179 protein-coding genes, 1 tRNA gene and 1 pseudogene are annotated in these 213,757 nt (G+C 55.6%); 108 read left to right on the top strand and 73 right to left on the bottom strand.

The genetic code is table 11. The features are described 5' to 3' along the window. From AABO57_08005 to AABO57_07960, 10 genes are all read right to left on the bottom strand, one after another. Window positions 1-1,144: catalase (locus AABO57_08005; protein ID MEK6285669.1), on the bottom strand; the 1,144-nt coding region annotated here is incomplete at its 3' end. Window positions 1,145-1,315: 171 nt separating this feature from the next. Further along, window positions 1,316-1,855 (bottom strand): hypothetical protein, encoded by a 540-nt coding sequence (locus tag AABO57_08000; GenBank protein MEK6285668.1) that lies wholly within the window; start codon window positions 1,853-1,855, stop codon window positions 1,316-1,318. A gap of 178 nt (window positions 1,856-2,033) precedes the next feature. After that, entirely contained in the window at window positions 2,034-2,156 is a 123-nt protein-coding gene (locus tag AABO57_07995) for a hypothetical protein (protein ID MEK6285667.1), read from the bottom strand. Window positions 2,157-2,272: 116 nt separating this feature from the next. Next, complete coding sequence (locus tag AABO57_07990) at window positions 2,273-2,722, bottom strand: hemerythrin domain-containing protein (GenBank protein ID MEK6285666.1); 450 nt, start codon at window positions 2,720-2,722, stop codon at window positions 2,273-2,275. Window positions 2,723-2,803: 81 nt separating this feature from the next. Beyond that, window positions 2,804-3,397 carry a BON domain-containing protein gene (locus AABO57_07985; GenBank protein ID MEK6285665.1) on the bottom strand — a complete coding sequence of 198 codons (594 nt, stop codon included), beginning with the start codon at window positions 3,395-3,397 and terminating at the stop codon, window positions 2,804-2,806. 363 nt (window positions 3,398-3,760) lie between these two features. Beyond that, window positions 3,761-4,255: a hypothetical protein gene (locus tag AABO57_07980; GenBank protein MEK6285664.1), complete on the bottom strand. Its 495-nt coding sequence runs from the start codon at window positions 4,253-4,255 to the stop codon at window positions 3,761-3,763. 41 nt (window positions 4,256-4,296) lie between these two features. Next, complete coding sequence (locus AABO57_07975; protein ID MEK6285663.1) at window positions 4,297-4,839, bottom strand: hypothetical protein; 543 nt, start codon at window positions 4,837-4,839, stop codon at window positions 4,297-4,299. Then, window positions 4,827-5,237, bottom strand: coding sequence for a phage holin family protein (locus tag AABO57_07970; GenBank protein ID MEK6285662.1), 411 nt, complete (start codon window positions 5,235-5,237; stop codon window positions 4,827-4,829). The genes AABO57_07975 and AABO57_07970 overlap by 13 nt, the downstream gene beginning before the upstream one ends. Before the next feature lie 7 nt (window positions 5,238-5,244). Beyond that, window positions 5,245-5,604 (bottom strand): DUF883 C-terminal domain-containing protein, encoded by a 360-nt coding sequence (locus AABO57_07965; GenBank protein ID MEK6285661.1) that lies wholly within the window; start codon window positions 5,602-5,604, stop codon window positions 5,245-5,247. Between the two features lie 430 nt (window positions 5,605-6,034). Continuing rightward, window positions 6,035-6,184 carry a lmo0937 family membrane protein gene (locus tag AABO57_07960; GenBank protein ID MEK6285660.1) on the bottom strand — a complete coding sequence of 50 codons (150 nt, stop codon included), beginning with the start codon at window positions 6,182-6,184 and terminating at the stop codon, window positions 6,035-6,037. Window positions 6,185-6,548: 364 nt separating this feature from the next. On the opposite strand from AABO57_07960, the gene AABO57_07955 reads away from it, so the two are divergent. From AABO57_07955 to AABO57_07945, 3 genes are all read left to right on the top strand, one after another. Beyond that, complete coding sequence (locus AABO57_07955) at window positions 6,549-7,199, top strand: Crp/Fnr family transcriptional regulator (GenBank protein ID MEK6285659.1); 651 nt, start codon at window positions 6,549-6,551, stop codon at window positions 7,197-7,199. A 268-nt stretch (window positions 7,200-7,467) separates the two neighbouring features. After that, complete coding sequence (locus tag AABO57_07950) at window positions 7,468-7,878, top strand: response regulator (protein MEK6285658.1); 411 nt, start codon at window positions 7,468-7,470, stop codon at window positions 7,876-7,878. A gap of 283 nt (window positions 7,879-8,161) precedes the next feature. Beyond that, window positions 8,162-8,842: a Crp/Fnr family transcriptional regulator gene (locus AABO57_07945; protein ID MEK6285657.1), complete on the top strand. Its 681-nt coding sequence runs from the start codon at window positions 8,162-8,164 to the stop codon at window positions 8,840-8,842. 123 nt (window positions 8,843-8,965) lie between these two features. Here AABO57_07945 and AABO57_07940 read toward each other — a convergent pair whose 3' ends face one another. Beyond that, a complete protein-coding gene (locus tag AABO57_07940; protein ID MEK6285656.1) occupies window positions 8,966-13,462 on the bottom strand; it encodes a strawberry notch family protein in 4,497 nt (1,498 codons plus the stop codon). Between the two features lie 75 nt (window positions 13,463-13,537). Beyond that, window positions 13,538-13,837, bottom strand: a complete 300-nt coding sequence (locus AABO57_07935; GenBank protein MEK6285655.1) for a hypothetical protein — start codon at window positions 13,835-13,837, stop codon at window positions 13,538-13,540. Between the two features lie 481 nt (window positions 13,838-14,318). On the opposite strand from AABO57_07935, the gene AABO57_07930 reads away from it, so the two are divergent. The 9 genes from AABO57_07930 to AABO57_07890 all read left to right on the top strand — a co-directional run bounded on the left by AABO57_07930 (window position 14,319) and on the right by AABO57_07890 (window position 34,916). Next, complete coding sequence (locus tag AABO57_07930) at window positions 14,319-17,900, top strand: helicase-related protein (protein ID MEK6285654.1); 3,582 nt, start codon at window positions 14,319-14,321, stop codon at window positions 17,898-17,900. Then, window positions 17,897-22,105: an ATPase gene (locus AABO57_07925; protein ID MEK6285653.1), complete on the top strand. Its 4,209-nt coding sequence runs from the start codon at window positions 17,897-17,899 to the stop codon at window positions 22,103-22,105. The genes AABO57_07930 and AABO57_07925 overlap by 4 nt, the downstream gene beginning before the upstream one ends. A 26-nt stretch (window positions 22,106-22,131) precedes the next feature. Beyond that, window positions 22,132-22,683 (top strand): hypothetical protein, encoded by a 552-nt coding sequence (locus AABO57_07920; protein ID MEK6285652.1) that lies wholly within the window; start codon window positions 22,132-22,134, stop codon window positions 22,681-22,683. Window positions 22,684-22,705: 22 nt separating this feature from the next. After that, entirely contained in the window at window positions 22,706-24,493 is a 1,788-nt protein-coding gene (locus AABO57_07915) for a hypothetical protein (protein MEK6285651.1), read from the top strand. Window positions 24,494-24,551: 58 nt separating this feature from the next. After that, window positions 24,552-25,748: a DUF262 domain-containing protein gene (locus AABO57_07910; protein MEK6285650.1), complete on the top strand. Its 1,197-nt coding sequence runs from the start codon at window positions 24,552-24,554 to the stop codon at window positions 25,746-25,748. A 4-nt stretch (window positions 25,749-25,752) separates the two neighbouring features. Next, window positions 25,753-26,313 (top strand): HEPN domain-containing protein, encoded by a 561-nt coding sequence (locus tag AABO57_07905; protein MEK6285649.1) that lies wholly within the window; start codon window positions 25,753-25,755, stop codon window positions 26,311-26,313. Then, the gene (locus AABO57_07900) at window positions 26,310-29,183 is read left to right on the top strand and encodes a DUF1156 domain-containing protein (GenBank protein MEK6285648.1); all 2,874 of its coding nucleotides are present in this window, start codon (window positions 26,310-26,312) and stop codon (window positions 29,181-29,183) included. The genes AABO57_07905 and AABO57_07900 overlap by 4 nt, the downstream gene beginning before the upstream one ends. Before the next feature lie 3 nt (window positions 29,184-29,186). Next, window positions 29,187-32,543 carry a Swt1 family HEPN domain-containing protein gene (locus AABO57_07895; protein ID MEK6285647.1) on the top strand — a complete coding sequence of 1,119 codons (3,357 nt, stop codon included), beginning with the start codon at window positions 29,187-29,189 and terminating at the stop codon, window positions 32,541-32,543. Window positions 32,544-32,621: 78 nt separating this feature from the next. After that, entirely contained in the window at window positions 32,622-34,916 is a 2,295-nt protein-coding gene (locus tag AABO57_07890; protein MEK6285646.1) for a DUF87 domain-containing protein, read from the top strand. 346 nt (window positions 34,917-35,262) lie between these two features. Here the strand turns inward: AABO57_07890 and AABO57_07885 are convergent, their stop codons facing one another. The 6 genes from AABO57_07885 to AABO57_07860 all read right to left on the bottom strand — a co-directional run bounded on the left by AABO57_07885 (window position 35,263) and on the right by AABO57_07860 (window position 41,704). Beyond that, entirely contained in the window at window positions 35,263-37,746 is a 2,484-nt protein-coding gene (locus AABO57_07885) for a S8 family peptidase (GenBank protein MEK6285645.1), read from the bottom strand. Between the two features lie 20 nt (window positions 37,747-37,766). Continuing rightward, the gene (locus tag AABO57_07880; protein ID MEK6285644.1) at window positions 37,767-38,369 is read right to left on the bottom strand and encodes an ATP-binding protein; all 603 of its coding nucleotides are present in this window, start codon (window positions 38,367-38,369) and stop codon (window positions 37,767-37,769) included. 488 nt (window positions 38,370-38,857) lie between these two features. Beyond that, window positions 38,858-39,064 carry a hypothetical protein gene (locus AABO57_07875; GenBank protein MEK6285643.1) on the bottom strand — a complete coding sequence of 69 codons (207 nt, stop codon included), beginning with the start codon at window positions 39,062-39,064 and terminating at the stop codon, window positions 38,858-38,860. A 61-nt stretch (window positions 39,065-39,125) separates the two neighbouring features. Beyond that, window positions 39,126-40,019 (bottom strand): DNA-primase RepB domain-containing protein, encoded by an 894-nt coding sequence (locus AABO57_07870; GenBank protein MEK6285642.1) that lies wholly within the window; start codon window positions 40,017-40,019, stop codon window positions 39,126-39,128. Window positions 40,020-40,206: 187 nt separating this feature from the next. Then, window positions 40,207-40,605 (bottom strand): single-stranded DNA-binding protein, encoded by a 399-nt coding sequence (gene ssb, locus AABO57_07865; protein ID MEK6285641.1) that lies wholly within the window; start codon window positions 40,603-40,605, stop codon window positions 40,207-40,209. A gap of 280 nt (window positions 40,606-40,885) precedes the next feature. After that, on the bottom strand, window positions 40,886-41,704 hold the full coding sequence (locus AABO57_07860) for an ArdC-like ssDNA-binding domain-containing protein (GenBank protein ID MEK6285640.1): 819 nt from the start codon (window positions 41,702-41,704) through the stop codon (window positions 40,886-40,888). Between the two features lie 855 nt (window positions 41,705-42,559). Between AABO57_07860 and AABO57_07855 the strand changes: the two genes are divergently transcribed. From AABO57_07855 to AABO57_07840, 4 genes are all read left to right on the top strand, one after another. Beyond that, a complete protein-coding gene (locus AABO57_07855) occupies window positions 42,560-42,994 on the top strand; it encodes a hypothetical protein (GenBank protein ID MEK6285639.1) in 435 nt (144 codons plus the stop codon). Window positions 42,995-43,046: 52 nt separating this feature from the next. After that, window positions 43,047-43,277 (top strand): hypothetical protein, encoded by a 231-nt coding sequence (locus AABO57_07850; protein MEK6285638.1) that lies wholly within the window; start codon window positions 43,047-43,049, stop codon window positions 43,275-43,277. Beyond that, the gene (locus tag AABO57_07845) at window positions 43,267-43,740 is read left to right on the top strand and encodes a hypothetical protein (protein ID MEK6285637.1); all 474 of its coding nucleotides are present in this window, start codon (window positions 43,267-43,269) and stop codon (window positions 43,738-43,740) included. The genes AABO57_07850 and AABO57_07845 overlap by 11 nt, the downstream gene beginning before the upstream one ends. A 123-nt stretch (window positions 43,741-43,863) precedes the next feature. Next, window positions 43,864-45,348 (top strand): SDR family oxidoreductase, encoded by a 1,485-nt coding sequence (locus AABO57_07840; protein MEK6285636.1) that lies wholly within the window; start codon window positions 43,864-43,866, stop codon window positions 45,346-45,348. Between the two features lie 14 nt (window positions 45,349-45,362). On the opposite strand, the gene AABO57_07835 is transcribed toward AABO57_07840, so the two are convergent. The 10 genes from AABO57_07835 to AABO57_07790 form a co-directional block, all read right to left on the bottom strand. Continuing rightward, on the bottom strand, window positions 45,363-45,572 hold the full coding sequence (locus AABO57_07835; protein ID MEK6285635.1) for a hypothetical protein: 210 nt from the start codon (window positions 45,570-45,572) through the stop codon (window positions 45,363-45,365). Between the two features lie 2 nt (window positions 45,573-45,574). Further along, a complete protein-coding gene (locus AABO57_07830) occupies window positions 45,575-46,135 on the bottom strand; it encodes a hypothetical protein (GenBank protein ID MEK6285634.1) in 561 nt (186 codons plus the stop codon). Window positions 46,136-46,151: 16 nt separating this feature from the next. Further along, the gene (locus AABO57_07825; protein MEK6285633.1) at window positions 46,152-48,065 is read right to left on the bottom strand and encodes a type IV secretory system conjugative DNA transfer family protein; all 1,914 of its coding nucleotides are present in this window, start codon (window positions 48,063-48,065) and stop codon (window positions 46,152-46,154) included. 29 nt (window positions 48,066-48,094) lie between these two features. After that, window positions 48,095-48,805 carry a hypothetical protein gene (locus AABO57_07820; GenBank protein ID MEK6285632.1) on the bottom strand — a complete coding sequence of 237 codons (711 nt, stop codon included), beginning with the start codon at window positions 48,803-48,805 and terminating at the stop codon, window positions 48,095-48,097. Beyond that, on the bottom strand, window positions 48,802-49,827 hold the full coding sequence (locus AABO57_07815) for a MoxR family ATPase (protein MEK6285631.1): 1,026 nt from the start codon (window positions 49,825-49,827) through the stop codon (window positions 48,802-48,804). Before AABO57_07815 ends, AABO57_07820 begins: the two co-directional genes overlap by 4 nt. Before the next feature lie 18 nt (window positions 49,828-49,845). Then, window positions 49,846-51,483, bottom strand: a complete 1,638-nt coding sequence (locus AABO57_07810) for a TrbI/VirB10 family protein (GenBank protein MEK6285630.1) — start codon at window positions 51,481-51,483, stop codon at window positions 49,846-49,848. Between the two features lie 26 nt (window positions 51,484-51,509). Next, on the bottom strand, window positions 51,510-52,769 hold the full coding sequence (locus tag AABO57_07805; GenBank protein ID MEK6285629.1) for a hypothetical protein: 1,260 nt from the start codon (window positions 52,767-52,769) through the stop codon (window positions 51,510-51,512). 17 nt (window positions 52,770-52,786) lie between these two features. Further along, window positions 52,787-53,509 carry a VirB8/TrbF family protein gene (locus tag AABO57_07800; protein MEK6285628.1) on the bottom strand — a complete coding sequence of 241 codons (723 nt, stop codon included), beginning with the start codon at window positions 53,507-53,509 and terminating at the stop codon, window positions 52,787-52,789. A 499-nt stretch (window positions 53,510-54,008) separates the two neighbouring features. Then, entirely contained in the window at window positions 54,009-55,802 is a 1,794-nt protein-coding gene (locus AABO57_07795) for a hypothetical protein (protein MEK6285627.1), read from the bottom strand. Beyond that, window positions 55,799-59,263 carry an AAA domain-containing protein gene (locus AABO57_07790; protein ID MEK6285626.1) on the bottom strand — a complete coding sequence of 1,155 codons (3,465 nt, stop codon included), beginning with the start codon at window positions 59,261-59,263 and terminating at the stop codon, window positions 55,799-55,801. Before AABO57_07790 ends, AABO57_07795 begins: the two co-directional genes overlap by 4 nt. Before the next feature lie 1,330 nt (window positions 59,264-60,593). On the opposite strand from AABO57_07790, the gene AABO57_07785 reads away from it, so the two are divergent. From AABO57_07785 to AABO57_07750, 8 genes are all read left to right on the top strand, one after another. Continuing rightward, window positions 60,594-61,058 (top strand): hypothetical protein, encoded by a 465-nt coding sequence (locus tag AABO57_07785; GenBank protein ID MEK6285625.1) that lies wholly within the window; start codon window positions 60,594-60,596, stop codon window positions 61,056-61,058. 36 nt (window positions 61,059-61,094) lie between these two features. Next, window positions 61,095-61,427: a hypothetical protein gene (locus AABO57_07780; protein ID MEK6285624.1), complete on the top strand. Its 333-nt coding sequence runs from the start codon at window positions 61,095-61,097 to the stop codon at window positions 61,425-61,427. A 58-nt stretch (window positions 61,428-61,485) separates the two neighbouring features. Then, window positions 61,486-64,341, top strand: a complete 2,856-nt coding sequence (locus AABO57_07775; protein MEK6285623.1) for a hypothetical protein — start codon at window positions 61,486-61,488, stop codon at window positions 64,339-64,341. Between the two features lie 38 nt (window positions 64,342-64,379). After that, window positions 64,380-65,270 carry a hypothetical protein gene (locus tag AABO57_07770; protein MEK6285622.1) on the top strand — a complete coding sequence of 297 codons (891 nt, stop codon included), beginning with the start codon at window positions 64,380-64,382 and terminating at the stop codon, window positions 65,268-65,270. A 69-nt stretch (window positions 65,271-65,339) separates the two neighbouring features. Continuing rightward, window positions 65,340-67,394, top strand: coding sequence for a hypothetical protein (locus tag AABO57_07765; protein ID MEK6285621.1), 2,055 nt, complete (start codon window positions 65,340-65,342; stop codon window positions 67,392-67,394). 36 nt (window positions 67,395-67,430) lie between these two features. Beyond that, window positions 67,431-67,961 (top strand): PH domain-containing protein, encoded by a 531-nt coding sequence (locus AABO57_07760; protein ID MEK6285620.1) that lies wholly within the window; start codon window positions 67,431-67,433, stop codon window positions 67,959-67,961. A 367-nt stretch (window positions 67,962-68,328) separates the two neighbouring features. Beyond that, complete coding sequence (locus AABO57_07755; protein ID MEK6285619.1) at window positions 68,329-69,795, top strand: aminotransferase class III-fold pyridoxal phosphate-dependent enzyme; 1,467 nt, start codon at window positions 68,329-68,331, stop codon at window positions 69,793-69,795. Window positions 69,796-71,336: 1,541 nt separating this feature from the next. Further along, window positions 71,337-72,422 (top strand): hypothetical protein, encoded by a 1,086-nt coding sequence (locus tag AABO57_07750; GenBank protein ID MEK6285618.1) that lies wholly within the window; start codon window positions 71,337-71,339, stop codon window positions 72,420-72,422. Between the two features lie 20 nt (window positions 72,423-72,442). Here the strand turns inward: AABO57_07750 and AABO57_07745 are convergent, their stop codons facing one another. After that, the gene (locus AABO57_07745) at window positions 72,443-75,646 is read right to left on the bottom strand and encodes a CHAT domain-containing tetratricopeptide repeat protein (protein ID MEK6285617.1); all 3,204 of its coding nucleotides are present in this window, start codon (window positions 75,644-75,646) and stop codon (window positions 72,443-72,445) included. Window positions 75,647-77,386: 1,740 nt separating this feature from the next. Here AABO57_07745 and AABO57_07740 point away from each other — a divergent pair. The 7 genes from AABO57_07740 to AABO57_07710 all read left to right on the top strand — a co-directional run bounded on the left by AABO57_07740 (window position 77,387) and on the right by AABO57_07710 (window position 86,240). Further along, window positions 77,387-77,965, top strand: a complete 579-nt coding sequence (locus AABO57_07740; GenBank protein MEK6285616.1) for a hypothetical protein — start codon at window positions 77,387-77,389, stop codon at window positions 77,963-77,965. Between the two features lie 691 nt (window positions 77,966-78,656). Then, window positions 78,657-79,478, top strand: a complete 822-nt coding sequence (locus tag AABO57_07735; protein ID MEK6285615.1) for a hypothetical protein — start codon at window positions 78,657-78,659, stop codon at window positions 79,476-79,478. Between the two features lie 863 nt (window positions 79,479-80,341). Next, the gene (locus tag AABO57_07730; GenBank protein MEK6285614.1) at window positions 80,342-81,235 is read left to right on the top strand and encodes a sulfotransferase; all 894 of its coding nucleotides are present in this window, start codon (window positions 80,342-80,344) and stop codon (window positions 81,233-81,235) included. Window positions 81,236-81,361: 126 nt separating this feature from the next. Beyond that, window positions 81,362-82,912 carry an asparagine synthase-related protein gene (locus AABO57_07725; protein ID MEK6285613.1) on the top strand — a complete coding sequence of 517 codons (1,551 nt, stop codon included), beginning with the start codon at window positions 81,362-81,364 and terminating at the stop codon, window positions 82,910-82,912. A 4-nt stretch (window positions 82,913-82,916) separates the two neighbouring features. Next, a complete protein-coding gene (locus AABO57_07720) occupies window positions 82,917-84,503 on the top strand; it encodes a class I SAM-dependent methyltransferase (GenBank protein MEK6285612.1) in 1,587 nt (528 codons plus the stop codon). Between the two features lie 49 nt (window positions 84,504-84,552). Beyond that, window positions 84,553-85,506 (top strand): polysaccharide deacetylase family protein, encoded by a 954-nt coding sequence (locus AABO57_07715; GenBank protein MEK6285611.1) that lies wholly within the window; start codon window positions 84,553-84,555, stop codon window positions 85,504-85,506. Further along, a complete protein-coding gene (locus tag AABO57_07710) occupies window positions 85,503-86,240 on the top strand; it encodes an SDR family oxidoreductase (protein ID MEK6285610.1) in 738 nt (245 codons plus the stop codon). Before AABO57_07715 ends, AABO57_07710 begins: the two co-directional genes overlap by 4 nt. 61 nt (window positions 86,241-86,301) lie before the next feature. Here the strand turns inward: AABO57_07710 and AABO57_07705 are convergent, their stop codons facing one another. The 3 genes from AABO57_07705 to AABO57_07695 are packed head-to-tail and all read right to left on the bottom strand — an operon-like array spanning window position 86,302 to window position 88,153. Then, window positions 86,302-87,177, bottom strand: a complete 876-nt coding sequence (locus AABO57_07705; protein ID MEK6285609.1) for an ImmA/IrrE family metallo-endopeptidase — start codon at window positions 87,175-87,177, stop codon at window positions 86,302-86,304. Between the two features lie 5 nt (window positions 87,178-87,182). Continuing rightward, window positions 87,183-87,626 carry a hypothetical protein gene (locus AABO57_07700; GenBank protein ID MEK6285608.1) on the bottom strand — a complete coding sequence of 148 codons (444 nt, stop codon included), beginning with the start codon at window positions 87,624-87,626 and terminating at the stop codon, window positions 87,183-87,185. Then, window positions 87,623-88,153 carry a hypothetical protein gene (locus AABO57_07695; protein ID MEK6285607.1) on the bottom strand — a complete coding sequence of 177 codons (531 nt, stop codon included), beginning with the start codon at window positions 88,151-88,153 and terminating at the stop codon, window positions 87,623-87,625. Before AABO57_07695 ends, AABO57_07700 begins: the two co-directional genes overlap by 4 nt. A gap of 790 nt (window positions 88,154-88,943) precedes the next feature. Here AABO57_07695 and AABO57_07690 point away from each other — a divergent pair. Both AABO57_07690 and AABO57_07685 read left to right on the top strand, forming a co-directional pair. Then, window positions 88,944-90,080, top strand: a complete 1,137-nt coding sequence (locus tag AABO57_07690) for a nucleotidyltransferase (GenBank protein MEK6285606.1) — start codon at window positions 88,944-88,946, stop codon at window positions 90,078-90,080. A 423-nt stretch (window positions 90,081-90,503) separates the two neighbouring features. Next, a complete protein-coding gene (locus AABO57_07685) occupies window positions 90,504-91,463 on the top strand; it encodes a CBASS cGAMP-activated phospholipase (GenBank protein MEK6285605.1) in 960 nt (319 codons plus the stop codon). A 508-nt stretch (window positions 91,464-91,971) separates the two neighbouring features. Here the strand turns inward: AABO57_07685 and AABO57_07680 are convergent. From AABO57_07680 to AABO57_07650, 7 genes are all read right to left on the bottom strand, one after another. After that, window positions 91,972-92,481, bottom strand: coding sequence for a hypothetical protein (locus tag AABO57_07680; protein ID MEK6285604.1), 510 nt, complete (start codon window positions 92,479-92,481; stop codon window positions 91,972-91,974). An 83-nt stretch (window positions 92,482-92,564) separates the two neighbouring features. Beyond that, on the bottom strand, window positions 92,565-92,822 hold the full coding sequence (locus tag AABO57_07675) for a hypothetical protein (protein MEK6285603.1): 258 nt from the start codon (window positions 92,820-92,822) through the stop codon (window positions 92,565-92,567). 241 nt (window positions 92,823-93,063) lie between these two features. Further along, window positions 93,064-95,427, bottom strand: coding sequence for a relaxase/mobilization nuclease domain-containing protein (locus AABO57_07670; GenBank protein MEK6285602.1), 2,364 nt, complete (start codon window positions 95,425-95,427; stop codon window positions 93,064-93,066). 8 nt (window positions 95,428-95,435) lie between these two features. Continuing rightward, window positions 95,436-95,798 carry a plasmid mobilization relaxosome protein MobC gene (gene mobC / locus AABO57_07665; GenBank protein MEK6285601.1) on the bottom strand — a complete coding sequence of 121 codons (363 nt, stop codon included), beginning with the start codon at window positions 95,796-95,798 and terminating at the stop codon, window positions 95,436-95,438. Between the two features lie 873 nt (window positions 95,799-96,671). Then, window positions 96,672-96,965, bottom strand: a complete 294-nt coding sequence (locus AABO57_07660) for a hypothetical protein (protein MEK6285600.1) — start codon at window positions 96,963-96,965, stop codon at window positions 96,672-96,674. Further along, a complete protein-coding gene (locus AABO57_07655; protein MEK6285599.1) occupies window positions 96,962-98,023 on the bottom strand; it encodes a sigma 54-interacting transcriptional regulator in 1,062 nt (353 codons plus the stop codon). The genes AABO57_07660 and AABO57_07655 overlap by 4 nt, the downstream gene beginning before the upstream one ends. A 370-nt stretch (window positions 98,024-98,393) precedes the next feature. After that, window positions 98,394-98,469 (bottom strand) — tRNA-Thr (locus AABO57_07650). A 333-nt stretch (window positions 98,470-98,802) separates the two neighbouring features. Between AABO57_07650 and AABO57_07645 the strand changes: the two genes are divergently transcribed. Beyond that, entirely contained in the window at window positions 98,803-99,594 is a 792-nt protein-coding gene (locus AABO57_07645) for a hypothetical protein (GenBank protein MEK6285598.1), read from the top strand. Between the two features lie 80 nt (window positions 99,595-99,674). On the opposite strand, the gene AABO57_07640 is transcribed toward AABO57_07645, so the two are convergent. Next, on the bottom strand, window positions 99,675-99,815 hold the full coding sequence (locus tag AABO57_07640; GenBank protein MEK6285597.1) for a hypothetical protein: 141 nt from the start codon (window positions 99,813-99,815) through the stop codon (window positions 99,675-99,677). 88 nt (window positions 99,816-99,903) lie between these two features. Between AABO57_07640 and AABO57_07635 the strand changes: the two genes are divergently transcribed. From AABO57_07635 to AABO57_07605, 7 genes are all read left to right on the top strand, one after another. Further along, window positions 99,904-100,077 (top strand): lysine biosynthesis protein LysW, encoded by a 174-nt coding sequence (locus tag AABO57_07635; protein MEK6285596.1) that lies wholly within the window; start codon window positions 99,904-99,906, stop codon window positions 100,075-100,077. Window positions 100,078-100,500: 423 nt separating this feature from the next. Next, the gene (locus AABO57_07630) at window positions 100,501-100,947 is read left to right on the top strand and encodes a YkgJ family cysteine cluster protein (protein ID MEK6285595.1); all 447 of its coding nucleotides are present in this window, start codon (window positions 100,501-100,503) and stop codon (window positions 100,945-100,947) included. 128 nt (window positions 100,948-101,075) lie between these two features. After that, complete coding sequence (rsmB, locus tag AABO57_07625; GenBank protein ID MEK6285594.1) at window positions 101,076-102,434, top strand: 16S rRNA (cytosine(967)-C(5))-methyltransferase RsmB; 1,359 nt, start codon at window positions 101,076-101,078, stop codon at window positions 102,432-102,434. Window positions 102,435-102,454: 20 nt separating this feature from the next. After that, window positions 102,455-103,405: an MBL fold metallo-hydrolase gene (locus AABO57_07620; GenBank protein MEK6285593.1), complete on the top strand. Its 951-nt coding sequence runs from the start codon at window positions 102,455-102,457 to the stop codon at window positions 103,403-103,405. After that, window positions 103,395-104,372 (top strand): threonine/serine dehydratase, encoded by a 978-nt coding sequence (locus AABO57_07615; GenBank protein MEK6285592.1) that lies wholly within the window; start codon window positions 103,395-103,397, stop codon window positions 104,370-104,372. The genes AABO57_07620 and AABO57_07615 overlap by 11 nt, the downstream gene beginning before the upstream one ends. Before the next feature lie 432 nt (window positions 104,373-104,804). Then, entirely contained in the window at window positions 104,805-108,020 is a 3,216-nt protein-coding gene (locus AABO57_07610; protein MEK6285591.1) for a TonB-dependent receptor, read from the top strand. 117 nt (window positions 108,021-108,137) lie between these two features. Further along, complete coding sequence (locus tag AABO57_07605; protein ID MEK6285590.1) at window positions 108,138-108,944, top strand: molybdopterin-binding protein; 807 nt, start codon at window positions 108,138-108,140, stop codon at window positions 108,942-108,944. Between the two features lie 123 nt (window positions 108,945-109,067). Here the strand turns inward: AABO57_07605 and AABO57_07600 are convergent, their stop codons facing one another. The 3 genes from AABO57_07600 to AABO57_07590 all read right to left on the bottom strand — a co-directional run bounded on the left by AABO57_07600 (window position 109,068) and on the right by AABO57_07590 (window position 113,773). Further along, on the bottom strand, window positions 109,068-111,053 hold the full coding sequence (locus tag AABO57_07600; protein MEK6285589.1) for a glycosyltransferase family 39 protein: 1,986 nt from the start codon (window positions 111,051-111,053) through the stop codon (window positions 109,068-109,070). Between the two features lie 112 nt (window positions 111,054-111,165). Beyond that, window positions 111,166-111,576 carry a hypothetical protein gene (locus AABO57_07595; protein ID MEK6285588.1) on the bottom strand — a complete coding sequence of 137 codons (411 nt, stop codon included), beginning with the start codon at window positions 111,574-111,576 and terminating at the stop codon, window positions 111,166-111,168. Window positions 111,577-111,871: 295 nt separating this feature from the next. Next, a complete protein-coding gene (locus AABO57_07590) occupies window positions 111,872-113,773 on the bottom strand; it encodes a thioredoxin-like domain-containing protein (GenBank protein ID MEK6285587.1) in 1,902 nt (633 codons plus the stop codon). A 563-nt stretch (window positions 113,774-114,336) separates the two neighbouring features. Here AABO57_07590 and AABO57_07585 point away from each other — a divergent pair. Beyond that, window positions 114,337-114,921: a Uma2 family endonuclease gene (locus AABO57_07585; protein MEK6285586.1), complete on the top strand. Its 585-nt coding sequence runs from the start codon at window positions 114,337-114,339 to the stop codon at window positions 114,919-114,921. 72 nt (window positions 114,922-114,993) lie between these two features. On the opposite strand, the gene AABO57_07580 is transcribed toward AABO57_07585, so the two are convergent. From AABO57_07580 to AABO57_07565, 4 genes are all read right to left on the bottom strand, one after another. Further along, window positions 114,994-115,209: a hypothetical protein gene (locus tag AABO57_07580; protein MEK6285585.1), complete on the bottom strand. Its 216-nt coding sequence runs from the start codon at window positions 115,207-115,209 to the stop codon at window positions 114,994-114,996. Between the two features lie 10 nt (window positions 115,210-115,219). Beyond that, window positions 115,220-115,624: a RidA family protein gene (locus AABO57_07575; protein MEK6285584.1), complete on the bottom strand. Its 405-nt coding sequence runs from the start codon at window positions 115,622-115,624 to the stop codon at window positions 115,220-115,222. Between the two features lie 41 nt (window positions 115,625-115,665). Continuing rightward, window positions 115,666-116,871, bottom strand: coding sequence for an MFS transporter (locus AABO57_07570; protein ID MEK6285583.1), 1,206 nt, complete (start codon window positions 116,869-116,871; stop codon window positions 115,666-115,668). Between the two features lie 118 nt (window positions 116,872-116,989). Then, a complete protein-coding gene (locus AABO57_07565; GenBank protein MEK6285582.1) occupies window positions 116,990-117,652 on the bottom strand; it encodes an MOSC domain-containing protein in 663 nt (220 codons plus the stop codon). Window positions 117,653-117,912: 260 nt separating this feature from the next. Here AABO57_07565 and AABO57_07560 point away from each other — a divergent pair, with 260 nt between their 5' ends. The 7 genes from AABO57_07560 (at window position 117,913) to AABO57_07530 (ending at window position 126,220) form a co-directional block, all read left to right on the top strand. Beyond that, entirely contained in the window at window positions 117,913-119,058 is a 1,146-nt protein-coding gene (locus tag AABO57_07560) for a Re/Si-specific NAD(P)(+) transhydrogenase subunit alpha (protein MEK6285581.1), read from the top strand. A 594-nt stretch (window positions 119,059-119,652) separates the two neighbouring features. Then, window positions 119,653-119,979, top strand: coding sequence for an NAD(P) transhydrogenase subunit alpha (locus tag AABO57_07555; protein ID MEK6285580.1), 327 nt, complete (start codon window positions 119,653-119,655; stop codon window positions 119,977-119,979). Continuing rightward, window positions 119,976-121,352 (top strand): NAD(P)(+) transhydrogenase (Re/Si-specific) subunit beta, encoded by a 1,377-nt coding sequence (locus AABO57_07550; protein MEK6285579.1) that lies wholly within the window; start codon window positions 119,976-119,978, stop codon window positions 121,350-121,352. The genes AABO57_07555 and AABO57_07550 overlap by 4 nt, the downstream gene beginning before the upstream one ends. Before the next feature lie 178 nt (window positions 121,353-121,530). Then, window positions 121,531-122,385, top strand: a complete 855-nt coding sequence (locus AABO57_07545) for a sulfide/dihydroorotate dehydrogenase-like FAD/NAD-binding protein (protein ID MEK6285578.1) — start codon at window positions 121,531-121,533, stop codon at window positions 122,383-122,385. 133 nt (window positions 122,386-122,518) lie between these two features. Next, the gene (gltA, locus tag AABO57_07540; protein MEK6285577.1) at window positions 122,519-123,898 is read left to right on the top strand and encodes an NADPH-dependent glutamate synthase; all 1,380 of its coding nucleotides are present in this window, start codon (window positions 122,519-122,521) and stop codon (window positions 123,896-123,898) included. Between the two features lie 1,270 nt (window positions 123,899-125,168). Then, complete coding sequence (locus AABO57_07535; protein ID MEK6285576.1) at window positions 125,169-125,564, top strand: hypothetical protein; 396 nt, start codon at window positions 125,169-125,171, stop codon at window positions 125,562-125,564. A 50-nt stretch (window positions 125,565-125,614) separates the two neighbouring features. After that, window positions 125,615-126,220, top strand: a complete 606-nt coding sequence (locus AABO57_07530) for a hypothetical protein (GenBank protein ID MEK6285575.1) — start codon at window positions 125,615-125,617, stop codon at window positions 126,218-126,220. A gap of 225 nt (window positions 126,221-126,445) precedes the next feature. On the opposite strand, the gene AABO57_07525 is transcribed toward AABO57_07530, so the two are convergent. Further along, window positions 126,446-126,922 carry a hypothetical protein gene (locus AABO57_07525; protein MEK6285574.1) on the bottom strand — a complete coding sequence of 159 codons (477 nt, stop codon included), beginning with the start codon at window positions 126,920-126,922 and terminating at the stop codon, window positions 126,446-126,448. Continuing rightward, on the bottom strand, window positions 126,919-127,431 hold the full coding sequence (locus AABO57_07520) for a hypothetical protein (protein ID MEK6285573.1): 513 nt from the start codon (window positions 127,429-127,431) through the stop codon (window positions 126,919-126,921). The genes AABO57_07525 and AABO57_07520 overlap by 4 nt, the downstream gene beginning before the upstream one ends. 226 nt (window positions 127,432-127,657) lie before the next feature. Here AABO57_07520 and AABO57_07515 point away from each other — a divergent pair, with 226 nt between their 5' ends. The 5 genes from AABO57_07515 (at window position 127,658) to AABO57_07495 (ending at window position 135,325) form a co-directional block, all read left to right on the top strand. Next, a complete protein-coding gene (locus tag AABO57_07515) occupies window positions 127,658-128,050 on the top strand; it encodes a DUF1573 domain-containing protein (protein MEK6285572.1) in 393 nt (130 codons plus the stop codon). 304 nt (window positions 128,051-128,354) lie between these two features. After that, window positions 128,355-128,783: a hypothetical protein gene (locus tag AABO57_07510; protein ID MEK6285571.1), complete on the top strand. Its 429-nt coding sequence runs from the start codon at window positions 128,355-128,357 to the stop codon at window positions 128,781-128,783. Between the two features lie 148 nt (window positions 128,784-128,931). Then, a complete protein-coding gene (locus AABO57_07505) occupies window positions 128,932-131,730 on the top strand; it encodes a TonB-dependent receptor (protein MEK6285570.1) in 2,799 nt (932 codons plus the stop codon). A 202-nt stretch (window positions 131,731-131,932) separates the two neighbouring features. Next, entirely contained in the window at window positions 131,933-132,790 is an 858-nt protein-coding gene (locus tag AABO57_07500) for a DUF2911 domain-containing protein (GenBank protein MEK6285569.1), read from the top strand. Window positions 132,791-132,943: 153 nt separating this feature from the next. After that, entirely contained in the window at window positions 132,944-135,325 is a 2,382-nt protein-coding gene (locus tag AABO57_07495) for a TonB-dependent receptor (GenBank protein ID MEK6285568.1), read from the top strand. Between the two features lie 101 nt (window positions 135,326-135,426). On the opposite strand, the gene AABO57_07490 is transcribed toward AABO57_07495, so the two are convergent. The 4 genes from AABO57_07490 to AABO57_07475 all read right to left on the bottom strand — a co-directional run bounded on the left by AABO57_07490 (window position 135,427) and on the right by AABO57_07475 (window position 137,482). After that, window positions 135,427-135,669, bottom strand: coding sequence for a hypothetical protein (locus AABO57_07490; GenBank protein MEK6285567.1), 243 nt, complete (start codon window positions 135,667-135,669; stop codon window positions 135,427-135,429). Window positions 135,670-135,679: 10 nt separating this feature from the next. Then, entirely contained in the window at window positions 135,680-136,252 is a 573-nt protein-coding gene (locus tag AABO57_07485) for a sulfotransferase domain-containing protein (protein ID MEK6285566.1), read from the bottom strand. A gap of 169 nt (window positions 136,253-136,421) precedes the next feature. Beyond that, window positions 136,422-136,592, bottom strand: a complete 171-nt coding sequence (locus AABO57_07480; GenBank protein MEK6285565.1) for a hypothetical protein — start codon at window positions 136,590-136,592, stop codon at window positions 136,422-136,424. Window positions 136,593-136,759: 167 nt separating this feature from the next. Beyond that, on the bottom strand, window positions 136,760-137,482 hold the full coding sequence (locus AABO57_07475; GenBank protein ID MEK6285564.1) for an FAD-dependent oxidoreductase: 723 nt from the start codon (window positions 137,480-137,482) through the stop codon (window positions 136,760-136,762). Between the two features lie 268 nt (window positions 137,483-137,750). Here AABO57_07475 and AABO57_07470 point away from each other — a divergent pair, with 268 nt between their 5' ends. From AABO57_07470 to thrC, 15 genes are all read left to right on the top strand, one after another. Beyond that, the gene (locus AABO57_07470; GenBank protein MEK6285563.1) at window positions 137,751-138,185 is read left to right on the top strand and encodes a hypothetical protein; all 435 of its coding nucleotides are present in this window, start codon (window positions 137,751-137,753) and stop codon (window positions 138,183-138,185) included. Window positions 138,186-138,289: 104 nt separating this feature from the next. After that, on the top strand, window positions 138,290-139,462 hold the full coding sequence (locus AABO57_07465; protein ID MEK6285562.1) for a 6-phosphofructokinase: 1,173 nt from the start codon (window positions 138,290-138,292) through the stop codon (window positions 139,460-139,462). A 313-nt stretch (window positions 139,463-139,775) separates the two neighbouring features. Continuing rightward, window positions 139,776-140,729, top strand: coding sequence for a polysaccharide deacetylase family protein (locus AABO57_07460; protein MEK6285561.1), 954 nt, complete (start codon window positions 139,776-139,778; stop codon window positions 140,727-140,729). A gap of 65 nt (window positions 140,730-140,794) precedes the next feature. After that, window positions 140,795-140,923, top strand: a complete 129-nt coding sequence (locus AABO57_07455) for a hypothetical protein (GenBank protein ID MEK6285560.1) — start codon at window positions 140,795-140,797, stop codon at window positions 140,921-140,923. Window positions 140,924-140,932: 9 nt separating this feature from the next. Continuing rightward, a complete protein-coding gene (locus tag AABO57_07450; protein ID MEK6285559.1) occupies window positions 140,933-141,529 on the top strand; it encodes a PepSY domain-containing protein in 597 nt (198 codons plus the stop codon). Window positions 141,530-141,531: 2 nt separating this feature from the next. Continuing rightward, complete coding sequence (locus AABO57_07445; protein ID MEK6285558.1) at window positions 141,532-143,466, top strand: S9 family peptidase; 1,935 nt, start codon at window positions 141,532-141,534, stop codon at window positions 143,464-143,466. A 57-nt stretch (window positions 143,467-143,523) separates the two neighbouring features. Continuing rightward, complete coding sequence (locus tag AABO57_07440; GenBank protein ID MEK6285557.1) at window positions 143,524-144,111, top strand: Uma2 family endonuclease; 588 nt, start codon at window positions 143,524-143,526, stop codon at window positions 144,109-144,111. Window positions 144,112-144,386: 275 nt separating this feature from the next. Further along, window positions 144,387-145,544: an aminotransferase class I/II-fold pyridoxal phosphate-dependent enzyme gene (locus AABO57_07435; protein ID MEK6285556.1), complete on the top strand. Its 1,158-nt coding sequence runs from the start codon at window positions 144,387-144,389 to the stop codon at window positions 145,542-145,544. Window positions 145,545-145,664: 120 nt separating this feature from the next. Next, complete coding sequence (locus tag AABO57_07430) at window positions 145,665-146,513, top strand: SDR family oxidoreductase (protein MEK6285555.1); 849 nt, start codon at window positions 145,665-145,667, stop codon at window positions 146,511-146,513. Between the two features lie 192 nt (window positions 146,514-146,705). Next, the gene (locus AABO57_07425) at window positions 146,706-146,918 is read left to right on the top strand and encodes a hypothetical protein (protein ID MEK6285554.1); all 213 of its coding nucleotides are present in this window, start codon (window positions 146,706-146,708) and stop codon (window positions 146,916-146,918) included. After that, window positions 146,919-147,344, top strand: a complete 426-nt coding sequence (locus AABO57_07420; GenBank protein ID MEK6285553.1) for a PIN domain-containing protein — start codon at window positions 146,919-146,921, stop codon at window positions 147,342-147,344. 57 nt (window positions 147,345-147,401) lie between these two features. Continuing rightward, window positions 147,402-149,534, top strand: coding sequence for a S9 family peptidase (locus AABO57_07415; protein MEK6285552.1), 2,133 nt, complete (start codon window positions 147,402-147,404; stop codon window positions 149,532-149,534). Further along, complete coding sequence (locus AABO57_07410) at window positions 149,531-149,908, top strand: PPOX class F420-dependent oxidoreductase (GenBank protein MEK6285551.1); 378 nt, start codon at window positions 149,531-149,533, stop codon at window positions 149,906-149,908. The genes AABO57_07415 and AABO57_07410 overlap by 4 nt, the downstream gene beginning before the upstream one ends. 173 nt (window positions 149,909-150,081) lie before the next feature. Further along, a complete protein-coding gene (locus tag AABO57_07405; protein MEK6285550.1) occupies window positions 150,082-150,561 on the top strand; it encodes a PilZ domain-containing protein in 480 nt (159 codons plus the stop codon). 173 nt (window positions 150,562-150,734) lie between these two features. Continuing rightward, a complete protein-coding gene (gene thrC, locus AABO57_07400; protein ID MEK6285549.1) occupies window positions 150,735-152,078 on the top strand; it encodes a threonine synthase in 1,344 nt (447 codons plus the stop codon). 18 nt (window positions 152,079-152,096) lie between these two features. Here thrC and AABO57_07395 read toward each other — a convergent pair whose 3' ends face one another. After that, window positions 152,097-152,540 carry a helix-turn-helix domain-containing protein gene (locus tag AABO57_07395; protein ID MEK6285548.1) on the bottom strand — a complete coding sequence of 148 codons (444 nt, stop codon included), beginning with the start codon at window positions 152,538-152,540 and terminating at the stop codon, window positions 152,097-152,099. 401 nt (window positions 152,541-152,941) lie between these two features. On the opposite strand from AABO57_07395, the gene AABO57_07390 reads away from it, so the two are divergent. From AABO57_07390 to AABO57_07375, 4 genes and pseudogenes are all read left to right on the top strand, one after another. After that, the gene (locus tag AABO57_07390; GenBank protein ID MEK6285547.1) at window positions 152,942-153,361 is read left to right on the top strand and encodes a response regulator; all 420 of its coding nucleotides are present in this window, start codon (window positions 152,942-152,944) and stop codon (window positions 153,359-153,361) included. Window positions 153,362-153,464: 103 nt separating this feature from the next. Further along, window positions 153,465-153,691 (top strand): annotated as a pseudogene (locus AABO57_07385) (IS1 family transposase). A gap of 60 nt (window positions 153,692-153,751) precedes the next feature. Then, window positions 153,752-154,807 carry a site-specific DNA-methyltransferase gene (locus AABO57_07380; protein ID MEK6285546.1) on the top strand — a complete coding sequence of 352 codons (1,056 nt, stop codon included), beginning with the start codon at window positions 153,752-153,754 and terminating at the stop codon, window positions 154,805-154,807. A 1-nt stretch (window position 154,808) separates the two neighbouring features. Continuing rightward, complete coding sequence (locus AABO57_07375) at window positions 154,809-155,522, top strand: SfiI family type II restriction endonuclease (protein ID MEK6285545.1); 714 nt, start codon at window positions 154,809-154,811, stop codon at window positions 155,520-155,522. 105 nt (window positions 155,523-155,627) lie between these two features. On the opposite strand, the gene AABO57_07370 is transcribed toward AABO57_07375, so the two are convergent. Further along, window positions 155,628-155,828 (bottom strand): copper-binding protein, encoded by a 201-nt coding sequence (locus AABO57_07370; protein MEK6285544.1) that lies wholly within the window; start codon window positions 155,826-155,828, stop codon window positions 155,628-155,630. Between the two features lie 25 nt (window positions 155,829-155,853). Beyond that, entirely contained in the window at window positions 155,854-156,765 is a 912-nt protein-coding gene (locus AABO57_07365; protein ID MEK6285543.1) for an SCO family protein, read from the bottom strand. 212 nt (window positions 156,766-156,977) lie between these two features. Here AABO57_07365 and AABO57_07360 point away from each other — a divergent pair, with 212 nt between their 5' ends. Together AABO57_07360 and AABO57_07355 are read left to right on the top strand one after the other, a co-directional pair. Then, the gene (locus AABO57_07360) at window positions 156,978-157,514 is read left to right on the top strand and encodes a DinB family protein (GenBank protein MEK6285542.1); all 537 of its coding nucleotides are present in this window, start codon (window positions 156,978-156,980) and stop codon (window positions 157,512-157,514) included. Window positions 157,515-157,666: 152 nt separating this feature from the next. Continuing rightward, window positions 157,667-158,992, top strand: a complete 1,326-nt coding sequence (locus tag AABO57_07355) for a thiol-disulfide isomerase (protein ID MEK6285541.1) — start codon at window positions 157,667-157,669, stop codon at window positions 158,990-158,992. A 198-nt stretch (window positions 158,993-159,190) separates the two neighbouring features. Here the strand turns inward: AABO57_07355 and AABO57_07350 are convergent, their stop codons facing one another. The 7 genes from AABO57_07350 to AABO57_07320 all read right to left on the bottom strand — a co-directional run bounded on the left by AABO57_07350 (window position 159,191) and on the right by AABO57_07320 (window position 165,228). Beyond that, on the bottom strand, window positions 159,191-160,861 hold the full coding sequence (locus tag AABO57_07350) for a thiol-disulfide isomerase (GenBank protein ID MEK6285540.1): 1,671 nt from the start codon (window positions 160,859-160,861) through the stop codon (window positions 159,191-159,193). 633 nt (window positions 160,862-161,494) lie between these two features. Further along, window positions 161,495-161,956: a DUF1801 domain-containing protein gene (locus AABO57_07345; protein MEK6285539.1), complete on the bottom strand. Its 462-nt coding sequence runs from the start codon at window positions 161,954-161,956 to the stop codon at window positions 161,495-161,497. A 23-nt stretch (window positions 161,957-161,979) separates the two neighbouring features. Next, on the bottom strand, window positions 161,980-162,201 hold the full coding sequence (locus AABO57_07340; protein ID MEK6285538.1) for a hypothetical protein: 222 nt from the start codon (window positions 162,199-162,201) through the stop codon (window positions 161,980-161,982). After that, on the bottom strand, window positions 162,188-162,718 hold the full coding sequence (locus AABO57_07335; protein ID MEK6285537.1) for an AAA family ATPase: 531 nt from the start codon (window positions 162,716-162,718) through the stop codon (window positions 162,188-162,190). The genes AABO57_07340 and AABO57_07335 overlap by 14 nt, the downstream gene beginning before the upstream one ends. Beyond that, on the bottom strand, window positions 162,715-162,879 hold the full coding sequence (locus tag AABO57_07330) for a hypothetical protein (GenBank protein MEK6285536.1): 165 nt from the start codon (window positions 162,877-162,879) through the stop codon (window positions 162,715-162,717). The genes AABO57_07335 and AABO57_07330 overlap by 4 nt, the downstream gene beginning before the upstream one ends. 82 nt (window positions 162,880-162,961) lie before the next feature. Then, complete coding sequence (locus AABO57_07325; GenBank protein ID MEK6285535.1) at window positions 162,962-163,921, bottom strand: HAD family hydrolase; 960 nt, start codon at window positions 163,919-163,921, stop codon at window positions 162,962-162,964. 11 nt (window positions 163,922-163,932) lie between these two features. Next, window positions 163,933-165,228, bottom strand: a complete 1,296-nt coding sequence (locus tag AABO57_07320) for a metallophosphoesterase (protein ID MEK6285534.1) — start codon at window positions 165,226-165,228, stop codon at window positions 163,933-163,935. A 651-nt stretch (window positions 165,229-165,879) separates the two neighbouring features. Between AABO57_07320 and AABO57_07315 the strand changes: the two genes are divergently transcribed. The 4 genes from AABO57_07315 to AABO57_07300 all read left to right on the top strand — a co-directional run bounded on the left by AABO57_07315 (window position 165,880) and on the right by AABO57_07300 (window position 170,292). Further along, window positions 165,880-166,479: a hypothetical protein gene (locus tag AABO57_07315; GenBank protein MEK6285533.1), complete on the top strand. Its 600-nt coding sequence runs from the start codon at window positions 165,880-165,882 to the stop codon at window positions 166,477-166,479. Between the two features lie 32 nt (window positions 166,480-166,511). Then, a complete protein-coding gene (locus AABO57_07310) occupies window positions 166,512-167,258 on the top strand; it encodes a hypothetical protein (GenBank protein MEK6285532.1) in 747 nt (248 codons plus the stop codon). 70 nt (window positions 167,259-167,328) lie between these two features. Then, entirely contained in the window at window positions 167,329-167,799 is a 471-nt protein-coding gene (locus tag AABO57_07305; GenBank protein ID MEK6285531.1) for a hypothetical protein, read from the top strand. 228 nt (window positions 167,800-168,027) lie between these two features. Next, entirely contained in the window at window positions 168,028-170,292 is a 2,265-nt protein-coding gene (locus AABO57_07300; GenBank protein ID MEK6285530.1) for a nitric-oxide reductase large subunit, read from the top strand. Between the two features lie 247 nt (window positions 170,293-170,539). Here AABO57_07300 and AABO57_07295 read toward each other — a convergent pair whose 3' ends face one another. Beyond that, window positions 170,540-171,466, bottom strand: a complete 927-nt coding sequence (locus AABO57_07295; protein MEK6285529.1) for a hypothetical protein — start codon at window positions 171,464-171,466, stop codon at window positions 170,540-170,542. A 395-nt stretch (window positions 171,467-171,861) separates the two neighbouring features. On the opposite strand from AABO57_07295, the gene AABO57_07290 reads away from it, so the two are divergent. The 7 genes from AABO57_07290 to AABO57_07260 all read left to right on the top strand — a co-directional run bounded on the left by AABO57_07290 (window position 171,862) and on the right by AABO57_07260 (window position 181,576). Then, the gene (locus tag AABO57_07290) at window positions 171,862-172,449 is read left to right on the top strand and encodes a hypothetical protein (protein MEK6285528.1); all 588 of its coding nucleotides are present in this window, start codon (window positions 171,862-171,864) and stop codon (window positions 172,447-172,449) included. A 40-nt stretch (window positions 172,450-172,489) separates the two neighbouring features. Then, window positions 172,490-176,128: a CHAT domain-containing protein gene (locus AABO57_07285; protein ID MEK6285527.1), complete on the top strand. Its 3,639-nt coding sequence runs from the start codon at window positions 172,490-172,492 to the stop codon at window positions 176,126-176,128. A gap of 69 nt (window positions 176,129-176,197) precedes the next feature. Beyond that, window positions 176,198-177,079 (top strand): hypothetical protein, encoded by an 882-nt coding sequence (locus AABO57_07280; protein MEK6285526.1) that lies wholly within the window; start codon window positions 176,198-176,200, stop codon window positions 177,077-177,079. Window positions 177,080-177,155: 76 nt separating this feature from the next. Beyond that, a complete protein-coding gene (locus tag AABO57_07275; GenBank protein ID MEK6285525.1) occupies window positions 177,156-177,749 on the top strand; it encodes a papain-like cysteine protease family protein in 594 nt (197 codons plus the stop codon). 13 nt (window positions 177,750-177,762) lie between these two features. After that, on the top strand, window positions 177,763-178,359 hold the full coding sequence (locus AABO57_07270) for a hypothetical protein (protein MEK6285524.1): 597 nt from the start codon (window positions 177,763-177,765) through the stop codon (window positions 178,357-178,359). 389 nt (window positions 178,360-178,748) lie between these two features. Then, the gene (locus AABO57_07265; protein MEK6285523.1) at window positions 178,749-179,495 is read left to right on the top strand and encodes a hypothetical protein; all 747 of its coding nucleotides are present in this window, start codon (window positions 178,749-178,751) and stop codon (window positions 179,493-179,495) included. Between the two features lie 410 nt (window positions 179,496-179,905). Then, complete coding sequence (locus AABO57_07260; GenBank protein MEK6285522.1) at window positions 179,906-181,576, top strand: hypothetical protein; 1,671 nt, start codon at window positions 179,906-179,908, stop codon at window positions 181,574-181,576. A gap of 197 nt (window positions 181,577-181,773) precedes the next feature. Here AABO57_07260 and moaA read toward each other — a convergent pair whose 3' ends face one another. Continuing rightward, complete coding sequence (gene moaA, locus AABO57_07255) at window positions 181,774-182,820, bottom strand: GTP 3',8-cyclase MoaA (protein ID MEK6285521.1); 1,047 nt, start codon at window positions 182,818-182,820, stop codon at window positions 181,774-181,776. Continuing rightward, complete coding sequence (locus tag AABO57_07250) at window positions 182,756-183,418, bottom strand: hypothetical protein (protein MEK6285520.1); 663 nt, start codon at window positions 183,416-183,418, stop codon at window positions 182,756-182,758. The genes moaA and AABO57_07250 overlap by 65 nt, the downstream gene beginning before the upstream one ends. A gap of 288 nt (window positions 183,419-183,706) precedes the next feature. On the opposite strand from AABO57_07250, the gene AABO57_07245 reads away from it, so the two are divergent. The 6 genes from AABO57_07245 to AABO57_07220 all read left to right on the top strand — a co-directional run bounded on the left by AABO57_07245 (window position 183,707) and on the right by AABO57_07220 (window position 189,982). Beyond that, entirely contained in the window at window positions 183,707-184,312 is a 606-nt protein-coding gene (locus AABO57_07245) for an HDIG domain-containing metalloprotein (protein MEK6285519.1), read from the top strand. Window positions 184,313-184,330: 18 nt separating this feature from the next. Then, the gene (locus AABO57_07240; protein ID MEK6285518.1) at window positions 184,331-186,103 is read left to right on the top strand and encodes a tetratricopeptide repeat protein; all 1,773 of its coding nucleotides are present in this window, start codon (window positions 184,331-184,333) and stop codon (window positions 186,101-186,103) included. A gap of 207 nt (window positions 186,104-186,310) precedes the next feature. Then, window positions 186,311-187,312 (top strand): hypothetical protein, encoded by a 1,002-nt coding sequence (locus AABO57_07235; protein MEK6285517.1) that lies wholly within the window; start codon window positions 186,311-186,313, stop codon window positions 187,310-187,312. A gap of 194 nt (window positions 187,313-187,506) precedes the next feature. Continuing rightward, on the top strand, window positions 187,507-188,526 hold the full coding sequence (rnc, locus tag AABO57_07230) for a ribonuclease III (GenBank protein MEK6285516.1): 1,020 nt from the start codon (window positions 187,507-187,509) through the stop codon (window positions 188,524-188,526). A 36-nt stretch (window positions 188,527-188,562) separates the two neighbouring features. Continuing rightward, window positions 188,563-189,534, top strand: a complete 972-nt coding sequence (lepB, locus tag AABO57_07225) for a signal peptidase I (GenBank protein ID MEK6285515.1) — start codon at window positions 188,563-188,565, stop codon at window positions 189,532-189,534. A 58-nt stretch (window positions 189,535-189,592) separates the two neighbouring features. Further along, window positions 189,593-189,982, top strand: coding sequence for a hypothetical protein (locus AABO57_07220; GenBank protein MEK6285514.1), 390 nt, complete (start codon window positions 189,593-189,595; stop codon window positions 189,980-189,982). A gap of 99 nt (window positions 189,983-190,081) precedes the next feature. Here the strand turns inward: AABO57_07220 and AABO57_07215 are convergent, their stop codons facing one another. Next, on the bottom strand, window positions 190,082-190,345 hold the full coding sequence (locus AABO57_07215) for a hypothetical protein (GenBank protein MEK6285513.1): 264 nt from the start codon (window positions 190,343-190,345) through the stop codon (window positions 190,082-190,084). 574 nt (window positions 190,346-190,919) lie between these two features. Between AABO57_07215 and AABO57_07210 the strand changes: the two genes are divergently transcribed. The 3 genes from AABO57_07210 to AABO57_07200 all read left to right on the top strand — a co-directional run bounded on the left by AABO57_07210 (window position 190,920) and on the right by AABO57_07200 (window position 193,187). Then, complete coding sequence (locus AABO57_07210; GenBank protein ID MEK6285512.1) at window positions 190,920-192,035, top strand: hypothetical protein; 1,116 nt, start codon at window positions 190,920-190,922, stop codon at window positions 192,033-192,035. A 198-nt stretch (window positions 192,036-192,233) separates the two neighbouring features. Then, complete coding sequence (locus AABO57_07205; protein ID MEK6285511.1) at window positions 192,234-192,530, top strand: zinc ribbon domain-containing protein; 297 nt, start codon at window positions 192,234-192,236, stop codon at window positions 192,528-192,530. Window positions 192,531-192,926: 396 nt separating this feature from the next. Beyond that, window positions 192,927-193,187: a hypothetical protein gene (locus tag AABO57_07200; protein ID MEK6285510.1), complete on the top strand. Its 261-nt coding sequence runs from the start codon at window positions 192,927-192,929 to the stop codon at window positions 193,185-193,187. An 83-nt stretch (window positions 193,188-193,270) separates the two neighbouring features. On the opposite strand, the gene AABO57_07195 is transcribed toward AABO57_07200, so the two are convergent. Together AABO57_07195 and AABO57_07190 are read right to left on the bottom strand one after the other, a co-directional pair. Next, window positions 193,271-194,443: a tetratricopeptide repeat protein gene (locus AABO57_07195; GenBank protein MEK6285509.1), complete on the bottom strand. Its 1,173-nt coding sequence runs from the start codon at window positions 194,441-194,443 to the stop codon at window positions 193,271-193,273. 183 nt (window positions 194,444-194,626) lie between these two features. Further along, entirely contained in the window at window positions 194,627-195,469 is an 843-nt protein-coding gene (locus AABO57_07190; GenBank protein ID MEK6285508.1) for a 3-hydroxybutyryl-CoA dehydrogenase, read from the bottom strand. A 279-nt stretch (window positions 195,470-195,748) separates the two neighbouring features. On the opposite strand from AABO57_07190, the gene AABO57_07185 reads away from it, so the two are divergent. Continuing rightward, window positions 195,749-196,774: a hypothetical protein gene (locus tag AABO57_07185; protein MEK6285507.1), complete on the top strand. Its 1,026-nt coding sequence runs from the start codon at window positions 195,749-195,751 to the stop codon at window positions 196,772-196,774. Between the two features lie 57 nt (window positions 196,775-196,831). On the opposite strand, the gene AABO57_07180 is transcribed toward AABO57_07185, so the two are convergent. After that, entirely contained in the window at window positions 196,832-197,242 is a 411-nt protein-coding gene (locus AABO57_07180) for a response regulator (GenBank protein ID MEK6285506.1), read from the bottom strand. 493 nt (window positions 197,243-197,735) lie between these two features. Here AABO57_07180 and metK point away from each other — a divergent pair, with 493 nt between their 5' ends. The 3 genes from metK (at window position 197,736) to AABO57_07165 (ending at window position 201,257) form a co-directional block, all read left to right on the top strand. Then, window positions 197,736-198,881: a methionine adenosyltransferase gene (gene metK / locus AABO57_07175; GenBank protein ID MEK6285505.1), complete on the top strand. Its 1,146-nt coding sequence runs from the start codon at window positions 197,736-197,738 to the stop codon at window positions 198,879-198,881. A gap of 106 nt (window positions 198,882-198,987) precedes the next feature. Next, entirely contained in the window at window positions 198,988-200,268 is a 1,281-nt protein-coding gene (gene ahcY / locus AABO57_07170; GenBank protein ID MEK6285504.1) for an adenosylhomocysteinase, read from the top strand. A 101-nt stretch (window positions 200,269-200,369) separates the two neighbouring features. After that, complete coding sequence (locus AABO57_07165) at window positions 200,370-201,257, top strand: alpha/beta hydrolase (protein ID MEK6285503.1); 888 nt, start codon at window positions 200,370-200,372, stop codon at window positions 201,255-201,257. 21 nt (window positions 201,258-201,278) lie between these two features. On the opposite strand, the gene AABO57_07160 is transcribed toward AABO57_07165, so the two are convergent. Together AABO57_07160 and AABO57_07155 are read right to left on the bottom strand one after the other, a co-directional pair. Beyond that, complete coding sequence (locus AABO57_07160) at window positions 201,279-201,452, bottom strand: hypothetical protein (GenBank protein ID MEK6285502.1); 174 nt, start codon at window positions 201,450-201,452, stop codon at window positions 201,279-201,281. A 110-nt stretch (window positions 201,453-201,562) separates the two neighbouring features. Further along, complete coding sequence (locus AABO57_07155; GenBank protein ID MEK6285501.1) at window positions 201,563-202,003, bottom strand: HU family DNA-binding protein; 441 nt, start codon at window positions 202,001-202,003, stop codon at window positions 201,563-201,565. A 373-nt stretch (window positions 202,004-202,376) separates the two neighbouring features. Between AABO57_07155 and AABO57_07150 the strand changes: the two genes are divergently transcribed. From AABO57_07150 to AABO57_07135, 4 genes are all read left to right on the top strand, one after another. After that, the gene (locus AABO57_07150) at window positions 202,377-203,744 is read left to right on the top strand and encodes a pitrilysin family protein (GenBank protein MEK6285500.1); all 1,368 of its coding nucleotides are present in this window, start codon (window positions 202,377-202,379) and stop codon (window positions 203,742-203,744) included. Next, window positions 203,734-205,068, top strand: a complete 1,335-nt coding sequence (locus AABO57_07145; GenBank protein MEK6285499.1) for a pitrilysin family protein — start codon at window positions 203,734-203,736, stop codon at window positions 205,066-205,068. Before AABO57_07150 ends, AABO57_07145 begins: the two co-directional genes overlap by 11 nt. A gap of 134 nt (window positions 205,069-205,202) precedes the next feature. Beyond that, complete coding sequence (locus AABO57_07140; protein MEK6285498.1) at window positions 205,203-206,798, top strand: M28 family peptidase; 1,596 nt, start codon at window positions 205,203-205,205, stop codon at window positions 206,796-206,798. A gap of 117 nt (window positions 206,799-206,915) precedes the next feature. Next, entirely contained in the window at window positions 206,916-208,685 is a 1,770-nt protein-coding gene (locus tag AABO57_07135) for a M1 family metallopeptidase (protein ID MEK6285497.1), read from the top strand. 136 nt (window positions 208,686-208,821) lie between these two features. On the opposite strand, the gene AABO57_07130 is transcribed toward AABO57_07135, so the two are convergent. Continuing rightward, window positions 208,822-209,139, bottom strand: coding sequence for a hypothetical protein (locus tag AABO57_07130; GenBank protein ID MEK6285496.1), 318 nt, complete (start codon window positions 209,137-209,139; stop codon window positions 208,822-208,824). 274 nt (window positions 209,140-209,413) lie between these two features. Between AABO57_07130 and AABO57_07125 the strand changes: the two genes are divergently transcribed. The 5 genes from AABO57_07125 to AABO57_07105 all read left to right on the top strand — a co-directional run. Next, window positions 209,414-209,728: a Rieske (2Fe-2S) protein gene (locus AABO57_07125; GenBank protein ID MEK6285495.1), complete on the top strand. Its 315-nt coding sequence runs from the start codon at window positions 209,414-209,416 to the stop codon at window positions 209,726-209,728. Window positions 209,729-209,761: 33 nt separating this feature from the next. After that, window positions 209,762-211,168: a dihydrolipoyl dehydrogenase gene (gene lpdA / locus AABO57_07120; GenBank protein ID MEK6285494.1), complete on the top strand. Its 1,407-nt coding sequence runs from the start codon at window positions 209,762-209,764 to the stop codon at window positions 211,166-211,168. 77 nt (window positions 211,169-211,245) lie between these two features. Beyond that, the gene (locus AABO57_07115) at window positions 211,246-212,247 is read left to right on the top strand and encodes a thiamine pyrophosphate-dependent dehydrogenase E1 component subunit alpha (GenBank protein MEK6285493.1); all 1,002 of its coding nucleotides are present in this window, start codon (window positions 211,246-211,248) and stop codon (window positions 212,245-212,247) included. A 45-nt stretch (window positions 212,248-212,292) separates the two neighbouring features. Then, a complete protein-coding gene (locus AABO57_07110) occupies window positions 212,293-213,273 on the top strand; it encodes an alpha-ketoacid dehydrogenase subunit beta (protein MEK6285492.1) in 981 nt (326 codons plus the stop codon). A 103-nt stretch (window positions 213,274-213,376) separates the two neighbouring features. Next, window positions 213,377-213,757 (top strand): biotin/lipoyl-containing protein (locus AABO57_07105; protein ID MEK6285491.1); only part of this gene is annotated, 381 nt, incomplete at its 3' end.

Here is a 213,757-nt window from a genome sequence, read left to right as displayed (position 1 = left end):
GTCCTTGAAGCAGCGGGTCGTTAGTAAAGTCAATTCCAGGCACAATGTTGCCCGCGTGAAAAGCAACTTGCTCCGTCTCTGCGAAGAAGTTTTCAGGATTGCGATTGAGCGTCATCTTGCCGATCAGTCGCACCGGGACAATCTCTTCAGGGATGAGTTTCGTCGGATCAAGAAGATCGAAAGCGAAACGGTCCTCATCTTTTTCCTCGACGATCTGAACGCCAAACTCCCATTCGGGATAGTCGCCGTTTTCAATGGCCTCCCAAAGATCGCGACGATGAAAGTCAGAATCTTTGCCGGATATCTTCTGCGCCTCATCCCATACAACGGAGTGCATGCCGAGCAGCGGTTTCCAATGAAACTTTACGAAACGCGCCTTGCCCTGGTCATTGATAAACCGAAACGTATGAACCCCGAACCCCTCCATCATTCGGAGGCTTCTGGGAATTGCGCGATCCGACATCACCCACATGACCATGTGCATCGATTCCGGCATCAGCGAAATAAAATCCCAGAACGTGTCATGGGCCGAGGCAGCTTGCGGAATTTCATTGTGCGGTTCCGGTTTGACTGCGTGGATCAGGTCGGGAAACTTAATTGCATCCTGAATGAAAAAGACCGGCATGTTATTCCCGACAAGATCGTGGTTTCCTTCCTGCGTATAGAACTTGACGGCGAACCCGCGCACGTCACGAGCGAGGTCGCTTGATCCTCGCGAACCAGCGACCGTCGAAAAACGCACGAACACCGGCGTTTTGACGGATGGGTCCTGAAGAAACCCAGCTTTTGTATAACGAGCCATCGACTTATAGACCTGAAAGTACCCATGGGCCGCTGAACCACGGGCGTGCACGACTCGTTCGGGAATTCGCTCGTGATCGAAGTGAGTGATCTTCTCGCGGAGAATAAAATCCTCAAGCAGGGTCGCCCCTCGATCACCTGCTTTTAGCGAATTCTGATTGTCGTTGATCCGAACGCCCTGATTGGTCGTGAGATATTCTCCGGCGGCGTCTTCGGTGTTTCTTGCTAGATCATCCAGCTTAACGTCGTCGTTCGCACGGGATCCAACATTCTTTGCTCGATTGGCTGTTTTGTTTGCCCTCTGCCCGTCAGCCTTAACCTGCTTGCTCTTCGCTTTTCTCATAGAGTTCTCCACTTCTTGCCTCAGCCTCCCACATTCCACCTTCGCCTCTTTGTCCCATTTCCTCGGTAAAGTGTCGACGCGCAGGCTGTTGCCGCTTTGCGAGGAAACAGGAGTACGAGAGGGCCTGCTGTGTCCAAGACACCTCCCGTACTCATACTTGCCAGGGAAAGATTAGCGATAAATCTGTTCACCGCGGTTTTTCTTCCACTCCTGTTCGAAGTACTCCGCGTCCGCATCGTTGCGCGGATTGACTCCCATCACGATGCCGCCTTCCTTAAGACCCGACTCGTATGCTTTGGCGCGTTCCTCAGGAATTCCCCATCCAACGAGCCCGCCGATTAGGCCTCCGGCTATTCCTCCTGCGCCTGCTCCCGTCAACGCCGCTACGATAGGTCCCGCCGCAATGATGTTGAGTCCCGGAATGGCCAGCGTCACAGCAGCCCCGATCAAAGCCAGGATCGCGCCCACTGTTCCGCCAATTGCTGAGCCGGTGCCCACGCCCTTGAGGGCTTTGTTGCCAAGGTCCGTGTCCGGTCCGTCTTCGGTTGTGAAATGCTTCTTGCGAGTGTCGTCGGACATCAGCAAGTTCACGTCTTCCGTCTTGTAACCGCGGTCAGTGACTGATTGATATGCGCGTTCCGCGCTCTCTCGATCTTTGAACATTCCAGTCACAACCCTTGAGCGCTCTCGTGTAGCTTTCGAATCTTCCATATGAATTTCCCCTTGTTCGAGCTCCTGCTCTTGTTAGTAAGTTAGTAACGTAAGAATAATCCCAAAGAGACTATTCAGATTGAAGGGTGTACTCAGGAAGCCTTGCATCGACTTCTGTGTCACCCGTCGTCGGTCCATTGTGGCTCCGTCACCTTCGGCGGTGTCGAACCAATTGCGACTAGCAATGCAAGTGACCGAGCAGCCAAAACACGATGATGAATACGATGATCGTGGAGAATATGCCGCCGCCGAGCTTCCAAGAGATCAACCCGGCGAGACATCCGCGTGCGGGACCTTCCATACCGATTGCTCCTAAATAAGCATCCCCGAGGCTCTCTGCTCAGGAAGCGACTGTTGAGGTTCTGGTGAGCGCTCCGATTTCAACCAGCAGTCGTGGCTCAGCAAAACGCTTCCAAATCAATGGGCCGACGCGGCTAGTTTAGTCTTCGCGGCTTGCATTCGAGCGCCGAGTTCGTCCGCTTCCTTGTCAGTCAGGACCTTGCGGGCCTTCTTGAACATCTCTTCCTCTTCCTCTTCGACGTGATGCTCGACGTTCTCTTTGAGGACCGTCAGTTTAGCCGTCCACTCCTCGGTGTCCTTCGGCGTGGTGCTGAGTTCTTTCAGCAGCTCTTTGACAACACGGTGTTCCTCAAACGCTTCGAAGGTGATTTCACGCGTTTCCGCAGCTTCCTTGAGGACGGGGTAAAGGATCTGCTCCTCGACGGCCGCGTGAACTTCTAGCTCACTGTTGAGCTTATTGAATAGTTCCTCTCGGGTCTTTAATGCTCGTTCGGTGGTTGGCTCCAGTTTCTCGAAAATAGCGGCAACCTTTTTGTGGTCTTCCTTCAACAGGTCGTATGCGTTCATCTCCCCTCCTTTTTTACGATCGTGTGTAAATTAGGCGATGGCACCAGTCCATGCCCAGTACTAGCCGGTCGTCAAGGTCTGTTACTCCTGCACGACAATATTATTGATGACACTGCGGATTCCCCTGACCGTCTTTGCAATCTTTTCTGCGCGTGTTTTTAGATCCTGGTTGGGTACTCGACCGCTAAGCAGAGCCGTACTCCCTGAGACCTTCACATCGATTGACGAAGACTTCAGCTCTTGATCGTCTAAGAACTTCGAGTTCACGTCGATTTCGAGTTCCGTGCTGGTAGGCGCGCTCGGCACTGCGGCGGGCACAGGTTGCGACGGAACAGGAACGGGTACTTGTTGTACCGTCGAAGGCTGCGACGGCATCACAATAATTGGCTGCTGTGAGGGCTGCGAGGGCTGCTGTGATGTAGCCTGCTGAGCAGCTGCGGTTCTCGCTCTCTCCAGGGCGAGTTGATCCTCAGTCTCACTCTGCCTACTGTTGAGGATCAGAATGGTTATTACTACTGCGGCCGCGATTGCTGCCAGTACCAGCGCTGCGATTGCCCCGCCTGAGATTCCCCGCTCTTCGGTGACCACCGTAGCGTACTGGGTCTCGGTGACGGGCCGAGCACGTTTGATTGGCACCTCTTCAACTACTGTTCTGGTTTCTCGATATTCGCTCATTGTACCCCCTGACTAAATTTCATTTCGCAGTTGTAAGCCTGCTATTAGTTCCAAATCCGATTGTGCACCGAAATGGATCACCATTTCGTGACCTGCGTATCCAAACCATCCGGCTAACACGTCTATGACAGTCTCGATACATCACGTGGCCACATAGGTGCCGCCGGAACTCGTGCGTCTCGCTCGTATCACGGTTAGGCGAAACAAAACCATCGTGCGGAGCGAAAGCCTTACGCACTCTCGTGATTTGGGAAATCGGCGAGTAAAGCATGAAGCCCCAACAGGGGGCACCATGAACAGATGCCCCTGGGGGTTTCTTGTCTAGCTGATTAGACGAACGGACCGTTCAGGAATGGCCCTTAACTATCTAAACAACTGCAGAGCGACTTGCGAAAGCGCGGTCACAATAGGCTCTGCAAAGCGGCTGTTGCGGCTGCGCCCACCGCCGAGACCGGAGGCGAGAAGTACGCCAATGCCTATACCCGCGCCGAAGGCTATCAGCGTTAGCTTGCCCGGGTTGTCGCGCCCGTAGGTCATCGTCTGATCGTAGGTGCTGCTAACGACTTCGCTTGTCTTGTCGTATGCCTCGCTTACAGCCTTCACCGTCTGATCGTAGGCAGTCTGTACTCCGCTGCCAACATCCGAAACGATTTCGCGCGCACGTTGAGGCGCTGTGCCCGCGAACCCTGGTGTCCCAGATGGTTGCGCTGTTGCGGTAGACGGCTTGTTAGCAGCATCCGGATCCTGCTGAACGTGCCTCTGTGGCTGTGAGGTGGATTGCGGGGTTGTGTTAGACGGGTTATTAGGACTACCACCGGTCGTTTTGCCTTGCTCTGTTACATTCTTGTTCGATTCCATTTACTTTCCTCCTTGTTAAATTGAGATGTCAGCCGCGTTTACTACCTACCTGCCGTAGAGAAGCGAGACGGTTGAACATTCGTATCGGAATTGTTCGGCGTTCTGCTCTGAGTCTGTGTCTGACTTGGCCGCGATATGTCGCCGGCTATCGCGCCACTTATCCGTTTCCTCAGAAAATCTACCGCTGCCTTCGCGAACATCGCGGTAGCAGCCGCCTTCACAGTGCGGCCCGACAACATCTTCTTCTGTATCACTCCTGCCATGACCCCGCCCACGCGGTCAGTCATGTCCTCAGTGAGTTCGGCCATTGCATCCAGAATTCGATCTTGCGGCGTGGGCTTTCGCTTGAAGATTCCTGCTATTAGAAACCCTGCTCCGGTGGCCAACCCCAACGCGGCCACAGGATACTCAGCGACGTACTCATGCCAGTCGAACGTCTCCTGTATGCGCTCGCCGAGCTTGTCTACCGTCGCGGAGATAGACTCTCGCTTGGCGGCTATATCTTGACGAATCGCGACAGCGCTTCTATCCGGCGTCTCGTCGTGCTGGCGCTGTTGAGTAGCTACGTTTGTTATTTCAGCCATTCTTTATCCTCCTCGAGCGTCTCGATAGTCTGTCTTGGCGTAAGGCTGATGCGCTTGATTTGGCCGAGCCCTACGGAAGCGATTATGCTTCCGATGATAGCAAGCGTCCCGCCGATGATGAGCGCCGAGTACCCAGGGCTAACATAATTCGCCAGCCCTATGATTGCGGCGGCCGTTAGGGCCAGGATTGCCGCCAGTCCGATAAGCGATCCGATGGCGACGACGAGTATCCCGGAGCGGAGTACACTGACTTTCTCGCTCATTTCCTGCTTGGCGAGCTGGATCTCATCGCGGACCAGAGCAGCGGAGTTGTTAGCCAATTGACCCAGCAACTCGCCAAACGATTCGCGCGGCAAGCTTGCTTCGGGTCGCTGATCAAAGTCCCTTCGCACCTGCATACGGGCTTTACCTCCTCCTAAATAGGAATCCGAGCAAAAGCCCGGCAGCTCCCGCTACGAGCAGGCTGCGGCCAGGATTGTTCCGTACCTGTTTTTGAAGGTCCGCCTTAACCTTTTGCTGGTCCACGTCGCGAACGTATTCCGCTGCGTCATCCAACCATCCGGCAGCCTGACCGGCGTAGCCGGCAACTGCGTTTTCTTGATTCTGTCCGGCCTTCTGCTGAATTGCTCCGGCAACGGCGTGCAACTTGTCGGCAACAGTGTCCTTGATTGTGTCGAGGGTGGAAACACCGCTCGTGGATGGTGATCCGTAACTAGAAATCTCTTTCCCTGCGGTCAAACTCTCACTGCGGTTCATTGGATCCATATTGCGCTCCTTGCTCAGTTTGTTTCTGTTTGCCCTTCTTCGATGAGGTATAGCGTCTCGCGTTTATTCCCACCGTGTAGATATCATCGGGCCTGCTAACCCTCACAGCGCTGAGAACCCCTGCTCGACCGGGTTCAGCGCATTACTCACCTAATTAAAGTGGATGGCGAGAGGCTCAAATGATGCGGCTAGGGGAGGATCTCGAAGGGCTCGGCCCAAGATCAAGAACGTGGCTTCGAGCATGAGTCCCCCGACCGCTACTCCCACTCCCGTCATCATCAGGCCTATCCCTATAGCAGTAATTTCCATCATCTCTCTAACCGGTTCAGCGAGCGCCTGCCTACGCAGGCGAGGTCTTCTGCGCCTGATTCAGAATCACGTCCCTTACTTCCTCATCTGCCTCAGTCACAGTAAAGCGGTTGCGTTTCGCTTAGACGGCCCTTCGGCGGCCGCTTAACAGGTTGAAGACCAATACTATTGCCGCCACAACAAGCAACAGGTGGATTAATCCACCGCCGACGCCGCCGATCATCCCCAGCAGCCACAGGACCAGTAGAATAACTAAGATTGTCCAAAGCATGGTTCACCTCCAGGTGTTAGCACGTTCTCCGTGTCGAGTGCACCAAGGCTCTATCCCGACTCCGGTTTACTCTCGAATGCTACGCGTGTTCGAGATCAGTTTCTGTGCAGTATGGGACATTCTCGAAAATAGTTGGCCGGGATTAGGTGGACTAGCCAGCAGGCACAGGCAAGGTGTAGCCAGATAAGCTGCGCCCATGATCACTCAATCACTAGTCGGGCTAAAGAGGCGGTTAGCTTCCAGTCTTGAAAGCTCTTACCGTGATTGTTTACATTATTGGCCCGAACGGTAATTAACAGTCACTACCTCCTAAGACCCCAGAACGGAGGCAAAGCACGATTCAAGATTATCCAGAGACCGATCTATTAAAAAAGCAGATGCGCGAGTCGTTGGAACGCGAGGTGAAGAACTCGCGTGCCATCAAGATTCCGAAACACGAAAACGTCACACTATTGGAGAGCAAGACGAGATGGTCTACTTCATTGAGAGCGGGGAGGTAAAGCTGCTGATGCTCTCTTCTGAAGGCAGAGAATGTCTACTTGCTATCCACGCTCCAGGAGATGTCTTTGGCGAGCTGTGCCTGTCGGGGATAGCGGGCCGGCTGGAAACTGCGACCGCAATGGAAGACACGCGATTGAAGAAGGTTCCGTGTGCAAAGTTCCTTGAACGTTTAGCCACCGACTCGCTGCTTGAAGGTTTCGTCAAGTATCTGGCTGTGCGCGTGGGAGACCAACAGGAAGTCATCGCTAATCTGGTGACGGTTGATAGCGAACAACGCTTAGGGAAGACCTTGTTGCACCTGGCCAGACAATTGGGCAAGAAAGGCCCTCGCATTACACAGATCGAGCTGAGGATTTCACACGAAGAACTGTCGAACATGATCGGCACAACGCGGCCACGGATCAGCGTATTCATGCAGCGATTCCGGAACCTCGACCTCATTGAATACAGCACAGAGCACCATCTAATTGTTAAGGAAATTAAGCTCACCGCTTACCTGGCATCGATTGCCTAGCCGGCTGCGCACGCCCTGTCCCATCGAATCTATATTTTTACACTTGTCTAGTATTGAACCGCATTGAATCCGCGATGCGAGTCTTGTGGCCGCAGTTTACTAATAGGTCTACCGCGTCGGCAACGATGACATTCATTCACGACGACCCCGTAGACCGATTGGTAAGGTGTTCAAGGCCTAACTGCTTCGGCAGGTACAAAGAAAGCTTAAACGTTCGATTAGAAGGGGGCCTGTATAAAGTAATAGGCTCGAAATTGCGAGGTGGTAAATGACAGCAATGGCAACCACGTCAGAAGCAAGAAAACGGATTCTCTGGGTCGATGACCATGAGGACACCAGGAATATGATGAGTGTCCTGCTTGACCAGTACGGCTACGAAGCGGAAATCGCCGCTTCTCTGTCCGCTGCGTTGGAAAGTGCCAGGTCCGGCGGGCTCGCCTTGTGCATACTCGATCATTGGATAACCGAGGGCAGCAACGGAATTGAGCTATGTCAGCAGATTCGCGCCTTTGACTCAGACACGCCGATAATGTTCTATTCAGGCGCGGGCTATCAAGCTGATATTAAGAAGGGACTGGATGCCGGCGCGCAGGCGTACCTTGTCAAACCGGACTTTGACCATCTGGAGCAAACGATTGACCGGCTTATTGACGAAGCTGACTCCACCACTCATCACTAGTCGTTTAGGAAGTAACTCTCAGAAACGAACCTGCAAAACCTGCCCTTCACCTTATTCCTTCGGCAACGGGGAATCTGAGCTAGAGATGAGGGAGAAACCGATATCCGTTCGCGTTGACGGGCTAGAAGGGACGAGTTCTTTTAGTTCAGGGTATTTTCAACTCCGTGGATGGCAAAGTGGACAATTGTTCAATATCGAACAGCGCCGCTTTTATCGGAAGCGCATACTTAGGTAGTCGATAAGCATTGAAAGATAAATCAGCGGAAAATGGAAGAGAAGAAGTATGATTCAAGAAGCTTCTCAGTCGGATCAATTCAAAGAACAGATGCAAGGGTCGTTGTTCAACGAAACCAAGAACTCGAGCCCTATCAAGATCGGCAAGCACGATCATGTCTACACGCCTGGAGATGAACGCGAGACTGTATACTTCATCGAAAAAGGACAGATCAAGCTGGTCATGGCCTCGTCTGAAGGTAAAGAGTGCATGCTGGCCATCCACGGCCCGGGAGATGTTTTCGGCGAGCTGTGCCTGTCTGGGCTTGGGGGCCGGTTGGAAACAGCGACCGCGATGGAAGATTCTTTCCTGAAAGAGATCCCTTGTACCAAGTTTCTCGATCGCCTAGCTCAAGACTCTCTCCTCGAAGGCTTCATCAAGTATCTGGCTGTGCGGGTTGCCGACCAACAGGCTGTCATAGCCAATCTGGTAACGGTTGATAGCGAGCAGCGCCTGGGGACGACCTTATTGCAAATCGCCAGAAAGTTCGGAAAGAAAGACCCGCGCAGCATACGCATCGAGGTCAAGATTTCTCATGAAGAATTGGGGACAATGGTAGGGACGACGCGGCCGCGGATCAGCGTATTCATGCAGCGATTTCGGAACCTCGACCTCATTGAATACAACACAGAGCACCATCTGATTATCAAGGAAAAAAAGCTCACTGCTTACCTAAAATCGATCCTCTAGGCCCAGTTCCCAACAGAGCTGTCTGTCAGCTGTTATACCAAGGAGAGGGTGGGCGGGATTAGCAGTGTGAGTTAACTTTGGGCTAACCGCGGTAGTGCCAGGCTGTTCAGAAAGCGAGTCCGGTTAGGACTCGCTTTCTGCAAAGTTGAAACCTATCTGAATCGCTGTTGTGCGATAGTCCGGTTGGAACGATTGGAGCATGGCGGGGGCGCTCGCTTGCGGTCTGATTGGCAATAATGGGTTCTGGTCTGGGCGCGTGCTGGTCGCCTCGGGCATTTCATTGGTCAGCGCTTTTTCGGTCTGCGTTATCGCTGTCTGATCTGCCGGCGTCGTATCATTAGTACAGGTGTTAGCCGGCGCAATAACCCAACTTTCGAGGTCAACTAATTGCGTAGAGTTTTCAGCAGGGATAGCACCTTCAGATGGTACGTCGGTGTCCGCTTCTTCGTCCTCGGTAGCGATAACCGGGAACTGCTCTAATAGAGCCGCTATGACTGCATTGCCTCGCTCTTCCTCAATCGGGACGAAAAATCTCTGTTTCCACGCGATCTGCTCGTTTATTAAACCAAGCTTCCTGAGAGTTGCAAACATAGTTGGGTGAGCGCCGGTTAGCTCGATGACAGGGTCCCGGTGAATGGCTCCACGTTTAAGCTTGAGCCCGGCTGTAAGCGCGATTTCTTCCCCGTCCTCTAATATCGCATTGAAAATCTCATTCGTCTCGCGCAACCTCCGAGCAACACCCAGAGCGCCTAATACTTCGCCTACGTGGTCGCTCGGTATCTGAACGCCTACAATGCGCTGGCCGTCATCGGTGGTTAGTCTTACAACGCGCAAGTGGGTTGCCTCGGTTGTCTTCAGGCTTTGCCAGAGTGGGGTTATCGCTCCGCCGATAACGTGTAGCTTCGAGGTCTGAACATCGGGGATCGCCGCATACTTTGCCGTCCACCAATCGCGCACGTTCTCTGGTACGACCGGCCGATATGTCTCGGTTAGCTGCGCGTCTCTAACGTAACTGATGCGTGCGCCCTCTGGCCGCCACACCGCGAAGTTGCAGTACGTGCCACCTGTGGCTGGGTCAGTATGCCGGCCAGACTCCACCGCAAGAATGAATGAGCGTTTACGTAGGTGCTCGAAGAAAGCGCCACCCTTCCCTGTGTGCGCTTCCTCTGCCTCGGTGAAGCTTACCTTCTTAGTAGGCTGGTCTATTTCAAGCGTGCAGTGTGTGGTCTCGGCTCCTGTTGATTGGTCGCAATGCACAACGCTAGAGTCGACCAAACGAACCGACAACGCTTTGATGTCGGTGACTCCTTCGTCAAAAGTACCATTCGCCTTCGCAAAGCTTACTATCTCGTCAAACAACTTCGCGTAGTGGTCAAACAAAGCATTCTGTCGGTCTACATCGAGGGCGAGCACACGATTCAAAAAGCGGGGAACGTTGTATTCATCGTCTTTTCGAACCGTCTCCACTCCGTCTTGTTCAACAAGCAAACCCATGTCTCTTAGCGTCTGACGCGGATTGTCGATTCCAGGTACGGCTTTTCCTGACAGGATAGACCGAAATAACAAACCAAGCGCGGCTCTGCCTTCCTCAGTCTCGAAGTTGTACTTCGCGAGGTCGCCATTGTCTGCCGCTCCGCGATCGCCTTTGGTCAATGCTCCAAGGCTGCCAAGCCTCCGGGCGATCGTAGACGAAAAACGTTTTTCTCCGCCTAGTTCTGTTGAAAGCAATACATACTCGGGCGGTATCGCTTGGTCGGATCGGTGTGTGCGGCCAAACGTCTGCATCTGCTTATCCGCGCTCCAACCTAGTTCAAGCGTTATGTGTACACGCCGCTGTTGATTCGCTTCGCGATTAGAAGCGTGCAGTGAAATTCCGGTTGATGCGGCATCCGAGATTATCGCAATTCGCTTCTTGCCTTGTTGAAACTGCGCCATCTCATACACGTTCACGTTCTGCATCGGAATTCCTTCTGGCGCGCGCTTACGGTATTCGACGCGACCGGTGCGGGAGTCGCGAATCAAGCGCCGGGTTCGCCCGGTGAGTTCCGCAACGTCACTTTCTCCGAAGTGGTTGACAAGCTGATCGAGCGGATTTTCGGGAAGCTCTAGCGCTGACAGTCCGTCTATGAGTGCTTGCTTCATCTCGATTGCTGCGCGGCTCTGTACTATGTTGCCGTCCGCGTCTCGTACCGGCTCCTGGAAGGTCTTACCGGTTATCGGGTCTGTCACGTCGCGATATAGCGTAGTCGGAAAACCACGGTCGACCATGTTGGCTATGACTTCACGCGGACTGAAGTCCAGGTCTTCAAGCGTTCCGCCTGCTGCTTTGGCTCTTGCTACCTGCTCTCGCGTTCTTGCCTCTCCGGTGCCAACAAGAGAAATGACAACCGATTTACCCTCTCTAACCGCCTTCTCTGTTTCTCCGATCACTGTTGGCACTTTGAACGCGGAGATAACTTGTCGAAAAAATCTCTGATGGTCTCCCCAAAACTTGTTGAGCGCGTTAGCGCGTGCGCGTCTGCCTCCGTTTGTGATGCCAAGCGCCTCGCCGATGTTCTGCATGACAACCTGCCAAGCGTCCGCCGCGTGGTTATACATCTCACGTTGCTGCGGGGTCAGATAGTGAATGCGCTCTCGATATTCGACGGACTTACCGGATCGCGTGCACTTGCCAAAGCTGATTGAGGCGGACGCGTAGACGCCCAGGGCCTTGAGGTCGCGGCTGATCATCTCCATCGCTCCGACTCCGCCCGCGTCTATCTCGGTCAAGAATTGACTAAAGCCGCCTGGGAAGGAAGTCATGTCGCCCCACAAGCCGAGTCGAACCATATAAGCCATGTTACGAACGTCGGTTGCTCCCGTTGCGCTGGAATAGACAATTCTATACTCGGCGTTCCGAGTGGCGTCTTGCAGATCGATTACAGCCTGTCCGGTTTGCGTAGGTTCCCCGCGACCGCCGGCGAGCGCATTCTTTGCTTTGTGGGCTTCATCAAAAATGACAACGCCGTCTGTCCCTAGCCAGCGTTGTATCTGATCGAATCGGCGCGCGCCGTTCTTGGCCGCCGCGATAAGCGAAGAGTAAGAACTAAAGATGACTCCTTCCGGCAAAGTAATGTCGTCGGCTGGTGAATAGTCATTAATGCGCGAGAGGGCTATATCAGCGCCCAAGTCGTTAAGGTCTCGCCTTGTGGATTCGAGCAAGTCATTGTTGACCGATAGCCAGAGGGCGCGCTTTCGATTTTGGTTGAAGTTGTCCAGGATGATACCGGCAAGAATGCGGCCTTTGCCGACTCCCGTACCATCGCCAACGTAGTAGCCCGCTCGTGAGCCATCGGGTAGTCGTTGCTCGTGGCGCTGTCCAGCGTAGATGACACGCTCAAGCTGAATGTCTGACAAGCGCCCTTCGGTTACGATCTCGCGCGAAAGGTGCGGCCTGTAGGTTATCTCCGGTGGCTGTACAGCAGCCATTGAAGCTGACTCTACGATCGGCGCAGGGTGAGGCTTACCGCCTTTCAACCTGGCTGGGGTGTAGGCAACGAAAAGAGTCTTGTTGAGTGACTCCGCGTTATCGCTCTCGTCTGCCTTGTTCGTCTCGCGCGTTGCTAGGTCTTTGAGTGACTCCCATAGACTCTCGAGGTTGTCTGCTTCACCCCAATTGATGTTGCTAAGCCGCTGCTCCCAATAGTTGCCGGGTGTGGGGTCGGTCTTGTCGATAACAAGAATCTGCAGACCGTAGCCCGTCCCGTACTTGCCATATTCATTGCCGGTCAGATGAAAGTTGGCGCGCACGTTGTAAGTCGAGGTTAATACCTTCCACCAATCGCTAAACGCAGGTCGGGTGAAGCTCATAGCTTCGCTCGCAATCGCGAGCAGTCGGCCGCCTTGCTGCAATCGTCTGAGCGCGCTTTCTACGTGTCGAGCCCCGTAGATCATTCGGTTAGCGTTTACGCGTCCGCCGGTGGCGCTGAATGGTGGATTCATCAGAACTGCGGTCGGTCTTATTTCTGAGTCGAGCATATCGTGAATGAATTCGGAATCTACCTGGTGTGTCTCAAATCCTATTATATGGTCGAGGAGCATGCGGCGGCGCGTGCTTATTTCATTACATACTACGCGAGCACCTATAGCGCGCGGCCATATCGCAAGGCTGCCTGTTCCTGCTGATGGTTCAAGCACAACGTCAGTTGGTGAAGCATTCAAGAGTCGAGCGGCGATGTAAGAGAGTGCGGGCGGTGTTGAGAATTGCTGAAACTGTACTTGCTCACGTGTTCGGTCTGATTGCCTGGGTAAGCGCTCGGTGAGGGGTCGTAATGTCTGACTGAGCGCATCGGGCACAGTCATTGTCATTAACTCGCGCGCTTGTGTTTCGAGCAGCTTGTTGACGGCTGTTTCTGTCGCGTCGTACGCATCTCTTGCGGTGTAAGTACCTCGCGCGCGGCTGCCGCCATACACTCGGTCGGCAATCTCTGTAAGCGTGCGATTGTTGACTGACTGACCGGCGAGCAAGCGTTGTTTGATCTCTTCGATCAGGCTCTCTGTCCCTCCGAGCAGGTCACAATCAAGGGTGGCGGGTGCGGTTGGCGCGTGCGAAACGTCAGTGAGAGATTCTTGTCTGAGCATCGATTTTCTCCCTAGTCGTTGAAGGTCGGTGTTTTGGGCTAGAGGCGTTGGCGCGCTTTCTAGCCCGTTTGAGTCTTAGTATTCGCTCGGCAAGAGCAGCGTTGTTACGCTCCGGTCGGCTTCAGTAATGACCCAAAGCTTTTCGCCACTGCGCGTGCGGTAGACGCTGAAGACTCGAAAACCGGCTTTGACTGAAAAGTCATTCTCGGTGGCGTCTTCAGGACAGCACTCGCCCCAGTCTCCGCGCGTGTGTCGAGATAGAAACTCCACGGGTGTCTGCTCTGAGCGTGTTAGAAGTTCCAAAGCGCCGGGCGTGGCAACAAGCCTGCCGAGTGCGAACAAGGGTTGTTTGATCTGCGATTGAGTCTCTGACATGTAAGTCTCCTTTCGAGTTGGCATGAAACGAACTCACGCGATCGGGCGGAGTTGTCCGTTAAAAAAAGCTTTCTTAAGTGCTTGTTCCCCTTAAAGGACAGAACCTGGCGGCGGGGCCTCGTGTGTCACCCGCAGGGCCGGAACGAAGTGGAGGACTCGCGTTGTAGTTTGCGCGAGTTGACACACGGGGTGGCGCAGGAAAGTCCGAGAAAGGGGAGCAAGCAAGAGAAAGGAGAGGAGGAATGGTGGGCTAGTAGATCAGTAGGTCCGCTTACGAATGTGACGGGCCGAGGCAAGAGGATAAAAGCGTTAACGGACTGTTACCTTTGGCGAGAGTGAAATCAGGTGTACAAGCTACATGCAAGATGAATCATCTTTGGCACGACATCTAACTCTGTTAAGATTTGAATGTTGTTTGATCCCGCGGTAGCTCTCGGCTTCGCTTGATATCAAGCTCTAGCATCCGAACAAGGGTTAGTTCATGTCTAAACTCGAAGAGCTGCGGCCCAACGCAGCCGTAAGCGGCATTCTCCCCGACTCGCTGGTCACAGTTGTGAACGCCCAGTGGTTCGGGTCCGAGGCCCTTGAGCTTACATACAAGACACCCTCTGGCAAGGTGGCGAATGAGTTACTGTATCGTCACGACGAACCTCGGATAGAGATAGTAGAGCAGGGGCGGCCTTGGAGCTTCGATGGCGAAGGGAGCCTCTTCCGCCTTGTATCCGAAGCACACCGGATCAGGCTAGCGCACCTGTTCGACCCTGTGCTGGCCGTGCACACGTCACTAGTCGATCCTCTCCCTCATCAGATCACGGCAGTCTATGAGGCAATGCTTCCGCGCCAACCTCTCCGATTCCTGCTCGCTGACGATCCCGGCGCCGGCAAGACAATCATGGCCGGACTCCTGATGAAGGAGTTGATCGCCCGCGGGGACTTGCAACGTTGCCTCGTGGTTTGTCCCGGCAGCTTGGCGGAGCAGTGGCAGGACGAGCTCTACCGTCGATTCCATCTCCCCTTTGAAATTCTGACCAACGACAAACTCGAAGCCGCTCGCACCGGCAACTGGTTCTTGGAAACCAATCTTGTCATTGCGCGCCTCGACAAGCTCTCGCGCAACGAGGACGTGCAGCAAAAGCTTCAGGCTCCGGATTGCCGCTGGGATCTCGTGGTCTGCGACGAAGCGCACAAGATGTCGGCCACGGTCTTCAGTGGCGAAATCAAGTACACCAAGCGCTATCGGCTTGGTCAGCTCCTCTCGACTCTCACGCGACACTTCTTGCTGATGACGGCTACGCCGCACAACGGGAAGGAGGCAGACTTCCAGCTCTTCATGGCGCTGCTTGACGGCGATCGCTTCGAAGGCCGGTTTCGGGACGGCGTGCACGCGGTCGACGTGTCAGACTTGATGCGCCGGATGGTGAAGGAGAGCCTGCTCAAGTTCGACGGGACGCCTCTCTTTCCGGAGCGCATCGCGTACACGGTGCCTTACAAGCTCTCGGAGCCCGAGGCGCAGCTCTACAAAGCAGTCACTGATTATGTTCGCGAGGAGTTCAACCGCGTCGAGGCCCTTGAGAACGACCGGCGCGCAGGCACTGTCGGCTTCGCGCTCACGATCCTCCAGCGTCGCCTAGCCTCCTCACCCGAAGCCATCTACCAATCGCTGCGTCGCCGGCGTGAACGACTCGAGAGCCGCCTGCGCGAACTCGAAGTGCTCCAGCGCGGAGGCCAGGTTGCGGAGGTTCTTACGCTCGCTCTTCCAGCTCTCGACGCCGAGGATGTCGAGGATCTGGAAGACGCGCCGGACAACGAGGTCGAAGCCGCCGAGGAGGAGATCCTCGACCAAGCGACTGCCGCGCGCTCCATCGCCGAGTTGAAGGCGGAGATAGAAACCCTGAAGCGCCTGGAGTCGCTTGCTCTCGGCGTTCGTCGCAGCGGCACGGATACCAAATGGCGCGAGCTGGCAAGCCTTCTCGGTGAAATCTTCACCACCGCGGCCATCGGCAATCGTGTGGGTGACCCGATAACCCCCTACGGCTCCGGTGAGATTCCTCCGCCCACGCCGTCGCCGCATCAGAAACTGGTCCTCTTCACCGAACACCGCGATACGCTGAACTACCTCGAGAGCCGCATTACCACGCTGCTCGGCCGCACGGAGGCTGTGGTGATGATCCACGGCGGCATGGGCCGCGAAGAACGCAGGAAGGCGCAGGAGTCTTTCAAGCACGACCCCGAGGTGCAGGTGCTCCTTGCCACAGACGCCGCCGGCGAAGGTATCAATCTCCAGCGCGCACACCTGATGGTCAACTACGATCTTCCGTGGAACCCAAACCGGCTTGAGCAACGCTTCGGCCGAATCCATCGTATTGGCCAGACCGAGGTATGCCATCTGTGGAACCTGGTGGCCGAAGAGACTCGCGAGGGCGATGTCTATCGCAAGCTGCTGGAAAAGCTGGAACAGGCTCGTCAGTCCCTTGGCGGCCAGGTGTTCGACGTGCTGGGCAAGCTCCAGTTCGAGGGGCGCGCCTTGCGCGACCTACTTATTGAAGCGATTCGTTACGGCGATCGGCCCGAGGTGCGCGCGCGCCTGACGACCGTGCTTGAACACGCACTCGACCGAGGCCAGCTCCAGGACCTGCTCGAAGAACGGGCGTTAGCCCACGATGCCATGGACGCAAGCCGGGTTCATCGCATCCGCGAAGATATGGAACGCGCCGAGGCACGCCGCCTTCAACCTCACTACATAGAGTCCTTCTTTCACGAAGCCTTCCAGCGACTTGGCGGATCGGCCAAGCAGCGCGAACCACGCCGCTACGAAATCACACATGTACCTGCCCCCGTGCGCAACCGCGACCGCCTGATCGGGATCGGCGAGCCTGTGTTGCCGCGCTACGAACGCATCGCATTCGAGAAGTTGCTGGTCGCGCCGCAGGGTCAACCACTTGCTGCGTTCATTTGCCCCGGACATCCGCTACTGGACTCGGTCATCGATCTCACTCTCGAGCGACACCGGGACCTCTTGAGGCGCGGCGCTGTGCTGGTGGATGAGCGCGACTCCGGCACCAGGCCGCGCATTCTCTTCTATCTTGAGCATGCGATTCAGGATGCGAGCCTCACGCGGTCAGGCGAACGCCGTGTCGTTTCCAAGCGGATGCTATATGTCGAGCTGGACGCGGATGGCGCAACGAAGAATATGCATTACGCCCCCTATCTCGACTACCGTCCGCTAGCCGAGGGCGAGCCGGGTGTGGACGCGATCCTTGATCGGCCGGAATGCGAGTGGATCACGCGCGAAGTGGAGCGAGAGGCGCAGGGCTATGCTGTGGCTCACGTTGTACCGGAGCACCTGGCGGAGGTTCGCGGAGCCAAGCTCGCACTGATCGCGAAGACCGAGGCGGCGGTGAAAGACCGGCTGATAAAGGAAATCACTTACTGGGACCATCGTGCCGAAGAGCTTAAGCTTCAGGAGCAGGCTGGGAAGCCCAATGCCCGACTCAACTCGGGAGAGGCCCGCAAGCGTGCCGATAATCTCCAGGGGCGGCTTCAGAAGCGCCTTGAAGATCTTAAGCTCGAAGCTCAAATTTCTCCGCTGCCACCCGTGGTTCTCGGAGGCCTGCTGGTTATGCCGATTGGTTTGCTCGCTGCCATGACTGGCCGGGCGATGCCCGCTCGGACTGCGCCTATCGATACGCAGGCCAGCGCCGCGCGAGCGCGCGCCGTCATCATGGACGTCGAGCGCCGCCTAGGCTTCGAACCGACCGACCGCGAGTTTGAGAAGCTCGGCTACGACATCGAGAGTCGCGTCCCCGGCACTGGCAAGCTTCGATTCATCGAGGTGAAGGGACGCGTTACCGGTGCTGACACCATCACCGTTACCAAAAACGAAATACTCTATTCCCTGAACAAACCTGAAGACTTCATTCTTGCCATTGTGGAGTTCCTTTCGGGCGACGATCACCGCGTCCACTACGTACGCAGTCCGTTCCAGCGCGAACCTGACTTCGGCGTGACGAGCGTTAACTACAGCTTAGCTGAGTTGGTTGCACGATCGGAGCATCCGGGATGATGCCGCCACATTACTTCGAACATATTCGTAACAGCGCTGCCCAACGTTGGGATCAATTGGAGGACGACCCGGAACTTGCCGGCCCCTGGCATTTGCTCTTTAAGCAAGTTCAAAGTCCACGCCACGTCTTGTCGGAGCTGCTTCAGAATGCCGATGACGCGCGTGCTACGAAAGCTTTCGTTGACATCAAGGATGATGAGTTTATTTTTACACACAATGGCGACGACTTCACAAAAGAACACTTCACGTCGCTATGTCGATTTGGTTACTCAAACAAGCGCGCATTGCACACAATTGGCTTTCGCGGAGTTGGATTCAAGAGCACGTTTAGTCTTGGCGAAGAGGTGAAGCTGGTAACACCGACACTATCGGTGCTTTTCCGGCGAAAGCGGTTCACCCAGCCAATTTGGGACGAGTGCACAAGCACCACCCCTACCCAAACCGAAATACGGGTCGCAATAAATGATGAACGGCGTCGCCATCAGATCGAAAAGAATCTACAGGAATGGTTGAAGAATCCTCTCTCGCTCCTCTTCTTTCGCCACATCCGTCTACTCCAGGTTGGGGATCACGAGGTTGAGTGGGTTAGTACGGGGTGCGGTCCGGTCTCCAACTCCGATTGGATGGAACTGTCGACCTCGCCAACTGTGAAGTATTTGCTCGTGCGCTCGCCAGAGCAAGGCTTCCCCGCAGAAGCGCTCGATGAGATTCGACAAGAGCGAATGCTCTCGTCTGAAGAAGAGACCGACTTCCCTCCGTGTCAGGTCGAGATAGTTTTGGGAATGAAGGGTCGGCTCTTCGTTATCCTTCCGACGGGCGTAGAAACTCCGCTTCCGTTTGCGTGTAATGCCCCGTTCATCCAAGACCCCGCCCGGGTCAAGATCAAAGAGCCCGAGACATCGCCGACCAACCGTTGGTTATTACAGCGTGCGGGCGAACTGGCCGCCGAAACAATGCTTGCATGGTTAAGGCGAACCGATCTGGACCTTGAGCAGCGATCCAAGGGGTATGGTCTCTTCCCGGACGTTGACCGCGAAGACAGCTCGTTGGAAGGCAGCTGCGCAACAGCGGTTGAAGAGGCGTTCGACGATCGTATTTCGGAAGAGGCTTACCTCTTGGCGGACGATGGAGAACTCAAAGAAAAGCAGGCTTGCGTAGCATTGCCCGTTGAGGTGTTGGACATTTGGTCGGCTGATCAGGCGACTGCGTTCTTGGACAAAGAGAGAAGACCAGCTCTTTGCCGGCACGTCAGCGGGCATGATCGTGAGAAGCTTTGTCACTGGAATGTCGTGACGGAGCTTAAGAAGCCCGACATCTTAGCCGTCTTGGAGTCAAGCCATCCGCCGAAGCCCAAGACCTGGCGACAGATGCTGTCGCTATGGGTGTACATAGCAACTGGCCATCATTATTACGGCCATGCAGGCGTCCGGATCGTTCCCGCTCAGGGCAAGGAGGTGTTGTACGCAGCGAAGGAGGTAGTACGGCTCGGCGAGAAGAAGCTGCTTCAGTCACAGGAAGACTGGGAGTTCCTTGCGAAGTACCTTCTCGTTTTGAACCAGAACTGGCTTCGTTTTCTTGCCGACCAGCGCCGCAATGCCGAGGAGCGCGGCGACCATTCGCTAGGAGAACAAGTAAAAGCTGCATACAGGGTTCTCGACGGTTTAAGCCTTGAGAGCCCCAGTGAGATTAACCAGTTGTTCGAGCAGGTAGCTACCGGTGTCTTCGGTAAAGAGTGTTCCCTCGTGGACTGTATTAAGCTCGCGCAAATCTCAGCCGCATTGGGGGCGGCTGCAGGTGAGCAGTTCAAGTTCGTGACGCGAGATCGATTCTTACGAAGTACAAATCATGGAGTCATTTTTGATAAAAGCACGAGGGTCGAAGGCCTTGTTGACGAGAAATGGGCTCAAGCCCACATGCTACACCCAGACTACTCAAAGGACTTTCGGTCTTGCACCGAGTCGGAATGGACACAGTGGATATCGTCCGGGCGCGCCGGGTTACTCAGTTTCGTGCAGTTGAGACAGGTACAAAAGCGCGTTTGGGGACGACCTGAAGTGTTGAAGATAATTCGAGAGCGCGGCTTCAAAGGGGAACCGTACTTTCGCTATGTCACCAACGAATTCTCAATCGACGACTGGGACTTCGAAGGGGACCATTGGGTGCACTGGCACGCAGCGGCAAAGGAGGATCCAAGTCTCTGGGGCCGCATCGTTTCATCCATTCTAAGTCAGGCTCAGTACTATGGCTCCAAGCGCGCTTCGGCGACGGTTTATCAGATCGCAACCACCGGCAGCAAAGGATTGATTACTCACGACGCCCTGCTCGCGACATGGATTCTCAAACTTAGTGCGGTTCCTTGCCTCCAAGACACGCACGGATTCTACCATCAACCCTCAGATTTGCTCTGTCGGACGCCCGAGACCGAATCGTTGCTCGACGTTGAGCCGTTTGTTAACGCAAGACTCGACACCGAGGCCAACCGACCGCTCCTGATCAAACTCGGTGTGCGAGACAAGCCGACCGGACCGCACCGAATACTTGACTGTCTACGTGCCTTAGCAAAGGCCGAGAAGCCGCCGGTGCACGAGGTGGAGAAGTGGTATCGGAGGCTCGACCAGATGCTTGATACTTGCTCGAGCGACGACTTCGCAACGGTCAAGCGAGCCTTCGCCACGGAGAAAATCATCTTGACGGCAGCAGGTGGCTGGGCTCGTACTGCAGGGGTCTTCCAAATGGCAGACGAGGAGGATGCGCCTGGTGCCGCCACGGTTCTTCCGTCTGTACGTGATCTCACGCTTTGGAGAAAGGTGAGTGTCGAGGAGAGGCCGACTGCAGACCTAGCGATTGCCTGGTTGAAGAGCCTGCCCTCTGAGAAATCTCTTTCATCAGACGAGAGTAGGCGAGTCGTCTCGTTGCTGTCGCGGCATCCCGAACGCATATGGAATGAGTGCCGACACTGGCTAAACCTAGCTGGCGAGTGGACCCCGGTCCAAGGTCTTGCCTATGGAATGAGTATGCAGTCATTGGTCTCGTGGGCTAACCTATTTCAGCCGATCAAACAACAGACTGCGGATCTGCGACGCATTTCCGCTGACACGACGGAGTTGGCTCCGTTCTCACACCTTCCATCTCTGGCAAGTTGCATCGAAGATAGGTTTCAGAAACCGCTCATTATTCCTGGGGCATCTCAGCGAAAGCCGTGGTTGGTGCAGCTAGGGACGGAGCTGTGCAGAATTCACCTCGACGACGAGAACGAGACTAGACGCATACGCCAACTTGCGGCTCGCCTCGCACACACTCAATGGCAAAACGCGTCGGTCCTGGAGACGGTTCCATACATAGATGGTAAGCCAGCAGGAACGTCCCGCCGCGTTGACGTGCTCTGGAAGGAGACGCTCCTTTATGTAGAGGATCGGCCCATAGCAAGGCTCGCTAGGCCTGTGGCACAAGAACTAGGTCGTGTCTTTGAGCGCCGCGAGATTCAGGATGCGTTGAAGATATGCTTCGAGCGTTCGCCCGATTTCGTGTCGGAGTATCTCGAGGACAGTTTCAAGCTTGTTCCCTCCGATGAACTCGATAATTCCCAAAATGGGCTGAAGAGCCACGGGAGTGATTCTTCCAGCGAAGTTGAGTCGAGTGATTCTGCATCGTCGGGCGCGCCCGTTACGGAAGTAGTGACACCATCAAAGGTCGATGGAAGTGGCAGTGAGACCTCTTATGATTTGGTCGAGGAATCTGACGAGGAGGTGGATAGCGAAGAAGAGGATGCCGGTGAGGCAGATTCTACACCAAGAGTACCAAGAACTTCATCAAAGCCTTCAAAGCCGTCGCTGATTGAGCGCTTCGCCCGAGCGCTTGGCTATTCGAAGGACGGTGCGGACCGCTTCTATCATTCAGACGGAAGTTGGATAGCGAAAACAAGTGACAGCGCCTTCCCCTGGGAAAGACGTTCGGCTTCTGGAGAATTGCTCTGTTACTTCTGGCCGAAAGAACACTGTCTGCGCAGGGAGCCGTTGCAGGTGGAGGCAGATGTGTGGGCACTTTGCGAGAACTTCCCCGAGCTCTACGCGCTCATATTATTGGACATCGACGGTCGGCCCGTTGAGATCTCGGGGCGCCAACTCGGCACGATGTGTTCAGCGGGAGAGCTGACGCTTCACCCAGCGACCTATCGGCTAGTGTATGCTGAAGACCACGCACCGTGAATATTGGGAAGGGGCAATACCCACAGATGACTTCAACCTTCGTCGCCAATCGCAACGAACTAGAGGAGGCCTTCAAGACCCTGCGAAAGTTCTTGAAACGCAGGACAGATATCGAAGTCGTGCTCACCTTCGACAATGGCCGGCTCTCAATCGACGCCAACGGCATTACTGTCAGGGCATCAGGAACGGGCTCGCTTCACGGGCAAGCCTACGTCAACTGGCGCTCGCTGGTGGGCCTCGCAACGATAATGCCGGAGGGCGATGCGGTCCTAATCAAGGTCGAAGCCAGCCAGTTGATAATCGGGACAACGATGATTCGTTGCATCTGGCAGGAGTCAATCATAAAACTCATCGAGTACCCGATGGATGCGCCAGTGCTGATGACGCTTCAATTGAAAGATAAGTACACTGACGAGGAGATAGTCCGGTCGGGATTGTTAGAGAAGGTCTGGGAAGCCGAGCGGCAAATGGACGAGATGATAGTTCAGTCGGCTACTATCCTGCGCCCGCTCGGAATCGAAATTGGGGATGTTCGTACGCTTGTGGAGGTCGCCATTCACGGAGACAAAAAGGAATGAACGAAAAAGCAGCGGTGATGAGATGAGCCTCTTCGAAGACATTAACTCAACAGCCTTAGAAGAAGTCACTCAGGCGAATATAAAGCGCACAAATGAACCGGCATTATCGAAGGCGGCTAACGTTCCCTTGACTTCAGAGCCTCCATTCATCTGGCCTGAACCGCGAATCCTTGAGGGGTTGTGTTCATATTCAACTGAAGTCCCGTTCGACGACGCGATTCGCACAGCGGACGCGTTATTCGGCACGCTTGTTTCGCCTAGTCGAAAAGGCATTCAGGTCTTGGAATCATGGCTGGATCGAAATGAGAAGTTTCAGGCTCGACTTGTCGTCGCTGTTTACCCGACGTGTCAAACTCGCGAGGAGGATTTATCGCGCCTTGCATCGATGGCAGAGAAGTTTTCGGATCGTCTCGAGTTCCGAATCAAGCCATACAGATTCGTAACTGATAGACCGTCGAACTTCCTCGTGATCGTTAAGCGTGTCGCGGGCGATGCATATTTAGTCTTTGGTTCGAGTGAGAATCTTGGTTTTGATCCGAGATCTGATGGAAGAATCAACCTTGTCTTTCGCGGTGACGCTGTACTCGTCGAATACGTCAGGAGGTACTTTGACTGGCTTTGGGTCAAGTCGAAAAGACTTACTGCTGAGGGTGTGACCAGGATACCTTCCCTCGTTTTACCTGAGGGCAGTTCGGAAGGGGAGCGGCGATGGCAAGAGTATCTCAACCTTTACCGGGACGAGTCCCTAGAACAGGTCGAGAAGGATGAAACAGTTCAGGTTGATTCTGACACAGGCGATGTCATAGTAGCTTCCAGCGACGGTCAAACAATCACTCCTCCTAGCGAACGCATAGGCCTTTCCAAACTCGACGTTATTGCAGAACGAACAGCTCGGTTATATGAACAAGGATGTCTGGTCAGTATTGACAAACTCAGTCGGATTCCACCACTTGATGCTCCGCTTGATCCGAGCCTCTTCGGTGATTCGGCCGAGCTTGAGAAAGGCAACGTGAAGCGCAAAGTGAGCATGCGCATCTCTATTATCGACAAAGGCATTCTTAAGGAGATTGAGAAGCGACGTCAGGCCCTACGAGGGCTTCTAAACAAGTTTACCTTTGGCCTCGCTGATAACATGCGGTGGATGCCGAATTCTGCGAGACCGTTTTTCGAGTCGGAATTGAAACGCATAAACGAAGAGGGTCAGTCGCTCGTAGCAGACTTGCTAAAGGGAGACGCCGGCAGTTATGTCAAGAACAAGCAAGAGGCGCTCACTTCCGACATCAATGGGATGTATCATGAACTAAATGCCCAAGGCAGTGTTTCAGAAGACATCATCAAGAAGGTAATGAAAGAACTGGAAGAGCGGCTCACGAAGGCGCAATCTGCCAACTTCATGCCCATGCTGACCTACTCGAATATTTCGTTCAATTCAAAATCGAGCACGTTTGCGTCGCCCTGGGGCCAAGCGTATTCGTTACTTTCCGATATCGTTGAGTTCCCACGCAAGGCGATGACCGATGCATTCTTCCTCCGAGGAATGAATGTGCCTGAAGACGAACTGACAGACGCCATGAACGTGGCCAACGACGCTATCGTCCGTGATCGCGAGACACGCAAGATCAAGGCGCGCTGCGAGACGGAGCTAGAGATAGTCCTTCAGATTCGTAATTCCCCTATTGATTCGCGAGCGAAATGCGAACTCCTGTGGCGAGTGATCGACTTCGATGATTTTGGTTCAATCGCCAGCTCACTTGCTGAGAAAGAGAAGAAGGAACCAATCGAAGACCGGCCTTTGGCGTCACCAGCCTGAAGTTCGGTCTAAGAAGACTCTTGACGAACATCGACCAACCAATCTTAGGGAGGTAACAATGCAGACTGACGAGGAAATCGAAGCCGGTGGCAGCGACAACTGGTTTGAGGATGAAACGGGCGACGCAGACGATTTTCAGATTAAGGAATACGACATAACGGCTTCGCCCAATGACTTCAACACCTCGACTATGTTCAGCTTCATTGAATCTGGCGCGGTCAAGATACCAGGATTCCAGCGTAACTATGTATGGGACATGAAGCGGGCCTCAAAGCTTATTGAGTCAATGATTATTGGTTTGCCGATCCCGCAGATTTTTCTTTATGAAGAGGGACGCAACAAATTTCTTGTGATCGATGGGCAGCAACGCTTGATGTCAATCTATTATTTCATCAAGCAGAGGTTTCCTCGAAAGGAAAAGCGCTTTGAGTTGCGTCGAATCTTCGATGAAAAAGCAACCATTCCTGAGGAGGTTTTGCACGATGATGTATTCTTCGTGAAGTTCAACCTTCAGCTCACAGAGCGACTTCCGAATCGTCCCAATCGACTCAATAGACTCAATTACGGAACGCTGGGTGACATGAAAACAACATTTGACCTTCGTACCGTCCGCAATATCATCATAAAGCAAAACGCCCCAGATGCGGAGGATGATGATTCATCTTCGATCTACGAGATATTCAACCGCCTAAACACAGGTGGGATCAATCTCAAACCTCAGGAGATACGAACCAGTCTATATCACTCCGCTTTCTATGAGATGCTCTACCGAATCAACTTAGACCAGCGCTGGCGCGATCTCTTAGGGGTTCCTGAGCCTGACCTTCATATGAAAGACATCGAAATTCTATTGCGTGCATTCGCGATGGTTATATGGGGCGACCAGTACAAACCATCAATGACTAGGTTCCTCAATCTTACCTCTAAGCGAACAAAGTCGCTCTCAGACGAAAAGGTTGAGTATCTCGAAAAGCTCTTCTATGCATTCCTGGATGCATGTGCTGCGTTACCCCCAAAAGCCTTCTTCGGCACCCAAGGCTCCAGAGTCAATGTTTCCTTCATAGACTCGGTATTCGCCGCACAATGTAGCGTAGCGTTTGCCAACAATTCACTCGACGTACCGGCGATTGACCCGGACAAATTGCAACTGCTCAAAGCCGATAACGGATTTGTTTTCGCAGCAAGATTTGAGACCGCGAGCGCAGTAAATGTGGCCAAACGACTTGAGAGATCGAAAGCCATCTTGCTCGGATGAAACAATGCCATCGGAAATAACGCTTATTGACACTCTCTTTAGAGAGCAAAAAGAGCTCGCCGGCTTTCTGCAGGGACAGGGCCAGGTGTCGTTTTCACAGAACGTAGAGGCGTTCCTGAGCAAGACTCTCCTGCTTTCGATCGCGAGTTATTTTGAGAGTCGGATCACGAATACGATTACGGATTATGCGGCACGCGTGTCAAACGCCGACGAAGCACTCACTTCTCTAGTTCGGATCAAGGCTATAGAGCGGCAATATTTCACCTATTTCCAATGGCGTGAAGGTAACCGCAGTGTGATGCCGTTCTTCGCGATGTTTGGGACTTTACTAAGAGATTCCGCCAAACTTGAACTCAAGGAGCCGGAGCTAGCGCGAGCCGTTGCCGCATTTTTGCAACTTGGCGATATAAGGAATCTTTTGGTTCATGAAAACTTCGCTAGCTACCCGCTGGAGATGACTTCGGACGAAGTATATGGGCTATATGTTGAGGCTTTGAAATTCGTCTCTTACATAGAAGCCAAACTAAATCCGACGCCGGTCGTTGCGGCGCTGTCAGAGGCATGAAGAAGAAACTCATCGAAGTGGCATTGCCGCTCGACGCGATCAATAAGGCTTCGGCGCGGGAGAAGTCGATTCGTCACGGGCATCCGAGCACGCTGCATCTGTGGTGGGCGCGGCGGCCGCTGGCGACGGCAAGGGCTGTGATCTTCGCGCAGATGGTGGACGACCCGTCGGCGCATCCGGATCTGTTTCCGACTGAGAAGAAGCAGGAGAAGGAGCGGCAGCGGTTGTTCCGAATCATCGAGGACCTCGTGTTGTGGGAGAACACCACCAACGAGAAGGTGCTCCAGCAGGCGCGAGACGAAATCTGGCAGAGCTGGCGTTACACGTGCGCCGAGAACGTTGACCATCCACGCGCCAAGGAACTATTCGACCGTCACAAGCTGCCTGCGTTCCACGATCCGTTCGCGGGCGGCGGATCGTTGCCGTTGGAAGCGCAGCGGCTCGGGCTGGAGGCGTATGCGAGCGACCTCAATCCGGTGGCTGTGCTCATCAACAAGGCGATGATCGAGATCCCGCCGAAGTTCGCAGGCAAGCCGCCGGTGAACCCCGATGCGCAGAAACAAAAAGAGCAGATGGACAAGAGCTGGCGTGGCGCGCAGGGTCTCGCCGAGGACGTGCGCTACTACGGCAAATGGATGCGCGACGAAGCCGAGAAGCGCATCGGCCACCTCTACCCCAAGGTAGAGATCACGGCGGCAATGGCGAAGGAGCGGCCGGACCTGAAAAAGTACGTAGGCAAGAAGCTCACCGTGATCGCCTGGCTCTGGGCGCGCACGGTGAAGAGCCCGAACCCGGCTTTCGCGAACGTCGATGTGCCGCTTGCGTCTACCTTCATGCTCTCCACCAAGGCAGGGAAGGAGGCGTATGTCGAGCCGGTGATCGAGGGCGGCGGTTACCGCTTCACGGTGAAGGTGGGCAAGCCGAAGGACGCGGAGACTGCGAAGAACGGCACTAGAATTTCGCAAGGAAGCTTCCGATGTCTGATTTCGAGCGTCCCGATCAGGTACGAGTACATCGATGACGAGGCCAATGCTGGACGAATCGGGGAACGGTTGATGGCAATCGTCGCGGAAGGCGAGCGTGGCCGAATTTACGTGTCGCCGACGACAGAGATGGAAGTCATCGCACGCGCTGCTCGGCCGACTTGGAAGCCCGACGCACCAAGCCGTGGGACCTGGGCAAGCAACGCGCAGGGTCGCCGCTATGGTTTTAGGACGTTCGGCGACTACTTCACTCCCCGCCAACTTGTCGCGCTAACGACTTTCTCCGACCTAGCACAGAACGCACGAGAACTGGTGAAGCAGCACGCGCTGGCTACGGGATTGCCTGACGACGGCATAGCCTTGGCTTCCGGAGGGACCGGCGCCGCTGCCTACGCCGATGCCATCGCAACGTATTTGGGAATCACACTAGACAAGGCGGCTGACTATAACTCGACAATCTGTAGATGGATTTCCGCAGGGGAAACTCTTCGAAACACCTTCGGACGACAGGCACTCCCTATGACCTGGGACTACTGTGAAACCAACACGCTTGGATCGGCGACAGGAAGTATTGATAGCGGAATCGGCCAAGTCGCAAAGGCGCTCGAGGTGATTGTCCCGGGCTCGGACGGTGAGGCATCCCAATGTGACGCCCAAAGCGTTTCAGTTAGCAATCGAGTTGTCTCAACGGATCCGCCGTACTACGACAACATTGGTTACGCAGACTTGTCAGACTTTTTTTACGTCTGGTTACGCCGAGCTCTAAAGCCGGTCTTCCCTGAGCTTTTCACAACATTAGCTGTGCCCAAGGCGGAGGAACTGGTCGCCACGCCGTACCGGCACGCGAGTAAGGAAGAGGCGGAGGCCTTCTTTCTCGATGGCATGACACGCGCGATGCACCGCTTGGCAGAGCAGGCGCACTCGGCCTTTCCGGTCACTATCTACTACGCTTTCAAACAGACCGAAAGCGACGAGATAGATGGCACCGCCAGCACGGGCTGGGATACCTTTCTCGAAGCAGTGATCGACGCCGGTTTCGCTATCACCGGCACTTGGCCAATGCGGACCGAGCGCGGAGCTCGGTCCACCGGTACGAACACTCTTGCCTCCAGCATCGTCCTCGTATGCCGCCGACGAGCGATGAACGCGCCCACTGCCACGCGGCGAGAATTCGTCTCCGCGCTCAAGGTCGAGCTGCCAGTGGCGCTTGCCCACGTGCAGCGGAGCAACATCGCGCCGGTGGATCTCGCTCAAGCCGCCATCGGACCAGGCATGGCGGTCTACACCCGATATGCCCAGGTGCTCGACGCCGAGGGCAAGCGGCTCAAGGTGCGCGATGCGCTTGCACTCATCAATCAGACCCTCGACGAGGCGCTGGCCGAGCAGGAGGGCGACTTCGACGCCGACAGCCGCTGGGCGCTCGCGTGGTTCGAGCAGTCGGGCTTCGTCGAGGGCGAGTACGGCGTGGCAGAGACGCTCTCCAAGGCCAAGAACACCAGCGTCGCCGGAATGGAGAATGCGGGCATCCTGGCCTCGAGTCGCGGCAAGGTGCGCCTGCTGAAACCAAGCGAGCTGCCTGCCGACTGGGACCCGACGACGGACGCGCGCCTCACGGCGTGGGAGATGGTCCACCACCTAATCCGCTCGCTCGAAGCAGGCGGCGAGGGTGCCGCGGGAACGCTCGTCGGCAAGCTGGGCAGGAAGGCCGAGATCGCCCGAGAGCTGGCCTACCGGCTCTACACCTTGTGCGAGCGCAAGAAGCGAGCGGCGGAAGCGCTGGCCTATAACGGTCTAGTGCAAAGCTGGCCCGAGATCACCCGCCTGGCTCGCGAAGGCAGCAAGCCGAGAGAGTCGCAGGCCGAGCTGTTTGACGGAAATGAGGAATAACCTATGGCGATCACCAACCACGACCGCGTCGGCAAGGCGCTTGAATTGCTAAACAGCGGACTGATGCCGTTCTTCGAGCGCGAGCTAACAGCGGCTCTCGGCGATGACTGGCAGCAGCAGCTCAGGTCTCGGCTTGACGACAGGCTGTTCGGAACCAGCCGCCAGGAAAAGATACTGGACTGGGATACGCAGCGAATCCTATCGGTGATGTGGAACGAGTGGAACAGCGTGTTCAACAAGACACTTGGGCAAGCTGAGCGCACGTTGGTCAGCGAGCTCCGAGAAGTCCGCAACAAGTGGGCGCACCAACAGACTTTTTCAAGTGATGACGCTTACCGCTCCCTCGATTCGGCGGGGAGGTTGCTGACGGCGGTTTCTGCATCTCAGGCCGATGAGATCGAGAAGATGAAGACGGAGCTGCTGCGCCTGCGGTTTGACGAGCAGGTGCGCGGCGAAAAGCGCAAGAGCGCCGGCACGGCCATCGAGAGCGCGGCGGTAGGCGGCCTCAAACCGTGGCGCGAGGTGGTGACACCGCACAAGGATGTGGCAAGCGGCCAATATCAGCAGGCCGAGTTCGCCGCCGATCTGTGGCAGGTGCATCTCGGCCAGGGGACGGACGAGTACAAGAACCCCGTCGAGTTCTTCCGACGCACCTATCTCACCGAGAGCCTCAAGGGGATGCTGGTCGGCGCAGTGCGGCGGCTCGCCGGGAAGGGCGGCGATCCGGTGGTGCAGCTCCAGACCAACTTCGGTGGCGGTAAGACGCACTCAATGCTGGCGCTCTATCACCTGTTCTCCGGCATCGCGCCCGCGGAGCTAGCAGGCATCGACGTAGTGATGCAGCAAGCGGAAGCTAAGTCACTGCCTACCGTTCGTCGTGTGGTGCTGGTCGGGAACAAGATCTCGGCTGGCAGCCCATCTAAGAAACCTGACGGCACGGTCGTGCGAACGCTTTGGGGAGAACTCGCCTACCAGCTCGGCGGCAAGAAGGCGTTTGCCCGGATCAAGGCTGACGACGAGAAGGCTACGAGCCCCGGCGACGTGCTACGCGAACTCTTCGTGGAATACGGCCCGTGCATGATTCTGATCGACGAGTGGGTTGCTTACGCGCGGCAGCTCCACGACCAGAGCGACTTGCCAGCGGGCGGCTTCGAGACGCAGTTCACCTTCGCGCAGGTACTGACCGAGTCGGCGAAGCTCGCAAAGAACTGTCTGTTGGTGATCAGTCTTCCGGCCTCGGATACTGGCGGCTCGCCGCACACACAAGCCGATGATGTGGAGGTGGGCGGCCAACGGGGTCGTGAGGCGCTTGATCGTCTGCGCAATGTGGTAGGCCGAGTCGAGTCCTCGTGGCGACCGGCCAGCGCCGAAGAGGGCTTCGAGATCGTGCGGCGGCGACTGTTTGAGCCGATGTCCGAGCCTGCCCAGTTCAAGGACCGGGACGTGGTGGCGCGCGGATTTGCCGATTTCTACCGGACGCAACAGGCAGAGTTCCCGCCCGAATGTCGGGATTCTGACTACGAGAAAAGAATAAAGGCTGCGTATCCAATCCACCCGGAAATTTTCGATAGGCTCTACAACGACTGGTCGACGCTGGTGAAGTTTCAGCGCACTCGCGGCGTGTTGCGATTGATGGCTGCAGTTATCCATAGCCTTTGGGAAAAGGGAGACAAGAACCCGCTCATCCTGCCGGCGAACATCTCGATTGACGACCCGCGAGTGCAGTTTGAGCTGACGCGCTACCTCTCAGACAACTGGGTGCCGGTGATCGAGAAGGACGTGGACGGTCCGAGCTCGCTCCCACTGAGGCTCGACAGCGAGGTGCCCAACCTTGGCAAGTTCTCGGCGTGCCGGCGCGTGGCGCGTGCAATCTACATGGGTTCTGCGCCCCTCACCCAAGCGGCCCATCGAGGACTTGAAGATCGACGGGTCAAGCTCGGTTGCGTGATGCCGGGCGAGTCACCGGCCGTCTTTGGGGATGCGCTGCGGCGGTTGGCCGCAGCAGCGACTTATCTCTACCAGGACGGTCCACGCTACTGGTACTCGACACAGCCAACTGTGACCAAGCTGGCGGAGGACCGTGCCGATCAACTCAAGCGTGATCCCGACAAGGTCGTGCACGAGCTGGACGAACGCCTGCGCGCCGACCTGCGCCGGACGGGTGACTTCAGCCGCATCCATCCAATGCCACAGTCTGGCCAAGACGTGCCAGACGATCTCGACGCGCGGCTGGTCGTGCTCGGCACCGACCATCCCTACACCAAGGAGCCAGCGAGCGCAGCGGAGGCCGCCGCGAAGGCGATCCTCGAAGCGCGTGGCAACACGCCTCGCCTCTACCGCAACACGCTCGTCTTTCTCGCCGTTGACAAGACTCGGCTGCAGGACCTCGACGAGGCCGCGCGACGTTACCTCGCGTGGGAGTCAGTGCTGGCCGAGAAGGAGCAACTCAATCTCGACCCGCAACAAGTGAAGCAAGCTGAGACGCAGAAGGCATCCGCCGATGGCGCGGTTACGGCGCGCATCCCAGAAGCGTACCAATGGCTGCTAGTGCCAGTGCAGACCTCGCCGCAGGCTGTGGTGGAGTGGCAGAGCTTCAGGCTCTCTGGTCAGGACGCCCTCGCGGTTCGTGCCAGCAAGAAGCTGAAGAGCGATGAGATGCTTATCACTGGTTTCGCGCCCTCGCGGCTGAGGATGGAGTTGAATGGCGTGCCGCTCTGGCGCGGTAAGCACGTCGGAATTAAACAGCTCATCGAGGACTTCGCGAGCTATCTATACCTGCCTCGACTCAAAGGGCCAATGGTGTTGCTCGAATCAATCCGTAGCGGCGTCTCGCTGCTGACCTGGCAGCAGGACGGGTTTGCGTACGCTGACAGCTACGACGAAGAGGCCGGGCGCTATCGCGGATTGCGCGGGGGACAGCACGTCAGCATTTCGGATGACCAAGTGTCGGGGCTGCTGGTGCGATTTGACGTTGCCCAGAAGCAACAGGAAGCCGAGATTCAACCCGCTCCGGGCGCTGCGGTTGTGACGGGTGGAGACGCTGGGCCTGGCAAGGCAAGCGGGCCAACTGGCGGCGATTCGGCAACCGAAAAGGGGGGCACCACGACGCCCGAACCCGCGCCCAGACCAAGGCGTTTTCACGGGACGGTTACCCTCGAACCCACCCGCGTGGGCCGCGACGCGAGCCGTATCGCCGACGAGGTTATTGCTCATCTGGCTGGCTTGGTCGGAGCCAACGTCGCGGTGACTCTTGAGATCGAAGCGGCGATCCCCGGCGGCGCGCCCGAGAACGTCGTAAGAACGGTCACTGAGAACAGCCGGACGCTCAAGTTCACGAGTCACGGCTTCGAGAGTGAGTGACTTCTACCTAACCGAATTGCGGACTTGTCGACCGGAGCTCAAGGCTGTTAGCGGCTGCAGAAGAGGAGGATTATAGCGTTGGCAACTACTACGCCGAGCCAACCCATTCGACTGCTGATTTTGATTCTCTATCTGGCCGCTTTGTTCTTTGCATCAAAGGTGGCTCTTGGTTCTTGGCTGCCACCGTCTACGGAGAAAGGCTTATGGTTCTACTCAGGGATCGCAGCACTGTTGCTTGGCAACCTCTTAGTGACGCCTTTCTACCATAAGCCAGCAGATGCCATATCGTACGCAGTAGCTGCGGGCATAGGTTTGTTAGCAGTCAACCTCCCGTCCCAGCACCAGTACACCAGCTTTGATCGATCTCTATGGTTAACCGCGACTTGCTACATTGGTGTGGTACTCGTCGCGAGCGTGCTCTCGATAGCACTCAAAGACTCTTCGCGCAGTTCACTAAAGAAGTCGTCAGAGTCGCTGAGGCTGGTGGCGGACGCAATAGGCGGCCCGAAGGCCGTCTTCTCGGCGGTCTTCCTTTTTGCCCTAGTCACATTTCACCGAGACGTGCCCCGCGAGTACCTCATCATCGGTTTAGCTTGGGCGGTAATCGTCACGATCCAGCCCTTGGAAGCGCTTAGCATTCTCCTCAAGCGACTGTGGAGATTGTGGAGAAACGGACCTGCTGCCCAAGAGGTTGGTGAGGTTGTCGGACATCAAATCCCGAGTGTCGTCCTAATTCGTCAGCAAATCGATAGCTCGGTCGTCTTCGGGGACCTTGTAGTCGTACGTGGCGATTCTGGCGAGCCGGGCTTGGCTATGATACTCGACCAAGTTGGGTTTGCTGAAGGCGCGTGGATTAGGGCCTTCCATCTCCCTATACCCGCGCCTGTACGAGACCTCATCCAACGATCTAGCTCAGTCAGCGATGAATCAAAAGGCCTGGCTACGCAAATTGACCTAGCCGACTCTTCAAGACGCCAAATTACTGATGGGGCCTGGACTGGCAAGGATCGGTTGGTTGGACTTGTCACGCAGGATACGGATATCTCGCGTCTCAGAGTGGAGCTTGTACGTACAGACCTCGATCTCGAAGAGGGCCGTCTTGTCGAAGTGAACATCGGCCCTAATAAGGTGCTCTATCAAATCATCAATGGTTTAACAAGGGAGGAAATCGTTCAGCAGAAGAACAAGAGGGGATACGTACGTGGCGAGGCTAAGAAGATAGGTCGCTGGCGTGATGAACTGCGGCGCTTTGAAGCTGTCAGATGGATCCCACAACCGAATGCGCCAGTGTTCCTTGTTGAGCCAGAGTCACCGGACGCCGACAGGTCAGCGATCGGCCATTTCCCCGGAACCTCCTATCCAGTTAGTGTTGATGTGCACTCGCTCGTCACGCACAATGCTGCCATCTTAGGCATTCTCGGCGCCGGTAAATCATTCCTCGCTCTGGAATTGGTAGAGCGAATGATTGACGCTGGAGTGAAGGTAATCTGTCTTGATCTGACGAACCAATACGCCAAAGAGCTGAGTCCTTATTATGATGCTGATGCAAGGCGACCGGCAATCGAGAAGCTTCAGGCGATTGGTGCCGCAGGAAAAACGTTGGTGAACCAAAATGTAGAGGAGGGTGGAAGCATCAATACTTTCTCACTCGCAGTAAGGACTGTTCTGAAGGGATTCCTCAAAGAGAATGAGGCATGTAGACTACTTATGTTCAACCCAACGGAGTTCGAGGTATGGCGCCAGGACAGCAGACCCTTCAAAGATAACGCTTCAATGGCATCGTTGACGCCGACCGAAATCACCCGGATCTTTGCCGAATCCGCTCTTGAGGTGTTACAAGCGCAAGGGATGACTGACGTGGCGAAATGCTGCCTTGTTCTTGAAGAAGCGCATTCTCTGATTCCAGAGTGGAACTCAGTTGCGAGCGAGGGAGATAAGGTTGCAACAAACGGAACGGCAAAAGCCATTTTGCAAGGCCGTAAGTATGGCCTTGGCTGCCTTGTCGTAACACAAAGAACCGCGAACGTAACCAAATCAATCCTGAACCAGTGCAACACGGTTTTTGCCCTTCGAGTGTTCGATGCTACAGGAATGGACTTCCTGAAGAACTACGTAGGTGAGGAATACGCAGGCGTTCTATCAACGCTAGAGGATAGACACGCAGTGGCTTTCGGACGTGCTTCCTCTTGCAGCAACCCTGTGCTAATACGCTTAAATGACCGCAAAGACTTCCTAAGCGTGTTCCGAGGAAAGGGAGCAGCTAATGCGGACGGAGTGCGCGCCGAAAGCGATCCCGGAAACGTTCCCAGTGTAAGTGTTGACATCACGGAAGGCGTCAAAGAAGGTTCGCAGACTGAAGAGGCGGAGACATAGGCCAGAGGGTAGCTTCAGGATCCATATTCTCCGTCCTTCGCGCGAGCGACTGGCTGTCCTCATGTCTGTGGAACATCTCGCGATTTGTATTTGTTACGAACTAGTTCCACCGTTGAATTTCGGATTCAGAAAAGGCGGTGCGCCTCCTAGCTAGGACATGCACCTCAGACGCCGGGAGACCTATATTTGGTTGTTGTACAAACGGTCAATGCCAAAGCTGCATGGGCTACACTCCCTGCTGTCTTTCCGGCCTGGTAGGTTCATGGCCGCTCGGCACCCTGCCGACCGTCAGCCGCAGCGACGTAATTCAGATGCGAGTCAAAATCGGCCATTCCACATGAATTGACTACTGAATTTCGGTTGGGATTTGAGCCGCAATCATGTTCACGACCGGGGTGTACACATCAACGTCAACCTCTGGCGTTTCAATGGTAACAACGAGCGCATAACGCGCGCGTTTATTCCACCTCCCAAGTTGATGACGCTCGCGCCACCAGCCACTTACGGGATAAATACCAATGATTCCACGCTGAGCCAGCTCGGCCGCTGTACCTGTCCAACGGTCGGAGTGCAAGGAACCGAGCGACCGAAGGTCGGGACCGAGGAGCCACCGGGCCGAGTCGCTGGATGATGCTCTATCGAATTCCTCGTCCCGTGCGGCCTTGTTGATTCGTTGTCTGAACTCGTCGAGGCTTTCGAGAGGCGTCTTCACATCAAAGCGAAGCCCGTGCGACGCATACCTGTGTTTCCTGATCCATCCACGCCGAGCGGGGTTTGGCTCAATGAAATACGAAAGCGTGACTCGCATCTCGACGGGCACTTCACCAAGTCCTTCGAGCACGTCAACTGGCCACGGGATACTATGCAGGCTCATCTCGTGGGTGCTTACCTTCGGGCCGGCCTTATCAAACGGCTGAATCGACTCCTGGGCGATGAGAGTTAGCGAGTTTCTCGCGCTCCACATTGCCCTCTCCAGGTTGGGCACTCCGAAACCACAATAGCGAAGCAACCTGATAGTTGCACTGCGTGTGTTCAATGGGACAAATCGCTCCTTCATCGCATTTGTCCATTCGGCGAAGTGCACAAGCAGAGCGCGTATCGTCTCCGGCCAGAACTGCGGATATGCGGCTTGCAACATCGCACCCATTCGAGCCGCCATCGCAGTGGCCGCGCTGGTGTCTCCAGTAACCACGAGCGGGGCTCTTGTAGCGAACTGCCAGTTAGTGGATAGCAACTGCAAACTATCAACGTAGTCTGCCAATCCAGTTCCAGGATTGATAGCCATGTTGCCACCTTCCAGAACGACATCTGGCTTGATAGGCCAGGGGCGGCCAAAAACCAGAGAAGTGGAACTAGAGGGACTCAGATCGCCCTCAGGAGCAACCGGCGTCCAGTCGGGATAAGTATCAGTGTCGATGTTCGTCTTATCAGTAGATGCGCCCACGGTGATCGCATTCCAGGATTGACCGGGATCGTGAATTCCGTCGGTTTGGTTCGAGTCTGGATACAAGTGGCGGCCATTCGGGTCAGTGTTGCCTGCGGAAACAAAGATCAGCCTGCGATGTTCGCCTTGTTCCTCGGCACCGGAACTCAAAGCGTCAAGCGCAGCCGACCACGCTGAGGGTTGTCCCCGGTCGCGAAAGTCGGTTGTCGTCACGGACATCGAAAAGACACGTTTACGATCTGGCGCTTCGATCTCAGCCCGAGCCATAGCTTCAGCGGTAATCTTGCCGTACAGCTTTGGGGGGTTCTCGCCTTCAGGAGGAAGAATCTTGACCGATTCAAGAATATGGCTTAGCTCCGACGCGTCAGGAGAGCCCAGGAGGTCTGTCAGATCAGCGTACAGGGCCAGACCCGCCATCTCTGTTCCGTGTCCGTGATGGTCGGCCACATTCCAATCGGGATCGTAGGTGTGCATGTCGGCATCAGCGAGAGAGCCGTTAAGCAACGGATGCGCATTGTTTACGCCAGTATCGAGTATGCAGACTGCCGGACTATTTGCAGGTGCTTGCCTGATGCGAGCTAACGCCTCCTCAATCCACTCAAACTGTTCAGCCGCTGTCATGGATGTGAAAAAGGCCGCGGTCTGCTTCGCCTTTCGGAGTTCAGCAACGCAGTTAAGCAGATCGACTGACTGACTCATTTGTGCTCTGGTTCCTCGGGCGATCACAACCGTCCTATCAGGAAAGTTGAGTTGCTCGTCGCCAATGTCAAGCCCCAAGTCTTGAGCGTGCTGTTTGAACCTTTCCACAAACGCTTCCCGCTCGGACCCCACCCTTAACCAGACCTCCCAAAATATTGCTTCATCCTCAGCTGGCGGGGCGCCGTCATCTGTCCATAAAGCGTCCAGCACGGCTCTGCGAATCTCGGAAATGCTCTCGACGAGCTTTTGGTTCTTGGGGCTGCCGGACTGGGTTTGCTGTTCGAGATATGCGGTGACTGCGTTGATGAAGCGAGACATCTTTCCTTCTGGAACAAAGACAGTCGCGATAACTCTATCATCGAGTCGCCTCACCGCGAGGAGTTCTATTCCCGACGGAAAGAATTCAAGGCTCTTGATCGCGAGTTCGTAGTCCGGTTCGCTTTCGAACTGAATGACGATGCCGTTGCCCGCGTCAACGCCAAAAGCACGCTGCTCATCAGCCAGGGCCTCAGCCGCCTGTTGCACTTGCTTGAGCTGAGCCAGAAGGCCTCTGCCGTGTTGTTTTCTGTTCCGATGCGGAAGAGCAAATTCTCCGCCGCCTCCTCCTGGTGGTTTAACATACGATTCCGCCTGGCCCGTGCCAGTCACGAGGAGGTGCGGGAGTTTCTCGAGATTGCCGTCTGCCATTTCGGATGATTGTGGATCGGCTAACTACGCTGGATGGACTTTCGCTGCGACAACGCGTCCAACAAGTCTTGCTCCGTCAGCTTTTGTCGGTCATCTATTATCATTCCCTTGATCGCTTCTTCACAAGCGTGCGCTATGTCAGCGTAGCTCATTCCGTTCGCTACGTTGGCCAGCGCCTCCCAGTCCATTCTCGATTTCTTAACCGACGCGACCTTTGATTTGATTGCCTTAAATATGAACTCTTTCTCCGGCAGTGTGTATTCGATGACATCATCAAAGCGGCGGAACAACGCATAGTCTAAGATGCCCGGGTGGTTTGTAGCTGCTAGTATCAAACTGTCAGATTCATCGTGCTCGATGAACTGAAGGAAGCTATTGAGCACTCTTCTTATCTCTCCAACTTCGTTACCCATTCCTCGCTGAGCCCCGATTGAATCAAATTCGTCAAACAAATACACCCCACGAACCTGTGCGATCGAATCGAAAACTAATCTAAGCTTCGCTGCGGTCTCACCCATGAACTTCGTGATCAGACTATCCAGTCGGACTACGAAAAGCGGCAGTCCAAGCTCGCCCGCGATAACACTCGCTGAAAGTGTTTTCCCCGTGCCGGGTGGGCCCACAAGTAAAAGCTTCCTTCGTGGCGTTAGTCCGTGGGAACGTAGTTTTGAGATGTGTCGGTGCTCTTTTATTAACCTACTGAGCCGGGCGTGAACTGGCGCATCAACGATGAGATCGGCCGATCTCGATTTAGGATAGAAGACTGAAAGTAGGCTCGAAAGTTCTCCGCGTGGCTGAGCGATCGGAACCGGTCGGCCCGCACTGTGACCTTTTCGTTTCAGCTTTGCCGCGTCAATCATCTCACGGAGCTCTTGTGCTATTTTGCCGTGCCCTAATTGCGCCTCGTGCGCCGCGACCTGCATAGCGACTGCAAAGAATTGTGTATCGTCGCCATCAATGTGCGACTTGAGTAGTGCTTTGATCTGTTCCCTGCTAGCCAAGTGCCGAGCCCCCGAGTACCATTGTAGGAGGATTAGTATATATCGTAACGCCGACTCGCTACGCAAAGTAAAACACACTTTCCCGTTCAGCGTTGGTCACGCTTAGCACCTCACGGCAGTTCGTCGTCACGCTGTTCAGCCCTCACGAAAAGTTTCACCGTCAAGATTCGACGGCCTTTCACGTGAGGCTCGCGCAGAATCGCATCGAGTGCGCGCTTGATGGCAACTGATAGACTTGAACCTTCACCGCGCGCCTCCTGTACTGCGTGAGCCGCCGGCAACTCCGGGAACGTGGCGGTTACTCTCCAGCTTTTCATGATAGTCCTTCTCCAATCTTCAAAGTCTCAATCTTCGACAATGTCGCGATGCGAGATGTATTCAACGACGGTTGCTACTAACCACGGAAGCAGCTCGCTTGGCAGTGAAGAGCGCGTAGTTGTATCCGGTTGACTTCGCCTTCTCGCTCTCAGCCATAAGTTGGTTTGCGGTAGCTTCAACAGACCAGCCTCGATCTATAGAGATGAGGCAGAAGTTGAAATCTGCCGCGCTGCGGTCTTTGCCCTCATGATTCTTTGCTCCAAGCGCATCAGCCAGACAGCGTGCGTAGCTGGGCCACACCAGCAACCGATGTCTGCGCCGATAGCTGGGAGCATGGCGCGGCGCGCGAGGCGTGTGCTCCTCGGGTGCGACTAAGCCAGCGCGATCAAGCTCGCCGACTGTGACAGCGTGCAGAGGTGCAATGGAGTGAAGCCGCACGCGCGGATAGTTGGGCGCGTATTTTGATTTGAAGTTGTATGATCCAGCGAGCCTAGTCGCCCCGCTCGCGTTGAGGTCGGCTCCTGCTGCTTTCTTAACTCTGCGGATCGTCTGGTGACTGGCGTCAGTGACGGCTACCCAAGCTTGGAAGTTCTCTGGACTCGTCTCCAGTACGAGAAAAGAGAACGCGCGCACTCGATCAAGCTGGGAAGCGCTCAGATCATCAAGCTGTATGAGCGATAGAGGGCGTGCAGCAATCGGCCGCACAATCACGTTCAGCCGCTTCTGGCAGGAGGTGAATAATAAACACGGCAATTCACTGCGCAGTGATTCAACGGACCTATTCCGCCTGAAAGCTACCTTGCGTCCAGTGTCGTCAGTGAACGTGAGAGAGAAACATTGGACACCAAGGCCTTGAAAGAGATCGAGCATTACTGAGGCCTCGGCTACTTCGGAAGATGGCAGCCCTCTTCGACCAGCGTAGCGATGCTCTAGTTCAGCAACTATGTCACTCATGATTCTTGCTCCCAGCCGCACTACTCGTCGGCTCAATCTCAGCAACGCACGGCTCAGCGCGTCGCTGAGTTAGTTCTCGTTGTCGGACCGGCGTGAGCCTCGCGGGTCCGCGTACGCTAGAAGCGGACCCGCGAAAAATTTGGGCCAGAGCCGAGCGCTGTGCCCGACACTGGCCCACGGATTGCCGCTAGAACGAAACGTCCTGCTCCTCGCTGGTCACTTCCGCTGCGGCGGCTGCGGCTGTGGCTTTCTCGGCTGAGGGAGACAGGAATTTGATGTCAGAGGCTCTGACTTCCAGGTTGACGCGGGCTGCGCCTTCCCGGTCGGTCCACTGATTCAGGGTCAGCGGACCTTCGAGCCAAACATGGCTGCCCTTTGACAGGTACTCATTCGCAACCTCGGCACGGCGTCCGAAGAGGGCGACTTGAAACCATGTGGTGGTTTCCTGAAGCTCACCGGACTTGTCCTTGCGCCTCTCGGTCGTGGCAACTGAGAAGTTGGAAACGGGTGTGCCATCCGGCGTGTAACGCAGTTCCGGGGCTCTGCCCAGATAGCCAACGACTGTGATTTTGTTAAAGCTTGACATGGTGTTGTTCTCCTTTGTTTGTTGAAGTGAAGCGCAGGCGTGAAAAGCCTGGCGGTTGAGCGTCGAGGAGTTCAGCGAGTGCGTTTATGCAGGCTGCAGCCTCAGCGCAGGAGAGTTCTTCGGGCGCGCACCCGAAGCGTGATCTAACAAACTCAAAAGCGGTTGAATGGGTGGAATGGTCGTGATACGTTGACATTGGTCGAAACTCTTTTCTCCCCGTGTCAATGGGGCGGAAAGTCGGGCTGGGTGCTCGCAACACCCAGCCTTTGTTGTGCAAGGGTCATGCCAACGGCTGATTGGCGTTTGATTGCGTTCGCTCAGCCTGATGATTGATGCCAGCCTTCAGAATGCGGTCGGCTGCTCCGAAGATTTTCTGCGCCGACTTCTCCGGGATCACGTCGCCCTCAAGCCAGCTTTGAATGTAGCCTCGGCAGTATTCAGAGCATGCCAAGCCAAGCGATTCACAAACCAAAAGTGCTACTGCTTCGGCCTCAACTTCTCGTAAGCTCCTTGGGGTCTGTTCGGAGTCGTTGATATCGGATTCTGCCGTGTGCAGCAAAACAACGTGGGCGACTTCGTGAAACAGGGTCTTGTGAGGTAGTTCGGCAAGCGGCGATATAGCAACCTGGGATTTCTTCGCGTATCCCTGAACATTGCCGTTTGTGTGTGTGAACGGAATCTGCTCGATGCCAAGCGCAGCAAGGGCGCGTTCTTTGTTCCATTCTGGAATCTCGGGCATTGGTACCGGCTCGCCTTCGGTCTGCGCCAACACAAACCATCGCGGCTTCCAAACGAAAGCGGTTATATAGAGCTCGTCTTCGCCTGTGTCGCCGTTGGTCTTCTTGCGAGTAAGAGGCATGCAAAGCCAGATTGCCTTTTCGCCTTTGCGTACGTGGCGGCCTTTGTCGAGCCATCCTCTATATGTATCAATCGGGCCTGGCTCGATACCCTGAAGCTGGCATTGCACGAGTGCGCCAAGTTGATTGCCTAGGCTGTAGCCGTGAAAAGCCGAGTAAGCTTTAAGGATCAAACCGGGTTGAGTGACGGCTTGCGTTAACAAGTCGCTCCATTTCTGCTGATTGGTTGCGTCAAGGTTCATGTCGTACCTCCAAAGGGTTTTGTGGAATTAAAAAAACTAGTAACAAACCCGATAGAGGCCATGTGTAGCGGAGACAAATTCAGGTCATAGGGGTCGGCCCGCAGGTAGGCAGTGAAATAGGGAAAGACGCGAAGCGACAAACAAGCGCTGCCGTTGGGCCGACTCGTCTTGCCCCTTTACCTGAATTTGTCGGAGAGGAGAATGAGCCGGGAGGGTTTAGTTCGGGATGGGTTGAGCAGATGCATGTTCGCCGTACGGCGGGTATTAATAATGATGGGTGGGCGGGTGGGCTACCGCCGTGTCTGAGCTGTGCTATGAACGGCGGGTATTAAATAATGATGGGGACGGGGCAGGTGGAATCACGTATTCCGATGAGCCAATTGAACCATTTATGAGCCATTGCCCGCGTCCCTGGGGTGAACCCTTTGAGCCCTTCGTGAGCCCTTTGCATTCTGACCTTTTCATGAGCCCTTTGAGCCCTTTGTGAGCCCTTTGCGGTTGAGCACGTAATAGGTTGCCTTGCCTGTTGTTCCTATCTTCTCCAATATGCCCTTCCTTAGCATATCTTCCAAATCCGTCGATGCAATTGGCTTTGAGACGCCGAACGCCTTCTGATAATCCAAGTTGCTCAAACGCTCGCTTGTCTTGGCGATCAGCACGGCCTAGTCGAGAGTCTCATATGTCCCATAAGTGTCCCATAGCAGCAACTTCGAGCATTGCGTGCCTTCGGATAGAATCGGTAGGGAGCCAACGGAGTTTCTCTGAAACTGGATGAACAAGAGCTCGGCGGCGGAAGAAGGTGTCCGCACTCAGAATCTGGTAATCCCACCAATGGCGAAAGGAGGTATCACTACGATGAGGAGCCGTAAGGGGCAGTGGAAAGCCGACTTTCCTATGAGGGAAGAGGTCGAGGACTATGCGGGTCGCATGCGAGTCTTCATAATCAATTGCAGTGAGGGCGCCCATGGATTCACAGTGCGCGCCGAGGAGGAAGGGCGTAGCGGTAACGGATACGAGTTCGCGGCGTACAGCGAGACAAGTCCTTACGGCGCTCTCGGCAGACTGAGGCAGAAGATGTACCGAGCTTTGGCGACCCGTCATGTCAGCGGTTCAGCGGGAACTTATCGAATGCTGCACGATCGACTCAGCGGTCGCATTACGTCAGACGGTGAAGGAGCCGTACTCTTGGTCGTTGATGGGATCGCACTGGGAATTGATGATCTTGCCTCGATCCTAGCCTCTCACGAAGGCTGGGCGTTCGAACTGCAGATCGTGGACGCAGTCGTGTGACGACTAAGAGCTACAAAAATAGTATACTGAGTTCTTGGAGAGGAAGATGATCATGAGCACGGACCTCTTGAGTCTGTTAGAAGAAGCGCGGAAGCTTCCAACCGAGGAAAGACGACGGTTAGCAACCACGATCCTCGAGGAGATAGCGCCCGAGCCCTCCGGCGATGCTAGAAAGCAGGCCGCGGCGGTCGCCATCGTTGAGGAAACCTTCGGTTCAATAAAAGCGCCGGACCGGGCGACGCTAATCCGCCTCGCCGAAGACGAGGAGTTCAGTGGATATTAAGCTGTTGTCGGCCGGCAGCAAGTGTCTTGTTGATGCCAATATCCTTTTGTATCACATCGCAGGGTCGTCCTCGGAATGCAAGGATTTCCTTCGGCGGGTTGCCAAGAATGAGATCGAGGGGCAGGTAACGACGGTCATAATCGCCGAGCTTCTTCATCGCCAAATGTTGATCGAGGCAGTTGGCAAAGGTTTGATAACGCCTAGCAAGGCTCTCAAGAAACTGAAGGACGATCCGACAATCATTCCCAAGTTAAGCGATTACGTGACGCAGGTCGAGAAGCTCCTCAAATTGCCTCTGGCGGTTATTGAAATCAGAGCCGCTGATATCGCGCGAAGTCATGCAATTCGCCGGGACTATGGCTTGTTCGTGAACGACTCAATCAACGTCGCCGCAGCCGAACGCGTTGGGATAACCGATGTCGTGACACACGACTTCAAGCGAGTGCCGAGCATGAGGGCGTGAGATCCGAGCGACATCTGAAATCCTGCCGAGGGGAACAAGACAAGAGCATCAATTGAGCGTGAGAACAGTATGTTGGTTCTTTATCGCTGTTCACCCATACGTCTTATTTAACTAATGAGCACTATGAGCGCTACAAATCCAGCGGCGAAACATCGAAGTTTGACTCGACGGATACTTCTCACGGGGGCCACCGGCTACATCGGCGGGCGGCTTTTGAAGGCGCTGGAGAGTGCGGGTTACCCATTGCGTTGTCTGGCGCGCCACCCGGAATTCCTTCGCCCGAAGGTGGCGTCGGAGACGGAGGTGGTCGCGGGCGATGTCCTGGATCGAGGCGCTCTCGCGTCGGCATTGCAGGGTATTCATACCGCCTACTACCTGGTGCATTCGATGGGATCAGCAGGCGATTTCGAGGAGGAGGATCGGCGCGCGGCGCAAAACTTCGGAGTGGCAGCACAAGGTGCCGGGGTGCATCGGATCATTTACCTGGGTGGGCTAGGGGATAGCAAAGGGTCGCTCTCATCGCACCTGCGCAGCCGCCAGGAAGTCGGTCAGATTCTCCGCGAGTGCGGCGTGGAGGTGATCGAGTTCCGCGCCTCGATTGTGATTGGCTCAGGTAGTCTTTCTTTCGAGATGATCAGGGCGTTGACCGAACGCCTGCCGTTGATGATCGCTCCGCGCTGGGTGGCGACACTGGCCCAGCCGATTGCGATTGAGGATTTGGTGGCCTACCTCGTGGCCGGGGCGGAGGCGCCTGGCGTGCAAAACGAGGTGTACGAGATCGGAGGCGCCGATCAGGTATCTTACGGCGATATTATGCGCGAGTACGCCCGGCAGCGCGGCTTGCGGCGCGCTTTTATTCCGGTTCCCGTGCTGACTCCGGGACTCTCCAGTTTGTGGTTGGGGTTGGTGACCCCCCTCTACGCTCGCGTCGGTCGGAAGCTGATTGATAGTCTGCGCAATCAGACCACGGTGCAGGACTCAATCGCGCTCCGAGTATTCCCGATTCGACCCATGGGAATCAGCGAAGCCATCGCCAGGGCGTTACGCAATGAGGATCGCGACTTTGCGCAGACGCGCTGGTCCGACGCGCTCTCTTCGGCAGGGCCCCAGCCGACTTGGGGGGGCGCACGATTCGGCGCGCGGATCGTGGATTCGCGCGTAGCGCGAGTCAGCCGCCCGCCAGCCAGCGCTTTCGCCCCGATCCGCCGAATCGGCGGCAAGACCGGATGGTACTTCGGCGATTGGCTGTGGCGCCTCCGGGGCTTTCTGGACCTGTTGGTTGGTGGCGTCGGGATGCGACGAGGCCGTCTTGATCCCGAATTGCCAAGTGTCGGTGGAACCCTTGATTTTTGGCGCGTCGAAGCGTTCGAGCCTGACCGGCTGCTGCGGCTCTCAGCGGAGATGAAGCTGCCCGGCAAAGCCTGGCTGGAATTCGAAGTGCAGGGCGATGCTTCGGGCTCCACCATTCGCCAGACTGCGATCTTCGATCCCATCGGACTATCGGGTCTACTTTACTGGTACGTTCTCTTCCCGGTACACCAGCTCATCTTTACGGGAATGCTGCGCCGCATCGTCGCGGTAGGAAAGGAAGGGCGAGCAACAAGCTGATGACGAGGGCGACATTATCGACTGAGAACGCCAGCCTTTTTCGCAAGCTCCGCTTCAATCGCCGCGCAGGTGACGTTGTGATATTTCGCTGCGAACTGAACCGCCTCCGCTAGATCAATGCCGTTAGAAAGCTGGCTGACGACGAGCCTTACCGCGTACGTGAGCGCCTCTTTGGTGCGCCCGCCAGTGTAGCGTCGGCTGCTATTGTCGATTCTTGTTCGCATTATCAATTCCCCAGTTGAAGCTTCTGCCCATTGGGCGAGCGCTGTAGCTGTATTGGTTGTTGCTCAGTGAGGCCGAGTAGTGCGAGCTGAGCGGGTTCGGGAAGCGCAGGAAGGCGCTTGATCTCTTCGAGGGCTAGAGGCGCTCCCTTCCAGCGGCGGACTGTTTCGGGCGAAAGTGTGAGGAAGAATGTCGAGCCCTCTTCTCTGCGCTTGTTGATGGGTATTGCCCACAGAGTGCAGGCACCCGAATCGACCGCATAGTACAGGTAGTAATAATTGGCCATCGACAGGCTACGTCCGTCGTCGCCGAAGTTGGGAGAATGATTGTGCCGCCAGACGCGCGCTTCGAGTTCAACGAAGCTTTGCGGGAATCGGCCTGCCTGGTGATGATAGGTCCTGAGCGCCTTGACTATCTGGTCAACCGCCGGTCGCGGTAGCATCGCTTTCTCCCGTTGAGAAACGGTCCAGAGAGAATAGAGATACGAGCCAATAAGAGCGACGGCAGAGAAGCCCAGTATGAGATAGCTGAATCGGAAGCCTGATTTTCCTTCTGGTGACGGCATAGGCATTTCTCTAGCGTCAGATTTTGATTTCGGGTTCTTGTGGGTTCTGTCGTGCCGGTCGTGGCGCCGCTTGCTGTGAATGAGCCGGGGATGATTTTTTGTGCTCGATGGCCTGCTGGCAATTATCCGAAGGGGCCGCGACCGTTGTGGGATTTGTCGACCCAGTACGCTTATCCCCGTCTGGTCTGTTTACCTTCTGAGCCCCCTTGAGATTGATGATATGGGGTGTGCCCTTGTAGGCGGGAATAGATAGCGTCGCAGGCGAGGCTTGAATGAACGGAGGATAAGAGAATTTGATAGGAGGAGCAGTATCGATGATGGCGACAGCCTGCTTGTGTCGAACGAGCTGGCGCAGCTCGGCCGCATCAACAAGGTCGCGTCTCGTTTCCGCAAGCCGCTCAGCGTCGTTCTGCGTGCCGACTGCGTCGATGGTCGTTTGCTGAAGAACGGTGGTCCTACCTACTCTCGTAGCCGCGAATTCAGTAGTGCGTTGGTCCAAGCCAGGCAAGAAGATCATTGTGTTGATGGAGCCCAAAACTGCGTCGCCGCCATCACGCCCGTAATGAGCGTAGACCTGACCGAGGTTCTGATAGGCGAGAACGAGACCGACTTTCCGTCCGCGCCCGACACCAAGCATCTCTTTAAGACCGTGAATCGGGATGTTACCGGCCTCGTCGAAGACGAACAGGGCGGGTACGGTGTCGGACGTAACAGGTAGAGTTCTGAGGACGGTCATAGCGAGGCCAAAGAAAGTCGTTAGAAACGAGGCGTAGCGATCGGCGTCGCCTTCTGGAATGACCACGTAAATAGCAGTGCTCGGGTTGCGCAGCATCTTGAGATCAATGGCCTCTCGAGGACTGGACCCAGGATCAGTAAGACTAGTAGTGACCACCTTCACATTAGGAGTAGTGAAGGCCTGGCACTTGGAAATGACGCCAGTCAGTATGGAGCCTTGAAGATCCCGCTTGGCTTTGGTGAAGGCTCCCCAGTAGACCTCGACCTGAGGATCAGGAGAGTTGATCATCTCTTTGGTCAGAGGCGACTCCGACTCGCCTTCAGCCGGATCGATAGAGCGCAGAGAGATGAATTCATTGATCATCGCCGGAGTGGGATCGTTGATGATCTGAGGCAAGTGTAGAAGGATTGCCGCAAGCGCGGCGATTTCAGAGTTGCGCCAGAAGTCTTCAGTATCGGTGCCTTTGTTGCTCGGGCTGAAGCCGATGATGATAGAAGCAATCTGATGGGCGAGTTCGGCATTGCCTTTACAGTGGGGCAGGAAGTTCCAGCAGTCAGACCGGCTGGGATCCATTAGGTCGAGCCGATAGACATGCTGATACAGAGAGGCGGTCTCCTCAAAGAGTTCGCCCTTAGGGTCAAGGACAATGGTGGAGCCGGAATTAGCCCAGTTGCGTAGGAAAGTCATCAGGAAGGTCTTGGACTTGCCGGAGCCCGGAGGACCAAACATGGCGAGGTGTCGCATGGTATGAGACGCGGGGAGGACGAGCTGATGACCGGTATGGAGTACGCCAATGCGCAGGTCGCCCGGTTTGGGAGTATCGGTGAAGTCCTGCGCAAATCCTTCAGCCTTGAGCCAGGGAGTGTCGGCCCACATAGCTGAGCCGTGAGTAACGCGCTGCTTGAAGCGGTAGTAGGGAAGCACAAGTTGCAAGGCGTCCATTGATCCCACAAAGACAGCCATGATCATGCCGATGACGAAGATCAACCGAACCTCGAAATCTACGCTAAGGTTATTAGCGGTGATCCAGAGAAGGTAAGCCGAAAGCAACCCGCAAAGAACGAGGCCCAGCATTCCGGCGCCGGTGGTAAGGCAACGAAGAGCCGCGTGATAAGCCGTCAGATGAGGTGCGTCCATCGGACGCGGTATGCCGTGCACGGCGTCATATTGTTCAATGTAGTGCAGTAGCGACACGTGAGGAGCATCCCTCCTTTAGGACTGGCTTACCGAGGCCGCCTCGTAGCCAGCCAAGCGCGCAGTTGCTGCTGTTGTTCTTGAGGCGTCTCAGCTTGATTGATCGGCTGATCAATCCAGCCGGCACGTACACAGTCGGTGATTGAAGCGAACGGGCTGGGTGGATTGATGTCACCAAGTCGATCGGCGATAAAGACAGATCCGCGATCGCCATCAGGACCGGAGCCGGGAATGCGAACCATCAAACCTGGTCCATCCTCGCGAGAATTCGGTACAGAGATCGTCTCAATCGCCAAAGGATTTGATCTGAAGCGAAGTAGTACCCTTGCGAAATGCGAGTGGAGCATGGCGCGGCCATCGACCGTGATGGCTGGAGGCAACAGGCCGGCTGATCGTAAACCGGCGATGAGAGAATCAGCGCTTTGAGGATAGCGGCGGTTGACTTGTTCTCCCGCGACATAGAGACCCGCAGCGAGTGCGACGGCCGAAGCTTCGCGAAGCCGCTCGGCGGTGCGATAGACCTCGCCATCGTCGGGAAGGTTTGGAGCTTGGGCGCCGCGTTGATTGGGAGTGTCGTCGTTCTGCGCGCGTTCGATAGAGACGGTCGGATCAACAGATGGTACGTTCCGAGGTGCCAGATATTTGGCGAGCATAACGATGAGAAGCAATGCGGCTGCGGCGGTGAGGAGCAGTGTCCGTTTGTGCGCAGGCGCAAGAGCCGCAATCTGAGTCTTCTTCATGCGGTTTCCTCGAGTATCGAAATGCTTTCGGCGCACGCCGATTCAACCCAACGATCGATGTCTGGGTGTGGCGAGCGAATAGCCTGCAGCAGACGCGCGACACCCTTCTCAAGATTCGAGCGGTCCCTCACTCTCTTCCCAAGAAAACAGAGGTGCTCTTCGAGGAGTTCAGCGGACCAGGTAATTGACGCGTCGTTTGAAAGTGCAGTCAGAAGGTCAATGCTTTCTCTCAGGCCCGGCTTGTCTGTGACTCCGCCGATGCCGCGAATGCAGTTAATGATCTTCACCACATTGCCCAACAACTGGGGCGAGGCGGCAGGAACACGAGCGCGAAGAATGCGAACCTCCTCGCGCGGAGTCGGTGGTTCGAGCCAACTGTAGAGGCAGCGCGAGCGTAGTGGTGGTGAGAGGTCGTGACGGATGTCGTTGGAGAGAAGTATGACGACGGGCCACTTGCCGCCATCGCGGATACCGATATCGCCGAAGCGCGGCACGTGCGCCCATCCGCGGCCGAGAAGTTGGAGCAGCATGTCTTCAATGTGCTCCTGGAGCTTATCGGCCTCATCGATGATCAGTATGGGAGTGATGTCGCAGCTTGCAGCCAGATCGAAGGCGCCTAGCGCTTCACCGAGTACGAGGTACTCTCGGGACCACTGCTCTGCGCGCGCGGCGGCGAGTGATTTACCGGAGGAGGTAGCTTGACGGACCCATTGGTTCTGTCCTTCCCGATCCCAATAGTAGAGCACGTCATCAAGAGTGAGTCCTTGCATTCCTTGCAAATAAAAACAGGGCAAGTTGCAGGCTTGTGCGAGAGCTTCGCCAAGGGCTGTCTTACCGCCGCCGCGTGGACCTTCAATGAGCCATGGCTTACCGCTGCGCAAGACGTGCTTGAGGTCGATGAGCATTCGCCGCTGAATGACGTAGCCGGTCTGAGCGAGAAGATCGGCGAGGGCGGCAGGTCCATCCGAGTCGACGAGCAAGCGAGGATCTATCGTCGGCAGGTTAGGATTATGAGGGATCATTGATCTACTTGCTCGAGGTTATTCGCGGTCCGACTCTTTCTTTGCGGACTCAGCAAGAACGGTCTCAGCGACGCGTCGCATCTGGGGCGACAAGCGTGGGAGCGCTTCACGGATGCGCATCGTGTCGCCGGAGGTGAGAAGCTGAGCGAGTTCTTCCTGGGTCAGAGCACCTGATTGGTTCGCGCTTGCAGTAGTCGTGTCTGAAAATTGAGCGAGATGATCGGGCTCGGCGTCGACGGCTTTAACATCGGCTGGAAGCGTCGTGACCATTACAAATCCTGACGTGCCCGCCGGGACCTCGACGAAGCCGCGCGCCTGGTTGAGGAGAGATGAATCAACCTCAGTGCTGAACGGACTGATGGTGCGTGAACCGACATCGGTGATGATAACGGGCTGCCCGCTGATGCGACTGCCGGCAATAGCGCCGGCAACATTGACGGCGGCGGAACCCACGCGGGCGAAAGCGCGAGACCAGCCGCTGGATAGTTTATGGAACTCACCGCGAATACCTGACCCGCCATCATCACCAAGGATTTCGCCGTTGAGGTTGACGAATCGATCTCGTGAGGGATCGATGAAACCGGTGATGGCGATGAAAGCGCGATCGCGCTCGCTGCCACGAACCTGACCGATGAGGACGGTGCCTTTCGAGAGAGACCATCCTTCACCGGAAACATATCGAGTGAGTTCAAGGCGGATCGATGAGCCAGAACGAAGTGTGTAGATCTTCCCGAGGGTGCGAACGGGAAGAATCGAGCCAAAGCTTGGCAGGACAACCGGCGCGACGGAGGGCTTTGGCGAGGGCTTGCGAGAACCGTTAGCGACGAAACTCGTTTTGGACGGGCGCCCGTCTTGGGAGCTTGTGACGGGTAACGCGTCTAAAAGCGCTTTGTCCCGTCGATCAGCGGCGTCATTTGGATGCGAGTCGAGACTAACCTTCCGGATCGGGGATTGGTCGCCATCAATTACGAACCGAATAGATCGCTCGCGATTTCGTCTACTCTCCTCACGTGGTGATGCTTCGTGCTGCTTGGTGTCGCTTGGCGTCTCACTTGGGTCGGACGGGAGAACGGTAGAACTCAAAGGCGCGGGGAGGTTCTCAGCTCCGCGTGGAAGAACAGAGGTGGCGGTGGAAGGTGATGCAGCGGCAGAGGGATTAGATATTGCTCTTCTCACTTCGGCGATAGCCTCAGCGGTAACATCCTCTGGAGCTTTATCGGATTTCGCAATTGCGTCCTGAGTTTGAGTAGGCTGTTTGGTTTTGACGTTGATCTTTACTGAGCGTGATGGACTGAAGATGTAATAAAGGGCGAGTACGCCACCGATAATGATAACTAGAAGCGCGGCTGCTGAGATAAGACGGCGGTTGCGCTTCGTCTTCTTCGAAGGCACGCGCGCTCCCAAGTGAGTTGATAGCTCAGCGTCATCCCGCTCGTCACCTCGCGACCATGGATCGGGGTCATGATGCGCCTGCTCGTCGAATTCCTGAAATGGCGAGACTCGATGTGCCTCCGTTTCTTGAAGAGTTATCCGCTCGGGTGTCGAATGTACGTCCGGTTCGCGCTCACCAGACGTTGGCGCGGCCCGTTCGGTGTTCTGGTCAAGCTCAACATCTCTCGATTGTGCGGTTAGATCATCATCTTGATTGCGTTTCATCTCATCTCCTTGGCAGTGCGCAAACTTCATCTAGTGGAACTTGTGAGATCGGCCACGGCTGGATCGTCGGCGGCATTGATCTGACCTACGGTGACGCGTAGGCGCTGGCGAACTCCGAGCACGGGGCGGCGATAGATAATCGCGTAATAAAGAGTCGCGCCGGCGGGGATTGAGTCGCCGAGCCCGGATGACTCAACATGGATCGGCTTGATCTGCTCTACCAGAAGAGTCTTCTTGCCCTGGTCGTCACGAGTCTCAATAGCGATGTCAGGCTGGCCGGGCACGATTCTTAGCGGCTCCGGGAGAATGTTGGAAACAGCGACGATAACAATGGCTGAGCCGTCTTTGTCGTTGAAGTCTTTGGGAGTGGAAGTAGCGATGGAAAGACCATGCGCGGGTGGTGACCATTTCTTTGGCTTTGACGATGTGATAGCAAGCTTCAGGGCCTTGCGCGCCTCAGCTCCAAAGTCACGGTCGGATTTCGTATTGGAGTTGGTGTTCGGGGACTGTTGAGCCGTGCTTGAGGAAGCCTTGATGATTGAATCGTTATCACGCCCGTCTGCTACTCGAAGTGGTTCTACGGTTCGGGGTCGAGCATCTGGATTGGCATCACTGCTGCGGTACTGCGTGGACGTGCTTGAACGCTCAGTCTCGGGGGCAATCCTTATTGACCGCTCCTGTCGTTCCTGCTCTTTCTCTTCAAGATTGACGGCGAGCCCAGCCGCGCGTCGGGCGGCTACCACCGCTACGCGGTCATAGAGAACGACTACGCGGTGCGCCATCTGTGAGAGTTCTCGCACAGGATAAATAAGAAAGGTGACGACCATGCCCGAGCGCATTTGCGCGATGATGGAGGCTGCGGGACCCGTAGAAGAACTCGCCGCAGGAGGTGAAACAAAGTTACTTCCTGCTCTGAAGACGAAGAAGTGATCATTCTGTTTTGTGGGCGACTCGTCAATCGTGACCATCTCAGAGTTGCCCGGATGGAGAGCGAAGAACCTGTCAGCGGCGGGAAACTCCACAAGAGTTACGCCGGACGTTGCAAGGCCGAGACGGATGATGGGATTCTCGTTTCCCTTGACGGTGACATTAGCCTCGCCCGAAAGATATTCGGGGGTTCCAGAGACGAGGGAGACTGCAGGCAGCGCAAAGTCATCGGCACTTTGTCTCCCAACCGACGAGTGTTTGGATCTCTGCGATCTGCTTTTGTTCTGCGTGAGCGCAAGCGTCGGACACGCAATGAGCGCAAGAAGAATCAAAGTCGTTGCGGCCTTAGCGGAATGCATAAGTCTCCTTTTCGGTTCTACTGGATTTCCTTGTAATCAAAACTGGAAATGAGAAAGCCTGAGCGGAGATTGCGGTCCGCCCTGCCTTTGGGGTCTGCAATGAGCTTGAGTGAAAGACTGAGTTGGCGAGGCTCATCAAGCGTGACGCCGTTGTCCAGTCGGTGGATGTCCTGTCGACCCAGGACGCGGACCGTATAATGGTCCTTTGAATCGATAGTAATGTCTTGAGCGGTCCACGCGCCCTGCCAGCTTTCTTGGAGTTGCTTGTCGAGGATGTTGTCTTGCTTCAAGTACCGCGCAAATTTCAAAGCAGAATCGGGGAGCATCATCCTGAGGGCGCGCTCGATGTCTTTAGACCTGGTGGCCGGGTCGATTTGGTAGAGGGAACGAACGAACTCAGAAGCGATGTACTTCTTGTCGGCGTCAGTCAAATGCTCGGGACCGAGTTGGACGGCCTCGGTCTCGCCGTAGTCGCGATCGTTGATTTCGACAACACGGCCACTGGATTTATCAACGACGATGCGGTCTGGTCTGCGATAGTACTGATAGAAATTGCCTACAATGCTTATGAGCAGCAGGAGAGTGAGAACGATGCCGCTGCGCGCGAGATGAATAACGGTGCGAACATCCTGTGGATCGCGGTAGATGGCAGAAAGTCGCAGCGCCTCACGTTTAGTGGTGGAACCAGGAACAGGCGCGACGCGCGGCTTGTCGTTCTCGACTTGAGCTTTGTTCAACACAACGAGTTCTCCTTGTGAATCAGTGGAGTACGCATTCGTCATCAGCGATGAAGACGGTGAAAGGTCCTGGATAAGGCAACCGTTCTGGAGTGAGTTCGGGAAAAAGCTTACGTAAGAAGTCGTCAGCAACAGCAAGGTACTGTTTCCTGGTGACCATGACTATCTCTTCCTGATCGTCGCGACTGTCGTGGAGATTAAGGCCTAAGCGAAAGCTGTTCATCCGCCGTGTCTGAATACAATCGGCGTTCCAATCACAATCGAGTCAATGATTGTTCTTGGCCGCCGAGAGTATTTGCGCGTGACTGAGGAGATGATCAGAGTGGAGTTGGGATAGGAGTCTAATTGTTCCTCTTCCGATTCCAAGATGCCTTGGAAAGTACCACGTTGCGTGGAGCCGAGCATCTGATACCGGCTTTCGAATGACGAGGGGTACAAAAAGAGACTTCCCTCGGTCGAAAATCGTACCGCCTGGGTCTAAAACTGACTCAGGGAATGCTGATTATTTGTTGTTATTCGGTTTCTTTCCCGGCTTTTCCGGCTTCTCCCGCTGGCGAAGACGGTCGCGTTCCAGTTTCTTCTGTACAGACTGCTCAAGCAACTTAAGCGGGTCCGGAAGCGGCGGCGCACCCGGTGGTATATAGGTTCTAAGTACGCCGTGCTTCCCCCCGCGGCCGCGCTTTGACTTGGCAGGCTTGGAGACTCGGGGCGAACCCATCGGCGTGTTTACACGAGGAGTCTGAATGATTTGTTCCACTGGTGCAGCTGGCCTTGAAGCGACAGGCTGTTCTGAGAAGCGGGCGACCTCGTCATCGAAGACCTGATCGACGATTGCTGGCACCGCAACAAGAAAGCCCTGCTCATCACGGAAGGTTCTATCAGGATCTCCCTTGAAGGAAAGCCAGTTGAAACTTCCTATGACAACTACGCCTCGATCATAGAGTAAGACTTTGGCGTGAGTGTCACCGAGATACTTGAACTGGAAGTTCGGGAACTGATTTGCAGTTTGTTTTAGCTTTTCTAGAGCCTGGAGGTCCTCTGGCCATCCGAGCTTCTCCCGATCCTCAGTACCTGCAATTCCCCAACCAATGAATACACGTACGCCGCGCTGTAGCAACTGAACCAACCGACGGAGGAAACCAAGGTCAACGACACTAGCTCGAATCCAAGGCGCAATTATGATGAGCCGCTCATTGGCCTCTTCAAGCGCCGTCCTCAGAATCGGCGGGTGATGGAACACTTTGAGATGCTTAATCCACTTGGTGTATTCGCCTAGTAAAGCCTGGGCTGCAGCAAGCCGCTGCGTGGCAGTTTGCAACTCTTCTTCTGCCTCTTTCTTTCCATCTTCCGTTATAGCGGTTCTTGCTCGGTCCGTAGCCACCTCGATCTCTGCGGCTGACCTTGCTTCTTCGTCTTCGATCAGGACAACTTGGTGCTCGTCTGGTAGGTTCTCCTTTTTGAGCAGTGGCATTAGTTGCTTGAGCCTTGCCTCTACTGCCTCAGACGACTGGCCCGACAGAGACCTGCCGATGTGGCGTTCTATTTTAGCCACTCCGCCGCACTGTGCGAACGTAGAATCGTGCCTCGGAGACGGACGCCCTTCAACGAAGAAGGAGACACTAGGCTCGTCGCTATCTGTCGATCGAAAAACGATGGCAACGGCTAGACGGAAGAGAGATTCCCATTTTTCGATGCTCTTCAGCGCGAGTAGATCGCTCTTATAATCGCCAAGCTGTTCGCCGGACCGCAACGCCTGCTGGACTATGCGTTGAACGTCCTGTAGCGCAAGGTCTGCAACCTGAGGGCGTCGATTGGTTACTGGAGGAATCTCAAGTCTGCCACTGTTTCTGAGTGCAAGCGGTCTAAGGGTCTCTCTTCTCTCATAGAGTGCGGCCTCTTGAAGCAGCCTGTCGTAGTAGATATCGAATTCGCGCTCGATGGGCTCAATTTGTATTGCTTCTCGGAGTGTACGTTTGCCCTTCTCCGAGAGAGCCCAATTGTCACCACGAATTCCGGCACTAATAACTTGGTCGAGGTCCCCACTGAGCTTTAGGTTAACGAGCGCCCCACGGATTACAGGCTCTCTGAGACCGAGGAAAGTACCAATCTCAGCCTTCTTTGTCAGTCCAGCAGTGATTGTCCGCAACACGAACTCCTGGATCGGCGGAATCTTCTTGTGCGCGAGGGTGAACGCCTGGACCTGCAGCCGATAGATCGGAAGCCCTACCTCGAGATAACCCACAAATCTGTGGCCAGGGCGATTCGAGTATCTTTCCACGATTTCTTCTGGTGTCATTCCCGAACCTCTTCAATCCTACAGTCTCCAAGATGGCTCTCCATATACTTCACAACATCCTTAAGTGGATTCTCTCCAGATGAAGACCTACAGAACTTGTGGTCGCCCACGATCGCTAGGTAATCGCGCCCTCTAGAGAGAGCGACATTGATGCGCTTCATCTCGCGAAGAAACCCGATGTCTCCTAGGTCATTTGAGCGTGTGACCGAATAAATAACGACATCCTTCTCGCGTCCCTGAAAAGCATCGACCGTATTGCATTCAATGTTGAGCATATCCCAGCTTTGTGATCGACACTGGCGTTCGAGCTCTCGCTTCTGACCCGCATACGCGGTCAACACCCCGACACTGTAATGTCGTTTTGCTATCTTGGCAAAGAACTGAATTCGTTTCAGAGTTTGGAGAATGATTGATATTTCGCATGGATTCACATAACTCGTTTTTCCCGGCTGGTACTCTTGCCTGTTTTGCAATCGAGAAGTTGAGAACCATGTTATCCGCGCTTTGAGCGCTCCCCCAAGAAGATTGTCTTCAACCTTCCTAGCACTGTTGAGCGCGCCGTCATAAAAGCATTCGCTGATAAGATTCCCAATTGGGGGGACCATCCGATGCTGAGTAGTTAAGGCCGAACGACACTCAGGCGGTAGGCTCTCCACAAGATGGTCGAACAGTGTTCGCTTGAGGTCATCACGAGTTAGCTGAAAGCTTTCTAGCACGTTCTGATCCTGAAGAGCGTCTTCCTGAAAAGGAGAGAGCTGTCGCTGATCTCCTACGAGGATCCACTTGCGAGACCGCGAAAGGGGCACTAACGCCTCGGTCGGTGTCGCCTTTGACGCTTCATCGACTATGCAGAGGTCGTAATCGATCTCGGCAATTCCCTTAACCCCTACCGCTCCTATGCAGGTTCCGGCTACAACATGCGACGATGCAAATAGCGCTGTCTGAAAATCTTTTCCTCGGCCGAACCTTTGTTCCCATTCCAACTGGATGCTCAATAGTTGAAGATACATCCTGGTGCCAGGACTGTCTGGCAAGTAATCGCTAATCCAGCTTCCGAGCTCTGCCGGCGAAGAGTTTAATAGATCATCGGCAACGTCTGGTTCTAGCTTTCGTAATTGCTCTGCAAGCTGTCTTGCTTCCTTTCTCACGGCCTTCAGGTCCGTATCAACCGCATAAATGTCGTCCCTAAGGGATAAAGTAAACTCAACTTCACCTTCACCCAGTAACTTGTCGAAGGGCGTATCAGGGAGCCCCTCATCGAGCCGGCTTAACTCTTTGCGCAGATCCGCAAGCTTTGCCTCCTTGTTTTCGATGTCAGAATTCGTAATGCTGAGTTTTTTAAGCACCTTAGCAACTTCCACATTATGACGTGAAAGCTTGCTGTCCGTGGCCCAGTCACTGAGAAATTCACGCCCCTGAGTAATCGCTTCCTCGCACCAGGAGTCCATCTGGTTATCAACCAATAAATGGTGGACGGCTGGAGCGATGCGGGGGTCTCCATTTCGGCCAATACGTACAAGCTTGATATCCGAAAACTGCTTCGACTCTCCGATGTGGTCACTGATCTTCTCGAGCGCATTATCGAGTGCAACATGAGTCTGCGATGCGAGTAGTATCCGCGCATCTGGATTGCGGGATAAGTATTGTAATATGACTTCTGTTATGAAGGTGGTCTTGCCTGTGCCAGGAGGTCCTTCGACAACGAGGAAGTCACGAGTTCCAAGCGCCTTCTGGACCGCCGTACGCTTTGCAGAGTCTAGCGAAGCATTGAAGAATTCAAGGTCGTCGCTAATCTCAGGTACTGTCACTTGAGCCGGTTGTACTATTAAATAACGAAGATCGGACCGCACTGCCTCATCGGACCTCACGCTCTCAAGTGCCCTCTTCTGACGATCAATTGCTTGGTTGGCTGCGCTAGTATCGAATTCAAGCTTCCCAGATTTTGGCACTAGATCATGATTTCGTTGTTCAGCAAATAGGTGAAGCTTGTCGACTCGGATCTCCTCCACCTCTCCACGCAGATAGTTCCCGTCGGTTAATTTGACCCTCCGTGCTTGGCCCAAGAGATCTCGGTCAGGTAGATCCACTAAGTGGAAAATAACGCGCCTTCCTTCAAACGAGACATTTGTATATTGAAGGGAGGGCTCTCGGTTCCTCTCTATGAATGCTTTAGCATCTAGAGTCTTTTTCCAAATCTGAAGCAGTCGCTCCTCTGCATCCTCCACTCGTTTAGATTGGAGTTCAGCTTGGTGCTTCCCAACTTCAAGCTGGAGTTCACGAATTGTTCGCTGACCTTCGTCTAGCGTACGCGGGTTACCAAACTTAAATTGGTAGGGAAGTGGCCAAGCCGTTTCTCGCTTCTTCTCCAGATAGGAGGGATCGAATGGCCATGCATTTACGATCACAAGCCTGTCTTCTTGCGGTCCGTTTAACATAGCGCGATAAAGGTATGACGTTCCAAATAATGTATAGTCGCCGTCGTGCAGTGGGATCGTTGGAACTCCTTCGTCTTTCGGCGATCTGTAAGGCTCTATACCGCACTCGGCTCCGAGATCATCGAGAATCGCCTTCTGCAAGTCTGCCTCTAACCGCAACCTAAACCGTGTTCGAAGTGTGTTAAGGGCTGTTGCGGCGAGGCGAAGATGACAGTATGACTTTGGGATTCTTTCTAGGAAGCACCTGGCCCGAATATTGTCTAGTTCTTGCAGAAGGATGCCAGCGTGGACGGGCCGATCGGCAGGATTGACGGAAACGCACCGTTCTATGAGTTGAAAGACATCTGGAGGTACATTAAGGTTCCCCAGCGCCGCATAGACATCAGGGTAGTCTCGCAATTCCACAGTTGTGAGACAGTCCAATACGACAACGCCAAAGCCATATAGGTCACGAGTGTAGCTGTATTCACCATCATCAATCTCCCTGGGCGTAAATGGAGGAGAAATGAAGTCCACAAGCGTCACCGCCGACTGAATGGCGCTCTTCAGTTGCGCGATCCCAAAGTCTATGAGCTTCACACGGCCGTTCTGGTCGATAAGGATATTCTTCGTCTTGAGGTCGCGGTGAATAACATTGCGGTTGTGAGCAAATGCTAGCGCTCGCAGAACATCCTGACCTATTGTCTCATAAAAGGAATCCCACCCCGTGAGAGAAGAAGTGGTCAGCCAGTCAGAAAGGTCACCTTCAATCCACTCAAGCACAATGAAGTGTCGGCCTGTCTCCCTGTCAGTTCCCACATCAAGCAACTCTACAATCGATTCGTGCTTGAGTTCCTTGAGCGCAAGAGTCTCGCGCTTAAACGACTCAGCAACCATGTCCTCATCGACATTTGCCGCCGTGAATAGCTTAAGGGCCACTGTGCGCCCGGAATGATAGAGATCGGCCGCTCGGTACACCTCTGCCATGCCACCTTTCTTCACTAAGGGTGTGAGCGCATATTGATTGTTGATTATTCTAGTTTCCATTCTAGGGTCTGTTTAAGAAGATTCCCAAGAGCCGCTGTTAGTTTGCGCTTTTCAGCAGCAGCAAACAAATCGTTTGGGTGAGCCAGAAACGTAAATGGCCGTTACACTCCAACATAGTCAGAAGATGGTTTTGATTAAATGACTGTTCGTTGCTGCTTCCGTTTCAAGTCGCTTGCGAAACGCTACTCGGTGTAGATTTGTCAAAAGCCATTATGCGCTATCGCGACAATAGCGTTTGAAGAGGGGTACAAAAATAGAACCCTCAGGTCGAAAAATGAACCCAGTGGGTCGAAAAAAGTACCCCCTAGCAGCTGCGAGCGCTGCCTGTAGAGGATTGAACACAATGCTGCTCATGCTCGCGGTGACTTGTCTGGGAAGGTGACCTGAGTAAGTCTGGCTTACTGGCGAAAGTAAATAGAGCGGGTGGACTGAGTTCCCGAGGGAGCAGGGTGATACCGGAGCGGAGGACGATTGGCGGAGGAGATAGCTCGTGTGACGTCGGTCGTTCTAACCTGCAGACCCGGCTCCAGAGACAAGATGTTTGTCTGAGCTATCCGTTTGAAGACCGATACTCCTCGCGTAACGTAACTTCGAGTTTCCCGGTAGGGCGGCACTTTATAGCCTGAGTTAATGACTGCATTCTCACCAGCGTTATAGCCGGCCAGCACTAGGTCAATCCTTCCATCAAACATCATATTGAGGTCTCTGACATACCTCGCGGCAGCGTCGATCGATCGAAGAGGATCGTGCAAATCACTGCGGGTGAGTAAGCCATACCTACGTCCGGTCGCAGGAATGAACTGCATCAATCCGCAGGCTCCCTTATGCGAGACAAGCTGCGGGCGAAAGCGCGTCTCAAGGTAAGCGATAGTCCAGAGCAAGTGAGGATCGAGAGCGTTGCGCGCCGCTGCGGCTCTGATGGCGGGATGAAAAGCAACGGCTCGTTGGATAGTAAGAGAAATATCAGAGCTTCTGCCAGCGTGTGTTTGTGCAGCTACTGGAACGGGAATAGTGAGAATAGCGATGAGCAAGAGAGTTCTCATGAATGTTGTACAAGGCAACCCCGATGCCCGCACAGCTTCGAGCCAATCCTAGTAGGTTGTGATGGACTTCAAGGATTCGCCCTGGTGCCTCTGACTAGTTGTCACTCGTCCTACTGCTTCTTTGGCACGCTCTTTGAACTGAGCTGTCGCGCCGAACAGCTTGGCCGCGCGGCTCAGCCGGCATTCGAACTCTCCAAAGGAAGGACTATCGTTGGGGACCGACGGGTCCCCAACATTTTCGTCAGTGACTCTGAATAATCAGTGACTCTGAATAAGTGGAGGTATGTATGTGGGACTGGAAGCGGATGAGAAGTAACTTGAGAACTCGGTCTGCGCGACCGGCGCTTGACGAAGAGATTCGCGAACAATCTCGGATCGCGCGAGCCGGTGAGAAGCTGATTCGCGCAGCAGTGTTCATAAGGATGGTCGAGCCATTGCTCGCGCTCATTTTTATGGTTCTTGTAATCACGTGCCCGGTGCTGGCGCAATCGCCCGGAGGCAATATCTTCGGCGGTTCAGACCAGACTGTGGGCAACGGCGTGCGCGAAGCCATTCGTTGGGCGAGGAATATTCTGTTCCTGCTTGGCATAGGAGCAGTCGCCTGGGGAACCGTAAATATCTTTCTCGAGAAGCCGTACGCACGCCAGTTCATTGGAGGGGGAGCGTCGATGGCGTTTGGCGGAATCGCGTCGCTGGCCTATAGCTTCGCAAAAGGCCAGGCCGTTGATGTAGACACTGATGTCGGTCAGTGATTCTTCTTGCACGAGGAGAAAGGAGTTTGACCATTTATGTTGCGGCCACGTGCGGTTCGTTCACAGATATACCTGCCGGTAACGGTATTCGGTGTTGTGTCGAGCGATTGGAAGATTGTGCTGGCGGCAGGACTCTTGAGCTACACAATTCCATACTTGCTCGATCTCAAGCTGTGGAAGATCCCGCTCGAGTTGATAACGACAGTGCTGGCGATGGTAGTGACTATCGCTGCGCTGAATTTGATTCGAGTGGGAAAGAAACCGCACTGGCTGCAACACCACCTGCGAGCGCTGGTGGAACACGCTGACCATCGTAGGCGACTACCGAGTGATCTAATTCGCGGCGGTCGGTTGTGGATCAAGAACTGATAGGGAGCATGGGGCGCGCAACTGTACCCCTTTTGTGCTGACGTTTCAGGAGGCGCGAATGGAGCCGGGACTGATTATTGCGGGGGCGGCTGGAGTTGCCGGGCTAGGAATCGGCCTCGGAACTGCCGTGCGACTAATTCCGGTCTATGTGAGTGCTCGTGGCGAGTTGAAAGAATTCAACGGTAGTTCTCGGGCCGCCGTGTATGACGAGATAGAGATGTTGGAGAGAGAGCGGCGTTATCTTGGTTCACCGCCCGGTCGTAAGCGGGATTCGTCGATTGTAGGGATATATGAAGCGGCGCTGCGACACGCGGACGGGTCATACACGATGGGCTATCGACTGGAGCTGGCGCCTACGGTGTTTGGAGATGATCACGTAATCGAAGCGCGCGCGGACACGATCGCCCGGCTGTTGGCAGTGAGGAAGCCGCCCGGCACGGTGCTTCAGTTTCGGCTCTCTGTTGGAGCTGATCCGGGTCGGGCGGTATTTCGGCACGTAGCGACGAGAGACGAAGGAAGGACGCACGCGGACGCGGCGCTGTTTCATAGCTTGGGTGTGCAGTACTACCAGGAAGCGGCGCTGAGAGGCGCATTCAAGCAATCGGTGCTGACGCTGTGGGTGCGAGTGCCGGTCAAACACAGCAGCGACGCGCACGGCAGAGGACTGAATAACTTCGTGCCGGCTGTGAGCCGTGAGATCAAGAGACACGGATGGATGAAGTTTGCCGCCGCCATTTCAGCGGGCTGGGAGAGCAGTTCGGATGAGGGGATCATTCGCCGAATCGAAAGCGATGAGAGAGAAGCGCGGATCGAGGCGGAGCGAGTCTTTCGTCTCATTGAGCGCGAGAGCCCTCTAGAGATGAAGCGACTAAGTCGGGATGAGCTATGGGAAGCGGTGTACTTGGGTCATCGCCAGAATGCCGAAGGAGCGCCGCTGCTGCCTGATGAGCCGGGAGTCGATCTGAGGGATTACCTGTGTGGCGAGACTATCTCGAACCAAGGTCCTTTCATGTTGCACGGTTCGCATCCCGCCGCAGTCGTAAGCATGTTCGTGCCGCCACAGCCGGTGATTCGGGCGAATGTGCTCCGGTCCCTGATGCTCGACGCCGATTTGAACTTTCGCCATACGGTTGTCGCCGAGTTTGTTTATCCCGACCAACGAAAGGCAGTGAAGCTCCTGGATAAACGAATTCGCCAAGTACGCAGAACGCGGCTCCGAGCAGATGGACGACTGCGCGAGACTCCCGAAGCGCGAGCCGCAATGGGTGACCTTGAGAGCGTGCGAAGTGAGCTGACGGGTGAACGAGAAGCGGTCGTTAAGACGCGGATGTACGCAGTTGTGTATGGCCCGCCCGCATGTACCGAAGCAGAGCTATCGGAGTCGGTGTCGTTGCTCGACGGCTACTGTGAAGAGTTGGTGACTGCGATGCGGAGAATGCCGGGAGCAGACGCTTCCAGGGAAGAACCGGCAGCATTGCGGGCGATCTATCACAGATCGCTTGTAGGCGAATGCGACGCCCGGCCAACCGGCAGGGAGATAACGGAGACGGCGCATTCGCTCGCGGCGCTTGTGCCCAGCGAATCAACCTGGCAAGGCGCATTACGTCCACACACATTGTTCTCGACGCCGAGTGGCCGACTGATCGGATTCGATCTTTACGATCGCGCTCAAATCCCCTCGCCACTGGTGCTGATCGTTGCGGCTCCCGGAGGCGGGAAGTCGGTGCTGATGGCCCGAACGATAACGGATGTGCTCGGTAGCAGGCGAGAGGCGCGGGTGCGAGCGGTGGATTTTGGCGAGTCGCTTGGGCCGTTGGTGGATGTGCTGAAAGGAAGGCATCTAAGGTTTACCCTGAGTGAGACCCGAACGATCAATGTATGGGATTACGACGGACTTGCGGCTGGCGAGCCGCCTGATGAAGTGCAAGTAGGTTTCGTGGTCGGAGACTTAATGCAACTGGCGCAAGCGCGTGAGACGGACTCGCTTGCCGAGGACATCCTCAACACGCTTGTGAGCGAGGTGTACAAGAACGAAGCGCCACGGAACGCGCCTGGCTTGCCCAAACACGAACCAACGCACGTACATCTTCTCGAGCTTCTGAAGAGCTATCCATTCAAGCACAAGGCAGCACAGGAGCGTGCGGAGTCGCTCAGTCTGGCTTTGGAACGTTTCCGTGATCATCCGTGGCTCGACGCCCCGACACACCCAGACTTCGCAGTAGATTCGCCGTTCGACGTGTATGAACTGGATAGCCTTGAGATGTTCCCACCGAGAGTGCAGGAGTCGCTGGCATATCGGGTCGCTGCGAAGGTGACGCGCTCGATCGGGCGACTGAATGAAGACGGCACGCGAGCGCCCACGTTGCTGGCCTTTGATGAGGTTCACAAGATCGTGGACCGTTACCCCGCGATCCTGAAGGTCATCAAAAGGGGCGCGCGAATGGGACGAAAAGAGAATGTTGTCACCATGCTTGCTAGCCAGGGCTATCAGGATTTTCAACATGTCCACGATCTCACAAAGACGGCAGGCGTGAAGCTCATTGGGAAGCAGATCGGCGACTACGACAAGCTTGTTCAAGATGCAGGGCTGTCGCCGGGTGCTGTAGGCGCCCTAAGCGCAATCCGAAACGTGCCTGGATCGCATGCTCAGTTCCTACTGGTGCTCGGTGCAGGCGACGACAAGATAGTAGAGATGGTCCAGGTGGATCTATCGCCAATGGAGTTGTGGACGTTCACCAGCAATCCAGACGAGCGAAACGCGCGAGCGCGAGTTGCCATGTTAAAGCCGGAATGGACACTGGCGGAGTGCATCGCGTGGCTGGCTACGCAGTATCCGCGTGGGCTGACCGCTGACAGGCTTGTGGCGATAGATGAATCGCTTCTCTTACAAGATGAAGCGGAGCACATCAATTGATCGACCGAGTTGGCGAGAGATATCAGGAGGTTTAGGCGATGAACACGATGAGAATGATCACTAGAAGAGTTCGGCTCATGGTTGTGATCGCGGCAATGATGATCCCGATGATACCGGTGCCTGCGCGAGCGCAGATTTTGGGCGGCATCGTGTACGACCCTACTAACTATGCGCTGCAGGTTGAGAAGAGGGTGGAGGAGGCAGCGCGCTGGGTTCAGACGATCGATCACTACGCGAGGATGTACGAGAACGCGGTGCGGCAGTTAACGACGCTGACAGGCGTTCTTAAGACTGCGGAGCAGCATCTTGGATTTCATAAAGAGACGCTGACCACGATAAGCAGCATCGGCAAGACGATACGAACGTCATTCCGAGTAAAGCGGCTGGTTGAAGGTTTAGTGGTTGGTCAGGTAAGGGCGCTGAAAGAGATCGATGATCGGTTGAGGAACGGGATATTCGATCCAGAGGCAGATCGGCGCGATCTCGAAGACTACTTGAGAAACGGAATTGGGCGTACGAGTCAGGATGCGCTGGCGAACATGGAACGCTTGGAGAAGATGGACAACACGATTGCCAGGGCGAACTACGACATCAAGCGCCTGAGTAACAACCGCGCCGAAGCGGAAGAGCACATAAAGGCGATGCAAGACGCAGTCGAGCAGTTGAAGAACTGTGAAGAATGCACCGAGAAAGATCGAGAGATTCAGGCGCTGGCGGTACAAATCTTTCAGGCAAGTCAACAACAGGAGCAGACGAACGCACAGATCGAGCAGCTCAGACAGCAGATAACCGAACGGACCGAACGCATCGCGGAGCGAGAAGAAGCTCGGCTGCGGTTTGGCTCACAAGTAACTACCTTGAAGGACGGCTGGAAGAAGCTTGTCGACGCGAAGCAGCGGGTGTGGGACAAGATTCATGATGGCGAGTGAGCAGGAGACTTGTAAACAACGCGAGCACGGCCGCGCGGGCGGCCGTTAGCAATTGAGCGGGCAAAGATAATGAGCGTAATCGAGAGTCAAAACGAGCGGGGTCACATTCTGGCGAAGGTGCTGCTGGCGGCGGCGATCATGGGGTTGGGCGCAACTACCGCGCGAGCACAGGCGCCGCCGCCAGCAGCCGGAGGCGACTTCGCAAGCGAGATGGCTCGATTGGTTGAGCGCGCCGCGGAACTGGTGCCGTTGATCCGCGATCAAGTCGAGAGCCCGTTGATGGGAGAGTTTGAAAACCTGTCAATGTGGATAGCTGCGATAGTGATGATGCTGAGCTTCGCGCGAGTGCTTCGCGAGAATGACGGCGGATCGAAGGAACTGTACTACTGGGTGGGTCGCTTGGTGTTTTGCATGATTCTGTTCGGTACCGGTCCGACGATACTGAACTCGATGGAGAAGATGGGACGGGCGGTTGTGTGGGACACGCCAATCAAGTCGGCCTACGACACTCAGGGACAGAGGTTCGAGGAGAACTATAAGAAGTTCCTGGAAGCCGGATTCACAGTCCAGGGCGAGAAGGGACCGATCGGCGTGCTGACTGACAATGAATCGCCAGTCAAGTCCATCGACAAGGCGTTGAATCCTTCCTCGTGGAACATGCCGCAAGTCTTCACCGTCGTGACGGTGGCGCGCGGGCTGATGGAATTCGCAGACCTGTTTCTGCTGTTGCTCGGTCAGTTCATAATGATAGCCCTGCGATTGACTTCGCCATTCATCATCGCGATAGCTATAGATCAAAAGATGGCGCACCAAGTGGCGTATCCTTATATAAAGGGCGCAACGGCGTTCACGCTGATAGCGCCGGCGGTGGGAGCGATCGTAGGAATCTTCGCGTACGCTGCTGCAAACGTTCCATTAAGCGCGATCGATTTCAATATTCCGATCTTTAAGCTGAATCCGGAGACTCTCATGATAGAGGGAGACCCATCCCGGGCGGTGTATCCAGCATTGATAGGTGCCGCGATAATGCTGGTCAGCGCGCTTGCGCTGTTTGCATCTCCCTACATTAGTTACCGCGTCGCGTCGGGGCAGGTCTTTGAAGGCATGTCGGGCGTGATGAGCGGATGGATGGCGGCGCTGACGGGGATGGCGGTCGAGGTCGCAGGAGTGAGGCAGGCAGCAGGTCTGGAGAGACAGGCGCAAACGATCCAAGCTCACGGAGCATACGGCGGCGAAGTGACACGAGCCGGCGCTTCGTTTGAAGCTGGAAACCTCGGAGTGCAAGCGAGGAAGCTCTCGGCGCTGGCGGCGGCACGAGGTGCATTGACCTCTACCCTCGGACAGATATACGGATCGAAGACGCAGGCGACTCAACAAGCGCAAGCCGGCCAGCTGTTTGGCGTGAGCTCCGCCGGAGCTACGGCGGCCTTATCGAAGAGCGACATTGGCGTACGAACGGACCAAAGCATTGGCGATCTCAATGCACGGCGACAAGGAGAGTTTGATCTGTTCGAAGCGAATCGTTCCGCAGATACGAAGCGGTGGGTCGGCGACAAGGTGATCATGGGATCGAACTGGGGCGCCGAGGCGATACGAGGTGCTACCAAGGGAAAGAGCGAGAAGACGGAAACGGTGGGAAAGCTAGGCGCCGCGGGGCTCGAAGTTGTCGGGGGCGGTGCTGGTTTATACTTGCAATACAAGTCCATCCAAGAGAGAGCTGCCGGTCAGAAGGGCGCAGTAAACACTTCCACTGACAAAATGGTAGAGAACCAGGAACGAGCGGCCGCAGGCTTCAGCGGAAACCAAGATGCATATGTGAGGCAGATGACCGAAGTCCACCAGAAATACGCTCAGGATCAGATAACAGCCGTTAGGGCCGGGGCAGACCAGGCGGCAGGCGGCGCGTCACGCGGGACCTCGATCGCGATGGGTGGAATTGGTCGCGGGGCGACAATAGAAATGCGAGCGAACAAGGCGATGCTCGAAGGCTCAATTGCTGCGGCCGGTCAGATTCGCGACGCTTCTTTACAAGCAGCAAAGCTGCACATGGCAGCTACGATCGTGCACCAACTGAGCCGCGATGCGGCGCGTCGGATTGAGCAGGGTCTCACTATGCGGTATTGAGTTGCGCGATCATGGGATGGGAGTTATATTCGCGATATGGCATCCACAAGCGTCAATATTGGAGAGTTCGGAAGCGATCCGGTTGGCAGTGAGAAGGCTCTTCTGACTGCTCGGCCGGACATTCGTTTTTTGAAATTGAGCTTTTTCGCTCCGGCGGTTGTGCTCGTTGCCGGCATCATCGCCTATCTATTACCGCTAGCCATTGATCGTGATTTCCAGTTGGCCGGTTCCGCCTTCATGATCGGTATCGGCTTGGTTGGAATGGCTTGCCTACTTGCGCTCTACGAGGGCCTGTCGAAAGCTGTGTACAGGTTGACGGACGAGCATATCGAAGAGGAATACGGGATCATTCATAAGAGAGTTCGTCAAATCCCACTGAGCTACATACGTGATGTGACCTACGATCAAAACTTTCTTCAGGCGTTGTTTGGAGTCTCAAGTATTACGGTGTCTCCAACGAACGGCGACAAGATAGTGCTTTCCAACATAGCGGGCGGGCAGCGGACGCGCGAGATTATCTGGAAGCTTGTGCTATCGAGAACGCCCGGCGATCGTTCGTCCGGTTAGTCGTATTTGGCCGGTCATCCGCGTCGGAGCAAGATCTCCACAAGTAAGAGGCTCGAACTTTATGGACCGGCTGCCTCTCTACTGCAGCACTCCAACATTCTCCACTGTTGGCATCCGCTAGTTACAGTATCGCCTACAAACGGAGATGAGCTGTGTTGCCTAACATCTGGTGCGAGATGAATCATCTGAAGCTAGTGTGATAGAGATCACCTGTTGCGTGTTGCCGGTTGCTTAAGCCCGTCCAGACTTGTCGCAACCCTCAAACAAAGTCTTGGTTTCGGCCTCTGGTTCCTTTGGGTAATTCTCGTTGATGCGTGGCGCTACTTAAGAATTCGGACATGTCTACCTGGGACCACGAGAATCGGCCGTGGGTCATTTCAACTTTGATTTAACCAGGAAGAGGCTGCAAGTGGTGAGAGAACTCCAGAAAGCCCGCCAGTCGTACGCAATGGCTGTGAAAGCGGAATTTGAGGCCCGATACCGAAGGAGCCAGAGCCTTTACATTGCAGGTCGCTCGATTTTCCCGAATGGGGTATCACAGCTCGGGCGAATGCTGAAGCCTTTCCCCCCATTCTTTCGAAGTGCAAGCGGCTGCACCATGCAAAGTGTGGACGACACGGATCTTATCGATTATTGGGCGGGACATTTCTGCATGATTTTCGGCCACAATCCGCCTCACGTCATCGACGCACTTCATCAGGCAGCGCGATCGCCGATGTTGTTGCAGATCGGAGTTTTCACTTCTCTAGAAGCTGAAGTCGCACGGAAGATTCTGGACTGTACTGGTGGCGATCAGGTCCTGTTCTCAACCAGCGGTGCGCTCTCTACCATGTACGCTATCATGCTCGCGTGTGCAGCGACCAAAAGACAAATGGTTGTTAAGATTGCGGGCGGGTGGCACGGCGTGCAGCCTTGGTCGGTCAGTGGAGTACGCAACATCGGGGACGAGGATGGAAGAGCTAGGTCAGAATGCGGTGGGATACCAACGGGTTTCACCCAAGATGTCATCATTATTCCCTTCAATGACGTAGAGGCGGCGGAGCGCGCATTTTCGACTTATGGCCCGAGAATCGCCGCCTGCATTGCCGAATTAGTTCTTGGCAACTCAGGTATGGTTGTTGCCGACCCCCGCTTTGTCCGTCGTTTGCGAGAACTGTGCACAGAACACGGATCAGCATTAATCCTCGATGAAATCGTCACGGGTTTTCGAGTTAATCCAGGGGGTATGCAGCAACTTTACCAGGTTCAGGCCGACATCTCGACCTATGGTAAAGCACTCGCAGGGGGGATGCCGTTTGCGTGTATAGTTGGAAGTCAACGATTCATGTCTGCCGCTAATGAGAGTCTTCCCTTACGTGTCTGGGCGGATGCCGGAACCTTCACTTCACATCCAGGCACTCTGCTTGCCGTGAACGCAACGCTCGATGAAATCAAAAGGAGGGGTGGAGAGGCTTATGAGCAAGTCATCCGAAATGCGTCGGATCTCCGAGATGGAGTCGAGCTAGCGTTCAACAGAAACAGCGTTTGCGTAGAGATCACTGGACGGAGCCCTTCACCCGAAATTCCTAGTTTCCCCATCTCTACTGTCCGCTTCATAACGGATCCCGGCCGCTACCGAGATAGCAACTCGCCACTGGTGCACTGGGACTCGAGATCAAATGACGTTGAGTTTCGAAACACAACTGCCCGCTTGGCACTCATCCTCAAGGGTATTTTTTCATGGCAGGGGTTAGGAGTAGTCACGGCTGCACATACGCCGGACAAACTGTCTTCTACACTCCGCGCTTACGAGGAATTCGCGTCCGAAATCAAAGACCTCTTTCCAACCCTGTAGTAGAAAGGCACCATTTCAGTAATGTACCCTCAGAGAGGGTAGTCCGGTGTCTCCCTGCCATCACAAAGCCTGCGGTCACTAGCTAACTATGACCAGCGTCGCCCACGTCGTAGTTTCGACGTGCGCCTAAGTCGATTTCACGAGCAGTGTTCCGGAGCCTGTGGGAAAGTCGATTCCAGTCTTGAACCCCATGATCCCTAGCCTGGCCGGTTCAGTCCTCAGGCATATGTGTCATCTGTGTCATCAGACCGTAGGGGAGGACATACTTAGACCTCGGCGGACATTTTCGACTGGGAGGGTTAATTCTGACCCCCTCTCTAGAGTGCCAGTGTCTCGAATTGCAGCGATAGCATCCGCGCTAGATCATCATCTGCCGGCGAAAAACGGCAGTGGCGAAGCCAACCCTGAATCTCTTCTCACCTGATTCCATAAAGAGCAGTCCATCAAAGCTAATCAGACGATACCGGGTAGTCGAAGCAAAGAAGACAGGGGTGTCAGCGATCCTGCGAACGGCTCGAACCAGTAAAAACAAGACCCTAAACAATGACGGCCTTTAGACCAGAGAGTCAATTCTCCTTGCCTCCCATCACATGTAACAAACCGAGACTACCCGCGGTCTAATCTGAACGGAGGAGGCAATGACATCACAATATGCTTCTATAATGCACCGGCTTCTCAACAACCAGGCGATGTCTCGAACGGCTTGCTCGAAGGGCAGTTCACCCTCGCACTTCTCCTACTTAAGTGAGGAATGCTCGTAGGAATCCTTTTTATAACAATCTATAGTTAGGTTGACATCGGATATGATAGTTACTCCTGGATGAATAACGGTCCCCATATGGATCATGACGACCACTTGAATCAGCTGAGCGACAGAGAATTGCATCAACTCACGACATTAGGGGATTCTCGTGCCTTCGAAGTACTCATGCAAAGACATAGTACGAATTTGCGCGGTTCCATTTCCGGTACGTTGCGCTCCCTCCGATGCATTCAGCCAGATGATCATACCCACGACGTCATGCAGGAGACATGGATAAAGGCATTTAAGCACCTCGGCACTTTTAGAGGTGAGGCGGCACTCTCGACGTGGATGTACCGAATTGCCGCAAATGCAGCTTATGATCATATGAGGAAGTGTTCAGCATCACAACTTAACCTTACGCTTGAAGGTTGGAGTGAGCAGCCTCACCACAATCGAATGCGGACTATTGTAGACCTTTATAACGATAGAATTAGTCTGGAGCGATCTATAGAGATGCTCGAACCAGAGGACCAGACGTTGGTTTCTTTTATGCTCCAAGGTTACACAGGTCAGGAAATTGCTCAGAGGCTCGGCAAAAGTCCCAATGCGGTCAGAGTTAGCATTTTTCGTGTGAAGAATAGGCTGCGGAAGTTGCTCGAAGGAGGTGAGTCGCGTGAAGTGTAAAGACCGAGATCGTTGGGAAAGACCAGATGAGGGGGCGTCTGAGGACGAAATCCTCCGCTATCTAGATCACCTAGAAACGTGTTCTTTTCATAGGCGGCTTTACGATGAAGAGATGCAATCACTAGACCGCACCCTTGAAAGCGCAAAGCGTTTCACCGACAGAGGGGCTCTTTCTGACTCGGCGCAAGAAAATACAGAGATTGAAAAACAGCTTGAAACATACCTCGCCTGCGGCGAAGCTCGGATTCCCATCAAGCAAATTGAGGTTCGCATAGACGATGAGCGAGAGGAAGTACTGATTCTCAAGAATCGACGGCAGGGCAAAGTGAAGTTGCAAAGTCCCCGCACAATAGAGTTTTGGAAACCGCTAGATCTCGATTTCCCTGAAGTGTTGTTAGCTACCCTCGCTTTACCGCCTCAACCTTCTAAAACCCTCACTGCTTCTATATCGCTTTGGGACGGACAGCTGCTTGCTGCCGGCGTTCAGAGGACCTGGACCGGAAAGTCTGTTCTCTATGTTTGCTGCGACCAGCCAGAAGTGGCGAAGACCCGATTCATGCGCCTTCACAGATGGCAACAAATCACGGCGATCGCAGCACCTGCCTTAGCTGTTCTCGCCGTCTGCATCGCGATCGGATTTATCCTCCTTGTCACGAGAACGCAGCACGTCCCAAATGATGATGTAGCCATCAAAGGAGGTGAGAAACCACAAATATCAAGTAGCAACGAAAACCGGACCGCAGCAGATTCGCAGGCCAATTCAAACATAGGAAAACGAACGGGAATGCAAACGCAGAACTCTTCGACGCAGGTGGCTGTCGCCCCGTCGGACAAGGTTCCAAAGTTGCGCGCCGGGACAGTTGCGAAAGGGGTTGAAACCTTACGTTCTGTGCGCAATATGTCAATCGATATCGGGACGGACGAATTCGAGGCCTGGCTCCGAGATAGATTGAAACTGAAGATTGAGGAATTGACCCATATACATATTATTGAGGATGCGGGAACGGCCGAAGCGCGTATGAGGATCAAAATCGGTCCCAATTATGTTTTCAAAGTGATCAGCCAAGGGCTCAAGCTCTTCGAGTGGCCTACGGCCATATCCAATCGGACAGAAAAAGAGGCTCACGCTATTGCGGATCATGTAGCAGCCGCGATGAAAACACGGATCGAGCAGGAAGAGAAGGTTATTCGCAGATAAGACGTCGGCTGGTCGCGCGGCTACGGTCTCGTCGCTTCTCGCCTGGACTTGACCTTGGCTCTGACTGCGGCGCTCTCGCGGTCAGGCTTTCGCCACTCTCCTTCGAGTATGAATGCCGCCCAAAAGTACGGAGCGTTGTATTCACCGTTTTCCCACATACCCTTTTGTGCTGCGCGAAGAGCCGCTGCCGCAGGTTGTCCGTGTTTGAGCATCGAAGTGTAAAACCGAACCATCAGATTCTTTGTCGCGTCGTCATCAACCTGCCACAAGCTGATGGCGAGCCGTGGAGTGCCTGCATACATGAATCCGCGCGCCAAGCCGACAATTCCTTCGCCTTGAACTTCTTTACCAATGCCAGATTCGCATGCGCTGAGCGTCACCAAATCAGCTCGCAATCTCAGTCTATATACGTCCGACAAGCGCAGGAATCTTTGTCTTGGCTGTCCGCGAACATTGAAAGCCGAAAGCACTAGGCTACCTTGTTCAGCATTACTTGGGATGAAACCATGGGTAGCAAAGTGAATTAGACGGAAGTTGCCGATCTTACGTAGTGTATCGATGCTGGCTTTTAGGCCGTAGGCTTTCATCGCTTGACCTGGACGTACTAATCTCGAAATGGCATCGCCCTCTTCTCTAAAACCCCCGAGTCTCTCGAATTCGGATTCGGTCGGCTCGCAACCAACCCCTCTAGATACCTGCGCGGACCTCATACTTGCGGCATATTGATTATTACTAGTTGCCTTATTCTTTGCCCAAGCTAGGTCCCGAACTCTCTGGTCATCAGCGTTAAGGACAGGGTCAGCCATCACTGCCAAAGACTTGGCCGCCGCCGTTCGCAAGCGTTTCGTTTCGCGCAGCTTCAGCAACACGGTCGCAGAAGGAAGAGAGACGATTTCGTGAGCGACAAAAAGTGGCAGAAAGCTTCTGGCTTTCCCAGATTCGGTTCTAACTCTGCCCTCGCTAGGTTCTGGACCGGATGGATCGGGTAGCGCTCCAAACGGCAGCAGATGCAGAGGGCCATCGGCCACAATTGCCAGCCGCTTGTTCTCGATTAAGGCAGCCACAGGACCAAGTAATTGCCGACTCAGCGCGTACGCAGCCTTTTCATATGCTAGGTCCGCGTCCCTTATCCTTTTGCTTCTCTCGTCTTCATCTTCATTATGTCCTATACAATTCCGCTCTGTGAGCAAACGGCGTAGCCCATCTACTTGTTCTTTCAGAGTGTCGCGACTTGGTAGCCGGCGGATAATTAGCGCCCCTCGTGTTACTGCGAAAACAAAACTCCTGTCAGGTCCAACGGAGAATTCAACAAGCGCAGTTTGATCATCGAGGATGTCTCGACGCATCTGAGCCACTGTGATTGGTACCGGATCAATTAGATTGTAGAATTCGGGGCTGGCTTTTCTTACCTCTGCCAGTATTCTGTCGTATGCTTCGACGCTCTTTCGGTACTCGGCCTCAACACTTTGATCAGCCAGAGAATTCGTTGAATTAACACTCCTCGCACGTTTGAGCATTGCATTATTCAGGTTTTCTTGTACGTCGCGTAGCCTCTCAGCGAGTTGGCGCGAGATCCTTCGATCAATCGTGATCTTTGCTTCAATGAGGAAATCCAAAAGAACTCTACTCCGGGCTCTCTCTGATGCTTCAAGGGCAGCTACGTCAAAGCCTTTACCCGCCTCACGCTCATTGAGCGCTACCAGCAGTTCTACGTAAAGCTGATATATCCGGCTATAAGCGGATGAGTAGGATTGTCGAAGAGTTGGAGAATCAATTCTTACCCGAAACCGCTCATATAGTTCGATAGCGCTTTCCGCGTTGCTCTTAGCCTCATTTAGCCGTCCGCCAGATCGCTGCGCTGATGCGAGATTGTATAATATCTTCATCAAAACTTCGGAATCTTTGATCTCTGTGGCAAATGAAAGGGCGGTCTTATAATTTGCAACGGCCGTATCGTATTCGCCCCGAGCATTGTAAACGCCTCCAATCGTATTGTACCGAATCGCTTGAGCTCTCTTATCGAAGAGACGTTGATCATAAATTGGTCGCAGTTTTTCAATGAGTGCTAGCGCCTCGTCGGTTCTTTTCAGTTTCCCGAGGGACACCGTCATGCTATTGAGGATGCCGGCTTTTGTCCCCAAGTCCCGATCAGGAACAATACTCAGCGCCCTGTTATAGTAATCTAACGCCTCCTCAAGATGCCCCTGCGCATCATTAACCATTCCCATTCGCAGTAGTGATCTAACCAGATTGTCTTTCTGAGGGTCGAGGTGCTTTTCAACATAACCGAATTGCTCACGTGCTTTTTCGTACTCACCGATTGCATAGAATAGATCCCCAAGATTTGTTCGGGCAATTGCTTCTTGCTCTGCATTCTTCAAGGCCTGCCAGTGGCTTATAGCCTGCATCAGATTCTCTTCCGCCCAAGTACCCTGGCCCATGGCTGTGTAAACGTAACCCAGGTTATTTAGAACCTGTGCATATTCGACTTGCCATTCGGAACCTCGCAGTCGTCGTTCGGCTCGAATAAGATACTGCAACGCAATGTCGAATTCGTAGATCCTTCCGTAAACATATCCCAAGCCCTTCAAAGCCAATGCTGCTCGAGGATCATCGACCCCTTCGAAACTAGCCAGCGCTTTAGAATAGTTCTTAATAGATTGCCGATAAGCTTCTAAATCATTGCCTTCGCCAAGAACGTTACCGGCAAAAAGTGCCCATTCTGCCTTCACGCGCTCGCGGTCCTTTACGCTCGCGGTCCTTGTGGCCGATACACGCAATTCGTAGCTCGCGGGCCGCTGATCGCCGGAAGCTTCAATGCGAAATCGATAACAACCTGTCTTCTCCGCTACGAGCGACACTGTGTCGATCCCATCGTTACCTGTAGTATCATCAATATCCACAATGTGTTCGAGGTCCGGATCGCAAATTGTTGTTATTACGTCGATCCCCTTCTGAAAAACTAGTATTTGCACATACTGCCCGACCTGCAGCTGCATCTTGTACCAATGGCTTTCGCCAGGTGCGATTGTTTGTGTGGCCGTGGAAGGTGCTGCAAGCGCAAGAGCCTCTTGACACGCGGGAGAGGATTTGCAGGTGTTCGGATTTCGTTCCTGCATTGCTGGGATACTTGCAATAACTGATAAGTACGGAAAGCACATCAGTGCCCAAGCGACTACGCAAATTTGGCTGATTGCTCGATAGATGTCAAAAACCTGGGGCATTGGAGTCTCCTTTCAAAGGATGCGTACGATCCACCACAGTCCCATCCTCAGTGTATTACCACATGCATATCATAAGCTTCCATCGCTAGTCCCATCTATCGTGAGTCGGACGCGATCATTAAGCAGGATTCACCGTGGCGGGGTGCATCCGTTCGCACTGGAAGCGCAAGAGACCCAATCCACTTCGAAGTCTGCTCTGACAGAACATCTAATGATCTGTTCCCTCAGATCATTGTCCCAAAGCCCCTCTCAAAAAGATTGCACTTCACGGTAACAATTCCTGTTTCGTGTAAGTCCAATTAAACAAGAATGAATTGCTCACTTAAATGCTGCGGGTGTGGTTGAGGTCTGCTACTCCCGCAACGTCCCTGCTAACACCTAGCCCACATTGCAAAAGCGGTGTGGCAGATGGAGGAGTTCTGAATATGTTGAAACGTCACTACAGATACAGTTTGGTCCTGACATGGATACTGTTGATTGCGTGCCTCCACGCGAGGAGTTATGTAGTATTCGCACAGCAGGTAACCACGTCGCGCACGTCGACGGGCTACTTTTATCCGTTAGGAACGAATGTCTTCAACACCGGTTGCCCATCGAATGGCGGCACGTGGCTCGGTAGAAGCTACCCAAACGGTTGCTATACTTCAGGCTACTACCATATCGGATATGACATGTTTAACAGCTCCACAGCACAGAATTCGCCCGTGTTTGCTATGGCCACTGGGACTGTCATTTATGTTGATTCCGGAACTAGCTGGAATGCGCCTTCAGGCCCCGTGACAACCAATACCGCCGTGTTCGTTTCTCACTCCACGAGCAGTGGACGGCCCTACGTGGCTGTCTATGGCCACCTGCTCAAATCAAGCGTTGCTCTTAAAGTCAACGACGTCGTTAACGGTGGTACGTTGATCGGATTGCTCGGTTATTGGTCACCACCACACGTCCATATCGGAGTTTGGCCCGATCGTAGCACCCGACCGCCCGCTCCGTGGGGACGCGAACCGAATTCCCAATGGGGAGTAGGGAACTACACTAACAGCACGACAAATCCTTTGGCTTGGATTACTGGCAGCAGTACTCAACCCAAATGCCAAAACGGAGGCAGCGTCGAGTATCGCCCCGGAGGGACTACGCCGATTCACCCTCAAGGCACTTTGTTTGTTGTTAAAGATGGGCCTCAGCCTGGAACAGTGTATGTGCTGTATCAAGGTCAAGCTAGACCGATCGCTAGCGCATCTGTCCTATACCAGTTATATGGCGTAGGAAGAGGTTTTGATTTCAGAGACGTGATCCAAATCTCAGTCACTGAATTCTACAGATACCCGGTAGGTGCGGTTGTAAGCTCTCCCTTACCGAGCAATGGTAGAAACCAACCAGATGGCCGACTGATTCAGCAATGGGGAGGTACCGAAATCTCTATCGTTACCGACAGAGGCTATAGGCGCCCGTTCTCAGCCAGCGCATTCTTGAATCTTGGCTACCAGTTTTGCAATGTGGCGGGTGTTTCTGACTACTATAGCTACACTGTCGGATCGCCAATCACGCGTTAGAGCATGAACTCTGATACCCAAGGCTGTTGTAAACTCCCCTTCGCAACAGCCTTGGAGCCTTTCAGGAGAGAAGGTTGCAACTGAACCACAAAACTCGTCTGCGTCAGAACTCTGACCTGAACCTAAGTATTTGCCTTGGACTCTGCTTTATACTTGAACCTAAACAAGATGATTGGAGGTGACTTGAAGTATGCCGATAAAGAAAACGCGATTAGCTTATTTTGTGCTGGTGACCATACTCTTGGTGTTTTCCGTATCAGCAGAAGCCCAAAAGGCAAGTTCAAACGATCCAGCCACTCCCAACGAGAGACAGCTTCTTCAAGAACTGATAAACGAAGTACGGGACTTACGTATTTCGCTTCAACGAGCAAATCTCAACGCGTATCGCGCTCAGATAACTATCGAGCGTCTCAATGTGCAGCAAAGACGCTTTGATGGTGTTTCGCGACAACTCGAAGAAAACCAAAATGAGTTGAACAGTAATAAGCAATCTCGCGTGCAATTGAGCGCACGCGTAAAAGACATTGAAACCGAGTTTAACGACGAACAGAATACTGATCAACGAATTCAACAAGAGAATGAGATCAAGGAGCTAAAGAAGGCTCTAGAGCAGCAAACAGAAAGAGAAGCCTTTCTGAACGATCAACAAGCCAAATTAGCGAATCAGTTACAAACGGAGCAGGCAAAGCTTGATGATATATGCAAAGAGCTAATGACAATAGAAGCTGAGTTTCAGAAAATGAGTAACGATACCAGTAAACGGAAATAAGAATGTTCTCTAGAAGTCAACAAGATGAGCTTGAGCGTGTGGGTTATCTTAGGCTTCCGAGCTATTTCGCCAAAGAACATTGTCAGCGCATGGTTGGTCGGCTTCAGTTCCTTCGCGCAGAACGTCCGAACACTAAGTTCTTACTCCCTGATCCTTTATTCTTCGAACTACTAATGTCGGACGCCGTGCTAAGTATTCCCGCATCCCTCTTCGAATCAACCTACCTGTTTCACCACGCGAACGGTAGGATCCTTGAAGCAGGAGGTCCTGGCAAGCCGTGGCATCATGACTATGATGACTTCTCACCCTGGAGACCTGGCAAGCCAAGAATGATCCATATAATGGTTTTCCCAGCGGGTCTCGACGATGCAGTCTCACCATTAGTTATCCGCCCCGGGAGCCACTTGAAGACGGTGCTACGCCACATACCCAACAAACAAGGGTTCAAAATAACTCAAGAAGACGTTCAGGTCAGAGGCGATCCAGGACTGGTAGTTGTATTAAACTCAGCCCTATGGCATATGCGCCCGCCGAATCCAGGTCCTAAAGAACGCTATGACCTGAACTTTAGCTTCTGTGAGCGGCGAGGGCATTGGCCAGAAAGATCGGAATACACCTCAACACTAAGCAGACTTAGAGCGAATGCTGGGGAGAAGTCCTCACTCTTCTCAACTTAGGAGTAGCTCCTCACGTGGCAACACTAAATGTCCTGATGTATACGAAGGGAATGGCTTCTGGGCACCTTTCGAGGGTCAACGCGATCTACAAGGGATTTCTACGTGAAGGTATAAAATGTTGTTTCAGTTTGATTGCTCCTCGATCCAAATATCTGGAGTACCTACACAGTGATATTGAACTTCGGGCTGTTGATGATCCTCCTCGTAACACCGACATTTTTATCTGCGACTGGAAGGCCGACGAGTTCGTGTATTCATTAAACTGTAGGTATAGTCGCGCGTGGATAGGTCTCCGTCGTTTAGGTAAGATCAAGTCTACCTTCCCAGACTATTTCCACGTGATTGCCATCGAGCCAGGCGTAAAGGGCGATACATGCATTTGGCCTATTATCTCCACATGGCGCGACGAAATGGCTTCGCGGGAAGAATTCCTCCAAATAGTTGGCGCTGAGCCTGGCGACCGGATTGCTCTTCTCTGCGAAAACGGTGCCTATTCGGTCCATCCAGAGAGAATTCTGCTTCGGAATAGTTTAGACAGCGGGATGCGGGCAATTCGATGCAGTAACAGTCCTTATGCGCAACCCTATCGTGACCTCGACTACTTCCCAATTGCTAGGCTGTTCTATGCAGCCGACCACGTTATGATTGGTGCGGGATATAACAGCGTCCATGAAGGACTCTGTTTCGTTCACACTGACCGCCTTACCGTACTGTACGTCGGCGGCGATGATCAGCGGCAGCGACTGAGAAATTTAGGAAGCTGGCGAGTAAAATGTCCAGGTGATTCGCAGGCCCATCTTTTGGTGAGATACATTGTCGAGAAGATATTGGAGTAATAGATTGTGCGACCTGACCTTGAAGACTCGATGCGGTATATAAGATCTCCGCTAGACCGTTATAGGAGCTTCAGATATGTTCCTTGGGGTGAGATTTTCCCCGACTTTAGTGGCGCAGTCTCTGAAGACGAGTCGCTCAGCCTCGCAAACATAATTATAAGAATAGGTGCCTCAGATATCCTCGACCTAGGCGTCGGCCGAGGTGAACAACTGCTCGCAGTTATGAGAGCCCTTGAGACACAGGGACACACCGACAAGCGATTTGTCGGGCTGGACATAGACGTCGAAGCACTAGAGTCAGCCGCCAAGATCCTTGCCGGGGCGGGTTCGCCAATTTCCATAGAGCGGATGTCCTGGCATGGTCTCCGTTCGGAGAACCATGCATTTCGTGGCAAGTTCGATTTCGCTTTTCTGACTGGAAACTGTCTTACCCATAGTTGGTTGGGAGATGAGTGGACGACCACTGCTTTTCTTCGAGAGTTCGTACGAGGCTTTAGATCGACACTTCGGCCTGGCGGACGGCTATTCATCGATAGCCGTAACTTCGACTTCATTTTATCGTTGAAAGGACATGAAGCTGCAGCTAGAGCTGAGATATTCCGGTCGCTGCCCAATATTTGCTACCATGGACTTAGCGCGGTTCGGTTTGCGTTTCCTGCTTACATTTCCAGTAGCTTGGTGGTTTTTCACTACTATGACACTGAGAAGGAGATCTGGAGCGCTAACGATTTTTTCCCGGTCACTCATCGCGTTATGCTGGAAGCACTAGTAGGTTTGTTAGAGGTCGAAAGGATCTCTTGGGATTATTGTGACAGCTATAATGGTCGTTCCCACTTCATCCAGTATCTGGCGCGGTCGTTACCATGAGGAAAGATGTCGGCGAAAAGCTGCAACTTGGCGGCACCGGACACACCGGACTTGGCTCGTGGGCATCAGCGAGGCACATATTCATTATTGCGCCAACAGGGAAGTCCGGGACGAACCTATTACTAAATATCCTGATTAACCTAAAACTTGCTCAACGTCCTATTGACGGGCCTCTCAGTCGGGAAGACTATCTCCTCTACCATTCGGACCTTCTCACTGAGTATGCTAACAGGACTACCTTGATCTGGACCAAGTGGAAGGAGAGTCAGCAAGGTTTGCCCGAGACGGCTTCGCGGTTGCTGGTTTCTATTGGCGATGGGCTTCTCAGCTTCTTCGGCCCGACAGGAGAGCTTCCAACAGTTGTAAAGACTCCTACAACACGGAATCTCATGCATTCCACACAGCTTTTCCCCTCAGCAAAATTCCTGCTGATTGTCCGAGACGGCAGGGATGCCACGGAGTCCGGTATGCTTTCTGGCTACTGGAGTGTGTATGGCGAGGCGTTTTCGGCATGGGCGGAGGGGGTCAGGGAGTTGCTCACCTTCATACGCGGACCAGGGGCAGAATCGTGCGGAAAGAACTGGGTGCTTATGCGGTATGAAGGACTCCTTCAGTCGCCAGAAGATGAGCTGCGCCCGACGATTGAACTCTTAGGCGGCTCGCCAGATATAGTTAATCGTGATGTCATTCAAGGCCTTCCTGTCTATGGCTCATCGGATTACGGTGTAGGAGCAGATGGCACATTCCGATGGTGCGTCGCGGAGCGAACAGAATCCTTTCAACCCATTGGCAGGTGGAATGATTGGCCGCGTTCTACTAAGGATCTTTTCAAGAAAGTTGCGGGTAATGAATTGATAGAGTTAGGCTACGAAGAGGATTTCAATTGGTGATACCAAGTTTCCGAAGTTTGTTCAGGCTACTGTTGACTGTGTCTAAGCGGATTTGGTGGCTGTCTGAGCAATCTAGTCATCATCACCCAATCTTTTCGTCTGCACCTACCAAAGTCTGAGTGCACAATGTGTTCTATTATCGGTACGTATTGGTTCTCTCCGGTAACTGATGATACTTTGACCTGCGCGGCACTCAGACGCGCACTAGGTCGCCTTCAAAGACGAGGACCAGATCAAAAGTATTTTGCGAGGGTAGATGATCGATGCATACTGGCAGGCAATCGACTGATAATCCGTGGCGATAGCAATGTGGGGCGTCTGCCGTTTCGAGATTTGGGTGTGGTCGCAACTTATAATGGAGAAATATACAATTCCCGAAGGAGGGTGGTGTCTGAAAGTGCCGATGGCAGTGCGATGATCCCCGCGTACCGTGAGTTTGGCGAGGCGTTCGCGTCGCAGCTTGACGGCGAATTTGCGATCGCTCTCTGGGATGAGAAACTTGGTCAACTCCTACTTGCGCGCGATGCTTTCGGTACGAAGCCACTCTACTTCGGATTCGATAAAACACGACTTGTCTGGGCCTCATCCGCTTATGCAGTTGCAGAAGTCCTTCAGCGGTCCTACTGTCGCCCGACACATGGGCCTGCGTATCAACATACGTACGCGATCCAGGAACCGTACACTTCATTTTCCGGAGTGTGGGCTCTCCCACCTTCACACTACTTGGTTGTTCGCGAACACACTATACAAGTCTCACCCTACGAGTCTTGGTTGCCTGACTCGCCTTCGGTCAAATCGGATGATGAGATCGCTTCGGCACTCTTTGATTCACTGTCGTCAAGGCTTGATCATAGTCAAACTATCGCCATACCCATGTCTGCCGGGATAGACAGCGGCATATTGACCTTCGCTGCCGAGCAGATGCAGATTCCCTACCATGTCTTTTCTCTTATTGAGGTCTTTGATAAGCCAACGGTTGAGGCACCCTACATCATGAGTCGTCTGAAGCGGCTCAAACATGCTTCGGGAATTACCTTGGTTCGATTTGGTGACTCTGAATATGGCAGAGCACTTAGTGAACTCTACGATCCTTGCTATTACGACTCCGAGTATTACGACAATGGTGCCCTCTTGACTCACGCAGTTTTATCGGCGATTCATAATGCCGGGATTCGAGTAATAATTGACGGTTCAGGCGGTGACGAGTTGTTTGATGGGTATGACTTCCGCGCGGATTTCTATCCGCCTGATCAATGGCCTAGAGCTTGGCAGAGGACCAGCTTCTACTCGCTATTCACAACGCTCCTGGCCTATACCTCAAAGGTTGACCGAGCTGGTGGGTTTTTCTCAATCGAGTCTAGGTTCCCCTTCCTGTCTAAACCGATTCTGAGTGCTGCGCTACGCTGTATGGATATTCAGAAAAAGCGGCCTCTTCGGGATTTTTTGCTTAACCGATTGTCGTACGGATCTCCTCAAATGCCAGATTTGGACGGTAAGTTCGGCTTTTCAATGCGGGGATGCGATCTGCCTAGGATTCGATCCGATATGCGGGCGGCGTGGCGGAAATCAAATGGGATAACGGCAGATCAGTTTGATGAGCCTCTTCCGTACCCATTTCTAATTGGCGCCTCTAGCAGAATGGTTGTTTCCGATAACATACCTACGGGCGGTAGCTAACTTTATGACGAAGATAGTAACGGTTTCCATGGTGAAGAACGAGCAAGACATTATTGAAGCTTTCGTGCGTTACCATGCGGCTATCGTTGACCACATGATTATTCTGGACAATGGCAGTACAGACGAAAGTACTAGGATTCTCGAACACCTCATTGACGAAGGGTTATCAATATCAGTTTTGTCGGATGACGATCCTGCCTTCGTTCAGGCCGAGAAGGTCACTCGTATGGTGTACGACGCGTTTAATCTTATTGGTGCAGACCTAGTGATTCCGCTCGACGCCGATGAGTTCTTGTGCTGCCCAGAAGGCAATGCTATTCGCCAAGTGCTTGAGTCTCTTCCCATAGATCGTCCGAGCTATCTGGAGTGGTTAACCTACATACCAACTGAAGCTGACGACGCTAACGAGAGAAATCCGGTGATTCGGATTCGTCATCGACGTGTAAATCAACACAACCACGATTCCAAATTGACCTTGCCGCGACCGTTCTTTGATTCATGCCCTGGTCTGTCGGTTACGCAAGGCAATCACTATGTTGTGACGGAATCTGGGGACCGCCTTTCGCCCTCGCCAGCTGTTGGATCACTGGCACTTGCTCATTTTCCAATCCGTAATCCAGAACAAGCGCGCTCAAAGTATCTTGTCGGTTGGCTCGCTAATCTAGCGCGTCCTGACCGGGTATTATTTGACTGGTACCCAGCATATAACTTGTCAAAACAGCAAGAGTTGTCTCCGAGCGAGACGATACGTCTTGCAGTCTACTATAATATCCTCGACAAGAACGTGTCGCCCGGGATGACTGAGGCGCCACTTGACTATACATTTCTCCTCCCGGACGGGTTCGATCTGCGTTATGCTCCGCGGAACCCTTCGGACGCGCTTCTAAACGTTTTGAATTACTCTGAGCATCTCGCATCTAGCCTTTCATCCTTACGCGGGCGTAATCTGGTCGGCGTTGATGGCCTATCAGACCAGCTTATCTTGCAGATCATTCGGCGCTATGAGCTGATTGATGGTTGGCTGAGCCCAAGAGAAGCGATACAGCTATATCGAATCGCTGCCAGTATCGAGTCTACTGCCCCTGTCATTTGCGAAATTGGTTCTTGGCTCGGGCGGTCTAGCTATATCTTAGCCAAGGCAATTGAAGCGCGACTTGATGGACTAGTTTATTGTGTGGACCCATTCGACGGTAGCGGAGATGCGGCATCTGAGAAAGTCTATCGCTCTCAGATGGAAAGGCATGAATTACCGCTGGAGGCAGAGTTCCAAACTAATATGGCACGGCACGGGGTTTCGACACGTATTCGACAGGTCAAAAAGACAAGCCAAGACGCGCTTGACTTTGTTCCGAAAGAGTTGGACCTTCTCTTTATTGATGGCGATCACTCGTTTGACATGGTTCTCAAGGATTATGAAGCCTGGGCGCCGCGGGTTAAACCTGGCGGATGGATTGCTTTTCATGATGTAGGAGCCGTGCATGCGTCAGGTCCCAAGTCCGTCGTCGAGAGGTATATCGTACCCAATAAACAATGGGGGAAACACTGTCTGATGGATGAACTCTTTGCAGCCCAGCGCCTTCGCCCCCATTGATCCGTGCGGACAGAGTCTAAGATTAGTCATCCTAGGATTGAGCAACACTGTGCAACTGCCCGAAGATTGGAACGTCCATCGTATCCCTCCGTCGGAAACCTTCGCAATTTTGACGTACCACCGGATCGCACCTTATCAACATCCACTCACACTCCCTGTGCATCTCGAGGCTAATATTGTGCTACCTCCCGAAACATTTACGATGCACCTTTCTGTTCTGAAGCGGAAAGCAAATGTGATCTCTCTTGACCTGGCTCTACAACTTTCGAAGGCGCATGGACTGCCGGAAAGAGCTGTTGTACTGACTTTTGATGACGGCTTTCGGGAACATTTCGACGATGTTGCTGATCGCCTAACGATGCTACAAATGGAAGCCACATTCTTCATAACTGGCTATGGCATTTACCCTGAATTTGGACTCCGCTGGATTGAGTGGATTGGAGCTGCTCACCGGATGCTACCAAGCACCCGAGAGATCTCAATCGCCGGCAACACGTTTCTAATTGGAGGGAAGTCCGATATTTCCCTTATAAGAAAGTATTTTCGGCACCTCGATTCCATTGGTCAGAGGGAGACACTCAGCCAGATCTCAAGGGACTTGGGACTTCCGAACGAGGAATTTGATCTATTACGTGATCAATTGTTTCCCTCTATGGATAAGCTTATGCAGCTAAGGGGCGTTGAGTACTTAGCCCTCGGTGGGCACTCGTTGTCTCACCCTTCACTCTCCAGTCTTTCGGGTGAATCAAAGCGTGATGAGATACTCGGGTCATTAGAAATGCTGCAGGCCCTTGCCCCAGATTCGGCTCATTCCTTCGCCTATCCATTCGGTGGAATTGAATCATATGATGCAGAGTGCCGGTCGATTATTAAGGAAGCCGGCTTCAGATGTGCGTGTACGAGCGTGCCAGGATTGAATTCGGCTGAGACGCCGGTTTTTGATCTAAAACGATTTGATATGAACAAATTCGATATTAATGAAGTGTTGGAGGCATTTCCGTGAAAGGTAGTGAACATCCAAGATGCGCTGTGGTGACTGGAGCCAGCGGAGGGTTAGGCGTCGAGATCTGTAGGGAACTACTGGATCGAGAGGTCCGGGTACTCGCTCTAACAGCGAGGAGCGAATCCTCACAAGAGTTACGTGAAAAGTTAAGAGAATACGCAAGTCAGCTTGAAACTTATGCAGTCGACTTTCGCGAGCTTGATGCTATAGAGCCGCTCGTCAATGTTGTAGAAGTATTTTCGGGCGGCGCTTTGAACCTACTTATCAATAATGCTGGTGTTGGCTATCATTGCCGAATCGGTGAAATCAAACCTGAGGAATTGAACGAAACCTTCCTGGTCAATGTGATGGCTCCGATACTGCTGACCTCGAGGCTGTTATCGTACTTGCAGACTGCGCCCAATGGTCACGTCATAAATGTTACCTCCATTCTGGTCGATACAGTTATGCCGTTTACGGCGACTTACACAGCAAGCAAACGGGCAATTGAAGGTTTCTTTCAGGTTTTGCGGCGTGAGTGTGGAGTTCGAGTTACAAGCATTGAGCCGGGTGCAATCGATACTCCGTTTCTGAAGAATACAACTGATCCGCCAGTCCGTGAGCATTTCTTGGGCAGAAACATCAAGCGACTCGATCCCAAGGAGGTAGCTCGCTGGATCGTTCGAGCCAGCGAAACTGAGGGCGGTGTGATGCCAGGTCGAATTCAATTACTACCATCCGACCAGGTACTTTGAGACTCGTCCCAGGGCAATGGACAGGTCTTTCCGCCATCAAAATATCTTCGACGAGAGTTCTTTACTCTCGATCACGATAGCGGTTCCATGACCAACGGCTGTCGGACTCCCGTTCCTCGGCATCGTACTCGTCTTCACCTGTAATGTACTGGTCAATATCTTTATCAATCCACAGGAGCGTCAACACTGACCCGTAGGACGGCATCGCAATCGACTCTTCTTGGATTGTCTTGCTCGAATCTATGCGTTCTCCTTCTAACCAGGCCGTTGCTTGCACTTCGTTCATCCCCTGAGGCAGCCGTTCGCCTTTGAAAAAGTCTGCTGCATACGTGGCTGGGCTCAAAGTCTCTCGCGGAGTGATGAAATAGCCGAAATCCTTAGTTTTTCTGTGATAGCGAATCTTACCATCCTTGCTGACGACAAGGCAGCAACGATGTGGGCAGGACTGAATGTAACGCGAGGAAGCGGCGGTCAGCGTTACCCGGAAGTCAGCTGCCAGTTCGCCTACATATTGCAGCGAAGGTCTTGTAGACCGGCAGAGCGGTTCGAAGAACTTGGCAGGCATCAGTAATGCAGCAGAAAAAGTGCTCGCTTCAAGTTCATCGGCACTGTTTGTATAGAACGGGACTAAATCCCTATCCGTGCAGAGAGCAAATTGAGAGCTTTGCTGGAGCAGCAGGTGCCCCAGTTCGTGCGCGATGGCGAAGCGACGGCGCCCCGGCTCCCGAATCGCGTTGTTAACCCGGATGAAATTGAGCTTGGGCGAGCGCGAAAGCCGCGCTTCAGCCCCGGTTAGTCCACCATCGATCACAAGCGCATTTTGCGTCATTGCGATGGCTTCAATATCGATCTCTTCGACGTCGCTGATTTCTAATTGGGTGATCAGCTCGTCAGCACGCCTCTCAGCGGCCATTTCTCGGATTACATCAAGACTCATTTCAACTACTCAACTCTGGTCCCGCTCTCTAAGTCCTCAACTAAGGCAACTTCTTCAAGCATTGAGCGAAGGTCCTCTTCAGTAGCGTGCTCGAACTTCCGAAAGGCCACTCCATACTGGGCTGCGATCGGAACAGGTAATCGGCTTATGGCCTCATTCAGTCTCTTCAAGAGCTGTGGCCGCGTTAACCCAGCCGACTCTGCGCTGACTCTTGCCCGTACTTTTTCCAGTAGCTCGTGACGCATCGTCTGCGCCCTGTTTTTCCAATGAAACGGCGACTCCTTTTTGAGCCGAGTGACGAGTTGCAGTACCCGGTCAGCGAGATCGTCTGGACGTACCCCTGCCTCCGAAAGCGCCTCGCTGACCTCATCTGGTGTCCATTCGGCTTCGCTACTCAGCTTCGAAATCCGACGGAACAGCTCATTAGTATCCGGTTTACTTCCATTCATAGGCCTTCCTCTCCGGAAACCGCCGCATTCTGTTCACTGGCAATGCGTCCGTGAACTTTTTCCAGCTTACGGTCCAGCCGTTTGGTGGCGTTGTATACATCCTTAATGGGTATGCCCTTCGCTTTGGAGATTTCGGCAGATGTATCAGCGCCGTCCATCATGGCCTCAAGCACTTCGATGAGAACATCGTCATCTGCACATTCATCGATAAGCAAATCAAGCGCCAGATCCTTCAGGGCCGACTCTTCCTGCATCAGGAGGGTGCGTTCGGGCGACGGGCGCGTGGGAACAAGCCAATCAGCAGCAGGATCTCGTTTTGGTGAACCGCCTTCCCATGCCGTCGAATCTACGCTACCCGGTTTTGGGACGGCTGTTAACAACGTGTTCTCTTTGCTCTCGGCAAGGTGATTGAGGAGACTATCGATGACCCCCTTCAGATAGTTTTTGATGTTCGGCTCTTTTTCGGGTTCCCAGTCGCGATCGCCGACGAATAGCTTTTCGATGGCTCTCGAGACGATCGAATCCACCGTCTCGCCCCCGGGAAGCTCGGTGGGATTTCGCGTACGCCACCGGAGGTTACGACTGACGCTGAACGCATACCGCTCTAACTCCAGCGCGATACCGCGCCACTCGTCATCTGAGATTCCGGAGACAGCTTCGTGAGCTTTCAGATTCATCGGTCATCCGTATTCCAGACTGTTATGCCCGGATCGACTGAGTTTTCGCCGGTACTTGCAAAACAACCGCATCGGCAATTCATCACTCGAGGAACGTGTAGTGGCTGAATAACATAGACAAGCTTTGTGGGCAAGGGCACAAAGGGCACAAAGGGTTAACACGCCGACATTACTATCCAAGGTGGATCGTGGATTTGTTTTCCATCATTTGACGGCAAAAACCTCCATCAATCCGGCACTACATAGTGGGAGCAAGTAGAAATTTGTTAGCTTCGAGAATCCAGGGCAGTTCATTGCAGCTCCCAATGGACCAGGCCTTAAGACGAGAGGAAGAGGAATATTGCGACCGAAACTGTCTCTTCGAGGAGCCCCGAGCCTTCGTGAAGATAAACAGACTAAGACAGGATCGAGCTCAAATACTGATTGGGCAACCCCTCCTGCAGATCGAGTGTGGCACTGGGATATCGAGCTCGATATATCGTTACGACGCACAAGATAGAGTACACAAGTAGTTTCGGGCCTACCATTGGTGTACATCGATTAGGAGTTGGTTGTACAATTTTCTGACAAGATTTCGCTTATTTGCCCTCAGGGTTAACGGTCCCGAAGTTCTCCACTAGGGCAGTTCGGAGGAAAACACATGGTAGCTAAAGTAGTCCCCGCGGTCTCATCGCTCGATGATCTCTTGCATCGACTGTGCCTTGGACTTCAACTCAGCCTTACAGACTATAAGCTGGCTGTAGAGCACTATCAGGCAATCGGCAAATACCTTCAGGCTGAAGGCAGTCCGATTGCCAGATATGATCCAGACATTTACCCGCAAGGTTCTCTGAGAATAGGAACGACAGTAAAGCCGCGCGGCCGGCAGGAATTCGATTTGGATTTGGTCTGCGAGCTGCTAGGCCTCAAGGCAGAGTTCTGCGGCAACCCAATTAAGTTATTAACTGATATCGAAGCATGGCTGAAAGCCAATGGCCTGTACAAGGATAAGGTTGAGTTGATGAACAGGTGCGTGCGCGTCAACTATGAGCATCAGTTCCACCTCGACATACTTCCGGCGTGTCCCGACGGAGCGGCGGGCTATTGCTGCGTTGTCGTACCCGACCGCAAAGCACACGGCTGGAAGCCTTCAAATCCCAAAGGCTATGCAGAGTGGTTCGAGAAGGTAGCCAAGTCATCTGAGTTTGAAGCGTATTTCAAGGCAATCGAGCCACTGCCACATCTGGAGCCGCTTGAATTAAAGCCACCACTAAAGCGGGCCGTGCAGTTAATCAAGCGGGACCGCGACATCAAGCTCGGTTACGATTCCAAGGCTGCGATTTCGATCGTGCTGACCACCTTGAGCGCTCTCAACTACTTCGGGCAGGAATCAGTCAATGAGACCCTAACGTGCGTTCTTGAAGGAATCGTAGCCAAGCTTCCTAGTGACGGTTCGATCATGAAAGTGGTCAACCCTATGAACAAAGACGAGACGCTTAGCGAACGATGGGACGCTGATCCGAAACTCTACGCTGAATTCCGGGAATGGATCACTGAGTTCAGAGACACATGGCGCGAAGTGAACCGGGCTGCAGGGCTACCGGCAAGGACCCCTCAGTTGAGCAAGCTGTTTGGCGAAGATCGTGTGAAGAGTGCAATCGAATACCAAGCGAAGTCCATGGGCAGTATGCGTCCATCGGGCAGTCTGGGAGTAGAAAAGGCGACCGGTGTCATTACGAGCGTGAAGAGCGCGGGAACGGTGCCGGTTAAGCAAAACAGTTTCTTCGGTGAAGAATAAGTATCCTAAACCTAAGAGTCTTACCCTGGCCCAGCAACGGATTGGGGTAAGCTCACACTTTCCCGGGTTCCGTTATGGCGGCAGCCACAAGATAGGTATCTGGGTAGGCTCACTGAATCCGGGCAACGAGTGTGAAACATATCAAGTAAAGATAGAATACAAGCCCGGCTCGCGGCCAAGGATAACTGTGCTTTCGCCAAAGCTGCGTAAGAGAGATGACCAAGCCCGGATCCCTCACGTCTATTTCGGAGACCATCCGTGTGTCTATTTTCCGAGGACTGGAGAATGGCATCCCGGCAAGCTAATTTCCGCGACAATTATTCCGTGGCTTTCATTGTGGCTCTACTTCTATGAAGTATGGCTTGTCACAGGAAAGTGGTTTGGAGGGGGCATTGAGCATGGCGAAGGAGAGAAGACTTAGAAGTGAGCAACGCAAACGGAACCATCCGAAGAATCTTGTCTATTGACGGTGGCGGAATAAAGGGTGTATTTCCGGCCTCGTTTCTTGCCACCATCGAAGGACAGTTAGCCAGGCCGATTGGCGAGTATTTCGACTTGATTGCCGGCACATCGACGGGCGGCATTATTGCGATTGGCTTAGGACTCGGATTTAGTGCAAACGATCTGCTTAATTTCTATTTGGAACTTGGACCAGATGTTTTTGCCGGCAATCGCTTTCTTAAGTTTTTCCGATGGATTGGATTCTCAAAATATGATCCAACAGCTCTTCAGCTCAAACTCGAAGATAAGTTTGGTGAGCGCAAGCTGGGGGAATCCCGGACTCGCCTCGTTATACCCTCTCTGAATCTAGAGACTTTGGAAGTTCATATCTACAAGACATCTCATCACGAACGCCTGAGAATGGACTACTTAGAACCAGCAGTTGTGGCAGCAAGGGCAACAACCGCTGCGCCTACATATTTTCCAACATATAAGTCTGCTCAGGGAATCCCATTCATTGATGGCGGACTCTGGGCTAATAATCCCATAGCTGTAGCTGCAGTGGAAGCCATCACAATTTTGGAGTGGCCCCGTCAAGATATCAGAATCCTAAGCATTGGCTGTACTCAAGAACCCCCAAGCATTGATTGGGCACGACGGTTCAGTCTCGGGTTACTGTATTGGGGGTTCAAAGCTAAAGATGCGTTCATGGGTGGACAAGACTCCGGCGCAAAAGGTATGGCGGAGCACCTTGTTGGCAAGGATAGCATATTTCGGATCAATCGCATGGTCTCCTCTGGTCGGTACGGAATGGACGCTCTAAAGGAATTGGATTCGCTTTGCGGGCTAGGGCGAAGCGAAGCACGAAACGAAATCTCAAGACTGATGCCCATTTTCTTTAAAGAGCCTGCAGAGCCCTTTGAACCTTTTCACAAATTGTGAGAGCTATCGAAAGTGAGGAGGGCTGCTTTCACTATCAACGGATAAGTACAGCTCAATCAGGGTTGTTGGATTGGGGAAGGAACTTGTTCGCTGGGAATCTTCATCTACCACGTGAGTAGGTGTCGCGATCAGACCGGTCAGTGCTTGACGCGGCGTGAGAAGGCGATTGTCCAATGGTGCGCGCGGAGAAGTCGGGAGCTCGTAATTGTTCGGTCCCCTTTCTAGCTGCTTCCGAAGCCTCGCTGCGCAGAAGGCTCTCCTCAGCAATCCTGGCGGCCTCTTTGAACTCCTTCCGATCTGTACTGAAGAAAGGCAACGTCTCAGCGTACTTGTTGAGCTCGGCGATCTGTTCGCGGCCTAGAGTTGGCGCTACCGCCTTCTCGCGTACTCCAGCAGCGCGATAGAAATCCTGCGCAACCCTGTCTCTGATGACACTGTAATCACGTGCATCTCGAGACTGCATATGAGCCATTCGTAGCTGGTCAGCTCTGGCGTCGGCGACAGCTTGTCACTCGTGCCTCTTCTCCGGAGAGTCTGTGAAGTGTCTGATGAGCATTTCGAGTGCGCCCTTCGGCTCAATCTCCCTGACGCTCGTTGTGTAAGTCAGACCTTGAGCGTCCGTGATTGGAAGCTGGCGATAGTCGCCGTACTCAACCGTCGCTTTGAGTCGATCGGCAGCCTTGAGCATGTCCATCCTTGCCATTAGAGCCTTACCCTTCACGTCAGCCAGAGTGGACGTAGTCGGATTAGCCAGCAAGCTGTCTTTGACTTCGTGATACACAAATTCGAGGAGCTTGGCGTCCTTGTTACGATTGGCAATCACGCTCATTTTGGCCAACTCGGATCGTTCAAAGACGGGCAGGGGCATCTCCCTCCCCTGTTGAGCACGGGCGTTCTCGGCGTACTCGACAAGCTTCGAAGCAGTCTCGTACTTGAGCTGCGATGCCGTAACGTTGTTCCGAGCAGGCCGCTCTGCCGAAGCGATCTGCTTCTGTATGTCCTTTTTGGTTTCCTGCAAAAACTCAATCCTGAGTTGAATTGCCTCTCTCTTGGTTGGGCGCAGAAAGTTGTAGAGCTTGAACTTATCATCAGTCTCGGTTTTTATCTTTTGTCGACCTCCCTGAGTGAGACCTTTCCAAAGCCTTCGACGTGAAACTTCCAGAAGTGCCTTCGGGTCTGAAACGCATCAATTTTGGCCTGAGCATCCTTCTGTTCAGCGCCGGCGAAGACCCGTGTTGACTGAAGCCGAGCAGCCGCGCGGTCGTCTTTGACCGCAACATGGCGCATCTCCGCATGCTCCTTCAACTGCTTCCATTCTTCAGTTGTGTAAACGACGTGTGGCAGTTTTTCCTTACCCATCTCCTTTCTAGCTGCAAGCGTCTTTTCCAACGCGACTGCGAATTCACACGCGGTCCTTGCAGCCCATTTGACTTGCGTTGCGTGCGCTTCACTTCGGATAAGGTGAGCAAGTTCCTCACGAGCGACTTCCGCCTTGGCTTCTTCAGCATTACCCTTGATAAAGAGTTACGTTGCCCAACAGCTATTAGCGACTCTTCAAATCGTGTGCGCCAGCATCGGTGAGCCAGGCCTCTAAGAACTTTCATCTCCCACGTGAGAAACTGTCGCGATCAGCGTTATGGTTGGTTCGCGTGTCCTGTGAAGGTGATTGTTCTCTCGGCCGAGTCGATAGGTCATGACTGCGGACCTGCTCGGTCTGTTGGGCCGCCGCGGCTGCTTCTCTCTCCTGAAGTCCCCGTTCCGCCTGCCTCGCGGCTTCAGCGAATTCCTTCCTGGCGCCACTGAGCAGAGGTTGCTTCTCGGCGAACTCGCACAATGCTGTGATCTGCTTCGCATCCAACTCCGGCGCAATTTGGCCGGGTTGAACTCCGGCTGCTCTGAAATGATCCGCAGCGATGCTGTCCAGGACAACGCTGTAATCCCTAGCTTTCACCGACTGTGCTTCAGCACGTCGGAGCTGTTCCCGACCTATGTCCCCGATCTCTTGTCTCTCCCTCTTCTGTTTCTCGCTGTCGGTGAAGTGCCTGATCACCGCTTCCAGCGTGTTCCTCGGTTGCACGTCCCGCAGGCTCTTTGTGTAGTCGAGTCCGTGGGCGTCTCTGAGCGGAACCTGTCTAAACTCACCGTACTGTATGGCGGCCCTTAGGCGTTCGGCTTCTCTCAACATCTCCATGCGCGCCATAACTGCATGGCCCTTCACCCGGGATAAGGCTTGATCAGTCGGTTCCCTTAACAGATTCTCTCTGACCTGGCTGTATACGAGAGCGAGCAGCCGAGCGTCTTTGTTGCGAGTTGCGATTTCTGCCATCTTCCCGAGTTCGTCTTTCTGGAAGACTGGCAGTGGCATCGCCTTCCCCTCGCAAGACCGCGCTTGCTGTGCCTGCTCCGCTTGTTTACTGGCAACATCGTACCTGAGTCCAGCGGCGCCAAGCGTTTTCTGCACGGCGGCGTCATTGGCCAAGAGCTGCCTCTGCAGGTCTCTCTTAACGTCCGCAAGGTAGTCTATCTGCCCTTGTATCGACTCTCTCTTGCTTGGCCGGAGGAAGTTGTAAGGCTTAAACTTCTCTTCGGTTTTGCTCTTTATTTCTTGCTCCACCTCTTTCAGCGATAGCTTTCGGTCCCATCCTTCGACTTCAAACTTCCAGAAATGCCTCGTGGCCCGGAATGCTTCGGCCTTACCCTCGGCGTCGCTCAATTCTGCTCCAGAAAGCACCCGGGCGGCCTGAATGCGAGCCGCTGCATGCTCCTTCTTCACCGGTATATTGTGAGAAGCTCTGTAGTCCTTAAGCTGTTTGCACTCCTCGGTGGTGTAGACGACTGCGGGCAGCCGTTCTTTTCCGGCCTGTTTTCGCGCGGCTATGGTCTTGTCAACGGTAGCCTTCAGGTCATAGGCAATGGTCGCGATCGATCTGATCTGACCTTGGGTCGCTCCGGTACGAATTAGGTGCGCGAGGTGCTCTTGTGCAATGGCCACCTTAGCCAATAGGCGTCCGGTTTCCTTCTCGGACCCGGCTCTGATTACCGGCTCGGCGGGCGGCCGAGACTCGAGTCGCTTGCCCTGGTCTCTGGCTTCTGATCTCTGCGCGGATAGTCTTTGCTCAGCTAATCGCTCCCTCCGGTCGTTGTCTCTTTCGGGTTTGGGCGGGATCGGTTTGCCTTTTCGAAAGGCTTCAGCCGCCGTGATCTTCCACTGTTTGGTCTCCTCTTTCTTCCTCAAGTATTCGACGTGGGCACTCTTGTCGCCGGCGAAATTGGTGTAAATCTTAGACCACTTCTCGTCGATGGTTTTGAACTCGTTGTTCTTGAGCTGAATTCGCCGGCCATCGGTCTGCCGCGAATTCAAGTAGAGATGTACGTGAGGATGGTCGGTATCCCGATGGATAGCGCCGAACCCAATCGCCTTTGGAAAGGCCTGCTCCAGGAAGTTATTCGTCAGATCTCTGATCTGTTGATTGGTCGCCGGGACATCAAACGAGAGGATTATCCGGTAATGCGTTCGTCCTCCTTTCCTCCTTTCGTAGTCTTCCAGTGATCCGAAATAGAGCCTGAGGTTCTCGGTCTTCTCCTTCAGGCAGAGCTTTTCAGAGGCGTTCGATTGGCCCAACCCGGGAGTTCTTCCGTTGGTGTCGCCGGTCAAAAAGTCGGGCGCGTTCCGGGTCCAAACGGGATCAGCATCGCGTTGGTCACCGCCCGCATGCTCCTTCTCTGCGTCCAAAGATCGATGATCCAAATTGTCTCTTAGTGTTTCGGTGACCCTGGGCTCGGTCTTCTCGGTCTGGTCATGAGTCAGCAATGACCTTTGTTCGAAGCGCTCTTCTGTGTTACTTCTTGCCCGATCTCGTCCCTCGGGATCGAGTGCGGACATTCGTGTTATGTAGGAAGCATGCGCGGCACCGCAGCCACTCTTACCTACACTCACCTTTGCTATTGAGCTTGCCGTTGTCATTTCGATTCTCAGAGTGGGCTCTGGCGCTGCTCACCGCCTACCCCCTGCCACAGTACTTCGATCCTTTCTAGCGCGGTTTGGACTTCTCCTAGGGTCTTAGCGATGTCCCTGGAGCTGAGTGCTCCCCGTTGAGCGTTCAATTGTCTGGCAATTTGATTGAGGTTATTGCCAACCCTGGCAAGCTGCAAAATGGCCCGCTCGCGCTGTATTCTGTCCTCGTTAGTTGGCGCTTGTCCGGTGAGTCCCGACTCGACCAGGAATCTCGAGAACGACAACCCTGCCTTCTTTGCGAGCGCTGTTAGCCGCATATGTTCGTCGTTTGTCAGTCTCACCAGGGCGCCTTTTGGGTATTGTTTTTGCCGCTTGCCCATACTCTTAACTTAGCCAATCGTTCCCTGTCTTAGCGCGATAGCGCGAAGACGTATCCCGCCTTAAGCTCTGAATTGGTCGGTTGCTTTCCGTAGTCTATTCACAATATTTCCGTGTCCTATTGAGTGAGGTTATTGGCGGTCTTCTGGAGCCGGATTGATGCCGAAGGAGCTAGCTAATGACTCGCCACAAGCGGTTCGCTGTCCTCGTGCGAGGAGAGATAGGCTTCGACGAGTAGCCTGAATGACCCTCTTCCCACTGTCATAGAGAGGCTCGATTAAGCGATCATGGGGGCGCGATTCAAGGCACCAAGGCCTGGCCAATGGACGATCTTCAGTGATGGCTTTCAGGCAATCGGGCAAATCTGAGAGGTGTTCGAATTGTGATTGAGCAGATTCCTTTCGCCGCTTCGTCTCTCTTTGAAACCGAATATCTTGGACGGCTGCGTCGAAGCGAGGTCGATCACGCTCCTGCTCAAGCCTGATCTGTTCAGCCGCGTACTGACTTACAAGTCCGCTCTTTGTTGTTCCGCGCAGTACAGCGACCGCTGCCAACCCTTCGTTTAGATCCAGTCTCATCCGCACGGTCATCACCATGCCTTTGCGTTGCGCTATTGGTAGTTTCGGCCTCGCCATCTGCATCTCCCTCCATTCCAATCGCTAACGAACGTCGATACTTGACGGCTACTGAAAGACTGCGAATCGGGTCCACGACGGTGAATTTGCCAAGCTTCCATTGTCCTGGCAGTGTCGCGGAGCGTAGCAGCGAAATAGGGAGTTACTGGGTAATAGAGTGCGCATCATTCTTCCTATGGGACCCTAATCAACCCTGAGGAGCATGGGCGCGCCGCAGAGAGCGTCCGTCGATTTCACTAGTCACGCTTTGCTCGGTGCTGTGAGTTCCCCTGCCTTCTGTGAGCTTGCATCAGGTTTCTGGGACCGGTCTTTCCACTTCTGAAAGCCGCGGTCGAGCTTGAACAGCTCGGTGAGTGCCGCGCCTACAACTTCCCCCTCAGTGGGTTTGTCTCCGCTAGCCGCCTCAACGTAGCTAATGTACTTGGCAAGTTCGTCGAGCTGCCGCGTGTTCACGTCGCATTTCAGTGACTGGAACCGCTGGACACTGACCAGCGGATAGTTGCTCTCCGGTAGACTATTTGTTCGTCTGCTCATACCTTCTCCTGATTATTCGTTGATATAGTTGTCGAGCGCGCTGTAGCGTTACGCAAATACCGCAACTGTCTCTTTAGTGCTTCTTTGGTCAAGCCGAGCCTCTGCGCCGCAGCGGTTCTATTCGGATATTGAGTAATCGCCGCTGTAAGTACGTCGAGCTTAACCCGCCTCATGTAGGCCGTGATCGTCTCATCTTCGCAGAGCTCCGCTGTGCTAGGGCGCAGCACTCGTCTCGCTTCGGCACGCGCATTCGAGTGGGTCTGAGCGATGATGCTTGCCGGATCTGGATGTATGCCGAGCACGTTTTCGACATCAGCGCGTGTTATGGTCGATGTACCAACGACGACGAGCAAGCGACTCATTACGTTCTCGAGCTCCCGTACGTTGCCATGCCAGTCATAACTTGCCAGTGCGTTGAACGCATCTTCCTCGATGGTCAGGGGTAGCGGATGGCAAGCTAGGCTCGAAAGCTTGTCGAGAAAATGATTGGCCAATGACGGTATGTCTGCCCGTCTCTCTCTGAGTGGAGCGACTTGAATCTCGAAGGTTGAAATGCGGTAATAGAGGTCCTGCCGGAATCGACCCTCCGCTATCATGCTCTTCAAATCCCGGTTGGTTGCTGCTATCACGCGGACATCGACCTTGATGTGCCGCGTCGAACCTACGCGCACAATCTCTTTCTCCTGTAGTGCTCTGAGGAGTTTGACTTGCGCAGGCAGAGGCATTTCGCCTATTTCGTCCAGGAAGATTGAGCCGCCGTTGGCTGCCTCGAAAAGCCCGCGCTTGTCGGAGGAGGCGCCGGTGAAGGAACCTTTCTCGTGACCGAAAAGAATGGATTCGGTGAGAGCGTCTGGCATTGCTCCGCAATTGAGTGGCACGAAAGGTCCTTTCGCGCGCTTGGAATTCTCTTGAATGGAGCGAGCTATGAGTTCCTTGCCGGTACCTGATTCTCCATGGACTAGAACGCTGCAATCATGGGGCGCGACTTTGAGAACAAGAGCCGTAAGATCTTGCATCACCGCTGAGTGTCCTATGATTCCGTTGAGCGCTCCCGCCATGTTTTTCCTATGCTAGTCGTTTCGTCGCCCGGTCACATTGGAGACCAGGTGCAGAGCTGGCCTCCTCGTTCACACATCCCGAGCGATGAACTAAGAACAGATAAGAACAGAGAACGTGGACATCGCAGTACGCGAGCCGACCAAGCATTTGCCAGTTGAATCGAAGGTGATGGGGCGCTGAAATATTTCCGCGATCCTGCTAATTCACCCACTGTACTAAAGACGGTGAGGATCGGAGGATTTGCCTCACTTCTTGGATTCTTGGTTGTTGGTGAGAAACCTTGGAATTAGATTTATGGAGCGACGGAAGCGCGGCGGGCCTCGAAAAGGTGAATGAAAAGGTGAATGGGACCTGAAAACTAGTCAAATATGGAGCCAGCGAAGGGACTCGAACCCTTGACCTCCGGTTTACGAAACCGATGCTCTACCAACTGAGCTACGCTGGCTTCTTTTGGTGAGCCGGGCAGGCTTTCAAAATACATTGCTTCATTCGAGCCAGTCAAGGTGTCCTGCTGTCGAGTGTCGCTCGCGGCGATGTATGCTACACGTGGGTCCCCCGAGCGTTTTATTGAAGCCTTTGGTTCATCTCCTACTCAATAACCCGAGTGACTAACTTTCCCCCAATCCCTTTGAGCCGATTTTTTGCGTTCGCATTCAACCCTCGCGACCGGTCGACAAATAGCGCGCTTCTGAATATATTTCAAGCTGGTAGAATTATGTTCTATGCCGGTTTCGTCATACCAAGTATCGAGAACCATGTTATGGAGGAGGAAAAGCCAATGAGACGGCTGACTCAAGTCACGAGAGCGGCGGCGGGGGCACTTCTGCTGCTGACGTCCGTTTCCAACCTAGCCGCGCAACAACTAACGACGCGAGCCCCGGAGACAGACAGCAAGAGCTCGACCTGGCAGGGAGGACGCGGGACTTATCTGAAGGCCTTCGTTGTAGATGACCGCTTGTCAGCACTTCGACGAGAACCTGACTTGCGGTCGGAGGTGGTGCGTCGCCTTCGTCTCGGACGCACAGTGTTCATCGTGGGCGCTAGCAACCCCAAAACCGGTCAGCCGAGGTTTTGCCGCGTAGCCGTAACGAGGCGCACGCGCGGATGGCTTCACCCAGCCGCCCTTGCTGTGCAGGGCCGAGGCGGCGAAGACCAACGCATGATGAGGCTGATAGAAAACGCCAGCGATGGGCTCGATCGGATATTGCTGTGCCGGATTCTCATCGAGCGCTTTAGTCAATCGCAACTGGTTCCGCGCGCGCTCCTGTTGTTAGGTGAGGAAGCGGAACGTGCTGCGGAGACGCTGAGCCAGCGTGCGCGGAAGCGGCTCGCGGAAGTCCGCGGCGGAACTGGGAGTGCCAGGTTGAGTGAATACTATCTGAACGATGCGGGCCTGGACCGATATAGCAAACTTCGCGTCGTGTTCGACTTCAACGAATTTATCGCCGAGTACGTGTACGACGGGGGAGCGTACCGCGACATCGTCAGGCGGTTTCCACAGGGCGAAGAAGCCAGACTCGCGCGCCAGCGGCTTGAGTTCGCCACCCAGAAGATGGCGCGTCGGCAATGAGATCGCGCGGGCAAGCCGTCATTGACGCCGCCCAACACTCATTTACTCTGCGCGGTAGCCTGCCTGACTTGCGGAGCGGCTCAGATCGGCAGCCGCTCGCTCGCGCCAGGTGGCGCCGATGTTGCACCCGCGTCTTCATCTTCGGGTGTGATCTCAGGCGGCGCCTGAAACAAACACGTTACCGACTTACTCTCTCGGGTTCGCGATGTTGCTTCTTGCAAATCCTCCTCATTTCGGTTTAGATATTTTTCGTTGAGTCGCGCAGTAGCAATAACGACGCAGCAGAAAAGATCACGGAGGATTGAGAAGATGCCAAGAGGGACCTGTCCCGAATGCGATGCGGAAGTTCAGGTTGACGAAGACACCGACAAAGGTGACACCGTCGAATGCTCCGACTGCGGCACTCAATTGGAGGTGGTTGGCCTCGACCCAATCGAACTGGACGTGGCAGTGGAAGAGGAAGAGGAAGATTGGACCGAGTAACCAAACGCTGTCGCCCACTCAATAGCTCGAAACCAAACCAGGCTGTACTGTGAAGCCACCCGCGAATGGCTTCTGTGCTGCCCGTCCACTCTCTTCTCAAGAATTGTTTCCGGCACACGCTGTGACTGCGTAGCTGACGGAGCAGGTACGTTCGGCTTAGTTTTAATCCCGCGACCCAATGCAGTGGGCTGCGTGTCAGATTCTCCTGCAATCAGGTGGGCCGGTTGCGCTAGCCGCATAGCCTCCTCAGATCGATAGCAACGGCCCTCAGCATGCCGTGACGGCTACCCGAGTCCCGGCTGCACTCTCGAAATCGGGTTGCCTGGCGATGACCATGCCTATCCACATGTAGCCGCTATGCGGCCAGTGCGAAAATGCTACGCGGAAATGCAGTGAGTTGCAGCCGGCGAGTCGCGTGATAGAATGCAATCTCGCTTTTGTCTCTCCTTTCAATCAAAGGAATTCTGGATGAGCGCCATAGGTAATGGGAACACAAAGAAGAACTCTCGTTCGCTGCGTGTGCTGTTCAATTGCTCGAAGTGTCCGGCGTATTGCTGCAGCTATGACCGAGTGGAAGTGAATAAGCGCGACCTTCTTCGAATCGCGCGTCATTTGGGCGTCTCTTACAAGCAAGCGGAAAAGCGTCACACAAAGGCGTCACCGCTCGGCCCTATACTTCGCCATAAAAAGGACCACATCTTTAAAAGAGTCTGTGAGTTTCTAAACACGGAAACACGGCAGTGCTCAATCTATGAAGTACGCCCGGCCGTTTGCCGAGGGTATCCCGATAGCTTGCGCTGCGGGTACTACGATTTCCTCGCGTCCGAACGCCGCCGGCAGTGCGACCCGGAGTTCATACCCCCTGCTTGACCTTGGGAGCGCAGGCATCCCCTGCCTGCCTCTTTCTCGCGCAACGCCACGCAGGCAGGGATGCCTCCCAGGTTCGGGGTCGCGTGCATCGTAGGGTTGCAGGGCGGTTTCAGCACCGCCACGCATTGATGAATCCGAAACAGAGCAGCCACTCAGTAAGCCCGGCCCGCCGCCGAGCATATGACATACTAAGCCGCGTCGAGACGGACCGCGCTTATGCGTCGGTGCTCGTTGCAGCGCCGGCCAAATCAGAAATGTCGCGCGAGGACCGGACGCTGGCACAGGAAATAGTTCTGGGAGTGCTCCGCTGGCGCCGGTCGCTCGACTTTTTTATCGAACGCTATTCCGGGCGCGCGATTGACCGTTTCGACTTGCCCGTGCTGATCGCATTGCGCATGGGTCTTTATCAACTTCGCTATCTCACTCGAATTCCACACTCGGCTGCCGTGAATGAATCGGTGAACCTGGTCAAGCGAGCGCGCGCCGCAAGCGCCGGCGGTCTGGTGAACGCAGTGCTGCGAAAGGCGGCAAACAATCTCGGCGAACAAGCCGGCCACGGAATAGCCGATCCTCTGGAACGAACGTCAGTCGAGCTATCGCATCCGCGGTGGATCCTCGAGCGTTGGCAAGCGGCGTTAGGTGACGACGAAACCCGACAGCTCGCGCTTGCCAACAACGCGCCGGCCGCGACAGCGTTTCGCGTGAACACCCTTCGCGCAACTGTCGACGACACGCTCACCAATCTCAAAGCTGAAGGGGTCATGACCCGAGCGTCCGAACTTGTGCCGGGGGCGTTCGTGGTCGAAGGCGGTCCCGCATCGGTCATTGCCCGCGCGGCGCAGCGAGGACAGATCTACGTTCAGGATCCGGCTTCGCAGTTGGTTTCGATCCTTCTCGAGCCGAAGGCTGGTAATCGTGTTCTCGATCTATGCGCCGCGCCCGGCTCGAAGTCTTCGCACATAGCCGCGCTGGCAGGAGACAAAGCATGGATCATCGCGTGCGATCGTCATCCCCACCGCTTGAACGCGCTTCGCGCTACTTGCCGGCGGTTCGGCATCGATTCGGTGGATGCGCTTGCGCTGGACGCGACGCAAGCTCTCCCCTTCGGCGACGGCGCTCAGCAATTCGATCGCGTATTAGTCGATGCGCCTTGCTCGGGAACTGGCACACTGAGGGGTAACCCCGAAATAAAATGGAGGCTTTCGCCTGATGACATCACGCGGCTGGCGAAGCTTCAGCTCAGCATGCTGGAGCGCGCAGAGTCTTCGGTTGCAAGCGCCGGCAAACTGGTGTATTCCACTTGCTCGCTTGAACGCGAAGAGAATGAAGAAGTGGTAATCCGCTTTTTGGATAGCAACCCGCGGTTCCGGGTCGTTGAGCCCAATACCCACGCCGATGTTACTACCCGCGACGGCTTCGTCAGGACGTATCCACACCGCCAGGGTACCGATGGTTTTTTTGCCGCCGTTCTGGAAAAGGCGCCATGAGGAGCGGCAGAGGATAAGCCGTGAGACAAACTATTCGACCCATGATGTTGAGTGTTTTGGCGATGGCGCTCTCGGCTTCGTTAGCTGGCAGCTCTTCGTTTTGCCGCTCGGCGGTTGAATCGCGAAGTCCTGCTCAGAGCGCTACACAGATCGTTCTACTCGGCACTGGAACTCCAAACGCAGACCCGGACCGTTCGGGACCGTCGGTCGCCGTTGTGATCAATGACACTCCTTATCTGGTCGACTTCGGCCCTGGGGTGGTCAGACGCGCGGCGGCGGCTTTTCAAAAAGGCATCACCGGGCTTGCGGTCAAGAATCTCAATCGGGCGTTCGTGACTCATCTGCACTCGGACCACACCGCCGGCTATTCGGATCTCATCCTTACGCCGTGGGTCTTGGGGAGAACGGAACCCCTTCAGGTGTTCGGGCCAAAGGGCATCAAGCCGATGACCGAGCACGTACTGAAGGCCTACCGCGAGGATATCGGCATCCGGCTCAACGGCGGTGAGCCTTCCAACAAGACCGGATACAAAGTCATCACGCACGATGTCAAGGCGGGCATCGTGTACAAAGATGCGAACGTGACGGTCAAAGCCTTTGCAGTTAATCACGGTTCCTGGCGCGAGGCTTACGGGTTTCGATTTGAAACACCCGGCCGCACGATAGTGATCTCGGGTGACTGCGGACCAAGTCCGTCGGTAATCGAGAACTGCAACGGCTGCGACGTGCTGATTCACGAAGTCTACTCTGAAGCCGGTTTTGCAACACGACCGCTTGAGTGGCAAAAGTATCATTCGCGCTATCACACGTCTTCGCGCGAAGTGGCGGAGATAGCAAGCAAAGCCAAACCCGGCTTGGTCGTTCTCTATCATCAACTGTTCTGGGGCACGAGCGAAGACGATCTGTTGAAAGAGGTTCGCCGGGGTTACTCTGGAAGGGTCGTGTCGGGACGAGATCTTGATGTCTACTAGGGATTATCAAGAAGCGACAATCGATGACGTCAGGCGCGCGAGTGAGCGAATCGCTTCGATGGCGCGGCGGACTCCGCTCGAGCGCTCGCGCCGGCTCTCCGTCGAGCATGGCCGGGACGTTTTTCTGAAGCTCGAATGCTTCCAGTTGACCGGGTCATTCAAGATTCGTGGAGCGATGGCGAAGCTTTCTGCTCTAACCGCGGACGAACGCGCGCGCGGGGTGCTGACGGTTTCCGCCGGCAATCACGGGCTTGCCGTTGCGCATTGCTGCGAAGTGCTGGGCTTTGCGGCAACGATAGTCGTTCCCGAATCGGCTTCGCGAGCCAAGGTCGAAGCGATACGCCGCTACCCGGTCACGCTCATAGAACGCGGCGCGGGTTACGATGACGCCGAACGCGCGGCGCGCGAGATGGAATGCGAAACCGGAGCGACATTTGTTTCGCCTTATAACGATCCGCAGGTGATCGCCGGGCAGGGAACGATCGGCCTCGAGATGCTCGAAGACGCACCCGGATTAGAAGCGATCATTGTTCCCGTGGGCGGTGGCGGACTGCTCGCGGGAGTGGCGGTGGCGGTGAAGGCGATCAACCCGCGCATCAAAGTCTACGGCGCCGAGCCGCTCAACTCGCCAACGATGACCGCGGCACTTCGAGCCGGCCGCATCGTAGAAATTGAAGAACAGGAAACCATCGCCGACGGATGCGCAGGTAACATCGAGCCTGACTCGATCACGTTTCCCATCATTCAGCGTTTAGTCGATGGAATTATTCTGGTGAGCGAAGAGTCGATACGAAACGCGATCGCGCAGCTCGCGCGCGAGGACCACGTAATGATCGAAGGCTCGGCTGCGGTGAGCGTCGCCGCGGTTGGCGACACCCGCCTCCAAAGACAGAGCGTTGGGGCGATAGTAAGCGGGCGAAACATTAGCCTCGATCTTTTCGCCGAGGTGATCAGCGCCAAGGGCTAAGAGCAAAGGGCGACGGGCGAAGGGCAAAGGGCAAAGAGCAAAGGGCAAAGAGCAAAGAGCGTGATGCTTGACGCTACCGATGAATGCTCTTCACCCTTTTCGCTCTTCGCGCTTTGCCCTTGCCCCTTTGCCCTTTGCCCTTTGCCCCTCTAGAATACCTCCGAACGAACAGGGATCGGTGAATCACAAACAAAAAAAACGATACCTTCTATCGCTGTGCGCAACGTCGCGCCGAAGTCTGCCTAATCGAACCGTGCTCAGGTAAGAGATCAAGGAGGGCAACTACCGATGTCTCGATCAGTTCCACGAACGCTTCGTCAAGTCTCCGGTCGCGCAGTTCAGTGCACGCGCTTAGCACAACGCATCTCAACGTTAGTGTTGATGTGCGCGCTGGTTTGCCTCTCTAGTCCACCGAAGGCTTTCGGTGCTACGTTGCGAACACAAACATTTCGGGGCACGATCCTCGGGACGGTGACAGATGTGAATGGCGCAGCCATACCTGAGGCCGCGGTCACTGCAAGAAATGTCGCTACCGGGCTCGAGCGAGCGACGGTCACTGACTCCGCCGGCAACTATGCGATACCGGAACTGCCCATCGGGATCTATGAGGTGACGGTAACCAAGACCAACTTCAGGATCGCCAGGGTGACTGAAGCAAAAGTTGAGGTTGCCGGTGAGCGCCGCGCTGACGTCACCCTGCAGGTTACCGGCGGCTCTGAGAGCGTCGATATTCAGGCGAACGCTGTCCAGGTTGAATCCACCAACAACACGCTTGGCGGAACCATTGCGGGGCGTGAGGTTGCGGACCTTCCTATCAACGGGCGCGACTATACGAAGTTCCTGGTGCTGGTTCCGGGTGCGACCGGAGATCCTTCGGGTGCGACCGACTCGCCCGGCTCGTTCGGCTTGTTCAGCGCCAACGGGAATCGCGGGCGTTCGAACAACTACTTGCTCGACGGCACCGACATGAACGACGGCTATCGGAACCTGCCGGCGATCAACGAAGCGGGAGTGTTCGGAACACCCGCAACCATTCTTCCAGTCGAGGCGATCGCCGAAGCGGCTATACTGTCTAATTTCGAAGCCGAGTACGGCCGCAACTCCGGCGCGATCGTCAACATCGTGACCAAGTCGGGAACCAACAACCTTCACGGCTCGCTGTTCGAGTTCTTCCGCAACAATTGGCTCGACGCGCGAAACTTCTTCAACCCCAAGCCCGACCCGCAGACCGCGTTTCGGAACAATCAATATGGACTCGCGCTTGGCGGACCGATTGTCAAGAACAAGACGTTCTGGTTTGCGAGCTGGGAGGGCCAGCGTGAGCGCGTAGGCTTGAACTCGGTGGCTCGCGTGCCCGATCCGCGCGAGATCGCCGCGCTTGGGGGTCCCCAGAATTCTGTCATCGCGAAGCTGCTTGCGCGAAATCCGTGGCCGGCGCCCAACCGCCCGGTCGCCTTGTTCGATCCGAGCCCTAACCTGTTTGTGACTACGCCTGCGAGCAACGATGTCGACAGCTTCATCTACAAGTTGGATCATTCGTTCAACGAGCGGAACCAGGTGACCGGCCGTTATTACTACGGCACCAGCGATCAGTCATTCCCGCTGGCGATCCTTGGGGGGAACGTGCTGCCGGGCTTCAACACTGTCACGCCGACATCGGTGCATCTTGTCTCCATCTCGTATGTGAAAGTGGTTTCGACGACGAAGGTCAACGAAGCGCGGTTCGGCTACAACCGCTTCGACGAAGGCTTCTTTCCACAGGACAGCGACTTCGACCCTCGCTCGATTGGATTGAACACCGGCGTTCAAGGAGCGCAAGACTTCGGGCTTCCGTTCATCCGAATCAGAAATGACCCGGACTTCGGTTCGTCAATCGCTTCGCTCGGAGCGACACTTTCGGTTCCTCGAGCTCGAGTGGATACCAACTGGCACTTCATCGACAGCTTCTCGTGGAAGCTCGACCGGCACGAGATCAAGTTCGGCTACGAGTTTCGCCGCACCTTCGTCAACGCTTTCTTCGACGCCGGCTATCGCGGGCGTTTGGACTTTGCATCGCTCGAAGATTTTCTGAGCGGGACGTTGAGCGGAGGACGCGCGGCGATAGGAGATTCGCGGCGCAACACATTTCAGAATTCGCACGCGGGGTACATTCAAGACAGGTTCCGTTGGAGCCGCAATCTGACGGTCAACCTCGGACTGCGCTACGACTACTTCGGCGTGATTGCCGAGAAGAACGGGCTGCTGAGCAACTTCGATCCGGCGCGCGGCTTGGTGCTGGTCGGCAGCGGCGGTCTCGATCGTTTGTACGAGAGGGACCTCAACAACTTCTCGCCGCGCATCGGGCTTGCCTGGGACGTGAATGGAAAGGGAAAGACCGTTGTGCGCGCCGGGTGGGGCATGTTCTACGACGCGTTCTCGCAGGACTTCTTCGTGGGCCAGCTTCCGTTCAACACCTTCAACCCAGGTCCGGCTTACAATCCCGTCGGGCCCGCGCCGATTCTGTTTTCCTTCTCGACGATCCCTCAGATCAAGCCGGGCGTGCCGATATTCACGGACTTCCTCGATTCGGACGTCTTCGCGGTTGATCGCCATCTGCGCACTCCGTACGTTCAGAACTTCAATCTGAACTTCCAGCAGGAGCTGTTCAAGAACGTGGTGTTTCAAGCCGGCTACGTCGGCTCGCACGGAACGAAGCTCTTCCGGTATCGGGATATCAATCAACCAGTCAATCCCGGCGTATCGACCGCGCGACCCTTCGACAACGGGCCGTTCGCTCCGTCGGGAGGAACGTTTTTCTACGTGAACAACCTCGAGACGACGGCGAACTCGCACTACAACGCGCTGCAGACAAGCCTTTCCGTGCGCGAGCGTCACGGGTTCACTTCGATGATCAACTACACCTGGTCGCACTCGATCGACAACGCGTCGGATGGCCAGGACTACGTCGCAAACGCTACACAGCCCGACAACAGTCATCGGCCCGATCAGGAGCGCGCCAGCTCGAACTTCGACGTGCGCCACCGGCTTGTGTTGGCCTTTTCATATGACATCCCGACTTTTTTCAAGAGCTTCCCGCGGTTGGGCGATGGATGGCAACTCAACGGAATTGTTACGCTCAGGAGTGGCAGCCCGTTCCACGTGAACCTGTTTGACGACTACAACGGCACGGGCGAGTTCTTTCCTCGTCCCGACATCGTAGGCGATCCGTTCGCCGGGACACACGGGCCGGACAACTTCCTGAACCTGTCTGCGTTCAAGGCGCCGTGCAGGCTCGACCCCTCCGGCGATGGCAGTGCGGCCTCGTGCATCCCGGGCACTCAGCACTTCGGCAGCCTTGGCCGCAATTCGCTTTTGGGCCCCGGCTACGCGAACCTCGATCTATCGCTGTTTAAGACGACGCCGCTGGGCGAGCAGGTAAAGCTCCAGTTCAGAGCCGAGGTGTTCAACGTTCTGAATCACCCGAACTTCTCATCGCCTCTACTGCCGGGATTTTCGGTTGACGCCAGCTTCAACGGAATCGATGCGGTGACTGGACGAGGCATCGGTTTCTTGCCCATTACGGTGACACCGGATGTAGGGATTGGCAATCCCTTTCTTGGAGGGGGCGGGTCGAGAAACATTCAGCTTGCGGTGAGATTGACCTTCTAAATCAGCGCGGCAGCCCGACAGCCTACAACAAACCGCATCCTGGCGCGAAAATTAGACGCGCACCCGACGCAGACTGAAAACTGCGCCACGTCATAATGATTCCTGTATAATCCGCCAGTGATAACCGTCGAGATAGTGACCATCGGCAATGAGATTTTGCTCGGGCTGGTCGAGGACACGAATTCAAACTACCTTTGCCGTGTTGTTCGAGGAATGGCCGGCCGAGTTCGGCATATCGCGATAGTCCGTGATGAGATTGACGCGATAAGCGACGCCATCAGAGCTTCGCTGGAGCGCGGCGCCGAATTGATCTTCACCTGCGGAGGGCTCGGGCCAACCGATGATGATCTGACCCTGGCGGGCATCGCAAAGGCAACCTGCCGCAAGCTCGAAATCAACGCCGTCGCGCAAGAGTTCGTCCAGCGTCGCTACCGGGAACTCGCATCTCGAGGCTACGTATCGAGCGGCGAAATGAGCGAAGCACGATTGAAGATGGCAAGACTCCCTGAAGACGGGCGCCCGATCGAGAACCCGATGGGGGCCGCGCCGGCCGTTGTGGTAGAGATCAACGAAACTCGAATCGTCTCGCTGCCCGGCGTGCCTGCTGAGTTGAAGGCGATAGTCGAAGGCCCGCTTCAAAGTCTGCTCGCCGAGGTCTTCGGCCAAGGCAGTTATCGAGAGCGCGAGATAACCGTCGAGTGCGGCGACGAGTCCGAGCTGGCTCCGGCGCTGCGCCAGGTCGCTTCTCTGCACCCCGAGGTCTACATAAAATCGCGCGCGAGCCGCTTTGGGCGCGGCGTGCACTTTCGCATACTGATCTCGTCAGCCGCCTCCTGCGCCCAAGAAGCCGCCAGCATGATAGAGAGTGCCGCCTCGGACCTCAAAAAAGCGCTTACGGATGCGGGGATTCGGGAGCAAGAGTGAAAGCTGCGACTGCCTCCGCGCTGTTCGCCATATACCTGGCAACTCTCACCCTGCCGCGGAGGACCGCCGGTTGATCAAGCGGGTAGTCTGCATTTTCGTTGGTGCAAGCGCATGGGCCGAATCTTAGGGAGCATTCCTAACGATGAAGCTCCTCGCTGTCAATCCTACTGCTCCGGCGATCGCCGCGCCAAAGCAACTGAGCGTCACCGCAGCCATCACCGAAAGAAAATAGTGGATCGCCAGGATGTATCGATACTCCGTGTGCAACGCGGACTGCACCGACAAGTAATAGGCCGGGACAACCAGTAAGACAAGGAGCACCCGCCACCGCCGAGCCGCCGCCAGCAAGATGATTCCGATCCCGATGAGCGGAAGCATGCGAGAAGTCCTATACACACTTCTCTCGATGAGGCGAACCGCCGGCCGAACAAAGCGTGACCACCGGTGCGGCGTCTGCCCGAGCTCAAGAAGCTCCGCTGCACCCAGCGCGCACGTGGGCCTCGCCGAGGACGGCCCATTGTTGCTTAAGACCAACAGTACTTCGCTGCGGCTTCCGGTCGCAAAAGGCATCAATAGGCGTTGATTGTCGGCGATGGCCGGCGAGGAGCGTTCTTCCATCGCCGACTCACTATCGTTATCGCCGTCCACATCCTTGGCCTCTACTTTTGTTTTGCTTCGAGGCTCCGCTTCTGGCGGTAGCAGGATGAGCGAAGCGAGAGCGATGCGCCGGTCCGCGCTGGTAACTTTTGCCGCCATGCGCCCCTGCATCAACTTTAGCGGAATCTTCAGCACGTAATCGGTGTTCTTCTGGACGGCAATCGGCGCGGAAGAGAACTGATCGTCAAAGCCGGAGTCGTTGCCCGCCACCGTGAGCGTCTCTCGATCTTCGGCAAGCGCGCACTCGGTCCGCGGCGACAAGACTCGGCCCTTGGCGAGCAACTCCGGAGCAGAGCTTGACCACACTGGTTCGCCGCCGATCACAAGCTGATGACCGAACGAAGGCTCGGCTGAGACAATGGGCGCGATCGCAGTATCTGCGGGCCAGCCGAGTGAGAGCGAATCGTTGTATCTCAACATCGCCGCCGCGCGGCGAATCATCACTCCCGCAAACCACACCGGGTCCTTGCGTATCACATCGAGCCCGCGCGCGAAGCGGTAGCGGTCTCGCTCGATTCCATCAGGCCGCCACAATCCCACCGCGTAGTCGGGCCGGTTGTGCCATTCGACGTCCTTCCGTTTCGCTTCGCCATCGGTTACAGGCATCCCAAACCGATTCTCTTTGTCGTAATCGGCGATGCCTTCAATCATCGTCACGCCCGATCCGAGTGAGAGCGGAATGAAGTGACCGAACACAACCCAGTTGCGAATAGTAATCGGCGAGATGACTACTATCGTCGCAAACACGAACGCCATCGCGTATTTCATTCGCCGGCTGCGTTCGAGCAGCAGCAGAATCGCAAGCGCGAGAAACGGCGCCAACAGCAGAGTGTTCGATCTCAACCAACACGACACGCCTATCATCGCGCCCGCTGTGAGGATCGGCACGAGTCGAGGTTGTTTTCCCGCTCGGATTAACAGGAGGACTGCTATTAGTATCGGCAGCACTGCGAGCGACTCGGGCAGAAGCATAAGCGAATGATGAGCGAGATGAGGCGAGAAAGCGACAAGCAAGCCGGCGATCACGGATGCCGCGAGCGCCATGACTTGCGCGGAAATCAAAAAGACCAGAACCGCCGCCAATGAATCGCAGATGATCTGCGCGCGCACGAGATTGTCGTCTGATTGGCCGAACAAGCCGAAGAGCATGGCGATGAAGATCGAATAACCCGGCGGGTGCACAAGCAACTGGATGCTGCTGTGCTGCTTATAACCGGTTGGATACAGGATACCGTCCCCGTCGAGCATCCGTTGCGCTTGCTGCTTATAGCGGCTAACGAGGCTCCCCTGGTCCGCGCCGATCCTGAGTTGATAGTCCTGCCAGTGAATGAGTCTGACACCAAACGCGGCTAAAAAGATGACCGCGCCGGCGATGATTATCCGCTTGCGGCGCGGCCGAGGATTCGGGCTCGCGACCCGCCGCGATAGCCACGCCAGTGAGCGATGGTACAAAGATGATCCTTGTTTCTCCTGCATCGAATTGAGCCTGTCATTGTTTGGCTCCGAGGAGCTGCTCGCGACAATGACGGGGACTAAGCCGGCGCGACGACTCATCTAAAAGTCGTCAGATGATAAGCGGCGCGGTTGCCTCTTCCGGCCAGGGATAGAACAGCGTGACATAGCGGATAAAAGCACGCGAAGCCTCGGGGTCCCCGGCGGCGCGCAGGGTGTGGACTTTCACCGCCTCGCGCGTAAAGGTCAGCGCCTTGAGTATCTCGCTCCGCCGCGGGCGCGCGTCTGCCGGCAGATCCCTGCCGATATCGTCGAGACCCTCGCGGATTCGACGGCTCAGTTGATCAATTCTCGGGGCCGCACGATGTTCGTAGATCAATCCGCTCTCTTCGGTCTCCAGGTTCTTGATGGTGTTTTCGACGGCGGAAAGAATTTCAGTGTCGTCGAGATCTCGTAAGGCGGACGTCCCGATACCGCGCTGGACGTTGACTATCGCCCGCTCAATCGCGTTGAGAGATATCATCCCGCGCTCATTAAGCCTGAGATCGGGGGCGCCCAGTGCGGTAGTTTCTTTCGGTGGCAACGCGCTTTGCCGGTTGCTCGCGGTCGTGCGGGCGTCGACCAGGTATGGACAAGACTCGGGGCAAGCAAGCTCAATCATCCGCTCGCGCGCGCAGCAGACGGCACAGATCTTTGTCCTGAGCGCGGGACAGAACCGCTTAGCCGGTCTCTTATTGCACCGTGGGCACGCTGGCATCGGGAACAGGTTACAGGCGAGCAACGAGTGGTGACAAGGATCGGTGGAGTGTGATGTGGTGCTAGCCCGTGATGCGCAGTTTATATGTTGCCGTCAGGTTGTGATTGCCCGACCCCTTAGTGACCTTCACGCGAAGACTCAGTCGCGCTTCTTTAAAGAAGCAAAGACTCTCTCTTACGGCTTCGCAGTAATACACTACGAAGTCAGCCTGGACAGTTGCTTCGCCTTCGCTGACCTTGATTGGAATGTTGATCGGGAACGCCGGATTGCTAAAGGTCTGCTCCGCGCCGCTCGCAAGGCTCACAACTTTGTTCTGCGCGGCCGCGATCGTCAGCGCCGTTGGCGCCTGGGCGTTTAGCTTGTAGCCGGCCGGAAGTTCCAGTTGAACCGCAAGCGTCGCGTCGCCGGGCTCGATCGTTTGCGCCGCAAGCTCGATGGTCTCGCCTGCGAACTGTTTCGACTTACGTGGCCGCAGCTTTTCCAGGCCTTTGATCTGAAGCGTCTCGACGCGTTTTGTCTTGAGATCAACAAATCGGATCAGGTGATTGTTCGTGTCTGCGACGTAGAGCTTGCCCAGCGCAACGCTGACACCGGCCGGCTCGTTGAGCGTTGCACGATCGCCGTCACGCATTCCGTCTTCACCAGTGCCGGCAAAAGTCTCCGAGGTGCGCTCGGCCGGAGAAATGCGCTTGATCTTGTTGTTGTAAGTGTCGGCGACGTACAACAAGCCCTCGTGGTAAACGACTCCGAGCGGGTGCTGCAATCGAACCGCCGGGCCTTTGCCGTCGCGATCGCCGAACTCGAACAGGTCTTCGCCGACGATGGTCTCGACCCGGCCGTTTGGATCGAGATCCGCGGAACGGATCGAACTGACCTCGCTATCCGCAAAGTACAGCTTCTTGCCATCGCTGGTGATGCCCGAAGGCTGGGCCAGCGCAGCTTCGGCGAGTGGCCCGTCGATTCGTGCTTCGCGGCCCGAGCCGGCGTAAGGTGCGATGCCTCCGGTCTTCGGATTCATTTGCCACAACTGATGCGGGCCGGCCATCGCGATGTACAGAATGCCGTTTTGAATCGTAAGGTCCCAGGGCGAGCTGAGAGCAGTGTTCTTACCCTGGCCGCCAAACGTGATGCGGCGTTGCAATTGCTCGCCGGTTCCCGCGATGGTTGTCACCGAACGCTTGCCAAGATCGACCGCGCGAATTGCGTGGTTCCCCGTGTCGGCTACGTAAAGAATGCTGCCGTCCAACGCCATGCCCTGCGGATGATTGAACGTCGCCGTTTCGAAGCTGCCGTCGGCCAGGCCGATCTCCCCGCGGCCGATCACTTCTTTGACCGCCGAGTCTTCGAGCGAAACGACGACTATGCGGTTGTGATTTGAATCTGCAATGAACAACTGCCTGGACTTTTCGTCGGCGAGCACCTTTCCGGGGAACGCCAGCACCGAGGTGGGCGTGCGCTGGCGTTCAAGCTTCAGGTTGAGCGGGCGCCGGTCGATCAGCTTTTTGGCGTCGAACGTTTCGATGACTTTCGCGATGATCCCGTCGAGTTGGGCGTAAACACCTTCGCCGCTCATGTAGGCGACAACTTTGCCCGCGGGATCGATCAGAAACAGCGTAGGCCAACTGTTGGCTGTATATTCCTGCCAGATCTGCATCTCGTGGTCGTTGACAACCGGGTGTTCGATCTCGTATCGAAGGATCGCTTGACGAATATTCTCGGTGCCCTTTTCGGCGGTGAACTTGGCTGAGTGCACACCGATGACCACAAGCTCGTTCGGATATTTGTGCTCGAGTTTCTTGAGGTCGGGAATGATGTGCATGCAGTTGATGCAGCAGTAGGTCCAGAAATCGAGGAGCACGACCTTGCCTTTCAACTGGCGTATCGACAGTGGCCGCTCGGTGTTGAGCCATTCCATGCCTTCGGGGAACTCGGGAGCGTTCACCTTACCTTCGTACTCGGGCATCTTGGATCTCCCCTCCTGAATAGCGGCGTGTGAAGCCGACAGGCTGGGCCAAAAGAGACTGGCTAGCAGTAGTGAGACGGACAACGTTAGAACCTTCTTCATTGTTTAGCCTCGGGTTTGGCGGTTAATCCATAGGGTCCGGCTCGTTCAAATGGCCTGCCGGATCAAGCCGTGATTATACCAGACTGAACACATCAGCTAATTGAGCAAACGGGCCTATGGACGCCATCATCTTTTCCATCTACTAGCCGAACACGGCCGTGGTATGATCTGCCTTGGCAATGAAGGAGTCGACTATGTCGCGGTCCACTGGGGCGAGAAGGCAATCGCCGATGCTGTTCAAATTGTCGAAGAAACAATGGCGGGAGTTCTGTGCCGCGCTCGCCAAGCCGCCAAAGTCGATTCCTGCTCTACACCAACTGCTGACAAACAAAACCGGGACTCTTCGATGCCCAACGCTGAGCGTTGAACGACAGTTCTGCTGACGAGATCTCCTTTCGCATATATCCTTGGTTTCAGTGCTATACTTTTTGGCGCATCTCAACTCGGAGTAAGCAGAGAGAATGGCCGCAGACCCCAAAGACTCGCCACGCCACTACTACACACTCGAGGAATACTTCGCTCTCGAACGAACGGGAGACGGCCGCTACGAGTACTGGGACGGCGAGATCGTCTCCATGAGCGGAGGCAGTAAAGAGCACGGCATGCTTACCGGCAATATCTACTTCGGCCTCAGACGGCAGATGGCCGGCCGCGGCTGTAAGGTCTTTAACAGCGAAATACCAGTGAGGACGCCGAGTCTGCCGCCTTACCGCTACCCGGATACCAGCGTGGTATGCGGGGAAGCTGAGTTTGAAAATGTCGATGGGATTGACACTTTGATCAATCCAACCCTTGTTGTCGAAGTGCTCTCTCTAGGTACAGAACGGCGTGACCGTAACGAAAAGCGGGCCGCCTATCAGGCGCTCCCTTCACTGACGGACTATCTGATGCTGGCTCAGGACGCGCCTCACGCCACGCATTTCGCTCGTCAAGGCGAGAGGTGGGTTCGCTCGGACTACGGCGACCTGAATGCTTCAATCGTATTGAAGTCAATCGAGTGCGTGCTGACCCTGAGCGAAATCTACGCGGCTGTCGAGTTCGAATGAACATTGCCGGATCAGCCTCGTAGTAAGCTCAACCCTACGCTTCAAGCTTCTTTCTGCGCACTTGGGGCCGCATCATCTCAGAGCAGCCACAAGCTTGCGCTCGATTCGTGGAGGCAGCTCGATTATCTCAAAGCCATTGGTGCTGTAGAGGTAGTCTTCGCCGGATTCATCGACGATGCGGATGTATCCCTTGGGATCGCTGGCTTCCGGAGGAACGACCTTATAGATCTTGCGAAGCTCCAACGATGCTTCATAGTCCTCATTGTCCAGGCAGATTGCGAAAGTCATCAGATGATTCTCACTCAATAACCGCTATCGCCTCGATCTCGATCAGGAAATCCTCGACCGCCAGAGACGAAACCCCGATCAACGTGCTCGCCGGGGGATCATCACCTGGGAAGAACTCTCTGAAGACTTCGCCAACCGGGCCGGCATCCTCGGGCTTGTAGTTGACGATGTAGATTCGCACCGACACGACATCCGCCAGCGTTCCCCCAGCCGTCTCGCCAGCGATTCGAATGTTACGCAACGCTTGCCGGGTTTGCTCGCGCAAGTTCATCCCGCCGACGATTCGCTTCTCGGCGTCCCAGGCAGTTTGACCGGAGATATAAACCGTCTTGCCGCCCTGAGCGGTCACGATCTGAGAGAAGCCGTGTTGAACGCTTGGGAAGAGGGTGCTTGGGTTGATATGTACTTTAGTCATTTCTCCTCATCGGTCGCGGACATATTAATCGCATCCCGCCTTTACGTCATCGAGGGCGCTTCTCGACCGGCCGCCGGACTCGCCGCCGTCAACGCCTCAAAAAGCACAAGCAGCAAACAAGCAGAGCCGAGCAAAGCCGGGGCAATTACCTCTAAGCCGAGCTTGCCGGCCAGCAGGCCAACAAGGCTCGGCAGCAGCGATTGGCCGAGAACGGCGGCCGCAATCTGAAAGCCCACACCGTTCGCCGTGTGCGCCTCTCCAAGTCGCATCGGAGTCGCAGAGATCATCGACGGAAACACGGGCGCCGAGGCCAGGCCCATCAAAGCAAGGCCGGCGAAGCTCAGCAAGCCTGCGCCGCCCAGCCAGATCAACGTTGCCCCCAGCGCGATGCTGACAAAGCAGACTCGCAGCAGATGATGCACTGGAACAAATCCTACGACAAGGCCTGATAGCAAACGGCCAGCGGTCAACGCGCCCCAATAGACGCTTATCCACATGCCTGCTGTCATCATTGGAACGGCACGCGACTCCGTGAATAGACTGTATGCCCAGGTGCCTGCGGCGGCTTCGATGCCGGTGTAGACAAAGAAGACCGCGATGCTCAGCCGCACAACCGGCAGCTTGAGCGTGCTGAGGTTTGAGGCTCGTGCAATCGCTTCTGAATGGGACTGCCCGGTAGCGGAAGCTTTCGGCCAGGATCTGAGCGTCAGTCCGAAAGCACCCGCCAGCACCAACTGCCAGCCGCCGACTATCAGGTAGCCGCTTTGCCACGGATGATGCGCCGCAAGCACAGCGGTCATAATTGCCGGACCGGTCGCTGCGCCGATTCCGTAACACGCGTGAAGCCAGTTCACCATTCTCGCGTTGAACTCGGTCGCTGCGAAAGTGTTCAGTCCTGCATCGATCGCGCCCGCGCCTAACCCGGCAAGGCTCCCCAATGCGACCATGACCCACCACGCCGGAGCTAACGCGTAACCGATCAGACTCACTGCCGTTGCCAGACAGCTCAGCGCCAACAACGTGCCAACACTCACGAGCGCGAGCAGTCTGCCGCTGCTGAAGCTCGACACCAGGTAGCCCGCGGTGAACATCACTAAGAGCGCACCCAGCGCATCGAGCGGAAGATTGAAGCCGGCCCGGATCGACGGCCACGCAACTCCATTCATCCCATCGGGCAAGCCCAGGCTCACGAAGCTCAGGTATGCCAGGCCAACCAACAGAACAGAGTGCTTAGGTTTCAGTCTCACGGTTCGGTGCTTCCATCAAAAGAGTTCGTAGTACCGCCTTCAGGCGGAAGCATACTTAGACTTTCGATTCATCTACCAACTTCCGCCTGAAGGCCGTACTACGAGCTCTTGCTCGTTTTCAGCGCGTCGTCTGCGTCGCACGAAGCTTTTCAAGCTGGCGCTCGAAGTGAGCTTTCCAACTTGGCGGCAGCGCCTCAACTCTTAATGCTTTCTCCAACGCCTCCAGATCGTCCTTGCCTTGTAAGTAGAGTCGAGTGACGCCGGCAACCGTCAGATCATTCGCGTCGCGGCCTATCATCTCGATCGAATCGCCCGCCCCGACTTCGCCCTCTTTGAGCACTGCGAAGTAGAAGCCGGTTCGGCCGCTTTCAAGGAAACGTTTGATGATGTCGTCGCGCCCAAACTTCACCGCCAGCTTGTAGCAAGGGAGCCGCGGCTGCGTGACCATCAGCTCAGCGGAGCCGATACGAAACTGGTCGCCGATGTTGATCTCGTTCTCGCGCAATCCTTCGACGGTGAAATTCTCGCCGAACATTCCCCACGGGAGCTCGACGCCGGGCAGCTCCCGGCGCCAATAATCATAGTGTTCGGCTGGATAGGCGTAGACGGCCTTGTCCGTGCCGCCGTGAACTTTCAGGTCCGCCTGCCTGTCGCCATCAAGGTTCAACGTTCTAAGCCGGACGCGGCCTTCGACCGGTTCTTTGAAGATCCCGGTTGTGACCGGCTTGCCCTTCGAGATGACATCGCGCGGCAGCCCAACGTTCACCGACAGCACTTTCAGGTTCCCTCCGTTGTTGCACATCAATCTACGAATCTTCCAAACGTCCTGAAAATTCCCAGTCTAGCGGAAGTTCAGGCGAGCACCAGCCGTTCAATCGCCGCCTTTCCGCCGGACGTCAGTTGCGGCCTGCAAAAGTCCCGTTCGAAATGATATATTCTTGCTTTCAATTCCAATAGTTCTCCGAGGGCCTGAAGGGTTCAGCCGAACCTGATCGAGCAGATGCGGGCCGGAGCTACTTAGAACACACTTACGGAGCATTGATGAAGATTGGCGTATTGCGAGAGGCGCGGCCGGGAGAAACTCGGGTGGCGCTCATGCCTGAATCGGTGCGCGCGCTCACGGCTTCGAACGTACAGGTCCACATCGAGAGCGGTGCTGGAAACCTCGCGGGTGCAAGCGATTCGGACTACGCCGGAGCCGGTGCGAGAGTCGAGAATGAGAAGCTCGATGTGCTCGCGAATGCGGACGTCCTGCCCTGCGTCAACTGTCCTGACGGTGACGATCTTTCGCGCCTTCATCCGGGCGCGGTGGTGATTGGATTTCTAAGGCCGCTGGATGAACCCGAAGTTCTGGTTCAACTCATTGAGCGCGGCTTGACCGCCATCGCAATGGAGCTGATACCGCGCTCGAGCAGAGCGCAAACGATGGACGCGCTCTCGTCGATGGCTACGATCGTCGGCTACAAATCGGTGCTGTTAGCGGCGGAGCGATTGCCGCGCATGTTTCCGTTGTTGATGACCGCTGCCGGCACGATAGCCCCCGCGCGGGTGCTGGTCCTGGGCGCAGGTGTCGCGGGTCTGCAAGCAATCGCGACCGCGCGCCGTCTGGGCGCGGTCGTCGAAGGCTACGATGTTCGCGCCGCTGCCGGCGAGCACGTTCAATCTCTAGGCGCCAGGTTCTTGCAGGTCGACCTTGGCGGTATCAAGACCGAAGACGCGGGCGGATACGCGGTCGAGCTTAGCGAAGAGGCTCTCAGTCGAGGCAGAGACTTGATAGCCAAACACGCGCGGACGACCGATGTGATCATCACTTCGGCGCAAGTGCCCGGACGGCCCGCGCCGCTGCTTGTGACCGAAGAAGCCGTCGCTGGTATGAAGTCCGGTTCGGTGATCGTGGATCTTGCCGCGTCGACCGGGGGCAACTGCGCAGCGAGCAAACCCGGTGAGACCGTTGTTCGAGACGGCGTGACTATTATGTCGCCGTTGAATCTCGCGGCTACTGTGCCGGTTCACGCGAGCCAGCTTTACTCTCGAAATGTCACCGCATTCTTGAAGCTTCTGATTGACGATCAAGGGCAGTTGAAGATCGATTTGAACGACGATGTAGTTGGCCCTGCGTGCGTGCTTCATCGGGGCGAGGTCGTGAATGCCCGGGTGGCAGCCGCGCTCGAGTCGACTGCGCGATAGACGGCGAAACACCAAAGCAGAGAGAGAGTCATATGCGGTCACACCTTCTATTGATAGCGCTCCTTGGTCTGCCTCTAACAGTTATGCCTCAGAGCACAGACTGGGAGGAGTTCGCGCCTAAAGAGGGTCACTTCAAGGTTATGCTACCGGCCAGGCACGCTGAGTTACCGCCGTTGTTGCATGCAGTCGGCAAGATTCCCAATCCTACCTTTTTGGCAAAACGTAATGATGAAGGATTCCGAGTAAGCTACTACTGCTTCTCTGAAGGAAGCACTGATCTAGAAGTCATTCAAACGAGATTGCAGGGTGCGCGAAACAGGACCATCGTCGCCCTGACCTTTGAAAGCCGAGCACTGAAGGTCAAGCACGAGAATCACGTCAATCAGCATGGAATCCCCGGGCTTGAAATCAATATGGATTCTAGAGCGACATCATACACAGCGAGAATCTTTGTATCTGAAAAATGCGTGTTCTTGCTTTTGGTAAGTACGAAGATCGAGCGGTCAATCTCTGAGGACGGCAAGAGATTCCTAGATTCGTTTGAACTACTTCCGTGAACGCAGTTCTCGTGGAGGCAATAGGAGGATCTGAATAGTGAGCACTGAAGTAATAATCGCCGGTCTGTACGTCTTCGCACTCGCGGCATTTCTCGGCTACCAGGTAATCTCGCGAGTGCCGCCGCTTCTTCACACGCCGCTGATGTCGGCGACCAACGCGATCTCGGGCATATCGCTTGTCGGCTCGCTGGTGAGCGCCGGCGCGGACTACAACACGGTTAGCACGTGGCTGGGTTTCATAGCCGTGATCGCTTCGACGATCAACGTCGTCGGCGGGTTCATGATCACCGATCGAATGCTGAGGATGTTTAAGAGACAACCCGCCCCCAGGAAAGACTCTGCAGAGGAGCAAGACCCAGCCTGATGAGTGTTCTAATCGAACTCAATTACCTGGCCGCGTCCATTCTATTCATCCTCGGTCTCAAGGGCCTCAGTCATCCTGAAACCGCGCGGCGAGGAATGATCCTCGCCGAAGTCGGGATGTTCCTGGCGATCGTCGGCACGCTGCTTCACAAAGACATCATAAGCTACGAGTGGATCATCGCCGGGCTGATCATCGGCTCGCTCATCGGCGGGGCAATTTCGATATGGGTGCCGATGACCGCGATGCCGCAGCGGACTGCGCTCTCGCACGCGTTCGGCGCGCTGGCTGCTTCGCTCGTCGGCGTGTCTGAATACTACCGGCACGGCGCCGGCGAGCTTGGAACTTTCAAGATGACTGCGCTCAACCTCGAGGTGCTGCTCGGCGGCATCACGGTGACCGGAAGCTTGATGGCGTTCATCAAGCTTCAGGACTGGGTTCGCGGGACGCCGATCACCTACCGCGGGCAAAACATCTTCAACATGTCGCTGATGGCGTTAACGGTTGGGATGTTCGCCTATCTGATTTACGATCCTTCGGCGCACTCGGTGTTCTACGCGATGGCCGGGCTGGCGTTCGTGTCAGGCGTGCTGATGGTGTTGCCGATCGGCGCGGCGGACATGCCGGTCGTGATGTCGCTGATGAACTCATACGCCGGGCTTGCCGCCGCAGCGACCGGCTTCGCCATTTCGAACAACGTTCTTATCATCGCCGGCACGCTTGATGGCTTCTCGGGCTTCATACTTTCGGTCTTGATGTGCCGCGCGATGAACCGCTCGATAACCAACGTGTTGTTCGGAGCGTTTGGAGCGGAAACAGCGGCTGGCGAGAGCGGGGCTCTCGGCGATATGCGCGAGGTGAAAGCCGAAGACATCGCGGTACAGCTTGCTTATGCCAGGCAGGTAATCTTCGTGCCCGGCTACGGCATGGCTACGGCGCAAGCGCAGCACGCGGTGCGCGAGCTCGGAAACATGCTCGAAGCGCGAGGCGTATCGGTCAAGTACGCGATCCACCCAGTGGCTGGCCGCATGCCTGGACATATGAATGTGCTGCTCGCCGAAGCCAACGTGCCTTACTCGTCGCTATACGACCTCGAGCAGATCAACACCGAGTTTCCGGCAACCGACGTCGCGGTTGTGATCGGCGCAAACGATGTGGTGAACCCGGACGCTCGCGACAATCCCAAGAGTCCCATCGCCGGAATGCCCATTCTTGAAGTGGACAAGGCGCGCTCGGTCGTCGTGTTGAAGCGCGGCAAGGGTAAGGGCTTTGCCGGTATCGAGAACCCGCTGTTCTTCAAGCAAAACTGCGGCATGCTGTACGGTGACGCGAAGACATCGCTGATCAAACTAGCCGGCGCCGTGCAGAATGCCTAGCCATGTGACAGCCGTCACGTCGCGTCGTGACCCCCGTCATAGCCTCGTCAGCCGAAACCCTCTAAATTGCTGGTAGGCGAGCACGTCCTGTCGCTCGCATTATCGAGCCAAAGGGCGGCCCTCGGTGGCCGCCCATCTCTTGGAGGCGGCTCGGGGTAGGGAGGCTTAAGAGGTACGGATGGCAAACAGAATATTGGACAAAACCGCGATAGCCGACGACATCTGCCGATTCATCATCGAAGCACCAAAGATCGCGAAAAAGAGAAAAGCCGGGAACTTCGTCATCGTCCGCGCCAACGAATACGCCGAGCGCATTCCTCTCACCATAGTCGATTCGGACATCGAGCGCGGGAGCATCACGCTCATCGTTCAAAGCGTTGGCAAAAGCACGCGCCTGTTGAACTCGTTTTGCGCGGGCGATGAGCTTGCCGACGTGATAGGCCCTCTTGGTCACCCGACGCTAATCGAAAGCTTTGGCACGGTCGTTTGCGTTGGCGGAGGAGTCGGGACCGCCGAGATCCTGCCAATCGCGAGAGCCTCGAGGGCCTCGGACAATCAAGTCATCTCGATCATCGGCGCTCGCACTAAGAATCGCTTGATCCTCGAAGACGAGATGCGCGAGACCAGCGATGAGCTTCACATCGTGACTGACGACGGCAGCTACGAGAGGCAGGGGCTTGTGGTCGACCCGCTCAGCGACTTGATTGTTCAAGGCATTGACATCGACGTAGTCTACGCGATCGGCCCGATGCCAATGATGCGAGCCGTAGCGGAACTGACCGAGCCTTACAACATCAAGACCCTTGTGAGCCTGAACCCGGTGATGATCGACGGCACCGGCATGTGCGGCGGATGCCGGGTAGTCATCGACGGCAAGACTCGCTTCGCCTGCGTAGATGGTCCCGAGTTCGACGCGCATCAAGTCGACTTCGACACGTTGATCCGCCGCAATCGGGCTTATGCGCAGGAAGAGAAGGTATCGCTGGAGCGTTTCGAGAACGAGCAGGTCGCAAGATTCGAAGGGCTAGTGTGAGTTACCTCCGCGTCCTCCGCGGTTAAAATTCTCTCACCGCAGAGGGCGCAGAGGAACGCAGAGGACAAAGGAACCACGATTGGCAACCGAGCAGATCAAAATCAAACGAACGCCAAAAGCTCCGCGTCAGGGGATGCCTTGCCAGTTACCCGAAGCGCGGCGCAGGAACTTTTGCGAAGTGGCCATCGGCTTCACCGAAGAGCAAGCGCTGCTTGAAGCTCAGCGATGCATAAGCTGCAAAACCCCAATCTGCATAACCGGCTGTCCGGTCGAGGTCAACATTCCTCACTTCATCCTGTCGATTCTCAAACGCGATTACGTCGGCGCCGCCAACATCATCCGCGACAAGAACAGCCTGCCTGCGATATGTGGCCGCGTCTGCCAGCAAGAAGACCAATGCGAAGCGCGCTGCGTCAACGCCATCAAAGGAACGTCGGTAGGAATCGGCCGCCTCGAACGCTTCGTCGCCGATTATCAAATCGACTGCGGCTCGTTTGCGACGCCGTTCATAGCTCCTCCAACCGGAAGACGAGTCGCGTTAGTCGGCTCGGGTCCGGCTTCGCTCACCGCTGCGGGCGATCTCGCGAGGATGGGCCACAAGGTCACCGTGTTTGAAGCGCTTCACAAGCTCGGCGGCGTGCTCGCGTATGGCATCCCAGAATTCCGCTTGCCCAAGAGCATCGTCGGAATCGAGATCCGCCAACTCGAAAACATCGGCGTCGAGTTCGTCACAAGCTGTGTGATCGGCAAGACCGAAACCGTCGACGAGTTGCTGGACGAAGAAGGCTACGACGCGGTGTTTTTGGCTACGGGTGCCGGCCTGCCTTACTTCTTGAATCTTCCGGGTGAGAACCTCGCGGGCATCTACTCGGCCAATGAGTTTCTGACGCGCGTAAATCTGATGAAGGGCTACAAGTTTCCCGAGTACGACACGCCGGTGAAAGTCGGCAAACGCGTCGCGGTGCTCGGCGCAGGCAACACAGCGATGGACGCCGCGAGAGTCGCACTGAGGCTTGGGCCTGAAAAAGTTTACATGGTGTATCGCCGTTCGCGCGCAGAAGTGCCGGCTCGCGCGGAAGAAGTCGAGCACGCCATGGAAGAAGGCATCGAGTTCAAATTCCTCACTGCCCCGACTCAATTCTTCGGCGACACACGCGGCTGGGTGACAGGCATGGAAGTGATCGACATGGAACTCGGCGAACCTGACGAGAGCGGCCGCCGCAGACCGGTTCCAATCACAGGCACCGAGCACAGCTTCGATGTAGACACAGTGATTGTCGCCGTCGGCCAGGGTCCCAATCCTCTAATTCAATCCACAACGCCGGGATTGAATACCACGAAGTGGGGCAACATCATCACTGATGAAACGGGCCTCACGAGCCGCCCGGGTTTGTACGCAGGCGGCGACGTAGTTCGCGGCGGATCTACGGTGATTCTCGCGATGGGGGACGGGAAGAGAGCGGCTCGATCGATCCACGAAAACTTGATGAGCACCAACTGTAGCCGCAATTAGATTCTGACCCGCCCTGTCGAATTAACTGCAATATGCCTTCCTAGCGGTGGGTCAACCAAGTGGCGTTCAAAAGATTCGCTGCCTATCATCCGTTCCTTTGTTCTTGCAAGTCAAACGTCTTTCTACAAGCATTTAGTTGATTCGGTTTTCGGAAGGTAAAGGCGTGGTATCAGGCAAACGCGCTGTTATCAATTGCATTCGGTATTTAAATCGCTTTCTCGCGTTACATAAGCCTTAGCTCAGCCTACGGGCAACCTTTTCGATTCTCGACTGCACATATCGGTTAGCTATTTAGACATTGGCTCTTTGAAAAGAAAAAGATAGTTCACCGTGAACTCTACGACGACTGGAAAAGGGGTAGGCCCTTTGGTCCAGTATCCGTCAAAAGGAGCCATGTCTAATGTCCGACCAAAACCGTGAGAGCGTTTTTTGCAGAATTGAGTGGTTCATTCTAAGAACCTTAATTGTTCTGCTCTTGATAATTGCGGCATATAAAGTGATAAGGGCTGAGTGGCCGTTCTAACATCAGTTAGGAAAGTCAAAGCCTATGGCTGATGTAGTGCTTTGCTCGGGCTGTTTCTCGTCTAGCCAAACGTCCTCTGGCTGGATGTCTCTCTCTTTGCGTAATGCTTCGACGGGAGAGACGGCTAGGACATACTCTCTTACGACGTAGCGTCTAGACTGTGCTTCGGGCTTTTTGGATTGCTTCATAGTAGTGCGCCGTCATTCGACAGGCGCTTATTTGATTGACTAATTAAAAACGGTTGAGTTAGATTTGGTGTGCACTACATCCCCTGTTTTGCTTAGCGAAAGGGTATCCCGTCTGCAAATTTTTTTCTTTCGGGCGGCTGAAGCTCCTGTTTCCCAGTTGCTTTAGCAAGCTTGGGAGATTGGAGTACGAAATGGGGAGATATGAGTGCAACAATCCTTTTCACAAAATTCAGGACTACATTTGGTGGGCAATAGGTGTGCTCTCAACACTTGGTGTGGCTTATATCGTACTCAAGCAAATATTTCCTGGCATCCATTGGCCGTTCTAATCCGCAGAAGTGATGTTCATAAGGGTGCGACACACCGACGCTTGCCGCGGTGGAATTCCACATCACCTGCGAGGAAGAGGCTCGTCATCGCCAAGAATGCGTACTTGTAGTGGCCGCGTCAGCCGACTCAACAACTTTTCGAGAGCGGCAGCGTCGATCCTCGCTCGATGCACATTGCTCAGCACAGCACACCTTGCCCTCACCAGAGCACGGCGGTTATCTTTACAGCCATGAGCGCATTCAAGGTCGACGTCATTGCTCGCAATCCGAAGCGCGAAGAACTGGCCACCCAGCCTTTATCTGCGGTGGTTGACACCGGCTCGGAACTCACCTGGCTTCCGGCGGAAGTTTTGCAGGGTATCGGTATCACACCGCGGCGGAAGCGAGTTTTTGCCACCGCCACCCAGCAGAGGATCGAGCGAGACATCGGCTACGCCATTCTCAGCGCCGAAGGCTACGAAACCACCGATGAAGTGGTGTTTGCCGAACCCGGCGACATGACATTGCTTGGCGTAAGGACATTGGAGGGCTTCGGTGTGATGGTAGACAACATTGCTCATCGGTTTGTGGCGACCACAACTTTGGTGGCGGCGTCAAAACCTACAGCTACCATCGGCGCGATTTAGAACTCGTCGAGGCTACCCAAGCGTTTATCTGCAAACCGAGGTTGTTTGCGATGATGTGTCTGTTAGTGTTTTGCCTTCTTCAGGCGCCTGCTCCCGCGCTCGAGAATGACTATGTTCGCGTGATGCGAGACGCGGCGCCGTGCGCTAAGGCCAGCGTTTCGGGCTGCGAGGATCGCGTGATAGTCGCCCTCGCCGAGATTGAACTTCGCTCCGGAAAATCGCGCCGCAAGATGAATCGAGGTGACGTTGCCGTCTTCAAGAAAGGCCAGTCATACGAGCCGCCTACTGGAGGCTCATACTTCGAAGTCGCCTTCAAGCCTAACCATCCGCCCGTCGAGTCGCCACATGAAATCATTCCGCCGCAAAAGAACGCAATCCGCTACGACGGTAATCGATTCTTCATCTTCGAGGAGAAGCTGGCCCCGGGCGACACGCGAGCAAGGCACAGTCACAGCCAGCGCGTTGTGATGCAGCTAAACCGAACTCGACTCCAGCAGTGGCCGGAAGGGCAGCCGGAGATCTTCGTTGATACGATTCCCGATCGACCCACCTTCAACCAACCGGTGATCCATACTGTGAAGAATGTCGGGGACTCGCCGCTACGCGGAATCGTGATCGAGTTCAAGCCCGAGCGACGGAAGCCGCCTTCTGAGTGATTTTGCTGGCGCCCGAGCTTTTGGAGCGTGCCGCCCTTCACCCCGGCACATCATCATCAAGAGCGGCGCTTTGGCTATTTGACTTGAAGTTGAAGCTCCATCGGCTGAAGCCCGATGGTATCTCGGACAGCTACTGAGGTCGTTAGGTTGAAACTGAAACTCCATCGGCTGAAGCCCGATGGTATCTCGGACAGCTACTGTCTGTTGCGAAAGTGAGCAGGAGACTCACGGCAGGCGGTCGCCGCGGAACGAGCCGTTCGACGTATCGTACAACGCGGGGTTCTTGTTGTTAGCCGTGTCCCACAATACGATCACTGAGCCCCTCTTGATCAGCACGCCGCCGCCCTTCACCCTCCCCTGTAGAATCAGCGAGGCGCAGGGACCGTCTCCCGGACACGGCAGCTCGTAGGCGATCGACACGTTCTTGCCGACCTGACGCCACGCGGCGCCGACCGTTCGTTGTCCCCCGTCGGTTATGTTCGCGCGCCCGTGAAGACTCTCACCGCGCGGGCTGACATCCAGAGTGACGATGAAGGTGCGAGTCGTGGCGCTGTCCGGAGACTCAGGAATCGTGATCCTGAGAGTCCATGAACCCGTGAGTTGGTTGCCGGCAAAGACGGAAGGCGCTGCGGTCAAAAGCGTAGCCGCCAACGTCAGTGCTACTGCCAGATGCCTGAAAAAAGATCCAGCCCGCGAAATCAATTCGAGCCTCCCGTTGCGCCGCCGGCAACACGATTTCCCACGAATGAGAAGGTCCAGGTATCGTAGCCCGTAGGTGTCGAGTCGTCCGGTTGATCAAAGAACGCGATCATTGTCCCGTTGATCTTGTCATCTCGAACGAACTGGCCGCGCATTACTATTGAACCGCAAGGCCCGTCGCTGTCAGGACACCACAACTGAAACGTCGTGCTGAACCGGTCGCCCGTTACTCGCCACACGCCGAGCGGCCTCACATCAGGACCCGCATCTTCACGCAGGACAACCCCCGTGCGAAGGTCGCCTTGTTGCTCGAAGAGCATGTCCCTGTCTGGAAATCCAAGAGTCAGACCTCTCGGAGAGGAGGTCTGACCGTTGATCGGACTCGAAGTGACTATCCATTCTCCCGCGAGTGAGCGTTCGCCCTGCATGCTTGCCGTGGACGTACCGACTGAGGCAGCCGCCACCGTAAAGACGATCACCACCAACGCAACGAGTTTCGAGGAAGTCAGCATGTAAGTGCTCCGGATGACCTAATGAAATACCATGGTACAGATCGCGGTCAAGGCTTTAAGTAAGAAGTGCGCCGCCGCAGTCCATACTAATGCGCGCCGCCGCAGTCCATAATGGACTTTTCTGTCCGGTTCTGTAACCGACACTCAATCCCGAGCGTTTATCAATGGTGTTGCCGGTTGCTTTTCTGACCGGGCTCTCAATTCAACATCTTTGGAGGTTAGCTTAATGAGATCAAGAACGGCCCTTGTTGCAGTCGCGCTTCTATTCATGTTCGTGTTTTCGGTATCGGCGCAGGACGGCGGAAAGCCCAGGCTGTCGATACCGTCCCTCGAACATTCCTTCGGCTCGGTTAAGGCGGGTACGCCTCTCACCTACTCCTTTGAAATTAAGAACGAAGGGAAAGTAGACCTTGAAATCAAGAGCGTCAGCCCTTCGTGCGGGTGCACTACGAGCAAGTATGACAAGGTTATCGCGCCCGGTAAGTCCGGTTCGGTTACGCTTGAGGTTGCGAAGACCGATGGTTACAAAGGCGAGATCACCAAGACTGCCAGCGTAACGACAAACGATCCGGACCATCAAACCTTCATGCTGACCCTGCGCGCCACCTTTACAGAGTAGAAACTCAGAAGGCAGAAGGCAGTAGGCAGAAAGCGGAAAGCAGAAGGCAGTAAGCAGAAAGGCACAAGCTGCCTTCCGCCTTCTGCTTACTGCCTTCTGTCTTTTTCACCAACGGCCGGTTAAGGAAGCCGGTGCTTCCCGCGGGCTGCAAACCCGTTGGGGACATTTCAGAGTGTCCCGGTCGGTTCGACTCCGAACCCGGTCTTCCCCTCCAGCCTCGACAAGAGAGGCTTACCTTTCGAGTTGCGCCACCCTCAAACATTTATTACCGCTTGAGCGAAACTTGTAGTAGGATAGCTGCCAAATGACACGAGCCGGACAGACTCGACTAGCAAGACTGCGCGCGCTCTTTGCGGCGCTCTTCTTGTTGATCGCCGCAGTCTCGGCGCCCATCGTCCTGGCGACTCAGACGGCGGATGAGTGCGGAATGGCCTGCTGTGTGAAGGATGGCTACTGCTGTTGCAATCCTCACCACGCGTCGGTCAAAGGTCAAGTCTCCGATGACAAGCCTCGCATAAGCGAAGCTGAGTTGTTTGCTTCGTGCCCCGAAGGATGTGCTCCGACGGGCCGCTTCTCGAATTTACTTCTTCGCGAGCATCTTCGCGCGGGCGCTCAGCAAGCATTCGCCGACGAGCCGCCGGTAACGTTCCTCGAGCGCGTCGTTGCCGTCCGCGATCTTATCGATGGCGGTTCATCCGCTCCTCGAGCACCTCCGAGCTTCTCAAATTTCTGAAAGCCTTTCCCGAGCGCTGTAGTTCCTGATCACGCGCAGTGGCGCATCGTCCGCTTGCGCCAACTTGGACCGCCGCGCGGTGTGGCGTCGTCCAGTTGAACGAAAGCGCTTACCAATCACGGTCTTTCTGAAATCGAGGAGAAGAATCATGCAATCGTGGAAAGCCAATCATTTGCTCGCCTTAGCTGTGCTGCTTGTCGTTAGCTTTGGCAGCACGCTCCCGGCATTCGCGCAGCAAGCGATTTCAGCAGCAACGCTCGCCGGCCGCGTCGAGGACACGAACGGCGCCGCGATCAGCGGGGCCCTAATCGCAATAACCAGCATCGACAAGAATCAGACAAGCTCGTCCAAGAGTGACGAGCACGGCCGCTACAGCTTCCTTTATCTGCCCGTTGGCAGCTATCACCTCAAAGTCGAGCACGCTGGATTCGCCTCGGTCACCAGAGAGTTGACTCTCTCTATCGGCCAGGCTCTCGATCTGCCGGTCAGGCTAGCGGTCGGGGGCCTGAGCGAGACCGCCGACATAACCGCCTCGGCGCCCGTAGTCGAAACGGTGCGCACTCAGGTCTCGGAGACGGTGTTGTCACGCGAGGTTGATAATCTGCCGCTGAACGGGCGCAACTACCTTGACCTTGCCGCGCTCACTCCGGCGGTGTCGCGCGCTAATCCGGTCGCCAACCAGCGGTTCGCCGAAACTTCCGCCGTGCCGGGCACGCAAATCTCCGTCGCCGGTCAGCGTAACATCAACAACGGGTTCATACTCGACGGACTGTCGGCCAATGACGACGCGGCCGACCTTCCGGGCACTTTCTTCAGCCAGGAAGTGATCCGAGAATTCCAGGTCATCACGTCCGGTGGCATTGCCGAATTTGGCCGCGCTTCTGGCGGGATCATCAACGTCGTCACGCAATCGGGCACGAATGCCTGGCGCGCGCGCGCCTATGGCTTCCTGCGAAATCAGCGGCTCGACGCGCGGAGCACGCTTGCGCCGAGCAAAGACCCGCTGACGCAAGCGCAGTACGGCGCTTCTTTGGGTGGGCCGGTCAAACGCGACCGGACATTTCTATTCGGGAACTTCGAGCAGACGCGATTGCACAATGCAGTCGTTGTGACGATCCTTCCCGCCAACGTGACGGCGATCAACAACGTGCTCGATCAGATAAAGTACGCGGGTCCGCGCATCAGCACGGGCCTGGTCCCGGCAGGCTACAACACAACCAATGTTTTGGTGCGCGGCGATCACCGTATCAACCCGGCGAATCTGTTCACCGTGCGTTACAGCCTATACGACATCGACAGCCTCAACGCGCGCGGCGTAGGAGGACTGAGCGCCGCAAGCCGAGGCACGGGGCTGGAGAATCGGGATCAAACCATTGCGTTGGGCAGCGTAGCAACGCTGTCGTCGCGGACCGCAAACGAGGCGCGTTTTCAGTTCACGCGGAGCCGGCTTGGCGCGTTGGCGAACGACCAGGTTGGCCCGGCGATCACTATTTCCGGCGTCGCCAATCTCGGCACGTCGACTTCCTCGCCGACTGGACGTGATCTTGATCTTTACGAAATAGCCGACAACATCACTACGCTGCGCGGCGCCCACTCGCTCAAGTTCGGAGCGGACTTCTTGTACAACCGCGTGAACATCACCTTCCCCGGCGCGTTGCAAGGCGCCTACACCTTCTCCTCGCTCGCCAATTTGCAGGCAAGCCGCTACGTTACCTTTCAGCAAACCTTCGGCGTGCCGAGTTTGTTTCAGTCGAATCCGAATATCGGGTTCTTCGCGCAGGATGAATGGCGCGCGCGGCCCGATCTGACCGTCAATGTTGGCATTCGATACGATCTGCAGTTCCTGCCTGATCCGATCAAAACCGACACTGGCAATGTCGCGCCGCGCATCGGTCTGGCTTATGCGCCGGGAGTTCGCAAGACGGTTATCCGCGCGAGCTATGGCCTCTACTACGAACGCATTCCGCTGCGTGCGACCTCTAACGCATTGCAGCGCGACGGCACGAAGTACAAAGTCGCCTCGTTCTCGTTCGGCCAACCGGGCGCGCCAGTCTTTCCGAGCGTGGCCGCGTCGTTCCCGCAAGGTTTCTTGCCGAGCATAACTACGATCGATCCGAATATCGAAGACGCTTACACGCAACAGGCGAGCCTTCAGATCGAGCGCGAGTTGTCCTCGAACACATCGCTCGCTGTCGGCTACCTGCACACGCGCGGGCTGCACCTGATTCTCTCTCGCAACGTGAATGTGCCGCGGTTTCCGGCATCGGCGGGCGTCCCGAATCTGGGCCGCCCGAATGCCAACTTCGCCAACATCTCGCGGTATGAGAGTTCGGGAGATTCTTACTACAACGGGTTGACGGTCTCGTTTAACCGCCGCTTCTCGCGATGGGCCGGTCTGCGCGCCTCGTACACGTACGCGAAGGCGCTCGACAATACCGGCAACGCCTTCTTCTTCACGCCGCAGGACAATGCCAATCTGAGGGATGATCGGGGGCGCGGCGACAACGACCAGCGTCATCGACTGACCTTGAGCGGCACGTTCGCGGTTCCGGAGACCAAGAGCGATTCAGGATGGCGCCGCGCAGTCGAAGGCTTCCAGTTCAGCTACATCTTCAGCTACGGTTCGCCGTTGCCGTTCAATATCCAGACAGGCGCCGATCGCAACTTCGACACGAACGTTAACGACCGGCCCCTCGGAGTAGCGCGCAACATGGGTGAGGGCTTCGACTTCGCGTCGTTCGATGTGAGGCTGAGCCGCCGGATCCGCTTCACCGAACGCTTCCGGATGGAAGTAATCGCCGAAGCCTTCAATGTCTTCAACCGGGCGAACCTGCAATTGCCCAACAATGTCTTCGGGACGGGGGCGACACCGTTGCCGGCTTTTGGAAGAGCTACAGGTGCAAGCGACCCGAGGCAGCTTCAGTTCGGGTTGAGATTGACGCTGTAGCCCCTCTGCGTCTTGGCGGCTTTGACTTTGCGTCTTTGCGCGAAACCCCTTCACGCGAAGGCGCAAAGTCGCAGAGGCGCAACGAGAGCCTTCGACGCCGAAAGTAATTGCGAGCGCGAGGCGCAGCCCTCGCGGGGTCCTCAAAACCACTCCCAATCAGTTAAGATGTGTCCTTCCAACTCCATTCTCAAGGAGAGACTTTATGAAGAGACTCAGCGCTATATTCGCGTTACTCATTTTCATTTCAGCTTCGGCTTGTTTCGGCGGCCCTACGTCCGGGCCCTCACAGGGCGACGATCGCGGACGCCCCGTCCTGCAATTGGGCACTAACAAGATCGAAGTCAACCACGGGCGGCCCGGTCTGGGAGGGCGAAACCCGGAAGCGATGATACAGCCGGGAATAGTATGGCGAATGGGCGCAGATGATCCCACGACTCTTTCAACACAAGCGAGTCTGAGGTTCGGCGAGAAAGTGATACCTGCGGGCAAGTACATCCTTCAAGCGAAACTCGTCGAGCCGCAGAAGTGGCACCTCTTGATCCAGTCGGAAGGCGGGTCGCCTGTCGCCGAAGTCCCTTTCAGTTTGCAGAAGCTCGATAAAGCCGTTGAGTACCTGACGATCTCGCTCGAGAAGAAAGACAAGGACGGCCGATTGACCTTACAATGGGGAACTCTCGCGCTCGCCGCGGACTTTCAACCAGCCGCGATGACGGCGTCAGCGGAAGACAGCGGCAAGTGGAACGAGTTGAGCGCCTTTCACGACGTGATGTCTGCGACCTTCCATCCGATGGAAGAGGGCGACTTCAAACCGATTCGCAGTCGCGCCAGCGAGATGGCCGCGAAAGCAAAACAGTGGGCCGACTCTACGCCACCCAAGGTGTATGACAAACCCGAAATCAAAACAAGTGTGGCGAAACTCGCTCAAGAGTCGAAAGCCCTTGCCGCACTGATTGCCAAGAACGCTACCGACACACAAATCAAAGAGTTATTGAGCGCTCTGCATGATCGCTTTCACGAAATCGCCGGTTTGTGCAGCGACGCGAAAAAGCAGAGTCAGTAGCTCTCTTCGCGGTTGAGCCGACGCGAGATCAAGCCAGGAGGATCGGAGAATAGAACCGAAGAGGACGCAGAGGAGCGCAGAGGCGAGGTCACCTTCGAATTCGTTGGTTCGATTTGCACTCGATCGCGAATCTGAGCGATAACCGTCTTTCATATGGGGACAACCACGTTTCGAACTCTATTGCCGATTGTTCTTGTCGCCGCTCTTTTCGGCCCGGCGCAGGGACAGATTCAGAACGGCTCCGTCACTGGTGTCGTCAGCGATCCCACCGGGGCCCTGATTGCGAATGCCGTCGTTAGTCTCGATCACCCGGTGGCCGGGCAACGCCATCAACTCGTCACCGGTAACGCTGGCGAATTCGTTTTTAACAACGTCCCCTTCGATCAATACACTCTGCGAGTGAGGGCGAGCGGGTTTGAAGTTGCCGCGCAGCCGGTCGTGGTGCGCTCGAATGTGCCTGTCAGAGTCGAGATCAAGCTGGCAGTGGCCGGCTCCAAAGCGTCGGTCGAAGTCAGCTTGCGGGAGAATCTGGTCGAGCGCGACTCATCAAGTTCCGCAACCACCATCGGTGAAAGGTCCGTCCGGCACGCGCCGCGCACCAGCCGCAACCGGCTGCTGCAAGAGTTAGTCGCTACGGCTCCCGGTTCCGCGACCGAGAACAACGGCCTCATTCACGTGCGCGGCGTCGACGACGGAGTTCTATATGTGATCGACGGCATTCCGATTGTTGATCGGCTCGACGCCGTTTCGGCCAGCCCGATCGACACCGACACCATCAATTCGATGCAGGTCATCACCGGCAATATCCCCGCTGAGTTCGGGGGCCGCTCTGGGGCTGTGGTAATAGTTCATCCGAAGTCCGGCATAGATTCACCGTTGGCCGGTGATGTCATGCTGGGCGCCGGAGATCTTAGAACCGATGAGATCGCCGTGGGCATCGGGGGGCGGCTTAAACGCGATTTCGGCTTCTACATCAACGGCGCAACGCATCGCTCGGATCGGTTTCTCGATCCGGTTGATTTGGGAAACTTCAACAACAAGGGCGGCGGGGTGAATCTAAGCTTGCGCGCGGAGTGGCATGCGACATCGAAAGACACTCTCATACTCAACATTACCGGCAACGGCTCCGATTTCAACGTCTCGAACGATTCCGAGCAAGAGGCGGCCGGCCAGCGGCAGAAGCAGAGGTTGCGCGACAACGCCCAGGCGTTCACGTGGCAGCATTTTTGGAATTCACGAACCGTCTCGGATTTCGCCTACTTTCGACGCGCTCACGAATCCATCCTCGAGAGCAACGAATTAGCATTTCCGCTGTTTGCCGAGCAGGACCGACAGCACACGCGGCGTGGCTTGCTGGCCAGCCTCACCCACGTGCGCGGAGGACACAACCTCAAGGCCGGGGTCGAATTCCAGCGCGTGTCACCAAGCGAGTTCCTCACTTTTTTCGTGACCGATGAAGAAGAAGCCGAAGAGCGCGAGATCAGCGACGAGGTCATCGCCTTCGACGAAGACGACCCGTTCATCTTTCGCGACCGGGCGGCGCGCAATCAGTACTCGGCTTACGTTCAGGATGCGTTTTCGCCCTTGAAGAATCTGAGCCTGCAACTGGGAGTGCGTTACGATCACTCGCGGCTGCTGGTGTCCGCTCAGCAGTTCAGCCCGCGCCTGGGCGCCGTTTACTTCATATCGAAATCAAACACTGCGATTCGCGCTTCGTTCAATCGTCTCTACCAACCGCCGCAGGTCGATAACCTGCTTCTTTCGGCGTCCGAACAGGCCAGGCAGCTCTCACCCTTCGCCACTCGGGAAGGCGGAGGCAACGCAGGCATCAAACCGGAGAGGAGTTCGGCGTGGGAAGTCGGGTTCGCGCAGGACGTGGCCGGGTGGTTCAAGCTGGACGCTGCTTACTGGTGGCGCAACTTCCGCAACGTCGGCGATCCGAACGTGTTCTTCAATACGACGGTCATTTTCCCGAACAGCGTCGCGGAAGGCTATTCGCGAGGCGTGGATGTGCGGCTCGATGTACCGGAACGCCGAGGCTTCTCCGGTTATGTTAGCTATACCAACCAGCGCGTCTTGCAAACGGGGCCGATCAACGGCGGATTATTTCTCACCGACGAGTTTATCGAAATCGGGCCCGGCACGAAATTCATTCCAGATCAGGATCAGCGCAACACCGGCAGCTTCGCGCTCATCTATCAGCACCGCCGTTCAAGCTTGTTGCTGAGTTTTTCCGGCCGTCACGAAAGCGGAGTGCCTCTGGAGGTCGAGGAGGACAGACTGGAAGAGTTGAAAGCCGCTCCGGGAGCTGAGCTGGTTAATTTCGCCCGCGGGCGAGTGAAGCCGCGCACGACCTTCGACATCGCTGCCGGTCTGACGGTCTTCAAGCGAGATCGAGTCGCCAGCTCGATCCAGTTCAACATTCAGAACGTGTTTGACCGGGCCTTCGCATACAACTTCGGCAATCCGTTCGAAGGCACGCACTTCGGCATCCCCAGAAGATGGAGCGGAACACTCGAATTCAATTTCCATTGATCGAGGCAGGGAGCAATTGAAATGGACACTGAAAGATTTGCTTAGTGCAAGCTAGGGCAAAGAACTCCCGTCCCATTTGTGGTCTGCGTCTGGATAGAACGTTATGACTCCAGCGCGCGGTGAGGTCTGGCTGTTCGACCTGCGGCAGAGCGCGCGATCAATCCTGTCAGGCTTGATCGATGTATCGAGCGCGGGAAAGGCCATCCGCTTGTGAGGTCCAAGGTTACGACCGAGTCTCGCTCGACTACGAAGCGATCGGGAATCAACCAGGTGTCGTGAGCAAGCGCGCATGAGGCAAGAGCAATGATCAGCAAGGTGGTCACCGAAACTTTCAGACGGTTCATCGGAAATACCTCATCGTTTCTGTCGATAGAGCGTTCGGTCGGCTGCCTCGGTCATCGCATCTACATTCAACGACCCGCCGAGAAAGGCATTGATGATTTCCGCCTGCGAGCGGGCCTCGTTCATCACTTCATTGTAGCTTACGAAGATCGTCTCGATGTTAGGCTGAGCCGCGAGCCACGACTCAACTTGAGCCACGTGCTTGTCGAACAACGCGGCCATCTTGTCGTCGGGCACCGCGTCAGCCGGCTCACCTCGACGAATCAGCATCTGCCGTTGAGAAGCCAGAATCTCGGGCATCGCGCGCCGCATGAAGATCACCCTGTAGTTGTAAGAAGGTGGGAGGTGCTTGAGCAGCGCCGATATAAGCTTCACGACTCGTCCTCGCGCGTCTTCAAGCCACGCGATGTCATTTTCGATCAGCTTCACGCGCTCAAACTCGAAATAACCTTTCGGATTATCTTCGTCCGCCGCGCGCAGATTGTCGGTGAGAGGATCGAGCCCGCCTGCCGCCAGCATTTTCATCATCATCGACGTGCCCGATCGCGGCAGCCCGGACACGATTGTAATAGTTTCGTTGTTCATAGAATCGCTGCGCGTCAAACGCGATCAGCAAATCTAGCACAGGATCGCGCTCGCTGGCATCGGCTCTGCCTGGCTGGTATTCGCCGGAGTTTTCATACTCTCTGTCAGGGTGATGCGCAAAAATCTGACGCGCGTGCAGAGTTTGTGCGTGGGTTTCAGAGGTGCGCGATCACGGTTGATGACCGCCGTCCACCCATTGCTTGAACAGATCAACTTTGTCTTTGGACCACGGGCCACCTCCCTGTGGAGGCGGCATCCTGCCGTTAGACACCGAGTCGTAGATGTCATCGGCGTTGTCCTTTACATCTTTGTAGGACCAAAGGTCGAACATGAACTCCATGTGATTGCGTCGGCTTCGGTCATCAGAGGCTTGATGTCCTTATCAAACTCACCTGCGGCATGGCTCCACCTTCAAGGTTGTCCGGCAAACTTCAGTTTGTCGCGGATGTTTGAATGCGGGCGTCGGCGACAGCGACAAACTGAGGTCTGTCGGACATCGGTAACTTCTCAGTAACCCGAAAACTCTTCAGCGCTAAGGTCGGCTTCACTCACGCCCGCCTCGCCGAGGGTCTTTTTCATCGCGGTAACCAACGCTTGCGGTCCGGCTACATAATAGACTGGAGCCTTCAGATCGTCTATGAACCGCGCCAGCATCTCGGCGTTGATGTAGCCGGTCTCGCCGGTCCACGACGAAGTTGATGCGGTGGCCGAAGTCATCGTCGCGATGAAACGATAATTCGGGTTGATCTTCTCCAGCTCGGCGAGTTGATCGAGGAATGCTGCGTCTTCCGGCCGGCGGTTGGAGTAAAACAGATGAAGCCGATGAGCCAGGCCGGCATGCGCGGCATCGAGCGCGATGCTGCGGAACGGCGTGATGCCGATGCCGCCTGTCAAAAAAACCGCCGGGCGAGCAGGGTCATCTTGCAGTGTCATTTTGCCATAAGGTCCCTTGATTTCGATCTCCGAACCGAGCGCCATCGACTTGATCACCCGTTTGAACGCCGTGTCGCGCATTCGTGTGGCGATCATCAAGTCCTCTTCGTGCGGCGCGCTTGCGATCGAAAAGGTCCTGCCGGCTCCCTCCGCATCGGTCTCCGGCGGATCGATCAACGTGAAGCGCAAGAACTGACCCGCCTTGAACTGAAAGCCCTCCGGTTTGTGGAAGTGAAACGCAACGGTGCCTTCGGCGACATCTTCGCGGCGCTTCAGTTTGATTTTGTACGTGGCCATGAACTCCCGCTACCTTCCGTGTGTCGCCGAAACTGTATCGACCATCTCAGCTTCTACTAGGCCGGATGGAGCCCGGTGGATTGCCTAAGACCTATCGTGATCGCGTGAATTTCTGAGAGGTTCGATCTGTTGCATCGATGCATTGATCCCAAGGGCGATAGACAATCGCTGGCGGACCAACTATCCTGACGGCGCCTTTGCTGAAGGCGAATCTGATTCATCTGATAAAAATAGTATCATACTCAGCGCGTCGAAAGGAGAGATGATCATGACGAAGCGCAGTTGGTTAATCCTGCCCTGTCTTGCGTTATTCATCGGCATTGCCCAAGCCCAAAGTGACCAGACGAAGCAACCGGTCCCCGACATCGCCGGAGACTGGACAGGCACGTGGGCGACTTACAGCCCTGCTCAGGGAGCAGTACCGCCCAAAGACATTTGCAAGAGCCTCGGTTGCAAAGTCACGTACAAGGACGGCGTCTGGGAAGCCACGTTCGAAGGTGATTGCGGACGTCCTTACAAATACACAATCAAGATGGAAGGCCGCCAGGTAGGCAAGGTCGTGATGTTCAAAGGCACGACCGATCTTGGCGCAAAGGACGGCGGTGTGTTCGACTGGATCGGTCGAGCCACCGAGAAAGAGTTCGTCGGGTTCTTTACTAGCGGATACTACACCGGTGTTTTTAATCTCTCGCGAGCGAAATGACAGCGCGCAGCATTCTCCAACGGAACCTTTTGGCTAGTTTCCCATCTCGTTGCCTTGTTGTACTCTAGTCTAAAACCAAGCACAACTTTCAAGGGGGTAGGGCAGTGGCAAAGACTATTGGCGTTCTAACGGGAGGGGGCGATGTCCCCGGTTTGAACCCTTGCATAAAGGCTCTCGTCTACCGCGCCATCGATGAAGGCTACAACGTGCTTGGCATTCGGCGGGGTTGGGGCGGCTTCCTGCAATTCAATCCGGAAGAACCCGAAAGCTTCTCGAAGCATTTCATGCCGCTCGACAAGCAGGCAGTTCGCACGATCGATCGCACCGGCGGCACGATCTTGCACACCAGCCGGACCAATCCTTCTCGCGTAAAGCTCAAAGACGTGCCTGAGTTTCTGCGCGACGCCGCTCATCAGAACGGCGAGGATGCAGACCGGCGAACGCAAGACTGCACGCCCCACGTGCTGAAGAATCTCGAGGATCTCGGCATCGAGATTCTCGTACCGATCGGCGGCGACGATACCTTGAGCTACGGCGAACGATTGCATCGCGAAGGCGTCGAAGTCATCGCCATACCGAAGACGATGGACAACGATGTATTTGGCACCGACTACTGCATCGGCTTCAGCACCGCGGTGTCTCGAAGCGTGCAGTTCATCCATCAGCTTCGCACCAGCAGCGGCTCGCACGAGCGCATCGCCTTCGTCGAGCTGTTCGGGCGCAACAGCGGCGAGACCAGCTTGATCAGTTCTTATCTGGCCGGCGCTGATCGCGCTCTGATCTCTGAAGTGCCGTTCGATCCCGAGCGATTGGCAAAGCTGGTCATGCAAGACAAGCGCGCCAATCCAAGCAACTACGCGATGGTGACCATAAGCGAAGGCGCGCAAATGCTTGGCGGCAAAATCGTCGAGTCCGGAGAGGCCGACGCCTACGGCCATCGCAAGCTTGGCGGCATAGGCTTGATCGTAGGCGAAACGCTGAAGAAGCTGACCGGCGAGGACATTGTCTATCAGCAACTCGGGTACTTGATGCGCTCGGGCGGGCCCGATGCAGTCGACCTGATGGTGTCGGTCAACTACGCTCATATGGCGATGGACCTGATTCTCGAAGGCGCAAGCGGCCGCATGTGCGCGCTGCGAGACGGCAACTACACGCACGTTCCTATTGGAATGATCACCAGCGGGTTGAAGCGCGTCGATGTGGACGAGCTGTATGACGCTGAACAGTATTTACCCAAGGTTCGCCGCGTGCTCGGCAAGCCGATGTTCTTGTATTGATCCCCACCTGGGAGCGTGGGCATCCGTGCCTGCGTGGCGTGCGACGTAAGTGCTTAGGGAAGAGAAGTGCCGTCAGCCGAAGCAGGCAAGCAAGATGCCTGCGCTCCCAGGTACTGCGCTCCCAGGTACCTCCGCCGGCTGACAACTGCCGCACAGGCGATGTATAGTGCGCCTTCAAATTGATCAGGTTGAGTTTCGACGAGGTTGTGCGGGCTCTAGTTCTGTTCCTCCATGGCAGCGGTATGGGTTGGTCTGAGGCCAGGAGTCTAAGCGCCGAACCAAAAAGTCATTCAACCAGAGGGAGGTACTGAAATTGAAGAGAAGCTCACTAGTCCTATTCGCTCTTACTGCCATGCTGGTTCAGGCCGGCGCCGGCGCGAGCCAGGCAACGAATCCACCGGCGCTGTCCGCGCGATTGGGATTCAAAGCTGCCGACAAGATTCTGATCATCAACGTCGATGATGTAGGCAACAGCCACGCAGCGAACGCCGCAGCGATCGATGCAATGGAAAACGGGCTTGCAACCTCCTCGACCATTATTGTTCCCGGCCCGTGGTTTCCGGAAATCGCGGCTTATGCGAAGGCTCATCCGAACGCCGACTTCGGAGTGCACCTCGCACACACAAGCGAATGGAAGACACTGAAGTGGGGACCGATCGCTAGCAAGAGCGAAGTGCCCGGGTTGGTCGACCCGCAAGGCTACCTGTGGCCCGACATCATGAGTGTTTACAAAAACTCGACGCCCGAACAGGCTTACATCGAAGCTCGCGCGCAGATCAAGAAGGCGCTCGACGCGGGCATTGACGTGACCCATCTGGATTCGCACATGGGCACGCTTCAATACAACGAAGCGTACTTTCAAGTCTATCGGCGGCTCGCAAAGGAGTTCGACTCGCCGTTGAGGATGGGTTCTCAAGAACTGCTCGCCGCGCAGGGAGGCGGCCATCAGCGCGGACAGTTGGACGCCGACGGAGTCATCTATCCGGATTATCTGATTCACGGCGACCGCAAGCCGCGCGAATCGATCCGCGACTACTGGAAGCGCTCGATCAGTTCGCTAAAGCCCGGCGTGACCGAGCTGTACATTCACGCGTCGGTCGCGGGTGACGAGATTAAGCACATAACTAATTCGTGGGAGGATCGCGCGGCTGAATACGAGCTGTTCACAAAGGACCCCGAGGTTCGACGGATACTGGAAACGCAAGGCGTCAAGCGAATCGGCTATCGCGCGCTTCGGGACGTGCAACGAAAGGCGCGCCGGACATAGCAGGTGCCGAAGAAGTCGATGAATGAGGATACGAAACGGCAGAATCAACATGAGATTCAGAGCAGTTGGTTCCGCTTGTGGATCGCAATCCGCAGAAGTTCGTCGACATATACAAAGCGAAGGAAGCAGACTTTCAGAAGGCATCACAGCGCGTGTATCGCTCGTCGCGGGTGATGTTGAATGTTCTGAAGTAGAATCTCTCAATGACGACCCGCCGGCTGCATCGCGTCATAGGACTGGTGATGCTGTTGCCTCTGATTGGCTGGGCAGTCACCGGCGCATTCTTCTTCTTGAAGCCCGGCTATGCTGGGGCCTATGAGTCCTTGCAGGTAAAAACGTACCCGCTCGAAGGACCCATCGCGTTCGACCCGGACATGTCGTGGCTCGAGGTTCGCGTGGAGAAGACGATTCTGGGAGAGCATCTGCTTGCGCGCACTTCGCAAGGCTGGCTGCATCTGGACCCGCGTAGCCTTCAAGGGAAGCCCGAGCCGTCAGCAGACGAGATCCGCGCGCTACTGACTGACGCCTTCTCAGCGAACCCTGCGCGTTATGGGCGAGTCGCTAACGTCGAAGCCAAGGTCATAACAACAGACACCGGCGTTCGCGTAGAGATGGACTGGAATCGGCTCGCGCTCACACAGCAAGGCAAAGATACCAACCGCATCGACGCGATTTACAGGATTCACTATTTGCAATGGACTGGAGTCGCAACCGTGGATAAGGTTCTAGGGGCGCTAGGAATTCTGCTTTTGCTCGCATTGAGCGCGCTCGGCGCTCGGTTGTTCTTCAGCAAGGGATAACAATGACAGAAAAATTGAAGGCACCGTACGGTTCGTGGAAGTCGCCGATCACTTCGGATCTGATAGTCGCCGGAACGATTGGGCTCGGCGATATTGGGTTGGATGGCGAGGACATTTACTGGATCGAGACGCGTCCTTCGGAAGGCGGGCGCAGTGTGATCGTGCGGCGACCGCCGGATGGAACGACGACCGACGTGACGCCGCCCGGCTTTAACGCACGCACAACGGTACACGAGTATGGCGGCGGAGCTTATTTCGTTCACGAAGGCACGGTTTACTTCTCCAACTTCTCCGATCAACGCCTCTATCGACAGGCGCCGGGAGAACAGCCTCAGCCAATTACTACGGCCGAGAAGATGCGCTACGCCGATGGCGTGATCGATCGCCGGCGCAATCTGATCTATTGCGTGCGCGAAGATCACACCTCAGGCGGCCGTGACGCGGACAATACTCTGGTGAAGGTGAACGCCGGGGGTGACGAAGGCGGAGAAGTCATCGCTTCGGGTAATGATTTCTATTCGTCGCCGCGGTTGAGTCCGGACGGCAACCGACTAGCTTGGCTCACGTGGAACCATCCCAACCTGCCCTGGGATGGAGTCGAACTATGGGTTGGCGAGCTGGACGAAGATGGTCGGATCGTCAGAAAGGAACTCGCGGCAGGCGGTAAGAACGAATCGATATTTCAGCCTGAGTGGTCGCCCGGCGGGGCTTTGCACTTCGCGTCGGACCGAACCGGTTGGTGGAACCTTTATCGCCGCAGCGGTGAGGGTTCAATCGAGCCGCTTTGCGAAATGGAAGCCGATTTCGGAGCGCCGCAGTGGGTATTCAGAATGTCGACCAACGCGTTCGAATCGGAGCATCGCATCATATGCACGTATTGCGAGCGAGGCAACTGGCGATTGGCGATCCTCGACACGTCAACGCGCAAACTTGAACCCATAGACGCTTCTTTCACCGAGGTCGCGGGACTCCGAGCTGCGCCCGGCCGCGCGGTGTTCGGCGGGGGCTCGCCGACAAAGCCAATGGCGATCATGAAGCTCGATCTTGCAACCGGTGAGGCTCAACTGCTTGGTCAATCGAGCAGCGTCGAAATTGATGGGGACTACCTTTCCATCCCTAGAGCCATCGAATTCCCGACCGAGCAGGGGTTGACCGCGCACGCGTTTTTTTATCCGCCGGCCAATCGCGACTACGAAGCTCCGCAAGGCGAGCGTCCGCCACTGATAGTCATAAGTCACGGCGGGCCGACATCGGCGAGCACGACTACCCTCAAGCTGAACATTCAGTATTGGACCAGCCGGGGATTCGGAGTGCTGGATGTGAACTACGGCGGGAGCACCGGCTACGGGCGCGCGTATCGCGAACGGCTCAACGGTCAGTGGGGAGTCGTCGACGTCGATGATTGCGCGAACGGCGCGCGGTATCTGGTCGAGCGCGGGGAAGCTGACGGCAAGCGATTGATCATTCGGGGCGGAAGCGCGGGCGGCTACACGACACTTGCAGCGCTCACTTTTCGCGCCGTGTTCAAAGCGGGCGCCAGCTACTACGGAATCAGCGACCTCGAGCTTCTGGAACAGGACTGTCACAAGTTCGAATCACGCTACAACTACAGCCTGATCGGTCCGTATCCGGAACGAAAGGACCTGTATTGGCAGCGCTCGCCGATTCATTTTACGGATCGATTGTCCTGCCCGATCATTTTGTTTCAAGGGCTCGAAGACAAAGTGGTGCCGCCCAATCAAGCTCAGATGATGTACGAAGCCGCACTCAAGAAAGGCTTGCCGGTCGCGTATGTAGCGTTTGAAGGCGAGCAGCACGGCTTCAGGAAAGCGGAGAACATCAAGAGGTCGCTTGATGGTGAGTTGTACTTTTATTCGAAGGTGTTCGGGTTTGATCTCGCGGAGGCGGTCGAGCCTGTGGACATTGCTAACCTCTAAGATACCGTTGGCGAAGCCAAGCTCAACGGGTTAAGATTCGCTCGAAGAGAGCTGAATATGTCTACGCAACCTAAGCACCGATATACCTTGGAAGAATACCTCGCGCTGGAACGCGAATCTGAGGTCAAGTACGAGTACTGGGACGGCGAGATCTTTGCGATGAGCGGCGGCACATTCCCACACGACCGGATAATGGGAAACAGTATTAATCTGCTCAGCGCTAAATTGCTCGGGAGAGACTGCTGCGTCTTCACCAACAACATGCAGATCGAAGTTCCCGCGGCGCCACCGTATCGCTACGGCGATTGCAGCGTCGCGTGCGGAGGCGTTGAGATCGAGAAATTCAACGGGGCCGATTTGCTTGTCAATCCGGTTCTGATCATCGAGGTGCTTTCGCCAAGCACCGAAGCCTATGACAGGGGCGACAAGTTCACCTATTACAAATCCATTCCGAGCTTTCGCGAGTATCTACTGATCGCACAGCACAGACCGCACATCACACATTACGTGAAATCCGATACCGGCAAGTGGGACTATGAAGAAACCAATGACCTCAGCAGCAGCATCTACCTCCCGACGATAGACTGCACGCTCGCGCTCAGTGACGTCTATCGAGAGGTCGAATTCAGCCAGAACACAGATTGATGTCCTCCGCACCGCGTTACCGGTTAGCACACATTCCAACAGGTCTACTGAACATCGCGGTACGGAGTTTCGCGCTGAGGAGCCTTATTTGGACTGCGGCGGCAAGTCTTCGCGACGCCGCTTTTGTTCACGGTTCAAGTAATCGCATCGGGAAAGCGGCGTCCCGAAGACTTGCCGCCGCGGTCCGAGTCACCTTGCGCGGCTGACCCTGCAGATCGAGATGGTATGTTCTGCTTTGCGCCTTCGCTTGGCGATGGTAGACAATTGTCTCATCTATGAAGACCTTCAAACGCATCGAAACCAAACTAATCCATGCCGGCGAGCCTGAGCCGAGAATTCTAGGGGCAGTCAGCATGCCGATTTTTCAGACGGCAATGTTCGAATACGCCGGCGAGGAAAGTTATCACGACATCCGCTACATCCGGCTGAACAACAGTCCAAATCATCTGGCGCTGCATCGAAAGCTGGCGGCGCTCGAGAACGCCGAAGCAGCCCTTGTGGCCGCCAGCGGGATGGCTGCGATCACGACAACGTTGCTGACCGTCCTTTCTGCCGGTGATCATCTGTTAGCGCAAGACTGTCTGTACGGGGGAACGCACGACTTTCTCACAAAAGACTTCGCGGGGTTCGGGCTCGAGCTCGATTTCATAAACGGCGACGACCCCGATTCATGGAAGAGCAAGCTTCGGCCAAACACCAAGGCTATCTACGTGGAAGCGATATCCAACCCGCTGCTCCAGGTCAGTGACCTCAAGGCCGCTTCGGCATTCGCCAAAGAAAACGGTTTGGTCTCGCTCATCGACAACACGTTTGCGAGCCCGATCAATTTCAGGCCCGCCGAGTGGGGCTTCGACGTGTCGCTTCACAGTTGCACCAAGTACTTGAACGGCCACTCTGACATCGTAGCGGGCGCGTGCATCGGACGAGCCGATCTGATCGAAGAGATCACGCACAAGCTCAATCACCTCGGTGGTTCGATGGACCCCCACGCGGCGTTCTTGCTTCATCGCGGGATGAAGACGCTGGCGCTGCGAGTCGGATGTCAAAACGATAGCGCGTTGAAGATCGCACGTTTCCTGGAGGGTCACCCGGCAATTGAGAAGGTGAACTATCCGGGTCTCGAAAGCCACCCAGCGCATAAGCGCGCGCGCGATTTGTTCGACGGCTTCAGCGGCATGGTGAGCTTCGAGATAAAGGGCGGCGTCAACGCGGCTCAAAGGTTCATGACGAAAGCGAAGCTGCCTATCATCGCGCCGAGTCTGGGCGGAGTGGAAACGCTGATCATTCGGCCGTCAACAACTTCACACTCCGGAATGTCGCGCGAAGATCGAAGGCGGCTGGGAATAACCGATGGCCTGATTCGAATGTCAGTTGGAATCGAAGCGACTGAAGAGATCATTGAGGACTTCGATCAGGCGCTTAGAGGTTCGTAGTTCGGCCTTCAGGCGGAAGTTGGTAGACTCGGTCCTCCGGTAGATCCACAGTCGAACCAATACAAACTTCCGCCTGAAGGCCGAACTACGAACGCGTTGTGGTGGGTCCCGAGGCAGAATATGAGCAGCAAAATCTGCGTGGTTACCGGCGCAAACGCCGGCATCGGAAAGGAGACCGCGCTCGGTCTCGCGAAGCTCGGAGCAACCGTCGTGATGGTTTGCCGCGACCGTGAGCGCGGCGAAGCGGCACAGCACGAGATCAAACAGAAAAGCGGCAATGATCGGGTCGAACTGATGATCTGCGATTTCTCCTCGCAGAATTCCATTCGACAATTCGCAAATGATTTCAAGCAGCGTTACGACCAGCTCGACGTGCTGGTCAACAACGCGGGAGTCGTCTTGCACGAGCGCTCAATGACTGAAGACGGGCTGGAGAGCACCTTTGCGATCAACCACCTTGGCTACTTCCTTCTCAGCAACCTGCTGCTGGACGTGCTGCGGAAGAGCGCGCCTTCGCGAATCGTGAACGTCGCCTCGACGGCTCACAAATATGGCAAGCTCGACATCAACGCGTGGCCGGCCGGAAGAGACTACAGCGCGTTTAGAGCCTACGCGAATTCCAAACTCGCCAACGTGTTGTTCACGTACGAACTCGCGCGACGGCTGCAAGGAACGGGTTTAAGCGCAAACTGTTTGCATCCTGGCGGAGTCGGAACTAACCTCTTTCGCGGGCTGCCGGGATTCGTGCAGGCTTTGATCAAACTGGTGACGATAGGCCCGGAGCGCGGCGCTCGCACTTCGATCTATCTTGCGAGTTCCTCTGAGGTAGAAGGCGTCACCGGAAAGTATTTCGCGAGACGGCGGCAACAGAAATCATCCGAGGCGTCTCACAATCAAGAAGCCGCGCGACGCTTGTGGGAACTGAGTAAAGAGCTTACCGGCCTTCAGGATATCAGTGCAGTAAGATGAGTTCTCAGAAGCTCGCTACGAGAACCCAGGGCGTTTGATTCGGTTCCCCATCGGGTAGCGTCCTAATACAGATTAGGACAGCAGCCCCAATCGAAGTTCCGCGTACTCTGATCACAATTATGTTGTTTTATGTTGTATATTATTAGTCGCCGCCGGTGTAAGGCAGCGAAAGCAAGCGAAGGAGGTTCTGAGATGAGCACCAACCAAATCACACACAAGAACAGATACGCTTCTGTGTCTATCAGCCAAGCGGAGCTTCTGAAGCGCAAACGCCCCGACAGACCCGTCTGGCAGATGGTCGAGGAGTTGTTGAAGCGCATTCCGCAAGACGTGCTGGACCAGTTGCCCACCGATGGCTCGGAGCAACACGATCACTACATTTACGGCACACCCAAGAGAACCTAAATGAGGGTGGTATTTGCTGACACCAGTTATTGGGTTGCTGTAATGGACCCCAGAGACCAGTGGCATGACCAAGCGGTGGCCATCGGAAAGTCCCTTGAGAACGACCTATTGCTAACGACTGATGAAGTATTGATCGAGTTGCTAGCCTTCTTCTCAGCCTTCGATCCTCGGATGCGGCAATACCTTGCCGAGTTTGTTCGGGATTTACTTGCCAATCAGACGCACGTAGACGTAGTTGAGCAGAGCCGCGAGTCGTTTCTCGCCGGACTCGCGCTGTACGAAAAACGGCCCGCCAAAAGCTACAGCCTCGTCGATTGTATCTCGATGCAGCTCATGAAGGCAGAGGGGTTAACCGACGCACTGACCAGCGACGGCCACTTCTTCCAGGAAGGCTTTACGATTCTGCTCAAGGAGCACATGTCATAACGTCAGAGAAAGACGTCAGGGAAAACGACCGCGTCGATCTACAATCGGAGGTTCGCAATGAGAAAGCACTTTCTAGTACTCATCACCTTTCTTCTGATTCCATTCACCGCGCAAGCACAGAAGCGCGCGTTCGCCATCGAAGATCTCTACCGGGTTAGATCAATCTCCGACGTTCACGTGTCTCCCGATGGGCGCTCGGTGATCTACGCCTTGACGACTTCTGACCTTCCGCGCGCTAAACGCGTCAGCCACATCTGGATGATGGATATCGACGGCAGGAACACCCGCCAGCTCTCGAGCGGTGAGAAAGGAGAGAGCTCGCCGGTGTTTTCACCCGACGGCAAATCGATCCTGTACATCAGCACAAAAGATGGGAGTGCTCAGCTTTACCTTATGCCGACCACCGGAGGCGAAGCGAAAAAGCTCACCAACATCTCGACCGGAGTCTCCGATCCGCTCTGGTCTCCCGATAGCAGGTGGATCGCATTCTCTTCGGACGTGTATCCGGAATGCGGGGGCGACGACGCTTGCAACAAGAAGATCGCCGACACCTGGTCGCAGGGACCGCTCAAGGCGCACACCGCGGAAGCGCTTCTGTATCGACACTGGACCGAGTGGAAAGACGGAACTCGAACGCACATCTTCCTTGCTAACGCGGCAACCGGCGAAGCGAAGGACGTCACGCCGGGCGATTTTGATTCGCCGCCGTTTCAACTGGGCGGACCGCTGCAATATGACTTCGCGCCTGATGGAAAAGAGCTGGTCTTTGTTTCGAACCACGACAAGCAGCCGGCTTCTTCGACCAACAACGACCTCTGGCTGCTGTCGCTGGTGGACGCGCAGACTCAGCCTCGCAATATCACGGCGGCGAATCCCGCCTACGACGGCAGCCCAAAGTATTCACCCGACGGCAAGTACATCGCTTATCGCATGCAGAAGCAGCCCGCCTACGAGTCTGATTTGTTCCGGCTGGCTATCTACGATCGCGCGACTCGCGCATCGACTGTGCTGACCGAATCATTCCGCAACTGGGTTGATGAATTCGAGTGGTCGGATGATTCGAAGTCGATTTACTTCGCCGCGCCGGTTGAAGGTCAGAGTCCGGTGCATCGTCTCGACCTGTCGTCGAAGGCGATCTCGCAGGTCCTGGTTGACAAGACGATTCTTGGCTGGGAACTCGCGGGAAAGCGGTTGCTATACGCGCGCAGCTCGGTCGGCGAGCCGGTTGAAATCTTCAGCGCCGACGTCAGCAGCGGAAAGGCGACGGCTCCGGCGCGGCTCACTCATATCAACGACGCCGTGGCGAGTGAAGTAGATATTCGCCCGGCGGAAACCATGTGGGTAGACGGCGCAGGCGGAGCGAAGATTCACGTATTCATCGTCAAGCCTCACGGCTTTGATCCGAGCAAGAAGTATCCGTTGGTTCTCAACGTACACGGCGGCCCGCAGTCGCAGTGGTCCGATGCGTTCCGCGGCGATTGGCAGGTTTACCCGGGAGCGGGCTACGTCGTCGCGTTCGCGAATCCGCACGGCTCGACGGGGTACGGACAGGAATTCACCGCGGCTATTTCAGGCGACTGGGCGGGCAAGGTCTACGAAGACCTGATGAAGGTGACGGACGCGATGGAGAAGTTGCCCTACGTCGATCGCAACCGAATGGGCGCAATGGGGTGGTCTTACGGCGGATACATGATGATGTGGTTCGAGGGTCACACCGACCGGTTCAAGGCTATCGCTTCGATGATGGGGCTGTACGATACGCGCTCGTTCTACAGTGGGACTGAAGAGCTGTGGTTTCCCGAATGGGACCTGAAAGGTCAACCGTGGAACTCCACGCTTTACGAGAAGTGGTCGCCTTCCAACTCGGCGAAGAACTTCAAGACGCCCGCGCTTGTCATCAGCGGCGAGCGCGACTATCGCATCCCGTACACGCAGTCGCTTCAGTTTTTCACCGCGCTTCAAAAGATGAATGTGCCGTCCAAGCTGATTATCTATTCGAACGCGGGTCACTGGCCGAGTTGGTACGAAATGGCGTTGTATTACACGGCTCATCTCGAATGGTTTCACAAGCACCTTGGCGGCGGCGGACCGCCCTGGACTACAGATCAATTTCTGCGAAACCAGGTGTTCGATCGCCCTAGCGGCAAGCGCCTGGTTTCCGAACCCGCTGAGGCGACCAGGAATAAATGACCAGCGACAAGCTAAGCCAATTCACAGGGCAGAAATATCTAAACCTCGAAAGCTATCGCAAGAACGGCAACGCTGTCGCGACGCCGGTGTGGTTCGCCGAAGACGGCGGCGAGTTGTACATCTACTCGCTTGCGGACGCCGGCAAGGTCAAGCGTATACGCAACAACCCTCGGGTGCGTGTCGTGCCTTGCGACGCACGAGGGAAACTCAAGGGCGAGTGGATCGAAGCCCGGGCGCGAATCCTTGACGGCGCCGAAGCCGAGAAAGGTCACCGGTTGCTTGACGAGAAGTACGGCTTGCTGAAGAAGATTGGGAATGTCTTCAGCAAGCTGATGAAGCGAGAACGCGTGGTAATCGCGATCAAACTCGACTAGCCGCCGTAGCCTTGATGCCGTTGGCCCAGCCCCCTTGGAAGACCGAAGAATTCTGTTGAGTCAAAAAGCAAATCTGCATATACTGCCGCCATACTGAACGGTCGGATTCAATGATTTGGAAAGGAACATCAGGCCTGCGTATTGTCTCTCTTTAGACTGAAGGAGTTTTTGGTATGTCGGGCATCTGCGACCGATGCAACGAACGCACAAGTCAGATTGTTAACATCGCTCATCTCCCGGAGCTTGAAGCTGTCGCTCACCTTGGTTATCGGCAAGTGTGCGGCCCGTGTTACGACGACCTGTTGGCTGAGGCAAACGATTCTGAGGAGCGCAGTGATGAGGATCGCCGCGCCGAACCGCGGGTGAAAGTATCGTTGAAGGCTCGCGTCGAGGGTAACACGACGCACCTGGACGCCTTCGCCGACGAGATGAGCATAGAGGAGATCAGCCCCTCGGGACTAAGACTGCACACCCCTCGCGAGCTTGAGCCCGGCGCTCTGCTCAAGGTGTCCATTCCATCCTATGACTTCGAGGCGACGGCGATAGTCGAGTCGGTGTGGCGCGATGGGGGTGAACGAAGCATCGGGTTGAAGCTGGTCGAGCAGAGCGAGGGATGGGACAAGCTCTGGCAACATCACGCTGCAAAACAGTAATCGGGCAAACGTCTCTCATACTGTACGGCGTCATTTGGGTGGCCGCCCCTCGTTCCTCAAACCTGCACGTCCGCACTGAAGGCGGCAAGAAAAGCACGGACAGGGCTTGTTCATAACCTGACTCGTAGTCGCCGTCATTGATTTGATACACCCAGTCAACTACCCTACCTCAAATGACCACGAACCGGCCAAGCGCGCATCTTCGGTGTATCGAAGCCAACTGCGACGAGCGCCATCCGATAGACGCGCGCACACACACCTGCGTACGTTGCCACGGATTGCTCGATGTCTGCTACGACTTCGAACTGCCTGGCACTCCGGACGAAATGAAGGCGATCTTCAAAGAGCGCCGAACGGTCGACACTGATCTCGAACGGAGCGGTGTCTGGCGATTTCGCGAGCTGCTGCCTTTCGTTAACGATCTATCGCGCGTTGTTACGCTCGCCGAGGGCAACACTCCCATTTATCAAGCGCCACGGTCAGCCGCGTACGCTGGCCTCGAGCGGCTTCGGTTCAAGCATCAGGGTCTGAATCCGACCGGCTCATTCAAAGACAACGGGATGACTACTGGCGTCACGCAGGCTGTGGCGCTTGGCGCGCAAGCGGTTGCATGCGCATCGACCGGCAACACCTCGGCATCGATGGCGGCTTATGCGGCGCGAGCCGGAATGCGCGCTTTTGTCTTCATACCCGCCGGCGAGGTTGCTTATGGAAAGCTCTCGCAGTCGCTCGAGTACGGAGCCAGGGTCGTCGAGATCGAAGGCAATTTCGACGATGCGATGCGCCTCGTGCGCGAGCTGGCTGACGAGACCGATCTTTATCTCCTAAACTCGATCAATCCCTTTCGACTCGAAGGACAGAAGGCCATCATCATCGAAATGATGGAGCAATGCGGATGGCAAACTCCCGACTGGATCGTCCTACCCGGAGGCAACCTCGGCAACACGTCGGCTTTCGGCAAAGCGCTTCACGAGATGAAGGGTCTCGGATTCATCGATCGAATGCCGCGGCTGGCGGTCATTCAAGCGGAAGGGGCCGCACCGTTCTATGAGCTGTTCGCTTCAAGCGACAAGTCTGCTCTGCGTTCGTTCGCGCACCCGACGACGCTCGCAACCGCGATTCGCATCGGCAATCCGATCTCCTGGAGGAAAGCTCTGCGGGCGCTGGAATGGACCAACGGCGTGGTCGAGCGAGTCACCGAGCAGGAGATCGCAGACTCTAAAGCCGTCATCGGCCGCGACGGAATAGGGTGTGAGCCGGCTTCCGCTACGACGCTGGCGGGGATCAAGCGACTGGCGGGCTCAGGCGTGATCGATTCTTCAGATGACGTGATCGCGGTGCTGACCGGCAATCTCCTGAAAGATCCGAGCTATACGATCGGATATCACACCGGCAAGCTTGAGCTCGACGAGGACGGCCTGCGCCGGGAGATCAATGGCAACTTTGCGAATCGCCCGGTGCGGGTGGCTGCTGACAAGCAAAAGATCAAGCTTGTGTGCGAGGAGCCAGGCCTCTGAGTCCCGAAATCAGGGCAGCTAGGTGCGTTTAGTCTTACGCTGCGACTTCGCCTTAATCGAGCCAAGCCTCTTTATATACCTGAGCAAATCGGCTCTTTCCTCGGTAGACAGGCGCACCACTTCGTGTAGAATCTCGGTCACGTCGGGACTCGCGACGGCTTTTTGCACGGTTTCCAGGATCATCATAGGGTCAGGGGCGCGCCCAACGTTACGCTTGCCGCCGGCTTTTTCGGGAGCGCCGCACGCCACATGAAAGAGATCATCCACGTACACGCCGAGCCCGTCAGCCAGAGCTTGAAGCTTCTCTACTGACAGATTGCTCGCCCTGCCGATCGTGATGCTGGCGACGTAGCCATCCGTTATTCTTCCGCCCGACATACGCTGGACGTCTTTTTGGGTCAGGCCCTTCAGCTTCATAACTCGCCTGACGTATTCACTCAAATCCTGTCTGGCCCCGGGCATATTCCACTCTCCAAGTATCGACGGTGAATATTCCCACGTAATAACTGAAAATATTCATTGACATCTCCAAGCAAGAGGCTTAATATGGCGCTTGCCAAAAATAGTCAGGGTGCATTGGAGAATAAACACCACCCTGATTAGCCTTGTCAGCGGCATTTGTACCACACGGCCTGCGGCTGCTCAATGGTTCGGGCGAAAACGTACAACCGCTAATTCTCGTTGTACCGCCCAACAACAGTGGTAACAGGCATGGCAGGGCGCGTAGGACATTGGCTGGTACAAGTGCGATTCGTTTCTCCTTTAGCGGCTAAGAGGGCACGCTTCGCGGTGAGGACTGACACCCAGGAAGTCCGATCCGCGTTGCGTCCCTCTTTTTTTTTCGCGGGTAGTCCATTCGCCTTATGAAATCAATGCTGGTGATAGATCGCTCCGAAACACTTGCAAACCTATTCGCCGAGATCTTTGAGAAACGCGGCTGGAATGTTGATACGTGTCTTGATCGAGACTCGGCGATAGCCCGATTGGCCGGAAACAAGCCTTACGCCGTCATTCTGCTTAGCTACCGCGTGCCTGGGACAAACGGAGTAGAGCTTGTCGGACTGATCAGGTCGCTGGAGCACCGAAGGATGACTGCCGTTGTTATGGTAACCGGAAGGGATGAGGTCGCGGAGGACGCCCTGGCCGCAGGCGCCGACGAGGTCCTGCTAAAGCCAGTTAATCCGAGCGCTCTGATTTCGCGGTGGGAAAGCACGCCTTGGCTCGTGGGGATTGACACTTTGGCTGACATGAACCTCTTCGTGATCCGCCCGTACCCAGCGTAAGTGTATATGAGAACTGAAGCCGGCTGATGGCGGAGACATAAGCCCTCAACGATTTCCCGGTTCTTCTTACGCCCAATTGTCGTAGTGAAGTAAACGAATTTGCACTTCTTACGTCGAGCGTCAAAACCTAACAATGCGAATGCAGATGCGGCGACTAACGCGACTCACCAACGGGTTTTCAATGAAGTGGGAGAACCTAAAAGCCGCTCTCGCGCTCTATTTCGCTTGGTACAACTTCTGCCGATCCATCAGACCATAAGAGTGACACCCGCTATGGAGTCCGGTTTGACTGATCATGTTTGGAGCCTCGCGGAACTGCTCACAGCATAACAAAACCGCAACACCGAGCGTTCCTTGCTATTGACTGCCACAACAAGATGAGGTTATAAGATGGCCGCCGACAACAAACAGACTATGGTTGTTAACTACGACAGAATGCCCAAGCCGCTTCAAGAAAGACTTGGGACATCTTCCCGTGCATTAGCTGCGAAAGGGCCGCATCTTCAACTCAACCAAGTTCACCACGGAGACGCCAGACAACTACTGCCGCTAATAGAGCCCGACAGCGTTGCCTTGAGCGTATGGTCCCCGCCGTATTTTGTTGGCAAGCAATACGAGGCATATCTGAAACACTTCAACGACTGGCAGGCTCTACTAGAGTCGGTGATTGCCGCCCACTATCCGGCAATCGTCCCTGGCGGATTCCTCGTTGTTAATATCGCAGACATTTTATGCTTCAAGGACCCAGCTATGCCCAAGGTGCAGGCCGAAGCGGTCAGTCGGAAGAAATCGAAGATCACAAGAGAAGACGTGCTAGAAGCGATGGCTGAGAATCCAAAACTGAACCGCGATCAGTTGGCAAAACTTCTTGGGTGTAGTGAACAGACCATAGACCGGCGGCTGAATGGCAACAACATTCGCGGCGGTAAAAGTGAAACTCAAACACGCGTCAAGATCGTTGGCGGACTAGTAGAAGAATGGGCGCTTAGAGCTGGCTTCTATCCCTATGACCGTCGAATCTGGGCAAAGGATGCTGCCTGGGAGAATAGCCGTTGGGCAAGCCTATCATATAGGTCCGTCGATGAGTTTGAGTATCTGTACTTCTTCTGGAAGCCGGGAGTCACGAAGTTTGATAGGTCCAGGCTGACTCCGCAAGAGTGGAAAGAATGGGGCTCGCGTGGGATATGGACTTTTCCATCTGTGAGAGCAAACAACGATCACGAAGCCAAGTTTCCATTGGAATTGCCGCGACGTGTTATCAAGCTCTTGACTGATCCTGGGGACATAGTGCTTGATTGCTTCATGGGAAGCGGAACTACTGCCGTAGCAGCATTGAAAGAAGACCGATTATTCATCGGAATAGACATTGAGCAGAAGTCTGTCACCCTTGCGAATCGCCAAATAAAGAACGCCCAGCCAGCACAACTGAGCTTGCTAAAGCCATGACATGTTTATTCCGCTAGACATTCTTGCTGCTGACCTCGACAAGATCGAAGAGATAGAGAAAGCTTCGATGCGACTGGTTACGCAGGCCGTCTACGACTTTCGCGAGCAGGCCGCTGAGATTTTCCTGAGAGAAGCTGACTTTTCAGACATCGGGGAAGATACAACGCGTGAAGCGTTAGATAGAATGGGAGTCTCAAAGATCGGCGAGCGACTCTTCGGGAAAATAGACTACAAGCGAGCCCGTTATGTATTTCATCCTGATTACGCTGTGAAGCAAGCGCTCCTTGTTGATTCAAAGGCTGAAAGAACCGCTGGCCGAGGAACAGCGACACTACAAACCGCACAAACCTCGCTGAGGATTCGCCATATAAGGGCCGGGGAAGCTGTAGACATACCTGGAACTGTCCCATCGATTAAGCAGACCGATACGGCCAGCTACCTTACTACAACAATCTTCGTAAAATACCATTATCAGCAGCTTGCCGTAGATCGCGGCAGATTGGTTGACATAGTTATTGCCGCACTTCCGAATGGCCTACTCCAAGACCGGTATAATCCGACCGCACAGGAAACGATCTGGCTAACAGGCCGCAATGCGCCTACCCTGGGTGAAGCGTTCAGGGTTAGGCTGACATTCGCACGCCTGAAAGCTAAGGCAAAGTGGCGAGTGCAGGCCATTCCTATGGCACCGGACCCGTTCGTCTGGGATGATTAGCAACACAGATTTACATCACTACCCCAATTGTCAGAGCTACGATGGCGACGGCGACCGGCGAAGCGAGTGCAGACGCGGCCCGGGGTTCAGCCTCCGACGCGCCGGCTACCGTTTTTGGAGTCTCACAACCACCAGACCCGAGGACGTTGACTCGAGCCAGAAATCGATCTTATCGCCGGGCGCTATGGAATCCAACAGCGACCGGTCTTTAACGGCGTAAGGCATGTTCATCGCGGGCATCAAGTCCTTTATGTCCTGGTGATCGATTTGTATTCTTGCGCCGTCCTGATCGAACGATTCAACCAAGCCCACTCCACGGTGAAGATTCGCATCAGCGCGCTGACCGATTCGCGAGGTTGCGTAGCTCGGTTCCGATTTCCGACGGTTTCCACTCGCTGCCTCGATAGAGCGTCAGCAGCTTTCCGTCAGCTCCGACTATCGCCGTACGCAATGAGTGAACGACCTGATCGCCTTCGCGCCAGTACTGCATGCCGAAGTAGGTAGCGATTTCTTTGACTTCATCCTTTGTTCCGCCCGCAAACTCCCAGTGACCCGTGTCCGCCTGGTGCGCGGCCGCGTACTCGCGTAGCACCTTCGGCGTGTCGTATTCCGGATCGACGCTGACGCTCAAAAGATGAGTCTTCGCGTATAGCTCGGAGTCGGACTTGAGCGCCTTCTCAATCTCAGAGAAGTTCTCGGTCATCAGCGGGCAGTAGTCGGGAAGCGGGCAGCGCGTGTAGATGAAAGTCAGCAACACGATGCGTCCGCGATACTGATGAAAGTTGACGCGCTTCCCGTTCTGGTTCACGAGCGTGAAGTCCGGGACTTCGTCACCCGGCTTCGGTTCAAGCGAACTCGACGAGGTCGCGGTTGCGTCCACCGATTCGTGAACGACCACGACATCTTCAAGCCAGGAGCGCGCGCCTCCGACCACCAGCGTCGCCTGCACGCGGTCTCCTGTGGTCATCACATCGAGCAGCGACGAGTCCTTCAGCTTGAACGGCATGGTCATCCCTTCCATGTAACCGGGTATCGATTCGTGAGCGATATTCACTACGGCGCCACGCTTATCGACGTTTACCACTTTGCCCTTGAGCTCAAATCGCTCCTCGTTCTCGGCCCGACGATGACTGCATGAAACCAATCCGGCGGCTATCAGAGCTGTCAGGAGAAGACCGCTCGCAGTTCTCATGACACGGGGGCTGTTGGCCGGTTGCCTGGCGTTTTCGCAGTTGAGTCGCATCGCAACGCATTCTCCGTCATCGAGACTGGAAGGACAACCCGAGCCCGTGCCCGCGTGCGATCAAGTTGACAGGTCAAGCGATCAGGGTTTACAAGAGCGAGGAATCGAACTTTGGTGCGGGGTTTCCAATTCGCCGAACAGATGAAGTCGGGCCGCGTGCTTAGCGAGCGAGATGTCGCGGATTGAAACCCGGAAATTCAGGGAGGAAGAAAATGAACCGTACGGAAATCGAGATAAAACTCAATCGAGACAGGGCGTGGTTGCTGGAAACCTTTACAGCCATGTCAGAGGAGGACCTCAGTCGCGCAATCACAACCAGCAGACACAACCCCGAAGCCTCGTGGAGCGCCAAAGACCATCTGGCACATTTGATTGGAATCGAAGTGGCCTTCAACAAGATCATCAAGCGGCACATCGAAGGTCATCCCAACCCCATAGGCGTAGCAACCGCGCAGGACGGAACGCGCCGCTCGCAAGAAGAAATCATGACTCTTGTTCACGCTATGAACGAGGTATGGGTGAATGAGCATAAGAGTATCACCTTGGGCGAAATTGTCGCCCTTGGTCAAACGGTTCGTTCCGAGACCCTAGCCATTCTTGCCAGTCTCACCGACGAACAGCTAGCAGAAAAGATACCGGGCGCGCCGTGGGGCGATACCACGGTTGGCGGTGTCATGGCGATCAACGGTGACCACGGGCGTCAACACTACGGTTGGGTCTCTGAAGCATTGGCCGGCAAAAAGAGTTGATCGCAGAGCCAAACAAGCACGGCGGCTCATTGGCGACGCGCCTTTCAGGTTCGCTGCCAATTGAGCCCGCGTCCACCAGGCTCGTGTGATATAGTCACCCGCAGCGCGCGGCGCGAAGCTGATCTCGAGACTGAAAGAAGGAAGCTCAACTCATGATTAAGACTCGACTGAGTTATGCAATCGTATTGGCCCTCACCGTTCTCGGTCTGACCACTATTCCCACGGCTCGAACAAGTCCGGCTGCCACGCCGACTTTCTCAAAGGATGTCGCTCCCATTCTGTTCAAGAACTGCGCGAGCTGTCACCGGCCCCGCGACATTGCGCCGATGTCGCTGCTCACCTACGAAAACGCCCGGCCCTGGGCGAAGTCGATTCGCGAAAAAGTGGCCGTCGGCAGCATGCCTCCGTGGCACGCAACGCAGGCGCACGGCATCTTCTCAAACGATCGGCGGTTGAGCGACAAGGATAAAGACACGCTGATCAGATGGGCGGACGGCGGCGCGCCGAAAGGTGATCCAAAAGATCTGCCGCCCGCTCCGAAGTTCGCCGACGGCTGGGAGATCGGCACACCCGACGCGGTCATCAGTATTCCGAAAGAGTTTGAAGTGCCGGAGTCGGGGACGATCGGCTATCAGTTCTTCGAGGCGCCGGCCAACTTCACCGAAGACAAATGGGTGCAGGCGATCGAGGTAAGGCCCGGCGCACGCAGCGTGGTGCATCACGTGTTGGTCTTCTGTCGCGAGCCCGGCGCGCGGCGCTCGCCTCCAGCCTTCGTGCAAATCGTGCCCAACCTCGGAGGCTTCGGGCAGGGGCACGGCAGCGCCTCGCCGCAGGAGCGCGGGCTGCCCGGCCCGCTGATCGCCACGACTGCGCCCGGCACTAACGCGATGACCTTTAAGCCCGGCACGGCTATGCGGATCAGGGCCGGAGCGGTGCTCGCGTTCCAGATCCACTACACTGCAAACGGCACGGCTACCAGGGACCGAACCAGCGTTGGGATGATCTTCGCCAGGCAGCCGCCGCAGCAGGAAATCCGGAACAGCGCGTTCGTCAACCCGCTGTTCGTCATTCCGCCCGGCGCTGACAATCAAGCGGTCGATTCGGCGATTCAGTTCAGCGAGGACTCACACATCTGGGCGTTGTTCCCGCACACTCATCTGCGCGGCAAAAGCTGGGAGTATCGGCTGGTGTACCCCGACGGTCGCTCCGAAGTCGTGCTGTCGGTTCCAAAGTACGATTTCAACTGGCAGACGTATTACGTGTTCACGAAACCGCTGGCGGTGCCGAAGGGATCACGGCTCGAGGCTTCGGCACATTACGATAACTCGACCGCAAACAAATGGAATCCCGACCCGAAGGTGGCCGTGCGATGGGGCCCGCAGACTTGGCAAGAGATGCAGTACTCGGGGATCACCTATTCGGTCGACGACCAGCACCGTGGGGCGACCAACGAGGGCAGTCGCAACGATCGGAAGTGAGGACTACCCGCAAAGTCTCAAGGCGGATAGCGGGTTCGGGGGCCACGACCCTCCCACGCGGCAGCGTGGTCGTGCTACTCACGACTTGCGATGTCCGACAATGAGGCTTTAGTGGGTGGATCGTTCAGGAAACGGCGGTGTAAAAGAGGAGGTGGATGATGCAACCCACCTCCTCTCACTGGTTGGTCAGTAGTTGGCTTATTGCCGGCTACCCGCCGTGGCTTCTCTGACTCGCTTGGAGCGCCTCACGCCTTCGTTTTGTTCGTAGACCAATTCGACCACTTCGCCTTTCTCATCCTTGACGAAAGTGATCTGGGCTTCGACCTCGGGGATGAAGAACCTCGTCGCCGACGAAGGGAAGAGTTCGCGCTTCGGATTGTTTGGGGCCTTGCCGAAGTAGCGATTGCCCTCTCTGGTCACTACGTACTGGCGGTCGGTGCCGAGGTCGTACTTACCTACGTACGTGTCGAAGACTTGCGGATCGACCTTCGCCAACGTCTGCGGCTTCTCGGCGGTGTAATCCATAAAGCCCATCATCATCTCGTCGTAGGTGGGCTCGCCCTGACGCACGGCTTTGGCCGGATCGGGATTGAACTTGTTCTTCGTCGAGTTGTCGAAGTACCCGGTGACCTGAATCCTGCTGCCGGCGGGAATACGTATCGGCGCTTGCGGACGATAGGCCATCTGCCAGTTGAAGCTATAAGCAGGGACGTTCAACAGCACTTCCGATTTCCCATCCGGATAGAACACCTTGTACTCCATCGCCGCTCCGCGATAGTGCATATGCGGCATCAGCGAGTAGAGAGTGACGTCGAGACTCGGCTTCCAGGACGCGGTCACCTTGTGATGGTCGGCATTCGCTGGGATCTCAAAGAATACGTTCGATACTGCGCGCGTCTTCATCAGTCTCTCTGGCGGTTGTTTCGCGAAGATCATACCGACCATTGATCGATCGGTCTGAACGCTGCCGGCAATCTTGGAATAGTGAATCTGGAAGCGAATGGTCGCGCCCGCGGGAATCTTCTTCGCGGTTCCAGGTTGCCATTCGCCGTAGTCGCTGCCCGGCGCATAGGCGGTGAGAAAATCGTCAACGTTGTTGAAGCCTTTGAGATTGGCCGGGACTTCGCTTCCATCGTTGTAGACCGGCTGATCCTTTTTCATGCGAATCAAGAGACCGTCGCGATAGAACGGGGTGTTCTTTAGTGACCCTTCGAGCGCCGCGGAGCGCTGCTCCTTTGGGACCATGTTGAGGCTCGGTTGGCCGGGCGGAACGACGAAAGCAATGACGTGATGCACGACCTTCCGATTGCCGGGCCGCGCCTCGGCCATCTGGACGTACTTGTCCTCTTTAAAATTGGTCGGCGCATCGAAGTATTGGTACTCGTCGGGGCCGCTGGCTTCGACGGTATACTCTTCGGGCATTTGGATAATCACATCCGGTTTCCCGATACCCCAACCTTCGATGAATTGCGGGGCGGCCGGCAGGTCTTTCGCATCGCCCTCTTTGGCGCCGCCATCTACCCAGGCAGTGATGGTGTCGATTTGAGCCTGCGTCAGGCGAGGATCATTGGCCCACTTGCCAAAATGCGGATCGGCGTGCCAGGGCGGCATCTGGCGATTGACGACCTTCTCTTTGATCGACTTCGCCCAGGGACGCACGTCCTTGTAACTGAGGACCGAGAACGGCGCAGCTTCGCCGGGTCGATGACATTCAGCGCAGCTCTTGTAGAAGATGGGCGCGACTTCCTTGTTGAATGTGACGTTCTTAGCTGATGGGCCGGGGCCGCTAGCCTGTATGGCAGGTAGCGTGTAGAGAGCTAACGCGATAAGCGAGATCAGCGCGATAGCAAAAACACGAATCTTGTTCATAATTTCTCCCCTGAATGAAAAACCCGGTTTTAACCGGAATGTGAGTGACGTAAACTTTATTATCGTAGCAGACTCTTCGTCTTCTCTGCTCGAATAAGGGGTTACGCCCTTGTATAGAGCAATGTTCCGAAAGTGGGCACACACGAGATACGCACCGGTGACTTGAATGGGTGCAAAAACGTGAAGGGGGTACGATGCGCGCCCCAGAACTCATACTCGCAGGGCTTCTACTTCTTCGAGAGCGCGGCCGCTGGATCGGCTTTTCAGGGTGAGAGCCCGCCTGCTACGTTCCGTCCGTTGAGCGTCGATATTAGGCAATAGAGCCGCATTCGCTACTTCTACGCTGGCGAGGGCCTTCAGTGGGTTCGAAAAGACGAAGTCTTGAAGTGGGCGAACTACTGGCAGGATGCACGAGAGATGGTCCCGTAGCAACGCGTCTGCAATCCGAAAGACGGTTGTGGCGCTCGCGCAGCCGTCCTTATCGCCGGCGACTGTAGCCGTAACCGCCGCCAAAGAGGAGAAGCAGCACGACGATAACGATAATTAGTGTTGTTGTGCTCATGACGTTTACCCTAACACAGTTCCCGTCAGATCCAAACTAGATCATTCAAAATACCCGGAGAGTCCGTGATCCTACTTCGGACGCCTCTTCGCCGAAGCTTGCGCAATCGGCTTCGTAGGCCGGGCTGCGAGCTCCTTCTCCTTGGCGATCGACTTCGCATGCTTAAGCGCTGCTCGAATGAACTTCCGCAGATGAGGGTTCTTCAAATCTTCGGGTTGCCGGACCTTGATGTGCCGGATGATCTTGCCCTCTCCAACGAGCACTCCTTTCGGGTCTTCAAGCTCGGCGCCGCGATTGAACATGAGATTCACGCCTTTGGTATACACCACGACCTGAACAAACGCGTCCGACATTTTGCCCGTGAGCGAATACCAAAACACGAGTGCGTACACGCGAACAAGTTTCTCGACCGCCGCGGGCGCTTCTTGAAGCACCATCTCACGCAGCCCGAGCGCGAGCTTGCCGACCTTCAGATCGAACTGCGAGAGAAACCGGATCAACTCTTCGCTTGGTGGTGGCGGAGGTCTAGTCATCTCTTTTGTCGCTGGCGCGTGATTCAACGTGAGCGGCGGGGCTCACTCGGCTCGCTTGACGTAGATTCAATGTGCGACTCTTGCTCGAGCGTGCGAAGGTCTACGATCTTTCCGTCGATGAACACGAGGAACGGCGTGTTTGTCTGATCTGCCAGAAGCCTTGCGTCGCGAGCCGCGCGTTCGAGGGCCGCTCCGGCTTGTGCTAAGTCTGGATCAGTCTCGGCCAGAATACTAGTCTTCATCATTCACGCCCTCCTCGATTAGAACCGGATGCGGTTGGGAATTATCATACAGCGACCATGCGTTGACGAGAAGCTTATATTTTGAATTGAAGTTGTTCCAGCCAGCATCAAAACGGCGTCGAATTACTGCCTCGGGAATGAAATGCCCCCCTTGCGCAACCCGGTACGCGACCCGTGCGACTGCCATTTCAGGGTTGGGCAAACTCAGGTATATCAACTTCACTCGATACCCTAGCTGTCGCCACTTCGAAATCAAGCGATCGTACATCAGCCCGCTCAACGTAGTTTCAAAGGCAAAGCTTTCGGCTCGACGTACATGGTTGTCGATCTCTTCCAACATCAACCGTCCGGCTCGAATTGCCGCAGTTTCTGGAGAGAGCGGCGCAAGAGCCGCTGCGATCAGGTCAGCGTTAACGAAGATCGGACAGTCAGCCTCCGCAGGCAAGAACTGTCGTGCAAACGTCGTTTTGCCGGCGCCATTCGGCCCGGCAATGATCACGATTTTCTGGCCGCCGGTCATCCGTCAATGTCTCGAATCATCAGACGTGTCTCAACACTCGCCCGGTGTTCCTTTGTCTTAAGCAGGGTCTTTCGCAACTCAAACGCCAGCTCGGCGACCTTCAGATCGAACTGTGAGAGCGACCGTATCAACTCTTCGCTTGGAGGTGGAGATTTGGTCATCGCTTAGCCTTCGTGAATCATGAAAAATGAGCCGTCGATGCTGGCGATCGCCCGGACAGGCCCGGCTGGAACGCGAGGCGTTCTACTGGAGATGTGAACTAGGAAGCGTTCCGCGCAAGAGGGGTTCGCGGGTGGTTATAAGGGACTCGTCCTTCGAACCAAAGTCAAACAACTGCTTCGCCCTTCGCTCATCGGGCGCCAGCAATTCAGCGAACGAGTCGATTTCTACATCAGGTCGAACATCGCGATACTCTTCTTTGAGTCGCATCTCACGGGCGACGTCTTCAGCGGTCCAATGGGTAACTCGGACTAGTTTGTTCCAATCGTTCGGATTGAGTGCAGATCCATATCGGGCCCAAGCAGCGTGTACGCCAGCGGCCTTGGCCATGGCAACATCTCTGGTCATGCTGTCGCCAACGTATAGGGCTTCCTCCACCGGTACACGGTGCTCCTCGCAGATTCGTTTCAGGACTTGAGGATCAGGCTTTCGATGACCATCAGGTAGTAGGCGCACCCTCTCACGATACTGCTCGAGAATTCGTTGACGGGCCGGGTCGGGGTGACCTTCGGCTGCGCGACTCTTCGGCACATAAAGTAGTTGAATCTCTTCCAGGATACCAAGCAGACTCAGTCTGTATAGACTGTTCTCAAGAACAGCCTCGGTGTAGCCCACTATGCTGCACCCGCTGTCACGTATCACCCGGAGAGTCTCCCGGACTCCCGGATACAAGCGGAGGTTCTGTCGACGGATGCTATTGAACGCATCAAATGCCGCGTCGAGATGACGTTTTCGCCCGAGACGAGAAGTATGAGGATAGCGGCGCTCGACAGTGGCAGTTTCGAGTAGTGCAAAAGGTTGCTCTGAGTTGTGATACCGCTGATGAACGGCCTTGAGATCATCTAGTAACTCCTCCCGGTCCACGCGCAGAATCCGGGCCGCAACGTCCACCATACTGTAAAAGGCAGGGACAAAGGATGACACCCAATCGTACAAAGTATTATCTAAGTCAGTGACCAAAAGGTGAATGCGACAGCGTTTCATGTACTGTTCCTCTAAGGCATGATCCAGTCCTGAAGTGTAAGGCTCGGGGGAGACCCCTTCAACTCAAAAGCTGCCGTCCACCGCGACATTTGCCCGAAAGCACCTCCTGCTTCGGCCCTATACATTTTTACTTCGACCCCGTTGTTGTTAACTTCGAGAAGATTGAAAAAGTTTTTCCCCGCCTCGGTATCGCTCGAACCGGCACTACCGCCCCCCACAATTGAAACATTCCCGAGTCGCCATTCGGTCTGCGTGTGTTCGGGCAGTTCGTAAACTCCCGATCGCCAGATGAAGGCGCGGTGTTTGTGGCCGTGGAGCGCAAGCTGGACCCCATACCTGGCGGCCGTTCGCAGTATCTGCGGCGCATCGACGGCAATTCCGAAGCCGTGGGAGTAGCCGGATGCCGGCTCGATGTTCTCAGTTAATACCAAATGGTGGTGAAGGGCTAACAATCGAAGCGACATGCTGGGTTGGCTCCAACCAAGTTCGTTTGCGACTTTTCTGAACGCGCTCTCCTCTATGCGCCCCATGCCGGCTAGGAAGTTCGCGCCCTGCTCAAGAGAGCTTGAGTTCAAAGCGCAAACTTCCAGTGCGACACCGCACGGCAACTGAAAGCGGCGGCCCACCGAGAGCGTCAGGTTCGACTTATGCCGGTAAAGGTCGAAATAGAACTTCTCGTAGTTCCTTCTGGCATCGTCTGGAGCCTCTCGTACGCGAGCATTCTCTTCATAAGATTCTTCCGTGGTCCAGCGGATGTCATGATTACCTGGGACAACAACCAGACGGTCGAGATCGAGGTCCAGCAGGCCCAGCAAGAGCCTGAGAGATTTCCTCGCTTCGTCGAATTCTCCGGCCTCACCCGTGAAGGTCAGATCACCGGTGACGATCACTAAGCCGACCTTCGATTGATTTAGTGCGTCTTTGATCGCCTCGGCCAGACTCGCCTTGCCGCTTGCAGGCTCGCTCTCAAGGCGCCATACATGTTGGGAACGGTGCTTACCTATCGCGAAGTGCGGATCCGTGATGTGAAGTATTGTGTTACTCTGAGCGTCTACAGAATCGAAGGAGACCGGTTTTGAGAGAGACCGTGTACTTAGCAGTATTTCTTCGTCATGATCGCCCTGCGCCCGCAGACGGACTTCCCAGATCGTCGTGTCCATACCACGAAGTTCGTCGGGGCTCATGATGACTTTGTCTCGGAGCCTGTTCAGGACAGATTCAGCGTAGTAAGGCAGAGGGGGAAGCCGGGCAAGGGAATACATGCCGAAGAATGAAATCGGCTTCGGATCGATTTTGGAGATCTTCATCCAGGCCCTGCTGAAAGGGCTCTTGCGATAGTACTCCGGTACAAGTATCTCCTCACCCTCGGGCAGTGGAGGGAGGCCTGCATCCTGTTGCGGTTTGATTACCTGAGTAACCCAAGCCTGATATACATTGCCATCGCCGGAGTCAAACAAGCCTACCGCGACAGCGCGACCGGCCAGCGTTTCACCTTCGAGTGGCTCCCAAACGTCGGGGCGTTGTCCCTCTGTGGGGCGCTTCCACCATCCCCACCAACATGCGTGGTATTTGTCTATGATCTCCTGATGTTCATGTAAGGTGTTTGCTATGAGGTCCCGGAACCGGAATAAGTAGCGGATATCCGCTGGTGCTGAATTGCTGCTGGGTTGTGACATCGTTCCAACGCCCCTCTCTAGGTTGTCTAGGTGATTCTACTCTCGGTTGTCTAGACCTACCAAAGGATAAGTGACGGAATCCTCAAGGTATCATTGACCGGCTGCTCGCACGTCCGGGGCAAATTGTCATTATGGACGTGGGGGACAGCTGACGCTTGAATCAGCTGTCTTCCAGCTTGCGGTCTCTGTCTGGGAGCTGGTACAAGCCGGCTGCTTGAAAACCGAGTCAAGAACATCGCCGTTAGGGATGTTCAGGCTGATGAGGTCTGGGGATTCGTCGCCATGAAGGAAAAAACGAAGAAGATCAAGGGTAGCGATAACCCCTACGTCGGCGACGCCTATTGCTTCATCGCGATCGAGCGCGAAACTAAGCTCGTGCTGGCGTGGCATCTTGGCCGTCGATCCGCCGAGGATACGATGGAGTTTACCGAGAAGCTGAACGAAGCAACACAAGGCCATTTCCAACTGACAACGGACGGCTTCAAGGCTTATATGTATGCCGTCTCGTACAGCTTGGGCACTCGCGTTGACTTTGCTCAACTCATCAAGGTCTACGCAGCACAGCGCGAACGCGAACAACGATACTCCCCGGCAGAGGTCGTGGAGACTATAAGACAAATTCAAATCGGAAACCCCGCACTGGATCGAATCTGCACAAGCCACATCGAGAGGCAAAACTTGAACGTGCGAATGGCAATGCGAAGGATGACGCGATTGACCAACGGATTCAGCCGCAAGTGGGAAAACCTCAAGGCCGCATACGCGCTCTACTTCGCTTATTATAACTTCTGCCGTGTTCATTCTACCTTGCGTGTGACTCCCGCTATGGAGTCTGGTATAACCGATCACGTTTGGAGTCTTACCGAACTGCTCGCTGCCTAGCTCCTTAGACCCTGATTCGCTAGAGTGATTTCATGCACCCTCTTGATGGCGCTTATGTCCGGCTCGACAGGGCACAAGAACACCTTGTGGAACTGGAGACCGTCAATAACATCTACCTCAATAGAGAAGCTAGAGGAATGGCCGACTCTGCTTCTTTCGAAGTGAGACAGGTCCAAGCAAACCAGGTCTGGCCGACAGCGCACCTTAAGCCAATTCGAGAGCCGATACCACTCATTTTGCCGGTCCTCATCGGCGAGACCGTTCAAAACCTGCGGACTAGCCTTGATTACCTTGTTTACGAACTCGCCATCCTGAATACCAAGACGGCACAAGACGGCACTCAGTTCCCGATTGAGGGCACCCCAGAGGGTTTCAAGCGACGGCGTAAGACCTACCTCAAATTCATCAACCCCACGCATATAGCAATGATCGAGAAGCTGCAACCTTGCAACGGAGTCACATGGACTCAGTGGCTTGCCGGGCTGTCTAATCCGGACAAGCACAGGCACCTCGTTGTCAGCCAATCCAAAATGAGATTCTCGGCTCGCCGCCTTATGACTACGGACAGTCCAGCAGAGCCCAAGGTTGGCGAGGTTACTGTTCAGCTTGAAGGATGGGAAACCGACAACGAAACGGGGGTCACTGAGCAATGCATGAATATGGAGGCAAGTTTGACCCTGTTCTTAGCCTTTGAAGATGGCCGACACGTCATAGACACGCTCAAGGAGATCACAGCGCAAGTTGCTAATACGCTTGCTAATTTCAAACCGGAGTTCTAACGGCGATAGCTGTTCAAGTTCGTTTGTCATCACGATAACCCTTCAGAAATCGAACACCAAAGGAGCAAGAATGTACGCTGAGATCACCGCTGCAATAGCTTCAATCAAAGCTCTCGCTGAGATCGCAAAGCTCACAAGCGACATCAAAACATCGGCACAGGTCCTTCAAGAGACCGTCAACCTGAACATCACCATTCTGGCCTTGCAAGAGAAGATGTCTGTGGTACTGACGGAGAAGGACTCGCTGCTGCAAGAGAAAAAAGAGCTTGAACAAAAGATTGCTGAGTTTGATCATTGGGAGACCGAGTCTGCGCGTTACGAACTGAAGGAAATTGCTTTGAGTGTTCTTGTTTATACCGTAAAGCCAGGCGCCGACATAGGCGAGCCAACGCATTGGCTTTGTGCCAAATGCTACAAAGACAAACGGCCATCTATCATTCAAAGGCAAGAGTCTGTGAAGTCTGGCAGGTTCTACCTTTGCCCCGTCTGCAAAATCGAGCTTCACTTTACTCCCGGATGGTTTGGACCCAAAAAGACGTAGGGTTTCTAGCAACAACATTCTAATAGGACACCACCAGGCATGTGTCCCGTTCTCTGTCAAGCAGCCCGGTCCAACTCCCCTTTCTTTTGTAAGTGAATCAGAACGAAGTTTGGTGTAGGATAGCCATCCTGAATTGGTTGAAGCCTTGCATAACGCAACGGCGCTGGAGCATCAGCAACGACTCCGACACCGTTCGGGACTTCACAAAAGGAGAAGGAAACCGCGCATATGAAACGCCTATGGACCGGACTGATTCTAGTGACGATCTTCGGGTTTGTTGTGCTGGGATGGGTAGGAACTCGCATCTATACCGAAAAGCCTCCAATCCCCGACCGCGTCGTGACTCCCGATGGCCAACAAATAATTGGCAGTGGAGAAATCTCAGAAGGTCAAAGCGTGTGGCAAGCCATGGGCGGCATGGAGGTCGGCTCCATCTGGGGACACGGCAGCTACGTCGCACCGGACTGGACCGCCGACTGGCTTCACCGCGAGTGCGAGTTCATGCTCAACGAATGGTCAACGTCGCAACTGGGCACACCCTACGACTCGGCGATGCCCGAACAACAAGCCGCGCTGCGCGAACGGTTGAAGCAGTTGATTCGGACGAACAAGTTTGACGCTTCGACGAATACCCTTACGATAGACCCGGCGCGGGCAAAGGCCTTCGAGGCTAATCAAACGTACTACGCGGACATCTTCAGCAATGGGAATACCGGCTACGCGATTCCACAAGGAGCGCAGACCGACTCGAAGAAGCTGCGCGAGCTCAGCTCGTTCTTTTTCTGGACCGCTTGGGCCGCGGCGGCCAATCGGCCCAACGACACCATCAGCTACACCAGCAATTGGCCTCACGAGCCGCTCGTCGGAAACGTCGCGACCGGCGATGCAGTAGTCTGGACCGGCGTGAGCATCATGATGCTGCTCGCGAGCATCGGCGCTTTCGTCTGGTATTACGCCGCGCAGCCACCGACTGAGCCGATGGAAGCGGCGCCCGCCACCGACCCGATTCTTGGATGGAAAGCCACTCCCTCGCAGAAGGCAACCCTCAAGTTCTTTGTGGTCGTGGCCGCACTGTTTCTAATCCAGATACTCACGGGAGCGGTGACGGCTCACTACGGCGTCGAAGGAGACGGGTTGTACGGAATCCCGCTCTCGCGATGGCTTCCGTACAGCATCACGCGAACGTGGCATCTTCAAATCGGTCTGTTCTGGATCGCCACGTCGTGGCTGGCGGCGGGGCTGTTCATCGGCCCGCTCGTCAGTGGGAAGGAACCGAAGGGGCAGCGCCTCGGGGTGAATCTGCTGTTCGTAGCGCTGCTCATTATCGTGGCAGGTTCGCTGGCCGGCGAATACCTGAGCGTACACAATCGTCTGAGTGAAGCGAACTCTTTTTACTGGGGTCATCAGGGCTGGGAGTACATCGATCTTGGTCGAGTATGGCAAGCGGGACTCTTCATCGGTCTCCTGTTGTGGTTGTTTCTGATGCTCCGCGTGATCGCGCCCGCGCTTAAAGAAAAAGGAGAGCACAGGCAACTCGTGCTGGTCTTCACCCTTTCGGCTGGCGCGATAGCGCTGTTCTATGGCGCGGGGCTGATGTACGGCAGGAACACCCACATAAGCGTGGTTGAATATTGGCGATGGTGGGTTGTGCATCTCTGGGTCGAAGGCTTCTTCGAGGTCTTTGCCACGACGGTGATCGCGTTTCTGTTTGCGAGATTGAAATTGATCCGCGCGAAGCTCGCCGCTGAGGCTTCGTTGATCGCCGCGACGATCTACCTTGCGGGCGGGATCATCGGCACGAATCATCACCTCTACTTTTCAGGCACGCCCACAGCGGCGATTGCGTGGGGCGCGACTTTCAGCGCGCTCGAGGTTGTCCCGCTGGTGTTGATCGGATATCAAGCGATGAAGGACCTGCGGCTTTCGCGCTCTGCGCCGTGGGTGGCGAAGTACAAGTGGCCGGTCTATTTCTTCATCGCGGTCGCGTTTTGGAATCTGGTCGGCGCGGGGTTGTTCGGGTTCATGATCAACCCGCCGATCGCGCTCTACTATATGCAGGGACTCAACACGACGCCGGTGCACGCGCACGGGGCGCTGTTCGGCGTGTACGGGATGCTGGGGCTGGGCTTGACGCTGATGTGCATGCGGGCTTTGATGGCCGACCGCGAATGGAAGGAAGGGCTGCTGAAGTTTTCTTTCTGGTCGATGAACATCGGGCTGGCGCTGATGATCCTGTTGAGCCTGCTGCCGGTCGGGTTGTTGCAAACGTGGGCCTCGGTAAACCAGAGCTATTGGTATGCGAGGAGCCCGGAGTTTATGGGAACGCCGCTGATGGCGACGCTTCGGTGGCTTCGAGTGCCGGGCGACACGTTGTTCGCGATCGGGGCAATCGTGTTTGTGCTGTTCATCTTCGGGCTGAAGCTGGGGTATTCGCTCAAGCCGAGAGAGGACTCTTCAGGCAAGTCGCCTGCGAAGGTTGCAGTCGCGGCGTAATGGATGAATGTTTTTGTTAAGGGCAATCCCAACGGGATTGCATCTCACAGCCCATGTCGTCTTAGCTTTAACGGGATGGGCCGCCACCCGCTTTGCGGGTTAGTCATGCCTTCGTGTGAATTCACGGGTTCGCGGACTCACCCGTGGCTTTAGGCCGCCACCCGCTTCGCGGGTTGGTCATGCGTTCGCGTGAATCCACGGGTTCGAGGACTCACCCGTGGCTCTAGGCCGCCACCCGCTTCGCGAGTTATTTCATTCTCGATGGTCCTGTGGAACGAGGTCGCTCGACGGTCGCCAACACCACCACGGTGCCGTCTGGCGACAATCTCCTGACCCGGGGTGTCCATTCCCGCCTGTCGTCCGACGCAGTGTGCAGATACTCGAGGACGTATACATAACTTGGCGTAACAGCCACTCCCGTAGGTGACCAGGGGCTCGTCGTTCGAAGAACAGGGGTAACCTTTCCGCGAGTCGTTATGCGGAGCAGCGCTCCGCAACCGCTGGCGGCGACGTAAATCGTGCCATCCCGCGCGACGTCGAGGCCGCGCAAGAACACACCAAGGTTTGGGGTCGCGCCCGGGATCTGTGCGCAGTCCGGCACGGCAATCTTGCTGGCTATCGTGGAGACTGCGCCCTGCGGGCTGATGCGCCTGACCGCGGTATTCTCGCTATAGTAAATCGAGCCGTCCGGGCCGGCAGCAATGCCGTTGAGCCACCGGAGCGCGCTGCCATCCGACACCGCTGGAAGTGTGGCGAGCACGCTGCGATCCCCGGCTGGCGTCAGCCGCATTACCTGCACTCGTTGATCGCTCCCAAGCTCGGGGTAGTACAGGGCGCCGTCCCGCCCCACGGTCACTGGGAAATCGCTTGAGAGAATCAAGGTTGGGTTGACACCAACACGTTCGATCTCAGCAGAAGGTTCGCTATGCCCCGGCCACCGCGTCTTTGCCAGCCGGCCGTTAAAGTCGATTGCCATCCAGTGGAAGGCCGAACCTCCTTGTAGCGTGAGCTGGCCACGCTTATCGACTTTCCAGACGCCGCGCCCGGTGTCTACGAAATAGACGTTACCCTGGCGATCGACGGCGATGCCGGAACCGGGATGCCCGAATGCGGGCGCTATGACTAGAGTGAATAACAGGATCAGGAGTACCGCAGTCAACAGGGCCTTGTTCATCGCCTTACCTCTTTTCTTCTTCGAATCTGTGACCTTCTTTGGCCTATTAGACGCGGGTGCTGACTGGTTTCTTCCACAGACTGGCGTCAGCGGCGTCTTCCCGAACAAGGTCGGCGAAGGCACTGATGATTGGTCAAGCAACCAAGCTCTTAAGATCAGCACGGACCGGCAACCTGCCGTAACAATCGAAGCCTTGCAATCACTGCCATCGCCGCAACAAAAACAAGTTTGTCGTGACTGTTGCGTCGTGATACATTGAGCGCCGATCAGGTTGTCAAATGAGTGACCTCTTCCACTCCTTGTGAAGGGCAATGAAGGCCGGGCGCTTGGGCAGGAAGCGAACTCCCTGTGGCATTCACGCTTTCACCACCCACGAAAAGCACGGCAGGATTCGAATGCGAAAGGAGATGAACATCAGTCCGGAAGCCTTCGAGAAGTTTCTCACCTGGCTTGATCCAAATCGCGAGGCGGCCGGAATGAAATACGAGGAGATTCGTCGCCGGCTCATAAGGATCCTCGTCTGCCGCGGATGCACAGCGGGTGAGGAGTTAGCCGATGAGACGATCAACCGGGTCATCGGGAAAATGCCGGGGCTCGCGGACTCATACATCGGAGATCCCGCGATCTACTTTTACGGTGTAGTCCGCAAGGTTCATCATGAATGGTTAAAGGTTAGCCGCGTACCGCATCCGCTTCCTCCTCCAGCTCCTGATTCGCCCGAACAGAAAGAGCAGGAGTACGGCTGTCTTGATTCTTGCATGAATCAGCTTACGGCGGAGAATCGCGAATTGATACTCGAGTATTACAAGGAAGAAAGACACGCGAAGATCGTTCACAGAAAAGAACTGGCTGAAAAGCTGGGAATTGCGGTCAACGCGTTGCGGATACGAGCGCACCGGATCAGAGCAGACCTGCAAGAGTGTGTTGAAAACTGCCTTGCGGGAGCCATCGCGAATGAAACATTTCGAGGAATCGTTCATTAGTAAGTGAGCGGTTCCTGCGGCAGCAGAGAGCGGCGAAGTAATGAATCAAGAAGGCAACGATGAGCGACATCTGAGGAAGTATCTGCTTGGCGAGTTGGAGGAAGCGGAGCAACAGGCGCTTGAAGAGAGGTTGATGGCCGGCGGTGAGCTATTCGACCTGCTTCAGGTAGCTGAGGACGAGTTGATAGAAGACTACGTCGACGGCACGCTTTCGAGAGACGAGCGCGGCAGGTTTGATAGTTTCTTCATGTCGACGCCGGACCGGCGGCGGAAACTGAGTTTCGCGATGGCCTTGAAAAGATATGTCACAACGGAAGCAGCAGCAGAAGCGCCGGGTGCGGAACTCGCGACAGCGAAACCGTCATCTCGAATTAGCGCTGGTCCGTCATCGGTCATCCCCCATGTCACAGGGTGGAATCGAGCGTTCTCGTCCCCATATTTGAGGATGGCTGCTGCTGCTGTGATCGTGCTCGGCCTCGGGCTTGGGATCTGGCGGGTGGTGTTCTATCAGTCGGAAGTGCAAAAAGGCATTGCAGCTCTCGCTCAGGCCTTCCGCGACGAGCGCCCGGTCGAAGCGCGTATCACGGGGTTAGGTCGCGCGCCGTTTAATCTCACTCGAAGCGCGGTCCCGGCACGGGTCGATTCTGTTTCGCTAAGCCGCGCAGAGATAATTCTGCTAAATGAAGTGGCAGAGCATCCGACGCCAACGGGGCACCACGCACTTGGGCGATTGTACCTAGCCAAAAGAAGCTTCGATCAGGCTATTGATGAGTTTAACGAGGCGTTGAAAGCTGACGCAACCAACGCGCAAGTTCATAGCGATTATGGGGCGGCGCTTCTCGAGAAGGGTCGCTCCTTTGGCCCCAACGATAAGGACGGCCGAAGCGCTGAGGCCTTCTCGCAGGCATTGGAGCACTTCGATCGCGCACTATCGCTCGATCTCAAACTCGACGAAGCGTTGTTCAATCGAGCTTTGCTGCGCGAGCAATTGAGACTGCCGGATCGAGCATTAGAGGACTGGCGCGCTTATATTGAAAGAGATTCAACAAGTCCCTGTGCTGAAGAGGCTCGCCGTCATATCGCTCGGCTGGAAGAAGACCGGAACAAGATCTCCCAGCGCGGGCAGGATCTGGTGCGACGTTTCTTGGAAGCCGATATGGAGGGACGTTCGGATGAGACTCGGGAACTCTTCTGCGCGAATCGAGAAAAACTGTGGTTCGGGTTATTAGGGGTTTTTCTAAACGATTCGAAGAGTCGGAAAGGTAACACGGGCAGCCGGCTTGAAGCGTTGGCAAAAGCCGGTGAGCTTGACGAAAGACTCACGGGCGACAAGTTTACGAGTGACTTGGTTCGGTTCTATCGCGATGCGCGTCCACATCAACTCGCAGAGGCGAGTCGGGCGCTTCAATTGAATAGTCGGGCTGAGGAAGCTTATAGGCGAGGTAGTGTGGAAAACGCAGTCCGGCTGCGGAAGCAAGCTAGCCAAATTTTTTCGGAGATTGGCGACCAGTGCAGTTCTCGACTCGAGAGGTGTTGGCTGGCATTGCACTTTTGGGAGTTGGGACGGACTCGCCAAAGCCAATCGCTTGTTGACGAACTGCTGCGCACGTGCGAAGCGGACGGGTACGAATGGTTGCGCGCTCGTGCTCTTCATGTGTCGGCTAGTGTCTCGTTCAAGATGGGTTACTACTCGGAGGCGCTCGAAAGGGAAAAGGAGGCTCAAGTCGTAGCGGAGCGGCTCGGCGATTACTCCCTTGTTTCCAACACTCTTGGCGCAGCGGTCGAGTACTATCGGATCCTTGGCAATAGAACCGCGTGTTTTCGGGAGATAGCCGCTATTCAGCCTCTTCTTTCTGACTCGCGGATTGCACCATTGTCGCGCTGGCGGCAGTACGAGATTCTGGCGGCGGCTCTTTTTTCTTTTGGCTATCCCGTGGCTGGAATCGATTACCAGACCGAAGCACTAGTGTATGCGCAAGCGGGGGGGTTCGTAACGGTTTCATACTCGCTGTCCCACCTCGGAACCATGTATTCCAGGCTGAAGCGTTACAACGAAGCGCTTGGCGCAATTCAGGAGTCACACAACGAGGCGGCGGCGCACCTTGGTGAGTACCTGGGACACCTGATGACGGCCTATGCCGACATCCAGATGGGGCACCTGCTAATGGAGCGCGGGCAATCGAGCGAGGCGCGCCAGAAGTACGAAAGCGCCATCGAATCGCACGAAGTCAACCGCCTTGATTTTCCGACCCATCTCTACCAGGCGTACAAAGGGCGGCTCGCGTGCTGCATTGCTATGGCGGACGTACCTGCCGCACAGAGCCAATGGGACAGAGTCGTTAAGTTTATGGACCAACACCGCTCAAGGATTAGCGAGGAGGACAATCGCGATAGCTTCTTCGACGTTGAGCAAAGTGCCTTTGATCTTGGCATTGATTTGGCATACTCGCTGATGAACGATGAGCAAAAAGCCTTCGAATACGCCGAGGACTCGCGAGCCCGATCGCTTCTGGACTCGATGACCGGCACGGCAACGGTCATTGAGCGCTCCGACCGCTTAGAAGTCTTGCTGGACGCGGCGGGGCAGCCACTTGAGTTGAGCTCAATTCAAAAGCACGTGCCGCGGAACGCACGGCTGCTCGAATATGCCGTGCTGGATAACAAGCTAATAATCTGGGTCGTCTCAGGAGAAGGGCTCCGCTCAAAGGCGGTTCCCGAATCGGCCATAACTCTCTCGGCCAAAGTGACCAGGTTCCTTTCGAATCTACAGAACCCAGTCATGGAAGACCCCACGGAAACCGAGCGCCTTGCGCGCGAACTCTTTGCCGGTCTCATAAAACCAATCGAGGAATTCCTCGGCGATTGTGATAGGTTAATCATAGTTCCTGACAAGATTCTCAATCGAGTGCCTTGGGATGCACTGGTCTCGCCAAGCGGCAGGTTTCTGATCAAAGACTATGAAGTTACTCCAGTCCCAAGCGCGTCGCTTTTCGTACTGTGCTCCGAGCTGGCCGCAGAGAATAAGGTCGAATCGCCGGACGAGCGAATACTTAGCGTGGGAGATCCGAGTTTTGACGAAACCGCGTTTCCGGAGCTCAAGCGGATGGATTCGGCGGTTCGAGAGGCCGAGAAAGTCGCCGCCTTCTACGGAGGCCGCCCGCTTGTCGGCGCGGCGGCAAAGAAGCCGGCAATCAGAGAGGCGCTAACGCACGTTGATGTGGCGCACTTTGCTCTGCACTGCGTGATCGATGAACGGTCTCCGATGAGATCCAGCCTGGTATTGGCTAAGCCGACAGGTGACGGAGTGGCCGGCCGAGACGGAGAACTGCGCGCGATTGACATCTGCGGGTTGACGCTGCGACGAATACGCTTGGTGGTGTTGTCAGCGTGCAGTACCGCGGGAGAACAGTACTATCGCGGCGAGGGAATGATCGGCTTGGCGCGGGCGTTCCTGGCGGCAAAGGTTCCACTTGTAGTTGGAAGTCTTTGGCCGGTGGATTCTGAAGCTTCAGCAGATTTAATGATCAGGTTCCACCAGAATCGCAAGGAACATCAACAGCCAACCGCAGGCGCGCTTCGCAGCGCGAAGCTAGGGATGCTTGAAGGATCCGACGTGACTTACCGCCATCCGTATTACTGGGCGGCCTTTCAACTGACCGGCGGTCAGGCGAGCTTTTGAGGTTGCGAAGTATAGACCCTCGCTTGGGTCGTGGAAAAGGTGGCTGAACTCTAACCAAAGGAGATAGCTATGTCGAAAGTACCTGGCAGAGGCAAAGTGCAAGTCCAAATTGATGGATTGATAGTGTGCTACTACGACGAGGACCGGAAAATTTACCAGATTGGAGCAGTACCAGAAAGCTCGCACACATTTAGCGTTGTGTACGAGATCATTGGGGAGAGTCACACCACGCGGACCGAAGTCACATCGCATGACGGAGGGCGATTCTGGCGCCTCGAAGTCGAAGGGACCGAACCAAATGCAACGCGATACTTCAGCCCATCACCGCCAAATCGTCTGAAGCCACCTGAGTCGTCGGGCAGCCCCGAGGCGCTCGACGCTCGGTGGGTGATAGATTTCGAGAGTGTGAGAGATTTGCCGGCTCACCTGAGACCTATGCCGCTCGACCCTGGAGTGTTGGATCCAATAATCGATATTATGAATGGGACTGTTTATTGCTCCTCGCTCACAGAACCGTGCAAGCGGGTCCTGAACGGTGGGACTTCCGTACCCTTTGGTGTGGCTAATGACGAAATGTCCGTTGAGCTTGACGCTCAGCCGGGTGAATCTATTCGTTTGATGAACCTTGATACTGGAGACGTCATTTTTCGCATCCCGATCGGTGAAGAGTCAGTCACTATTTCCCTTTTAAACCTTCCCGACGAATCGGATTCGAGCGAGCATTCGCACTTTGAGATGTACTATGACGCGGTTTTTTCCGATGTTCCACCGGAGAAGCGATATAGCTTCGTCCTTTCAAGGGCCGCAGCAGAAAGAACTGATGCGGAGCATCCGCACGACCCTCACCACCATAACGCTGCGCCTTTTAGAAGGTCCAGACCCGGAAGGGGCGCTCCGACGCCTCTCTGTGGCTCCGGGGATTTGGGATCTCACGGTGGCGGGTTGTCGTGAGTAGCGTTGAAGCGGCCCGCGACCTGGACATCTACGGCGATTGTGCTTAGAGAAGAATCAACTGAGGAGAGCAACAATGTCACTCCGCGCAACAGAGCGATTCCGAATCGAAACGGCTCCCCCAGCTCAAAAGTGCGGTACTCCGTCCGAGAGCGTGCGGTTCGAGGAGCAACGCGACACCAAATGGTGTTGGGCCGCCTGCGTTCGCATGGTTGTCAACGCGTATAACATCTCATCCGATAGTCAGTGCCGCATTGCGGAACGGGCGCTTTCGCCGCTCGGAATGGGAATAACTTGCTGCACGAGCACCAATCAACCTATCAACAGCGGATCGTGCAATCAGACTTTGAAGGACCGGGCAATCACTAAACTTTGGGAGAAGTATTCTGTCGCGGCGGACTACAAGTATCGAACAAGTGTCCCCAATGTGAACGACTTGGTGACGGAGCTAAAAAAGCTGCTGAAGAATGGTCCTGTCCAACTTGGCTACACCGGGATCGTAGGCCACGTGGTGCTTCTATACGGCTGCGAAACGCCGACTGGTGGGCCGCTTACTTTTCTGGTGCACGATCCCGCTAATGGCTCCAAGCATAGTGTAGTAGCCGACGCGATAGTAACTCTAAGCGGATTCGGCGAGAGGCTCGACGCGACTTGGGCGCTTATCCCTTAAGAGGAGTTCAAATATGGCGACGAACGATTCGGAACTCGATAGGCCCTTGACCGACATAGGGGCGCAGATAGGAAGGTTGCTGCCGGGGTTATACGACGTAGATAGCCAGCGCGACGTAAAGTTGAGCGAATCTTTCGACGTTTGGACTGTTGGCATTGAAGGCTTGAAAGCGACTGGCTACAGTGGCAACTTTCCGGCCCGCAAAACCGAATACCAACACCATCAGATCCTAATCGACGGTCGCGCAAGAGCTTTTGCGTCTTCGATATTGTCGCCTTCCGGAGAGTTGCGTGTTGTGAGAGTCGCCTTGTCGCCAGTTGCAGAAGCTATCGACAAGGCTATCACTCGGATTGATGCCGACTACCCGAAAAGTTCGACAAGGGTGCGGCTTCTAGTTATCCAGTCTTTTTCTCTGTATGCATTCTGGCTGGCGCGTTCGGGGCTCATCTATATTATTTCCGTTCCGGGCTTATTAACTGTTCTTCGCGCAGAAAGTTACTACGGAACAGCCGACTTCCTGGGGGCGCTCCTCAGAGATGCGACACACTCGATTCCGCGATCTGACGTGGCTTTAGAGTCAAGCGAAGATTCTGGCGGTCCTCGATGGTAGTTTCACGGTCCCGCGCCAGCGTTAGATTCGAGTTTTCTCGTGATCGGGTTCAAGGGATTGGTGCTTGACCGCGTTTTAACAGCGGAGTTTTGAGGGCGGTTTGCCAGAAATGCGCCGTTATTTCTAAAACAAACAAGTCAGCAGCGCCATCCTCCTAGCGTTAACAATCTTACGGTGATCTTGGTCAATCTCGTAAAAGTTGATAGAAGGTGCTCCTTCGGACATGTTCCCAGTTTAATCACACCGATCGTTGATCCGTTCTTTCAAGGCGAGTAATGCTTTGCCGATATCGTCATAGATAAATGAGGGCTCAATCATGCTAGGCCCTGTTGCCGCGATTGATCTTGGAAGCTCCGATATCTAGTTGTTCAAACGATGGAGGTTCAAAAATGCCAATCAATATTCAAAGCAGCGTCGGATCTGGTGGCGCTAACAAGCCTGATGATATTCGCGCCGTGAAGGAAAGATTAATTGAATTGGGTTTCGATTGGCTGGCCGATGAGGACGACATTGAGCGCGTCGACCAGTTGGCGATCGATACGATCAAGCTCTTCCAGACTATCAAGCAGGGACTCAACACCATCACCGGCGACGGAAGAGTCGATGTTAACGGAGACACGCTCAAATGGCTCCAGGCTTCCAACGCGCCTCGCTGGCAGACGATGCCAGCGGGCTCTCGGGCGGAGGGTTTCATCAACGACGAATTAGCCGATCACTCAGACAATCACGACTTCGGTACCAACTGGCTCGCCGACACGCTTCGAGACGCGGGCGCAAAATACAAAGCGGATTTCCTGAGCTTGCACCCAACTGCAGCCGTCCTGTCGATCAACGACACGAGCCTTCCAAGAGGAGGCTTCACCAGAGCGCACGCGACTCACCAAAGCGGACTCGCGTCAGACATCCGGCTTCCTCGCAAAGACGGAAGAGTCGGCGGAATCACCGTAGCAGCCGCGGCGTACGACAGAAGTGCAATGAGGGCGATGCTAAAAGCTTTTCTGGCGCAGCCGCTTGCCAAACGCGTGCTCCTGAACGATTCCGTGCTTATTGCGGAGCGCCTTTGCAGCCACGCCGCCGGCCACGACAATCACGCGCACTTTGAGGTCAAGCCGCCCGCGCGCGTGATGGGAACTTGAATATCAATCAGCACTGGGAGACGCATGCTCGCCACGGCGAAAGCCCGCCAATGCCTTAAGGTCGAATTAGATCTGCGAGTGCTTTGGGCGGCGAAGGAGACGCGTAGATGAACACCGAAGACTCCTGATGGATCTCGTTCTGTAACGAACCCTTCCCGAGCATCCCACTCTGAAACCGGCCAGCCAACGATACCGGCTTTCGGCCTGAAACGTTTTCGCGCGATTGGCCATTCTAGGCTGGATAGGAATTAACAGAGGGCCGTTTTTGTGAGATGAGCACGGCGCCGTTCAAAGCGAGGTCGCGGCTCCGAAAAACTCAAGCTGCCGTATGACCCGGCGGTGGAGCGTATTCACTACATCGCGCCCCAAGCAAGTCCGGCCCATCGACCGGACACAAAATGGAGGAGCTAATGATCAATATCAATGCGCTGGACAACATCATTGCGGTCGTTGTGGTGATTCTGCTGTTGAGCTTAATAGTGCAGTCCATCCAATCGGTGCTCAAGAAAGCATTAAAGATCAAGTCGCGCCAAATTGAAGACTCGCTTCTAGACTTGTTCGAGAACGTAGTCAACTTCAATCCTCCTGCCGTAGAGTCGCCAACCTCCATAAGCGGCAAACTGCGAGCATGGCTACAGCGAATCTTCGGCTCGTCTCCGATACTCCGGAAGGTCTATCAAATCCTAACCCGTCGCCCGCATCCGAACGACCCGTCTGCGCACCCGAGTCCCGACGTCAAAAAACTCTTCGACGAAGTGATCAAGGGATTCGAAGAGATCGGCCGCGTAGCGCAAACCGGCAAACGAATGCTGGACTCGATTTCCAAAGAGGACTTGAAGAAGGTCATGAGTAAGGTCCTACCCGATTCACTGCTGGGCGGCTTCACGGCAAAATTGACAGCGGCCTTCGGCGAAATCACCGATCTGGAAAGCGCGATCAACACGATCAACAAAAACCATCTCGGCAATCTGAGCGGCGATGCCAACGCCAAGTTTGCCGCGCTGCAACAAGGACTCGCTCCATTGCTCAATGACCTTCGCTCCGTCTTTGCCGGTTCTTCCACGCTTGTTATCGGGAGTGTACTGCACCTGCGCGACATCGACTTGTCGGATGTGCTGACAACCCTCGGAGAAGTCCAAAAGAAAGTAGCGGAGGATCTGGACACCGCAAAGAAAGCAACGGCGGCGGCTGGAATCATTGCAAATCTACAGGCGCTGTCGGATGCGCTAGGACAGATCTCGGCGTCACTGGCCAAACTGAACTCGAGATTGGACGAGGCAGTGGCGCCGCTGCGAACTAAGCTCGGCGAGGTTGAGACATGGTACGACACCGTGACGCAGAGCTTCGAGGAACGTTACACACGCGGCATGAAGACCTGGGCAATAGTGATCAGCTTTCTTGTCGTCGCTTACCTCAATGCGAGCGTTTTCGAAGTCTACAAAAATGTCGTGAACAATGATTCCTTACGGAACCAGCTCGTGCAGGTGGGCGAAGAGCGCACAAAGGCCAACGCAGGCGCTAAAGACAAGGTCACTAAAACTACGGAAGACGCGACGAAGGCCGCCGAAAAAGCGAAAAAGGCGAAAGAAGAAGCAGACGCGAAGGCAAACGCAGGTACCCAGGACGCGACAGCGGCAAAAGCAGCAAAGGAAAAAGCAGACGAAGAGAAGGCAGAGGCAGACAGCGCAGCCGCTGCTGCGACGGCCGCGGAAAAGGTGACAACTGAAAGTATCAAACAAGACATAGCGGAGATTCGCAAGGAGGTTGCAAAGCTGAGCGGCTTCGGGTTTCAACCGCTAACTTGGCAAGGCGTTAAAGAGAGATTCAACAAGGATCTCTGGTTTAATAAGGGTCGACCTGATCAAAAGGAAGAGCCGGACTGGGGAGGGTGGCTTAGCAGGCGCAGAGACGACTTCCTGACACTCGCCGGGTGGATAGTGATGACTTTCTTGCTGAGCGTCGGTGCGCCGTTCTGGGAAGACACTTTGGAGTCGCTGTTCGGCGTTAAGAACCTGCTGCGCAAGGGATCGAAAACAAGAAATGTAGAGACCGAAAGCGGAGCGGGACAGACAAAGCCGTAAACAGGTTTATTCTCACACCGCCGCCACGACTTGGAGAATGTAGCGGAGCCAACGACCGATGATTGATAAAGTCATCAGTTCCGTCTGGAGTAAGCGGATGACCGCTACTCTGACGAGCGCCTCGAAGCGATGAATTGCCCGAGGCTCATCAGAGAATCGAAATGATTACCCTGGGAGGATAAGCCCGAAGCAACGCCTCATCCTCCGAGCGTTATCATCTCGATCTTGTGATGAGCCTTTGGCTGATAGCCCTCGGGGGAATTCATCGCTGCGAGGCGGTCGTCGGAGTAGCGGTCGGTTCGCTTGCTCCATACCGAACTGATCACCTCTATCAATTGTTCGTCGGTTGCGCCGCTTCGCATCAGCGATTTCAAATCGTGGCCGGCATCTGAGAAAAGACAAGTCACTAACTTGCCGTCGGCGGTCAGGCGGGCGCGGGTGCAACTCGAGCAGAACGGTTCCGTCACTGACGCGATAACTCCAACGTCGCCGATGCCGTCGGTGAATTCGTAATCAACCGACGGGGCCGTGCCGTTGTCGCGGCCGACTTCTCGAAGCGGGTAGCGAGCGGTGATCTTCTCGAGAATCTCTTTCTTCGACACTATCTTTTCCGAGATCCAGTTGTTCGCGTTGCCGACGTCCATGTACTCGATGAACCGCATCGCGAAGCCGTGCTCTCGCGCGAACTCGACCAGCGGGATGATGTCGTCCTCGTTCATGCCTCGCTCGATTACCGCGTTGACCTTGATCGGATCAAGACCCAGCTTCTTTGCAGCGAAGATGCCGTCGAGCACCTTCCTCAAATCGCCGCGCTTGGTTATCTGCTTGAACTTTTCGGGATCGAGCGTGTCGATGCTTACGTTTATGCGCTTCAGCCCGGCCGCCGCGAGATCTTCGATTTGCTCCGACAGCAACGAAGCGTTTGTCGTCAGGCAAAGATCGCGAACGCCTGCGAGGCCCGAGAGCATTCCAACAAGTCTGTGAAGATCCTTGCGGACGAGCGGCTCGCCGCCGGTGATTCTGATCTTCTCGACTCCCAGCCCGGCGAACAGACGCGCGAGGCGGGCGATCTCTTCGAAGCTGAGGATCTCGCTCCGATCGATCCACACGTATTCCTCCAGCGGCATGCAGTACGTGCAGCGATAGTTGCACCTGTCGGTGACCGAAATCCTCAGGTCCTTAATAGGCCGGTTGTAAGCGTCTCGCAACGCCGGGCGCTCCAACTGCGAGCTTTGATCTGACAAACTCGATGACCTCCTCGCTGATGAATCGATCTTCTTCCTTGACCGTAAAGCACGGTTTGTTCTTCTGCATCTCTCGCGCCAGCAAAGCAGTGTTAGCCAAGACGGGTGAGTGGTCCGGTCTGCTGACCAATATGTAGGCGTCGCTCAGCTCGAACATCTGCTGAGCCGAGAGCTTGAAATCCGGATTCGAAGTATCCAGCACCTGAAGATAAAGCTGCGGAGTGATAAACCTGCGCAAGCTGTTGCTCTCGACGATTATGAACTCGTCGCCTTCGATCTTCTCGCGGAACGCAGGCAGCGCGGCGGCCAAGTCGCCTTGTTTTGTGCGCACCCACAGTGAACGTCGAGCGCCTGCTGCAAGAAAGCGCGCGGTGTCGGTGCCCGTGTCCTTGCGACGTTCCTCGGTGATCGAGAATAGATGCTCGCTCACCGCGCAGCCGCAAGCTTCACCGTTTACCGAACAGATGCCGTGACCGAACTGCGTGATCTTCACGGCCGTCCAGTTGAACTCGGGGAGCGCGCGGATGATGCCCGCGACGACCGAAGTCTTGCCTAGATTGCGCGTGTGACCGCCTACCATCACCAGTTTCATAGTCATCACCGACCGCCGTTATTCTAGCGTATTCCGCTTAGAAAGCGCATGGAGTTCAGGTCTTAGCCTGGTCTTGCGTAGGAGGAGAAGAGTACTGCCAGGCTAAAGCCTGAACCCCATGCGCTTTCTGCAACTTAGCCTCCTAGCCCGGTTGTGCGTCGGACGATGAATGTACTACCAGGCTAAAGCCTGAACTCCATGCTCTTTTTCCATGCGTTTTTGCCACCCAGGCTTTGGCCTGCGTGTGTTTGATGGTTTGAAACTTCCGGCTTCCCAGTCTATCTTGATTGCCTTATGCCGGCGCGAGACGATGCATGGAATCTGCTCTGCGAATATACAAAGGGTGAATCGCTGCGGAAGCACGCTCTGGCGGTAGAAGCCGTGATGAGAACATACGCTCGGCGTTTGGGCGAGGACGAAGACAAATGGGGATTGACCGGAATGCTGCACGATTTCGATTATGAGATGTACCCAAATCCTCCGGATCATCCCATGAAAGGTTCTGAGATCCTCCAAGAGCGCGGCTACAGCGATGAGCTCCGGAGGGCGATTCTCGGGCACGCGAACTACACCGGCGTTCCGCGCGACTCTCTGCTCGCGCGCGGGCTTTATGCGCGCGACGAACTAACCGGCTTCATCGTCGCGTGCGCGCTCGTGCGGCCGAACGGCATCTGGGACCTTGAATCAAAGTCGGTGAAGAAAAAACTCAAGGACAAAGCATTCGCACGCACGGTCAATCGCGATGAGGTGTATGAAGGCGCCGAGGAGCTGGCTGTGGACCTTGGCGAGCACATCGACTTCATTATCGCTTCGCTGCGGGAGGTAGCTTCCGATGTTGGTCTGAAGCAACCAGGTGACGACTCGGTGAAGCCGGCGCGCAACCTATTGGGGCAAACCTGAGCGACATGAGCATTAGGGATGATGATTAAGCGCAATCAGAAAACTCGATACACGTTTTTCGGCTCCGTTCTTGGCGTTGCGTTGCTGCTGTGTGCCGCACGGTTGCCGATCGCGAGTGCGTTGGGTATCGAGACGCTGGGCAACTATACGCCTTGGGAGACACCAGGCGAAACGCCGCCCAAATTGGCAACCGAGGCATTGAGACGAGCTGAAGAGCTGCGCCGAAAGTGGAACCTCGACTCCGCCGAAGCTGCGTTCCATGAAGCTAAGGCACTGGAGCCGGCGAGTCTGGATGCAGCAGTGGGGCTGGCTCGCATTGCACGGGCCAGGCTCGAGTACGCACGCGCGATCAGCCTGCTCGACAAAGCGGCCAGAGAGCATCCGAACTCAGCAGATGTGCTCAACGAATACGGCTCGGTCTATCTCGCCGCGGAAGAGCCGGCCCGAGCGCGGCGCTACTTTGAAAGCGCACTCAATCTCCCGGCATCGAAGATGGCGTCAATCATCGGACTGGCGGGGGTGGATTTGCTCGAAGGGAATTACGTTCACGCGACCGAGAGCCTCCGCGAGTGTCTGGCGCGAGAACCGCAAAACAGCCACGCGCACGCGATGCTTGCTCGCGTGCTGCTGGAGAGCAAAAAGGAGTCTGAAGCATCCGAGGAAGCCGGGCGCGCCGTCGCGCTGGACGCTTACAGCGTTGACGCGCTGTATCTGCTCGCGTGTGTGAAGTCGAGTGAGCGGAAGGCCGACGAAGCCCGCTCATTGGCGCGGCGCGTAGTCGCGCTGGATCCGTTCAACGTTGGCGGGCGCCGCGTGTTGTCGCAGTATCTCGACGGTCAAACGGGCTACCGGCAAAGCGTGTCCCAACAAGCGCGTGCGCATTACCTGAACGGCCGGCTGCTGAAGCAAGAAGGAGAACTCACAAAGGCAGTTGCGGAGTTCGAGGCCGCGCTGTGCATCGAGCCGCGATACTACGGCGCGTTGATCGGCCTTGCCGATGTATGGTTGAGGCAAGGTGAGTGCGAGCGAGCGGCCGTCGCGGCGAAGCTTGCCACGGCGGTGGATCCTGATGGCGCACTCGCTCATCTGGAACTCAGTTGCGCCTATCGGGGCATCAACGAGCGGGCGCGGATAGAGATAGGAGCGACTGATTTCGCGGCGGTGTTTTATGGGCGGCCCGCGCCTCCTGCTTACGCGCTCACGCGAGAAATCTTCCCGAACTATAGTTCGCTAACCAGGAGTCAGCAGGCAGTGATTGATCTAGCGGTTGCGCCGCTCTCAGGTTTTCTGCCGAAGCTCGCGCGCAAGAAGGCGCGTCACTACTTGCTCTCATTCGATCAACGGCCGGGGGACCTGCGCGGCTTCGCTGACGTGGCCGGCGAGAAAACCTTCGATGGCCGCTACTACGCGAGCATTCGAGGGGTGGGAGGCCGAGTCACTGTTTCGGGCATCGAGTACCTGGAGCAGGCGGCGCGTGGCGGCTTCAACACTATCGCGCACGAGTTCGCGCATCAGGTTCACATCGCCGTTATGGGAACGGGCGAAGTGAAAGAGATTCGCAGGCTATACGAGCGAGCCCGGCGTGAAGGTCGAACACTGGACTACTACGCAGCGGCAAACGAATACGAGTACTTCGCTCAGGGTTACGAAGCCTTCATTTCGGACCGCAAACGGCCCTCCGCGGGAGTGACCGGGCGGCACACCAATCGCGAGTTGTTGACGGGCGATCCTGAGTTGTACAAGTTTCTGCTTAGACTGACTGGCAGTTCGGCTGCGACGCCGGGGACTTGAAGGTCGCGAGCAGTTCTGATTGCTTGACAAGAAATATTGCTGCGTGCCACTATGCAGGCTGCGCTTTTCCCGTGAGTCGTGGTCAGCAACTCCGACTGCTTCACACGCATCCCAGAGTTGCACTAAATTCAGCATAACACGACGGTATTGCGGAGATTCCTTTAACGATTCGCTTGGAGTCAAACATTTCAGGAGGAGTATCGTCTGATGAAAAGATCAATAATAATGATGGCAGCTCTCACGTTTTCGCTGGCGCTGTTTGTGCCCCTCGCTTCGGCGAAGATGATGCTGCCGGTGCCGGTCTCGCAGGACCCCACACCCGAAGAGGCTGCGGCCTACAAGGCGTGGTTTGAAGCGAACAACACCAAGGACTACCCCAAGGCGATGGAACTGGCCAAGGCATACTTGGAGAAGTTCTCTAGCGGCAAGTATGCGGAGTATCTCAAGACTAAGTGGGTTCCACAGGTCCGCGGAATGATGTTCCAGGAGGCGGCCAAGGCGAAGAATATCGCTGAGATAGTTCGCATCGGCAAAGAGGTGCTCGCGGGAGACCCGGACAATCTCGACTATCTGTCGGCGATGGTTGTCCAGATACGGACGAACGAATTGTCCGCCACCCCGGCAAATTACGCGCACTCTGCCGAGGCAGCCGATTTTGCCGAGCGCGCCATTCGCCTTATCGAAGCGGGCAAGGTGCCGACCGGCGCCGGCCCGGCCTTCAACAAGAACGTAACGCTTGCTTACATGCATGGGACGCTGGCCATTGTCTACGAGCACGACAAGAACATCGACAAGACGCTGGCGGAGTATGAAAAGGCAGGGGTGCTTGAGCCTTCGAATCCGACGTTCTTCTTCCACTGCGGCAGGATTCACAACGATAAATACGCTGCCGCCGCTCAAAAGTATCAGGCGATACCAGAAGCGGATCGCGACGCTGCCGACCCCAAACCTGAGGTAAAGGCCGCGCTGGAAGTAGTGAACAAAGAGGCTGACGGGGTAATAACCTGCTGGGCCCGATTCCTGGGGCTGACCGCGGACAAGAAGGATTACAGTGCCGACACGCGCGCGAAGATCCTTAAAGCGCTTACGGATCTATATAAGTACAGGCACAACGACTCGACCGATGGTCTGGACAAGCTGATCGATCAGAACAAGTCTACGCCACCCGCGAGCTCTGGCAACACGGTTTCCGTTGCGACGAAGCCTTGATCGGCCGGTTTACAAGAGGTACATCGCCTGCAATGAAGCCAGCCCCGCATTGGGCTGGCTTCTTGCGTTTCGGATCGCCGAGGAGCAAACACACGTCGGCGCCGTGGCCATACAGACTAGTAGAGTCTGTGCTCCTTAGGGTAACGGCTTCTCGCTCTTTGTGATATATTGTGAATGCGTTTGCGCCGATTAAAATGATTCTACTCGAACGCGAAAAACTGCTTTCTGAACTCGAGCAAAAGATCGGTTATTCATTCCGGTCGCGCGCCCTGCTGGATCGCGCTCTCACTCATCGCTCGTTCGCAAATGAGCACGCGGAAGAAAACTGCCAGCACAATGAAGCTCTGGAATTTTTAGGCGATTCTGTACTCGGCTTCGTTGTGAGCGCGTGGCTGCTCGAGCGCTTCCCCGATTTGTCGGAAGGTAAGCTGTCGAAGATGAAGGCCCACCTTGTCAGCGAGTCCAGACTCGTTGAGATCGCCGAAGAGCTGGATCTGGGCAGTTACATCCTGCTGAATCGCGGCGAAGAGAAAACTGGCGGCCGCCGGAAGCGCGCGCTGCTTGCCGACGCCTACGAGGCGCTGATAGGCGTGCTCTACGTCGACGGCGGAATTACAGTCGCCGAACGGTTCCTGCGCCGTGAGCTACGCCAGAAGCTGATGAGCATAGACCCGGCTTCGATGATCGGAGCAGACTACAAGTCGGCTTTGCAGGAGAAGCTGCAGGCGGCTGGCGGTCCAGGCCCGGACTACGCCGTAGTCGAGGTGCTGGGTCCGGACCACCGCAGGACTTTTCGCGTCGAGCTTCGCGTCGGCGGCCGGCCGGTCGCGACGGGGGAAGGGCACACTATCAAGCTCGCGCAACAGGAAGCTGCTCGCGGTGCGCTGGAATCTCCCGATGACCTCAGCATAGCCGTTGCACAGCAGAGAGCCGCCGTCGAGTACCACGGCGATGCTCGAGCCGGGGCCGGCGCGGCTCCAGCCTCGGAATCGTTCGGGGAAGAGTCCGCGTCATCACTTGAGAATTACGGCAATGACGAGGGGAAGGATGGAGGTGAGGTGTCCCCGGGGTTTGTCACTCAGGACGCGACCCCACAGAGTAACGAGCCGGGAGACGGTTCGCACGTTTCCCAGCTCGGACGCAACGCAACCGCGGAGCTCCCGGCTGAAACCGAGAGCGAGTATGAAGCATTGAGCGTTACCAATGACGTTTGATTGTGAACCTTTTTGGGCTTTGGGATAATCAAGTCTATGAGCGACCAGTTGGACTTAACGACACAAGAGGAAACGACTCAGGCGACTGAAAGAGAGGGTAGCAGCCGGATGCCGCCCCCTGAAATAAGAACGGTTGAAATGAGGAATCCGGACTCGCGCGCAGTTACTTTTAAGAAAAGCTTGCCGCGTGAGTATTTCGAGTCCGCAGTAGTGACGCTGGTAATGGCATTGTTCGGAATGACCTTCATCGTTCAAGCGGTCAAGGTACCGACCGGATCGATGAAGAATACAATCTGGATCCAGGACCACCTTCTGGTCAACAAGTTTGTTTTTGGGCCCGACCGCTGGAATATCCCTGTACTCCCCGAGCGGCAGATCAGACGCGGGGACATCGTAGTCTTCAAGTTTCCAAGAACGCCTGAGACAAACTTTGTAAAACGTGTTATCGGGCTTCCCGGTGAGACGGTCGAGTACGACTCGCGTTCTAACACTATTTACATCAACGGACAGCAATTGCCCGAACGTCGAGTCTTCGTTGAGCCGCAGTACAACAACGACGACGCTTCGCCACTTGAGGCTGCGCGGAGCGACGCCGATGAGCAAGGAGCCCAGTGGACGGTCTACTATTACCAAAACGATGAAGAAAGCGTCGCGTCAACCTTCAACGACGAGAGCGCCAAGTACGGCACCAGGCAACCATTCAAAGTACCAGTGAAAGGTGAACCGGTGCCGGATGAGATCAGAAGCGATCCGCAGCTCCAGCGGATCTACGATTCGGACAACGATGGCCGATATGACAGCGACCAGTACTTCTGCATGGGAGACAACCGCGACAATAGCCTCGATAGCCGATTTTGGGGGACGGTTCCCCGCAGCAGCATAGTCGGACGCGCTATGTTCGTGTATTGGTCAATCGACCGCACCAACGATGGTGAAACCGGCTCGAATCCGGTGCTGGATTTCTTCACCAAGACTCGGTGGTCGCGCACCGGCAAGTTCATAAAGTAGCATCGACTTTCAGTCTGTTGTGGACGGGCGCAAAGTAAAGCCAATATTACTTCAGCCTATGCCTGATCCTGACAACGTCGAACCCTTCGACGCTCGACTCAAGAACCTGCGTCTAGGCATAAGCGACCTTGGGCAACAGGTCGACTCCTACAAGGCCAAGACCGCCGCGGCTCTCGGCGGAGGAGTATTCTTGCTGTTATTGGCGGCCGGCGCGGCCTATGATCTGGCCCTTCGTAGGGGCGGAGCACGGCTGACGCTCGGGGTGACTCGCGAAACTCTGATTTGGATCGTTAGCGTGGTTGGAGGCGCCGCCATCGCCTTGCTGTTGTTGGCGTTTGTGCGGGTAAGACGGCGTGATATTGAACTCGATGCCAGACTCGATCAGATGGAGCAGGAGTACGCGGAATTGCTTGAGCGCAGAGACGCCGTTGCGCGAAGCCGGTCTTGATCAACTCACGCCGATCCTCATAGCGAGCCACACGAATGACAATGGGCGTAGGCGCCTTGAGGGAGGTCACGCACCGCCTCAACGACTTCCGTAGCCCCGCTATGACTTCAGTTTTTCTTTGAGCATTTGGTCGGCGGCTTCCTTGCCTGCAGTCTTGTGGATGCTGACTATGCGTCGGCTCGTTTCGGCGACCCCGTCATGGATAACTGCGCAGATCTGGTAGGGGCTATAGCCTCGACCCATGAACTCGACGAACAACGGAATGAGTGCCTGGTCGGCGCGTTCCTTTAGTTCGAGCCCGTCCTGGGTGTAATGATATGGTGATTCTCTTTCTACGAGCACTCGTTCATCTGGACTGTTCATACCGGTCCTCCGACTAATCTTCAAGAGGTTAAGCGATTCGCGCACGGCGCTTTATGCGCAGACCTATATTGTGCCAGATAAAACCCGGCGATGCTGCGTCTTATGCAGGAGCCGGACCAACGGCGCCAGGAACTGGCATTGTGTGGCAGTCCTCGCCGGTCACCAGCCGCTACCGTGGATTCATTGAAGAGGGATCGGTTGCTTCCTTGCCGAAGCTCAGGGTCAACAACCCGAAGGTTGCCGCTGCTGAGCAGCCCCAGCGCATTTCAGCGAATGCGCATCTAACCTGAAAACATACACCGACCAGTTCGGAGCGTGCCTGCCCATAATCGAGCTGACAATCGTTGACGCACACTGCAAGCGGACCGCCGTCAGGTATCTCAGGTTCTGAGTGTTTAGTTTTGCTCATGTTTTCCCTAGGAGGTTAGACGGAAAACATTGCGAAACTTATTCACTTTTTTCTTAAGTCGCAGAGGTATGCGAAGTTGGCCAGCTCCAAAGTTGCGTGCTAATGGGACCGATTGCTGACTGGTCGGCCGACTATGGCTTGAGCAAGCCTGTGGCGTTCTCTAGAATGGCGTCCTGGCTTCTGTGGGCGAAGGGATTCTTTCTTCACATGCTCAAATATGTGATTCATAACTGGGAACGCAAGCTCTCGCGTAGAGACAACAACCGGGTGGTAAGACCGTTTGAGTGTGGCGCCGATTCGCTCGAGCCGCGACAATTTACCGAGCCTGCAGATGCCCGGGAGCCTGACAAACTCGATGAGATCTTGAGATTTAACGAACGGGCAATTTCCAGAAGCGACCAGTTCTTCTCGGGGGAGATTGTGCCCACCTTCTCATTGGAAGACGGCTGGCTCACGTTTCAGAGCGCGGTAAAGACGCCGTTCGCTGAGAACAACACAGCATATGCGCGCTACTTTCCTGTGTCGGCGCAAACAGGCTCGCCGAATGGATCGCGCACTCATGAAGTCGCTCAGGCACGCGGGAGGGCTGTTGTAGTGCTGCCTCATTGGAACGCAAAGTCACAGGAGCACGTGGCCTTGTGTGAGTTGCTGAACCGGACCGGGATCGCGGCGCTCCGGTTGAGCCTGCCCTATCACGATCGGCGAATGCTACCCGGCTTCGAACGCGCCGACTACATGGTGAGCGCAAACCTCGGCCGCACGCTACAAGCAAATCGGCAGGCGGTGCTCGACACAAGAGCGGCAGTCCACTGGTTGGAGGCGCAGGGCTATGATCGGATCGGCATCGTTGGAACAAGCCTCGGTTCGTGCATTGCATTCTTGACGTTCGTTCACGAACAACGCATCCGCGTTGGCGTTTACAATCACGTTTCGAGCTATTTTGGGGACGTTGTGTGGGAAGGCTTGACTACCGCGCATGTTAGGCGGGGGCTTGAGGCGGCAATCACCCGCGAGCAGGTCCGGCGAGCCTGGCTGGCGATTAGCCCCAATTCCTATGTCAGCAGATTGGTTGGCGACGGGCGGCGTGGGCTTATGATCTCGGCCCGCTACGACCTGTCCTTCACGCCTGAGCTTTCGCGCTTGTTGTTTCAAGAATGCGATCGCCACGGCGTGAAGCTCGAGCGGGCCATAGTGCGATGCGGTCATTACACCCTGGGACGCGCGCCGTACAAGTACTACGCCGGCTACCTGCTGGCTAACTATTTCCGGCGGTATCTTTGAAGCCGAGTGAGGCCGCTCGAGATGGTTCGTTCGCGACCGAGGGGCTTAAGGCAGTCAAAGTGGAAGATGCTTTACTCCAAGAAACCTCAAAAATGGGTGCGTAGTGAAGCAGGAGGCTTAGCGTCTATCTTGATGCATCGTTTTAGCTCGTGCTACTATCGGGGTGATAAATGATTCTCATCGAGGTAACCGGGGAGTATGCCTATCTACAAATACACCTGTGAGAAGTGCGGCTCCCACGTCGAGGTCATTCAGAGAATAAGCGACGCCCCGCCCAAGCGATGCGAGAAGTGCGGCGGCAAGGTCAAGAAAGCGGTCTCTCGCACGAGCTTTCAACTCAAAGGCTCAGGTTGGTACGCGAGCGATTACTCGCGCAAGGACTCGCCTGCGAGCAAGGATCAAATGGAAAAGGGCGCCGATAAGAAATCCGAAAGCGTGCCCGATAAGACATCCGAAAGCGTGTCTAAGACCACGGCTTCCGGGGACAAAGATTAGCCTAGTGAAAATTGTCATCATCCAATCTCGAACTGAGTGCCGGCTTTCGGGCCGGCTTTTTCATTTGTGCTCATAGTGTCCCTGAGCCATCCTGCCGGCTGGACGACGAACCGGCAAAGGGCCCGGATGACTGAATTGAAGGCAACAAAACGGAGTCGCATGTTTCTCTTGAGTATTTATCGCGAGCATCTAAACTGGTCGTGGCATAACCGGGGGTTGATTGAGATCGAGCGCAAGCGGCTAGGCGTCTGTCGTTCTTTCCTCTGGAGTGGCAAAGCTGGCCGTCACTCCTTGCGTCAAAAACCAACTTCGCAGAAGCAGAGAGCATCTTAGAATTGGACGCTTACAAACTATTTGGGCGGGTGGCCCGTATTAAGAACAGGAAAGGAGTTAAAGATGGCTAGCTTCCGGGATCCGGCGAGAACGTTTGAACCGATTGAGGTCATCGAGCGGCTCCTTGAGATAACGGATTACCTCGGACACGAGCCGGTGCTCTATATCTCGTCGAGCAATGACCTGGCAACATATTTGGATTCTTTTGGCTTTGATATCTACAGCCTGACCGCTGATACTAACGCCGCGTTTGCAGCGACGTCTCGCAGCGTTCTAATCCTCCCGAATGGGAGTCGGTCGCACGATAGTCTGACTGCCCACTAAGGAAGGCAGAGTAAAATGAAAAAGGCAAAAGTGAAACCCGCTCACTTTTGCCTTTTTCATTTTTACTCTGCCTATTCTGCCTTCTATCCTCGCTTTTGTCCTTTCCTGACCTCGGCCGCTGGATTCTGTAATTCAAGAAGATCGCTCCGCAGAAGCTCGGCCAGTCGTACATCTCCGCTGCTCACTACCTTGCGTTTCGACACAGCGGCTCGTCCGAAAACCGGCAGAGGCGCCAGTTGTCCTGCCTTCCGTGCTCGAAGCGCGGTTCGGTAGCGCGACTCGCGCGGGTTGATCTCGTATGCGGCACGGAAGTGCTCCTGGGCTAGCAGCAGATTCTCCTGTCGGAGATAAATCAGTCCGAGATGATAGAGAGCCGCGTCGAATTTCGGATCCATTTCGACACAACGCTGCAAGTGGCGCACGGCAACTTCGGTTCGACCTTCTTCGAGATAAGCGCGGCCAACCAGGTAGTACATCTCAGGGGTCGGCTTCAAGATTAGCGCACGCTTCAGGTGCGTGAGCGCTTCACGGACTCTACCCTCGCTGACAAGAATGCGCCCAAGCCCGTAGTGCGCGGCGAACGAATTCCTTCGGATCTTCAACGCACGGCCCAGATGTCGCTTGGCCGAATCGAGATCGCCGCCATCGCCGCAGATCACCCCGAGCATCAACCGAGCAGGGTAGTTATCGGCTTCCTTCTGGATGGCCCGCTCGAGATAAGCACGGGCAAGGACGGGCTTGTTGAAGCGGAAAAAGTGCTCACCAACAAAGAGGGTAAGAGGGACGTTTGCCGGGTCAAGCACCAGCGCCTTCTCGAAGTAACGAATGCCGCGTTTTGCGTTGCCTTCGAGGACAAGGTCGGCGCCCGTGTCCAGCAATCGCGCGAACAGATCGAAGTTTTCACCACCAAAGCCGCCAAGCATGCGCTCGATGCGCTTATCGAACTGCTCTTGCTCGCTCGCCTCTTCGTAGTGCTCTGCTATGCGGTCGCGCCACAACGTCTCGAGCTTTCCGCCTTCAACCGCGCCGCGTTCAGACAGATGCTCGACCAGCGCGTCGAGCATCGCGTGGTCGTAGAGACCGCTGGTGGCCTGGCGATGAACAAGGTCCAGCACCAGCTCCAGCCTGTCTTGCGCGCGCTCCAGTTGAGATTCCAGCGAGCTGATGCGTTCCAGCAGATGCTCTTCGAGGGTCGGCCTCAGGAGGCTATCGACGCCGCCATAAGCCGAGGCTGTCGGAGTGTTGGTTATTATCAACAAGTGAGCGTCGCAGACTAGACACGTCTCACGGTTGTACGGATTTTCATGAGTGCATTGCTGACAGAGTATCATTTCTTATTAATTCTTATTAAGACAACACCTGTTCAAAGTTTATCGCAGCCCTGAAACTGGCTCCCGCGGCCAGTTTCACGTGCGTTGCCCGTCACCTCCCGGAGCCGCTCAGTATTCATAGAACCCTTTGCCGGTCTTGCGGCCAAGCCATCCCGCATCGACGTACTTTTTTAGTAACGGGCATGGCCGATACTTGGAATCGTCGAAGCCATCATATAACACATTCATAATCGCGAGGCAAACATCCAACCCAATGAAGTCCCCAAGCTGAAGCGGACCCATCGGATGATTCATGCCGAGCTTGATTATCTGATCGATTGCTTCGGCTGTGCCGACGCCTTCCTGCAGCGCGAAGATCGCTTCATTTATCATCGGCATTAGCACTCGGTTGGAGATGAAACCGGGCGAATCGTTGACCGCGACCGGGGTCTTGCCCATTGTCTCGGCCAGTTGACGCGTCGCGTTGTAAGTCTCATCTGACGTGGCAATTCCGCGTATGATCTCAACCAGCTTCATCACCGGCACCGGATTCATGAAATGCATGCCGATGAAGCGATCGGGCCGCGACGTTGCGGCGGCAAGCTTCGTTATCGAAATCGAGCTGGTGTTGCTCGCCAATATCACGTCCGGGTTTACGAGCTGATCGAGCCTCCGGAAGATATCCAGCTTCACTGTTAGATTCTCGGTCACGGCCTCGACCACAAAATGCGCTTCGCCGAGTTCCGCGAGTTCCTTTGTCGGCTTGATTCGCGAGATTATCTGCTGCTCTTCTTCTGGGGTCAACCGTTGTTTTTCGACATCGCGTCGGAGGCTCTTCTCGATAGCGGAAAGGCCGCGGGCGAGGAACTCGTCCGCGACATCGTGCATTAACACCGATAGCCCGGCCCGCGCAGCAACCTGGGCGATCCCGTTCCCCATCGTTCCGGCGCCTACAACTCCGATCGTTTGGATCACGTCAACCTCCCGATACTTACTAGAAGTTCGCCAATAAAGTGCATTCGATTGAACATCCTGTGCGTATGAACAAGAGTGAGGAAGCTACGCGCGACGACACCATGTTAAGCGGCCGACCGTCTCGAAATCAAGATTAGCGGTGACTCGCTGATGATTCGCTAGCTGTGAAGTTCAGTCAGCGGCCTTGGCGAATACCAGTTCTTGTCAGGACCGTTTCAGCATATAATTGACAACGGTACACACGCGAACTCAGAAGCTGGAAGGAAAGGATCTCAAATGAGAAGAGCAGTTGTTTTGGCAATCCTCGTAGCAGTTACAATAAGCACGAGTGTGAAGTGGGGTTCAGCGCAGTCCGGGACTCGGGCTGGCGACCTGCTGGCAGTCCTGCCCGATGGCGGTGTTGTGGCTGTCATTGATTTTCAGAAGTTCGCGGGCAGCAGCCTCTGGGCGGCGGTCAACGCACAGGAGAAGCTGAAGAGCGCAATCGACAAGGCCCAGTCAGAAATGGCCGATCTTGGGGTGAAGTTGAGCGACGTGCATACCGTCGCGTTTGTATTTCCCACCGCTGGCATGAACAACCCCACCATCGCGATCACCGGCAGTTTCGACCAGAACGATCTGCTTGCGCGGCTGCGGGCAAGCACAAAGGTCAAGCTCACGTCTGAGAAGTACAAGGACTTCGATATTTACAAGGTCAGGTCGATTGCTGAAGCCGATCCGTCAAAGGACGCATCCCGGAACAACCCCGCCAGTACCAGCGTCGCCGGCAAGAAAGACGAGACAGCGTTTGTCTTTTACAACGTGAGTACGGTTGTGACCGGCAGTGTGGAAGCTGTTCGGGGTTCGATCGACGTGAAGACAGGCGCCAAGCCGAGCATCACCCAAAACGGAAAGCTGACGGACGCGCTCGCGCAGAATCCGGCAGCGGCCATCCGATTCGTTGTTGCGCTTACGCCTGCGATGACAAGCGGGCTGCAGTCGAGCGAATTGCCGATCCCTGATTTTTCTTCGATTAGTTTGATTTTCGGGACGATCGACGTCGCGTCAGGAATAGACCTCAATGCAACTTTGCGCAGCGACACTGCCGAACACGCGAAGTCGGTAGCCGAAAGGCTCAACGGTTTGCTGGGGATGGCCAGGGGCTTCCTGGGTGCTATGAGCGATCCGAAGATGACAACGATAGGTGAAGCGCTCAAGGCGGTGAACATTGTCAGCGCCGACGCCAATGTCAGGATCACCGGCAGCCTGCCGATGGATCTATTGAACAGTTTGTTCTCATCATCCGGCAAAAAAGGGCGATGACTACTTGAGGCGGGCGACAGCTTCCAAGCCTCGCCGCAGCTTCGCGGCGAGTCGGGTCTAGCCCGCGGGGTTTTTCGGGTCCCCTGTCTTGTCCCCCAGCTTGGATTCTCTCAGTAGTTCCTTGATCTCGAGAGCAAGGGCATCAAACTGGATGGGCTTGGTCGCAGCGCGATCGGCTCCCGCCTCAAGAGCCTCTTCGGCAACTCCATTTCCATAGGCCGTGATGGCCATAATTGGAATGCGCTTGCCGGCCGGCTGTTTGCGCAACCGCCTTATCATCTCGATGCCGCTCATGTGGGGCATGTTTATGTCCGTAATGATCAGGTCCGGGAGTTCCTCGGCAGCAGCCTTGAGCCCCATGCTGCCGTCTTCGGCGGTGACGACGGTAAAAGCCTCCAACTCTAGAAGCTTGGCCATCATCTCGCGGGTGTCATTGCTATCATCAACAACGAGTATTTTGTCTCCCACCGTTGCGTTTCCCCCTCAGAAGCTTCTACAGATGCAGGCCTGATGGCCATGCGATAAGCAGGTTGAAAGGATCTTGCGTATGTTTGGAGCAGCGGCCAGGCATAACCCTGAGCGCCTGAGCCGGCCCAGCAACTTGAAGAGGTTCACTGTAGACTGGAGTGCGCCGGAAAATTGGTGGCTCGGAAGTTCTCGCTCCAACACAAGGTTGGGCCCTTTTGAGGTCGTCCACTATGACTCTCCTTCAAGATCAAGCAGTCCAACCAAAGGGGTGCGCAGATTATATTTGAATTGAATTCCAGTGTCCACGACAAAACAATGAATGACGCGCATAGCGGCTTCCTATGACGCGCACCATGATCATGGGCGATCATGGTCGTTCCTTGACACCCATCATGTCGTCTGCTAGATTCTGGCGTTTAAAGCGGGCGCCGCGCTCGCTACCGTACAACCCGCCAAAAGGGAAACTACCGATAGGAGGCTATTATTAGTGGGTATCAGTAACACGCGTTTGTTTACGTCGGAGTCTGTAACCGAAGGCCATCCCGACAAGATCGCAGATCAGATCTCCGACGGCGTGCTGGACGCAGTGATGCGCGACGACCCTCACGGACGCGTAGCATGTGAGACGTTGTTGACCACTGGATTGGTCGTCGTCGCCGGCGAGATTACAACTTCCGTCTGGGTGGACATTCCGAAGATTGTCCGCGAAACCATACGCGAGATCGGCTACACGCGGGCGAAGTACGGATTCGATTGCGATACCTGTGGCGTTATCACGGCGATAGATACTCAGTCTGGCGACATAGCGATGGGCGTCGATCACGGTGGCGCAGGCGATCAGGGGATGATGTTCGGTTACGCTTGCAACGAAACCCCCGAGCTGATGCCAATGCCGATCATGCTTGCCCACAAGCTGACGCGCCGGCTCGCGGATGTTCGCAAAGAAGGCTTGCTCGATTACCTGAGGCCCGACGGCAAGTCTCAAGTCACCGTCGAGTACGTGAATCACAAGCCAGTTCGCGTCAACACCGTCGTTATTTCCACTCAACACTCCGAATCGGTAGCCAACGATCAGATTCACGAAGACGTGATCAATCACGTTATTCGCTCAGTCGTGCCCGGTGAAATGATGGACGCCGGCACTGATTTCCACATCAATCCGACAGGGCGCTTCGTAATCGGCGGCCCGCAAGGGGACACCGGCCTCACTGGCCGCAAGATAATCGTCGACACCTACGGCGGAGCTGGCGCCCACGGCGGCGGCGCTTTCTCCGGCAAGGACCCGACGAAGGTTGACCGCTCGGCCTCTTACATGGCGCGATACATTGCCAAGAACATCGTCGCCGCGGGGCTTGCCGACCGTTGCGAAGTGCAGTTGGCCTATGCTATCGGAATCGCCGACCCCATCTCGGTGCTGGTCGACACAAAAGGCACTGGGCACATTGATGAAGAGAAGCTGGCCGGGCTGGTGCGCGAACACTTCAAGCTCACGCCTGCGGGAATCATCGACAGCTTGAATCTGCGCCGGCCGATATTCAAGAAGACCGCGGCATACGGCCACTTCGGCCGGAACGAGCCCGAGTTCACCTGGGAGCGTACAGACAAAGCCGACGCGCTTCGCCGCGCCGCCGGCTTGTAGAAAACATGTAAGGGCGCACTCTTCGGCGCCCCTTCTTACATCAAGCACAAAACTGTAAGCAAGAGGGGCGGCCGGGGCCGCCCCTACACTATTATGGAGATTGTCGATGACCACTAGCACTCAAGTACCAAACTACGATGTTAAGGATCTGGGTCTCGCTAAGGCCGGCCGCAAGCGTATCGAGTGGGCGGAACGTGAGATGCCCGTGCTCCGCCTTATCCGGGAACGGTTCGAGCGCGAACGCCCTCTTGCAGGAAAGAAGATGATCGCCTGCTGCCACATCACGACCGAAACCGCGAATCTCGCTCGCGCCTTGAAAGCCGCCGGAGTCGACGCGGTGTTGATCGCCTCCAATCCGCTGTCAACTCAAGATGACGTCGCGGCAGCGCTTGTCGTCGAGTACGGCATTCCGGTCTTTGCGATCAAGGGGGAAACTCCCGAGACTTACAACCGGCACGTGAGAATGGCTCTCGACCACGAGCCTGATTTGATCATCGACGACGGCTCGGATGTCGTCGCAACCATGGTCAAGGAGCGTCCCGAGCTTATCGAGAAGATTATCGGAACAACCGAGGAAACAACTACCGGTCTTGTTCGTCTGCGCGCCCTCGAAAAGAGCGGGCGCATGACCTGGCCGACCATCGCCGTAAACGACGCACAGACGAAGCACTTCTTCGACAATCGCTACGGGACAGGCCAGTCGACTCTCGACGGCGTGATTCGCGCGACGAACATTTTGCTTGCCGGCCGCGCAATCGTCGTAGTCGGCTACGGCTGGTGCGGCAAAGGCGTGGCAATGCGTGGCCGGGGCATGGGAGCAAACGTCATCGTCTGCGAGATCAATCCGATTCGCGCCATCGAGGCCGTTATGGACGGAATGCGAGTGATGACCATGGAGGAAGCCGCGCCGCTTGGCGATATTTTCATCACCGTCACCGGCAACCGTCACGTGATCGACGGCCCTCATTTCGCCAAGATGCATGACGGAGCGCTCGTTGCAAACTCCGGACACTTCGACGTCGAGCTGAATCTGGTCGCGCTCCAGGAGATGAGCGAGGAAAAAGAGCAACTGCGCCCGTTCGTGGAACAATACAAGCTGAAAAGCACGGGCAACCGGGTGATGGTGCTCGGCGAAGGCCGGCTGATCAACCTCGCAGCCGCCGAAGGCCACCCGGCTTCGGTGATGGATATGAGCTTCGCCAATCAGGCTCTGTCGTGCGAGTACCTGGTGAAGAACGAGGGCAAGCTCCCGCCGGGTGTTCAGCTTCTGCCCGAAGAAGTCGACAACGAGATCGCCTCGCTCAAGCTTGCGGCGATGGGAATCAAGATCGACCGTCTCACGCCCGAAATGATCGAGTATATGAACACGTGGGAGGCAGGGACTTGATTCAGTCGCCTCGATTCTGACGAATCAGAGCCTTCGCCTCAGGCGGTGCTCTAAACCAACGCGGTCTTCTTTGCTCTTCGCGGCTCGAAGGAGGTTTCGATATGCTTCAGCAAGCGCGCCTTCTCACAATCGCATTCCTCTCCTGTTTGACAATCCTCTCCGCGGCCAACTCGGCCCTTGGGGCGATGCCGGCCGAAGGCGAGTCGCGTTACGCGAAGCTCGATGGCCACCGTGTTCACTACCGGAATCACGGCAAGGGCCGCGAAGCGCTGGTCTTTGTCCACGGCTGGACTTGTAATCTCAATTTTTGGAACGGTCAGTTGCCCGCGTTCGAGGGCAAGCAGCGCGTCATCCTCGTCGATCTTCCCGGTCACGGGCAAAGTGACAAGCCACAACTCAGCTACACGATGGACTTGTTCGCCCGCGCGGTTGAGGCGGTGCTCCGCGATGCCGGAGTGGATCGAGCGGTTCTGGTTGGACACAGCATGGGCACACCGGTCATTCGCGAGTTCTACCGGAAGTATCCCCGGAAGACGCTTGCGCTGGTTATCGTCGATGGCCCGCTTCGCGCTTTCGGCGACAAAAAGATGATGGAGCAGTTCATTGCGCCGCTCCGGGGCCCGGGCTACAAGGAAGCAGCGAGCCGGTTCATCGATAGTATGTTTGGCCAGAACGCAACGGCGGAGATGCGAGCCGAGATCAAGAACTCGATGTTAAGCACGCCTCAGGCCGTCGCAATCAGCGCGATGGAAGGGATGGCCGAGGAGTCGATCTGGAAGCAGGACAAGATCAATGTCCCGGTGCTCGCTGTTATGGCCAAGTCTCCTTTCTACCCCGCCGATACCGAACAGTTCTATCGCGGCATAGCGCCCAACATCGAGTATCAGATTTGGGACGGCGTTGGCCACTTCTTGATGATGGAGAAGCCCGGCGAGTTCAACGAGCTGCTGGCAGCGTTTGTGGTGAAGAACGGTCTCTTGAAAAAATAGCGACCGCAAGAGAAGACACTTCTATCCGGTTTTCGGATCCTTTGACCTGCGGCTTTTCTGACGGCGCTCACCCACTCGCGTGGTAAGCGTGCCTTTGCCGGATTTGCGCTCCGCGTCGCGCCGTTCGCTCGAGCGCCGGTCGGGCTTAGACCGCCGCTGCTTTCCGTTTGGAGAATCGATTCTTTTCTTTTCCATGAGTGGGAGTGTCGGGCAATCGCAGATAGCAATCACGCGTAACGTGAATATCAGCGTTCACCAGTAGATTCTGTTTATGGACTGACCACTGACAACTGATCACCGTCTTTTCAAACGGCTGAGCCACCCGATGAGCCTTCGCCCTCGGAGCTTTCGTTTGTCGAATGGGAAGGTGATCCGCCGGCGACGGCGCCCTCGCTGGAAGCGGAGCCACTGCCCTCTGTTGCGGCGGCGGGCTGGGCCTCTAGTGGCGCAGTTGCGGCGCTCGCGGCCGGGCTCTCAGTGAAGTACTCTTTCAGTTCCTTGCCGGGCTTGAAGTAAGGGACGCGCTTGGCTGGAACATCAACCGGCTCGCCGGTCTTAGGATTGCGGCCGCGGCGCGGGCCTCGCTCGCGAGTGCGAAAGCTTCCGAAGCCGCGCAACTCGACCTTTTCACCTTTGTGCAGCGCGCCGATTATCGAGCCGAAGACGGTTTCGACTATCACTTCAGCGTCGCGTTTGTTCAGCTCAGCCGCCCGAGCCACTTCCTCCACAAGTTCTGCCTTAGTCATCTTTCTCCTGTCAGCCGCAACTGTTCGGCGGCCTGTTTCTTTGAGTTCTACTATCATATCCGCGCGGTCGCGAAATAAGCTCGCAGCACGCGGGCCCCATCAATGGCAGAGTTCTATGTACTTCAATCCGGATGACGCTAAGACTATGGGGTTACTATGCCGTACAGCACGCTCAAGTATCTACAGCGAATAGGGAGAAATCAAGTCCGCGCGAGGACTTCTGGAGTCGGCGGTCACGAGAGTTGCCGTGCGCGTTCCGCCTGGCAAGGTCATTGGTTTGACACCGCTTCTTTCCGCACTCTAGAATTTTGTTTGCTATTCCACACAGCCATCTGTGAATAGAAGTCTCAGGAATCGGGTTCAAAGACCTCTTATGACGACGCTGATCGCTACCGCGGACGCAGAAGCCAGGACGGATATACAAACGAAGTCATTCATCACTCGAAGCGTTCACAAAGCAGTGCTCGCAAACGGACTCACCGTGCTGACCAGGGAGTCGCGCGAGAAGGCGGTTGTGGCGACGATGATCTGGTATCGCGCCGGCTCGCGGAACGAGGAGTTCGGGCAGACGGGCAAGTCGCATTTCCTCGAGCACATGCTGTTCAAAGGCACGGACCGCTACAAGAAGGGCGAGATCGACCTGATCACCCACCTGAACGGCGGAGCAAACAACGCGTTCACCTGGCTCGACTTCACCGCGTACTACTTCACGTTCGCCTCGGACCGATGGGGGGCGGCTCTGGAAATCGAAGCGAGCCGCATGCGGGGCACTATGTTCGACGAAGAAGAATTCGCTTCCGAGAAGCAGGTAGTCCAGGAAGAGTTGCGCATTGGGCTCGACGGTCCGTGGGAGGTGCTCGAAAACGAGGTTTGGGCTACGGCATTTCGCCAGCACCCGTATCACTGGCCCACCGTCGGTTGGCTCGAAGACCTGGAAGCGGCTTCGGCAGCCGATATGAAGGCCTACTATGACAGGTGGTATCACCCGCGCAACGCGACGGTTGTACTGGTCGGCGATTTCGATACGGGTGAGGCGCTTCAGAAAATCGAAAATCTGTTTGGTTCGATCGCGCCGGGTCCGGAGGCCGCGCCGATCAACATTGTCGAGCCTCCGCAGCGTGGCGAGAAGCGCCTGCTCGTAAGAAAAGAAACACCAGTCGAGCGGTTGCTGATCGCCTATCATGCACCGGAAGTCGCCCACCCGGACTCCTACCCGCTAAAGGTGGCCGAGACGCTTCTGTCGACCGGCAAGTCTTCACGGCTTTATCAGCGCCTGGTCGAGCGCGACCAGGCGGTCACCAACGCAGATGCCAGTTATCACGATCATATCGATCCGGCGCTTTTTTATTTTCAAGCTGAGCTGAAGCCTGGCTTCAACATAGGCGATGTAGAGCGCGCAACCTACGACGAGATCGATCGGCTGAAACGCGGCGACATTTCGGCTGCTGAGATTGAGAAAGCCAAGCGCCAGATCGAAGCTTCTCTCGTGCTGGGCAGTGAGGAGCCGTTGCAACAGGCGATCTTGCTCGGACAGTACGAAACGATTGCCTTCGGCGAGCGCGTGCCCGTCGAGTCGCGGGGCTATCTCTATCTGGATACGCTGCTGGAACGAATCGCGGCCGTCACGATTGATGATGTGGCAGCAGCCGCGCAAAAGTATTTCACCCAGGACAACCGAACAGTTGGCTACTTGATTAACGAGGGCAAACTCGACGAACGGGAGAATGGCCGTGCAACATAGTCAAAAGCGCGTCGCGCGCCCGAAGCTGGATGTTGAGCGTGTCGAGCTGCCGAACGGGCTTGTCCTGTTGCTCTCGGAGAATCACTCGATTCCCTCTGTTTCAATAAACGCGATCGTGCGCGCCGGGTCGCGCTTCGAGCCCGACGAGAACGCGGGGCTTGCTTCTCTTGTCGGCGCGCTTTTGGATGCCGGTACTACGACTCGAACGTCGCAGCAGATCGCCGAAACTATCGAAGCTTCCGGAGGGCGGCTCGGCACTTTTGGGGACTATCAATCCAGCGGCGTTGTGGTCACGCTGCTTTCGAAGGACATCGCGCTTGGCGTGGACGTCGCGTCGGATCTGTTGATGAACGCGACCTTTCCCAATGAAAAAGTCCATCAGCACAGCGAACGCCGGGTCGCCCAGATCAAAGCGCGGCTCGACGTGCCGCGCACTCAAGCTTCGGACGCCTTCAATGAGATAGTGTTCAAGGGTTCGCCCCAGCATCGCCCTCCGATAGGTTATGAAGAGACCGTGAAGGGACTCACGAGAGCGGACGTAGAGGCTTTCGATCATCGCTACTACGTGCCCGATAACACGATGCTCGCAATAGTCGGCGACATCGACAAGAGTGAAGTGAAGAGCAAGGTCGAAGCGACGTTTGGAAAATGGGAGCGCGCCAAAACGTTCGAAAAGTTCGAACCACCGCAGGTGCCGCGACCTCATCGCCAGACGGTTCCGATCGAGAGATTCATCGCCGCTTCCAAGGAACAGGTCAACATCATCATCGGGCACCTGGGAATCGAACGAAAAAATCCGGACTACTACGCCCTCCTGGTGATGGACACGATCCTCGGATCAAGTCCTGGGTTCACGTCGCGCATACCTCGAATCCTTCGCGACGAGCAGGGGCTCGCTTACACTACATTCAGCAATATTACTTCGAGTGCGGGGCTCGACCCGGGCCGGTTCATTGCGTACATTGGAACCGCTCCCGAAAATCTCGGCCGCGCTATCGCGGGTCTGCGAGCTGAGATCGCGCGCATAGTCGAAGAGCCGGTCAGCGAAGAAGAACTCGAGACGGCGACGTCATATCTGACTGGCAGCTTCGTTCTGCGCTTTCAGAAGAATTCGCAGGTCGCTGAGTTTCTACTGGAAGCTGAAGTCTACGGGCTCGGCTTTGACTACCTCGAGAAATACCCTGATCTGATCCGGGCAATCACAATCGAAGACGTTTCTCGCGTTGCGCGCGCACACATCGACCCGCGAAATCTGACCACGGTCGTCGTCGGCCCGATCGACGAACTGGGAACGATCGGCAGTAGCACAGACTTTAGTCTGTAGGGGTCCTTGCGTTCTTTCGCGCGAGTTTGAGAGAGCGCCCGCACAGACTGATTTAGTCTGTGTCCGGATTGTTCTTGGCAGCGTAGTTGCCGGGCACAGACTAAAGAAGTGTGTGCTACCAGGGAAGGAGTTGCATGAACCACCGTCATTCGCCCAGGCGCGCGCTAGCGATGCTAATGCTTGCGGCCCTCACGCTGGCGACAGCGGGCGCAGCCAATCGGCCGCTTCCAACGGCTGAAGCAACATCGAGCATCACCGCGCGCGATCTGAAGCGCCATCTCAGCTTTCTTGCTTCCGGTGAGCTGGGAGGGCGCTACACGTTCAGCCCGTCGAACCTCATAGCCGCGCGTTACCTGGCGTCTCAGCTCGAATCCTACGGCTATCACGGCGCAGCTCGCGACGGCTCGTTCTTTCAGCGAGTGCCGCTCAGCTACCGCAACGTCGATCTCGCGGCGAGCCGGCTGACGCTCATTGAGGGTGGCGCCAGGCGAGAGTTCATGTACCCGGACTCGTTTGTCGCGGAGTCGCCGACGAATATGAACGTCAGCGGCGAACTGGTTTTTGTGGGATACGGAGTCTCGTCGCCGAGGAATAGTCACGATGACTACGCCGGTCTGCGGGTAAAAGGTCGAATCGTGGTGATGTCCGGCGGCTTATCCGAGCCTCTAAAGAAATTGAGTTTGAACGAAGATGAGCAAGCGCAGCCGGCGGCGCTCGCGCACGGAGCGATTGGACTGATCAAGATTCCCGACGCGCAAAGGCTCCTTACCTGGGATCAACTCAAGGTCGAGTTCGGGGGCCAGCAACAGTTAGGCTTGCCGCCGCGAACCGCGACATCCGGAAAGGTCTTGCCCGAGATTACCGCGGGGCCGGAGCTCATAAAAGCGATCGCTAAGGCTATGGGCAAAGAGAGCTCTGAACTCATCTCGCCCGGCAGCAAGCTCAAACCCGCGGAGCTTGCCGCGAGCGCCGAGATCAAGCTTCGCGTTGCCGTGAAAGACGCGCCGCCTGCTCAAAACGTAGCCGGCGTCCTGGAGGGCGCTGATTCGAAACTCAAAGATGAGTACGTTGTGTTCAGCGCGCACTACGATCACTTGCCAACCAGCGACAAGGGTGAGGTCTATCATGGAGCTGACGATGATGGCTCGGGCACAGTGTCGGTGCTCGAAATCGCCGAGGCGTTTGCAGTCGGTCCTCGGCCGAGACGGTCAATCCTGATTGTCTTTCATACCGGCGAAGAGCTGGGCCTGTTCGGATCCGAATACAATACGGACTACGAACCAGTGGTGCCGCTCCGGAAACTTGTCGCTAATTTCAATATCGACATGGTTGGCCGAAGCCGCCCCGAAGGTGACGATGACCCGCGCGACGCTCGTCTGACCGACAAGGATTCGATTTACATAATCGGAGCCGACAAGCTTTCAACCGAGCTGAACAGGCTGAACGAAGAGACCAATTCGGACACGGCGCGCTTGCGGTTTGACTACACGTACAACGACGAAAAGCACCCCGAGCGCTTTTACTATCGCTCTGATCACTACAACTACGCCAAGCACGGCATTCCGATCATCTTCTACTTCACCGGCGTGCATCGCGACTATCACAGGCCGAGCGACGTTGTTGAGAAGATCGACTTCGAGAAGATGGAACGGATCGACAGAATGATCTTCGCGACGGGTTGGCGAGTCGCGAATCTCGATCATCGCCTGGTTGTGGACAAACGGCCTTAGTAGCATAGACTTTAGTCTGTGCCTGGTCATTGCCCTACTGGCGGAGTTACCCGACACGGACTAAAGTCTGCGCCACGTCAAGCGCCTACCAACCATCCGCGACGCACAGGAGAAGAAATGTTCAAAGCGCGAATCACTTGTTTGTTTTTGACGCTTGCGATTCTGTGCGCTCCCAGCGCTCCCTCGTCTGCTCAAAATCAGGAATCGATCTTCGAACGAATCAGACGCGAACACAACTGGATTGAGAAGGGCTTACATCAGGAAAGCGTTGAATCGTCCTCGCTGGTTGCGTCTTCCGTTGAGTCTCAGTCGATCGATGTGAAGCACTACCGGCTGCAGATTCAACTCGCGCCCAACGGGTTCGGTACCGCGGGCGTAGTTACGGGCGCCGTCACCATCACGGGCGAGACAACCGGGACCGTGAGCGCCATCAACGTCGATGCTCAACCAAACCTGAGTATCGATTCGGTGAAGCTCGACGGGAACCCGAACGACTTTCGGCGAAAAGACAGCCGGGTCATAATCAGCTTCCCTGCCCCCGTGTCTGCGGGAAGGCCGTTCACCGTAGTTATCCAATATCACGGACCTGGGACAGGTTCGAGCAGTATCGGCGGAGGGTTGCTGTTTACGCGGCACGGCCCTAATTTCGTGCCGGTCATTGCAACCCACAGCGAGCCCTTTGGCGCGCCGCTATGGTGGCCTTGCATCGATAATCCCGCGGACAAGGCTACGGCCGAGCTCGAAGTCACGGTGCCCCAGGGTAATCAGGCGGCCTCAAACGGCGTGCTGGATCGGACTCAGCCGAACGCGGATGGCACGGTCACATATTTCTGGCGTGAGGACTCGCCGCTTACGACCTATCTGGTGTCTGTTGCGGCCACCAACTATGAGCGATTCGAAGACAGCTACACGGCGCTCGACGGCGTAACCACGATGCCGCTGGTCTACTACGTCTACCCTGAGCATCTGGAGCTCGCGCGCGCGAAATTTGCGGTCACCCGTTCGGCGATGCAGATCTACGCCGACCTTTTTGGAGAGTATCCGTTTCTAGGCGAGAAGTACGGCATGGCTGAATTCCCGTTCGGCGGCGCGATGGAGCACCAGACGATCACCAGCATCAGCTCTTCACTCGTGGGCTCGGTCACCAGCAGCCACCAATCGACCATTGTTCACGAGCTGGCCCATCAATGGTGGGGCGACCTGGTGACGATGAAGACATGGGATGACATCTGGCTCAACGAAGGGTTTGCGACTTATTGCGAGGTCCTTTTCTTCGAGCGTTTCGCGGGTCTCTCTCCGGGCGAATTGTTGAGCAGGAGCTACGATGACGGGGTCGTGGATGGAGCGCTGGGTGGAACGGTGACCGCCGAGAATCTCGACAGGCCGTTTGATGATCAAGGCGCGATCTACCGGAAGGGCGGATGGGTGCTACACATGCTGCGTCACGTTCTCGGCGATCAGAAGTTCTTCGACGCATTGAAGCAGTACGGCGAGCGCTTCGCTTTTTCGAACGCGTCAACCCTGGACTTTCAGCGGGTGTGCGAGGAGTACTATGGCGCGTCGCTGGACTGGTTCTTCCAGCAATGGATTTACGCGCCGGGCCGTCCGGTCTACAAAGTGTCATTCGAAGGCAGCGATGCTGACCAGTCAGGGAACTACAAGGTAACGGTTGTGATCAAGCAGAAGCAATCTCACGTGATCCCCGGCCGCGCGGATGGGGTGTACATCATGCCTCTCGATGTGACGATTCATTATGTTGACGGCACTCGCGAGACACGCACAGTGTGGGATGATGCGCGCAAGCGGAAATTCGCATTCACTGTGGCTAAGCAGCCGGTTGATGTTGGAGTCGACGAGGATCACTGGGTTTTGAGGAAACTGAAATAGAAGTTAGGACGTCGCCTTTTGATATTAGGTGGTCGCGGATATAGATACGAACGAGATAGACAGAAACACGCAGGACAGAAAGCTTGGACCGCCTCAAATCTGAAGCGTCAGATCCCTCTGAATCTTTCCTGGAATCCTATATGCTTCCTGAGTTTGTTCTCGCCCGAATTGTCCCGCTGGGCGTGATGAGCTGGTCGATGTTGTGTCGCAGCTCGACCGGGATCGCTTTGTTGAAGCAGTAGCGGCCCGAGAACCTGGTCACCAGACCTTCCTGCGCGAGGCGCTCGAGTACGCTTTGAACCTCATCTCTTCTGACGTGCGGTATCGCATGCGCGATCTCTTCCAGACTTATTACCCGGTAGGCGTGGTCCATCCCATAGGATAGAAGCATCAACCTTAGATTCTCTGGCGCGATATGACTATGATTCCCAAACGTCGCTGCCATAACTTCCATTCCTCCTGCTGCGTATGCGAAGACAGTCAAAATCGTTTCTCCCGGCTCGATCGCTGCATGTTGAGCGTTGCAGCCGGGAAGATCTTCCTACCATTATTGACGCGATCAAACCCCGCTTTCATTCAAAGAACGATCATTTGACAACTACTGTTTCACGCATGTGGGTCAGGCAATACAACTTGAAAGCCTGCGCAGCGGGTTGCTAAGATGCTCAATTGGCGGCTAGAACAATTAATTGACCGCAAGTTGCTGACCAGTCACAACAGAAAGTTGAATGTCTGACTTCATCAAAATTGCAAACACATCGGATCTCCCGCCTGGGCAAGCGATGGTGGTGGAAATCGACGGCCGCACGATCGCCGTATTCAACGTTGACGGCCAGTTCTACGCGCTGGACAACACTTGCATGCATAGGGGCGGGCCGTTGGGTGAAGGCTTTGTCGATCGAAACAACCTGACCGTGCAATGCCCGTGGCACGGGTGGATCTACAGCCTCGCTACTGGCGCCTCGCCAATCGACTCGATGGCTAAAGTCGAAAAGTTTGAAGTAAAAGTTGAAGAAGGCGAAGTAAAGCTCTCGCTGGACTAGCGCAAAACACCCGCGCAGGAGGGGCTGACTTAATTGAGCTCAAGCACTGAGACGTTTGATGTAACCATAATCGGGGCGGGACCGGGCGGCTACGTTGCCGCGATTCGAGCAGGGCAGCTAGGCTTAAAGACCGCAATCATAGAAAAGGACAAGAACCTCGGCGGCACCTGCCTGTTGCGCGGGTGCATTCCAACCAAATCGCTCCTGCACACCGCCGACCTGCTCGACGAATTCAAACACGCCAAGGAACACGGCATCGTCGCGGGGTCGGTCTCGCTCGACTTCGATCAGGCCCAGAAGCGCAAAGGCAAAGTCGTCTTGAAACTCGCCAAGGGCGTCGAGTTTCTGATGCGTAAGAACAAGGTTCAGGTCTTCAAGGGAGCCGCCCACATCGATGGCCCGGGCCGGATCACGGTGACCGGCGTGGATGGCTCCACGCAGGCGGTATTGACTAGGAACATAGTTATCGCGACAGGGTCAGTCCCGCGCTCGTTGCCGGACCTTCCCATCGATGGCGAGCAGATAATCACCAGCGACGAGATACTCGAACTCAAAGAGATTCCCAAATCGCTGATCGTACTCGGCGCGGGCGCAGTAGGCGTAGAGTTCGCTTCGATGTTTTTGCGCTTCGGCACGGACGTGACGATACTCGAGCTGCTGCCGCGACTGCTTCCGATTGAAGACGAAGAGATCAGCGCCGAGCTTGCAAAATCGTTCAAGAAGCAAGGCATCAAGTCATTCACCAGCGCAAACTTCAGATCGGCAGTCAGAGAAAACGGCTTGGTGCGGGTTACCGCGCGCATCAACGACGAGGACCGCGAATTCACGGCTGAAAAGTTTCTGGTCGCGGTCGGACGCCGCGCTTACACCGACGATCTCGGACTCGAGAACACGCGCGTCGAATTGGAGAAGGGCTACATCAAGATCGACGATCACATGCGCACCGCTGAGCCTAACGTGTATGCGATTGGCGATGTGATTCCAACGCCGTGGCTCGCACACGTGGCGTCGGCCGAAGGCATTCTCGCGGTTGAAACGATCGCGAGAAAGAATCCGCGGCCGATCAACTACGACCACGTTCCCGGCTGCACTTATTGCCAGCCTGAGGTCGCGAGCGTGGGCCTGACCGAAGCGAAAGCGCGCGAACGAGGCTACGACGTGAAGGTCGGTCATTTTCCGATTCCGGTCGTCGCCAAGGCCCAGATTCTCGGTGCGACTGAAGGCATGGTGAAGGTCGTAAGCGACGCGCGTTATGACGAAGTGCTGGGGTTGCACTTGATCGGTCCGCACGCCACCGAGTTGATCGTCGAAGGCTGCGTCGCATTGCAAATGGAAGCCACGGTGGAAGAGCTGATCAACACCATGCACGCGCACCCGACAGTGTCCGAAAGCATACACGAAGCCTTCGAAGACGCGCACGGAATGGTGATTCATGTTTGAATCGGTTCAGGGTTCCGGGTTCGTGGTTCCGAGTTCCGAACCAGAAACCCTGAACCCTGAACCCGAAACCGCTTCTTATGGACCTCGATAAGCGCCAACAACTCGAACTGCTGTTCTTTATGCGGCTGACTCGCTCGCTCGAGGACCGGCTCGACAATCTGTACAAGCAGGGCAAGATAGTCGGCGGGCTTTTTCGAAGTCTCGGCCAGGAAGCAACTGCAGTCGGCTCGGCTTATGCGCTCGACAAACACCAGGGCGACATACTCTCGCCGCTGACGCGCGACCTCGGCGCTTTGCTGGTGATCGGAGCGCTGCCTCGCGAAGTCTTCGCAAACTATCTGTGGCGGGCGACCTCGCTTTCACGCGGGCGCGATCAGAACCTCCATATCACCGACCTGGATCGCGGCTTCATTGGAACAATCAGTCCGCTCGGCACCCTGATAGCCGTGATGAACGGGGTCTTGCTGGCGAAGCGAATGCAGAACAAGAAATCCGTCGGTATGGTGTACATCGGCGACGGCGGAACGAGCACCGGCGCGTTTCACGAAGCCGCGAACTTCGCCGCAGTCCAGAACCTGCCGCTGGTGATCGTGGGCGAGAATAATTCCTATGCGTACACGACCCCGACCACCAAGCAGATGCGTATTCTGAACCTGGCCGATCGCGCAAAGGCTTATGGCATGCCGAGCGAGATCGTCGACGGCAACGACGTGATGGCCGTTTATAGATCGGCTTGCCGCGCGGTTGATCGAGCGCGCGATGGAGGCGGCCCGACCTTCATCGAAGCGAAGACTTTCCGAATGCGAGGCCACGCGGCCCACGACAATCAATCGTATGTGCCGAAAGAGGTCCTGGATCAATGGACCAAGCGAGATCCGATCACGCACTTCGAAAAAGCGCTGAAGGAAAAGAAGGTTGCCGGCACTGCCGACATCGACGAGGTAAAGAAGCGCGTCGAGGCGACTCTGGACGCAGATTTGGAGTGGGCCGAAAGCCAACCTTCGCCCGCGCCCGGGGACGCTCTCGGCGGTGTTTATGCCGAAGACAAGGCGCCTTCAGTTCGCGGCGTTGGAAAATAGGAGGCGATGAGGCTTAGAAGCAGAATCGCATAACGAGCAAATCCGATGGCCGCAATAACTTTACTCGAAGCAATACGTCAGGGACTCTGGGAAGAGATGGAACGCGACGACCGTGTCTTTCTTCTCGGCGAAGATATTGGCATCTATGGCGGCGCGTTCAAGGTGACCGAAGGTTTCGCGGGTCGCTTCGGCGACGGGCGGGTTATCGACACTCCGATATCGGAATCGGCGATAGTCGGCGCGGCGTGCGGAGCGGCGATGATGGGGATGCGGCCGGTAGCCGAGATGCAGTTCATCGACTTCATCTCGTGCTGCTTCGACATTCTCACCAACTACGCCGCAACCAGCCGCTATCGCCAGGGGATTGGTCTGCCGATGGTCGTGCGCGGACCGTGCGGGGGAGGCGTACACGGCGGCCCTTTTCATTCGCAGAACGTCGAGTCGTTTTTTCTTAACACCCCGGGCTTGAAGATGGTCGAGCCTTCGACGCCCTACGACGCGAAAGGCTTGATCAAAGCCGCGATTCGCGACGAAGACCCGGTGCTGTTTTTCGAGCACAAGTTTTTGTACCGCAATCCGAAGATCAAGCAAGAAGTCCCGACGGACGATTACATCGTGCCGATCGGCAAGGCGGCGATCCGTCGCGAAGGGCGCGACCTCTCGATCATCACGTATGGCGCGATGGTCTACACGGCGCTTGAAGCCGCGGACAGCTTGCAGAAAGAGGGCGTAGACGCCGAGGTGATTGATCTGAGAACGCTTCTGCCGTTTGACCGCGAAGCCGTTTTGGAATCGGTTAAGAAAACGAGCAAGGTCATCATTCTGCACGAGGCAACACGCACAGGCGGTATGGCCGGCGAGCTGACCGCGGTCATAAACGAGGGAGCGTTCGAATACCTGGATGGCCCGGTGATGAGGGTGACCTCGATCGATACTCCGGTACCTTACGCGCCTCCGCTGGAAGAATTCTTTATGCCGCAAGTGGACGATGTGGTGAAGGCGGCTCGCGCGTTGGCAGCGTATTGAATAGTCCGTGGTCCGTGGTCCGTGGTCCGTAGTCGCGGCGAGATGATCCGGCCTCGCCACGGACTACTGACCACGGACTACGGACTAATCAGATTGGAGAATTATGAGCGAAGAAGTAAAGATGCCGCAGATGGGAGAGTCCATCGCCGAAGGAACGATTGTAAAGTGGCTCAAGCAAGTCGGCGACTCGGTCAAACGCGACGAACCGCTGTTTGAGATCTCGACCGATAAGGTCGACGCTGAGATCCCTGCGCCAACCTCGGGCGTGCTCTCCGAGATAAAGGTTCAGGAGGGTGAAACCGTTCCCGTTAACACGGTGGTCGCAGTGATCAACGGCGGTGAAACGAAGCCGGCGGCAACCGAGAGCGCGAAGGAAGCCTCTCCTCAGCCTACGGAAGAGCCCAAGAAAGCAGAGCCACCGCCGGCGAAGGAAGAGCCCAAGAAAGCAGAGCCACCGCCGGCGAAGGAAGAGCCCAAGAAAGCA

It is taken from the genome of Acidobacteriota bacterium (genome assembly GCA_038040445.1).
GTDB lineage: Bacteria > Acidobacteriota > Blastocatellia > UBA7656 > UBA7656 > Onstottus_A > Onstottus_A frigus.
This window is presented reverse-complemented; position numbering and strand designations above follow the sequence as displayed.

Excerpts from the sequence above, each read along its gene's own strand:
- AABO57_07325 (MEK6285535.1), bottom strand. The coding sequence starts at position 163,921 with ATGAAACGCTGTCGCATTCACCTTTTGGTCACTGACTTAGATAATACT.
- AABO57_07900 (MEK6285648.1), top strand. The coding sequence starts at position 26,310 with ATGAAGAAGAAACTCATCGAAGTGGCATTGCCGCTCGACGCGATCAAT.
- AABO57_07745 (MEK6285617.1), bottom strand. The coding sequence starts at position 75,646 with ATGCCCCAGGTTTTTGACATCTATCGAGCAATCAGCCAAATTTGCGTA.
- AABO57_07780 (MEK6285624.1), top strand. The coding sequence starts at position 61,095 with ATGTTGCGGCCACGTGCGGTTCGTTCACAGATATACCTGCCGGTAACG.
- AABO57_07390 (MEK6285547.1), top strand. The coding sequence starts at position 152,942 with ATGAAATCAATGCTGGTGATAGATCGCTCCGAAACACTTGCAAACCTA.
- AABO57_07730 (MEK6285614.1), top strand. The coding sequence starts at position 80,342 with ATGAGGAAAGATGTCGGCGAAAAGCTGCAACTTGGCGGCACCGGACAC.
- AABO57_07970 (MEK6285662.1), bottom strand. The coding sequence starts at position 5,237 with ATGCAGGTGCGAAGGGACTTTGATCAGCGACCCGAAGCAAGCTTGCCG.
- AABO57_07905 (MEK6285649.1), top strand. The coding sequence starts at position 25,753 with ATGCCATCGGAAATAACGCTTATTGACACTCTCTTTAGAGAGCAAAAA.
- AABO57_07810 (MEK6285630.1), bottom strand. The coding sequence starts at position 51,483 with ATGAAACGCAATCAAGATGATGATCTAACCGCACAATCGAGAGATGTT.
- AABO57_07220 (MEK6285514.1), top strand. The coding sequence starts at position 189,593 with ATGCCTGATCCTGACAACGTCGAACCCTTCGACGCTCGACTCAAGAAC.
- ssb (MEK6285641.1), bottom strand. The coding sequence starts at position 40,605 with ATGTCAAGCTTTAACAAAATCACAGTCGTTGGCTATCTGGGCAGAGCC.
- AABO57_07445 (MEK6285558.1), top strand. The coding sequence starts at position 141,532 with ATGACAGAAAAATTGAAGGCACCGTACGGTTCGTGGAAGTCGCCGATC.
- AABO57_07475 (MEK6285564.1), bottom strand. The coding sequence starts at position 137,482 with ATGGCCACGTACAAAATCAAACTGAAGCGCCGCGAAGATGTCGCCGAA.
- AABO57_07575 (MEK6285584.1), bottom strand. The coding sequence starts at position 115,624 with ATGACTAAAGTACATATCAACCCAAGCACCCTCTTCCCAAGCGTTCAA.
- AABO57_07835 (MEK6285635.1), bottom strand. The coding sequence starts at position 45,572 with ATGCGAACAAGAATCGACAATAGCAGCCGACGCTACACTGGCGGGCGC.
- AABO57_07395 (MEK6285548.1), bottom strand. The coding sequence starts at position 152,540 with ATGCCCGGGGCCAGACAGGATTTGAGTGAATACGTCAGGCGAGTTATG.
- AABO57_07135 (MEK6285497.1), top strand. The coding sequence starts at position 206,916 with ATGTTCAAAGCGCGAATCACTTGTTTGTTTTTGACGCTTGCGATTCTG.
- AABO57_07790 (MEK6285626.1), bottom strand. The coding sequence starts at position 59,263 with ATGGAAACTAGAATAATCAACAATCAATATGCGCTCACACCCTTAGTG.
- AABO57_07645 (MEK6285598.1), top strand. The coding sequence starts at position 98,803 with ATGAGACGGCTGACTCAAGTCACGAGAGCGGCGGCGGGGGCACTTCTG.
- AABO57_07515 (MEK6285572.1), top strand. The coding sequence starts at position 127,658 with ATGAGATCAAGAACGGCCCTTGTTGCAGTCGCGCTTCTATTCATGTTC.
- AABO57_07725 (MEK6285613.1), top strand. The coding sequence starts at position 81,362 with ATGTGTTCTATTATCGGTACGTATTGGTTCTCTCCGGTAACTGATGAT.
- AABO57_07430 (MEK6285555.1), top strand. The coding sequence starts at position 145,665 with ATGAGCAGCAAAATCTGCGTGGTTACCGGCGCAAACGCCGGCATCGGA.
- AABO57_07670 (MEK6285602.1), bottom strand. The coding sequence starts at position 95,427 with ATGACAACGGCAAGCTCAATAGCAAAGGTGAGTGTAGGTAAGAGTGGC.
- AABO57_07765 (MEK6285621.1), top strand. The coding sequence starts at position 65,340 with ATGAGCGTAATCGAGAGTCAAAACGAGCGGGGTCACATTCTGGCGAAG.
- AABO57_07805 (MEK6285629.1), bottom strand. The coding sequence starts at position 52,769 with ATGCATTCCGCTAAGGCCGCAACGACTTTGATTCTTCTTGCGCTCATT.
- AABO57_07165 (MEK6285503.1), top strand. The coding sequence starts at position 200,370 with ATGCTTCAGCAAGCGCGCCTTCTCACAATCGCATTCCTCTCCTGTTTG.
- AABO57_07690 (MEK6285606.1), top strand. The coding sequence starts at position 88,944 with ATGGTAGCTAAAGTAGTCCCCGCGGTCTCATCGCTCGATGATCTCTTG.
- ahcY (MEK6285504.1), top strand. The coding sequence starts at position 198,988 with ATGACCACTAGCACTCAAGTACCAAACTACGATGTTAAGGATCTGGGT.
- AABO57_07490 (MEK6285567.1), bottom strand. The coding sequence starts at position 135,669 with ATGAACCGTCTGAAAGTTTCGGTGACCACCTTGCTGATCATTGCTCTT.
- AABO57_07840 (MEK6285636.1), top strand. The coding sequence starts at position 43,864 with ATGAGCGCTACAAATCCAGCGGCGAAACATCGAAGTTTGACTCGACGG.
- AABO57_07750 (MEK6285618.1), top strand. The coding sequence starts at position 71,337 with ATGCAATCACTAGACCGCACCCTTGAAAGCGCAAAGCGTTTCACCGAC.
- AABO57_07480 (MEK6285565.1), bottom strand. The coding sequence starts at position 136,592 with ATGGAGTTCATGTTCGACCTTTGGTCCTACAAAGATGTAAAGGACAAC.
- AABO57_07785 (MEK6285625.1), top strand. The coding sequence starts at position 60,594 with ATGTGGGACTGGAAGCGGATGAGAAGTAACTTGAGAACTCGGTCTGCG.
- AABO57_07830 (MEK6285634.1), bottom strand. The coding sequence starts at position 46,135 with ATGCCGTCACCAGAAGGAAAATCAGGCTTCCGATTCAGCTATCTCATA.
- AABO57_07615 (MEK6285592.1), top strand. The coding sequence starts at position 103,395 with ATGTCTACTAGGGATTATCAAGAAGCGACAATCGATGACGTCAGGCGC.
- AABO57_07505 (MEK6285570.1), top strand. The coding sequence starts at position 128,932 with ATGCAATCGTGGAAAGCCAATCATTTGCTCGCCTTAGCTGTGCTGCTT.
- lepB (MEK6285515.1), top strand. The coding sequence starts at position 188,563 with ATGAGCGACCAGTTGGACTTAACGACACAAGAGGAAACGACTCAGGCG.
- AABO57_07215 (MEK6285513.1), bottom strand. The coding sequence starts at position 190,345 with ATGAACAGTCCAGATGAACGAGTGCTCGTAGAAAGAGAATCACCATAT.
- AABO57_07280 (MEK6285526.1), top strand. The coding sequence starts at position 176,198 with ATGTCGAAAGTACCTGGCAGAGGCAAAGTGCAAGTCCAAATTGATGGA.
- AABO57_07185 (MEK6285507.1), top strand. The coding sequence starts at position 195,749 with ATGAGAAGAGCAGTTGTTTTGGCAATCCTCGTAGCAGTTACAATAAGC.
- AABO57_07920 (MEK6285652.1), top strand. The coding sequence starts at position 22,132 with ATGACTTCAACCTTCGTCGCCAATCGCAACGAACTAGAGGAGGCCTTC.
- AABO57_07630 (MEK6285595.1), top strand. The coding sequence starts at position 100,501 with ATGCAATCTCGCTTTTGTCTCTCCTTTCAATCAAAGGAATTCTGGATG.
- AABO57_07795 (MEK6285627.1), bottom strand. The coding sequence starts at position 55,802 with ATGACACCAGAAGAAATCGTGGAAAGATACTCGAATCGCCCTGGCCAC.
- thrC (MEK6285549.1), top strand. The coding sequence starts at position 150,735 with ATGACCACGAACCGGCCAAGCGCGCATCTTCGGTGTATCGAAGCCAAC.
- AABO57_07130 (MEK6285496.1), bottom strand. The coding sequence starts at position 209,139 with ATGGAAGTTATGGCAGCGACGTTTGGGAATCATAGTCATATCGCGCCA.
- AABO57_07350 (MEK6285540.1), bottom strand. The coding sequence starts at position 160,861 with ATGAACAAGATTCGTGTTTTTGCTATCGCGCTGATCTCGCTTATCGCG.
- AABO57_07160 (MEK6285502.1), bottom strand. The coding sequence starts at position 201,452 with ATGGAAAAGAAAAGAATCGATTCTCCAAACGGAAAGCAGCGGCGGTCT.
- rsmB (MEK6285594.1), top strand. The coding sequence starts at position 101,076 with ATGAATCCGAAACAGAGCAGCCACTCAGTAAGCCCGGCCCGCCGCCGA.
- AABO57_07495 (MEK6285568.1), top strand. The coding sequence starts at position 132,944 with ATGGGGACAACCACGTTTCGAACTCTATTGCCGATTGTTCTTGTCGCC.
- AABO57_07320 (MEK6285534.1), bottom strand. The coding sequence starts at position 165,228 with ATGAAGATCTCCAAAATCGATCCGAAGCCGATTTCATTCTTCGGCATG.
- AABO57_07980 (MEK6285664.1), bottom strand. The coding sequence starts at position 4,255 with ATGGAATCGAACAAGAATGTAACAGAGCAAGGCAAAACGACCGGTGGT.
- AABO57_07315 (MEK6285533.1), top strand. The coding sequence starts at position 165,880 with ATGAAGGAAAAAACGAAGAAGATCAAGGGTAGCGATAACCCCTACGTC.
- AABO57_07520 (MEK6285573.1), bottom strand. The coding sequence starts at position 127,431 with ATGCTGACTTCCTCGAAACTCGTTGCGTTGGTGGTGATCGTCTTTACG.
- AABO57_07585 (MEK6285586.1), top strand. The coding sequence starts at position 114,337 with ATGGCCGCAGACCCCAAAGACTCGCCACGCCACTACTACACACTCGAG.
- AABO57_07295 (MEK6285529.1), bottom strand. The coding sequence starts at position 171,466 with ATGAACAAGGCCCTGTTGACTGCGGTACTCCTGATCCTGTTATTCACT.
- AABO57_07990 (MEK6285666.1), bottom strand. The coding sequence starts at position 2,722 with ATGAACGCATACGACCTGTTGAAGGAAGACCACAAAAAGGTTGCCGCT.
- AABO57_07720 (MEK6285612.1), top strand. The coding sequence starts at position 82,917 with ATGACGAAGATAGTAACGGTTTCCATGGTGAAGAACGAGCAAGACATT.
- AABO57_07580 (MEK6285585.1), bottom strand. The coding sequence starts at position 115,209 with ATGACTTTCGCAATCTGCCTGGACAATGAGGACTATGAAGCATCGTTG.
- AABO57_07850 (MEK6285638.1), top strand. The coding sequence starts at position 43,047 with ATGAGCACGGACCTCTTGAGTCTGTTAGAAGAAGCGCGGAAGCTTCCA.
- AABO57_07915 (MEK6285651.1), top strand. The coding sequence starts at position 22,706 with ATGAGCCTCTTCGAAGACATTAACTCAACAGCCTTAGAAGAAGTCACT.
- AABO57_07675 (MEK6285603.1), bottom strand. The coding sequence starts at position 92,822 with ATGGGTAAGGAAAAACTGCCACACGTCGTTTACACAACTGAAGAATGG.
- AABO57_07140 (MEK6285498.1), top strand. The coding sequence starts at position 205,203 with ATGAACCACCGTCATTCGCCCAGGCGCGCGCTAGCGATGCTAATGCTT.
- AABO57_07995 (MEK6285667.1), bottom strand. The coding sequence starts at position 2,156 with ATGGAAGGTCCCGCACGCGGATGTCTCGCCGGGTTGATCTCTTGGAAG.
- AABO57_07635 (MEK6285596.1), top strand. The coding sequence starts at position 99,904 with ATGCCAAGAGGGACCTGTCCCGAATGCGATGCGGAAGTTCAGGTTGAC.
- AABO57_07985 (MEK6285665.1), bottom strand. The coding sequence starts at position 3,397 with ATGAGCGAATATCGAGAAACCAGAACAGTAGTTGAAGAGGTGCCAATC.
- AABO57_07950 (MEK6285658.1), top strand. The coding sequence starts at position 7,468 with ATGACAGCAATGGCAACCACGTCAGAAGCAAGAAAACGGATTCTCTGG.
- AABO57_07250 (MEK6285520.1), bottom strand. The coding sequence starts at position 183,418 with ATGACTATGAAACTGGTGATGGTAGGCGGTCACACGCGCAATCTAGGC.
- AABO57_07435 (MEK6285556.1), top strand. The coding sequence starts at position 144,387 with ATGAAGACCTTCAAACGCATCGAAACCAAACTAATCCATGCCGGCGAG.
- AABO57_07425 (MEK6285554.1), top strand. The coding sequence starts at position 146,706 with ATGAGCACCAACCAAATCACACACAAGAACAGATACGCTTCTGTGTCT.
- AABO57_07815 (MEK6285631.1), bottom strand. The coding sequence starts at position 49,827 with ATGATCCCTCATAATCCTAACCTGCCGACGATAGATCCTCGCTTGCTC.
- AABO57_07820 (MEK6285632.1), bottom strand. The coding sequence starts at position 48,805 with ATGAAGAAGACTCAGATTGCGGCTCTTGCGCCTGCGCACAAACGGACA.
- AABO57_07330 (MEK6285536.1), bottom strand. The coding sequence starts at position 162,879 with ATGACCAAATCTCCACCTCCAAGCGAAGAGTTGATACGGTCGCTCTCA.
- AABO57_07775 (MEK6285623.1), top strand. The coding sequence starts at position 61,486 with ATGGAGCCGGGACTGATTATTGCGGGGGCGGCTGGAGTTGCCGGGCTA.
- AABO57_07260 (MEK6285522.1), top strand. The coding sequence starts at position 179,906 with ATGATCAATATCAATGCGCTGGACAACATCATTGCGGTCGTTGTGGTG.
- AABO57_07560 (MEK6285581.1), top strand. The coding sequence starts at position 117,913 with ATGAAGATTGGCGTATTGCGAGAGGCGCGGCCGGGAGAAACTCGGGTG.
- AABO57_07270 (MEK6285524.1), top strand. The coding sequence starts at position 177,763 with ATGGCGACGAACGATTCGGAACTCGATAGGCCCTTGACCGACATAGGG.
- AABO57_07290 (MEK6285528.1), top strand. The coding sequence starts at position 171,862 with ATGCGAAAGGAGATGAACATCAGTCCGGAAGCCTTCGAGAAGTTTCTC.
- AABO57_07205 (MEK6285511.1), top strand. The coding sequence starts at position 192,234 with ATGCCTATCTACAAATACACCTGTGAGAAGTGCGGCTCCCACGTCGAG.
- AABO57_07535 (MEK6285576.1), top strand. The coding sequence starts at position 125,169 with ATGAGCGCATTCAAGGTCGACGTCATTGCTCGCAATCCGAAGCGCGAA.
- AABO57_07415 (MEK6285552.1), top strand. The coding sequence starts at position 147,402 with ATGAGAAAGCACTTTCTAGTACTCATCACCTTTCTTCTGATTCCATTC.
- mobC (MEK6285601.1), bottom strand. The coding sequence starts at position 95,798 with ATGGGCAAGCGGCAAAAACAATACCCAAAAGGCGCCCTGGTGAGACTG.
- AABO57_07590 (MEK6285587.1), bottom strand. The coding sequence starts at position 113,773 with ATGCCCGAGTACGAAGGTAAGGTGAACGCTCCCGAGTTCCCCGAAGGC.
- AABO57_07115 (MEK6285493.1), top strand. The coding sequence starts at position 211,246 with ATGGACCTCGATAAGCGCCAACAACTCGAACTGCTGTTCTTTATGCGG.
- AABO57_07110 (MEK6285492.1), top strand. The coding sequence starts at position 212,293 with ATGGCCGCAATAACTTTACTCGAAGCAATACGTCAGGGACTCTGGGAA.
- AABO57_07405 (MEK6285550.1), top strand. The coding sequence starts at position 150,082 with ATGTCGGGCATCTGCGACCGATGCAACGAACGCACAAGTCAGATTGTT.
- AABO57_07545 (MEK6285578.1), top strand. The coding sequence starts at position 121,531 with ATGGCAAACAGAATATTGGACAAAACCGCGATAGCCGACGACATCTGC.
- AABO57_07660 (MEK6285600.1), bottom strand. The coding sequence starts at position 96,965 with ATGAGCAGACGAACAAATAGTCTACCGGAGAGCAACTATCCGCTGGTC.
- AABO57_07200 (MEK6285510.1), top strand. The coding sequence starts at position 192,927 with ATGGCTAGCTTCCGGGATCCGGCGAGAACGTTTGAACCGATTGAGGTC.
- AABO57_07125 (MEK6285495.1), top strand. The coding sequence starts at position 209,414 with ATGTCTGACTTCATCAAAATTGCAAACACATCGGATCTCCCGCCTGGG.
- AABO57_07420 (MEK6285553.1), top strand. The coding sequence starts at position 146,919 with ATGAGGGTGGTATTTGCTGACACCAGTTATTGGGTTGCTGTAATGGAC.
- AABO57_07595 (MEK6285588.1), bottom strand. The coding sequence starts at position 111,576 with ATGATATCTCTCAACGCGATTGAGCGGGCGATAGTCAACGTCCAGCGC.
- AABO57_07410 (MEK6285551.1), top strand. The coding sequence starts at position 149,531 with ATGACCAGCGACAAGCTAAGCCAATTCACAGGGCAGAAATATCTAAAC.
- AABO57_07875 (MEK6285643.1), bottom strand. The coding sequence starts at position 39,064 with ATGAAAAGCTGGAGAGTAACCGCCACGTTCCCGGAGTTGCCGGCGGCT.
- AABO57_07470 (MEK6285563.1), top strand. The coding sequence starts at position 137,751 with ATGACGAAGCGCAGTTGGTTAATCCTGCCCTGTCTTGCGTTATTCATC.
- AABO57_07365 (MEK6285543.1), bottom strand. The coding sequence starts at position 156,765 with ATGCGACTCAACTGCGAAAACGCCAGGCAACCGGCCAACAGCCCCCGT.
- AABO57_07380 (MEK6285546.1), top strand. The coding sequence starts at position 153,752 with ATGGCCGCCGACAACAAACAGACTATGGTTGTTAACTACGACAGAATG.
- AABO57_07705 (MEK6285609.1), bottom strand. The coding sequence starts at position 87,177 with ATGAGTCTTGATGTAATCCGAGAAATGGCCGCTGAGAGGCGTGCTGAC.
- AABO57_07855 (MEK6285639.1), top strand. The coding sequence starts at position 42,560 with ATGAGGAGCCGTAAGGGGCAGTGGAAAGCCGACTTTCCTATGAGGGAA.
- AABO57_07360 (MEK6285542.1), top strand. The coding sequence starts at position 156,978 with ATGAACCGTACGGAAATCGAGATAAAACTCAATCGAGACAGGGCGTGG.
- AABO57_07485 (MEK6285566.1), bottom strand. The coding sequence starts at position 136,252 with ATGAACAACGAAACTATTACAATCGTGTCCGGGCTGCCGCGATCGGGC.
- AABO57_07860 (MEK6285640.1), bottom strand. The coding sequence starts at position 41,704 with ATGAACCTTGACGCAACCAATCAGCAGAAATGGAGCGACTTGTTAACG.
- AABO57_07910 (MEK6285650.1), top strand. The coding sequence starts at position 24,552 with ATGCAGACTGACGAGGAAATCGAAGCCGGTGGCAGCGACAACTGGTTT.
- AABO57_07150 (MEK6285500.1), top strand. The coding sequence starts at position 202,377 with ATGACGACGCTGATCGCTACCGCGGACGCAGAAGCCAGGACGGATATA.
- AABO57_07655 (MEK6285599.1), bottom strand. The coding sequence starts at position 98,023 with ATGGCGGGAGCGCTCAACGGAATCATAGGACACTCAGCGGTGATGCAA.
- AABO57_07885 (MEK6285645.1), bottom strand. The coding sequence starts at position 37,746 with ATGGCAGACGGCAATCTCGAGAAACTCCCGCACCTCCTCGTGACTGGC.
- AABO57_07240 (MEK6285518.1), top strand. The coding sequence starts at position 184,331 with ATGATGATTAAGCGCAATCAGAAAACTCGATACACGTTTTTCGGCTCC.
- AABO57_07355 (MEK6285541.1), top strand. The coding sequence starts at position 157,667 with ATGATTAAGACTCGACTGAGTTATGCAATCGTATTGGCCCTCACCGTT.
- AABO57_07925 (MEK6285653.1), top strand. The coding sequence starts at position 17,897 with ATGATGCCGCCACATTACTTCGAACATATTCGTAACAGCGCTGCCCAA.
- AABO57_07500 (MEK6285569.1), top strand. The coding sequence starts at position 131,933 with ATGAAGAGACTCAGCGCTATATTCGCGTTACTCATTTTCATTTCAGCT.
- AABO57_07345 (MEK6285539.1), bottom strand. The coding sequence starts at position 161,956 with ATGACTAGACCTCCGCCACCACCAAGCGAAGAGTTGATCCGGTTTCTC.
- AABO57_07935 (MEK6285655.1), bottom strand. The coding sequence starts at position 13,837 with ATGTCAGAGACTCAATCGCAGATCAAACAACCCTTGTTCGCACTCGGC.
- AABO57_07760 (MEK6285620.1), top strand. The coding sequence starts at position 67,431 with ATGGCATCCACAAGCGTCAATATTGGAGAGTTCGGAAGCGATCCGGTT.
- AABO57_07340 (MEK6285538.1), bottom strand. The coding sequence starts at position 162,201 with ATGATGAAGACTAGTATTCTGGCCGAGACTGATCCAGACTTAGCACAA.
- AABO57_07245 (MEK6285519.1), top strand. The coding sequence starts at position 183,707 with ATGCCGGCGCGAGACGATGCATGGAATCTGCTCTGCGAATATACAAAG.
- AABO57_07940 (MEK6285656.1), bottom strand. The coding sequence starts at position 13,462 with ATGCTCAGACAAGAATCTCTCACTGACGTTTCGCACGCGCCAACCGCA.
- rnc (MEK6285516.1), top strand. The coding sequence starts at position 187,507 with ATGATTCTACTCGAACGCGAAAAACTGCTTTCTGAACTCGAGCAAAAG.
- AABO57_07960 (MEK6285660.1), bottom strand. The coding sequence starts at position 6,184 with ATGCTTTGGACAATCTTAGTTATTCTACTGGTCCTGTGGCTGCTGGGG.
- AABO57_07530 (MEK6285575.1), top strand. The coding sequence starts at position 125,615 with ATGATGTGTCTGTTAGTGTTTTGCCTTCTTCAGGCGCCTGCTCCCGCG.
- AABO57_07895 (MEK6285647.1), top strand. The coding sequence starts at position 29,187 with ATGGCGATCACCAACCACGACCGCGTCGGCAAGGCGCTTGAATTGCTA.
- AABO57_07510 (MEK6285571.1), top strand. The coding sequence starts at position 128,355 with ATGACACGAGCCGGACAGACTCGACTAGCAAGACTGCGCGCGCTCTTT.
- AABO57_07965 (MEK6285661.1), bottom strand. The coding sequence starts at position 5,604 with ATGGATCCAATGAACCGCAGTGAGAGTTTGACCGCAGGGAAAGAGATT.
- AABO57_07265 (MEK6285523.1), top strand. The coding sequence starts at position 178,749 with ATGCCAATCAATATTCAAAGCAGCGTCGGATCTGGTGGCGCTAACAAG.
- AABO57_07310 (MEK6285532.1), top strand. The coding sequence starts at position 166,512 with ATGCACCCTCTTGATGGCGCTTATGTCCGGCTCGACAGGGCACAAGAA.
- AABO57_07440 (MEK6285557.1), top strand. The coding sequence starts at position 143,524 with ATGTCTACGCAACCTAAGCACCGATATACCTTGGAAGAATACCTCGCG.
- AABO57_07275 (MEK6285525.1), top strand. The coding sequence starts at position 177,156 with ATGTCACTCCGCGCAACAGAGCGATTCCGAATCGAAACGGCTCCCCCA.
- AABO57_07210 (MEK6285512.1), top strand. The coding sequence starts at position 190,920 with ATGGCGTCCTGGCTTCTGTGGGCGAAGGGATTCTTTCTTCACATGCTC.
- AABO57_07700 (MEK6285608.1), bottom strand. The coding sequence starts at position 87,626 with ATGAATGGAAGTAAACCGGATACTAATGAGCTGTTCCGTCGGATTTCG.
- AABO57_08000 (MEK6285668.1), bottom strand. The coding sequence starts at position 1,855 with ATGGAAGATTCGAAAGCTACACGAGAGCGCTCAAGGGTTGTGACTGGA.
- AABO57_07335 (MEK6285537.1), bottom strand. The coding sequence starts at position 162,718 with ATGACCGGCGGCCAGAAAATCGTGATCATTGCCGGGCCGAATGGCGCC.
- AABO57_07285 (MEK6285527.1), top strand. The coding sequence starts at position 172,490 with ATGAATCAAGAAGGCAACGATGAGCGACATCTGAGGAAGTATCTGCTT.
- AABO57_07235 (MEK6285517.1), top strand. The coding sequence starts at position 186,311 with ATGAAAAGATCAATAATAATGATGGCAGCTCTCACGTTTTCGCTGGCG.
- AABO57_07945 (MEK6285657.1), top strand. The coding sequence starts at position 8,162 with ATGATTCAAGAAGCTTCTCAGTCGGATCAATTCAAAGAACAGATGCAA.
- AABO57_07305 (MEK6285531.1), top strand. The coding sequence starts at position 167,329 with ATGTACGCTGAGATCACCGCTGCAATAGCTTCAATCAAAGCTCTCGCT.
- AABO57_07770 (MEK6285622.1), top strand. The coding sequence starts at position 64,380 with ATGAACACGATGAGAATGATCACTAGAAGAGTTCGGCTCATGGTTGTG.
- AABO57_07450 (MEK6285559.1), top strand. The coding sequence starts at position 140,933 with ATGACGACCCGCCGGCTGCATCGCGTCATAGGACTGGTGATGCTGTTG.
- AABO57_07930 (MEK6285654.1), top strand. The coding sequence starts at position 14,319 with ATGTCTAAACTCGAAGAGCTGCGGCCCAACGCAGCCGTAAGCGGCATT.
- AABO57_07870 (MEK6285642.1), bottom strand. The coding sequence starts at position 40,019 with ATGAGTGACATAGTTGCTGAACTAGAGCATCGCTACGCTGGTCGAAGA.
- AABO57_07740 (MEK6285616.1), top strand. The coding sequence starts at position 77,387 with ATGCCGATAAAGAAAACGCGATTAGCTTATTTTGTGCTGGTGACCATA.
- AABO57_07300 (MEK6285530.1), top strand. The coding sequence starts at position 168,028 with ATGAAACGCCTATGGACCGGACTGATTCTAGTGACGATCTTCGGGTTT.
- gltA (MEK6285577.1), top strand. The coding sequence starts at position 122,519 with ATGCCTTGCCAGTTACCCGAAGCGCGGCGCAGGAACTTTTGCGAAGTG.
- AABO57_07155 (MEK6285501.1), bottom strand. The coding sequence starts at position 202,003 with ATGACTAAGGCAGAACTTGTGGAGGAAGTGGCTCGGGCGGCTGAGCTG.
- AABO57_07375 (MEK6285545.1), top strand. The coding sequence starts at position 154,809 with ATGTTTATTCCGCTAGACATTCTTGCTGCTGACCTCGACAAGATCGAA.
- AABO57_07975 (MEK6285663.1), bottom strand. The coding sequence starts at position 4,839 with ATGGCTGAAATAACAAACGTAGCTACTCAACAGCGCCAGCACGACGAG.